We start from the raw sequence: 223374 nt of genomic DNA on the forward strand, positions 1-223374 counted from the left end.
GCCACTACGGGCGCGCCCAGCGCCGCCGCGCGCACCGCGACCGCGCGCCCGATCGCGCCGTAGCCGACAATGCCCACAGTGGTCCCGGCAACCCGCCCGAGCGAGGCCGGCTGCCAGTCCGCGCGGCTGCGCACGGTCACGCCCGCAAGGTTCTTGGCCTGCGCATAGATCGCGGCGATCACATAGTCGGCGATCTCGTCCGAGGCGACACCGCGCCCGCAGCTCACGATCGGCGCGTCGAGCATCCACGACGGATAGAAATCCACCCCGACCGACGCGCTGTAGACCCAACGCAACCGCCCCGGCCAGCTCTGCGGGCGCGGCAGATGGTGGTTGCCGCGCCATGCGTCGGACGGCCGGACGATCAGCACGTCGGCCTCGCTCGCGATGTCCCACGGCGCATCCTCGGGCACGGCAATTACCGAAGGCGCGATCGGATGGCTGGCGATCAGCCCGTTGATACCGGGTTCGAGCTGGCTGGCGATGACGAGCGACATGGCCCTACACCCCCAGCGCGGCGCGGCCGCCCGCGACCAGGATCGTGTCGGTCTGCGGCGAGTGGATGCGGCTGCACAGCACGTCGCGGTAATGGCGCTCCAGCGGGTTCTTGCGCGTCAGCCCCGGATTGCCGGTCAGCTCCAGCCCGATCTCGACCGCGCGGATCGCGTTACCGGTCGCGACATATTTGATGTTGTTGAGCGCATTCGCACTCGGCAGCGTGCCGGCGTCGATATCGGCGGCGGCGCTCTCGATCAGCGTGCGATTGACCTGCAGCAGCGCCTCGATCTCCCCCACCTTTTCCTGCACGCGCGGCAGCGTGGCGAGCGATGCGCCGAGATTGGCAGGCACGCGATCGTTGAGATAGGCGACCAGCCAGTCGCGCGCCGCCCGCGCCGCGCCGTCGTAGATGGTCGAAATCGACAGCGCGTTCCACGCGGCTTGCGAGACATCGCCGGGGGTCGGCGCCCATTCCGACGGAGCACGCACGTCGACGGCATGGGCAAGCGGCGTCGGCGTGTCGGTGAAATGCACCGCATGGCTTACCGTGCCGCGCATGCCGAGATGATCCCACACCGGCTCGATCTCGATGCCCGGGCTGTCGGCGCGCACCAGGAAATTGCCGACGCGCGGGATTTCCTCGTCGGTCTTGGCCCAGACCGCGAACCAGTCGAGCCCGGTCGAACCCGTCGAATAGATTTTGGTGCCGGTGATCGCCCAACCGTCGGCGGTGCGCCGCGCCACCGTGGCGGGCAGGCCGCCGCGCACCGGCGTGCCGAGCTCAGGCTCGACGCGCAGACCGCCGATCAGCCCCCGCCCCTCGACCGCCTCGCGCGCGAGCCGCTCGTAGACTCCGGCGGGCCAGCTCCGCGTCTTGGCGGGGGCGGCGTGATAGCTGTAGGTCATGAACAGGATCAGCGCGGTGGATGGCTCGCCCTTGGCGACCGCGCCGAGCACCTTGAGTGCGTCGCCCAGGCTCGCGCCGCCGCCGCCATATTGCGGGGCGACCGTCAGGCCGATCAGCCCCTCCTCGCGCAGGAACGCGAATGCCTCGGCCGGGAAACGGCCCTCGCGATCGATCTGCTCGGCGCTCTCACTCAGCGTCGCGGTGATCCGGTCGAGCAACGCGGCTTCGATCACCGGCGGGCGGGTCGCTTCAGGGGCAAATTGCGTCGCCATGTCAAAGCGCCTTTTCGATCAGAGAGTTGAAGCGGTCGTCCCACAGCGGACGGACATCCACCGGATGCGGCAGCGACCCGGCCTTTAGAAACACGTCGGCGACCTCCTGCTGCGACTGGATCGCGGCGGGCGTGACGGGACGGAGCGAGAAGCTGTCGCTCTTGCGCGCGAACTGATCGAGCACGTAGCTTTTCGGCACGCCGATATCCTTGGCGATGGCCGCCGCCCATGCATCCTGATGCGCATCCGCCCAGGCGTAGCCGCGCCGCAGCAGCGTCAGATAGTCGCCGACCAGCTTGCTCTTGGCGGGATCGGCGAGCGTATCGACGTGCGCGGAAACGATGTAATTGCCCGAGAGAAAGCCCGATGCGGTCTTGAGAATGCGCGCGCCTTCGGTCGCGATCGCGCGCTGGATCGGGAAGCCGAAAATCGCCCAGGCATCGATCGATCCCCGCCCGAACGCGGCGGCACCATCCGACACGCCCATCGCCACGGGGGTGATATCGGACCATTTGAGGCCGACCGACTCCAGCATCTTGATGAGGAAATATTGCGTCGTCGTCGCGCGCACATAGGCGACGCGCTTGCCCTTCAGGTCCGCCAGCGATTTGATCGCCGAACCCTTGGGCACGAGCACAACCTGGTTGTTGACGTCGCCGTGCGACACCGCGACCTGCTTGAAACTCTGGATCGCGGAAGCGGCCGCAAAGATCGGGGGGATCTCGCTCATCCCCGCGACATCGAGCGAATTGCCGTTAAGCGCCTCGACGGCAAGCTGCCCCGACTGGAACTCACTATATTCCAGGCGGAAGCCCTGCGGCGCGAGGCCCGCCGCCTTGAACAGCAGGCGGTAATCAGCCTCCCCGCGCCCGATGATCGCGGCGCGGAGCACCGGCACGTCGTCCTTCCGCGCGCCGCCGCACGACGCGACCGTCAGCCCGATGCCCGCCGCACCCGCGCCGATGAGAAAACGACGGCGATCGACCACGCGATCGTTGCGAAACAGGGGGACGCGAATGGCACGGTCTTTCGATGTGGAGACCGCGCGAGCTAAGCGCCTCGTTCAATTCCCATCAAACAAGTATTGTTTTGGGCGTATGAAGTTTGCTCAAGTCGCGCCTGCGTCACTCAAGCGGCGGCTTCAAGCCCTTGATCGCAGAAGGAATGATGCGGCCATAGGCATCGATATAGCGCGGGATCGGGCCGGGATGCGGCGTCCGGTCGGGCAGATCGACCTCGATCGCGTCGACGAAGCACCAGCCCCAGCCTTCGGGCGGATCATAGCCCTGGATGATCGGATGGCCCTCCGCATGGAAGTGCGCGGTGGCGTGACGGTTGGGCGATTCGTCGCAGCAGCCGACGTGCCCGCAGCTCCGGCATAGCCGCAGATGCACCCACCAACTCCCGCTCGCGAGGCATTCCGCGCAACCCGCCGTCTGCGGCGTGACCTGGTTGACGGTGGAGAGATGGTCGCAGGAATCGGTCATGGCGTCAGATTACACCGTCCGCTGCGGATGTCATCGATTCCGGCGGATTACCGGACATCGGCGGCGCGATTTTACCGGTTTCCTACATCGCCACAGAGGTTTATAGATATTCGAACTGCAGCCTTGCCGCGGTATTTCCATCAGGCTAAAGAGCCGGGCGCTGTAGGGGTGTAGCTCAGTTGGTTAGAGCGTCGGTCTCCAAAACCGAAGGCCGTCGGTTCGAGTCCGACCTCCCCTGCCAGCCGCCAGCGCGCACGCGGCCACTCTCGTCGCGAGACACGCGCCACCATCCAACACCGCTTGATTTCCACGGAACCCGGGCGTATCCCACCGCCATTCCGAAATCGGGAACAATCGTCGTCGGGCCCTTGGCGGGACCGGGCGGCGGGCCCATGTCCCGCTTCGGCTACAATGAGTGCAGGCACAAACGCATGACGACCCCCGTCGAGTTCTACAATCAGGTGATCGCCGAGACCAAGAAGGTCGTCTGGCCGACCCGTCGCGAGACGATCATGACCGGCGTGATGGTGATGATCATGACGACGCTGCTCGCGGTGTTCTTCTTCGGGATCGACACGATCTTCGAACTGATCGTGCGGCAGCTGCTCAGCCTCGCCAAATAATTTACGGAAAAAAATCGACATGGCACGCTGGTACATCATTCACGCTTACTCGGGCTTCGAGGGCAAGGTCCGCGACCAGATCATGGCCGACGCCACCCGCCTCGGCCTCGACGCGCTGGTCGAACAGATCGAAGTGCCGACCGAGACCGTGACCGAGGCCCGCCGCGGCAAGAAGATCGCGGTCGAGCGCAAGTTCATGCCCGGCTACGTGCTCGCCAAGCTCAACATGAACGACGACGTCTATCACCTCGTCAAGAACACGCCTAAGGTGACGGGCTTCCTGGGATCGATGGGCAAGCCCCAGCCGATCAGCGAGGCCGAGGCTGCGCGCATGCTGAACAGCAAGGAAGAAGCCGCCGCCGCACCGAAGCAGAAGGTCAAGGTCGACTTCGAGATCGGCGATTCGGTCAAGGTGCTGGACGGCCCGTTCGCGAGCTTCAACGGCCTGGTCGAGGAACTCGATTTCGACCGCAGCCGCGTGAAGGTCTCCGTGTCGATCTTCGGCCGCGCGACGCCGGTCGAGCTGGAATTCGAGCAGGTCGAGCGCAGCAAGTAAGGCGAAGCCTTACGCCGCGACCGCACGCGGGTTAGCGCAGCTAACCCGCGAGAGCGGCGCTCGACCGGACGGCGGACGCGCGGAGCGCGATCCGGCCGACGACGCGGGATTTACTCCCGCGTCCAAAGCCTCAGCGCCAGCGTCGCGCGGCCCACCCACATTGAATCCGTCACCATTCGATGCCATAATCCGTGCCTGAACACGGAAGGTCGCCCGATGCGCACCACCCTCGCCCTTGACGACGATCTCATCGCGCAGGCGCAGACCTATACCGGGCTCACCGAGAAATCGGCGATCGTGCGCGAGGCGCTGAAGGCGCTGAAGGCGCTGATCCAGCGCGAGGCGGCGCACCGGTTGGCGCGTCTCGGCGGCAGCGATCCCGATGCCGCCGCTGGACCGCGCCGCCGCTTCGAATGAGCGAATTGCTCGTCGATACGGGCGTCTGGATCGATTTCCTTCGAGGCGGCGATGCGGCCCTCAGCGAAGCCTTGCTGGAAGAGCGCGTGATAGGCCACATCCTCGTTACCGGAGAGATCGCGATGGGGAGCCTCGCTGACCGCAGCCTGCCCCAGGCCGTCCGCGCGGACGATGCCGAAGTGCTGGCGATGGTGGAGCAGCGGCGGCTGTTCATCCTGGGCCTCGGCTGTATCGATGCGCATCTGCTGGCTGCCACCTTGCTGACAGCGGGGCAAGGCTGGGACGCACGACCGGCGGCTGCACGAGGCGGCGGAGGGGCTCGGGATTGCGGCAGCGGAACTTGCGAAGCGGCGCTGACCGAACGGCGGATCGCGGAACGCGCGCTCCTGCGCGAAGAAATTCCTTTTAATCCTCCGCCACATATCGCGCTTCCGCAGCAAGCACCCTACATCGCGCGGCAGGAGGGGATCTTGCACGCCGGGGACGGCGGATGGAGACCCGAATGCAGCTTCCTTTCCGTGCTATCGCGCTTGCCTTGACGGCTCTCGCCCTGCCCGCCGCCGCCGAGCCGATGCGCCCCGGCACGGTCAGCGTCGTGCTGACGACGCCGGGCGGCAGCGCCGAGGCCGAGCGGCCGGTGATCGACGCGGTGCAGCAGGCGCTGTCGGATGCGGCGTTCGTCGTCATGCCGACGGCGGGGCACAGCCGCTATATCGCGCAGATCGCCGTCGCGCAGGAGGATCGCGGGTCCGTCACTGCCAGGACCGTGCCGGGCAAGGCGACCGGCAGCGTCGGCGGCTGGGGTGCGCAGGGGAGCGTCACCCTGCCCTCGTCCAAGCGCGCGTTGCGCGATCTGGTGATGACCGAGTTGAAGGTGACGCTGGTAACGCGCGCGAACGGCAAGGCGGTGTGGAGCGGCCGCGCCACCACCGCGCAGGTCGAAGGCACGCGACAGGGCGACCCGGCGGCGGTGTTCGGCAAGCTGGCGACGGCGGTGCTGTCGCGCTTTCCGGGGGCGGCGACGGGGTTGATCTCGGTGCCTTGAGGGGGTCGGAGGCGACGCGGCATAGCCGCGTCGTCGGACGGGTTCGCGTTCCGCGACCCGCCGGCCGGTCCGGCGCGTCTCGAGACTAGCTGCGCTAATCGCGTGTGCGCTCGGACACCGGCCGGTCCGGTGCGTCTCGTGATTAGCTGCGCTAATCGCGTGCGCGCGCGGACTTGCGCAACCGGACCAAGGCGAGGTCGATAAGTTCTATCGGCACGTCCCACTGCGGTTCCTCGCCGCCGGCCTGGCGTTCGGCCTCCGCGATATCCGCCGCTTCGCGTTGGCGCGCGAGCCCCTGCTTGAACATCGCATCCATGCGGTAGCTCCAGGCATCGTTGGATTCGCCGCGGCGGCGCTTGATGGCGGCGGGTTCGTCGGCATCGCGGATGCGTTTGTCGTGAAGCTGGAGGAGCGCGAGCGCCTGATCGACTGTCATCGGCGGGATCGCGGGCGGATCGTTGTGGCGCCAGGCGTCGTCGGCATATGCGAAGGGCGTGAAACTTTCGAGCAGTGCCGCCTCGAGCCGCTCCGCGCCCTTTTTCAGCGCGAGGCGCATCTCGCGCTCGAAACCGGGATTGCTGCGGGCGCGGGCGTAGAAGGCGGAGTGCGAGAAGCCGGCCGCCGCCGCGCTGAGGCGGATGTTGGCGGTGGCGCTGAGCGCCGAGAGAAAGGCCTGTTCGGCGCGGGCATCGAGCCGGCCGGGCTTGCCGCGACGGATCTGGACGCGGCCCGAACGGGTGCGGATGATGCGATGCTCATCGGGGTGCGGATCGCCCGCGGGTGCCGGTTGTGGGGCGGATTGCGCCGCGGATTTGAGGGCAGCGTCGGCGACGACGAGCGCGGCATCCCATTCGATCGCGAAATTGGGATGGGCGGCGCGGCGCTTTGTGAATTTGGCACGGTGCGCACCGACTTCGCGCGCGGCGGCGCGGACGTTGCCGGTGCGGCGCAGCGCCGCAAGGAACGCGCGGTTTTCGAGAATCTGGGCTCTGGTGAGGGGGCGTGTCGGCATGGCGACGGACCATGTCTACTGCGAAATCCTACATTGCAAGTCGGAACGCGCACGCGGATAGCGACGCTAAATCGCGAGACGCGTCCGACCGGCCGGCGGGTCGCGAAAGCGAACCCGGCCGACGGCGCGGCCCTTCGACTGCCTGCCAAGGCAGGCGCTCAGGAGAGCCTTTGCCGCGACGGAAAAGAAGAAGAAGCGGGATCCCGCGTCAAGCGCGGGATGACGTTAGCGGAGGAGGCCGCGCTACCGCAGCATGGCGCGATACCGCGCAGCATACGCCGCACGCATCGCTTCCGATCCGAATGCCATCGCCCGCGCGCGCGCCTTTTCGCCCAGCGCTGCGCGGGCCTCGGGGTCAGCTATCAGCCCCGCCACGGCGGCGGCGATCGCATCGGGGCGGCGGCGCGGCACGAGCAGCGCGCCCTCGCCTGCCGCCGCGGGCACGCCGCCGACGCGCGTGGCGATGCACGGCAGGCCGCTCGCCATCGCTTCGAGCAGCGCGACGGGCGTGCCTTCATGATCGGAGGGCAGCGCGAAGGCGTCGAGGCCGGCGAGCCAGCCGGGCATGTCGGCGACGTCGCCGGCGAAGTGGACGTCGAGGCCGGCGGCGAGCGCGCGGAGGTCAGGCTCGAGCGGGCCCTGGCCGGCGATCTCGAGGCGGTATTGCGGTCCGAGCAGGCGCAGCGCGGCGATGGCATCGGCGTGGCGCTTCACCGGATGAAGGCGGGCGGCGATACCGATGGTGAAGGTCGCGTGCGGGGTGCGGTCGCGCGGGGCGAAGCGGGCGAGGTCGATGCCGGGCGGGATGGTCGCGATCGGCTGCCCCGCGATCCAGCGGAAGCGGCGGGCGAGATCGTCGCTCACCGCCGTCACGCCGCGTGACGCGCGCAGGCCGCGCGCGATGGCGGGGAGCCAGCGCCAGCCGCTGCCCAGCGCGACGTGGAGGGTGGTGAGCGTCGGCACGTCGCGCATCACGGGGGCCGCGAGCGCGGCGGCGATATGGCCCTGCGCGTGGAGCACGTCGATCCGCTCCGCCGCGAGCAGCGCGCGCAGGCGCGTCGCGAAATCGGGAGCCGCGCGGTCGAGGTCATGCTGCGCAGCATCCACCGCGATCCGCCGTCCCTCGGCATGCGGATCGTAGCGGAGGATCACCGGCTCCACGCCCTGCGCCGCCGCCCCTGCGCACAGGTCGGCGACCAGCCGCTCGCGGCCGCCCGTCACCATGTTGGGCAGGAGATGGGCGACGCGCACCTTAGCGGGCGAGACGCTCCGCCGCGTCCTTGGCGTATTTGCGGAAGGACGGCGCGTGCTTCTCGACGCGCGAGGCCGCCTCGCAGTGGCAATTCGGGCAGTTGAGCTGGAAAGCGTCGCGCGCGGCATCGTGGTGCTTCGGCGTGTAGAGGATTTCGCTCAGCCTTTTCTCGTGCAGATTGCCGAGCGGGAAGGTGACGTAGCAGAGCATCACCGATCCGTCGGCACCGACCCACAGCAACTTGCGCGCGTCGCACGGCACCTTCATCTCTTCCTGCTTCAGCGCCCAGTCGGCGAAGGAGGCGATGGCGACCTCGCTCTCGGTCAGCAGCTCGGGACGGTCGCGCTTCACCTTCAGCAGATGATCGATGACGGCATCGACGGCGGGCTTGTCCTCGGGCCGGAACTGCAGCTCGCGGTCCTCGCCCTCCTGGAAATAGGGCAGCGAATAATGGACGACGTCGATGTGGACGCGGCCCTGGAAGCGATCGGCGAAGGCGATCATCTCGTCCACCGCCGCGACGCTCGCCGAGCGGCGGCTGAGCAGGAAGTTGAACTGCAGGTCGAGCTCGTCCGGGCCGTAGAGCGCGCGCGTGTTGGTGAGGCTCTCGACCAGCCGCGCGAAGCGGCCGGGGCGCTGGACGTATTCGTCGAACGCGCCTTCCTGCCCGTAATAGCCGATCGTCACCTTACGCAGGCCGGCTTCGTGAAGTGCTGCGATCTTGCGGTCGAGGATCAGCGCGTTGGTCGTCATGTAGCAGCCGACGCCGAGTTCGTTGGAGAGGCGCACCATCTCGACCACGTCGGGGTGCAGCAGGGGCTCGCCGCCGTAGAGGCGCACGGCCGGCACCTTCGCGGCGGCGGCATCCTCGAGCAGTTCGCGCACCGTCTGCATCGGAAGCTGCGCGCCGGGCATGAAGTCGCGACCGTATTTGCAGCCCTGGCAGCGCAGGTTGCAATGCGCGGTGATGGCGATGGTGATCTTCTCGGTCCGCGCGCGGATGATCGAGGGCCAGCTTTCCGCGAGCGTCGACATCATGCGCTCGCTGGCGCGGTATCCCGCCTTCAGCGCGGGCGCGGTGGCGGGCACGGTACGCGCAATCGAACGGGCAAGACTATCGATGGTCATGGCAAGCTCCCCAGATGCCGGAGAGCGAGAGGTAACATCGGGATGGAAGACGTCAGCGTGAATAGGTGGTTAAGAATACAGCATAAGTGGTTAAGATCAGGCGCAGACCATCACTCCATCAACTTGTCGAAATCGGGATTGGCCTTGCGCTGGCATTGTTCTCGCGCGGCATCGCCGGCCGCGCGCTGATCGAGGATGCCGCTGCGGTCGCTCTGGCCGTAGGGCTGCACCGTCACCTCCGCTGCGCTGTACTTCACCGCATAGCCGGAGAGCGTCATGCCGGTGACCGAGCGCAGGCTTTCGGCGACGTTGTCGAGGTCCTGATTGCCCTCGCAATGATAGAAGCCGCCGGAGCAACTGCACCGCTTCGTCTCGCTGTAGATGCTCACCGCGCGCTCGACATGCACCACCCGCTTCACGCGCCGGCCCTGCACGCGCGAGCCCGGTGTATAGGCGCTGACGAACACCTTCACGGGATCGGCCGAGACGATGGTCCAGTCGATCGCCTCGTAAGAAGTCAGCCACAGCACCACGGGCCGGCCGGTGGCGGGCACGTTGACGGTGACGCTCGTGTCCTTGGCGGCGCTTTCGTAGAGGCCGACATAGGCGAGCCTCGCCCCGCTTTCGGCGTCGCCGATATAGTCCGATGCCGAGGCGGCGGGCACCGTCTCGACCGGATCCTCGATCGTCACCTTGAATTCGGTCGTGTGCCAGCCGTTGGCGAATTCGACCTCGACGATGTGATCGCCCTTGGAAAATTCGTGCGTGAAGCTCTTGTTGCCGCCGCCGTCGAAGACCGGCTCGCCGTCGACGAAGATCCGCGCCTTCGACCAGCTGAGGCTGACGCTTATCTGCTTCGACATGGTGCGTGGAACGCGGACCCTGCCGACCCAATAGCCGGCGAATTGCGGCGAGTTGATATTGTGGAAATCGGCCCAGGCATATTTGATCGCAATGCTGTCGACATCTTCCTGGAAGATGAGCCTGCCGGGATCGTCACGGTTGATGTAGAAAGCGCGGAAGCCTTCGTTGGGCACCGCGCCAGTGGGGTTCAGCTTCCGGCCCCAGCCGCTGTGGATCTTGTCGGGCACGAGCATCTGGCCGGTGTCGCGGCGCGGCTTGCCCCAGCCGGACGCGGGGTCCGTCCCCGGCGCGACGAGCGCCACGACCAGCCCGCCCGCGAAAAGAACCATCAGCCAGCGCCACATGCCCCGTACCCCCGTCCCGATGCTTCGGGCGGGTGGTAGGATGCGAAAGTGGCGAAGGTATTAACGCCGCGCGCTACACCACCAACCGCGCGGCGACCTCCAGCAATTGATTGCTGTGGAACGGCTTCGACAACAGCTCGGCATCGTCGAAATTCTCGGGCAGCGACACGCGGCCATAGCCGCTGACGAACACGAACGGGATGTTCTTCGCCGCGAGCGAGGTCGCGATCTCGCCCACGGGTTGCCCGCCGAGATTGGCGTCGAGCAGCGCCGCATCGACGCGGTATTGCTCGATCAGGCCGAGCGCCGCCGACACGCTGGTCGCGGGGCCGACGACGAGCGCGCCGGCATCCTCGAGCTGGCCGGCGATATCCATCGCCATCAGCGGTTCGTCCTCGATGATGAGGATGCGCTTGCCGCGCAGCACGGCCGGTGGCGTGGGGCCCCTGCGTGCGGCGGCGATCGGCACCGGCGCGGACGCGGGCCTTTCCGACGCGCGCGCACCGGAAAGCGGGAAGCTGATCTCCCAGCGGACGCCATCGGCCTCGGCGGCCATGCGGGCGTCGCCGCCGGCACCGCGCACGCTCGCCTCGATCAGGCGCGTGCCGAAGCCGCGCCGCACCGGCCCCTCGACGCGCGGCCCGCCGCTTTCGGCCCAGCGCAGATCGAGGTTCGCCCCGTCCACGCGCCACAGGATCGTCACCAGCCCTTCCGGCCGCGAGAGCGCACCGTATTTGAGCGAATTGGTGCCGAGTTCGTGCAGGATCATCGCCATCTTCGGCACGGCGGTGGCATCGAGATGAACGTCCGGGCCGGACGCGGAAATCTGCGCCTCGTCGACGGGGCCGAGCTTCATCTGGTCCTGCACGATGTCGCGCAGTTGCGTGCCCTTCCAGTCATTCGTGCTGAGCTGCGAGTGGACGCGCGACATCGACTGGATGCGGCCACCGAAGCTCGCCACGAAATCCTCGGGATCGTCGCAGCTCCGCAGCGTCTGCGATGCGATCGCCTGCACCGTCGCCAGCATGTTCTTCACGCGGTGGCTGAGCTCGCCGGTCAGCATCTTCTGGAGCTCGGCGGCCTCGCGCAGCGCCTCGTCGGCGATGGTGCGTTCGAGCAGATCGGCCGCCTGGCGCGCGAGAATGTCGAGCATCCGAAGGTCGCGCTCGGACGGTTCGTGCGGCGCGTCCCAATGCGTCGAGATCATGCCGAGCAGCTCGCCGCTGCGCGAGATCAGCGGCGTGGTCTGTGCGGAGCGGATGCCGGTCTCGCGGAAAGCGGTCAGGTCCGGCGTGCCGGCGATATCGTCCCAGCGGTCGTAATCGGCGATGACGGCGCGGCGGCCGGTCTTGAGCGCCTGGGTGCAGCTGCTGTGCGCGGCGGGGCTGACGACCTGCCAGAACGCCTCCGCCTCGGGCGGGAGGCCGCGCGAACAGAGCAATTGCAGGCAGCCGCCGTTGCCCGAGGGATCGTCGGGCGGGCAGAGCAACTGCATCGTGCCGAATTGCGAGCGCGTGATCGCGATGGCTGCGTCGACGATCTTGCCGCACAGCTCGACGCGGTCCTGCTCGCCGATCAACTCGATGCTGATGGAATGAAGAAGCTCGATATCATCGGGTGTCGCCGCCGGAGCCGGGAAACGATCGGATATCGGCATATGTGCGTGTCGCAAGGTCGTCATGTTCCCCCCAGGGCATGTGCAGCGCACAATTCACAACGATCGTCTCGGTTCCGCAATGGATACCCGTTTCGAGCCACGCGGGTTCTTTGCCACGCGGGTTCTTTATAGTGGCTGCGCGCGAGGCGGGAGGACAAGAGCGGTTGCGCCCTTGCGCCGCTTACGCTATGCGCGCGCCCTTCCAGAGAGACATCGATGGAATTCCCGCGGGAGGCCTGTTCGCAGGTCGCTTGTACCGCTCGACTCGAAAAGAGAGTGACATGGCAAAGAAGATTACCGGATACATCAAGCTGCAGGTTCCTGCAGGCAAGGCGAACCCCTCGCCGCCGATCGGCCCGGCGCTGGGTCAGCGCGGCGTGAACATCATGGAATTCTGCAAGGCGTTCAACGCGCAGACGGGCAACGAGGAAGTCGGCACGCCGCTCCCCACCGTCATCACCGTCTATGCCGACCGCAGCTTCTCGTTCGAGACCAAGACGCCGCCGGCGACCTATCTCATCAAGAAGGCCGCGAACCTGAAGTCGGGTTCCAAGGAGCCGGGCAAGGTTTCCGCCGGAAAGATCAAGCGCTCGCAGCTCTCCGAGATCGCGACCGCGAAGATGAAGGATCTGAACGCCAACGACATCGACGCGGCGACCCGCATCATCGAAGGCTCCGCCCGCGCGATGGGCCTCGAAGTGGTGGAGGGCTGAGATCATGGCAAAGCAGACGAAGAAGGCTCAGGCCCTTTCCGCAGCGGTCGACCGCGACAAGCTCTACGGCATCAACGACGCGATCGCGCTCGCCAAGGCGAACGCCACCGCCAAGTTCGACGAGACGATCGAGGTCGCGCTGAACCTCGGCGTCGATCCGCGCCACGCCGACCAGATGGTCCGCGGCGTCGTCACCCTGCCCAAGGGCACCGGCAAGACGGTTCGCGTGGGCGTGTTCGCCAAGGGCGCGAAGGCTGAGGAGGCTCTGGCCGCCGGTGCCGACGTGGTCGGCGCGGAAGACCTGATGGAGATCGTTCAGGGCGGCAAGATCGACTTCGATCGCTGCATCGCGACCCCTGACATGATGGGCGTCGTCGGCCGGCTCGGCAAGATCCTGGGCCCGAAGGGCATGATGCCGAACCCCAAGCTCGGCACCGTGACGATGAACGTCGCCGAAGCGGTCAAGGCGGCCAAGGGCGGCCAGATCGAATACCGCGTCGAGAAGGCGGGCATCATCCACGCCGGCCTCGGCAAGGCATCGTTCCCGGCCGAAGACCTGCGCGCGAACTTCGACGCGCTGGTCGATGCCGTGATCAAGGCCAAGCCGTCGGGCGCGAAGGGCAAGTATGTCCGCAAGGTCGCGATCAGCTCGACCATGGGCGCGGGCGTCAAGGTCGACGTTGCCGAGGTGAGCGCGGCGTAAGCCTCGCCTTCACGCGAAACTATCGAGAAGGGCCGGGAGCGATCCCGGCCCTTTTTGTTTGCTGAACCAAAGGCCGCGCTGCCCGTTGGGGATGCGTGAGCGATCTTTCGCATCCGCACCGTTTCGCGCGCGCGATCGCCTGCGTGGCCGTGACGCTGTGTCTTGCCGCGTGTGATTCCGCTAAGGCGCCCGCCGATGCTTCGGCGACGGGTGCCGACGTCTCATCGGCCTCCGCGCTGTTCGACCGTTTCGTGAAATCGGAAGGCGCGGATTTCGAGGCCTGCTTCGCTGGTGAGCCGGTGATGGCCGGGCCGGGCGCGCTGCAGTCGTTGCCGGGCCGGGCGGCGGCACCCGTGAAGATCGCCAGCCTCATCATCGCCATCGACGCATCGGGTTCGATGGCCGCGCGGATCGGCGGCGAGACCAAGATGGACGCGGCGAAACGCGCGGCGGCATCGTTCCTCGCCAGCGTCCCGGCCGGTACGCGGGTCGGGCTGGTGGCGTTCGGCCACAAGGGCGACAACAGCCGGCAGGCCAAGGCGGCGAGTTGCAGCGGCGTCGAGACGCTCTACCCGCTCGGGCAGGCGAATGCGGCGGAGGTGACGCACGCGCTGGAGGGCGTGAAGGCGACGGGCTGGACGCCGCTGGCATCGGCGATTTCCACCGCGGGCAAGGCATTTGCGCCGGGACCGCCGGCCGGGGCGCAGGTAATCTATGTCGTGTCGGACGGACTCGAAACCTGCGGCGGCGATCCGGTGGCGGCGGCGCGCGCGCTGAACGGCGGGCCGGTGAAGGCGATCGTCAATGTCATCGGCTTCGATCTCAGCGCGGCGGACCGGGCGCAGTTGCAGGCGGTGGCGGCGGCGGGCGGCGGCGCGTTCGTCGAGGCGGGATCGGGCCGCGCGCTAAGCGATACCTTCGCCGACCTGCTGCGCAAGGCGCAGGCGGTCTCGGCGATCACCACGGAGCGGTTCGACGCGGGGGGCCGCATCGCCGCCAACAGCATGGCGGTGGGGCGCTACACCACCAACCTCAACCTCTGCATCGCCCATGCGGCTGCTGCGGAATCCGGGAAGTTGCCGCGTTTTCTGGATGCGTCGGGGGGCGCTGCCGGCGACCGCGAGGCCGCGCGCACCGATCTGGTCACGCGGCACGAACGCTATCGGACACGGTCGCAGCAGGTGGCCGACCGGGTGGCAGCGGCGGCGGACCGCGCCAATGCCGCGATCACCGCGCAGGCCAAGTCCAGCGAAGGCCGGCTGGGCGTCGACCGCTAACGTTACTTCCCCGCGAACATCTTCCACATCTGCGGGCGGCCGGTGGGCTTCGGCGTGCCGTCGATGCGGACGGCGTGGAGGATGGTGACGGGCTTGACGAGCAACTGGCCCTTGAATGCGCCGTCGCCGCCCTGCGCGGTCGGCATGGCGAGGATGCGCTTCACCACGTCCATCCCTTCGGCGACCTTGCCGAACACGGCATAGCCCGGGAAGCCAGGCCGCGCGTCGAGATTGGGCGCGGGGCCGGACAGCATCGAGAAATTGGCGCTGCCCGATGTCGTCGCGGCATAGCGCGCCATCGAGATCGCGCCATCGACGTGGCGCAGGCCGGTCTGGCTGGTGGGTTCCAGCGGGAGAATGTCGAGGCGGCGGCGCGCGTCGGTGCCGATCCCGCCCTGCACGAAGCCCAGCCCCGGCTGCCCCGCCTTGCGCGCCGCGCGGTAGAAGCTGGTGCCGTCGAGCCGACCGTCATCGACATAGGCGAGGAAGTTCTTCGCGGTGATCGGGGCGTGACGCACGTCGATGGCGAGCACGATCGGCCCGGCGGAGGTTTCGAGGCGGACGCGGACGACGGAGGGCTCGCTCGCGGGCGCGGCGGCGGTGAGGAGGAGGGCGGCGAGGATCGGGGGGAGGAAACGCATGGAGACTCTCGAACGTGGCAACCGATTCCCCGTGAGGGCCATCCCTTATCCGTCGGCGCGGCGCAAGCTGGCGGTTGCGGGCGGGAACGCCCGACCTTCGTCACCCCGGCCTTGTGCCGGGGTCCACCAAGCCGCTTGCTTGGCGCCCCGATCTTCCAGCCGACGCGCTTCCCGCCCGGTGGATTCCGGAGCAAGTCCGGGATGACGGATGGTGTGTGGCGCGCGCAGATCGGAAAAGAGGCTGCAAGCCCCTCCCCTCCTCATCGGCGCGCGACGCGGCAAAGCCGCGTCGTCGGACGGCGCTTTGGCGCCGCCGGCCGCGCGCGGCTCGAGCGTGCGTTTAGCTTCGCCAAACGCAACGCCGCCGCGCTACGCTACGATCTTGTCGACCGCCCCGATGAACGCCGTCATGTCTTCCTTCGACCCCACGGTGACGCGCGAGACGGTCGGCCAGATCGGCCAGCTGCGGCCGATCTCGACGTCCTGCTTGCGGAAAGCGGCCTGCATGTCCTTGGCGGGCTTGGTCTTCCAGTCGATCATGAACATGTTGGCGGCGGTGGGCTTCACGTCGAGGCCCTTCTTCTTGAGGTGCGCCAGCGTGATCGCGCGGACCCCTTCCATCTCTTCGCGCCGCGCCTTGATCAGCGCCGCCGAGGTCAGGCTGGCGGTGGCGCAGGCGAGGCTCGGGAGCGGGAGCGCGCCCGACTGCATGCCGCCGTCATAGCGCATCATCTTCCCGATATTGTCGGGGTTGGTCATGATGAAGGCCATGCGCATGCCGGCCATGCCGAAGATCTTCGAGAAGGTGCGCATGACGATCACGTCCTTGCGCTGCGACACGAGGAAGCTCGCGGTCGGCACGCCGGCGAAGTGCGTATAGGCCTCGTCGATCAGCACCATCGAATCCGCCGGCTTGTTGTCGAGCAGCCACTGGATGTCGGCGATCGGCGTGATCGTGCCGGTCGGGTTGTTGGGCGTGCAGATGTAATAGAGGCCGGCGTTGGGATCGGCCGCGAGCATACCCTTGACGTCGTGCGTGTAATCCTTGGTCAGCGGCACGGCCTTGACCGGCACCTTCAGCCACTGCGCGGTGCGGCCCGCCAGCTCGAAGGTCGGATCGGCGGTAACGAGGCCGCGCTCGGGCGAGCAATAGGTGACGACCGAACGGCACAAGGGATCGGACGAGCCGGGCCACGGCGCGACGTGATCGTACGGCACGTTCTCGACCGCCATCACCGCCTTGATGAAATCGCCGCGTTCGTCGTGCGGGGAATAGCGGTTGCCGCTGGCGATGATCTTCGCCGCCGCCTGCTGACCGGGCATCAGCGGGCCGGTCCAGCATTCGTTGGCGCCGATGCGGGTCTTCGCCTCGGGCGCGGGATCGGGCACGCCGCCCGATGCGAAGGCCGGGCGGCCCATCGTCGCGACTGCCGCGCCGATGCCGAACAGACCGGCGATCCGCGCCAGATCGCGCCGCGCGAAACCGCGATGCATCAGATCGTCCTGAATTTCTTCCTTAACGAGTGCGTCCGTCATGTCTCGACCCCTAGATTGCAGATGACCGCACCGGACTCTCCCGCCCCCGATGCTGCGCGCGCGAAGTTTCCAACACTTTTGACGCAAATGCTACGCGGGTATTTCTCGAACGAAGCGTTGCATTTATGAGCGCAGCTCAAGCGAAAGGGCCGGAGGATCGCTCCCCCGGCCCCGTCTTTTACGCGGATACTGTCGGGCTCAGATGCCCACCACGCCGCCGTCGGTCTTGGTGATGACGATCGTCGCCGAACGCGGGCGCGACGATCCGGTCGCGGCACCGGTCTGCGTCGCCGGCCAGCTGCTGGAGATCGCGGCCGGGTTGCCGTTCTCGCCGGGGTGCTGGATGTTGACGAACAGCGAGCGGCCGTCCGGCGTCGAGGTGATGCCGGTCAGTTCGCATTCCTTCGGGCCGACCAGGATACGGCGCAGCGTCGTCCCCGGTGCCTTGCCGACGCGGGTCGATTGCGTGCCCGTCGCGCCGCCGATCGTGTTGGTGATCGTCTTGGTCGTGCCGTCGCCGACCTTGCCCGGAATGGCGGCGAGCAACATGCAGTTGGTGACATCGGTATAGGCACCGTCATCGGTCTCGATCCAAAGGATCGGGGTGTTCAGGCCGGTGACGTTGGTGGGGATGCCGAACCACAGGCCGTCGGGCGACGAGAAGTCGTTGGTCGCGTCGAGGCCCGACAGGTTGATGTTGGTGGCATTGAGATCCGACCCCGAACCGAAGGCATAGATATCCCAGGTGAAGGCGGTCGCCTCGGTCGTGTCGCCCGTCTCGCGCAGACGGATGATGTGGCCGTTGGCGTTACCGTTAGTCTGGCCGCCGGTCGTCTTGGGGTCGGTATAGGCGCGCGGGTTGGCCGTGTCGGTATTGGCGACGGTGCGCGAGCTGTTGTTGGTCAGCGTGCAGTACATTTCGCCATTGGCCGGGTTGATGGCGGTCCATTCGGGCCGGTCCATCTTGGTCGCGCCCAGCGCGTCGGCGGCGAGACGGACATTCATCAGAACGTCGGCCTGGTCGGCGAAGGCATAGGTCGGGTTGGCGGCGGTCAGCGGGCCGGTGCCGAAGGTGAGCGGCAGCCAGGTGCCCGAACCGTCGGCGGCGAACTTCGCCACGTAGAGCGTGCCGGCGTCGAGATACTTGTCGCCGGTCGCGAGACGGTCGGTCGGGGTCGCATCGGCCGCGACCCACGGCGTGTTCGACACGAACTTGTAGATATATTCGTTCTGCGCGTCGTCGCCCATGTAGAAGGCGGGCTTGACGCCGGCGATCATGCGGCCGGCGGTGCAGCCTTCATGGTTCATACGGCCGAGCGCGGTGCGCTTCCGCGGGACCGATGCGGCGGTGTACGGATCGATTTCCAGCACCCAGCCGAACTGGAAGGCCTCGAAGCGGAAATCGCCGGTGCCGTCGGCGGGCTTGGTCGGATCGACGGTGATGTCCCAGCGGCGGAACAAGGTGTTGCTCGCGCTGGCGGGGACGACCGTGGCCCAGCCGTAGTTGCCGGGGCGGTTCTCCGGGATGCCGTAGCGCGCGAGGCTGACGTTCTGCTTGGTGCCCGCGCCGCCGCGTGCGGCGACGTCACCCGTGGCGCGCTTGAAATAGCCCGCCCAGTTTTCCTCGTTGGTGAGGTACGTGCCCCACGGCATAGCGCCGTTGGCGCAGTTGTTGATCGTGCCGCGGCCGTCGGTGCCGGCGGTCGAGAAGGCGGTCTTGAGCCAAGCGTTGCCGCGCACCGGGCCGTTGAAGGTCATCGGCGTGGAGGGCGTGATGCGGCGGTTGAGGCTCGACGTCGGGGCATAGGCCCAGGTCGATCCGGTGCGCGTGACCTCGACCACCGAGACGCCGTGGCAGTCGATCTCCTTCTGCGCTTCCGATTCGGGACGGATGCCGCCGGGCGCGGTCGCGCCGCCGACGTGGAGATAGGACTGGTTGATGTTCTCGTGATTGAGCGCCAGCAGGCCGCGCGTGTTGTTGGAGGCGTCCGGCGCGGAACCCGAGGCCGAGAGACCGAAATAGGTCATGCCGTCATGGTGATCGCCGGCGCGCTGCGCATAGTTGGTGTCGGTGCCGTCGTTGGCGAAGGCGGCGACGCCCGACGCGATCGGATCGCCGAGCCGGTAGAGCACGGTGACTTCATAGCCGGCCGGCACGGTGACGAGATCGGTCTGCGACTTGGGAACGGCGGTGAAGCCGAGCACGGCGGGATTGACCGTGACAGTGCTGTCGGCAGCGACGAGCGCGCCCGAAGCGTCCTTGGTCGAGAAGCGGAAGACCAGCGGGGTCGCGGCCGCGACGCTCGGCGCCGAGAAGGTCGCGGTCGCGGTGCTGGCGTTGGTGAGCGTCACCGTGGGGCCGCTGATCTGCGTCCACTGATCGCCGGAATGGGTGCCGCCGATGGTCGCCGTCAGCGTCACCGTCACGCCCGACGTGGTGGTGATCGAACCGCCGGTCGTGACGGTCGCGGACGGGACGAGCGCGGCCGCATCGTTATTCGAACACGCGCTGAGCGCCGCGCCGCCGAACACGGCGAACGCCGCAGCCGAAACGCCGCCGAACAGCGTCTGGCGGCGCGAGTAGCGCGCATCGATCAGCTCGTTCAGGTGCGGATTGGCGGAAATATTGGTATCGACGTCGCCGTCGTCATAGCCGATCGTCAGCTGGTTCGTGTCTGTCATGTGAAGATTCCCCGGTCGGTCCCGGCCGGTATGGCCTGTGGTCCTGCGGGTGCGTGTGTTCCTCAAACGTAACATGCGCATTGCTTGCGCGAGACAGCGGCGAGACTCTTTTGCGACGGGAACATGACAGAAGCTTCATGTTGACGGAGATTGCATCCTCCCCCCGCAAGAGGGAGGTGTCGCGAAGCGTCGGAGGCGAAGGACATCGATGCAGCCGAGCGGGCACCGCCGTCCGCCCCCTCCGTCAGGCTTTGCCTGCCACCTGGGGGAGGATTGTGGCCGGTTGACTTCGCCGCCTTATCCGTTATGTGCCCGCGCTCGCCCGGCATGGCTTGTCCCATGGTCGACTATGCCGGGTCCGTCCGAGACAGTGGGTGCGCCGGGTTTGCCGTCGCTTAATTTCCCGCCGAGACGGGGAATGGAATTACCGGGAGCGCCCAAAGGCCCTCCCCTGCCCGTCGCTCTCATGCGCCGGTCTCCCATGCCCCATCGCTGGACAGCCCCGGGGGTTCGCGTTCGCGCGGCTTTCGGACTTGAAGCCGGCTCGCCGTTTACGGCGGGCCAAACGTGGAGAATGGCATGGATCGTGCTCAAAAGACCGAGCTCGTCGCCGACCTGAACCGCACCTTTAACGAGGTGAACGTGGTTGTGGTTACCCGCAACCTCGGCATGACCGTTGCCCAGTCGACCAAGCTGCGCAACGCGATGCGGGACGCCGGCGCGACCTACAAGGTCTCGAAGAACAAGCTTGCCAAGATCGCGCTCGACGGCACCGACTATCTCTCGCTGGGCGACATGCTCACCGGGCCGGTCGGTCTCGCCACTTCCATCGATCCCGTCGCGGCCGCCAAGGTGGCCGTCGATTTCGCGAAGACGAACGACAAGTTCGAAATCGTCGGTGGGGCGATGGGCGCGACCGTCCTCGACGTCGATGGCGTCAAGGCACTCGCGACGATGCCGTCGCTGGATGAACTGCGTGCCAAGATCGTCGGCCTCATCGTTGCCCCGGCAACGAAGCTGGCGACCATCACGCAGGCTCCCGCGGCCCAGCTCGCGCGCGTGCTCAGCGCCTACGCCGAGAAGGACAAGGAAGCCGCCTGATCGCAGGCGTTTTCGAGATCATTTTGACCTGAACAGACCGGGGCATGGCCCCCAGATGGAGAATACACATGGCAGACCTGAACGCGCTGGTTGACCAGCTGAGCGAACTGACCGTCCTCGAAGCAGCCGAGCTGTCGAAGCTGCTCGAAGAGAAGTGGGGCGTTTCGGCAGCAGCAGCTGTCGCAGCCGCTCCGGCCGCTGGTGGCGGCGGCGCCGCTGCTCCGGCAGCCGAAGAGAAGACCGAATTCGACGTCATCCTGACGGGCGACGGCGGCAAGAAGATCAACGTCATCAAGGAAGTCCGCGCGATCACGCAGCTCGGCCTGACCGAAGCCAAGACGCTGGTCGAGTCGGCTCCCAAGGCCGTCAAGGAAGGCGTCTCGAAGGACGAGGCCGAGAAGATCAAGAAGCAGCTGGAAGAAGCCGGCGCGACCGTCGAGATCAAGTAAGCCGCAGTTGGGAAGACGGATTAGCGCGAGCTAATCCGCACCCCAACAAGGCCGGCCGGCGCTGGCTTCAGCCAGCGTCCGACGTCATGGGATTTACTCCCATGACGGCTTGCTCGGAAAGAATAAGGGCGGCTCCGCGAGGGGCCGCCCTTATTCGTGAAACGTCGATTGAGAATCCAGCGCAGCGACCGTAGCATCGTGCGATGACGTCTCCCCAGACAGATCCGCGACCCAGCAAGATAAATTTCTGGTTGTGCCTCGCAATCGGCCTGTTTGGGGCTTTGAGCAGCAAAGTGTTCGATCATTTTGTGCCCCACCCCGATCTCGCCACCCGCATTTTCATCGCTGTCGTCGGCGCGGCTGCCGCGACGGCGCTATTGATCTGGGGCATCTGGAAATTCATCCGCGCTTGAACGCCCCGTCACGGGCAAAGCCCGTGACGTCGGACGGGCCTTCGGCCCGCCGGCCGCGCTGGCGACGTGCGCTTTAGCTCGCGCTAAACCGTCTCATCGCTGGCGCGAAACCGGATAGTCCATCACCTTCACCTCGCCCCACATCCGGGGCACGCCGTTCAGGCGGAACGCGCCGAGCTTGGCCCCCTGCCCGCGATCCAGGCCGATCACGAACGACGCCGCATCCTGGCCATCACCACCCTCCCACGAATATTCGCAGTTGAGCGACAGGATCGGCACGAACATCTGCTTCTCGCCGGTGGTGATGCTCGGCATGGATTCGCGCGGGACGGCGGCGGTGCCGTCGAGTTCGACCGTCACGCCGGCGGGGAGATCGAAGGGTTCGACGGTCGGCTGGCCGATCGGGTTGGCGAACAGCCGCGCCAGCATCATGCCGGTCTGGTCGGTCACGCCGATCAGCCGCAGGTCGATGGCGACGGCGAGCGCGGCGGACTCGCCGGTGTTGGTGACGAGGAAGCGGTAATCGACCGCGGCGTTGAGCAGGTTGGTGCCCGCGCGGCGGACCTCGAGACCGATCTTCAGCCGCGCGCGCGGGACGGTCGTGGCGGGGGTCGCGAGCGGCGGCGGCGGTGCCTCGGGAGCGGCCACTGGCGACGGCGCGGGAGCGGCCACCGGCAGCGGTGCGGGCGGTGCCTCCGGCGCGGGCGGAGTCTCGCGCGGGGCGAGCGTGGTCGCGGCCTTGTTGGCGGGCTTGCGCGGTGGCGGCGGGGGTGCGGGCAATGCCTCCGCTTCGAACGCTTCGGGCTCGGCCTCCCCGCGTTTGCGGCGTAGGAGGATGATCGCGAGCAGGATCGCCAACGCGAGAGCGAACGCGGCGATCGATACCCATAGCCACGGAAAAGACGCCGGCGTGGCTGGCGCAGCCGAGGGGGTGACGACCTCGATCGGCGCGCGGGTCGGCGCGGGCGTCGGGCTCGCGGCGGGCGTGGGGGTTGCGGTGGCGGTCGGCGTGGAGGTCGGCGTCGCGCGCGCGGCGGGCGTCGGGGTAGCGCGCGGCGCAGGCGTGGCGCGCGGAGCAGGCGTAGCGCTTGCCGCAGGCGTCGGCGCGGGCGTCGCGCTCGGCGTCGGACGCGGCGCGATCGTCGGCGCGGGCTCGGGCAGCGGCGTGGGGGTCGGGCGCTGGCCGGGCAGAGTGAAGGTGTCGAGGCCGGGGATCGTGCCCGGCGCGGGCGCTTGCGTGTTAGCCTGCGGACTCTGGGCGAACGCGCCGCTTGCTGCCGCCAGCGCCAGCAGCGCTCCCCCTGTTGTCATGCGTTTCACGAAAATCGCCTTAGTGCGTCCCCGATGAACGCCATACGACCGCGCGCGCGGGAAAGACAAGCCGAGCCATTTGCGCGGCAAAAGACCCGCGCCGCCGGGTGGCGACGCGGGCCCAGGCGCACGCCCCGCTAGGGTCAGGCGTGTTCGGGTTCGCCGTAGAGCACGGCGGAAATATCCTCGTGGCGGCCCTTGTCGTCGGTCGGTATCGGGGAAATCCCGTCACGGTCCGACAGGCCGATCGCGAACGAGGCGGCAGTGCGGCCCTCGCTGCCGTCGGGCAGGCGGTAGCGGGCGTCGGCGACGATCACCGGCTGGAAATCGCCCTCGAGCTGCGAGCGCAGGACCGAGAGCGTGGCGTCGAGGCGCGTGCCCTCACCCGGCTCGATGGTGACGCCTTCGTGCGCACCGCGTTCGAGCAGCAGGCGCTCCATCTCGGTCGCGTCGGTGTGACCGGCCGGGAACATGAAGGTCGAGATCTGTACATGCTCGGCGGCGATCGATCCCGAATTGCCCACGGTCAGCTCGATCTCCACCATCGCCTCGTCGGCGTTGGTGCTGGCGCTGATCGGGCGCATCGCGAATTCGAGCCATGGGCGGTTGGCGACGGGAGCGGCGGCATCGGTGAGCGCGGCGACATCGTCGCTTTCCGGCTCGGTCAGTTCGGCCTGGGTCGGCGCGACGGCGACGTCGGTTTCGACCAGCGGCTCGGCAGCGACGGCCACCGGGGCGACGTAGACGGGCTCGGCAACCGGCGTCGCGGCGACGGGCTCGACATAGGCAGGTTCCGCATAGGTCTCTTCATAATAGACTTCTTCGTCGGCACGGCGGCGGCGCAGCGCGAAGAAGGCGGTCAGGCCAAGCACGATCAGGCCGCCGGCGACGAGCCAGGGCCAGAGCGGCGCGGCATCGGTATTGGTGGTCTGCTGAGTAGTGGTCGATTGCGCCGAAGTGTCGGCAGCGGGTTGAGCCGGAGCGGCCACCGGAGCCGCGGCGACAGGTGCTGCGGCGGGCGCGGCGGCTTCGGGGGCAGGTGCCGGTGCGGCAGGCTTCGCGGCGGGTGCGGCGGCGGCGGCCGGAGCGGGACGCTCGGCGCGGACGGTGCGCGTCTCGGTCTGGCGCGTAGCGGTGCGGCGGGCGGCCGGGCGCGCCGGGGCGGCGTCGGCTGCGGCCGTCTCGGTAACCTGCGCGGGGCCGGTCTTGGACGGATCGATCGGCTGCACCACCGGCGACGGCGGCGCGAAGGTCGGCGCGGCGGGTGCCGCGGCCTGTGGTGCCGGGGCTGGAGCGGCCTGCACCGGCGCCGTGGGCGCGGGCTGTGCCACCGTCGGCGTGACGGGCGGCGGCGCGGCTTCCTGCTGCGCAAATGCCGGACCGGAAGCTGTCAGCGCGACAGCCAGAGCGGCGGTTGAAACGAGCGCGGCGAACGCGCGGCGATGCCCGGTTGCGGGCTTGGGGGTGTGTCCTCTCATAACGGGTCTACAATGAAGGGAACCCGGGATTCGGCCCATGATCGGCTCGAAATTGCGGCAGTCCGGTGCTCGTCATCGACCAGCCGAATTAAACCAGTGGTTTGACACGATCCAACACCCCGCCTATATGGCTCTCTTCATCACAGCTTTCGGGAAATGACATGCCGTCGCGCAGCGTGTCGATCGGATTGAGGGTTGTGGTTTCACAAGGACGCTGAAGCTGCTGTTTTCCAGAACACGGAGAACGAGCGGCTTTTTGCGTCTTTATGCGTGCCCGTCCGGGCGAGCCGGACACGAATTTTGACTTGAGGGCAAAAAATCACATGGCGACCAAGGCGATCGAAGGCGGCACCGCAAAGCGCCGCATCCGCAAGGTGTTCGGCAACATCCACGAAGTGGTGCAGATGCCGAACCTGATCGAGGTGCAGCGCGAGAGCTACGAACAGTTCCTCCGCAGCGATCCTTCGATCGGTTATGTCTCGGGCCTCGAAAAGACGCTGCGCTCGGTCTTCCCGATCCGCGACTTCGCCGGCACCGCCGAACTCGACTTCGTCAATTACGAACTCGAGCCCCCCAAGTTCGACACCGACGAGTGCCGCCAGCGCGGCATCACCTATGCCGCGCCGATGCGCGTCACGCTGCGCTTGATCGTGTTCGAGGTGGACGCCGATACCGAGGCGCGTTCGGTCCTCGATATCAAGGAGCAGGACGTCTACATGGGCGACATGCCGCTCATGACGCAGAACGGCACCTTCATCATCAACGGCACCGAGCGCGTGATCGTCTCGCAGATGCACCGTTCGCCGGGCGTGCTGTTCGACCATGACCGCGGCAAGACGCATGCCTCGGGCAAGTATCTCTTCGCGGCGCGCGTGATCCCGTATCGCGGTTCGTGGCTCGATTTCGAGTTCGACGCGAAGGACATCGTCAACGTCCGTATCGATCGCAAGCGCAAGCTGCCGGTGACGGCGCTGCTCTATGCGCTCGGCCTGAACTCGGAAGAGATCCTCAACTACTTCTACAACCGCGTCACCTTCGTGCGCGGCCAGGGCGGCTGGATCATCCCCTTCGCGGCGGAAAACTGGCGCGGCCAGAAGCCGATGTTCGACATCATCGACGCCAAGACCGGCGAGATCGTGTTCGCGAGCGGCCAGAAGATCAGCCCCCGCGCCGCCAACAAGGCGGCCAAGGACGGCCTGACCGACCTGCTGATCCCGACCGAGGAAATCTTCGGCCGCTATTCGGCCTATGACCTCATCAACGAGCAGACCGGCCAGATCTACATCGAGGCGGGCGACGAAGTGTCGGCCGAGAACCTCGAACTGCTCGACAAGGCGGGCATCGACCGGATCGAGCTGCTCGACATCGATCACGTCACGACCGGCCCCTGGATCCGCAACACGCTCAAGGCCGACAAGGCCGAGGAGCGCGAGCAGGCGCTGTCCGACATCTACCGCGTCATGCGCCCCGGCGAGCCGCCCACGCTCGAAACCGCGGAGTCGCTGTTCAGCGGCCTGTTCTTCGATCCCGATCGCTACGATCTGAGCGCGGTCGGCCGCGTGAAGCTCAACATGCGCCTCGAGCTCGACGCCGAGGACACGGTCACGACGCTGCGCACCGAGGATATCCTCGCCGTCGTCAAGACGCTGGTCGACCTGAAGGACGGCAAGGGCGAGATCGACGATATCGACAACCTCGGCAACCGCCGCGTGCGCTCGGTCGGCGAGCTGCTCGAGAACCAGTACCGCGTCGGCCTGCTCCGCATGGAGCGCGCCGTGAAGGAGCGCATGTCGTCGGTCGACGTCTCGACCGTCATGCCGAATGACCTGATCAACGCGAAGCCGGCGGTCGCCGCGGTGCGCGAGTTCTTCGGCTCGTCGCAGCTCTCGCAGTTCATGGATCAGACCAACCCGCTCTCCGAAGTGACGCACAAGCGTCGCGTCTCGGCGCTCGGGCCGGGCGGCCTCACGCGTGAGCGCGCGGGCTTCGAAGTCCGCGACGTCCACCCGACGCACTATGGCCGCATCTGCCCGATCGAGACGCCGGAAGGCCCGAACATCGGCCTGATCAACTCGCTCGCCTCGTTCAGCCGCGTCAACAAGTACGGCTTCATCGAGACGCCGTACCGCAAGGTCGTCGATCACAAGGTGACGGACGACGTCGTCTATCTGTCGGCGATGGAAGAGGCCAAGCACACGATCGCGCAGGCCAACGCCGATCTGACCACCGACGGTTCGTTCACCGAGGAGCTGGTCTCGTCGCGTCAGGCGGGCGAATTCCTGATGGCGATCCCCAACAACATCACGCTGATGGACGTTTCGCCCAAGCAGCTGGTGTCGGTCGCGGCCTCGCTCATCCCGTTCCTGGAAAACGACGACGCCAACCGCGCGCTGATGGGATCGAACATGCAGCGTCAGGCCGTGCCGCTGGTGCGCGCCGAGGCGCCGTTCGTCGGCACCGGCATGGAAGAGACGGTCGCGCGTGACTCGGGTGCCGCGATTGCCGCCAAGCGTTCGGGCATCGTCGATCAGGTCGATGCGACCCGTATCGTCATCCGCGCGACGGGTGAGGTCGAGGCCGGCCAGTCGGGCGTCGACATCTACACGCTGATGAAGTTCCAGCGTTCGAACCAGAACACCTGCATCAACCAGCGTCCGCTGGTGAAGGTGGGTGAGGTCGTGAACGTGGGCGACGTGATCGCCGACGGTCCCTCGACCGAGTTCGGCGAGCTGGCGCTGGGCCGCAACGCGCTCGTCGCGTTCATGCCCTGGAACGGCTACAACTATGAGGACTCGATCCTCATCTCCGAGCGTATCGTGAAGGACGACGTCTTCACCTCGATCCACATCGAGGAATTCGAAGTCATGGCGCGCGACACCAAGCTCGGGCCGGAGGACATCACCCGCGATATCCCGAACGTCGGCGAGGAGGCGCTGCGCAACCTCGACGAGGCGGGCATCGTCTACATCGGTGCCGAGGTCGAGCCGGGCGATATCCTCGCCGGGAAGATCACGCCGAAGGGCGAAAGCCCGATGACGCCGGAAGAGAAGCTGCTCCGCGCGATCTTCGGCGAGAAGGCGTCGGACGTGCGCGACACGTCGCTGCGCCTGCCGCCGGGCGTCGCCGGCACGGTCGTCGAGGTGCGCGTGTTCAACCGCCACGGCATCGACAAGGACGAGCGCGCGATGGCGATCGAGCGCGAGGAGATCGAGCGCCTGAAGAAGGACTCGGACGACGAGCGTTCGATCCTCAACCGCGCGACCTGGAGCCGCCTCAAGGAGATGCTGCTCGGCCAGACCGCGACCGCGGTGCCGAAGGGCCTCAAGAAGGGTGCGGTCATCGATCAGGATCTGCTCGACAGCGTCGATCGTTACGAGTGGTGGAAGTTCGCCGTCGCCGACGACGCCGTGCAGAGCAATCTGGAAGCGGTGAAGGGCCAGTATGACGAAGCCGCCAAGCTGATCACCGACAAGTTCCACGACCGTCGCGAGAAGCTGGAGCGGGGCGACGAGCTGCCGCCGGGCGTGCTGAAGATGGTCAAGGTCTTCGTCGCGGTGAAGCGCAAGCTGCAGCCGGGCGACAAGATGGCCGGCCGTCACGGCAACAAGGGCGTTATCTCGCGCATTCTGCCGGCGGAGGACATGCCGTTCCTCGCCGACGGTACGCCGGTCGATCTCGTGCTCAACCCGCTGGGCGTGCCGAGCCGCATGAACGTCGGTCAGATCTTCGAGACGCATCTCGGCTGGGCGGCGCGCAACCTCGGCCAGCAGGTCCACCGCGCGCTGGAGGACTGGCGCGAGGCGAACCCGGACGCCAAGGGCGGTGAAATGCCCGACGCGGTCAAGACGCGCCTGCTCGAAGTCTACGGCGATCATTATGCCGACGACATCAAGAGCCGTTCGGCGGAGCAGATCATCGAGCTGGCGCAGAACCTGAAGACGGGCATCCCGTTCGGCACCCCGGTGTTCGACGGTGCGCGTGAGAAGGACGTGTCGGAGATGCTGACGCTGGCGGGCCTCGATACGTCGGGCCAGTCGGACCTGTTCGACGGCCGCACCGGCGACCAGTTCGATCGCAAGGTGACGGTGGGCATCATCTACATGCTCAAGCTGCACCATCTCGTGGACGACAAGATCCACGCGCGTTCGATCGGGCCGTACTCGCTCGTCACCCAGCAGCCGCTGGGCGGCAAGGCGCAGTTCGGCGGACAGCGCTTCGGCGAGATGGAGGTCTGGGCGCTCCAGGCCTACGGCGCCGCCTACACCTTGCAGGAAATGCTGACGGTGAAGTCGGACGACGTGGTCGGCCGCACCAAGGTCTACGAGGCGATCGTCAAGGGCGACGACACGTTCGAGGCCGGCATTCCCGAGAGCTTCAACGTGCTCGTCAAGGAAATGCGCTCGCTGGGCCTGAACGTCGAGCTGAAGTCGATCGAAGAGTTCGACCCGGACGGCGTCGCGATCGCGGCGGAGTAAGCCACACTATCTCCCCTCCCGCTTGCGGGAGGGGTCGGGGGAGGGCCTGTGGGCCAAGCACCTTCCCGACGCTGACATGCCCTCCCCTAGCCCCTCCCGCACGCGGGAGGGGAATTGGAGCTGAAAATGAACGAACTGACCAACTTCGCAAACCCGGTCGCCAAGCCGGAGACCTTCGACCAGATCCAGATCGGCATCGCCTCGCCGGATCGCATCCGCTCGTGGTCGTTCGGCGAGATCAAGAAGCCCGAGACCATCAACTACCGCACGTTCAAGCCCGAGCGTGACGGCCTGTTCTGCGCGCGCATCTTCGGCCCGATCAAGGATTACGAGTGCCTGTGCGGCAAGTACAAGCGCATGAAGTACAAGGGCATCGTCTGCGAGAAGTGCGGCGTCGAGGTCACCGTCTCGAAGGTCCGGCGTGAGCGCATGGGCCATATCGAGCTGGCAGCACCCGTCGCGCACATCTGGTTCCTGAAGTCGCTGCCCTCGCGCATCGGCCTGCTGCTCGACATGCAGCTCAAGCAGCTCGAGCGCGTGCTGTATTTCGAAGCCTATATCGTCATCGAGCCGGGCATCACCCCGCTCGAAAAGTACCAGCTGATGACCGAGGACGAGCTCCTCGACGCGCAGGACGAGTATGGCGAGGATTCGTTCTCGGCCGGCATCGGCGCGGAAGCGGTGCGCATCATGCTGCAGGATCTCGATCTCGAGGGTGAGCGCAAGGAGCTGCTCGAAGAGCTGGCCGTCACCAAGTCCGAGCTGAAGCCCAAGAAGATCATCAAGCGGCTGAAGGTCGTCGAGAGCTTCATCGATTCGGGCAACCGCCCGGAATGGATGATCCTCGAGGTCGTGCCGGTCATCCCGCCCGAGCTGCGCCCGCTGGTGCCGCTGGACGGCGGCCGCTTCGCGACGTCGGATCTGAACGATCTCTATCGCCGCGTGATCAACCGCAACAACCGCCTCAAGCGCCTGATGGAGCTGCGCGCGCCGGACATCATCGTCCGCAACGAGAAGCGCATGCTGCAGGAAGCGGTTGACGCGCTGTTCGACAATGGCCGCCGCGGCCGCACGATCACCGGCGCCAACAAGCGTCCGCTCAAGTCGCTGTCCGACATGCTCAAGGGCAAGCAGGGCCGCTTCCGCCAGAACCTGCTCGGCAAGCGCGTCGACTATTCGGGCCGTTCGGTCATCGTGACCGGGCCGGAACTCAAGCTGCACCAGTGCGGCCTGCCGAAGAAGATGGCGCTCGAGCTGTTCAAGCCGTTCATCTACGCGCGCCTCGACGCCAAGGGTCTCTCGATGACCCTCAAGCAGGCGAAGAAGTGGGTCGAGAAGGAGCGCAAGGAAGTCTGGGACATCCTCGACGAAGTCATTCGCGAGCACCCGGTCATGCTCAACCGCGCGCCGACGCTCCACCGCCTCGGCATCCAGGCGTTCGAGCCCGTGCTGATCGAAGGCAAGGCGATCCAGCTGCACCCGCTGGTCTGCTCGGCCTTCAACGCCGACTTTGACGGTGACCAGATGGCCGTCCACGTCCCGCTTTCGCTGGAAGCCCAGCTCGAAGCGCGCGTGCTGATGATGTCGACCAACAACATCCTGTCGCCCGCCAACGGCAAGCCGATCATCGTGCCGTCGCAGGACATGGTGCTGGGTCTCTATTACCTGTCGATGCTCAAGGAAGGCGAGCCCGGCGAGGGCATGATGATCTCGGATATGTCCGAGGTCCATCAGGCGATCGAGGCCGGCGCGGTGACGCTCCACACCAAGATCATCAGCCGCGTCCCGCAGACCGACGAGGACGGCAAGCAGTATCTCAAGCGCTATGAGACCACCCCCGGTCGCATGCTGCTCGGCGAGTGCCTGCCCAAATCGTCGAAGGTGCCGTTCGATACCGTCAACCGCCTCCTCACCAAGAAGGACGTGGGCGACGTGATCGACGAGGTCTATCGCCACACCGGCCAGAAGGACACGGTGCTGTTCGCCGACGCGATCATGTCGCTGGGCTTCAAGCACGCCTTCAAGGCCGGCATCTCGTTCGGCAAGGACGACATGATCATCGCGCCCGACAAGGAGAAGCTGGTCGACGAGACGCGCGAGCAGGTGAAGGACTTCGAGCAGCAGTATCAGGACGGTCTGATCACGCAGCAGGAGAAGTACAACAAGGTGATCGACGCCTGGAGCCGTTGCGGCGACCAGGTCGCGAACTCGATGATGAACGAGATCAAGGCGGTCCGTAAGTACGAGGACGGCCCCAACAAGGGCCGCGAGAAGCCGATCAACTCGATCTACATGATGGCGCACTCGGGTGCCCGCGGTTCGCAGGCGCAGATCAAGCAGCTCGCCGGCATGCGCGGCCTGATGGCGAAGCCGTCGGGCGAGATCATCGAGACGCCGATCATCTCTAACTTCAAGGAAGGCCTGACCGTCCTTGAATACTTCAACTCGACCCACGGCGCCCGCAAGGGCCTCGCGGATACGGCGCTCAAGACCGCGAACTCGGGCTACCTCACCCGCCGTCTCGTCGACGTGTCGCAGGATTGCGTCATCATCGAGGACGACTGCGGCACCGAACGGGCGCTGGAAATGCGCGCGATCGTGCAGGGCGGATCGACCATCGCGTCGCTCGGCGAGCGTATCCTGGGCCGCACCACGGCCGAGGACATCATCGACAGCAAGACGGGCGAGATCGTGATCCCGACCGGCACGCTGCTCGACGAGCCAATGGTGGCGAAGATCGAGGCGATCGGCACGCAATCGTGCAAGATCCGTTCGCCGCTGGTCTGCGAGACCAAGATCGGTGTCTGCGGCAAGTGCTACGGGCGCGATCTCGCCCGCGGTACGCCGGTGAACATCGGCGAGGCGGTCGGCGTCATCGCGGCGCAGTCGATCGGCGAGCCGGGCACGCAGCTGACGATGCGTACCTTCCACATCGGCGGCGCGGCGCAGCTCAACGAGCAGTCGAACCTCGAGGCGGTTTCGGACGGCACGATGGAATATCGTGATCTCCGCACCATCACCGATCAGCGCGGCCGCCGCGTGGTGCTGTCGCGTTCGGGCGAGCTGGCGATCGTCGACATGGACGGCCGCGAGCGTGCGGTACACCGCATCCCCTACGGCGCGTACGTGCTGTTCGATGACGGTCACATCGTTTCGAAGGGCGATCGTCTGGCCGAATGGGATCCGTTCACCATGCCGGTGATCACGGAAAATCCCGGCGTCGTGAAATATGTCGATCTGATCGAGGGCAAGACGCTCACCGAGCAGGCCGACGAAGCGACCGGCATCTCGCAGCGCGTCGTCATCGAATATCGCGCCACCACCAAGGCCAAGGAGGATCTGCGTCCGCGCCTGACCCTCACCGGCGAAAGTGCTGAGGAAGCGGGCCGTTACATGCTCGTCCCCGGCGCGACGCTCTCGGTCGAGGATGGTGCGACGGTCTCGGGCGGCGACGTTCTCGCCCGCGTCAGCCGCGAGTCCGCAAAGACCCGCGACATCACGGGCGGTCTGCCGCGCGTGGCCGAGCTGTTCGAGGCGCGCAAGCCGAAGGAAAATGCCATCATCGCCAAGGTTTCCGGCCGCGTGGTGTTCGGCAAGGACTATAAGGCGAAGCGCAAGATCGGCATCCAGCCCGAGGATGGCGGCGAGGTCGTCGAGTATCTGGTGCCCAAGTCGAAGGTCATCGACGTGCAGGAAGGCGATTACGTCAAGCGCGGCGACAACCTCATCGGCGGCAGCCCCGATCCGCACGACATCCTCGAGGTGCTCGGCATCGAGCCGCTGGCGGAATATCTCGTCTCGGAAATCCAGGAGGTCTATCGTCTCCAGGGCGTGAAGATCAACGACAAGCACATCGAGACGATCGTTCGCCAGATGCTGCAGAAGGTCGAGATCACCGACGGCGGGGACACCACGCTGCTGGCCGGCGAGCAGGTCGATCGCGACGAGATGGATGCGATCAACGACAAGCTCGACAAGAACCAGAACCGTGCGCAGGGCAAGCCGATCCTGCTCGGCATCACCAAGGCGTCGCTGCAGACCCGCAGCTTCATCTCGGCGGCGTCGTTCCAGGAGACCACCCGCGTCCTCACCGAGGCGGCGGTCCAGGGCAAGCAGGACACGCTGATCGGCCTGAAAGAGAACGTCATCGTCGGCCGCCTCATCCCGGCGGGTACGGGCGCGGGCATGAACCGCCTGCGCGTCGCCGCCTCGTCGCGTGACGCGGCGCTGCGGGTGTCGCAGCGCAAGATGGCCGAAGTGTCGATCATCGCCCCGGCCTCGGCCGCCGAGGAGCATGCAGCCGAACTCGCGCGCAGCCCGCGCGACGCCGGCGGCACGCACGACGCACTGGCCTCGGTCGAAGTGTCGGGCACCGGCACCGATGCCGACGCCGGGGATTACCTGAACCAGGAGTGATCCTCGGGCTCGGGTGACCGAAGCGAACAAAAGCCGCCGTCCGGGGAAACCCGGGCGGCGGTTTTGTTTTGTCGAGAAGGGCGGATACGCAAAGTCTTAAACCCGACGGCATATCCCCTTTCACCGAAACCGGCGTGGGGCGAAACAGCGTGCAAAGACCGACATCGATCACAGTGTTCGCGCTGCTGTTCGGCTTCTCGACGCTGGTGGCGCTGCTGCTTGCGCTCTACGCCACGCGGACGAGCGATTTCGGTTTCAGAATCGCACCGGACGCGGCGCAGACGCTCGCCGCGCGGATCATGACGATCCGCCTGCTCGGGATCGCCTTCGCCTTGTCACTGATGCTGCTAATATTCTTCGGCAGATCGCGCGCCGCACGCGGGGCGCTCGGCTTGCGCTGGATGCTCGGCCTCGCCACCAGCATCGCCTTCCTGCGCGCCGCCGGCATGATCACGTTGCCGAGCGAGAGCGGCGCGGCGGCGATCACGCTGTCGATAATCCAGTTGAGTGTCGAAGGTCTGGCGATCCTGATCCTCTACGGCGAAGACGCCGCGACGTGGTTCGATCGCCGGCGGGTCTATTGACGAAACGTAGCGCGACGGTGTCAACAATCCTGCGCGCCTGACAGTCATTGCACCTAACCCGTTGATTTACCTCATCCGTTCATGTCGCGATTGTGCTATAGGCGTAAGGCACTCCGCGATATGATGGCCCCCGTGTTCGATCTTTTTCTCACCGCGGCATACGCCCCCTTCACCGTCGCCTTCTTCGTAATGATCGGCATCGGCCTGATCGAAGCGATCGGGCTCGGGCTCGGCAGCCTCGATCTCGACGGTCATGTCGAGATCGGTCATGCCGAGGCACCCGACGTGCTCGGCTGGCTCGGCTTCGGGCGCGGGCTGCCGATCCTGATCTGGCTGACGTCGCTGCTCGGCTGCTTCACCATCGCGGGCGTCGCGCTCCAGCAGCTTGCCGGCCCCTTCCACTGGGGCATCGCGGTGGCGATCGCCCTGCCCGTCGCGCTCGTCGCCAACGCCTTCGCGGCGGGCGGACTCGCGCGCGTCATGCCGAGCTATGAGACGACCGTCATCGGCGTCGAGGATCTGCTGATGCAGCGCGGCACCGTGCTGGAGGGCACTGCAGGGCGCGGCCGCCCCGCCCGCGCGAAGGTGATCGATCAGCACGGCCAGGCGCATTACGTCATGGTCGAGCCGCATGACGATCACACCACCGTCGCGCAGGGCGAAAGCGCCCTGCTCGTCCGGCGCGACGGCCGCACCTTCTACGTCGTGCCCGATACCGACCCGACCCTTCGACCGATCTGAACCCCGCTCCACAGGAGACCCACGTGCCCGCTTCGCTCATCACCATCCTGATCTACGCCGGCATCGTGCTGCTCGCGCTCGTCGTGATCGGCGTGATCCTGACCCGGCTCTATCGCCGCGCGACCAAGGACGTCGCGCTGATCCGCACCGGCTTCGGCGGTGAGAAGGTCGTGCTTAACGGCGGCATCATGGTCATCCCCGTGCTGCACGAACTGATGCAGGTGCGCCTGACGACGGTGAAGCTGGAGGTGTCGCGCCTCAACAAGGACGCGCTGATCACGCTCGACAAGTTGCGCGTCGATGTCGTCGGCCTGTTCCACATCAAGGTGAAGCCCGACGCGGAGTCGATCGCCGCCGCCGCGCAGACGCTCGGCAATTCGGTGAACAGCCCGGATGCGGTGAAGTCGCTGCTCGACGGCAAGCTCGTCTCGGCGCTGCGCTCGGTCGCGGCGACGATGACGATGGAGCATCTCCACGCCAACCGCGCCGACTTCATCCAGAAGGTGCAGGAAGCGCTGATGACCGATCTCGACATGAACGGCTTCCAGCTCGAGTCCGTGTCGATCACCCATTTCGACCAGACGGCGTTCGAACATTTCAACGAAAACAATGCCTTCGACGCCGAGGGCCTCACCGTGCTGACCCGCACGATCGAGGAGCGCAAGAAGATCCGCAACGACATCGTCGCGACCAACCGCGTCGAGATCGAGCAGCGCAACCTCGAGGCGAATAACCAGAGCCTCGAGATCGCGCAGGCGGCCGAACAGGCGCGCCTCACGCAGGAGCAGACGCTTGCGGCGCTGCGCGCACAGCAGGCGACCGCCATCGCCACCGCCGAAGCCGAACAGACCCGCCTCGCCGAGATCGCCCGCATCACCGCCGAACAGGCGCAGACCGTCGCCCAGACCGAAGCCGACAAGGTGACGCAGACCGCGACCATCGCGCGCGACGGCGCCGTGCAGACCGCCTCGATCGAGCGCGATCGCAACATCGAGCTAGCGCGCATCACCACGGCGGTGCAGACCGCGCAGAAATCGGAAGAGGAATCGACCGCCACCGCCGCCGCCAACGAGGCACGTGCGCTCGCCGTCCGCGCCGAGGAAAGCGTCGCCACCGCCAAGGCGACCGAGATCGCGAACCGCAACAAGAACGTCGCGGTGATCGCGGCGACGCAGCGCGCGCAGGAGGAAGCGGTGCAGATCACCGTCGCCGCCACCGCCGAGAAGGAGGCGGCCGAGGCGCGCGCCACCGCGCTGCGCACCGAAGCGGTCGCGCAGGCCGATGCCGAGAAGGCGCGCGCCGAGGGCCGCGCCGCCGCCTTCCAGGTCGACGCGGCGGGCCAGACCGCGCTCAACCAGGCGACCAATATCCTCAGCGATGCGCAGACCGCTCTGCTGGTACGCAAGGCGATGCTGGAAGCGCTGCCCGGCATCATCGCCGCGGCGGGCAAGCCGATCGAGCAGATCGACAAGATCTCGATCCTCGACGCGCGCGGCCTGCACGGCGACGGTGCCGCGGGCGACGCGGCTGGCGGCACCGGCAACCTCGCCGATGCGGCCGTTGCGGCGGCGATGCGCTACCGCGTCGGCGGCCCGCTGATCGATGCGCTGATGGCCGAGCTCGGCATGAACGGCGCGACGATGGGCGGCATGCTCGCCGGTGCCGCCGCACCGACTGTGGCGGTGCCGGTGGTGGCCGAGGTTGTGGAGAAACCGGACTCGGGTGCCTGAGAAGCAAGCGTCACCCCGGCCTTGAGCCGGGGCCCCGCTTCTTCTGTCTCAGGACGTCGCGCCGACGGCAAAGCCGTCGGCCGGGTTCGGCGCTTGCGCCGACCCGCCGGCCGTAAGCGGCGCTGCGCGTCGCGCACCGGCGCCGTCCTCCGGCTACGCCTACGCGACGCGCCTGCGCCGCTTACTCGACCAGCTTCACCAGCCTCCGCTCCACCGGTGCCAGCACCGGCCCGAGCTCATGCCCGCGCTTCACGATCGCGCCGTGCTCGCCGACCAGCGCCCACATGCCCTGCTTGTTCCTGAGCGCCGGGCGTTTCTCGATGCGGAACTCCGGCCGCTCCGCCGTCCGCCGGAAGCACGCGAACACCGCCGCGTCCTTGCCCAGCTCGATCGCATAGTCGCGCCAATGCCCGGCCGCGACCATGCGGCCGTAGAGATCGAGGATGCGCGTGAGTTCGAGCCGGTCGAACCCGATCTGGAGCGGCTGCCCGCCCGCGTTGGGAAAAGGCGTTACCGTCCCCATCAGGCGCGGTTGCGCATGACCTCGTTGTCGGCGAGCAGCGCGTCGAGCCGCTTGCGCATCGTCTCCAGCTCGCAGCGCAGCAGTTCGACCTTCTGCGTCTGCGGATCGAACATCTGGCTGCACGGCGTGCCGTAGGCGAGGAAGGCGGGATCGCGCTCGACCATCGTCGCGCGCGCCGGGATGCCGACCATCACCGCGCCCGCCGCCACGTCGCGCGTGGCGACGGCGTTGGCGCCGATGCGCGCGCCCTTGCCGACCGTGATCGGCCCGAGCACCTGCGCGCCCGAACCGAGGATCGCACCGTCGAGGATGGTCGGATGGCGCTTGCCCGCCACGCCATTGTCGGGGCTGGTGCCGCCCAGCGTCACGCCCTGATAGATCGTCACGCCGTCGCCGATGGTCGCCGTCTCGCCGATCACCACGCCGAAGCCGTGATCGATGAAGAGGTTATGCCCGATCGTCGCGCCGGGGTGGATGTCCACGCCGGTCCACGCCCGCGAAAAGTGATTGATGCAGCGCGCGAGGAAATACAGCTCCGCCTTGAACAGGCGGTGCGCGACGCGGTGCCACGCCACCGCCCACACGCCCGGATAGGTCAGGATCTCGGCACGCGACCGCGGCGCGGGATCGCGCGCCTTGATCGAATCGAGATAGGCGATCAGTCGCCGCATAAAACCGTGTCCCCAAACATCTTTCCGCGCACATAATCGCATATCGGCAACAATTAAAGTACCGGGCGGTAGCGAAGTTCCCTAATTGTAAAACCTAGCTTTTTACTAGGATTTCGGGAACGCGGCGGCTACCAAGCGTTATACTGTCCCCAGCCGAGCGGATGCATGCCCGAATTTCACTTCACCGATATCGAAAGCATCCTCCCCTTCATCGCCGTCGGCTTCCTCGCGCAGCTCATCGACGGCGCGCTCGGCATGGCGTTCGGGCTGATCAATTCCACGCTGCTGGTAAGCGTGCTGGGCGTTCCCCCCGCCCTCGCCTCGGCCAGCGTCCACGCGGTCGAAACCTTCACCACCGCCGCGTCTGGCGCGAGTCACGTCTGGCACCGCAACGTCGACTGGAAGCTGTTCCGGCGGCTGGTGATCCCCGGCATGATCGGCGGCTTCCTCGGCGCGTACGTGCTGAGCAACATCGATGCGGGCGTCGCCAAGCCGTTCGTGATGGCATACCTCGCCGCGATCGGGCTTTACCTCCTCTACCGCGCATGGCGCGGCGCGATCGAGGTGAAGTCGCCGCGCGTCGTCGCGCCGCTCGGGCTGGTCGGCGGCTTCCTCGATGCGGCGGGCGGCGGCGGCTGGGGCCCGGTGGTGACGTCGAACCTGCTCGTCCAGGGCAGCGCCCCGCGCCATACGATCGGCACCGTCAACACCAGCGAGTTCTTCCTGACGACGACGGTCTCGATCGCCTTCATCACGCAGATCGGCTTTGCGGCCTTCACGCTAGCGACGCTCGGCCTGCTGATCGGCGGGCTGGTCGCCGCGCCGCTCGGCGGGCTGCTCGCCAAGCGCGTGCCGACGCGGCCGCTGATGGCGATGGTCGGCACGCTGCTGACGCTGACCAGCGCCTTCACGATCTGGCAGGCGCTGAACAAATAGATCAATCACGCACTATTGATCGATTTCCTCAATCGTACATAACGGAGTTCTGCGTTTCAGGGAATCGCACCCCCTGCCTATATCCGTCCTCGTACCACCCACCCCCTGAAGGAGACTGCCCCATGTCGATCATCGGCAAGACGATCAAACCGTTCACCGCGACCGCGTTCAAGGAAGGCAAATTCGTCGACGTGACCGATGCCGACGTGAAGGGCAAATGGTCGGTATTCTTCTTCTACCCGGCGGATTTCACCTTCGTGTGCCCGACCGAGCTGGAAGATCTCGCCGACATCTACCCGACGCTGCAGAAGATGGGCGTCGAGGTCTATTCGGTCTCCACCGACACGCATTTCAGCCACAAGGCATGGCACGACACCTCGCCCGCCATCGGCAAGATCAACTATTTCATGCTCGGCGATCAGAACCACGTGATCTCGAACAATTTCGACATCCTGCGTGAAGGCGTCGGCCTCGCCGATCGCGGCACCTTCGTCGCCGATCCCGACGGCGTCGTGCAGCTCGTCGAAATCACGCCCGAGGGCGTGGGCCGCAACGCCGCCGAGCTGCTGCGCAAGATCAAGGCCGCGCAATATTGGGCTTCGCACCCCGGCGAGGTCTGCCCGGCGAAGTGGGAAGAGGGCGAGGCCACGCTGGCTCCGTCGCTCGATCTGGTCGGCAAGATCTAACCCAATCCCAGCCCCCTGGGTCGCACGTGGCCGGGGCGGGGAAACTCGCCCCGGCCATTTGTTTTCAAAGGATAGGAACCCACCACCGTTCGCCCTGAGCTTGTCGAGGGGCTGTCCTTCTTCCGCGGAAGAAAGTGCAGGGCTTCGACAAGCTCAGCCCGAACGGGAAAGGGATCATCGCTTTCGCAGGAGTTACCCCCGATGCTCGACGCCAATCTCACCACGCAGTTGAAGGCCTATCTCGGCAACATCCGCGAGCCCATCGAGCTGGTGTCGAGCCTCGGCGACGACGCGAAATCGAAGGAGCTCGGTGAGCTGCTGCACGAGATCGCGGCGCTGTCCGACAAGGTTTCGGTCGCGGCGGGCGACGATGCGCGCAAGCCCAGCTTTCTGATCCGCCGCGTCGGCACCGATATCGCCGTCCGCTTCGCCGGCATCCCGATGGGGCATGAGTTCACCTCGCTCGTCCTCGCGCTCCTCCAGGTTGGCGGGCATCCGTCCAAGGCCGCGCAGGAGGTGATCGAGCAGGTAAAGAACATCGATGGCGACTTCGCCTTCGAAACCTATTTCTCGCTGTCGTGCCAGAACTGCCCGGACGTCGTGCAGGCGCTGAACCTGATGGCCGTCCTCAACCCGCGCATCACCCACACCGCGATCGACGGCGGCCTGTTCAAGGCCGAGGTCGACGCGCGCAAGGTGATGGCCGTCCCCACCGTGTTCCTCAACGGCGAGCCCTTCGCCAGCGGCCGCATGGAACTGGAGCAGATCGTCGCCAAGATCGACACGGCCGCCGAGGCGCGCGCTGCCGAGAAGATCAAGACCAAGGCGCCGTTCGACGTGCTGATCGTCGGCGGCGGCCCGGCCGGCGCGGCGGCGGCGGTCTACACCGCGCGGAAAGGCATCCGCACCGGCATCGCCGCCGAGCGATTCGGCGGGCAGGTGATGGACACGATGGGCATCGAGAATTTCATCTCCGTCCAGTCGACCGAAGGCCCACGGTTCGCGGCCGATCTCGAGCGCCATGTCCGCGATTACGAGGTCGACATCATGAACCTCCAGCGCGCCGAGGGGCTCATCCCGTCGCGCGTGCCCGGCGGCCTGCATGAAGTGAAGCTCGCCAACGGCGTATCGCTCAAGAGCCGCACGCTCATCGTGGCCCCCGGCGCGCGCTGGCGGCAGATGAACGTGCCGGGCGAGGATCAGTACAAGAACAAGGGCGTGGCCTATTGCCCGCACTGCGACGGCCCGCTGTTCAAGGGCAAGCGCGTCGCGGTGATCGGCGGTGGCAATTCGGGCGTCGAGGCGGCGATCGACCTCGCCGGCATCGTCGCGCACGTCACGCTGATCGAATTCGACACCGATCTGCGCGCCGACGCCGTCCTTCAGCGCAAGCTCGCCAGCCTGCCCAACGTCAAGATCATCACCTCGGCGCTCACCACCGAAGTGCTGGGCGACGGCGAGAAGGTCTCGGGCCTGACGTACAAGGACCGCAACCACGACACGCTGCACGAGGTCGAACTGGAGGGCATCTTCGTCCAGATCGGGCTGGTGCCCAACACCGAATGGCTGAAGGACGCGATCGCCCTCACCCCGCGCGGCGAGATCGAGATCGACCATCGCGGCGAGACCTCTCAGCCCGGCATCTTCGCGGCGGGCGACGCCACGACGGTGCCCTACAAGCAGATCGTCATCGCGGCGGGCGACGGCGCGAAGGCGGCGCTGAGCGCGTTCGATTATCTGATCCGGCACGAGCCGGTCGAGGCGGAAGAACTGCAGGCGGCGGAGTGACGTTCAAGCCGTCGCCCCGGCGAAGGCTGGGGCGACGGTCAGGTATGTCCTACACATCGCGATCCGCGCTATGCTCGCGTTTCAATCGCCCGGAACCTCGACTTCGATCGGTGCAATTTCGGAAACAATAGGCCCTGACATTTTCCGTTTAGGTGTCAATCTGTCAAGCGAGGTATAACTCTAAGCATCTGATGGCCGCCACCTACCTCCCTACGCTGAAACAGCTCCAGTATCTCGTGGCGCTGCAGGATCACGGCCATTTCGGCCGCGCGGCAGAAGCGTGTTTCGTCACCCAGTCGACGCTATCCGCCGGCATCCGCGAACTGGAGACGCTGATCGGCGTCGTCCTGGTCGAGCGCACCCGCCGCGTCGTACGCTTCACGCCGCTGGGGGACCGCATCGCCGAAAAGGCGCGCCGTGTATTGCGCGAGGCCGAGGAGCTCGGCGACATGGCGCGCGCTGCCGGGCGGCCGCTGTCGGGCGACATGCGGATGAGCGTGATCCCCACCATCGCGCCCTTCATGCTCCCGCGCATCCTGCCGCGCCTGCGCCGCGACTATCCCGACCTGCGCCTGTTCCTCCGCGAGGAGCCGAGCGCCGCCGCGTGCGAGAGCCTCAATCACGGCCGCACCGATTGCGTGCTGTTCGCCCTGCCCTATGCCTGTGGCGAGGTGACGTCGCAGGTGCTGTTCGAGGACCGGCTGTTCCTCGCCGGGCCCGAGGCCGAGATCGGCACGAGCGGCATCGGTGTTTCGGCGGAGGCGATCGACGAAACCCGGCTGCTGCTGCTCGAGGACGGCCATTGTCTGAAGGACCATGCGCTCGCCGCCTGCAACCGGCCCGAACTGCGCGCCGAGGCGACGATGCTCGGCACGTCGCTGCACACGATCGTGCAGATGGTCGATAACGGCCTGGGGGTGACGATGCTCCCCGAAATGGCGCTGAAGGCGGGAATATTGGAACATACCAGCCTCGTCGCGCGGCCGCTCGATGCGGCCAATCCCGCGCGCAAAATCGCGCTGGCGTGGCGGCGTGCATCGCCCCGCGAACGCGATTTCCAGCTATTGGCGGAGGCGCTGACCCAGGTCCATTGATGACAGCACTGAAACAAAATCGCGGCTGAACCGTATCTCCCTGCGGCGCTCATGGCGTCACGAGACCAAACCGGAGAGAAACATGACCCGCAATTCGAAGCTCTCGCTCCTCGCGCTCGGCAGCGCACTGGCGATCGCAGCAAGCGCCAATGCCCAGACTGCCCCCGCCCCGGCGGCTCCCACTCCCGCTGCTCCGGCGCCGACTGCGCCGGCACCTGCCGCTCCCGGCGCTCATGCCGGCCACGCTCCCGCTGCACCTGCCGCGCAGGCTCCGGCAGCGCCCGGCGCGCCTGCTGCCCCTGCCGCTCCCGGCGCACCTGCAGCACCCGCTGCCCCCAATCCGACGGTCGGCGGCGCGGCGATGGATGCGGCAAAGCCGATCCCGGTCAACGCCGCCGCCGCGCCCAACCTCAGCACGCTCGTCAAGGCAGTCACCGCCGCTGGCCTCGTGCCGACGCTGTCGGGCCCCGGCCCCTTCACCGTCTTCGCGCCGACCGACGCCGCCTTCGCGCGCCTCGCCCCCGGCACCGTTGATACGCTGATGAAGCCTGCCAGCAAGCCGACGCTGGTGAAGGTGCTGACCTATCACGTCGTGCCCGGCATCATCACCGTCGCCCAGCTCGCCGAACAGGCGAAGGCGAGCGGCGGCGTGGTGACGCTGACCACCGTCGAAGGTGAGCCGTTGAAGGTCACCGTCGGCACCAACACGGTCGAGATCGCCGACGTCAACGGCAACAAGGCCTATCTGGAAACGCCCGACGTCCGCCAGTCGAACGGCATCGTACACGTCATCAACGGCGTGCTGCTGCCCAATCTGAACGCCGCGCCGGCACCGGCGGCAGCGCCTGCCGCACCGAAGTAACCGGCGTCAGGGTTCCCACCGCGCGGCGGCGGCATCGTCGCTGCCGCGCGGGTCTACCCAGCGCTCGCCCCCGGCCAGCGTTTCCTTCTTCCAGAAGGGCGCGTCGGTCTTGAGCCGGTCGATCAAATAGGCGCACGCCTCCAGCGCCGCCGCGCGGTGCCTGGCGGCCGTGCCGACGAACACCACCGCCTCGCCGGGCAGCATCCGCCCGACGCGGTGCGTGATCCGCGCGGCGGTCAGCGACCAGCGCGCCACGGCCTCTTCGGCCAGCGCCCGCAGCGCGGCCTCGGTTCCGCCCGGATAATGCTCCAGCTCGAGCGCAACGACGCCGTCATCGGCACGCACGAGCCCGGTGAAAGTCGCGACGCCCCCCGCCCCGCCCCCGGCGATGGCGGCATGTTCGGCCCCAATGTCGATCGGCCGTGCATCGACGGCAACGGCGATCATCCGCCCGTCACCGGCGGAAACAGCGCCACCTCACGCGGCCGCCCGAGCGGCGCGTCGAGCGTCACGAAGCGCTGGTCGATCGCCGCGCGCAGCCGGCTCCGGTCCTCGAAGGCTGCGGCATAGCCTCCGCCCCGCGCCGCGAGCCAGCTCACCAGATCACCGACCGTCGTCAGTCCGTCCGGCAGCGCGATGGTCTCGGACGCCATTCCGATCCGCTCTCGCACCCAGGCGAAATAGAGGATCTCGGTCGCCATCAATCCATGTGCTTCAGGCCGGCGCGCAGATAGTCCCAGCCGGTGATAAGCGTCAACACCGCCGCCACCCACAGCGCGACGAGACTGACCGAATGGACCCACCCGACACCGGGCACAGCACCCGACAATATCAGCCCACCCAGCGCCACGAGCTGCAGCGTCGTCTTCCACTTGGCGAGTTGCGACACCGGCACCGACACCTGCAGCCCCGCCATGAACTCGCGCAGCCCCGACACCGCGATCTCGCGCACCAGTATTACGAGCGCTGCGATCTGGTGCGGCCCGGCAATCACCGGCGGCGACGCATCGCGCGTGCCGACCAGCAGCAGGATTACCGCCGCGACCATGATCTTGTCGGCGATGGGATCGAGGAACACGCCCAGTTTCGACACCGTCCCCTGCGCGCGGGCCAGATAGCCGTCGAAATAATCGGTCACGCCCATCAGGCAGTATAGCACGAACCCGGCCGCATAGCCCGGTGCCCAACCCGGCCACCACAACAACCATGCGAGCAGAGGAACGGCGACGATTCGCGAGAGGGTGAGCAGGTTGGGCAACGTCAGCATTGCCGCCGCTCTAGCCCCGTGGGCACGTGGGCGAAACCCCATGCGACAAGCGGGTTGCTGGCAGGAGTACCGCTCGGCTATGGCGGACCTTCTTTTCGTACAATCAGGCCCCGGAATTCCTATGCTCAATGCGCTCGGTTTGTTGAAGGAGCGCCGTTTCCTGCCCCTCTTCGTCACGCAGTTTCTGGGGGCTTTCAACGACAATCTGTTCAAGACCGCTATGGTGCTGTTCGCGACCTACCAGATCTATCGTAACCCAGCCGCCGAGCAGAATTTCAACGCTTTCGCGACCGCGATCGGGGTGATCCCTTTCTTCACCCTCTCGGCGCTGTCAGGGCAGTTGGCGGATACGCACGACAAAGCGGCCATCATCCGCATCGTCAAGACGGCGGAGATCGGCATCATGCTGCTCGGTGCGGGCGGGCTGCTGGTCGCGGAGTCCGGTTTCACGACGATCGGCATGACGATGATGCTGACAGCGGTGCTGTGCCTGGGCATCCATTCGACCTTCTTCGGGCCAATCAAATACGCGATCCTGCCGCAGCATCTGAAGGAGGATGAGGTGCTCGGCGGCACCGGATTGGTCGAGGCTGGGACGTACCTCGCGATCCTGTTCGGGACGGTGTCGGCGGGGCTGATGTCGGTGCGCGTCGCGGCAATCGCGGTTCTGGTGGTCGCGGGTGTCGGCTGGCTGGTCGCGATGCTGGTGCCGACCGCGCCCCGCCTCGGGCCGAAGCTGAAGGTCAATTTCAATCCGATCACCGCGTCCTGGCGGCTGATCAGCGCGACGATGCACATCCCACGCCTGTTCATGGCGATCTGCGCGATCAGCTTTTTCTGGACGATGGGCGCGGTGCTGATCGCGATCTTCCCGCCGCTGGTGAAAAACCTGCTGACTGCCGATCAAACCGTGTCGACGTTCGTGATCGCGTTGTTCTCGATCGGCGTGGCGATCGGGTCCGTCGCGATCAACGCGCTGCTCGGAGGCAAGACCTCTGCGAAGTTCGGCCCGGCATCGGTGCTGACGATGGGCGTGTTCGTCGTGATCTTCTCGCTGCTCGCGCGCAGCTTCCCGCATGCGGCGGCGGGCACTCTCTACGACCTCAACGATTTCATCCGGATGCCGCAGGGGTTGCTGATCGTCGTCGCGCTGATGGGGATCGCGATCACCGGCGGGATGTTCGTCGTGCCGCTCTACGCCTTCCTGACGACCACCGTGTCGAAGGATCAGACCGCGCGCACCGTCGCCGCCAACAACGTCGTCAATTCTGGCGCGATGTGCGTCGGCGCGCTGGTGGTGGTGGTGCTGGGCTTTGCGGGCGTGCAGCCTCAGGACATGCTGTTCCTGGTCGCGGCAATGTGCCCGGTTTCGGCGTGGCTGGCGCAGAAGCTGCACCTGCTCTGCGACTAGGCGAGGCTCACGCGATCAGCGTGTAGAAGCAGATGAAGAAGGCGGTGAAGCTCAGCACGAAGAGCTTCAGGTCGGTCTCGTCCTTGCGGGTCAGCGCGCGCGTCAGCGTCAGCGCTTCTGTCCGCGCCAGCGACTGGCGGAATGGATGGCGCGGGATCGGGGCGGGAAGCATCGTCTTCATGGCAAGACGTTAACGCGCCGTTTACGATTCCGCCCAACGCTAGGTTGGGTTAACGCCGGTCCGATTTCGGGACGTTATTCCCACTCGATCGTCCCCGGCGGCTTGCTTGTGTAATCATACGTCACGCGGTTCACGCCGCGGACTTCGTTGACGATACGGGTCGAGACGCGGGCAAGAAAGCCGCCGGGAAATTCGAACGCCTCCGCCGTCATGCCGTCCGTGGATGTCACCGCACGCAGCGCCAGCACCGAATCGTAGGTCCGCCCGTCGCCCATCACGCCGACGCTGCGCACCGGCAGCAATACCGCGAACGCCTGCCAGATCGTGTCGTAGAGCCCGGCGTTGCGGATCTCCTCCAGGTAGATCGCGTCGGCCTTGCGCAGGATGTCGCAGCGTTCCTTGGTGACCTCGCCGGGGATGCGGATCGCGAGGCCAGGCCCCGGAAACGGATGCCGCCCGACGAACGCCTGCGGCAGGCCGAGCTCACGGCCGAGCACGCGGACCTCGTCCTTGAACAGCTCGCGCAGCGGCTCGACGAGCTGCATGTTCATCCGTTCGGGCAGACCGCCGACATTGTGGTGGCTCTTGATCGTGACCGAAGGGCCGCCGGTGAAGCTGACACTCTCGATCACATCCGGATAGAGCGTGCCCTGCGCGAGGAAATCCGCGCCGCCGACCTTCTTTGCCTCGGCCTCGAACAAGTCGATGAAGGCGCCGCCAATGAACTTGCGCTTCTTCTCCGGGTCGGTGACGCCCGCCAGCCCTTCGAGGAACGTCGCTTCCGCGTTCACGTGGACGAGCGGGATGTTGTACGAATTGCGGAACAGGCTGACGACCTGATCGGCCTCCCCCGCCCGCATCAGGCCGTGATCGACGAACACGCAGGTAAGCTGCTCGCCGATCGCCTCGTGGATCAGCACCGCCGCCACCGCCGAATCGACGCCGCCGGACAGGCCGCAGATCACGCGGCCCTTGCCGACCTGCTTGCGGATGTCGGCGATCTTGGCGGCGCGGAATTCGGCCATCGTCCACTCGCCGGCGAGGCCGCAGACGTGGCGCACGAAATTGGCGAGCAGCTTCGCGCCGTCGGGCGTGTGCGCGACCTCCATGTGGAACTGCGTGGCGTAGTAGCGGCGCGTATCGTCGGCGACGACCGCGATCGGCGAACCGGGGCTGGTCGCGACGGGGCGGAAGCCGGGGGCAAGCGCAGTCACCTTGTCGCCGTGGCTCATCCACACCTGATGATGCTCGCCGATCTGCCAGAGGCCGTCGAACAGCACGCAATCGTCGGTCACTTCGATGACGGCCGAGCCGAATTCGCCCATGTCGCCGAGCCGGACCTCGCCGCCGAGCTGGTGCATCATCACCTGCTGGCCGTAGCAGATGCCGAGGATCGGCAGGCCGCTGTCGAAAATCTCCTGCGGCACGCGGGGGCTGCCCTCGTCGAGCACCGAGGCAGGCGAGCCGGAGAGGATGATCCCCTTGGGCTTCATCCGCGCGAAGGCTTCGGCGGCGGTCGTGAAGGGCGCGATCTCGCTATAGACCCCCGCCTCGCGGACGCGGCGGGCGATGAGCTGCGTCACCTGGCTGCCGAAATCTACGATCAGGATCGAATCGGAGCTGATCGACTCGCTGGGGGCGTTGGCTTGCTGTGTCATGGCGAGCCGATAGCGACCGTATCGCCTCCACGCCAGTGCGGGCGACCGAACCACCCCGAAGGTAACGAAGGTAACGCAAAACGGGGGTGAAAATGCGACGAACCGAGCACCCCTGCGATGTGCCGCTCTGAGTCATCGAAATGCGGTCGATCGTCATGTCCCGAAGATGCACGAATCCGCTCGTGTAGGACAGCCCCGCACCCCGTCCCGGACTGTCACAAAAAACCGCTTCACATATCTGCAATATATGTGTCATCATTCTGTAACATCGCAGTCACGCGATGATTAGGAGATGAAACCATGAAGAAGATGATCGCCCTCTCGTTGCTTGTCCTCGCGCCGCTGTCGGTGCCGGCAGTGGCTTCCGCTCAAGATGCTTATGCCGACACGCATGTCCGCAACCTCGAGAGCGCCTCGCAGGTCGCTCCGCGCGACGGCGGTACGATGATCGAACTGGCGCAGGCCTATGCCAACGCGAACCGCGGAGCCGATGCGCTGACCGCCTATGCGCGCGCGCTCAAGCTCGACAATATGATGCTGGTGACGAAGACCGGAGACAACGTCTGGTCGCATCAGATCGCCAAGCGCGCGCTCGCCCACGGGCCGGAGCTTTCGTCGCGCTGACAAAATAAAGGGGGCGCTCAAGCGCCCCCTCGTTTCCCGCGATCAGTGGAGATTGCGGTCGAACAGCGCGAGCATCTCGCGCCAGCCGCGTTCGGCGGCGTCCTTGTTGTAGATCGGAAAGTCGGTCTTCATCCAACCGTGCGCCGCGCCTTCGTAGATTTCGGCGACGTGCTTCACGCCAGCATCGGTCAACGCCTTTTCCATGCGCTCGGCCTGTTCGGGCGGATAGCTATCGTCCTTGTCGGCGCCGGCGACATAGACCTCCGCCTTCATCTTCGGCGCAAGCAGATGCGGACTGGTCGGCTTGTCAGTCGCGATGTTGCCGCCGTGATAGCTTGCCGCCGCCGCGACCCGCTCCGGGAAAAATCCCGCCGCCGTCAGCGCCATGCCGCCGCCCATGCAGAAGCCGACCGTGCCGACCTTCTCACCCGCGACATCACTGCGCGTATCGAGATAGGCGAGGAGAGCCCTGGTATCCTCCGCCGCCTTGTGATTGTCGGTCGATGCCATCAGCGTCGGCACGATGCTGTTGCCGAAGCCTTGCGCGAACACCGCCTTGGGATCGAGCGTCTCGTGCGGGCCGTAGCGATAGAACAGATCAGGCAGCAGCGCGACATAGCCGGCATCGGCCAGCCGCCGCGCCATGTCGATCATCGCCGGGCGGATCGCCAGCGCGTCCATATAGACGATCACCGCCGGCCATGGCCCGGCCCCTTCCGAGGGGGTGAGCACATAGGTATTGCAATCGCCATCGGCGGTTTTGATCGTCACCTGTTCCTGCGGCATGTCGTTTCCTCCAGTCCTAGTTGATCGGCTTGATGGCGAGCCCGGTCCATTTCGCGGCGAAAGCCCATTCGTCGGCGGTTTCGGCGATGACCTTGGCGATCGGCTTGCCCGATCCGTGGCCGGCGCGCGTCTCGATGCGGATCAGATGCGGCTTGGGACCGATGTCCGCTGCCTGCACCGCCGCCGCATATTTGAAGCTGTGGCCCGGCACGACGCGATCGTCCGTGTCGGCGGTGGCGATCAGGATCGCCGGATAGACCGTGCCGCTCCTGATGTTGTGATACGGTGAGTAGGCGTAGAGCGTCCTGAAATCGGCCTCTTTCGACGAATAGCCGTAATCGTCGACCCAGTAGCGCCCCGCCGTGAAGCGATCGAAGCGCAGCATGTCCATCACCCCCACCGCCGGCAGAGCCGCCGCGAACAAATCCGGCCGCTGATTGGTGACGGCGCCGACGAGGAGCCCGCCGTTCGACCCGCCCTGAATGGCGAGGCCGCCCTTCGACGTGATGCCCTGTGCCTTCAGATATTCGCCCGCCGCGATGAAATCGTCGAACACGTTCTGCTTGTTGGCGAGGCGGCCGCCGTCATGCCACGCCTTGCCATATTCGCCACCGCCGCGAATGTTAGCGACCGCGAGCACCCCGCCCTGCTCCAGCCAGGCCAGCCGCCCGGCCGAGAAGGCCGGCGTCACCGAGATGTTGAAGCCGCCATACGCATAGAGCAGCGTCGGCGCCGGGCCGGTCACGTCCTTCCGGCGGACGACGAACATCGGAACCTTCGTGCCGTCCTTCGAGGCGTAGAAACGCTGCTCGACCGTGTAGGCGGCGGGATCGAACGCGACCTCGGGCTGGACCCAGATCGCCGATTTTCCGGTCTTTACATCGTAGCGGTAGATCGTCGTCGGCGTCGCGAAGCTGGTGAAGGTGTAGAACAACTCGGGATCGGTTTCGTCGCCGCTGATGCCGCCGATCGCGCCGATGCCGGGCAGCGCGATCGCGCCTTCGGATGCACCGTCCAGCGCATAGCGGCGCAGCTCGGATTTCACGTCGACGAGATATTCCGCGATCAGCTTGCCGTCGTGGATCGATGCGCTTTGCAGCACGGCGCCGGTCTTGTCCTCGGGCACGACCTCATGGATCGGCGGGACGGCCGAGCGGGCGTTGAGATTGGTCGCGACGATGCGCTGGCGCGGCGCGCCATTGTCGGTCCGCCAGTAGAAATTCGCGCCGATATTCCCGGCCAGCGCCCATTCGTTGTCCAGCGCCTTGAAGATCGTACGCGGCACGGGCCTGGGCGCGGTGAGATCGATCACGGTGATCGCGTAGCGGGTATCGGTGCCCTCGGTCGTGGTGATGACGAGGTATTTGCCGTCGTCGGTCACCTGCGCGCTATGGCCGCGCTTGGGCGTGTCGGGGGTCTCGTAGATCAGCGTGTCGGCGGACTGCTGCGTGCCGATCCGGTGGAAGTAGATCTTCTGGTTCTCGTTGAGCGCCTGGAATTTCTGGCCGTCGGCGGGGACGGGAAAGCGCGAATAGTAGAAGCCCGATCCGTCCTTCGCCCAGGCGAAATTGGAGAACTTCACCCATTCGACGGTGTCGGGGAGGATCTGACCGCTGGCGACGTCGAGCACCTTGACGGTGCGCCAGTCGGTGCCGCCGTCCTGCACCGAATAGAGCATCTTGCTGCCGTCCTCCGAAGGCACCCATTCGGCGAGCGCGGTGGCGCCGTCCTTCGACCAGCCGTTCGGATCGATCAGCACGCGGCCCGCGCCGTTCAGCCCGTCGCGGACGTAGAGTACAGACTGGTTCTGGAGGCCTGCGTTGCGCGTGTAGAAATAACGCGCGCCCTTCTTCACCGGCACGCCGAACCGCTCGTAATCGAGCAGTTTGTTGAGCCGCGCCGTCAGGATGTCGCGGCCGGGGAGCGTGTCGAGATACGCGCTGGTCGTCGCGACCTCAGCATCGACCCACGCCTTGACCGCAGGATCGGTACGCACGTCGTTCTCGAGCCAGCGATAGGGATCGGCGACCTTCACCCCGAACTGGGTGTCGACCTGATCGACCTTGCGGGTCTCGGGATAGTGCATGGGGGCTCCGGTCTGGGCGAAAGCGGGGGTGGCGAGGAGAATCGCGATAAGGGGCAGCGCGCGGCGCATATGGGGCTTTCCGGGGGAGGACAAAAGAAAAGGAGCCGCACCGTATCCGGTGCGACTCCTTTTTCAAGCCGTCGAGCGTCGCGGCAGAGCCGCGTCGTCGGCCGGAGCTACGCTTACGCGTCCTCGTAATCATCCGCCTCGATGACGGGGCCCGAATCCTGGCCCTTGGCCGAGACGTCGCGGTCGACGAATTCGATGATCGCCATCGGCGAGGCGTCCGACGCGCGGATGCCGGCCTTGATGATGCGGGTGTAGCCGCCGTTGCGATCGGCGTAGCGCGAGGCCAGCACGTCGAACAGCTTCACCAGCTGCGCGTCGTCGAGCAGGCGGGCATGCGCGAGACGGCGGTTGGAGAGACCGCCCTTCTTGGCGAGCGTGATCAGCTTCTCGACGTACGGGCGCAGTTCCTTCGCCTTGGCGACGGTGGTGGTGATCTGCTCGTGCTTGATGAGCGCTGCCGACATATTGCGGAACAGCGCGATGCGGTGGGCCGAGGTCCGCTGAAGCTTACGGCCGCCTACACGGTGACGCATTGGATAGTCCTTTTCGTTCGTTAAGGGGCCGGTTCAAGGAACCCCAGACCAGGTGGGGACGGTCGGCCCACCCTATCTTCCGTCATCCCCGCGAAGGCGGGGATCCATGTTTCCGCAGGCACTACGCCGCTGCAAAGCCGCGTCGTCGATCGGGCTTGCAGCCCGTCGGCCGGGCTGGCGCCGTCTCCGGGTTCGCTCACGCAAACCCGGTGCGACTTAGCCCATTATTTCCTGTTCCAGCTTCTTCGCCATCTCTTCGATGTTCTCGGGCGGCCAGCCGGGGATTTCCATGCCGAGACGCAGACCCATCGACGACAGCACTTCCTTGATCTCGTTCAAGGACTTGCGGCCGAAGTTCGGCGTGCGCAGCATCTCCGCCTCGGTCTTCTGCACGAGATCGCCGATGTAGATGATGTTGTCGTTCTTCAGGCAGTTGGCCGAACGCACCGACAGTTCGAGCTCGTCGACCTTCTTGAGAAGGTAACGGTTGATCTGCTGGGTATCGCCCGAAACCTCGCTCGACGCGGCGGGTGCCGCCTGGCCGATCGGGGCCGAGCGCGTCGCGGTCGAATCGTCGAAGTGGACGAACAGCGCAAGCTGGTCCTGCAGGATGCGGCCGGCGTAGCCGATCGCGTCCTCCGGCGTGACGGTGCCGTCGGTCTCGACCGTCAGCGTCAGCTTGTCGTAATCGAGCTCCTGCCCGACGCGGGTGTTCTCGACCTTGTAGCTCACCTGCTTGACCGGCGAGTAGAGCGCGTCGACCGGGATCAGGCCGATCGGCGCGTCGGCCGGACGGTTGGCGACCGCGGCGACATAGCCCTTACCGACGTCTGCGGTGAGTTCCATGTTGAGCGTCGCGCCGTCGTCGAGGTGGCAGATGACGAGATCGGGGTTCATCACCTCGATATCGCCCGAAACCGCGATGTCGCCGGCCTTCACCTCGGCGGGGCCGGTGGCGGAAAGCTGGAGACGCTTGGGGCCTTCGCCCTGCATGCGCAGCGCGATCTGCTTCACGTTGAGGACGATGTCGGTCACGTCCTCGCGAACACCCGCCAGCGACGAGAATTCGTGCAGCACGTTCTCGATCTTGATCGAGGTGACGGCCGCACCCTGGAGCGACGAGAGCAGAACGCGGCGGAGCGCGTTGCCGAGCGTCAGGCCGAAGCCGCGCTCGAGCGGCTCGGCGATGAAGGTCGCCTTCTTCTTGGTATCGCCGCCCGACTTCATTTCGAGGCCGCTCGGCTTCTTCAATTCCTGCCAGTTCTTTGCATTGACGGACACGGGCTTCCCCTTGGTTTTGGGCGGGAGTGGGCCACTCCGGCCATTGGGAGTCTCGTCCGCGCGGCGCGATCAACCGCGCGCGGACAAGGCGAAATCAGACGCGGCGGCGCTTCGAGGGGCGGACGCCGTTGTGCGGGATCGAGGTCACGTCGCGGATCGAGGTGATCTGGAAACCGACCGCCTGCAGCGCGCGGAGCGCCGACTCGCGGCCCGAACCGGGGCCCTTCACTTCGACTTCCAGCGTGCGGACGCCGTGTTCGGCGGCCTTCTTGCCGGCGTCTTCCGCCGCGACCTGCGCCGCATACGGGGTCGACTTGCGCGAGCCCTTGAAGCCCATCATGCCGGCCGACGACCACGAGATCGCGTTGCCCTGGGCATCGGTGATCGTGATCATCGTGTTGTTGAACGATGCGTTGACGTGGGCGACGCCCGACGTGATGTTCTTGCGCTCACGGCGCTTAATGCGCTGCGGTTCACGTGCCATGTTGAATTCCTAATCCTACGAAACGAGGAGCGAGCCGCAGTCACCTGCGGCTCAAACTCACTTCTTCTTGCCGGCGATCGGCTTGGCCTTGCCCTTGCGGGTGCGCGCATTGGTATGCGTGCGCTGGCCGCGGACCGGGAGGCCCTTGCGATGGCGAAGGCCGCGATAGCAGGCGAGATCCATCAGACGCTTGATGTTCATCGCGGTCTGACGGCGAAGATCGCCCTCGACCGTATGATCGGCGTCGATCGTCTCGCGGATCTGCAGCACTTCCGAATCGGTGAGATCCTGAACGCGGCGTTCCGGCGCGATGCCCAGCTTGGCGGTGATTTCCTTCGCCTTGGTATCGCCGATACCGTGGATGTAGGTCAGCGCGATCACCACGCGCTTGTTGGTCGGGATGTTGACACCCGCAATACGTGCCATGAACTAAAATCTCCTGCTCCACAGGGCGTGCATGGCTGCACAACCCCATCTCATCGCGTTGAACACCGAAACGCGCGACAGCCGACGCGCGCAGAGCGCCGCCGGTCACCGTCGTATCGGAAGACGCGCCAGATAGTAGGGCCTCGTAAGACTGTCAAGCGCCGGAGATCAAACGGAGGGATGTGAGCCCTTCGGCATTTTGATCCATTTGTGCAGCGCGACCGCCACCCACGCGATCTCGACCAGACCAAACGGCCAGGCCCCCTGCAGGAAGCCGTAAGCCGATCCCATCAGGCAGCCGATCGCGAAGGCCAGCGTCCACCAGTGGCTTCGCGCCTCCAGCATGTAGCATACCAGCATGAAGGTGACGGCGAACAGGCCGAAGAGGGTTAGGGCATCCATCGCTCACGCTTTGGCGACATCGGGCGCGGAATGCCAGGGAATCAGGCCGGCACGACGATCGCGACGATCAGCCCCGGCGTGTTGTCGCCCAGCTCCAGCCGGCCGCCGTGCAGCCGCGCCACCGCCTCGACCAGCGCCATGCCGAGCCCCGCGCCCGGCGTCGTGCGCGCGCCGTCGAGCCGGCCGAAGCGGCGCAGCGCCAGCGCGCGGTCGGCCTCGGCGATGCCGGGGCCGCGATCCTCGACTGCGAAACGCACCTCTCCCGCCGCGCGCCTCAGCCGCAGCGTAACCTCGCCGCCATCGGCCGCGTGGCGCAAGGCATTGTCGATCAGGTTGGTGATCGCCTGCGTCATCAGTTCGCGGTGCAGCACGATACGGCCCGCCCCCTCCCCGATCGCGGCCACGAAGGTCATGCCGTCGTCCTCGGCAACGGGCGCGTAGAGCTCGGCGATCTCCTCGACCAGTTCGGCGGGATCGACGCTGGTGAAGCGGTCGCGCGAGACCGATTCGGCGCGGCTGATCTCGATGAGCATCGTCAACATGCGCATGACGATATCGGTCTCGGTCAGCAGCCCGCTCATCGCCGCCTCGCGCGCTTCGGGATCGGCCTGAAGCACCGCCGCCTCGGCCTTGCTGCGCAACCGCGCGAGGGGAGAGCGCAGATCGTGCGCGAAACTGTCGGTGACGACGCGCAATTCGGTCATCAGCCGTTCGAGCTTCTCCAGCATCGCGTTTAGGCGAGAGGCGAGCCGGTCGAAGGCATCCTGCCCACCCGCCGCATTGGGTACGCGTCGCGAGAGATCGCCGTCCGCCACGCCCTCGATCACGTTCGCGACCTGATCGAGCCGCCGCCCGACATAGCGCGTGACGACGAGTCCGCCGCCGACGCCAAGCGCAAGAGACAAAAGGGTCGCCGCCAGCATCGCCTGCTCTATGCCGCGCTGCACCTGTTCCCAATCGTCGAGCAGGCGGCCGCTCAGCAGCCAGTCGTTGCCGATCTTCCGCACGGCATAGCCCGCCTCGCGTTCGGCCCAGGGGCGGTCGGCGCCGATCGTGCCGATGCGGAATTCGATCGGCTCGGGGGCGCCGCTGATCGTGATGTCTCCCGGCCCGACGCCGAAACGACGCTGCCCCTCATTATCGACCACCGCGAGGATCAGCGAGAAATCACCCGGCGCCCGGGCTTCGGCGATGGCGTGGCTCAGCGCGGGCAGCCCACCCGTCTGCCATACCGAGACCAGCGCGTCGGACTGTTCGATCGTGTCGCGGCGGAGCGCGTCGATGCTCGAATCATGGATCTGCCGCCACACGAAGGCGACCAGCACGAGGTTGGAGACGAGCGCGAGCCCGATCGCGAGCAGCGCGATGCGCGCGGTGACGGAGAGGCGGCGCATCCTCATCCGCTGGCGGCTCAGCTCTCCACCGAAAGCCGGTAGCCCGCGCCGCGCACGGTGTGGAGGATCGGCGTCGCGAAGCCTTCCTCGATCTTGCGGCGCAGGCGGCCGATATGGACGTCGACCACGTTCGATCCCGGATCGAAGTGATAGTTCCAGATCTTTTCCAGCATCATCGTGCGCGTGACCACCTGGCCGGCGTGGCGGGCAAGATATTCGAGCAGGTTGAACTCGCGCGCGCCGAGCGGGATCGTGCGGCCCTCGCGCGTGACGGTGCGGGCGAGCAGATCGATCTCCAGGTCGCCGACCGAGAGGCGCGTCACCTGCTGTTGCGTGGCCGCGCGATCGGTTCGGCGCAGCAGCGCCTCGATCCGCGCGAACAGCTCCGCAAAGGAAAAGGGTTTGCAGAGATAATCGTCTGCCCCGGCCTTCAGCCCGTCGACACGGTCATCGACGGTGGCGAGCGCGGAAAGCATCAACACCGGGGTGCGAACCTCGGCCGCGCGAATCGCGCCGACCATCGCCAGGCCGTTGAGACCGGGCAGCATGCGATCGGCGATGATGAGGTCGAAGATGCCCTCGCTCGCCAGAAACAGGCCGTCGCGGCCGTCACTCGCGTTTTCCACGGCGAAACCCGCCTCGGTCAGACCCTTGGCCAGGTATGATGCCGTGCCGGCATCATCTTCGACGATCAGGATCTTGCGGGTCATGGGTGCAGACATTCCGAACGGGAACCTCTTGCCTAGAACGAAATGAGGCCGGCGGAAAGCAAGCCTTCCGCCGGCCACCAACACCCCCGGGAGTGCGGGTGCCAGTCTCGGGAACTCGTTCGGCTGCGTGCATCAGCCACGTCCGACGCTATAGGCGAGGGACTTGGACGGACCGATGAAGCGGACATGACGAATTCGTCATGTCCGGGCGCGTCGCGCGAATGACCGTGCCAAACGATCGAGGGGGGCGTGCCGGCACCCGCTCCCGCCGTGGGGGTTCAGCGCCCCGCCTTTTCCGGCGGAGGCGGTGGAGCGGCTTCCGCCGCGGCTTTCAGGTTCAGCACCTGCAGGGCCAGCACCTCGTCGACCTGCGGGGCGAGCTTCTCGCCGCCCGCGCGCATGTAGCCGGCGACGAGGTAGGTCATGGTCAGCGTGGTCGCGCCCCTCTCGCCGGGATCGACCTTGAAGGTAAGCGTGCCCTTCACCGCCTCGGCCTGGAGCGGCCCGAGCGCACCGTCGAGGCGGATCATGCGCGGCGGCTGGATATAGATGATGTGCGCGTGCTCGACGCTGCCCTTGTCGGCGAGCTTTTCACAGAAGCACCCCGTCGCCTGCGAATCGAGATAGAGGTTGGCCGCATCGTCCGAATAGGTGTGGTCCTTGCTCCACCATTTCTGTGGAGCGCGGAGCGTTTCCCACACCTGCTGCACGGGCGCCTCGACGGTGACGACCTGCTTCACCTCGAAATGATCGGCCGCGCTCTCGACGATCTCGGCCGAGGCGGGCGCCGCGAGGAACAGGGCCGCGGCGGTCGCGAGCAGAGCGGTCAGTTTCATCGTCGTCCCCCCGGATATGCGGGCCGACGATATCGCGCGCGTCAGCCCGCGTCGAGGATCGCCGCGATCTGCTTGCCGACCTCGTCCATGTCGGCCATGCCGTCGACCCGCGCGACGAGACCGCGCGCTTCGTAGATCGGCAGGATCGGCAGCGTCTTGGCGCGATATTCGGCCATGCGCGTGCGGACGGTTTCCTCATTGTCGTCGGGGCGGCGCTTGAACTCGTGCGCGCCGCAGACGTCGCAGGTATCGGCGACCTTCGGCTGCTTGAACGTGTCGTGATAGCCCGCGCCGCAGCTTGCGCAGGTGAAGCGGCCGACGATACGCTCGACCAGCGCATCCTCGTTGACTTCGAGCTCGATCACCTTGTCGAGCGTGCGGCCGCGATCGGCCAGCAGGCCATCGAGCTGCTCGGCCTGCGCGGCGGTGCGCGGATAGCCGTCGAAGATCACGCCCTTGGCGGTATCGTCCATGTCGAGCCGTTCGCCGATGATGCCCGAGACGATCTCGTCAGAGACGAGTTCGCCCGCCTCCATCACGGCCTTCGCCTTGACGCCGGTCGGCGTGCCCGCCTTGACGGCGGCGCGCAGCATGTCGCCGGTCGACAGCTGGACCATCCCCCGCTCCGCCTCGAGCCGGCTGGCCTGCGTGCCCTTGCCCGCTCCCGGCGGCCCAAGCAGAATGATGTTCAAGTCCCCGCTCCCGTGCTTGCTGCGTACCCGCCCCTCTTAACGGAGGCGGCCGCCCTTGAGTTTCGACTTCTTGATCAGATCGCCATACTGATGCGCCAGCAGGTGACTCTGGATCTGCGTCACGGTGTCCATCGTGACGTTGACCACGATCAACAGGCTCGTGCCGCCGAGGTAGAACGGAATCTGCAGCAGCGATACGAGATATTCGGGCAATAGACAGATGATCGCGAGATAGCCCGCGCCGATCACGGTGATGCGCGTCAGCACGTAGTCGAAATAGATCTCGGTGTTCTTGCCGGGCCGGATGCCGGGAATGAACCCGCCGTAGCGCTTCAGATTGTCCGCCGTCTCCTCGGGGTTGAACACCACCGCCGTGTAGAAGAACGAGAAGAAGATGATGCCCGCGCCGTAGAGCAGCATGTACACCAGGCTGCCGTGCTGCAGATACTGGTTGAGCGTCAGGATGACGTCGCCCCACCAGCTGTCGCCCGCGACGCGGTTGCCCGCGAACTGCGTGATCGTCAGCGGCATCAGCAGCAGCGACGAAGCGAAGATCGGCGGGATCACGCCCGCCGTATTGATCTTGAGCGGCAGATGGCTGCGATCGGCCTGCATGCCGCGTTGCGTCTGTCGCTTCGGATACTGGATCAGGATGCGGCGCTGGGCGCGCTCCATGAAGCAGATGAACAGCACGAGGCCGACCACCGCGACGATGATGCCGATCAGGCGGAAGGCGTCGAGGTTGCCCGAACGCCCGCCCTCGAACAGATTGTAGAGCGTCGTCGGCAGGCTCGCGACGATGCCGGCCATGATGATCAGCGACATGCCGTTGCCGATGCCGCGATTGGTGATCTGCTCACCGATCCACATCAGGAACATCGTCCCGCCGACGAGGCTGATGACCGCGGCCACGCGGAACAGGATGCCGGGATCGACCACCACGCCCTGCCCTTCCAGGCCGACCGCGATGAAATAGCCCTGCACCATCGTGAGGCCGACGGTGCCGTAGCGCGTATACTGGTTGAGCCGTTTGCGCCCGCTCTCGCCATCCTTCTTGATGGCGGCGAGCGTCGGCGATAGCGAGGTCGCGAGCTGCACGACGATCGAGGCGGTGATATAGGGCATCACGCCGAGCGCGATGATGCTCGCCTGCTTCAGCGCGCCGCCCGAAAAGGCGTTAAACACATCGAGCACACCGCCGGTCGTGCGATCGGCCAGGCCCTTCAGCAGCAGCGCGTCGATGCCCGGCAGCGGCACGTAGACCAGCATACGAAAGACGATCAGTGCGCCGATCGTGAACCACAGGCGCTTCTTGAGATCGGTCGCCTGCGCGAACTTCGACAGGCTGATGCTGGAGGCCATCTGATCGGCTGCGGATGCCATTATTTCTATCGTCCTGGAAACAGAAGCGGCGGGAAACGTTCAACCGCCCCCGCCGCTCATATAGTCACGCAAGTGGGCTTGCCTAGCGCCCTTTGTACCCCCGCGAAGGCTGGGGTGCAGTCTGCGTCCTCGCTTTCGCGGGGACGCAGAGGAACGACTTACGCCTTGGCGGCCTGCTTCTCGGCCTTGGCGGCCTTGCGCTCGCGGTACTTGACGCCCTTCTTGGCGGCGGCCTTCTCGGCGGCTGGCACGACGTGGATCACCTCGACCGAACCGCCGGCCTTCTCGACCGCCTCGATCGCCGACTTCGACGCACCGGCGACGGTGAACGACAGCTTGGCGGTCAGTTCACCCTTGGCGAGGAGGCGTACGCCGTCCTTGCCGCCGCGCGTCAGACCGGCCGCGTCGAGCGCCGCCTGGTCGAGCGTGGCACCCGCCTCGATCTTGCCGGCGTCGATCGCCTTCTGGATCGCGCCGAGGTTCACCTCGGAATAATCCTTGGCGAAGATGTTGTTGAAGCCGCGCTTCGGCAGACGCATGTGGAGCGGCATCTGGCCGCCCTCGAAGCCGGCGATGCTGACGCCCTCGCGGCTCTTCTGGCCCTTCTGGCCGCGCCCTGCAGTCTTGCCCTTGCCCGAGCCGATACCACGGCCGACGCGCATTTTCGACTTACGCGCACCGGCGTTATCGCGGATTTCGTTCAGTTTCATAGTTATGCACTCGCTTTCGCTTTTGTCGCGCTGGATTAGTGGAAGGCGCGGCCCTTAGAGGATCGCCGGATACATGTCACGCCCCTTTTGCTTAAGGAGCGGAAATGCCGGTATGCGGCCCGCTACCGAACCGGCGCAAGGCCGTGCGTGCCGGTCGCTCGATCAGGACGAAACCGATCCGCGCGATCATTGCGACCGAGACGACGAAGCCGAGAAGGAACCAGGGTGACGCCGCAAGGGCGATCATATCGAAATATGGCGCCAGCAGGATGAAGGCGAGCAACTGCACCGGGACATGCCAGAGATACATGCCGTAGGTATTGTCTCCTACAAGCGTCGCAACCGCGCGCAGCGATCGCGGTGCGGCCGCTTCTACTGCGACGAGTGCGAGGATGGCACCGCCGAACAGGCCCGGAAGTCCGATCAATTGCCGCATCGACTCGTTTCCGACCGCAAGTGTTACAAACCCTGCCGTAATCATCGCAAAGACGAGAGCGGCCAGCATCGCTCGATCATCTCGCAGCGCCTCGTGCAAGCGGCAGACCGTCACGCCTAGAAAGAAGAAATAGCCGCATTGCAGAATCAGGTTGCCCGGCGTGGTCAGCTTGAGCGCGAGCAAAGCTCCGCTTAGCGCCAGTGGCAACGCAATACCCCAGCGCGGCAGCCAGCGTCGCGTCAGCCAGAACAGCGCGTAGATCAACACCTCGACCGAAACCGACCAGATCGGCGCGTTGAAGGAATATCCGCGCTCAAAGCCCCAGTTGGACGCGAACAGCAATTGCAGACCGAAATGATAGAGATCGTTGTTGCCGAAGATCAGGTTCACGCCCAATTGCCGCCACGCGATAGCCTGCAGCAGCGCCACCACACACAGCGTGATGAGGTGCAAGGGGTAGAGGCGCGAAAGGCGATTGACGAAGAAGGCCCGCGCCGTCATTTCCGCGCCGTAATAGACACTGGCGAAGACGAAGCCGGAGATCATCCAGAAGATCGGGACGGCATAAAGTCCGTAGCCGTAGAGATAGGAGAACAGGTGGCGTCCCGGCTCCAGTGCCTCGAACCCCGCGACCGGCGCGTGCGCGCCGACGGGATAGAAGAAATGCTGATAGTGCCACATCAGCACCGCCAGCGCAGCGAGCCCGCGTGCGCCGTCGAGCAGGCAGAGTCGGCTGTCGCCCCCGCGCCGTGCCGAGACCGGCGCCGCGAACAGTTGGCCGATCAGATGGCGAAAGCGGTCGGCCAGGATGCGTGTCTCCAACAGGAAACGAGCCGGATCGACGATCGACCCGGCTCGTTCCTTTTCACTCGGCGGCTTTCGCCTTACGCCTCGATCTTCACCATGTGCTGAACCTTGCGGATCATGCCGCGAACCTCGGGGCTGTCCTCCAGTTCGCGCGTCTTGTGCATCTTGTTGAGGCCGAGACCGATCAGCGTCGCGCGCTGGTCCTTCTCGCGGCGGATCGGCGAACCGGTCTGCGTGATCTTGATGGTAGCCATATCGCTTACTCCACGATCGCTTCGGCTTCGGCCTGGGGCGCATCCGCGCCGCCACGGCCGAGCAGATCGGCGATCTTCTTGCCGCGACGCTGCGCGACCGACTTGGGCGAAACCTGAGCCGTGAGCGCCTCGAAGGTGGCACGGATCATGTTGTACGGGTTCGACGTGCCGACCGACTTGGTCACGACGTCATGGACGCCCAGGCTCTCGAACACGGCGCGCATCGGACCGCCGGCGATGATGCCGGTGCCCTGCGGGGCCGAACGGACCGTCACGCGGCCCGCACCGAAATGGCCGTTGCCGTCATGATGCAGCGTGCGGCCTTCCTTGAGCGGAACGCGGACCATCGCCTTCTTGGCAGCGGCCGTCGCCTTCGAGATGGCTTCCGGCACTTCTCGCGCCTTGCCATGACCGAAGCCGACACGGCCCTTGCCGTCGCCGACGACGACGAGTGCCGCGAAGCCGAAGCGCTTGCCGCCCTTCACCGTCTTCGAGACGCGGTTGATGTGAACCAGCTTCTCGATCAGCTCTTCGCCGCCATCGTCCGCACCGCCGGGGCCGCCACGGCCGCGATTGTCGCGACCGCCACGGTTGTCACGACCGCCACGGTTGTTGCCGCCGCCCGGGCCGCCACGACCACGACCGCCGCGCGGACCGCGACCCTCGGGTGCGGCTGCGCCTTCGGTGCCGGCCGCTACCGGAGCGTCGGTCTGGGGGATTTCGTCAGCCATTCTTAGAACTCCAATCCGGCGGCGCGAGCCGCTTCCGCCAGTGCCTTGACGCGGCCGTGGAACAGGAAGCCACCGCGATCGAACACGACCTGCGTGACGCCCGCCGCCTTGGCAGCCTCGGCGACGCGCGTGCCGACCGAGGTCGCCGCGTCGACGTTCGCGCCCGACGTGCCGCGCACGTCCTTCTCAAGCGTCGATGCGGCAGCGACCGTCACGCCCTGGGCGTCGTCGATGATCTGCGCATAGATGTGCTTGCCCGAACGATGCACCGAGAGGCGCGGACGGGTGCCGGCACGCGCGCGCAGCGCGGTACGGTTGCGGCGGCGCCGCTTCTCGAAGAGAGACATACCCTTGGTCGACATTACTTCTTCTTCCCTTCCTTGCGGAAGATGAACTCGCCGTCGTACTTGATGCCCTTGCCCTTGTACGGCTCGGGCTTACGCCAGCGACGAATTTCCGCGGCCAGCTGACCGACCTTCTGCTTGTCCGAGCCCGAGATCTCGACCGTCGTGTTGTCGGGGGTCTTGACCTCAAGACCTTCCGGCACGTCGATATCGACGTCGTGGCTGTAGCCGAGCTTCAGGTTCAGCTTCTTGCCCTGCGCAGCGGCGCGGTAGCCGACGCCGGTGATCAGCAGCTTCTTGGTGAAGCCGTCGGTCACGCCGGTGACGAGGTTCTGCACCATCGTGCGCTGCATGCCCCAGAAGGCACGCGCCGCCTTGCTGTCATTGGCCGGCTGCACCGAAATGCCGCCGTCCTCAAGCGTGTAGGTGATCTCGTCGCGGAGCGTGAGCGAGAGGGTGCCCTTCGGGCCCTTCACGTTCAGCACGCCGCCGTCGATCGTGGCCGTTACGCCCGCCGGTACGGTGACCGGCTTCTTGCCGATGCGGCTCATCAGAATACCTCCGCCAGCACTTCGCCACCGACGTTCTGCTCGCGCGCTTCGGCGTCGGACAGAACGCCACGCGGCGTCGAGACGATCGTGATGCCCAGGCCGTTCATCACGCGGGGCAGATCCTGCGAACCCGAGTAGACGCGGCGGCCAGGCTTCGAGACGCGCGCGACGTGCTTGATCGCCGGCTGGCCCTCGAAATACTTCAGCTCGATGCGGATGCCGGCCGCAGGGCCCATCTGCTCTTCGCTGTAGCCACGGATATAGCCCTCGCGCTGAAGCACGTCGAGCACGCGGGCCCGCAGCTTCGAGCCCGGCGTCAGGATCGAATCCTTACGCGCGCGCTGGCCGTTGCGGATGCGGGTGAGCATATCACCCAGGGGATCGGTCAATGCCATCTCGTGATCCTTACCAGCTCGACTTCGTGACGCCCGGGATCATGCCCTTGTTGGCGAGATCGCGAAGCTGCACGCGGCAGAGGCGGAACTTGCGGTAGTAAGCGCGGGGACGGCCCGTCAGCTCACACCGGTTGCGAATGCGCGTCGGGTTACCGTTGCGGGGAATCTCGGCCATCTTCAGGCGCGCTTCCCAACGCTCGGCTTCGTCGGCGTTGTTGTCGGCGGCGACCGCCTTCAGCTTGGCATACTTGCCCGCATACTTCTTCACGAGCTTCTTGCGGCGCTCGTTCTTGTTGATCGAACTCAGCTTTGCCATCTTATGCCGCCTTCTTTTCTTCGGCTTCAATCGGGAACGGGAAGCCGAACAGGCGAAGCAGCTCGCGCGCTTCCTCGTCGGTCTTCGCGGTCGTCGCGACGATCACGTCCATGCCACGGATCTGGTCGACCTGGTCGTAGCTGATTTCCGGGAAGATCAGCTGCTCCTTCAGGCCGCAGGCATAGTTGCCGCGTCCGTCGAACGACTTCGGGTTGAGGCCGCGAAAGTCGCGAACGCGCGGCAGCGCGATCGTGATGAAGCGATCGAGGAACTCGTACATGCGCTCACGGCGAAGGGTGACCTTCACGCCGATCGGCATGCCCTCGCGCAGCTTGAACTGCGCGATCGACTTCTTCGCCTTGGTGACGACGGGCTTCTGGCCGGCGATCAGCTCCATTTCGGTAGCCGCCTTCTCGACCTTCTTCTTGTCCTGCGTCGCTTCGCCAACGCCCATGTTCAGGACGATCTTGTCGAGGCGCGGAACCTCCATCGCGTTCTTGTAGCCGAACTTGTCGGTCATCGCCTTGACGATACGCTCGTCATAGATGCCCTTCATCCGGGGCGTATACTTGGCATCAGCCACTGATCTTCTCCCCGGTCTTGACGGCGACGCGGACCTTCTTGCCGTCCTGGGTCTCGAAACGGACGCGCGTCGGCTTGCCGTCGGCGGTCACATGCGCGACCTTCGAGACGTGCAGCGGCGCTTCCGAACGCTTCAGGCCACCCTGGGGGTCGCCCTGGCTCGGCTTGGTGTGGCGGACGTGGACGTTGATGCCCGAGACGACGACCTTGCCGTCCTTCGGCAGCGCCTGCGTCACTTCGCCGGTGCGGCCCTTGTCCTTGCCGGACAGGACGATCACGCGGTCACCCTTCTTGATCTTGGCGGCAGCCATCACAGCACCTCCGGCGCGAGCGAGATGATCTTCATGTGCTTCTTGCCGCGCAGTTCGCGCACGACCGGGCCGAAGATACGGGTGCCGATCGGCTCCTCGTTCTTGTTGACCAGCACGGCTGCGTTCGAATCGAAGCGGATCACGGTGCCGTCGGCGCGGCGAATGTCCTTCGCCGTGCGCACGATGACGGCACGGTGTACGTCGCCCTTCTTCACGCGCGCACGGGGTGCGGCTTCCTTGACGCTGACGACGATGATGTCGCCGACGCTGGCAGTCCGGCGCTTGGACCCGCCAAGCACCTTGATGCACATGACCCGCTTCGCGCCGCTGTTGTCAGCGACCTCGAGATTGGACTGCATCTGGATCATAGATCCGGTTCCTTCTCATTTGGCCTGCCGGGACGCGCCCGGTGGTTCCGTTGTCATCGACGCCGCCCTTTCGGACGGCGCAATCTCGATTAAGCGTCGGCGCCGACTTCAACCCGCTCCGGCGTCGCATGCGTGTTCACGCGGTCGATCACCTTCCAGGTCTTCAGCTTGGAGATCGGCGCGGTCTCTTCGATCCGCACGGTCTCGCCCTGCTTGTATTCGTTCGCCTCGTCATGGGCGTGATACTTCTTCGAACGGCGGATGATCTTGCCGTAGAGCGCGTGCTTGACCTTGCGCTCCACGTTCACGACCACCGTCTTGTCGCCCTTGTCCGAGACGATCAGCCCGGTCAGCACGCGCTTAGGCATGTCAAACTTCCTTACTTGGCAGCCGCGTCGCGCGAGCGAGCGGTCTGCAGCGTCTTGATACGGGCGATGTCACGGCGGACTTCGCGAACCCGGCTCGGCTTTTCGAGCTGGTTGGTCGCGGCCTGGAAACGGAGGTTGAACGCCTCACGCTTCAGGTTGCCGAGCTCCTCGGACAGCTGGTCCTCGGTCTTCGCCTTCAGGTCGTCGATACGAGCCATCTTATGCAACTCCCAGATGCGAGGTGTCGCCGAGACGGGCAACGACCTTCACCTTGATCGGCAGCTTCATCGCCGCGCGGCTGAACGCCATCGCCGCCACGTCGCCCGGAACACCGTCGAGCTCGAACAGGATCCGGCCCGGCTTGACGCGCGCAGCCCAGAATTCCGGCGAACCCTTGCCCGAGCCCATGCGGACTTCGGCAGGCTTGCCCGAGACCGGAACGTCCGGGAAAACGCGGATCCACAAACGGCCCTGGCGCTTGATGTGGCGCGTGATCGCGCGGCGAGCCGCCTCGATCTGGCGCGCGGTGATCCGCTCCGGCTCCATTGCCTTCAGCCCGTAGGAGCCGAAGTTGAGCGTGGTGCCGCCCTTGGCCTCACCGTGAATCCGGCCCTTGAAGGCCTTGCGGAACTTGGTCTTTTTCGGTTGCAGCATGATTCAGTCCTTAGCGACGGTCGTCGCGCGCCGGGCGCACGCCGGAGGTCTGAGCCTCCATCATGATCCGGTCCTGCGCCATCGGGTCGTGGCCGAGGATCTCACCCTTGAAGATCCAGACCTTGACGCCGCAGACGCCGTAGGCGGTGTGCGCCTGCGCTTCGGCATAATCGACGTTCGCACGCAGCGTGTGGAGCGGAACGCGGCCTTCGCGATACCATTCGGTACGGGCGATTTCAGCACCGCCGAGACGGCCGCCGCAGTTGATGCGGATGCCTTCCGCGCCGAGACGCATCGCCGACTGCACCGCACGCTTCATGGCGCGGCGGAAGGCGATACGGCGCTCGAGCTGATCGGCGATGCCCTGCGCGACGAGCTTGGCGTCGACTTCCGGCTTGCGGATTTCGACGATGTTCAGGCTCACGTCCGACGAGGTCATCGATCCGAGCTTGCGGCGCAGCTTCTCGATGTCCGCACCCTTCTTGCCGATGATCACGCCGGGGCGCGCAGCATAGATGGACACGCGGCACAGCTTGGCCGGGCGCTCGATCACGACCTTCGAGATCGCCGCCTGAGGCAGCGCCTTCAGGATGTAGTTGCGCATCCGCAGGTCTTCGAGAAGGAGACGGCCATAGTCGCCACCTTCCGCATACCAGCGGCTGTCCCAGGTACGGTTGATCTGCAGGCGCAGACCGATCGGGTTCGATTTCTGACCCATTATGCTTCTTCCTGCTCGCGCACGACGATGCGCAGACGGCTGAACGGCTTGAGGATGCGGGTCGACTTGCCGCGGCCGCGCGTGGCGAAACGCTTCATGACGATCGACTTGCCGACCGACGCCTCGGCGACGACGAGCGCGTCGACATCGAGGTTGTGGTTGTTTTCCGCATTGGCGATCGCCGAGGCGAGAACCTTGCGTGCGTCAATCGCCATGCCCTTCGTGGAGAATTGCAGGATGTTCATCGCATCGCCGACCTTCTTGCCACGGATGAGCGCAGCGACGAGGCCGAGCTTCTGAGCCGAGCCGCGGATCTGCGTACCGACCGACAAAGCTTCCTTCTCGCCGACGCGGCGGGGGGATTTAGGCTTCGACATCAGCGCTTGCCCTTCTTGTCGGCGGCATGGCCCGGGAAGTAGCGCGTCGGCGCGAACTCGCCGAGCTTCATGCCCACCATGTCCTCGTTGACGGAAACGGGCACGAACTTGCGACCGTTGTAGACGGTGAAGGTCAGGCCGACGAACTGCGGCAGGATCGTCGAGCGGCGCGACCAGGTCTTGATCGGCGCGCGCGCATTGGTTTCCTGCGCGGTTTCTGCCTTCTTCAGCAGGTGGAGGTCCACGAAGGGACCCTTCCAGACGGAACGAGCCATGAGCGGTTAGCCCTTCTTCTTGGCGTGACGCGAACGGATAATCATCTTGTCCGTCGACTTGTTATGGCGGGTGCGCGCACCCTTGGTCGGCTTGCCCCACGGCGTGACCGGATGACGGCCGCCCGAGGTCCGGCCTTCACCACCGCCGTGCGGATGGTCGACCGGGTTCTTCGCGACGCCGCGCGTCAGCGGGCGGATGCCCAGCCAGCGGTTGCGGCCGGCCTTGGCGAGGTTGGTGTTGCCGTTGTCGGGGTTCGACACCGCACCCACCGTCGCCATGCAATTGGCGTGGATGTAACGCTGCTCGCCCGAGTTGAGGCGGACCATCACCATGCCCTTGTCGCGACCGACGACCTGCACGTAGGTGCCGGCCGAACGTGCGAGCTGACCACCCTTGCCGGGCTTCATCTCGACGTTGTGGACGATCGTGCCGACCGGCATCTGACCGAGTTCCATCGCGTTGCCCGGCTTCACGTCGGTCTTCTTGTCCGCGATCACCTTGTCGCCGACGGCGAGGCGCTGCGGCGCGATGATGTAGGCGACTTCGCCGCCCTCGGCAGCCGAACCGCCGTTATAGCCGATCAGCGCGATGAACGCGGTGCGGTTGGGATCATATTCGATCCGCTCGACCGTACCCTCGACGCCCCAGTTGCGGCGCTTGAAATCGATGATGCGATAGCGCTGCTTGTGGCCGCCGGCGATGCCGCGCGACGTGACATGGCCCTTGTTGTTGCGGCCACCGGTCTTGCGCTTGCCTTCGGTAAGCGCCTTGACGGGGCCGCCCTTGTGCAGGCCGCTGCGGTCGACCAGAATCAGGCCACGGCGGGCCGGGCTGGTCGGATTATAATGTTTGAGTGCCATTTTACTGGATCCCCGTCGTCACGTCGATGGACTGGCCGTCCTTGAGCGTAACGATCGCCTTCTTGATGTCCGAACGAGTGTAGGGCGCGCCCTTCCACTTCTTCGTCTTGCCCTTCTGCACGATCGTGTTCACGCCGGTGACGTTCACGCCGAACAGCGCCTCGACCGCAGCCTTGATCTCCGGCTTGGTCGCGTCGTTCGCGACCTTGAAGACCACGGCGTTGTTCTCAGAGAGAAGCGTCGCCTTTTCGGTGATGTGCGGCGCGACGATCACGTCATAATGACGGATGTCGATATCGCCCTTCTGCTTCTTAGCCATTGAAGCGCGCCTCCAGCTTTTCGACGGCAGCGGTGGTCAGGACCAGCGTGTCGTGCTTCAGGATGTCGTAAACGTTCGCGCCGGCGGCCGGCAGGACGTTGATCGTCGAAAGGTTGCCCGCGGCGAGCGCGAACGTCGTCTCGACCATGTCACCGTCGATGACCAGCGCCGTCTTGCCGGTGCCGAGCTTCGCCCAGTCCGCGATCAGCGTCTTGGTCTTGCTCTCGGCGACCGCCAGGCTGTCCATGACGACCAGCGTGCCCGCCTGAGCGTGGCTGCTGAGCGCCATCTTCAGGCCCAGCGCGCGGATCTTCTTGTTCAGGCCCGGATTGAAATCGCGGGTCCGCTGACCGTGCGCCTTACCACCGCCGATGAAGATCGGAGCGCGGCGATCGCCGTGACGTGCCGTACCGCCGCCCTTCTGGCGACCGAACTTCTTGCCGGTGCGGGCGACGTCGGCACGCTCGCGCGTGCCGCTTGCAGTCGCGCGACGCTTCTCAAGCTGCCAGGTGACGACGCGGTGCAGGATGTCTGCGCGCGGATCGAGACCGAAGATCTCGTCGTTGAGCTCGACGTCTGCCGCCTTCGCCTTGGCGTCGAAGGATTGAACCTTGACCTTCACGTTCAGCCCTCCTGGCCTTCGGTGGCCTCAGGAGCGTCCGCGACATCGGCGGGCGTCTCTGCGGGCGCATCGTTGTTGTTCTGAGCGGCCTTCAGGCCAGCCGGGTACGGCGCGTCCTTGTGGCGCGCGACCTTCACCGCGTCCTTGACGATCAGCCAGCCGCCCTTCGATCCGGGCACGGAGCCCTTGATGAAGATCAGGCCGCGCTCGACGTCGGTCGACACGATCTCGAGATTCTGCTGGGTGCGCTGCGCGTCACCCATGTGGCCGGCCATCTTCTTGTTCTTGAAGACCTTGCCCGGATCCTGACGCTGGCCGGTCGAACCGAGCGAACGGTGCGAGACCGAGACGCCGTGCGTCGCACGCAGACCGCCGAAGCCCCAGCGCTTCATGCCGCCCTGGAAGCCCTTGCCCTGCGTATAGCCCTGAACATCGACGATCTGGCCGGCGACATAGTGATCGGCGGCGATTTCCGCGCCGACTTCCAGGACCGCATCGTCGGAGACGCGGAATTCCGCGAGCTTCGCCTTGGGCTCGACTTCGGCCTTGCCGAAGTGGCCGCGCTGCGGCTTGGCGACATTCTTCGCCTTGGCAACGCCGGCGCCCAGCTGGACGGCGACGTACCCATCACGATCGGCCTCGCGAACGGCCACGACCTGGAGACTTTCAAGCTGCAGGACGGTGACGGGCACATGGCGCCCATCGTCCTGGAACAAGCGGGTCATCCCCATTTTCTTCGCGATCACGCCAGTGCGCATGATCTGGTTCCTTCCAAATAACAGAGGCACCCCGCGGACGATTCCGAAGGGTGCGTGCTCAGCCCAAAATGGATTATACTGCGTCGGCCCCGACCCGGGCTGGTGCTTCCTTGAGGCAGGAAGCGTGTCGGGGGACGCAGACCCCGGCATGCCGGGCGGTATCCCTTGTATCTGCCCCTATCGGGGCCGAATCTCTTGCGAAGCGGCGCTATTAAGCGAGCTTGATCTCGACGTCAACACCGGCTGCGAGGTCGAGCTTCATCAGCGCGTCGACCGTCTGCGGGGTCGGCTGAACGATGTCCAGCAGGCGCTTGTACGTGCGGGTCTCGAACTGCTCACGCGACTTCTTGTCGATGTGCGGGCCACGGTTGACCGTGAACTTGTCGATGTGCGTCGGCAAGGGAATGGGACCACGGATGAGTGCGCCGGTGCGACGGGCGGTGTCGGCGATGTCGCCGGCAGCCTGATCGAGCACGCGATGATCGAACGCCTTGAGGCGGATGCGGATGTTGCTGTCCATAGTCCCTACCGATGCGAAAGAGCGGGCCCGTTTCCGGGCTCTTGCCGTTCTGATTAAACTGGAGGCGGGCCATTACAGGCGCCTCTTACAAAAAGCAACCGCCCGACTCCCTTTCAGGAGCCGGGCGGCAAACTTTTTTCAGTGGCTCGCGAAGATTACTTCGTGATGCCGCTGACGATGCCCGAACCAACGGTACGGCCGCCTTCGCGGATCGTGAAGCGCTGGCCCACGTCCATGGCGATCGGCGCGATCAGCTTGACGCCAAGCGCGATGTTGTCGCCAGGCATGACCATTTCCGTGCCCTCGGGCAGCTCGACGGTGCCGGTCACGTCGGTCGTGCGGAAGTAGAACTGCGGACGATAGTTGGCGAAGAACGGCGTGTGACGGCCACCTTCGTCCTTCGACAGCACGTACACTTCCGACGAGAAGTCGGTGTGCGGCTTGATCGAGCCGGGCTTGCAGAGCACCTGGCCACGCTCGACCTCTTCACGGCCGACGCCGCGGATCAGCGCACCGATGTTGTCGCCGGCCTGGCCCTGGTCGAGCAGCTTGCGGAACATTTCGACGCCCGTGACGGTGGTCTTGCGGACGGTCGGCTGGATACCGACGATCTCGACTTCCTCGCCGACCTTGACGATGCCGGTCTCGACGCGGCCGGTGACGACCGTGCCGCGGCCCGAGATCGAGAACACGTCCTCGATCGGCATCATGAACGGCTTGTCGAGCGGACGCTCCGGCTGCGGCAGATAGGTGTCGACCGCTTCCATGAGCTTGAGCACGGCGTTCTTGCCGATCTCGTCGTTCGAACCGTCGAGCGCCTTGACGGCCGAGCCCGGGATGACGGGGATGTTGTCGCCGTCGAAGTCGTACGACGACAGCAGCTCGCGGATTTCCAGCTCGACGAGCTCGAGGATCTCGGCGTCATCGACCAGATCGACCTTGTTCATGAACACGACCATCGTCGGCACGCCGACCTGGCGCGCGAGCAGGATGTGCTCGCGGGTCTGCGGCATCGGGCCGTCGGTGGCCGAAACGACCAGGATCGCGCCGTCCATCTGGGCGGCACCGGTGATCATGTTCTTCACGTAATCGGCGTGGCCCGGGCAATCGACGTGCGCATAGTGGCGTGCGGTCGTCTCGTACTCGACGTGGGCAGTCGAGATCGTGATGCCGCGCTCGCGCTCTTCGGGAGCCTTATCGATGTTGGCATAGTCGACGAACGTGGCGCCGCCGGTCTCGGCCAGCACCTTGGTGATCGCGGCCGTCAGCGACGTCTTGCCGTGATCGACGTGGCCGATCGTGCCGATGTTGAGATGCGGCTTGGTCCGCTCGAACTTTGCTTTTGCCATGATTCCCTACCTTATTGATCGTTTTCCGAGCCGTGGGGCACGCGCGAAAGCGGCCCCATAACGGCTGATGATGGATTGCGCCAGCCCTTAAGCCAGCTTCGCCTTAACTTCCTCGGCCACGTTCGCCGGCACTTCGTCGTAGTGCGAGAACTGCATGCTGTACTGCGCGCGGCCCTGCGTGAACGAACGCAGCTGGTTGACGTAGCCGAACATATTGGCAAGCGGCACCATCGCGTCCACCGACTGCGCGTTGCCGCGCGTATCGGTGCCCTGGATCTGGCCACGACGGCTGTTCATGTCGCCGATGACGTCGCCGAGATAATCCTCAGGGGTGACGACCTCGACCTTCATGATCGGCTCGAGCAGCTTGATGCCCGACTTCTGCGCCGCTTCGCGCATCGCGGCGCGACCGGTGATTTCGAACGCCAGTGCCGACGAGTCGACGTCATGGTAGGCGCCGTCGTACAGCAGGATCTCGAAATCGATGATCGGGAAGCCGACCAGCGAACCGGTCGCTGCCGTCTCGCGGAAACCCTTCTCGATCGACGGAATATATTCCTTCGGAATGTTACCGCCCTTGATCTCGTCCTTGAAGACGATGCCCGAACCGCGCTCGCCCGGCGTAAGCTTGACCTTCACGCGGCCGAACTGGCCAGTGCCGCCCGACTGTTTCTTGTGCGTGTAGTCGATGTCGACCGGCTTCGCGAGATATTCGCGATACGCCACCTGCGGCGCGCCGACATTGGCCTCGACCTTGAACTCGCGCTTCATGCGATCGACGATGATCTCGAGATGGAGCTCGCCCATGCCCTTGATGATGGTCTGGCCGCTCTCGGCATCCGACGACACGCGGAACGACGGATCCTCGCGGGCGAGACGATTGAGGGCGACGCCCATCTTTTCCTGGTCTGCCTTGGTCTTGGGCTCCACCGACAGCTCGATGACGGGCTCGGGGAATTCCATGCGCTCGAGGATGATCGGCGAGGTGATCGCGCAGAGCGTGTCACCCGTCGTCGTGTCCTTGAGGCCCGCAAGCGCGACGATATCGCCGGCATATGCCACCTGGATGTCCTCACGGTCGTTGGCATGCATCAGCAGCATGCGACCGACCTTTTCCTTCTTGTCCTTCACCGAATTGGTCACCTGCGACGCCGCTTCGAGCTTGCCCGAATAGATGCGTGCGAAGGTCAGCGTACCGACGAAGGGATCGTTCATGATCTTGAAGGCGAGCGCCGAGAACGGCGCGCTGTCGTCCGAGGGACGCTCGTCCGGCGTCACGCCGTCAAGCTTCAGGCCCTGAATGGCGGGGACGTCGAGCGGGCTCGGCAGATAATCGACAACGGCGTCGAGCAGCGGCTGCACGCCCTTGTTCTTGAACGCCGAACCGCAAACGACGGGAACGAACGACATATTGAGCGTGCCCTTGCGGATCATCCGCTTGAGGGTCGCAACGTCCGGCTCGTGGCCTTCGAGATACGCCTCCATCACGTCGTCGTCCTGATCGACGACGAGCTCGATCAGCGCCTCACGCGCCTTGGCAGCCTTGTCGGCCAGCTCGGCGGGAATGTCCTGATATTCGAACTTCGCGCCGAGGCTCTCCTCAAGCCAGATGATCGCACGGTTGTTCACCAGATCGACCAGGCCCTTGAAGTCGCTCTCGATGCCGATCGGCAGATAAAGGACAGCCGGCTTCGCGCCGAGACGCTCGACGATCGAGTTAACGCAATAATCGAAGCTCGCGCCGGTGCGGTCGAGCTTGTTGATGAAGCACATGCGCGGCACGCCGTACTTGTCGGCCTGACGCCACACCGTCTCGGACTGCGGCTCCACGCCGGCAACGCCGTCGAAGCACGCGACCGCGCCGTCGAGCACGCGCAGCGAACGCTCGACCTCGATCGTGAAATCGACGTGGCCCGGCGTGTCGATGATGTTGATGAGGTGCTCCTCACCCTTGCCCTCTTCGGCGCGCCACTTGCAGGTGGTTGCAGCCGACGTGATCGTGATGCCGCGCTCCTGCTCCTGCTCCATCCAGTCCATCGTCGCGGTGCCCTCATGGACTTCGCCGATCTTGTAGGACTTGCCGGTGTAATAGAGGATGCGCTCGGTCGTCGTCGTCTTGCCGGCGTCGATGTGCGCCATGATGCCGATGTTGCGATAGCGGTCGAGCGGATGGCTGCGGGCCATGATGGTCACTCCTGGGGCCTGAGACGGCGGATAAATCTAAAAAGGCTGCATTCTCAAAACCGTTCGGGCCGAGCCTGTCGAAGGCCTGCCCTTTCTTCGAACGAAGTACAGCCCTTCAACAAGCTCAGGGCGAACGGTTTTGAGGTGAGGGCCGAAGCCCTCACCCCATATAGTCGTTACCAGCGATAATGCGAGAAGGCGCGGTTCGCTTCCGCCATGCGGTGCGTATCTTCGCGCTTCTTCACCGCGTTGCCGCGATTGCTGGCGGCGTCCATCAGCTCACCGGAGAGGCGTGCCGACATCGTGTTCTCCGACCGCGCACGCGCCGCCGTGATCAGCCAGCGGATCGCCAGCGCCTGGGCACGCTCGGGACGAACCTCGACCGGCACCTGATAGGTCGCACCGCCGACGCGGCGGCTGCGGACCTCGATGCCCGGCTTCACGTTCGCCAGCGCGTCGTGGAACACGCCGATCGGATCCTTCTTCGCACGCTGCTCAACGGTTTCGAGCGCGTTGTAGACGATGCCTTCGGCGACCGACTTCTTGCCGTCCAGCATGATGCTGTTCATGAACTTGGAGAGAACCTCGTCCCCGTACTGGGGATCGGGCAGGATGACCCGCTTTTCGGGCCTGCGACGACGTGCCATTTCAAATTCCTTATCTGTGCTTCAGCGATCCCCGGAACACGTCCGGCGCTTACTCTGGCGGATTACTTCGGACGCTTGGCGCCGTACTTCGAACGCGACTGCTTGCGATCCTTCACACCCTGCGTATCGAGCACGCCGCGCAGGACGTGGTAGCGAACGCCGGGAAGATCGCGAACGCGGCCGCCGCGGATGAGCACGACCGAGTGCTCCTGCAGGTTGTGGCCCTCGCCCGGGATGTAGCTGATCACTTCGCGGCTGTTGGTCAGGCGGACCTTGGCCACCTTGCGCAGCGCCGAGTTCGGCTTCTTCGGGGTCGTCGTGTAGACGCGGGTGCAAACGCCGCGCTTCTGCGGGTTCGCTTCCATCGCAGGAACCTTGGACTTGGCCTTCTGCGGATCGCGGCCCTTGCGGACCAGCTGGTTGATCGTCGGCATGAATCTCTTCACCTTGGATAGTTGGTTACTTTGCTGGAGCCATGACGCTCGGGAATACAAAAAGGACCGTGAGGGACTCATGCCCCCCGGGCCCTGGACGCATCCAGCAATGTTCAAGCACCTCGACGGGGCACAGCCCTGCCAAAGCAGCGGCGCCTATACAGGGCGACTCATGGGTGGTCAACAGGCCCCGCCCGCCCTACCTGATCGCCATGACCCACCCCATCCGCGTCGCCGCGCTGTACCGCTTCGCGCGCTTCGACGATCCCGCCGCGATTCGCGACGAGCTGCATACGCTTTGTACGACACTCGGCGTGAAGGGCACCCTGCTGCTCGCGCGTGAAGGAATCAACGGCACGATCGCAGGATCGGCGAAGGCGATCGACGCGGTCGTCGCTCGCATCCGCGCCTTGCCGGGCTGCGCGGACGCCGAGATCAAATTCTCGTCCGCCGCGACACCGCCGTTCCACCGCTTGAAGGTCCGCCTGAAGCGCGAGATCGTAACGATGGGCGAGCCCGATATCGATCCGCTTGCCGACGTCGGCGCCTATATCGCCCCCGCCGACTGGAACGCGCTGATCGCCGATCCCGACACCATCGTGATCGACACGCGCAACGACTACGAGGTGAAGGTCGGCACCTTCGCGGGGGCGGTCGATCCGCATACGGCGAGCTTTCGCGACTTCCCCGCTTGGTTCCGCCACCACCAGGGCGAGCTCGCCGGCAGGAAGGTCGCGATGTTCTGCACCGGCGGCATCCGCTGCGAGAAGGCGACGGCGTTCGTGAAGGCGCAGGGGATGGATGAGGTCTATCACCTCCACGGCGGCATCCTCCGCTATCTGGAGGAGGTGCCCGCCGCCGAGAGCCTGTGGCAAGGCGAGTGCTTCGTGTTCGACGAGCGCGTCGCGGTCGGACACGGGCTCACTCAGGGCAGCCACGAACTGTGCCGCGCCTGCCGTATGCCGGTCAGCGTCGAGGACCGTGCGTCGCCGCTGTTCGCGGAGGGCGTGAGCTGTCCCGCTTGCCACGGCACGCGAGATGACGCGAAGCGCGCCGCGCTCGCCGAGCGGCACCGGCAGGTCAAGCTCGCCGAGGCACGCGGGGAGACACACGTCGGGGCGGCCTATCCTGCTCGTGACGACTAGGCCGATCCTCTACAGCTTCCGGCGATGCCCGTATGCGATGCGGGCGCGAATGGCGCTGCTGGCGAGCGGGGTCACGGTCGAGATTCGCGAGGTCGTGCTTCGCGACAAGCCGCCGGAGATGCTTGCGGCGTCGGCCAAGGGAACGGTGCCGGTGCTGGTCACGGCGGATGGCGTGATCGACGAGAGCCTCGACATCATGCGCTGGGCGCTCGGCGCGAGCGACCCCGAAGGCTGGCTGGCGGGCTACGATACGGCGCTGATCGCGGCGAACGACGGGGCGTTCAAGCACCATCTCGACCGTTACAAATATCCCGAGCGGCATGGGTCGGACCCGATCGCGCATCGCGCGGCCGGCGCGGAAATGCTGGCGACGCTGGAGGAGCGGCTCACCGCCTGCTCCCACCTAGCAGGCGAGCAGCGCACGCTCGCCGATATCGCGATCTTCCCCTTCGTCCGGCAATTCGCCGCGACCGATCGTGCGTGGTTCGACGCCCTGCCCCTGCCCGGCGTGCGGCGCTGGCTCGCCGCCCTCACCGACTCGCCGCTGTTCGAAGCGGCGATGGTCCGCCTGCCGCAGTGGCGCGCGGGCGATGTGCCGACGCTTTTCGGTCAGTAGCTCCGGCCGACCAGCACCCGCTCGACTGCCGCGTCGCCGGTGAAGATGCAGGCGCCGTCCGCCGGTGCCGCATCGTTGGGGACGTTGCGCAGGGTGAGCTTGAGGCCCTTCAGCCGCTCGACCACCTTCTCCAGCGCCGCGCCGGTCGGCTTCGACCATTGCACTTCGAGGAAGCCGGGGGTCTTTGCACCCTCCGCGAAATGCGCCTCGACCGCTGCCCAATCGGCGGCAGGGGCGATGTTGGCGTCGAGCCGGGCCTTGGCCTCGGCGAACAGGCCGCTCTGGATTTCCTCCAGAGCCGCTACCGCGCCGCCGACGAATTTGCCCTTCGCCACCACTGCGCTGTCGAGCTTGCCGTCCTCGCGGTAGAGCCGGTCGCGGCGCAGCACCGAGACGTTGCCGCCCGCCACGTCGCGGCCGCCGACCTCGATGACGATCGGCGCACCCTTCTTCACCCAGCCCCACCGCTTGGTCGCGGCCTTGGCCGCTTTCAGGTCGAGCAGCGCCCGCACCGGCTCGCCGAAGGCCGACAGGCCGGCGAGATCCTTCTGGAGCGCCTTGCAATAGTCGACGACCGCGGCGTCCTCGGGCGCGTCGCGCAGCATCGGCACGATCACGATCTGCCACGGCGCGAGGCGCGGGGGCACGCGCAGGCCATCGTCGTCACCGTGGACCATGATGAGCCCGCCGATCATCCGGGTCGACACGCCCCAGCTCGTCGTATTGGCGTGTTCGAACACGCCTTCCGAATTCTGGAACTTGATGTCCTGTGCGCGGGCGAAATTGGTGCCGAGGAAGTGCGAGGTGCCGGCCTGCAGCGCCTTGCCGTCCTGCATCATCGCCTCGATGCTGTAGGTCGCGACCGCGCCGGGGAAGCGCTCGTTCTCCGGCTTCTCGCCCGCCACGACGGGGAGCGCGACGCACTCCTCGGCGAACTCGCGATAGACTTCGAGCATGCGCAGAGTTTCCTCGCGCGCCTCGGCCTCGGTGGCGTGGGCGGTATGGCCCTCCTGCCAGAGGAATTCGGCGGTGCGCAGGAACATGCGGGTGCGCATCTCCCAGCGGACGACGTTGGCCCATTGGTTGATGAGGACGGGCAGATCGCGCCACGACTGGACCCAGCGCGCGAAGGCGGTGCCGATCACCGTCTCCGACGTCGGGCGAACGACCAGCGGCTCCTCCAGCTTCGCCGACGGATCGGGCACGAGGCCGCCCTTCCCGTCCGAGATCAGGCGGTGATGCGTGACGACCGCCATTTCCTTGGCGAACCCGTCGACATGCTCGGCCTCCTTCTCGAAATAGGAGAGCGGGATGAACAGCGGGAAATAGCAATTCTCGTGGCCGGTCGCCTTGATCTTGTCGTCGAGCAGGCGCTGCATCCGTTCCCAGATGCCGTAGCCCCACGGCCGGATGACCATGCAGCCGCGCACGCCCGATTCCTCGGCCATGTCGGCCTCGGCGATGACGGTCTGATACCATTCGGCGAAATTGGCTTCGCGGGTGACGGAGAGGGCGCGCTTTATCATGAGCGCCGGATAGCGGGATGCGAAAGCGGCGTCACCCCCGTCGCGCATGACGCGAAAGTGATACCTCGCTTGACAGATTGACACCTGAATCGAAAATATCCGAGGCGATCGTTTCCGATTTTGCACCGATCCGGCGCGGAAAGTCACACTAAGGTCACACTGGTCCGCATGTTTTGCGCGAAAGCGTGTTGCGGGAAATGCTTCCCGAGCGACCGACGATAAGAAAGAGCGACCGAGAGTGTGACAGGCCGGCGGCGTGTAGGACAGCGGGAATGTCGGGTATGGGTGGGGAGGCGACTTTGCCAATCCTCTCCCGCTTTCGCGGGAGAGGCAACGGAGACTTGGTCCGCATTCTTCATGCGGGCCTAGACGTAGTCGGTGAGGGTCTTCTTCTCGCAAACGTCGAAGAAGAAGACCCTCACCCAACCCTCTCCCGCGAAGGCGGGAGAGGGCTAAGAGAACGGGCACCCGCTTGTCCCGCGGCGCAACATCCCGCAAGGCTCGCGTATGGGGGCGACCGGACAGAGCGAGGACCGCGCGATGCTCGGCATCGGGCTGCGGCTGCTCGCGGTGTTCCTGCTCTCCAGCCTGTATGCGATGATCAAGGTGGCGGAGGGCTGGCATGCCAACCTCGTCGAGATCATGTTCTTCCGACAGGCTTTCTCGATCCCCGTGACGATCGCCTATATGATCGTGGCCGGGCCGGGCCTCGCCGCGGTCCGATCGGGCGCGCCGCGCGGGCAGGTGATCCGTGCGATCATCGGCCTGATCAGCATGGCGTTCAATTTCGGTGCGACGTTGCTGCTGCCGCTGGCGGAGGCGACCACCCTCGCCTTCACGGTGCCGATCTTCGCGACGATTCTCGGCGCGCTGATGCTGCGCGAGCCGACCGGCTGGCGGCGCTGGACGGCGGTGATGACGGGGTTCGGCGGCGTGCTGATCATCACCCAGCCGGGGAGCGGGCACTTCCCGCTGTGGGGCGCGATCTGCGGGCTGATGTCCTCGATCTCTATCGCACTGGTGGCGATCCAGTTGCGGCAGATCGGCAAGGTCGATCTGCCGGTGACGACGGTGTTCTGGTTCTCGTCGCTGTCGATGCTGCCGCTGGGCGCGCTCTACCCGTTCTTTGCGCAGGCGCACGACGCGGCGACCTTCGCGTTGCTGGCGGCGATGGGCCTGGTCGGCGGGCTCGGGCAGATCGCGTTCAGCGCGGCGCTGAGGCATGCGCCGGTCTCGACGGTGATGCCGATGGATTATTCGGCGATGCTGTGGGCGATGCTCTACGGCCTCGTCCTGTTCGGCGCGCTGCCGACGCCGTGGACGTGGATCGGCACGCCGGTGATCGTCGCGTCCGGCCTCTACATCGTCTGGCGCGAGCGCAAGGTCGCGCGGAATCCGCAGGTGATGGAGGCGATCGCCGACTAGGCGGGACGCGTCGCGCGGGCCTCTTCGAGCAGGCGTTTCGCGCGCAGGTACATTTCGAGGCGCGTCGCCGCGAACAGGCCGAGCGCGAGTGCGATCAGCACGTCCGTCACCAGCATCGTGCTGAGGTGGAAGCTCGCCCCTGCCCCGCTCGCCAGCATCTCGCGCGCGCCGAAGCGCACCGCGATCAGCACGACGATGAACAGCATCGCTGCAGGCGAGGCGCGCTGGTCGAGCCGGTGCGTCTCGGGATCGACATGGATGTGCATCAGCTTGCCGCGCTGCCACCCGATGGCGGCGCCCGCGAACAGCGCTACCGCACAGACCAGCCAGCCGAGCGGGCTCGGCGGGAATTCGTAGAACATCACCGCGGCGAAGGCGGCGTAGATCGCCGGGACCACCCAGAGCGTTTCCAGCCGCAGACGCCGCATCCGGCTCATGCCGCGCATGCGCAAGGCCAGCACGACGACGACGATCACCGCCGTGATCGCGTAGCTGATCCACTGGTTCGGATGTGCGGCATGCACCTGCATTGTCTACCCCTGCCCGTTCGCCGCCGTCATAGCAAAGCGACGCGCCCGCGCTCCAGCCCTATTCGGCCGCCTGCGCGGCTTCCGGCTCCTTCCACACGAGCACGGGCTTGCGCGCCGCCAGCGTCTCGTCGAGGCGGCTGCGCGGGGCGTAGTGCGGCGCGCTCTTGAGGCTGTGGTCGCCCGCCTTGGCGCGTTCCACTACGCTGCGCAGCGCGTCGATGAAGGCGTCGAGCCCGGCCTTGCTCTCGGTCTCGGTCGGCTCGACCAGCATCGCGCCGTGGACGACGAGCGGGAAATAGACCGTCATCGGATGATAGCCCTCGTCGATCAGCCCCTTCGCGACGTCGATCGTGGTGAACCCTTCCGCGAGGTTGGCGTCGGAGAACAAAGCCTCGTGCATGCACGGCCCCGCCTCGCCGAACGGCGCGGTCATGGTCTTGTCGAGGCTGCGCAGGACGTAGTTGGCGTTGAGCACCGCATCCTCGGCGACCTGCCGCAGGCCGTCCGCGCCGTGGCTGAGGATGTACGTCAGCGCGCGCGTGAACATGCCCATCTGGCCGTGGAAGGCGACCATCCGGCCGAAGCTGTGCGGATGATCCTCGCCGACGGTCTCTTCCTCGACGAGCTGGAAGTGCCCGTCCGCCTGCTTCGCCACGAACGGCAGCGGGCCGTAGGGCGACAGCGCCTCCGACAGCACGACCGGGCCCGAGCCCGGGCCGCCGCCGCCGTGCGGGGTCGAGAAGGTCTTGTGCAAGTTGATGTGCATCGCATCGATGCCGAGATCGCCCGGCCGCACGCGCCCGACGATGGCGTTGAAGTTCGCGCCGTCGCAATAGACGTAGCCGCCGACCGCATGCACCGCGTCCGAGATCGCGCGCATGTCGCGCTCGAACAGGCCGCAGGTGTTGGGGTTGGTGATCATCACCGCCGCCACGTCCGGCCCCAGCCGCGCCTTGAGCGCCGCGAGATCGACGCGGCCGTCGGCGGTGGCGGGGATATCCTCGACGCTGTAGCCCGCGAAGGCCGCCGTCGCCGGGTTGGTGCCGTGCGCGCTTTCGGGCACGAGGATGACCTTGCGGTGCCCCTCGCCCCGCGCCTCGAGCGCGGCCTTGATGCAGAGGATGCCGCACAGCTCGCCGTGCGCGCCCGCCTTGGGGCTCATCGCCACGCCGTACATGCCGGTCAGCTCGATCAGCCAGACGGCGAGCTCCTGGATCACCGCCAGCGCGCCCTGCACGGTATCGACCGGCTGGAGCGGGTGGACGTCGGCGAAACCGGGGAGCCGCGCCATCTTCTCGTTGAGGCGCGGATTGTGCTTCATCGTGCAGCTGCCGAGCGGGAAGACGCCGAGGTCGATCGCGTAATTCTGCCGGCTGAGGCGGGTATAGTGGCGCACCGTCTCGGGCTCGGCGAGGCCGGGCAGGCCGATCGTCGCGGTGCGTTCCAGGTTGCCGAGGCGCGGCTTGCCCGCGGGCGGCTCGGCGAGGTCGACGCCGGTGGTCTCGGTCGAGCCGATCTCGAAGATCAGCGGTTCTTCGAGCATCAGCGCCTTGTTGCCGCTGTGCGTGGCGGCCTTGGCGCGGCGCTCGGGCGTCATTTCGGGGCGCCAGCCGGCGGGGTTGAGCGTCGTCATGCCAGCGCCTCCTCGAGCGCTTCGGCGAGCGCTTCGACATCTTCTTCGGTGGTGGTCTCCGTGACGGCGACGACCAGGCCGTTGGCGAGGTCCGCCGCGCCGGGATAGAGCCGCCCGAGCGACACGCCCGCGAGAATCTGCTTGTCGGCCAGCGCACGCACGACACCGCGCGATTCCTTGGAGAGCTTCAGCGTGAATTCGTTGAAGAAGCTGTCGTTGACGACTTCGACCCCATCAACTTCCGCGAGCCGGTCCGCCGCCGCCGCCGCGCCGATGTGATTGAGATCGGCGAGCTTGCGCAGGCCCGCCTCGCCCAGCAGCGTCATGTGGACCGAGAAGGCCAGCGCGCACAGCACCGAGCTGGTGCAGATGTTGGAGGTCGCCTTCTCGCGGCGGATATGCTGCTCGCGCGTCGAGAGCGTCAGCACGAAGCCGCGCTTGCCCTCGGCATCGAGCGTCTCGCCGCAGAGGCGGCCGGGCATCTGGCGGACGTATTTCTCCTTGCAGCCGAACAGGCCGACATAGGGCCCGCCGAACTGCAGGCCGACGCCGATCGACTGGCCCTCGCCGACGACGATGTCGGCATCCATCTCGCCGGGCGACTTGATCGCGCCGAGCGCGACCGGCTCGGTGACGACCGCGACCAGCAGCGCCTTGTTGGCGTGGCAGGCATCGGCGAGCGCGGTGAGATCGGCGATGCGGCCGAGGATGTCGGGGTATTGCACGACGACGCACGACGTATCGCCGTCGATCTTGGCGATCAGCGCGGCGATATCGGTGTCGGCGTCGAGCGCCGGCAGCCCGGTGTCGAGCACGTCGCCGGTGTATTTCGCCATCGTCCTGGCGACCGAGACGTAATGCGGGTGCAGGCCACCCGACAGGATCGCCTTGCCGCGCCGGGTGATGCGCCGCGCCATGCCGATCGCCTCCCAGCAGGCGGTCGAGCCGTCGTACATCGAGGCGTTGGCGACATCGGTGCCGAGCAGGCGCGCGACCTGCGTCTGGAATTCGAACATCACCTGCAGCGTGCCCTGCGCGATCTCGGGCTGGTACGGCGTGTAGGCGGTGAGGAACTCGCCGCGCTGGATGATGTGATCGACCGATGCGGGCACATGATGCTTGTACGCGCCGCAGCCGATGAAGAACGGCACCGATCCCGCCGCGATGTTGCGCGACGCGAGCGCGGCCATGTGCCGCTCGACCGCCATCTCGCTCGCGTGTAGCGGCAGGCCGTGGATCGGCCCGTCGAGCCGGGCGATCTCGGGCACATCGACGAACAGGTCATCGATCGAGGACGCGCCGATGGTGGCGAGCATCGCCGAGCGGTCGGTATCGGTAAGCGGCAGGTAACGCATTCAGGTCTCCTCCCCCGCACCCTACTCCCCTCCCGCTTGCGGGAGGGGCTGGGGGAGGGCTTGTCCGAAAACGATCGGCGGAAAGCTGGACAGGCCCTCCCCCGACCCCTCCCGCAAGCGGGAGGGGAGATTTACATCACAATTTCGCGACGAACGCCGCGTAAGCCGTCTCGTCCATCAGGCCTTCGAGCTCGCTCGCGTCGCTGAGCGTCAGCTTGAAGAACCAGCCGTCGCCCTCGGGATCCTCGTTGACCAGCGCGGGGTTGTCGGCGAGATCCGAATTGCCCTCGATCACCGTGCCCGAGACCGGCGAATAGACGTCGGACGCGGCCTTCACGCTCTCGACCACGGCGGCCTCGTCGCCCTTGGTCACGTCCTTGCCCTCGTCGGGCACCTCGACGAACACGATGTCGCCGAGCTGGCTCTGCGCATATTCGGAGATGCCGACGGTGCCGATATCGCCGTCGACGTCGACCCATTCGTGATCTTCGGTGAAGTAACGGCTCATCTCACTTGGCTCCTGCACGGACATAGCGGTGGGGGACGAAGGGCATCGCGGTGACGGTCGCCTGATGGACCTTGCCGCGCTGCGAAAGCTGGATCGTGGTGCCGGGTGCTGCCAGCGCGGCGGGGACGTAGGCCATCGCGATCGGCGCGCCGACGGTGGGGGCGAAGCCGCCCGAGGTGACCTTGCCGACTTCGGAGCCGTCGGAGTCGAGGACGGCGGCGCCTTCGCGGACCGGCTGCTTGCCCTCGACCAGCAAGCCGACGCGCTTCACCGCCGGGCCCTGCTCGCGCTCCAGCAGGATGCGCGCGGCGCCCATGAAGTTCGCTTCCTCGCGGCGGCGCTTCGACAGCGCGAAGCCGAGATCGGCCATCACCGGCGTCGTCTCCTCGTCGAGATCGTGGCCGTAGAGCGGCAGCCCCGCCTCCAGCCGCAGCGAGTCGCGCGCGCCGAGACCGATCGGCTTGACCTCGGCCTGCGCGCACAGCGCCTCCGCCAGCGCCTCGACATGCTCCGCGCCGACCGAAATCTCGAAACCATCCTCGCCGGTATAGCCCGAGCGGCTGATCCACAGCGGCTTGCCGTCCCACTCGAACCCGCCGCAGGTCATGAAGACGAGGCCCGTCACCCCCGGCACCAGCCGCGCCAGCGCGTCGACCGCCTTCGGCCCCTGCAGCGCCAGCAAAGCCTGCTCCTCCAGGTGATTGATCATCACATGATCGGCGAGATGTTCGAGGAAGTACGAAATGTCGTCGATCTTGGTCGCGCCGTTGACGACCATGTAGAGGCCGTCGGTGTCGAACGGGTTCTCCGCCGGCAGCCGCGTGACCATCAGATCGTCGAGGATGCCGCCGTTTTCCGTCAGCAGCAGCGAGTAGCGCTGGCGGTTCGCGCCCAGCCCGGCGATGTCGCCCGGCAGCAGCGCCTCCAGCGCGCCGTTCAGATCGCCGCCGTCATCCGTGCGGAAGAGCAGCTGGCCCATGTGGCTGACGTCGAACAGCCCGGCGGACTGCCGCGTCCACAGATGCTCGGCCATGATGCCTTCATACTGGATCGGCATGTGATAGCCGGCGAACTCGACCATGCGCGCGCCGCGGGCACGATGCCACGCATCGAGCGGCAGCGTGCCGGTCGCGATCTCTTCGCCGGTCTCGTCGATTAGGTCCGCATCGCTCATACCGGTCTCCGTCAAAGGTCCACGGCGCGCCGCAACGCCGTCTCGCGCCACGATCCGCCGCCCCCTCTGTCACGGAACCTGAGAGCTTTCGCACGTCCGGCGAGGCCGGACGGCTTACCCCTTCGGTGGGCCGCGCGAAATGCTCCGCGAGGCCGCTTTCCAGAGTGTCGATCGGCCGGCACGGTCCGTTTTGCCTGAGAGATTCCGGGGCGGTTGCTCCTTCGGCGGCGGGTTGCCCCGCACTCTCCCGTGCCTGCCCATGCCGGTTGCCCGCCATCGACCCTTGCGGGTGTGACGCGGCGCAGCATCGGAGTCAATTGTACGTTGAAGAATCCGAATATTAGCGGCGGTCGATCAGCATTTGCGCCCATTGCCGCCAGCCGGGAAACAGCGGCTCCATCGCCGCCAGCGCGGGGAGCGCACCCGGATCCTGATCGTGCCGGCCGCCGACGAGCAGATCGAATACGCGCCGCGCGCTCCAGTCGGGCAGCGGACGGTCGATCAGCGTGAGCGAGTCGCCAGCCTCCCCCTCGCCTTCTTCGAGTACGCGGTAGTACCAGCCACTGAGCCCCTCGCGTACGATCGTCCTGGGCACCTTCGCCGATTGCAGCCGCTCGCCCTGCTTCCAGCACGGTTGCCGCGCCTGGCTGACCTCGATCAGTGCGGTTCCCAGCCGGAAGCGATCGCCGATGCAGACATCGCTCTCGGTGAGGCCGGTGGTCGAGATGTTCTCGCCGAACGCTCCGGCGGCATCGAGCAAGGGCTGATCGGGCAGCGCCTGCCGCCAGCGCGCATAATGATCGCGCGGATAATGATGGAGCGCCTTGTCGCGCCCGCCGTGATGGATGGGATCGGCCTGCTCGTCGCCGGCGATGCCGAGCGTGCCGATGCGCACCCGGCCCGCCAGCACCGTCTTGGCGATGGCGCTGCCCTCGCCACGCGCGAACGGCCGCACCTTGCCCGCGAGCAGGGCAAGGACGGCCACCTCGGTCACCGGCCCGACTTCATCGCGTGGCGTTGTACTTGAGCTGCTCGTCGGTGAGCTGGAAGCCGAGGATCGCCTCGAAGGTCGCGCGCAGCACAGCCTGGCGGATTTCGGGGCGGGTCAGCGGATCGCTGGCGGCGTCGAGCTCGCCGGCCTTGCGCTTCTCCATGATCTTCTTGCGGATATCGGGCGCGATGGTCGCCGCCGCGCGCGAGATCGTGGTGTTGGCGGTGCCGCTGGCGCTGGCGCGGACCTGGCCCGCGTCGAAATGCACGGTGACCTGGCCGATGCGCTTGGCAACGACGGCGTTGCCACCCTGCAGCGCCGCGATGAAGAACGGCAGCGTCACGTCACGCGCGCCCTCCGCGCGGGCACGGCGGGCGCGCACGTCGAAGGTGACGGCGGTGTTGATGTCGTCGCCCGTATTGGCGCAGGTCGAGCGCACGTTGGTGAGCGACGCCTCGACGTCGATCGCCTTCGCGTCGCGGCTGGCGGGCGGATCGAACAAGGTGATATCGCCCGTGGCGGCGGCGACGGCGACGGCGGGGCATGCGGAACGGATCGCGGTGATGCCCCCGCTCTCGTCGAATTCGCCGACGGTGGAGCAGCCGCCCGCGAGCAGCAACATCATGGCGGGAACGGCGATTTTCGAAGGCTTCACGAACATTACGGACCTATCACGCAAGGAAGGGCCGCAGCTTTGTATCGCCCGGCCCCGTTGGGCGCGCACCATAGGAACCGGCTTTCGCGCACGCAAGCAATCGCGTAAAGCCACGGGGCGATGACATCCCCTGCATCAAATCTCGACAATGAGTCGGTAGCAGAGGGCATGACCAAGCCCCGAATCGAGTTGCTGATCGCCGCGCCGCGCGGTTTCTGCGCCGGCGTCGATCGCGCCATCCAGATCGTCGAACTGGCGATCGAGAAGCACGGCGCGCCCGTCTATGTCCGCCACGAGATCGTCCACAACAAGCATGTCGTCGATGCGCTGAAGGCCAAGGGTGCGGTGTTCGTCGAGGAATTGTCCGAGGTGCCGGACGGCGTGCCGGTGGTGTTTTCCGCGCACGGCGTGCCCAAGGCGGTGCCGGTCGAGGCGGGTGCGCGCGGGCTCGCCTATCTCGATGCGACGTGCCCGCTCGTCTCCAAGGTCCACCGCCAGGCGGAACGGCTGGTGGCATCCGGGCGGCATATCGTCTTCATCGGCCATGCCGGCCATCCCGAGGTGATCGGCACGCTGGGCCAGGTGCCGGCGGGATCGATGACCCTGGTGGAGACCTGCGCCGACGTCGCAGCTTTGGCCCCCGCCGATCCCGACAATCTCGCCTTCCTGACGCAGACCACCTTGTCGGTGGACGACACGGCGGAGATCGTCGCGGCGTTGCAGGCGCGCTTCCCGAGCATCCAGGGGCCGCGCGGCGAGGATATCTGCTATGCTACGTCAAACCGGCAGGAGGCCGTCAAGGCAATCGCCGCGAAGTGCGACGCGATGCTGGTGATCGGCGCGTGCAATTCCTCCAACTCGGTGCGGCTGGTCGAGGTCGCGGAGCGCTGCGGCACCCCTGCCCGGCTGATCCCGTGCGCGGCGGAGTTCGATTTCACCTTCCTCGACGGTGTGCGCACGCTCGGCATCTCGGCCGGGGCGTCGGCGCCGGAAGTGCTGGTGCGCGATCTCGTCGCCAAGATCGCCGAACGCTTCGACGTGACCGAGCGCGAGGTCGAAACCAGGCGCGAGACGATCTCGTTCAAGCTGCCGAGGGCGCTGGAAGCGGTGGCCTAGGCTTTCCAACAAAAATCCGTTCGTCCTGAGCTTGTCGAAGGGCGTGTTCCGGGGCACGTGCTTCGACTTCGCTCAGCACGAACGGGGAATTTGGCAAGCGTGGCGGTCTATACTCAAGTCTCGGCGGAAGCGCTCTCAGCCTTCCTCGCGCGCTACGATTGCGGCGATCTCGTCTCCGCCAAGGGCATTGCCGAGGGCGTGGAGAACACCAACTACCTTGTAGACACCACGCAGGACCGCTTCATCCTGACGCTCTATGAAAAGCGCGTCGCGGCGGAGGATTTGCCGTTCTTCATGGGCCTGCTCGATCACCTCGCGGCGAAGGGCCTCGCCGTGCCGCCCGCGATCAAGGACCGGCAGGGCGTCGAGATCCAGGAGCTGGAGGGGCGGCCGGCGTGCCTGATCAAGTTCCTGCCCGGCGTGTCGCTCTCCCACCCCACGCCTGCGCAGGCGCTGGCGGCGGGCCGCGCGATGGCCGAGATGCATGTCGCATTGGACGATTTTGCCCAGGTGCGAATCAACACGATGGGCATCGGCATCTGGGGAGAATCCCTGTCGCGTTGCGGCCGACCCAATATGGACTCAATACATCCCGGCTTATTCGATCGCGTGGCGAGTGCGCTTACGGAAGTAGAACGCGACTGGCCGGCCTACCTGCCGGTCAGCGCGATCCACGCCGATCTCTTCCCGGACAACGTGCTGATGCGCGGCGACGAAGTGTCGGGGCTGATCGACTTCTACTTCGCCTGCACCGACATCCGACTCTACGACCTCGCCGTGATGCACACCTCCTGGTGCTTCGATACCGAAGGCCGCAATTACGATCCGGCGATCGGTGCCGCGCTGCTCGAAGGCTATGGCACGGTGATCGACCTTGCCGGCGGCGATCGCAGCGCGCTGCACATCCTGTCGATGGGCGCGTGCGTCCGCTTCCTGCTCAGCCGCGCCTGGGATTGGCTCAACACGCCTGCCGATGCGCTGGTGACACGCAAGGATCCCCTCGCCTATCTGCGCCGGCTCGAATTCTATCAGCAGGCCGGGGCGACCACATTTCAATGACCGATACAGTCGAAATCTTCACCGACGGCGCGTGCAAGGGCAATCCCGGCCCCGGCGGCTGGGGCGTGGTGCTGCGCATGGGCGCGGCGGAAAAGGAGCTTTCCGGCGGCGAGACGCTCACCACCAACAACCGCATGGAGATGACCGCCGCCATCCGCGGGCTGCAGGCGCTCACCCGGCCCTGCACCGTCACGCTCTGCACCGACAGCCGCTACGTCATGGACGGGCTGACCAAGTGGATCCACGGCTGGCAGCGCAACGGCTGGAAGACGGCGGACAAGAAGCCGGTCAAGAATGCCGATCTCTGGCAGGAACTGCTCGCCGCCGCCAAGCCGCACAAGGTCGACTGGAAGTGGGTGAAGGGCCATGCCGGCCACCCCGAGAACGAACGCGCCGACCGGCTCGCCAGCGACGCGGCGGTTTCCGCGGGGCGGTGAAGATCTTCTTCGACGGCGGCTGCCGGCCCAACCCCGGGCGGATGGAGATCGCCGTCGTCGCAGGCGGTGTCGTTACGATCGACCGCGACATCGGCCAGGGCACCAGCATGGACGCCGAGTGGCTCGCCCTGCTGTGCGCGGCCGAACTGGCGCGCCAGTTCGGCGGCGAGATCGTCCTGCTCGGCGATTCGCGCGCTGTGATCGCGCAGGCGACGGGCCTCGCGAAATGCCGAGAGCCGCGTTTCCGCGACTATCTCGACCGCTACCATGCGCTCGGCGCGCCGCGCCTCCGCCACATCGCCCGCACGCAGAATCTCGCCGGGATCGCGCTCGCCCGCGCGCGCTGATCGATGCAATTTTCGAAACACAAAAGTTAGACTAAACCGACTTGTTACGGTCACGGCACGAGTGGATACTCGCTTCACACCCAAGCGAAAGGACGCCCCCCCCATGCCCTTCATCACCACCGTCGACGGAACCGAGATCTTCTACAAGGACTGGGGCCCCAAGGACGCGCAGCCGATCGTGTTTCACCACGGCTGGCCGCTCAGCGCCGACGATTGGGACGCACAGATGATGTTCTTCCTTGGCGAAGGCTACCGCGTGATCGCGCATGACCGGCGCGGACACGGGCGTTCGACGCAGACCGACACCGGCAACGAGATGGACACCTACGCCGCCGACGTCGCCGGGCTGACCGACGCGCTCGACCTGAAGGACGCCGTCCATATCGGCCATTCGACCGGCGGCGGCGAAGTCGCCCGCTACGTCGCGCGCGCCAAGCCCGGCCGCGTCGCCAAGGCGGTGCTGGTCAGCGCCGTGCCGCCGATCATGCTCAAGACCGATGCCAATCCCGGCGGCCTGCCGATCGAGGTGTTCGACGGCATCCGCGCCGGCGTCGCCGCCAACCGCGCGCAGCTCTATGTCGATTTCCCGACCGGCCCCTTCTACGGCTTCAACCGCGAGGGCGCGACCGTCTATCAGGGTGTGATCGACAATTGGTATCGCCAGGGCATGATGGGCGGAATCAAGGCGCATTACGACTGCGTGAAGGCGTTTTCCGAAACCGATTTCACCGAGGATCTTAAGGCGATCGCGGTGCCGGTGCTGGTGCTGCACGGCGACGACGACCAGGTCGTGCCCTATCAGGATGCCGGCGTGCTTTCCGCAAAGCTCGTCCAGAACGGCACGCTGAAGATCTACCCGGGCTACCCGCACGGCATGCTCACCACGCATGCCGACGTGATCAACCCCGATCTGCTGGCGTTCGTGAAGGGCTAATCCGCCGGATTGAAGCCGTGATAGCTCCAGCGGCCGCCGCCGGCATCGGCCGCGACGCCGCTGGAGCCGAGCACCTCGAGCGACCGTGTGCGGTTGGAGACGATCCGCCACACGGTCGGCTCGACGACCTCCCACTCCTCGCTCAGCGCGGTACGCAGCGTCTCCGCGCTGGGCTTGTAGATGGCATAGCCCTCGCTCTCGATCGCGGCGACGTCGATGCCCAGCACCGCGCACAGCCGGCCCTTCGCGGCGACCTCATCGATCGTGCTTTGCCGCACCGAGGCGATGAGCGCCTGATTCTCCTCCGACACCGCGACATTGTCGCGCGCGAACAGTTCGTTGTCCCCGGTCCACACCTCGGGCGGGCACGGCTTGTTGGCGGGCGAGATCAGCGCGCGCGGGTTCACCTCGGCCGGAAAGATGCGGCATACGCGCGGCCGCTCCTCATATCCGCCGCACAGCATGTTGGGCAGCAGGAACGGGCACGCCCCGTCGAACGCCGCGACCAGCAGCGCGCTCACCCGGATCGGCACGCCGGCGGTGCGCGCGAGGAAGGTGCGCTCGCGCTTGTACTGCGCCACCGCATCGTCGGGCGCGGGCTCGCGCACCCAAGGCGCGGCCGAGACCAGCACCTGCACCTCGCCGCCCCGCGCCATCCACGACAGCGCCTCCTCGATCCCCACCGGCAAGCGCAGATCGTGGCAGCATTTGCCGCAGCCGTTGCAGGTGAAATGGACGTCGGGATGCGTCGCCATGCCGCGTTTCATGACTCCGTCGCCGGGCACGTTCAAGCGGGATTCGAACGCGCGTCGTGACTCCCGCCGATGCCCTCGCTATCAGCCCCCGACATGAGCCAGATCACACCCGAGATCGTCGCCCAGCACGGGCTTTCCGAGGAAGAATATGCCCGCGTCCTGCACGCGATGGGGCGCGAGCCGAACCTGACCGAACTCGGCATCTTCTCGGTCATGTGGTCCGAACATTGTTCCTACAAATCCAGCCGTATCCATTTGAAAAAACTGCCGACCGAGGGCCCGCAGGTGATCTGCGGACCGGGCGAGAACGCGGGCGTGGTCGATATCGGCGACGGCCAGGCGGCGATCTTCAAGATGGAGTCGCACAACCACCCGAGCTATATCGAGCCCTATCAGGGCGCGGCGACCGGCGTCGGCGGCATCTTGCGCGACGTCTTCACGATGGGCGCGCGGCCGATCGCCAACATGAACGCGCTGCGCTTCGGCCGGCCCGATCACCCCAAGATGCGCCACCTGATCGCAGGCGTCGTCCACGGCATCGGCGGCTACGGCAATTGCGTCGGCGTGCCGACCGTCGGCGGCGAGGTGAATTTCCACAAGGCGTATGACGGTAACATCCTCGTCAACGCGATGACGGTCGGCATCGCCGATACCGACAAGATCTTCTATTCGGCCGCCTCGGGCATCGGCAATCCGATCGTCTATGTCGGCAGCAAGACCGGGCGCGACGGCATCCACGGCGCGACGATGGCCTCGGCCGATTTCGGCGAGGATTCGGAGGAGAAGCGCCCGACCGTGCAGGTCGGCGACCCCTTCACCGAGAAGCTGCTGATCGAGGCGTGCCTGGAACTGATGGCGAGCGACGCGATCGTCGCCATTCAGGACATGGGCGCGGCCGGCCTCACCTCCTCCTCGGTCGAGATGGCGTCGAAGGGCGGCGTTGGCATCGAGCTCGACATGAACGCCGTGCCGCAGCGCGAGACCGGCATGACGCCGTACGAGATGATGCTGAGCGAGAGCCAGGAGCGGATGCTCATGGTGCTCAAGCCCGGCCGCGAGGATTTCGCGGAAAGCATCTTCCGCAAATGGGAGCTGGATTTCGCGGTCATCGGCCACGTTACCGATACCGGCCGCATGGTGCTGAAATTCAACGGTGAAACCGTCGCCGACATCCCCCTCGCCCCGCTCGCCGACGAGGCCCCCCTCTACGACCGGCCTTCGGTCAGCCGCGAGGACTACAAGACCTGGGCGAACGTCGCGCCGATCGACGACAATCCCTGCACCAGCGACATCACCGGCGATCTGCTCAAGCTGATGGGCTCGCCCGACATCGCCTCGCGCCGCTGGATCTGGGAGCAGTACGACACGCAGGTCGGCGGCGACACCGTGCAACGCCCCGGCGGCGACGCCGCGGTGGTGCGCGTCCACGGCACGCAGAAGGGCATTGCGATCACCACCGATTGCACGCCGCGCTATTGCTATGCCGATCCGTACGAGGGTGGAAAACAGGCGATCGCAGAGGCTTATCGCAATCTCTCCGCAGTCGGTGCGAAGCCGCTCGCCGTCACCAACTGCCTCAACTTCGCCAATCCGCAGCGCCCCGAGATCATGGCGCAGCTCACCGGCTGCCTCGACGGCATGGGCGATGCCTGCCGCGCGCTCGACTTCCCGATCGTGAGCGGCAACGTCAGCCTCTATAACGAGAGCAAGGCGACCGGCGGCGGCTCGGCGATCCTGCCCACGCCCGCCATCGGCGCGATCGGGCTGCTCGCCGACTGGTCGAAGTCCGCGACCATCGCCTTCAAGGGCACCGGCGACGTCATCCTGCTGATCGGATCGCGCACCGGCCATCTCGGCCAGTCGCTGTGGCTGCGCGAACTTCACGGCCGCGAGGACGGCCCGCCGCCGCCGGTCGATCTCGATGCCGAGCGCGCGGCGGGCGAATTCGTCCGCGAGGCGATCCGCGCGGGCGCGCTGACCGCGGTGCATGACGTGTCCGACGGCGGCGTCGCGGTCGCCATTGCCGAGATGGCGCTGGCGGGCGGCTACGGCGCGATGCTCAACGCGCCGCTGCCCTGCGGCACGGCCTGCGCTTTGTTCGGCGAGGATCAGGGGCTCTACGTCGCGACCGTCGCCGATCACCTGCTGATGGAGACGCTCAAACGCGGCTATGCGGCGGGCGTCGAGGTCGAGCGGATCGGCCGCACCATCGCCGACCGCATCATCTTCGAACTGCCCGACGACGACCATGTCGTCACGCTCGCCGATCTGCGCACGGCGCATGAAGGGTTCTTCCCCGCGCTGATGGGCGATACTATCGCCTGATCGCCCCGGATTGGTACGATGTCTCCGCGCCAGGCCGTGGACGGCCGCGCGGCACGGCCATATCCTGACGCCATGACGCGATATACCGCATCGGGCGTGCTGCGCGCGCTGATCCTCGCGACGATGGTGGCGGGCACGCTCGATATCCTCGCGGCGTTCCTGTTCGCGGGCACCGCCCCCGCCAACGTGCTGCGCGCGGTCGCGAGCGGCGTGATCGGCACGGCGGGCGCGAACTCGCATATCGGCGCGGCGGTCGGCCTTCTCCTGCATTTCACGCTGATGGCGGTGTTCGCGAACCTCTATCTGATCGCGGTGATGCGCGCGCCCGCGCTCAATCATACGCCGGTGCTGAGCGGTATCGCCTTCGGCCTGCTGGTGTGGATCCTGATGTATCATTTCGTCCTGCCGATCCGCTGGCCGGGCCTCTATCCGATCAATACGCAGCGCGAGGTCGCGCGGCAGTTGCTCGCGCACGTCGCATTCGTCGGCATCCCCATCGCCCTCATCGTGCGTAGCGCGTCGAACTGGGGCAGAAAAATCGTTGCGAACGATCCGCAATAGTATTGCGACGGTGTCGCAATAGCGCTATCTCTCTGGACAGGAGAGGTGATTCGCATGGTCGTCTGTATCTGCAATGCCATTCGGGAAAGCGACGTGCGCAGCGCGGCGCGCAATGGTTGCGCGACGCCTTGCCAGGTCCATCAGGCGATGGGCCGCCCTCCGAAATGCGGCAAATGCGCCGCGTTCACCCGCACGATCATCGACGCGGAACGCTCGGCCGCCTGACGCGGCAACACATTTCGGCCCATTCCACCGTTGCGGTCGCCGCAACGGACTCCTAAAGCACGTCCATCGAACGTGACACATTTCCGGGAGTGCAGCTGATGCGCGGCGACGCCAAGGTCATCGAATTTCTCAACGAGGCGCTCAAGAACGAGCTGACCGCGATCAATCAATATTGGCTGCATTACCGCCTGTTCGATCACTGGGGCGTGAAGCGCCTCGCCGAGTTCGAGCGCCACGAATCGATCGATGAGATGAAGCATGCCGACAAGCTGTCGGAGCGCATCCTTTTCCTCGACGGCCTGCCCAATTTCCAGCTGCTCGGCCGCCTGCGCATCGGCGAGTCGGTCGAAGAAGTCCTCAAGGCCGATCTCGAGCTCGAGATGGAGGCGCTGCCGTTGCTGCGCGATGCCATCGCGCATTGCGAGACCGTCCGCGACTTCATCACGCGCGACCTGTTCAAGCAGATCCTCGACAGCGAGGAAGAGCATGTCGACACACTCGAGCGCCAGTTCGAGATGATCAGCCGCATGGGCATCGAGAATTACGTCCAGCTGCAGAGCAAGCCCGCCGACGACGAGGCGTAAGCCTCTCCCGATCCTCCCCCGCCAAGGGGAGGTGGCAGGCACAGCCTGACGGAGGCGGCGACCGGCGGTGTCCGCTCGGCTGTTCCGTCTGCCTCCCCCTCCGTCGCTACGCGACACCTCCCCCTGGCGGGGGAGGAAAAGGGTTCAGCGCGCCGCCTGCTCGTTCCAGGTGTCGAGCACGTCGACCATCTGCGGGGTCACCCAACCGAACGTATAGTTCAGCATGAACACGCCCCACAGCGCCGTGCCGACGATCAGCACCCGCATCGCGGTGCGGCCGGGGCGGAAGTTCGCCGGTGCGCTCTCGGCCTGCCCCGGCACCAGCGGCACCCCCGCCTCGCCGGAAGTACGCACGCCGAACGGCAGCACGAGGAACACCGACAGCGAGCAGAACAGGAACCAGATCGCGAGGGCTGAGGTCCAGGCCATGAGTTTTTCCAAAATCCGTTCGGGCTGAGCGTGTCGAAGCCCTGCCCTGCTTTGCCCGCCGGGTAGAAGAAGTGCAGCCCCTCGACAAGCTCAGGGCGAACGGTGCCGAGGGTGTTAAGCCTCGATCACCAGCACGTCGACGATCGGCTTCTTGCCGGTCCAGCGTGTCGCCACGCGGCGTGCGGCAAGGCGGATATTCTCGCGCAGCTTCTCGCGGTCCTTGGGCGGTTGCTTGGCGGCGTCGATCACCGCGTCGACGGTTTCCTCGATGAAGGGAACGCGGTCCTCCTCGACGGGGATGCCGTTGAGGCGGATCTGCGGCGTGCCGACGAGGCCGCGCGCGCCGATCGCGACCGCGACCGACATCTGGCCGTTGACCGAGAGTTTGCGGCGTTCGTTGATCGTCCCGCCGTCACCCGGCAGAATGACGTCGCCGTCGAGCACGAGGCGGCCGGTCGGCGCGTGGCCGATCTTTTCCGGCCCGTTCGGCGCCAGCCGCACGAGATCGCCATTGCCCTGCACGATCGCGCGCGGCACGCCTTCGGAAAGGCCGAAGCGCGCCTGCTCCATCATGTGCCGCATTTCGCCGTGGACGGGCATCAGGATCTCGGGGCGGATCCACGTGTACATCTGCGCGAGTTCAGGCCGCCCCGGATGGCCGGAGACATGGACGTGCGCCTGACGATCGGTGATCATCTCGATCCCGTTCTTGGCGAGCTGGTTCTGGATACGGCCGATCGCGACCTCGTTGCCGGGAATCTGCTTGGAGGAGAACACCACGGTATCGCCCGCGTCGAGCTTGATCGGGTGCGATCCGAACGCCACGCGCGCCAGCGCCGCGCGCTCCTCGCCCTGCCCGCCGGTGGCGACGATCATCACCTTGTCGCGCGGCAGGCGCATCGCCGCCTCGGGCTCGATGGTCTGCGGGAAATCCTTGAGATAGCCGACCGCCTTCGCGACCTTCAGGATGCGGTCGAGCGAACGGCCTGCGACGCAGAGCTGACGTCCGCTCTCCTTCGCCACCTGACCCAGTGTATGCAGCCGTGCTGCGTTCGAGGCAAAGGTGGTGACCAGCACGCGGCCCTTCGCCTTGCCGATCACCTCGGACAGGCCGGCATGGACGTCGCCTTCCGATCCCGAAGGCTCGTTGTTGAACACGTTTGTGGAATCGCACACGAGCGCCAGCACGCCGGCATCGCCGATCTCGCTAAGCTGGCCCGGATTCTCGGGCAGGCCGACCAGCGGCTTCGAATCGAGCTTCCAGTCGCCGGTGTGAAACACACGGCCATAGGGCGTATCGATCAGCAGCGCGTTCATCTCGGGAATGGAGTGCGACAGCGGCACGAATTCGACGCCGAACGGCCCGAGCTGCAGGATCTTGAGCGGATCGACGACGTTCAGCTCGATGCGCTTGACGTTGCCCTCCTCCTCGAATTTCCCGCGGATCAGGCCGGCGGTGAAGGCGGTGGCGTAAAGCGGCACGCCGAGATCCTCGGCGAGGTACGGCAGCGCGCCGATATGGTCCTCATGCCCGTGCGTCAGCACGATGCCGACGAGATCGTCGGCGCGTTCCTCGATGAATTGCAGATCGGGCAGGATCAGGTCGATGCCGGGATATTGTGGATCGGCGAAGGTGATGCCGCAATCGACCATCAGCCACTTGCCCTGGCAGCCATAGAGATTGACGTTCATGCCGATCTCGCCCGAGCCGCCAAGCGCGAGGAAGAGGAGTTCGTTCTTTGGTTTAGTCACTTAGTTTCTTGTTCTTTCTTGGGTACGGAAAAGCTGTCAGCCGATCGATCGGCGGTTCGACACTCTCTCCGGGAAATTCCGGGCGGCGCGGGTTCGCGCTGACGGCAGGGCAAAAGCCCGGCCCGCCGTTATTCCGCTATATGGGCGCGTTCCCACAGCATCGCCAGCCCCTGAATGGTGAGATCGGGCTCGATCGCGTCGAAAACCTGGGTCTGCTTCTCGAAAAGCGTGGCGAGGCCGCCGGTCGCGATCACCTTCGACGGCCGCCCGATCTCCGCTTTCATGCGCGCGACCAGCCCCTCGATCATCGCGATATAGCCCCAATAGATGCCGATATGCATCTGGCTGACGGTGTCGCGGCCGATCACGCTGTTGGTGGCGGGTGCCTCGATGGCGATGCGCGGCAGCTTCGCGGCCGCGGTGACGAGCGCGTCGAGCGACAGGTTGATACCCGGTGCGATGATGCCGCCCTTGTACGCGCCGGTGAAGTCGGCGACGTCGAAGGTGGTCGCGGTGCCGAAATCGATGACGATCTTGTCGCCCGGGTGCAGCGCATGCGCGGCGATGATGTTGACCGCGCGGTCCGCGCCGACCGCGTGCGGTTCCTCGACGTCGAGGCGGATGCCCCATTCCGCCGCGCCCTGGCCCGCGATCAGCGGCTCGAACTTGAAATACTTCCGCGACAATGTCTGCAGATTGTGGAGCGCGCGCGGCACCACCGTCGCGATGATGACGCCGCTCACGTCGCTGCGCTGGAAATCCTCGAGCGCGAGCAGCTGGCTGAGCCACACGGCATATTCGTCGGCCGTGCGGCGCGCGTCGGTCGCGATCCGCCAGCGCGCCTTGATGGTTCCGCCTTCGACCAGCGCGAAGACGACATTGGTATTCCCGGCATCGATCGCGAGCAGCATTGGGGCCTCCCCTTTTTCGTTCGTGCTGAGCGCCGTCGAAGCAACCCGCGAACGAAAGTCAGATCAAAAACACATCGCCCGCGTGAATGACACGCCGCCCGCCATCCGCCAAGCGCAGGACGAGCGCACCGCCCGCGTCGAGCCCGTCGAACAGCCCGTCCACCGCCGATCCGTCGGGCAGCCGCGCGGTTAGCGGCGTGCCGGACGGATGCGCCCGTTCCAGCCAGCGCGCGCGGACGGGGCCGAGCCCCTGCCCCCGCCAGAGGCCGAGCCAGCGCGCGAAGCCTTCCGCCAGCGTCTCGATGAACTCCGCCGGAGCGGGCGCAGGGCCATGCGCGGCGAGACTCGTGACGGGCCGGTCGAGCCGTTCCGGGTGATGCGCGAGGTTGACGCCCATCCCGATCACCACCGCATCGCCCGTCCGCTCCAGCAGGATGCCGGAGAGCTTCGCGCCACCGAGGAGGAGATCGTTGGGCCATTTAATGACGACCGTCGCCCCGGCGGAGGCCGGGGCCGCTGCGTTGCCTGGCGAACCGATCGCCCCAGACCCGACGGCCCCGGCCTCCGCCGGGGCGACGTATGTGCCGACCGCCTCCTGCAACGCCACCGCCGCCACCAGCGCCAGCGTCGCCGCCTCGGGATCGTTCGGTCGCAGCCGCACCAGCGTGCTCGCGTAGAGATTGCCCGCGGGTGATTCCCACACCCGCCCCTGCCGCCCGCGCCCGCCCGTCTGGCGCTCGGCGCGCAGCCAGAGCCCCTCGGCGGCCCCTACCTGCGCGAGGCCCAGCATATCGGCGTTGGTAGACCCCGTCTCGGCGACGGTGCGGATCGTGTAGCTCAGAACAGCGCCTTCGCCGCCGCCATCGTCGCGATGCCGAGCGGGGCGAGCAGCACCCAGCCGACCGGCGAGACGAACACCGCCGCCGCCGCGATCAGCCCGCCCTCAACCACGTCGCCCGATTTCGGGAAACCCTCGCCGACCGGCTCGTCGAAATACATCACCTTGATGACGCGCAGATAATAATAGGCGCCGATCACCGAGGCGACGAAGCCCGCCACCGCCAGCGGGTACAGCCCCGCCTTCACCGCCGCGTCGAACACCGCCAGCTTGGCGTTGAAGCCGAGCAGCGGCGGAATGCCCGCGAGGCTGAACATGAAGATCGCCAGCGCCAGCGCGAGGCCCGGCCGGGTACGCGACATGCCCGACAGGCTCGCGATCGTCTCGACCGGCTGGCCGTCCTCACCGCGCATCTGCAGGACGACGAGAAAGCTGCCGAGCGTCATCACGACATAGACCGTCAGGTAGAACAGCACCGCCGCGATGCCCGCCTGCGTGCCCGCCGCAAGGCCGACCAGCACGAAGCCGACGTTGTTGATCGACGAATAGGCCAGCAGCCGCTTGATATTGCTCTGCCCGATGGCGGCCACCGCGCCGAAGATGATCGACGCGAGGCTCGCGAAGATCACGATCTGCCGCCACTGGTCGGTCGCCGGGCCCATCGCCTCGACCGCGACGCGCACCGCCATGCCCATCGCCGCGACCTTCGGCGCCGAGGCGAAGAACGCCGTCACCGGCGTCGGCGCGCCTTCGTACACGTCGGGCGTCCACATATGGAACGGCACCGCGCTGATCTTGAAGGCGAGGCCCGCGAACACGAACACCAGCCCGAAGGTCAGCCCGAGCGAATGCGGGCCCGCATAAGCGGTCGCGATCGACGAGAAGAGCGTCGTGCCCGAGAAGCCGTAGACCAGGCTGATGCCGTAAAGCAGGATGCCGCTCGCCAGAGCGCCAAGCACGAAATACTTGAGGCCCGCCTCGGCCGAACGCGCATCGCGGCGCATGAAGCTCGCCAGCACATAGGCGGCGAGGCTCTGCAGTTCAAGGCCGACGTACAGCACCAGCAGGTCGCCCGCCGACACCATCATCCCCATGCCGCACGCCGAGAGGAGCAGCAGCACCGGATATTCCGGCCGCAGGTCGTCGCCGGTCGTCTGGCGGAAGAAGCGCGGCGCCATCAGGATCGCGATCGCCGTCGCGGCGTAGATCAGCACCTTGGCGAACGCGCCGAAGGCATCGGCGCGGATCATGCCGTCGAACGCCGCACCGCCCGACGAAGCCGGACCGGCCAGCGCGATCCCCGCGCCGAGCAGAACCGCGACCGCGACCCAGGAGATCATCTTCGTCGCGCCCTGCCCGCCCCATGCGGCGACGAGCATCAGGACGATCGCGCCGATCGTCAGGATTTCCTCAGGCAGGACCATCATCAGCGAGGCGTGGTTCATTTGTGCGCCTCCGCATGCGCTGCGGGGACAATGCCGGTCCCGGCCTTGGGCAGCGAGTCTCCAGCCGGCTTCGCGCGCGCGACCCGCGCCACCAGCGTGCCGACATCGCTGCGCATCGGCGCAAGGAAGCTCTCGGGATAGACGCCCATCCACAACACCACCGCCGCGATCGGCGCGAGCAGCGCGATCTCGCGCAACGAAAGGTCAGGCATCGCGCGCACGTCGTCCTTGGTCAGATCGCCGAACACCACGCGGCGGTAGAGATAGAGCATGTAGGCCGCGCCGAGGATGATGCCGGTCGTACACAGCAGGGTGATCGTGGTCGAAACCTGATAGGTGCCGCCGAGCGACAGAAACTCGCCGACGAAGCCGCTCGTCCCCGGCAGGCCGATCGAGGCCATGGTGAAGAACAGGAACAGCAGCGCGTAGCGCGGCATGTTGATCGCCAGCCCGCCGTAGCGGTCGATCTCGCGCGTGTGCAGCCGGTCGTAGATCACACCGACGCACAGGAACAGCGCGCCCGAGACGAGGCCGTGGCTCAGCATCACGATCATCGCGCCCTCGATGCCGAGGCGGTTGAAGGCGAACAGCCCGATCGTCACGATCGCCATATGCGCGACCGAGGAGTAAGCGATCAGCTTCTTCATGTCGCTCTGCACCAGCGCGACGAGGCTCGCGTAGATCACCGCCACCGCCGACAGGCCAAGGATCAGCCACGTGAACTGCGCCGAGGCTTCCGGGAACATCGGCACGAGGAAGCGCAGGAAGCCGTATCCGCCGAGCTTCAGCAACACGCCCGCCAGGATCACCGAACCGGCGGTCGGTGCCTGCACGTGCGCGTCGGGCAGCCAGGTATGAACCGGCCACATCGGCATCTTCACCGCGAAGCTCGCGAAGAAGGCCAGCCACAGCCATGTCTGCGCATGCACCGGGAAATCGGTCTGCAGCAACGTCGGGATGTCGGTGGTGCCCGCATACTGGATCATCCACAGCATCGCGACGAGCATCAGCAGCGAGCCGAGCAAAGTGTAGAGGAAGAATTTGTAGCTCGCGTAGATGCGGTTCGCGCCGCCCCAGATGCCGATGATGAGGTACATCGGAATCAGGCCGGCCTCGAAGAAGATGTAGAACAGCAGCAGATCCTGCGCCGCGAAGGTGCCGATCATCAGCACCTCGGTGACGAGGAAGGCGGCCATATATTCCTGCACGCGCTTCTCGATCGCGACCCAGCTCGCGCCGATGCAGATCGGCATCAGGAACACCGAGAGCATGATGAGCATCAGCGCGAAGCCGTCGATGCCGAGCTTCCACGAGAACACGCCGATCGAGCCGGCATTCTCGACGAACTGCCACTGCGGCCCGCCGATGTCGAAGCTCGCCCACAGCGCCACGCCCAGCACGAAATCGGCCAGCGTCGCCACCAGCGCCAGCCAGCGCGCGCCCGAGGGGCTGAGGAACAGGCAGCCGATCGCCGCGAGCGCGGGGATCGCGAGCATGACGGAAAGGATCGGGAAGCTCATCGTGTGATCGCCCAGGTCATCGCCGCGGTGAGGCCGATCAGCATCACGAACGCATAGGTGTAGAGGTATCCGGTCTGCAGCTTGCCGGCCGCGCGGCTGCCGAGCGAGACCAGCCATGCCGAGCCGTTGGGCCCGAAGCGGTCGATCGTCTGCTCGTCGCCACGGTGCCAGAACAGGCGGCCGAGCGCGAAGGCGGGCTTGACGAAGATCTTGTCGTACAGCTCGTCGAAATACCATTTGTGGAGCAGGAAGTCGTAGATGACGCTGAACTGCTCCGCGACCGCCGCCGGCAGCGCCGGATTGCGGATATAGGCGTACCAGGCGCTGAACAGCCCGAGCAGCATCGCGATCGACGCCGACAGCTTAACCCACACCGGCACCTCGTGCATCGCGTGCATCAGATGCTCGCGGAACGCGATCGCACCGTGCCAGTAGGTCTCGCCCGAGGTCGGCTCGATGAAATAGCTGTGGAACGCCCAGCCCGCGAACACCGCGCCCACTGACAGCACGATCAGCGGGATGAGGATCGGCAGCGGGCTCTCGTGCGGGTGATAGCCCGCCGTGCCGTCGCCGTGAGCGTCGTGACCGTGCGCGTGATCGTCATGGGCGTGCGCGGCATGGCCGTGATCGTCCGCGTGATCGCCGTGCCCGTGCGCGTCATGTACCGCATGCTGGATATGCTCGGACTGTTCCCAGCGGGGGCGTCCCCAGAAGGTCAGGAACATCAGCCGCCACGAATAGAAGCTCGTCAGCAGCGCGACGATCACGCCGACCAGCCAGGTGCCGGTCTGCCCGCTGGCGAAGGCGACCTCGATGATCGCGTCCTTCGAATGGAAGCCCGCGAAGCCCACCTGCGGCAGGCCGAGGATACCGGGAATGCCGACGCCGGTGATCGCGAGCGTGCCCGCCATCATCGCCCAGAAGGTGACGGGGATGCTTTTGCGCAGGCCGCCGTAATAGCGCATGTCCTGCTCATGGTGCATCGCGTGGATCACCGAGCCCGCGCCGAGGAACAGCAACGCCTTGAAGAAGGCGTGCGTGAACAGGTGGAACATCGCCGCGCCGTACGCGCCGCAACCCGCCGCGAAGAACATGTAGCCGAGCTGCGAACAGGTCGAATAGGCGATCACGCGCTTGATGTCGGTCTGCACGAGGCCGCAGGTCGCGGCGAAGAAGCAGGTCGCGGCACCCACGGTCATCACCACCGAGAGAGCGAAGGGCGATGCCTCGAACATCGGCGACAGGCGGCACACCATGAACACGCCCGCCGTCACCATCGTCGCGGCGTGGATCAACGCCGACACCGGGGTCGGGCCCTCCATCGCGTCCGGCAACCAGGTGTGCAGGCCAAGCTGCGCCGACTTGCCGCACGCGCCGACGAACAGCAGCAGGCACAGCACCGTCATCGTGTCGAAGCGATAACCGAGGAAGCCGATCGTCGAACCCGCCATGCCGGGCGCGGCATGCAGGATCTCGGGGATCGAGACGGTGTTGAACACCAGATAGGTGCCGAAGATGCCGAGCATGAAGCCCAGGTCACCCACACGATTCACGACGAAAGCCTTGATCGCAGCGGCGTTGGCGGTCGGCTTTTTGAACCAGAAACCGATCAGCAGGTACGACGCCAGACCGACGCCCTCCCAGCCGAAGAACATCTGGACGAGGTTGTCCGCCGTCACCAGCATCAGCATCGCGAAGGTGAACAGCGACAGGTAGGCAAAGAAGCGCGGCTGGTCCGGGTCGTCGCTCATATAGCCCCAGCTATAGAGGTGAACGAGCGCCGACACCGAGGTGACGACGACCAGCATCACCGCCGTCAGCGAATCCTGCCGCAGCGCCCAGTCGACGCTCATCGTGCCCGACTGGATGAATTTCAGCACCGTGACGACCGGCAGCGTATCGCCGCCCGACAGGTAATGGATGAACACCGGCCAGCTCAGCGCGCAGGCGAGGAACAGCGCGCCGGTCGTCACCGCCTTGGGGAAGGCGGCACCGAACGACTTGTTGCTGAACCCGGCGACGATCGCGGCGACGAGCGGCAGGAAAACGATGAAGGTGATCGAATGCACGTCCGGTCTACCCCTTCATCCGGTTGACGTCGTCGACCGCGATCGTGCCGCGGCCACGGAAATAGATGACGAGGATGGCAAGCCCGATCGCCGCCTCGCCCGCTGCGACGGTCAGCACGAACATCGCGAACACCTGGCCGACGAGATCGTGCAGATACGCCGAGAAGGCGACGAAGTTGAGGTTCACCGCGAGCAGGATCAGCTCGACCGACATCAGCATGACGATCAGGTTCTTGCGATTGGCGATGAGCCCGAGCACGCCGAGCGCGAACAGGATCGCCGCGACGACGAGATAATGCGTGAGGCCGATCACGGGTGAAACCTTTCCCCGTTCGGGCTGAGCTTGTCGAAGCCCTGCCCTTCTTTCAACGGTCGCAATGAAGGACAGCCCTTCGACAGGCTCAGGGCGAACGGCTGTTGGGCGTAGGCCGCGATCACAATTCGATCCCTCCCCCGACAACAGGCTGCGTGTTGCGCGTCGCGTCCTGCGGGCGGCGCGCGATCTGGCGGGCGATGTTCTGCGGCCGCGTGCCGCCGCGCTCGCGGTGCGTCAGCACGATCGCGCCGATCATCGCGACCAGCAGCACGAGCCCGGCCGCCTCGAACACGAACAGATAGCGCGTGTAAAGCAGGTCGCCGATCGCCTGGATGTTGGGCACTTTGTCGGGCGTCGGCGCGGTGCGGCGCGCAAGCTCGATCGCGCCGGCGCTATAGCCCCACAGCGCCATGACGGCTTCCGACACCAGCGCCACCGCGAAGGCCAGCCCGATCGCGGCATAGCGCACGAAGCCCGCGCGCAGCTCGGCGAAATCGACGTTGAGCATCATCACGACGAACAGGAACAGCACCGCGACCGCGCCGACGTAGACGATGACGAGCAGCATCGCGATGAACTCCGCCCCCACCAGCACCATCAGCCCGGCGGCGTTGAAGAAGGCGAGGATCAGCCACAGCACGGCATGCACCGGGTTGCGCGACGTGATCGTCAGCGCCGCCGACACGATCACGATCGCGGCGAAGAGATAGAAGGCGATGGCCTGAATCAACGGATCGCCCCTTCGCAACCAACCGTCACCCCAGCGAAAGCTGGGGTCTTCCGGTAACGGAGCGCACCCTCGCGGCGCGAGATCCCAGCTTTCGCTGGGATGACGGTCTGTGTGTGAATCATCGCGGCCCCTGCGTTCATCGCGCGCTTACCGGTACGGTGCATCGGCGGCAAGGTTCGCGGCGATCGCGCTCTCCCAGCGGTCGCCGTTCGCAAGCAGCTTGGCCTTGTCGTAGATCAGCTCCTCGCGCGTTTCGGTGGCGAATTCGAAGTTCGGCCCCTCGACCACGGCGTCGACCGGGCAGGCCTCCTGGCACAGCCCGCAATAGATGCACTTGGTCATGTCGATGTCGTAGCGCGTCGTGCGGCGGCTGCCGTCGTCGCGCGGCTCGGCCTCGATCGTGATCGCCTGCGCCGGACACACCGCCTCGCACAGCTTGCACGCGATGCACCGCTCCTCGCCGTTGGGGTAGCGCCGCAGCACATGCTCGCCACGGAAACGGGGGCTGATCGGGTTCTTCTCGAACGGATAATTGATCGTCGCCTTGGCCTTGAAGAAATACTTCAGGGTCAGCGCGTGCGCCTTGAGGAATTCCCACAGGGTGTAGGATTTGATGAACTGAGCGATGCTCATGAGAGAATTCCCTGGGTGGGCGAAAGGCTTGTGGGCTTGAGGCTCGCGGGCTTGAGGCGGCACTGCGCCGTCCCGCTGCTTTCGATGGTGCGGATGCGGCTGTCGCGCGCCTGCGTGGTGAGCGTCCAGCGCAGCGTCGCCTTCTGGTCCGAGATCGGGCTGAGCACGACGTCGAGATCGGTGCCCGGAACACGGCGCGAACTGGCGCGCAGATGCACGCCGTCATCGGCGCGCCGCACGACGGGGATGCTCATCCCCTCGAAATCGGGCGCGCCCGCAACGTTGAGCGTGCGCCCCGTCGTCCGCACCGTCAGCGCGAACTCCGGCCGCGCCGCCGTCTTGACGACGGTGCAGCGCAATTCCTGCGGCGCATCGAGCATCGCGAACGAGAGCAAGGCGAGCGCGATCATGCCGGCACCTTTGCAGGTTTGATCGCCGGCGTTGCACACATATATCCCGGCGGTTGCCAAAGAGACGGCTTACCGAGGCTAAGCCATCCCGCTCGCGATCCGTCAGCCGTGACGATATCGCTGAAAGAGATATAAGCCGTCTGCACTCTTCCTGTCGGCTCGGTCCAGCGGAAGGCCACGGAACCGCCGATGCTGCCAAAATCAGATTTGAAGGTCGCAGCTTCGATGGGTGCCTTACCGGGCCACGCCACAGTCCAAACGCCATCGGAAGACCCGCCGGCCAAGTGCGTGATGACCAGATCCTTCCGCAGCGGTTCATGCGGCTCAGCAGACTCAGTTTTAAGTTGTTCGCATGTGAAGACTTCCGGCGCCTCAGCACCGGAAACCGCCTGCATCGCGAGAAAAGCGAGCGCGATCATGCCGGCAGCCCCACGCGCGTCACCATCAGCCAGCCCGAGATCACGAACACGAAGATCAGCGACAGCGGCAGGAACACCTTCCACCCCAGCCGCATCAGCTGGTCGTAGCGATAGCGCGGCACCGTCGCCTTCACCCACGAGAACACGAAGAAGAAGAACAGGATCTTCGCGAACAGCCACAGGATGCCCGGCACGACATAAAGCGGCGCCCAGTCGAACGGCGGCAGATACCCGCCCCAGAACAGCGTCGCGTTCAGCGCGCACATCAGGATGACGTTGGCATATTCGCCCAGCCAGTAGAGCGCGAAGCTCATCGACGAATATTCGGTCTGGTAGCCGGCGACGAGCTCGCTCTCCGCCTCGGTCAGATCGAACGGCGCGCGCTGCGTCTCGGCAAGCGACGATATGAAGAACACCACCGCCATCGGGAACAGCAGCGGGTTGCTCCAATGCCCGTTGACGAAGCCGTAATAGCCCTTCTGGTTCTCGACGATGTCACCGAGGTTGAAGCTGCCCGCGTACATCACGACCGAGATCAGCACGAAGCCGATCGCGACCTCGTAGCTCACCATCTGCGCCGCCGCGCGGATCGCCGAGTAGAAGGGATATTTCGAGTTGGACGACCAGCCCGCGAGGATGATGCCGTACACGCCAAGCGACGACGCCGCGAGCACGTAGAGCAGCCCGACGTTGATGTTGGCGAGCGGCGCCTGATACGCGAACGGCACCACCGCCCACACGATCAGCGCGACCGTGAAGGTGATGATCGGCGCGATCAGGAACAAGGTCTTGTTCGCCGCGGTCGGGATGATCGTTTCCTGCAGGAACACCTTCAGCCCGTCCGCGAACGATTGCAGCAGGCCGAACGGACCGACCACGTTCGGCCCCCGGCGCAGCGCCATCGCCGCCCAGATCTTGCGATCGGCATAGATGAGCATCGCGACGGCCAGCATCAGCGGCAGCGCGATCAGGAGGATGTCCATGATCGTCGCGACGAACCACGCCCATTCGAACGGCATGCCGAGGCGATAGGTGAAGAAGGAGGTCATGCCTTTTCCGTCACCCCAGCGAAAGCTGGGGTCTCCCCGTTATGAAGCGCGCCCTTGCGGCACGAGATCCCAGCTTTCGCTGGGATGACGATGGTTTGGGTCACTCCGCCGCCTCCGCATAATCCTGGCCATGGACGATCTCGGACGAGCAGCGCTGCATCGTCGGGCTCGCGCGGCAGATCGCGTTGGTGAGGTAGAAGTCCTTGATCGGATAGCCGTTCAGCACACCTTCCGCCTTCGCATCGAGCTTCGGCAGCGCCCACTCCAGCTTCGCCAGCCCGAGTTCCGCCAGCAGCGGCTGATCGAGCGCCATGTCGGCGCGCAGTTCCTCGAGCGTGTCGAACGGCAGCGTCTTGCCCATCACGCCCGACAGCGCACGCAGGATCGTCCAGTCCTCGCGCGCGTCGCCCGGCGGGAACACCGCACGCTCGCCGCGCTGCACACGGCCCTCGAGGTTGACATAGGTGCCCGACTTCTCGGCATAGCTCGCACCCGGCAGCACGACGTCGGCCGCGGCCGCGCCCTTGTCGCCGTGATGGCCGATATAGACCTTGAACGTGTCGGCGAAGGCGGCGAAATCCACTTCGTCCGCGCCGAGGAAGAACGCCAGCTTGGGCTTGGCCGCAACCACGTCGGCGATGCCGCCCGTCTGCGCATAGCCCAGCATCAGCCCGCCGTTGCGCGCCGCCGAGAAGTGCAGGACGTTATAGCCGTTCCACCCGTCCTTGATGAGGCCCAGCGTCTCGACCAGCGCGAGGCTCGCGCCCTGCCCGCCTTTCAGCGCACCGCCGCCGACGATCACCATCGGCCGAGCGGCCTTGCCGAATGCCTCGGTCACGGCTTCCGGCAGCGAGCCCAGCAGCGCGAGATCGTCGCCCAGCCATTCGACCTTGTAGGTCAGCTCGGTCTCCGGCCCGATCGCGAAGACCTTGGCGCCCTTCTTGATCGCCTTGCGGATGCGCGTGTTCACCAGCGGCGCTTCCCAGCGCACGTTGCTGCCGACCAGCAGGATCACGTCGGCATTCTCGGTGCCGGCGATGGTCGTGTTGAAATTGACCGCGGCGAGCGACGACGTATCGTAGTCCATCCCCGTCTGCCGCCCTTCGAGCAGCGAACCGCCGCACGCCTGCACAAGCGCCTTGGCCGCGAACATCGTCTCGCAATCGACGAGATCGCCGTGGATCGCGGCGACGCTGCCCTCGAAATCCACCGCAGCGATCTTGACGAACGCCTCGTCCCAGCTCGCCGGGACGAGCTTGCCGTCCTTGCGGACATAGGGCTTGTCGAGCCGCCGCCGCACCAGACCGTCGACGGCATGGCGCGTCTTGTCCGACGCCCATTCCTCGTTGACGTCCTCGTTGATGACGGGGAGCGCGCGCAACACCTGACGGCCGCGGCTGTCGAGGCGAATGTTGGTGCCGACCGCGTCCATCACGTCGATGGTCAGCGTCTTTTTCAGCTCCCACGGCCGCGCCTCGAACGCATAGGGCTTCGACGTCAGCGCGCCGACCGGGCAGAGGTCGACGACATTGCCCGACAGTTCGCTCGTGACCGCGCCTTCGAGGTACGAGGTGATCTGCATGTCCTCGCCGCGCCCGATCGCGCCGATCTCCTCGACGCCCGCGACTTCCTCGGCAAAGCGGATGCAGCGCGTACACTGGATGCAACGCGTCATCACCGTCTTGACGATCGGGCCCATGTATTTCTCGGTAACCGCGCGCTTGTTCTCGTCATAACGCGAATGGCCGCGTCCGTAGGCGAGGCTCTGGTCCTGCAGATCGCACTCGCCGCCCTGGTCGCAGATCGGGCAATCGAGCGGGTGATTGATGAGGAGAAACTCCATCACCCCCTCGCGCGCGTTCTTCACCATCGGCGTGTTGGTGAAGATCTCCTGCTTGTCGGCGGCGGGCAGCGCGCACGATGCCTGCGGCTTGGGCGGGCCCGGCTTCACCTCGACCAGGCACATGCGGCAATTGCCGGCGATGCTGAGCCGCTCGTGATAGCAGAAGCGCGGGATTTCCTTCCCCGCGATCTCGCACGCCTGAAGGACGGTCGCCCCCGCGGGCACCTCGACTTCGACGCCGTCGACTTTAACTAGAGGCATTATTTGATCCCTGCCGTCTGAACGGTCGGGGTCTCCGCCCCACGATACAGCACTTCTGCGATAGCCGCTTCGATCACTGGCCGACTGAAGGTCAGCTTCATTCCTGCTGGGATACAGCCACCCAAGCTGGGCACCAGACTCATCAGTGCCGCTTCCTGCCCCTTGCTCGCCGTTGGAAGCAGGATAGCGTTGCGAGCGCTCGCCTCGTCTTTCGCGATCACACAATTTCCCAGCGACAACAATTCGTTGTCGCGCATCGCGTCTTCGCTGGGATGCGTTAGCGGATCGATATTGAAGCTCACCTTGGTGAGGCTGGGCCCCCAGGTCTGGCCGCGTTGCTGCGCATCCCACCTGCGTCGATAAAGTTCGACGAATAAGGCACCGCGAAGGAGTGGACGCCTCATGGCAATAATGCCGCTGTCCATACATTCATTCGAAGCGGTGCGTTCCAGTGCCTTCCAATACGCCAAGCCCCCTTTAGGTAGCGACAGCGCACGCTCGACACGATCAGGAAAACGCGCGACCGAGCAACGCGCAAATTCCGCAGTAGCAATTCGTGCGCGAACATCATCGGACAGCTTTGGATTTTCCGAAACGCGCACGGGTGCCGGAATCGGCACGAGCGAACCGGTTTCGGCCTTCGCGTGGCGTTGCGCGATAGCCGGCGCAGCACAAAACAGTGCGAAAAAGATGGCGGAAGCAAGCCTCACTCCGCCGCCTCCATCATCGGGGCCGCGCCGCCGTTCTTCTGGTTGATGCGCCGCTCCATCTCGGGGCGGAAGTGCTTGATCAGGCCCTGGATCGGCCACGCCGCCGCGTCGCCCAGCGCGCAGATCGTATGGCCCTCGACCTGCTTGGTCACCTGATAGAGCGTGTCGATCTCGCTGATGTCGGCATCGCCGGTGCGCATCCGCTCCATCACGCGCCACATCCAGCCGGTGCCCTCGCGGCACGGCGTACACTGGCCGCAACTCTCGTGCTTGTAGAAGTACGAGAGGCGCGAGATGGCGCGGACGATGTCGGTCGACTTGTCCATGACGATGATCGCAGCGGTGCCGAGGCCCGATCCGACCTTCTTCAACCCGTCGAAATCCATCGGGCAATCCATGATCTCGGCGGCCGGCACCAGCGGCACCGACGAACCGCCCGGGATCACCGCGAGCAGATTGTCCCACCCGCCGCGAATGCCGCCGCAATGCTCCTCGATCAGCTGGCGGAAGGGGATGCTCATCGCCTCCTCGACCACGCACGGCTTGTTCACATGGCCGCTGATCTGGAACAGCTTGGTGCCCTTGTTCCCCTCCGCGCCGAAGCTGGAGAACCACTCGGCACCGCGCCGCAGGATGGTCGGCGCGACCGCGATCGATTCGACGTTGTTGACCGTCGTCGGGCAACCATAGAGCCCCGCCCCGGCCGGGAACGGCGGCTTCAGGCGCGGCTGGCCCTTCTTGCCCTCCAGGCTTTCGAGCATCGCGGTCTCTTCGCCGCAGATGTACGCGCCCGCGCCCCGGTGGCAGTAAACGTCGAAATCATAGCCCGACCCGCAGGCGTTCTTGCCGATCAGGCCGCGGTCGTACGCCTCGGCGATCGCCGCGAACAGCACCTCCGCCTCGCGGATATATTCGCCGCGGATGTAGATGTAGGCGGCACGCGCGCGCATCGCGTAGCCGGCGATCAGCGCCCCCTCGATCAGCTTGTGCGGATCGTGGCGGATGATCTCGCGGTCCTTGCACGAACCGGGCTCGGACTCGTCGGCGTTGATGACGAGGAAGCTCGGCCGCCCGTCCTTCGATTCCTTGGGCATGAAGCTCCACTTCATGCCGGTCGGGAAGCCCGCCCCGCCGCGCCCGCGCAGGCCCGACGCCTTGATGACGTCGATGATCGCGTCCTGGCCGAGCGCCATCAGATCCTTGGTATTGTCCCAGTCACCGCGCTTGATCGCGGCGTCGAGCGTCCACGGCTGGAAACCGTAGACGTTGGTGAAGATCCGATCCTTGTCAGCGAGCATCATTCTTCCCCCGCATGGCGGCGAACATCGCCACGCCCGCGCCGATGAACGACGCGAAGATCGCTACCCAGACCGCCACGTTCACTTCGGGCCTCCGATAGTCTTGTCCTTGGCGAGCACCAGATAGATCAGCACGCCCACGCCGATCACGAGCAGCGGCCCGAGCAGCGCGAAGGTGAGCTTCAGCACCCAGCCGAGCACGACCAGGCCGCCGATGATCGCGAGGATGGTGACGATCGCGTTCTTGTTCACGATGCCCACTCCCCGCGATAATCGTGGTTGTCGTCGACCATCTCTTTCAGATTGGTCGGGCCGCCGATGGCGCAGCTGTCGCGCCGCCCGGTCTGCGAGCCCGGCGTCACCGCCTTGCCCTCGGCCAGCGCCTCGAGGATCGCGGTGGTGCGGTCGTAATCCAAGTCCTCGAAATTGTCGTCGTTGATCTGCACCATCGGCGCGTTGGCGCATGCGCCCAGGCACTCGACCTCGGTCAGCGTGAACAGGCCGTCGGGCGTGGTGTGGCCCTTCGACAGGCCCTTGTTCTTGCACGCCGCCATCACGTCGTCGGAGCCGCCGAGCAGGCACGGCGTCGTGCCGCAGACCTGCACATGATACTTGCCGACCGGCGCCATGTTGAACATCGTGTAGAAGGTCGCGACCTCGTACACGCGCATGTACGGCACCTCGATCTGGCGGGCCACATACTCGATCACCGGTACCGGCAGCCAGCCTTGGGTCTGCGTGTCCGCCCCCACCTGACGCTGGGCGAGATCGAGCAGCGGGATCGACGCGGATTGCTTGCGGTTCTCGGGATAGCGCGACAGCACTTCCTTCGCCTTGCGCGCATTCTCTTCGGTCCAGGCGAAATCGCCCCAGCGCGCGCGGGTTTCTGCTTCGTCGGGAATTTTCGGCGCGTCGGCCATTATCGGATGAACTCCACGCGGGCGACCTTTTCGCCCTCGAATGTATAGACGGACATGACCTTGAACGCCTCGCCGCCGGGGCTGCGCGACACGTCCTCGTGCAGCACCACCGTCTCGCCGAGGACATATTCGTCGAGGATCTCGGCACGGTTCTCGGGAAATTGCGCAAACATCGCCTTCAGGCCCGAACGCACGCCCTCACGCCCCTCGCGCAGCACCGCGCCGCGATAGGTCGCCTCGCACGCATCCTCGGTCATCAGCGCGACATAGCCGTCGGCATCCTGCGCATTGTAGCGCGCGATCATCTCGCGGGCGGTGGCGAGGCGGTCAGACATGGACATAATTCCCCGGCGCAAGGCGCGGCCGGCACTCAAGCTTGCCTTCTGCGATGCCCGTCCGAACCAAGCATTCGAACTGCTGCTTCGGAAGAAACGACTTCTCCGTCCCGCGCGGCCCAACAACAATCAATTCCCGCAGCGCCGTACCACGGCGTTCGCCCGGCCCGAGCGCTCGGTGGCGGAAAAGCTCGACCAGCCCACGATGCTTCAACTCCGCCAGCGTCGGAACGACCTGCGCGGCAGCCGCCATAGCGATCAGTGCCGCCCTCACCGGTCACACTCCCCGAACACGATATCCATCGCGCCCAGAACGGCCGTGGTGTCGGCGAGCATGTGGCCCTTCATCATGAAGTCCATCGCCTGCAGGTGGCTGAACGCGGTCGGCCGGATCTTGCAGCGGTACGGCTTGTTCGAGCCGTCGGCGACCAGATACACGCCGAACTCGCCCTTGGGGCTCTCGGTCGCGACATAGACGTCGCCCGCCGGCACGTGGAAGCCCTCGGTGTAGAGCTTGAAGTGGTGGATCAGCGCCTCCATCGAGCGCTTCATCTCGCCGCGCTTGGGCGGCACCACCTTGCGGTCGAGGCTGGCGATCGGCCCCTCGGGCATCTCGTTCAGGCACTGGCGCATGATGCGCGCCGACTGCCGCACCTCCTCGACGCGCACCATGAAGCGATCGTAGCAATCGCCGCGCGTGCCGACCGGCACGTCGAAATCCATCTTGGCGTAGACGTCATAGGGCTGCGACTTGCGCAGGTCCCACGGGATGCCCGAACCGCGGATCATCGGGCCGGAGAAGCCCCATTTGATCGCGTCGTCGCGGCTCACCACCGCGATATCGACGTTGCGCTGCTTGAAGATGCGGTTGTCGGCGACGAGGCTGATCGCATCCTCGAACAGGCGCGGCAGGCGCGTGTCGAGCCATTCGCCGATATCGGTCAGCAGCTTGAGCGGCACGTCCTGATGCACGCCGCCGGGCCGCAGGTAATTGTGGTGCATGCGCGCGCCGGACATGCGCTCGAAGAAATTGAGACAATCCTCGCGAATCTCGAACAGCCACAGGTTCGGCGTCATCGCGCCGACGTCCATGACGTGCGACCCGAGGTTGAGCATGTGGTTGGAGATGCGCGTCAGCTCGGCGAAGAACACGCGCAGATACTGCGCGCGGATCGGCACCTCGATGTCGAGCAGCTTCTCGATCGCCAGCACGAAGCTATGCTCCATGCACAAGGGCGAGCAGTAATCGAGCCGGTCGAAATACGGCAAAGCCTGCGTGTAGGTCTTGTATTCGATCAGCTTCTCGGTGCCGCGGTGGAGCAGCCCGACATGCGGATCGACCCGCTCGACGATCTCGCCGTCGAGCTCCATGACGAGGCGCAGCACGCCGTGCGCTGCCGGATGCTGCGGGCCGAAATTGATCGTGTAATTCTCGATCGTGACGTCGCCGACTTCGGGATCGCCCGCGTCGGCCTGGCCTTCGAGTTTCTCGAGATAATCGGCCATTACTTCGGCTCCGCCTTGCCGTCGCCCGTCTGCGCGGGGCTGTCGGTGGTCTTGGGCGTGGTCGGCGCGGCCTTTGCGGACTGCGTCGCATCCGCCTTGACGATCTCGTCGGCCTTGAGCGGCGTCGGCGCACCCTTCGCCTCGGGGAGTGCGGCCTTCTCGTCACCGGGGAGGATATACTCCGCCCCTTCCCATGGGCTCATGAAGTCGAACGTGCGGAAATCCTGCGCGAGCTGGACGGGCTCGTACACGACGCGCTTCGCCTCTTCCGAATAGCGCAGCTCGACGAAGCCGGTCAGCGGGAAGTCCTTGCGCTGCGGGTGGCCGCGAAAACCGTAATCGGTGAGGATGCGGCGCAGGTCGGCGTTGCCGGAAAACAGCACGCCGTACATGTCGTACACCTCGCGCTCCAGCCAGCCAGCGACCGGCCAGAGGCCCGTCACCGACGGCACCGGCTTCTCCTCGTCGGTCTGGACATGCACGCGGATGCGGTGATTGCGCGTCAGGCTGAGCAGGCAATAGACGACCTCGAAGCGATCCGCCCCTCGATCGGGATAATCGACGCCCGCGATCTCCATCAACTGCTGATATTCGAGGCCGGGCGTGTCGCGCAGCGCCGTCATCGTCTCGACGAGCGAGACACGGTCGACATGCAGCGCGACCTCGCCGACCAGATCGGTCGCCGACAGCAGCTTCGCGCCGAGCGCCTGCGCGGCGTCGATCGTCGCGCCGTTCAGGTCGGCGGCGTAGGCGGGTGCTGGCGCCCTCACCGTTCGACCGTTCCCGAGCGGCGGATCTTCCGCTGCAACTGCATGATGCCGTAGAGCAAGGCCTCGGCGGTCGGCGGGCAGCCCGGCACGTAGATGTCGATCGGCACGATCCGGTCGCAACCGCGCACCACCGAATAGCTGTAGTGATAATAGCCGCCGCCGTTGGCGCACGATCCCATCGAGATCACGTATTTCGGCTCGCTCATCTGGTCGTACACGCGGCGCAGCGCCGGGGCCATCTTGTTGCAGAGCGTGCCAGCGACGATCATCACGTCGCTCTGGCGGGGGCTAGCGCGCGGCGCGGCGCCGAAGCGTTCGAGGTCATAGCGCGGCATGTTGACGTGGATCATCTCGACCGCGCAGCACGCCAGCCCGAAGGTCATCCACCACAGCGAGCCGGTGCGCGCCCACTGGAACAGCTCCTCGGTGCTGGTCACGAGGAAGCCCTTGTCGGTCAGCTCGCCGTTCAGCCCGTCGAAGAAGCTCTGATCCGGCGGCAGGATCGCGCCGTCAGCAGGCGCGCGCGTGAGTTCTACTCCCATTCGAGCGCTCCCTTCTTCCAGGCATAGACGAGGCCGAGCGCCAGTTCGGCAATGAACACCATCATCGCGATCCACGCCGTCCAGCTCGCCCAGCCGCCGAGCTTGAACACGCTGACGGCCCACGGATAGATGAACGCCGCTTCCAGATCGAACACGATGAACAGGATCGCCACGAGGTAGAAGCGCACGTCGAACTGGCTGCGCGGATCCTCGAACGCGGGGAAGCCGCACTCATATTCGCTCAGCTTTTCAGGCGTCGGCTTGTGCGCGCCGGTGAAGCGCGCAGCGAGGATCGGCAGGAACACGAACGCGCTGGAAAGCACGAGCGCGACCCCAAGAAACAGCAGGATCGGAAGATATTGCGACAGGTCGATCAAGGGGCTTCTCGCAAGTGCGAAGGATATGCCCCGGGCTTTAGGACGATGGTCTGGACCGGGCAAGGGTTCGGGCGTGTGAGAATGAATCGCAACAAGCGCCGCGCCGGCCAAACGTCACGCCGTATAGAGCGCCCGAAGTCTGGCGATGTCCGCCGCCGACAGCCCCATCTTGTCCTTCAGCCAGCCGCGCGCGCCGCCCGGATAGGTGTCCAGCACCTTGAACGCCGCCGCGATATAGCGGCGGTCCGCCGCGCCCAGCGCCTCGCGCACCCCGGCCGGGGCCTGCGCCAGCGGGCTGTTCGCGCTCGCCGGGCTGGCCCGCATCGTGTTCTGGTCAAGATAGCGGTTGGTGAGCAGGTAATCGGAAATCACCGTTTCGCGCGGCACGCCGAGCGCGGTCAGCAGCAGCGCCGCCGCCACGCCGCTGCGGTCCTTGCCGGCCGAACAGTTGAAGGCGAGCGGCGCGTGACCCGCCAGCAACTCCGCGAACATGCGGCGATACTGGCCTTCGAACTGCCCGAGCATGTGCGGATAGCTCGCCGTCATCGCGACTCGCGCCTGTTCTGCGGTCCAGCCCTTGGGGTCGCCGGCCGGGAAGAACTGCTTCATGTCGAGTTGATAGTCGTCGCTCAGCACGCGCGGCGCGGCTCCGGCGGGCCAGGCGGCCGGCTCGGCCGTGCGTTCGCGCGTGTCGCGGAAATCGCACACCACGACGATGCCCCGCGTTTGCAGATAGGCGTAATCCCTGGCGGTCAGCCCGTGCATCGATCCCGACCGGAACAGCTTGCCCCACACGACATGCCGCCCGCCGCCCGCCGGATAGCCGCCGAGGTCGCGAAAATTGCGGCCGCCCTCCAGCGGCAGCACGCGCTGGTGCGCGACCGCCTGCGCACCGCGCGGCGTCGCCTCGCGCGCCGCGCCCGGCCCCGCCAGCAACGCCAGCCCGGCAAGCACGATTCCGAAACCGGATCTCCGCACACGCATTCACTCTCTCCCGGCTATCGCTTCGGGAAAGTATCCGCGCCGATTATGACACCATGAAGAAGGCGGCCCGCGCCTCCCGCCGGATCAGCGCAGCGCGCCCGCGATCAGCTTGTGCAGCTTCGATTGCAGCGCGTCGTTCGCCGCCAGGAATTCGCTGCGCTCGATCATTCGGTCGCCGCCGCGGAAATCGGTGACGAAGCCGCCCGCCTCGCGCACCAGTAGCATGCCGGCCGACACGTCCCAGGGCTGCAGCGACGATTCCCAGAACCCGTCGAACCGCCCCGCCGCGACCCATGCGAGATCGAGCGCCGCCGATCCCAACCGGCGAATGCCCGCCACCTCGGGCGCGACCGCGCCGAAGATGCGGCTCCACTGCGCGAAATCGCCGTGGCCGAGGAAAGGGATACCCGTCGCGATCAGCGAGTCGGCGAGATCGCGCCGCGCCGACACGCGCAGCCGCGCGTCCTGCAACCACGCCCCCCGGCCCTTCTCGGCCCAGAAGCTCTCATCGGTCAGCGGCTGGTAAACGACGCCCGAGGTGACCTCGCGCTTGCCGTTCGCCAGCGGCTCCTCGACCGCGATCGAGATTGAGAAATGCGGGATGCCGTGGAGGAAGTTGGTCGTGCCATCGAGCGGATCGACGATGAAGCGCGGCTTGGACGGATCGCCCGCGATCTCGCCGCGCTCCTCCATCACGAAACCCCAGTCGGGCCGCGCGTGCGAGAGTTCCTCGAAGATCGTCTGCTCGGCGCGCTTGTCGGCCATCGACACGAAGTCGGCGGGACCCTTGCGACTCACCTGAAGCTGCGAAACCTCGTTGAAATCACGACGCAGGCGCGGCGCCGCCTTGCGCGCGGCGCGGTCCATGACGGTGAGGAGGCCGGAATGGGAGGGCATAGATATCTCTCTCCCCTCCCGCTTGCGGGAGGGGCTGGGGGAGGGCCTGTCAGCAATCGAGAGCGACGTGAGACCCGGACACGCCCTCCCCTAACCCCTCCCGCAAGCGGGAGGGGAATTTTCAGTCGGCTCTTTTGACGTAGGTCCGCTCGTATACGTCCACCACGATCCGCGTGCCCGCGCCGATATGCGGCGGCACCATCACGCGCACGCCGTTGTCGAGCACGGCGGGCTTGTAGCTCGACGAGGCGGTCTGCCCCTTCACGACGGCGTCGGCCTCGACGATCGTCGCCTCGATCTGGCTCGGCAGATCGACCGAGATCGGGCGCTCGTCGTACAGCTCCATCACCACGTCCATGCCGTCCTGCAGGAACTCGGCGGCCTCGCCGATCACGCCCTTGTCGAGCGTGATCTGCTCGTAATTTTCCTTGTCCATGAAGGTCAGCGCCTCGCCGTCGGCGAACAGGAACTGGAAATCCTTGGTGTCGAGCCGCACGCGCTCCACCGTCTCGGCCGAACGGAAGCGGACGTTGTTCTTGCGACCGTCGATGAGGTTCTTCATCTCGACCTGCATGTACGCACCGCCCTTGCCGGGCTGGGTGTGCTGAATCTTGACGGCCTTCCAGATGCCGCCTTCATATTCGATGATGTTGCCGGGACGAATGTCCACGCCGCTGATCTTCATGACCGTATACCTGTGAAAGAGCGAAGGCGGGGCCTTTAGCTGTCGCGAGCGATTCCGGCAAGCGTGGCGGACTGGACACATCGTCACGCCCCCGTCACATTCTCCGCCCGTGCGCACCTTCCTGAATGACGCGGAAAACGCGCTCGGCTCGCCGGTCCGCAATCTGGTGTCGATCGTCGCCTTGGTATTAACCGTCGTGGTGGTGGCGACGCTGGCGTACATGGCCGCCGGCTGGACCTTCCGCGAAGCGATCTACATGGTCCTGCTCACCGTCTACACGGTCGGCTACGGCGAGGTCCGGCCGATCGACACGCCCTATCTGGAAGGCGTCACGATCGGCCTGATGGTGTTCGGCTGCACCGGCATGATCCTGTTCACCGGCGCGCTCGTCCAGTTCTTCACCGTCCTCCAGCTCAAGCAGATATTGGGAGCCAACCGCATGCAGAGCCGCATCGAGAAATTGACCGGCCATGTCGTCGTCTGCGGCTATGGGCGCATCGGCGTGATGCTCGCGCACGATCTCGCGGCGGGCGGCGTGCCTTTGGTGGTGGTGGAGCGCGGCGCGGCCCGCCTCGCCGAGGCGGAGGCCGCCGGGCACCTCTGCGTCACCGGCGATGCGACCGAAGAGGAGGTGCTGATCGCCGCCGGCATCCTGCGCGCCCGTACGCTGGCGACCGTGCTGCCCGACGACGCCGCCAACGTCTTCATCACCCTGTCGGCGCGCAACCTCGCGCCAGATCTCGAGATCATCGCGCGCGGCGAGGCCCCGACGACCGAACGCAAGCTGCTGCGCGCCGGTGCCAACCAGGTCGTGCAGCCGACGCATATCGGCGCCGAACGCATGGCGCGGATGATCCTCTTCCCCGCCAGCGCCACGCTGGAGGGCGACGCCCGCATGACTCAGGTGCGCGGCGATCTCGGCGAGCTCGGCCTCGATCTCGAACTGGTGCCGGTGCTGGCGGGGTCGGCAATGGCCCGCCTCACCGTCGGCGAGGCCGAACGGCAGGGCGCGGGCGCGTTCTTCATCGTCCAGATCCGCCGCGCCGACACCGCCATCTCGCGCCCCGCCAAGGACGAACCGCTCCAGCCCGACGATACGGTTCTCGTGCTGGTCCGCGATTCGGGCAATGCCGCCCGCCGCCTCTTCAACAGCAAGGAACAACTGCGGACCGGGCGCAACGTGTTCTGAGCGCCCCAAAGCCCCTCCCTTTCAGGGGAGGGGCTTGAAGAGGTTACTTCCCCGCCGCCGCCACGTCCTCCGCCACCACCGGCAGCATCACCGCGCTCGCGCCCGCGCCACCGTGCATCAGCGTCACCGTCGCGGCCTTATAGTCGCTTGGGCGCGCCAGGAAGATGTTGGGCACGAAGGTCTGCGGGTTGCGATCGTAGAGCGGAAACAGCGACGACTGCACCTGCACCATGATGCGGTGGCCGGGCTTGAACTCGTGGTTCACCGCCGGCAGCCGGAAGCGATATTCCTGCACCTTGTTGGCCGGGATCGCGCTCGGATGCTCGAAGCTGTCGCGGTAGCGCCCGCGGAAGATATCGAGACTGATGGCGAGCTGATAACCGCCCATCTTCGCGTCGGTCGCATTCTCCTCGGGGAAGACATCGATCAGCTTGACGACGAAATCGCCATCCGTCCCCGTCGTCTTGGCGAAGATATCGGCCCACGGCACGCCGGAGACGCGCACCGTCTTGGTCAGCACCGGCGTCGAATAGCTCACCACGTCGGTCCGCCCGTCGGAGGCGCGCTGGTCCTGCACGAGCCAGTCGCCCCAGCGCCCGTCCTTGAAATTGACCGGACGCGGCAGGTGCGGGACCGGGTTGGCGGGGTCGGAAACGTAGCTGTCGCCGCCGAGGACGCCCTTCTCGAACGCGAGTCCTTTTCCGGCCTGCAGGTACAACGGCGTCAGCGGCGTCGCGCACCCCGTGTCGCACGACAGCGGCCAGCTCCCGAACTTGTCCCAGTGATTGGCGGCGGTGTTGTAGATTGCGGCGGGCGGCAATTGCGCCGGCGGGCCGTCCTTCAGATACTGGTTGAAGAAGGGCAGCACCATGTCCTCGCGATATTGCTGCGCGGTGTCGCCGGCCCATTTGAACGGCCCCAGCTCGCTGCCGGTGCGATTGACCTGGCTGTGCCGCCACGGGCCCATGACGATGTAGTTGCTGGTGCCCTTCCCGGCCTTCACCATCGTCTCATAGGCGTGGATCGCGCCCCACATATCCTCCTGATCCCACAACCCCTGTTCCCACAAGGTCGGCACGTTCGAGGGGCTCTTGGCGAGCAGTTTCGTCAGATCCTGCCCCGACCAGAAATCGTCATATTCGGGGTGCTGCACGACCTTGTTCCACGCCGGCAGCTGGTCGTAGCCCGACGCCTTCGCCCAGTCCCCGGCCGACTTGTCGCGGAAATTCTCGTAATCGTCGTATCCACCAGAACGCGGCGTCTTGCCCTCGCCCTTGTAGCCGGTCTGCGATCCGATCCAGCCGATATTGGCGAGCCGGAATGCGCCATAGTGGAACCAGTCGTCGCCCATCCAGCCATCGATCATCGGGCTCTGCGGCGCGGCGACCTTCAGCGCCGGATGCGGCTTCAACAGCGCCATCACCACCGTAAAGCCCTCATAGGACGAGCCGATCATCCCGACCTTGCCGTTCGACTGCGGCACGTTCGCCTTGTTCACCAGCCAGTCGATCGTGTCATAGGCGTCGGTGACGTGATCGACCTTGGTGTTGTTGAGCGGGCCGACGACGGGGCGCGTGACGATATAATCGCCCTCCGATCCGTATTTGCCGCGAATATCCTGATAGACGCGGATATAGCCCGCCTTTACGAACATCTCGTCGGCGAGCGGCAGCGTGGAGAGTTCGCTCGGCGAATCCATCCGGTTGGCGCGGCCCTTGGCATTATAGGGCGTGCGCGTCAGCACGATCGGCGCGTTCGTCAGTCCCTTGGCATAGACGATGACGGTGTAGAGCTTGGTGCCGTCGCGCATCGGGATCATCACGACACGCTTGACGTAATCCTTCTCCGCCTCGGGCTGCTTGAAACTGCGCGGAATGTCGCCGCCCGGCGCAGCATTGGCCGCCGCCTTGATGTCGGCATCGGACGAGGAGCCGTCGGGGCCCTTCTGCGCGGCGATCGGCGCGGCGGCGAGGAAGGCGGTGGCGGTGAAAAGAAGGGCGATCTTGGCGCGCATGACGGGGGATCTCGCTGCAATCGGGGGAAGGCACTGGGTAGGCCCCCTCCCGCCCCGAGATCAAGCGCGCCGGACGCCCAACACCTCCGCGAACGCCCTGACCGCCGCCGCCTCGTCGCCATCCCAGACTGCGCCCGACACCGCGAGGAAATCCGCGCCCGCCGCGACCAGCGGCGCGGCGTTGGCAGGCGTGATTCCGCCGATCGCCACGCACGGCACCTCGAACATCGTCGCCCACCAGCTCAGGATGACGGGTTCGGGATGATGCTTCACCGTCTTGGTCGCGGTTGGATAGAAGGCGCCGAACGCGACGTAATCCGCCCCCGCCTCGCCCGCTTCCATCGCGAGGTGGCGGCTGTCGTGGCAGGTCACGCCCATCTGCGCCTGGGGGCCCAGCACGTCGCGCGCCTCGCGCGGATCGCCGTCCTCCTGCCCGAGGTGGACGCCGTCCGCGCCGAGCCGCTTCGCCAGCGCGATGCTGTCGTTGACGATGAAAGCGACGTCGCGGTCGGCGCAGATGCGCTGCAACGGCTCGGCCAGCGCGGCGGCGGCGTGCTGATCCACGTCCTTCACGCGGAACTGGAAGGCGGCGACCGGCCCGGCATCCAGCGCGCGCGCCAGACGGTCGGGGAAGCCCCCGCCGGTCTCAAGCGGCGAGATCAGGTACAGCTGGCAGGCCGGGCGACGGTCGTCGCGGCGGAACTGGAGCGCGAAATCGGGGTCGAGCGGGCCGAGCGGATCGTCTTCTGTCATCGCCCGGCCCTAGCGCCCGCGCGCTACTTCGCCAACTCCGCCTCGATCGCGGCGGTCAGCGCGAGGTCGGCGGGCGTGGTCGCGGGCGCGAATCGGCCTGCGACCGTGCCGTCGCGCGCGATCAGGAACTTCTCGAAATTCCACAGCAATTCAGGCGCATCGTTCGGCGTCATGCCATAGCCCTTGAACTTCTCGCGCATCGTGGCGGTATCGCCCTGCGTGTCCGGCGCTTCCGCAATGAGCTGCGCATAAAGCGGATGCTTGTCGGGCCCGGTGACGACCAGTTTCGAGAACATCGGGAAATCGACGTCGTAGGTGGTCGAGCAGAAGGTCGCGATCTCCTCCTCCGTCCCCGGCTCCTGCGCGCCGAAATCGTTGGCGGGGAAGCCCAGCACCGAGAAGCCCTGCTCGCGGTAGGTCTTGAACAGCGTCTCCAGCCCCTCATACTGCGGCGTCAGCCCGCATTTGGAGGCGACGTTGACGACCAGCAGCACCTCACCCGCATAGTCGCCGAGCGTCGTCGGCTTGCCGTCGATCGTCTTGAGCGGGGTTTCCTGGATGGCGGTCATGCGGGCTCTCCTTTGCGGGTTCAGGAGAGTGTAGGTGGCGTCCACGATTCCCGGAAGACCGAAACGCCGCCCTGATCGTCACCCCAGCGAAAGCTGGGGTCTCCTTGTGGCAAGGGCTGTGGCCCGAACCGGGAGATGCCAGCTTTCGCTGGCATGACGGATTTTGGTTACGCCGCGACGGCGACCGGCGTCTTCTCCGTCGATGCGGTATAAATCTCGTCGATCGCCGCGCCGAGCGATGCGTCGAACTCCGCCTCGCTCATCTGGAAGCGCAAATCTTCCAGCAGCGCGCGGCTGAAGCTCGCGATCATGCCGCGGTTCTTGGCGAGCTCGGCGCACGCCTCCGGGCGGGCATAGCCGCCCGACAGCGCCACGACGCGCAGCACGCGCGGATGATCGACGAGCGGATCGAACAGGCCCGACTTCTCGGGGATCGACAGCTTGAGCATGACCTTTTCGGTGCCCGGGAACGCATCGAGCGCCTTGAGCAGTTCTTCGAGCAGGATCACCTCGGCCTCGGCACGCTCCGGGCTCTTGATGTTGAGCTCTGGCTCCAGCATCGGCACCAGCCCGCCGGCAAGCACCTGCGCGCCCACCTCGAACTGCTGCTTGACGATCGCCGCGATGCCCTCGCGGTTGGCGAGGTTGATGACCGACCGCTCCTTGGTGCCGAACACGCCGAGCGCCTTGGAACGCGCGAGCAACGCGTCGAGCTCGGGCATCGGCTTCATCAGCTGCACGCCGTTCGCCTCGTCCTCGAGGCCCTTGTCGATCTTGATGAAGGGTACGACGCCGCGCTCGATCAGCACGGCTGGCACCGGCTTGCCGTCGATGCTGTTGTCCATCGTGCGCTCGAACAGGATCGCGCCGATCACCTTGTCGCCGTTGAAGCTCGGCGCGGTGATGATGCGCTTGCGCATGTCCTGGATGAGGCCGTACATTTCCTCTTCGGTCGACCACGCGTCGCTTTCGACGCCGTAGCCCTTGAGCGCCTTGGGGGTGGACCCGCCGCTCTGATCGAGGGCGGCGATGAAGCCCTGGCCTGCGGCGATCTTGGCGGTCATGTCGACGGTGTTCATGCGGGGCTCCCCTGAGATTTGCTGCGTTGCGGCAAGGATATCATTCTGGTCGGATTCGGCAACCGGGAGGGATGGTTAGCGCGTCAGCGCGGCCACTCCGGGCAATTCCTTGCCCTCCATCCACTCCAGGAAAGCGCCACCCGCCGTCGAGACGAAAGTGAAATCCTCCCCGGCCCCGGCCTGGTTGAGCGCGGCGACGGTATCGCCGCCGCCCGCGACCGAGACGAGGCTCCCCGCCTGCGTCAGCGCCGCCGCCGTCCGGGCGAGCGCGACCGTGGCGGCGTCGAAGGGCGGCGTCTCGAACGCGCCGAGCGGCCCGTTCCACACCAGAGTCTTGCAGGTCTTGAGCACGTCGGCGAGCGCTTCGACCGCCGCCGGGCCGACGTCGAGGATCATCTCGTCGGCAGCGACCTCGTGGACGTTGACGGTGCGCAACGACGGCGGGTTGGGCGCGAATTCCTTCGAAACGACCACGTCATAGGGCAGATGGATCGTGCAGTTCGCGGCTTCGGCGGCGGCGAAGATCTCCTCCGCCGTGCCGACGAGATCATGCTCGCACAGCGACTTGCCGACATCGACGCCGCGCGCGGCGAGGAAGGTGTTGGCCATGCCGCCGCCGATGATGAGGTGATCGACCTTGGCGACGAGATATTTCAGCACGTCGAGCTTGGACGAGACCTTCGCCCCGCCGACCACCGCCGCGACGGGATGCTCCGGGGTGCCGAGCGCCTTGTCGAGCGCGTCGAGCTCGCACTCCATCGCCCGGCCCGCGAACGCCGGAAGCACCTTGGCGAGCCCTTCGGTCGAGGCATGGGCGCGGTGCGCGGCAGAGAAAGCGTCGTTGACGTAGAGATCGCCCAGCTTCGCGATCTCGGCGATCAGCGCAGAGTCGTTCTTCTCCTCGCCGGCGTGAAAGCGCGTGTTCTCCAGCACGGCGATATCACCGTTCAAAAGCGTCGCGACCGCCGCCTCCGCGCCGTCCCAGTCGATGAAGCGCACCGGACGGCCGAGCACTTCGCTGTACGGCTTGGTCACCATCGCCAGCGACATTTCGGGGTCGCGCTTGCCCTTGGGGCGGCCGAAATGGGCCAGGACGAGGACGATCGCGCCCTTGTCGGAAAGTTCGGCGACGGTGGGCACGGTCGAGCGCAGGCGGGTGTCGTCGGTAACGGCACCGTCCGCCATCGGCACGTTGAGATCCTCGCGCACCAGCACGCGCTTGCCGGCGATATCGCCCATGTCGTCGAGCGTCTTGAAAGTGCGTGCCATCATTTATTCCTCGATGCTGATGCTGTCGCCGACCTTGATATGCCCCTCGGCAATGACCTTCGCGCAAGCGCCGCCGCGCCAGTCGGGCAGCAGCGCCGCCTTGAGACCCTCGGCCAGCGCCTCCATCCGTTCGCACGGATCGGTCTCGCGCGTCACCTCGAGCACGACGTCGGCACCGATACGCAGGCGCACGCCCGCGACCTGCGGCAGATCGAGCCCGTCGACCAGGAGGTTCGAACGGCGCTCGATCCAGTCGATCGTGTGGCCGACCTCGGCCATCGCCGCCACCCAGTCGCCGCGTTCGATCAGCGTGACCTGGCGCTTGTAGGGCTTGCCCTTCATCGCGCCGCGATAGTCTCCCGCGACGCCGCCGGCGAAGGTGATCTCGGCTTCCGAGATCGCCTCCATCGGTCCCTTCACGATGGCGTGACGGGCGATGCCGAGAAGAACGCCCATCATGCTACCCGTTAGAGGAACTTCGCGATCGCGCCGGCCGTGTCGAGCATACGGTTCGAGAAGCCCCATTCGTTGTCGTACCACGACAGTACGCGCACGAGCTTGCCGTCGATCACCGACGTCTCGAGGCTGTCGATCGTCGAGCTGTGCGCGTCGTGGTTGAAGTCGATCGAGACCAGAGGCTCGTCCGTATAATTCAGCACGCCCTTCAGCGGGCCCTCGGCGGCGGCCTTGAGCAGCGCGTTAACCTCTTCCTTCGTGGTGTCGCGCACCGGCTGGAAGGTCAGGTCGACGACCGAGACGTTGGGCGTCGGCACGCGGATCGCCGAGCCATCGAGCTTGCCCTTCAGCGCGGGCAGCACTTCCGCGACAGCGCGCGCGGCGCCGGTCGTGGTCGGGATCATCGACATGCCAGCGGCGCGGGCGCGACGCGGATCTTCATGGATCTGGTCGAGGATCTTCTGGTCGTTGGTATAGGCGTGAATCGTCGTCATCAGGCCGCGCTCGATGCCGATCGATTCGTGCAGCACCTTGGCGAAGGGCGCGAGGCAGTTCGTGGTGCAGGATGCGTTCGACACGATCTTGTGCTCTGCCGTCAGCTGGTCGTGATTGACGCCGAACACGACCGTCAGATCGACTTCCTTGCCCGGTGCCGAGATCAGCACGCGCTTCGCGCCGGCATCGAGATGCGCCTGGCCGCCCTTGCGGTTGGTGAAGAAGCCGGTGCATTCCAGGGCGATGTCGATGCCCTGCGCGGCGTGCGGCAGCTTGGCGGGATCACGCTCTGCCGTGACGTGGATGCGCTTGCCGTTGACGACGAGATCGTTGCCGTCGACCTCGATCGCGCCGGAGAATTTGCCGTGGACGCTGTCATGCATGAACAGGCGGGCATTGGCCTTCGCGTCGGCGAGATCGTTGATCGAGACCAGTTCGAGGTCGTGGTCGGTACGTTCGAGGATGGCGCGCGCGACGTTGCGCCCGATGCGCCCGAAACCATTGATCGCAACCTTGACGGTCATTCCCGGAATTCCTTTTCGCTGGTGCAGCACGAGTCTTCAGACGCGCGCGTCTTTGCGGCGGCTGGACTTGCAGGTCAACCGTGGCTGTTCTGCGATACTGGCCCAAATCGATATTGCCGCGCGCTCCGGTCGTGCTAATCGGGGACGATGGCGGACGTTTCACCCCCAGCCGCGCTCGACCGGATCGAGCGCGCGATTGCCCGTATCGAAGCGGCGGTTTCGAACCGCGACCGTGCGAACGATACGCTTGCGCGCCGCCACGACGCGCTTCGCGCGCGCGTAAAAGGCGCACTCGACGAACTCGACGCTATCATTGCCGCGGGCGATGCTTCCGGGGAGGACGCGGACTGATGGCTGACGTGACCCTCACCATCGGCGACCGCCGCCATACCGTCGCCTGTCCCGCCGGCCAGGAGGATCAAGTGCGGCGGCTGGGCACGATGCTCGATGCGCACTGGGCCGATGCGTCGCGCGCCTCCGGCGGGCTCGACGGGGAACGCACGATGCTGTTCGTGGCCCTGATGCTCGCCGACTCGCTCAACGACGCCGAGCGGCGTGCGCCGACGGAAGGCGGCGGCAGCGTGCATCTCGACCGCGTCGCGGCCCGGCTCGAGGATCTGGCCGATGCCCTTGAGAAATCGGCGCGGAACGCCTAGATTGTCCGGTGGCGGGCACTGCCCGGTACGAGCCTTTATTATCCCTGAGGCTATTCATCATCCAAGGGGGCTGTCCCTGCCCGGGTCCTGGCCCGAAGCACATGGTCCCCACCTGACGTACCGTGCGTCAGAGGATAACCCGGCACACGGCCACGGCGGTCCCGCCACCCGCTCGGCGCGCACGCCGATAACCTCGTTATCGGCGAGACGCGTCAGCGCGGCCGGGCTCGGCCCTGGCCGAGCTCCGACGACGCGGCTTCGCCGCGGCGGGCAGAGGTGAGAATGAACAAACCCACCCTCCGCGCCCACGCCCGAGCCGCACGCGACGCCTTCTTCGCGAGCAGCCCCGCGCCCATCGCCGCCCCCGCCGAGTTTCTCGAACACCTGCGCGCAGGACTCACCGTCACCTCGTACGTGCCGCTAGGCAGCGAAGCGGACCCCGTGCTGCTCGCCCGCGCGGCGGTGGAGGCGGGCTGCCTCATCGCCCTCCCTCACGTCACCACGCGCAGCGCGCCGATGCGCTTCCTCGCATGGGATGCGGCCGACGACCTCCATGTTGGGCCGATGGGGTTGCAGCAACCGCATCACGAGGCCCCCGCGCTCGCCCCCGACATCATCCTGACGCCGCTGCTGGCGTTCGACGCGAAGCTCGACCGGCTCGGCCAGGGCGCGGGCTATTACGACCGCGCCTTCGCCGAATTTCCCGGCGCTTTGCGAATCGGGGTTGCGTGGGCGGTGCAACAGGTCGATTCGCTACCGGTCGATGCGTGGGACATGCCGCTCCACGCCGTCATCACCGAATCAGGATGGATCTCTCGGCCATGAACCCCAGCTGGCGCAAACCCTTCGGCATGCTCGCCATCCTGATGCTGATCGTCGTGTGGGTGGTGATCGTCGCGAGCTTTTCCGCGATCGTATGGAACTGGCACTGGCTGGCGCAGCTCGTGTTCTACATCGTCACCGGCCTGATCTGGATCGCACCGCTGAAACCGATGTTGTCGTGGATGGAAACCGGGAAATGGCGTTCCTGGTAGGCCATTCCGCAAGGGGAATGGCGCGAGTGACGGGGCTCGAACCCGCGACCTCCGGCGTGACAGGCCGGCGCTCTAACCAACTGAGCTACACCCGCTTGGAAAGCGTGAGGCGCGGCCACTAAGCGAGCCGCCCTACCCTGTCAACCGCTGTCGGCACCGTTGTTCGAATAGACGCCCGGCCGCGGCGCGCGCGCGTCATGCTCGAACAGGAAGCCCGCGATATCGGGCTTGCCGATCGCGCCCAGCACGGTCTGCAGGATGATGAGCAGCGGCACCGCCAGCAGCGCGCCCGGCGTGCCCCAGATCCAGCTCCAGAAGCTGATCGAGATGAGGATCAGGATCGGGTTGATCGTCAGCCTGCGCCCGACGATCAGCGGCGTGATCGCATTCGCCTCGACGAGGTGACAGCCGATCATCAGCACCGCCGGAAAGCTCGCCGCCCAGATGTCCTTGAACGTCATCAGCCCGCCCAGCCCGAGCAGCAGCGCCGCCGCGATCGGGCCGAAGTACGGGACGTAGTTGAGCAAGGCGACGATGCCGCCCCACATCAACGGATAAGGCATGCCCATCGCCCACAGCACGCCCGCGACGATCAGGCCGAGGATCAGGTTGATCATGGTGATCGTGCCCAGATAGGCGGCGGTATCGTCGACCACGTCCTGGATGACGCGCGCGGTCGCCATCGCGCCGCCGAAGCTGGAGCGGCTGGTAATCGTACGCTTCCTGAGGCGGGTCCAGCCGGCGAGGAAGAAATAGATGACGAGGATCGCGAAGAACACCTGCACGATCGCGGTCGGCGCGGAGGTGGCGGCGAGTTCCAGAATCGAATTGGGCGGCGCGACGGCGGCGGTCTGCGGCGCGCGCACCGGGCCGGTCGCGGCGAGGTGACGGACGGTGCGGTTGAGGTATTTTTCGAGGCTGGAATAGAGATCGATCAGCGGCGCGATGTTCATCTGGATGCGGTCGATCCGCTCCGGCAGCTTGCGGAAAAATTCGATGGCGGGAACGACGATCGCCGCCAGCGCGATATTGGCGGCGAGCAGAAACAGCAGGATGCAGGTCAGCGCCGCCAGCGACGAGGGGACGCGGTGCCGCTCCAGCCACTCCAGGATCGGCACCAACGCGATGGCGATGACGAGCGCGGCGGTGGTCGGCAGGAAGAATTCCGCCCCCGCCTTCAGCGCGAACGGCAGCGAGATGGCGAGGCCGATGCCGGCGAACAGCGTGAGCGAGGCGAGCAGGCGGTCGCGGCGGTTGTTGGCCTCGAGAATCGCGTCGTAGGGAGGCTCCCTGCCCGTCAGATCCGCCCCGCCCGGTTCAACCACTCGCCGCCCCTTTTCATATACCGGCGCGACCCTAGCGGGGTTACCGGGCTTTGTCAGGCGGCTGTCGCGCGCAGCAGCGGGGCCGGGCTCCGCGCCGCCCACCAGCGCAGCAGCGCCGCGAGCGTCCAACCTGCCGCGACGAATAGGAACGGCATCGCGGGATAATGATATCGCCCCTGCCCGGTGAAGGCGAAAGCCGTCAGCGTGGCGAAGGCGGGCATGCAGGCGAGCATCAGCAGCGGAGCGAGCCGCTCGCGCCGCCACAGTGCGGGCAGCGCGACGCCGAGGGCGGAAAGCCCCAGCGCGAGGATCGCGAAATAGCAGAGCTGGTTGAACACGCGCACCGCCGCGATCGGCGTGGCGAGTGCTGGATAGCCGATGTCGAGCGCCCAGAAAGCGTCGCTGTCGCGCTCCCACAACAGCGCCATCTTGCGGAAGCCGAGTGCTGTCCAGCGGCCGGGGTTGCGCTTGATCCAGTCGACAGCGAGCGCCTTGAAACGGCGGTCGAGTTCGACCTGCTCGACGATGTGCTGCTTGTACGGGATGCCGACCCCAGTCGCATCCCACACCGGCGTGCGTTCCCACGCATACCAGTCGCCGGTCGCGCGGTCGTTCGCGCCGTAATAGAGCGCGATGCCACCGTTGGTGGAAACGGGCACCGCCGCGCCGAGTTCGGCCGCGTTGCGCAAGCTCCAGGGCGTCACGACGGCCGCCAGCGCGAGGTACAGCGGCAGCGCGGCGCGCAAGGCCCCTCGCCAGCCGAAATCGCGCAGCGTCAGCGCCATCGCGACCAGCATCCCGGCCGGGAAGAACATCATCTGCGGGCGCATCAGCGTGGCGATGCCGAACAGGAGGCCAGCGGCGAGCGACCCCCAGCGTCGTCCACGTGCGCCGATCAGCAGTGCGAAGGCGGCCATCGCCACGGCAGTCGCGACCGTCTCCGACACCGGCTGCCCGGCATAGACGATGTGCGCGGGATAGAGCGCGTAGAGCGCGGCGGCGATGCGCGTCGCCAGGCCATCGAGCCCAAGTTGCGCGCCGATACGGACGATCAGCAGGACGATGGCGGCGGTCGCGATCAGGTTCAGCAAGATCGCGGCGGACAGCGTGGGGCCCAGCAAGGACATCGCCGCCGCCAGCACCGCCGGATAGCCGACCGGCCAGAAAGCGGTCACATAGCCCGCCTCCTGATAGCCCAGCCCGCGCGCCATTTCCGCGGCGTGATCCATATACCAGAGCCCGTCCGAGATCGGCTGCTGCGGCAAGGCCAACGCGAGCGCGAGCCGCACGGCGAGCGCCACCGCGACGATAGCCGGAAGCCCCCAGCGCGCCTGCTCCACCCTCGCGATTCGATCGTCCAGTCCCATCCAATCTCTCCCCAGATCGGTGCCGTGTGGAAACACGCATGCCGTGCGGGCGGAAGAGGAGCGGCGGCAGGAAAGAGGCTTAACGCCCTGATCCCCGAACGGACTTCGTTGCGGCGCCGGGCATGTGTGCGATTCTGGCACTGGCCGGGCCCTGCTTAGGACTTCGACGATCCGCCGCGGTCGGATGCCCGGCGATGGGCCGTCATCCGCCTGTCGATTCGCGTGCGGGATTCGAGCGCGAAGGTAACAAAGGTTACGCAAGTGGCCGGTGAAAATGCGACGAACCGAGTGCCTGTGGCAGCTTCCGCGGATGGTGGCGGGGAGAGGCGTGGATCATGCAGCGACGCTGACATGACCGCGCCCGTGTAGGACAGCGAAAAACGTCGGAAATCGGGCGGGAACTGACGGCGCTCAGCCCCGCGCCGCCTCCGCCCGCGCTCGCAGCCGGTCGCGCGCCGCCGCGTGGATGCCGGGCACCGTCGCCAGCACGCCGAACGCCTGCGCATTCTGCGTGTTGAAGGCGAGCGGCTGGCCAAAGGCGTCCGTCACCGTCGCGCCCGCCTCGCCCGCGATGAGAACGGCGGCGGCGATATCCCATTCGTAGCCCCAGCGCACCGTCGCGACGAGATCGGCCTCGTCAGCGGCGACCATCGCGATGCGCAGCGCGATCGAATTGGGCTTGTCGACCGCGACGAGATCGTGATCGACCTTGGGCAGCGCGTCGGTCGGCACGCGCGCACCCGGAAAGTCGGCGCGCCCGCCGGCGCGCAGCCGCACGCCGTTGCGTGTCGCGCCCTTACCCCGCGCAGCCCGCCAAACCTCGCCGCGCGCGGGGGCGTCGAGCACGCCGATCACCGGCACGCCGTGTTCGATCAATGCGATCGACACCGCCCAACCGGGCCGTCCGCGAATATAGTCGCGCGTGCCGTCGATCGGATCGACCACCCACAACCGCTCCAGCGCGAGCCGGTCGGCATTGTCGGCGGTCTCCTCGGACAGCCAGCCCGCGCCCGGATCGAGCGCGGAGAGCCGATCCCGCAGGAGAGCGTCCACCTCCAGATCGACCGCGCAGACGGGGTTGCCGGGCGATTTCTCCCAGCGTTCGAAGTCGGTACGCCACTGGCCCATCGCCAGCGCGCCCGCCTCGGCGGCGATCTCGGCTATCCTGTCGGCGAGGGCGACGTCAGCCACTCGCCACCGTCATCCCCTCGACACGCAAGGTCGGGACGTTGGTGCCGTAGCGGAATTCGAGATCGTTGGCGGGCGTAAGATTGCGGAACATATCCTTGAGATTGCTCGCGATCGTCAGCTCGGCGACGGGCGTGGTGATCTGCCCATCCTCGATCAGGAAGCCCGCCGCGCCCCGGCTGTAATCGCCCGTCACGCCGTTGACGCCCATGCCGATCAGTTCGGTGACGTAGATGCCGCGGCTGATGTCGGCGATCAGCGTCGCGGGCGGGACGTGGCCGTTCACCATGTGGAGGTTGCTGGTCGAGACGCCGGGCGCCCCCGCCCCGCCGCGTGCGGCATGGCCGGTCGGCGAGAGGCCGAGTTGGCGGGCCGAGGCGCTGTCGAGCAGCCACGTCTCCAGCACGCCGTTCTCGACGAGCGCGCAAGGACTGACCGGCAGGCCCTCGCCGTCGAACGGACGCGAGCGCAGGCCGTGCGGGCGGTGCGGATCATCTTCGATGCGGATGCCTTCGGCGAACACCGGCGTGCCCATCGCGTCGAGCAGGAACGACGTGCGGCGCGTGATCGCCTGGCCGGCGATCGCGCCGACGAAATGACCGATCAGGCTGGAGCCGACGCGCGGATCGAACACCACCGGCATCGCGCCGCTTTCGACGCGGCCAGGGTTGGCGCGGGCGACGGTGCGCTCACCGGCGCGCAGGCCGATTGCCTCGGCGCTTTCCAGCGCGCGGCGGTGGCGGGCGCTGTGGTGGGCATAATCGCGCACCATCGCCCCGCCCTCACCCGCCAGCACGCTCGCCGACAGGCCGTAGCCGGTGGTGGCGTAGGACGCCGCGAAGCCGTGGCTGGTGGCGAGTGCCCAGATCGACCGCGAGGCGCTGGCTGAGCCGCCCTCGCTGTTGGTGACGCCTGAGACGGAGCGCGCGGCTTCCTCGGCGGCGAGCGCGGCCGCGCGCAGCGATTCGGGGCTGGCCTCGCCGCCGTCGTCGAGATCGAGCAGCGGTGCCGCGCCGTGCATCAGCCGCTCGGCGGGGGCGAGGCCGGCCCAGTCGTCCTCGGGCGCCTCGCGCGCCATCGCGACGGCGCGCTCGACCAGCGCAGCGATGGCGGCGGGGGTGAAGTCGGAAGTCGAGACGCTCGCCGAGCGCTTGCCGACGAACACGCGCAGGCCGAGGTCCGAACTCTCGCTGCGGCCGACATCCTCGAGCGCGCCCAAGCGCACGGACACTTCGAGCGCGGTATCGGCGGAGAAAACGGCGTCGGCGGCATCGGCCCCCGCCGCGCGCGCCTGCGCGACGGTGTCGGCGGCGCGGTTCTGGGCTTCTTGAGTGGTCAGCATCTTCGGGACTTAGGTGCGCCGGTCGCGAAGGTCAAAGCGTCGCGACAGTCCCGACCGTAAAACAGGCGAGGAACACCAGCAGCCCTGCGAAGCGGTTCGAGCGGAAGCGGGCGAGCGCGCCCGCGCCGTCGCCGGGCTTCAGCGTCGCGACCTGCCAGGTGAAATGCGCCGCGACCGGGATCAGCGTCGCGAGCGCGAACGGGTCGGGGCGGACCAGCCACAGCGCCGCGCCCCACAGCAGCACGGCGGCGGCGTAGAACAGCGCGACGCCCGCCCGCACCCGGCTGCCGAGCCGCAGCGCCGAGGAGCGCACGCCGATCAGCGCGTCGTCCTCGCGGTCCTGCAGTGCATAGATCGTGTCGTAGCCGATCACCCAGACGATCGATCCCGCGTAGAGCAACAGCCCCGGTGCGGTGAGCGACCTCGCGATCTCGCTCCACCCGACCAGGCAGGCCCAGGAAAAGACGATTCCGAGCCACGCCTGCGGCCACCAGGTAATGCGCTTCATAAAGGGGTACGCCGCCACCGCGCCGAGGCTGAGCAGCGCGACGACGGCCGCGTAGACGCGCAGTTGCAGCAGCACGACGAGGCCGATCAGGCACAGCGCCACCAGCCAGATCCATGCGGCCCTGAGGCTGACCGCGCCGCTCGCCAAGGGGCGGCTGCGCGTGCGCGCGACCTGCCGGTCGAGGTCGCGGTCGACGATATCGTTGTAGACGCACCCCGCGCCGCGCATCGCGATGCTGCCGAGGAGGAGCCACAGGACCAGATCCCAGCGCGGAATCGCGCCGCCTGCGAGCGCTACGCCCCACGCGCCGGGCCAGAAGAGGAGCCACCAGCCGATCGGCCGGTCGAACCGCGCGAGCAGCGCGAACGGGCGAAGGGCGCGTGGCAGGAGCGCGACGAAGCCGCGGTGTTCGGTGTCGGGGGTGAGGTCCGTGGGTGTCATCGCAACCGGCTCCCCTCCCTGGAAGGGAGGGGCTGGGGGTGGGTCGCTATCGAAGGAAAGCGCCCGCCCCAAACCGACCCACCCCCGGCCCCTCCCTTCCAGGGAGGGGAGAAGAAGCCGGACGTCACGCCGCCTCGCTGAACTGCAGGCTCGCGAGCCTTGCGTACAGCCCGCTCTGGCCGATCAGCGCGGCGTGGGTGCCGCTTTCGACGATGCGGCCGTCGTTCATCACGATGATCCGCTGCGCCGCGCGCACGGTGGCGAGGCGGTGCGCGATGACGAGCGTGGTGCGGTGTTCCATCAGCCGGTCGAGCGCCTCCTGCACCAGCCGTTCGCTCTCGGCATCGAGCGCCGAGGTGGCCTCGTCCAGCAGCAGGATCGGCGCATCGCGCAGCAGGGCGCGGGCGATCGCGACGCGCTGGCGCTGGCCGCCCGACAGCCGCGCGCCGCCCTCGCCCAGAAACGTGTCGAGCCCCTCGGGCAGCTTGCGCAGGAACTCGGCGGCATTGGCGGCCTCGGCGGCGGCCCAGAGCTGGTCGTCGCTCGCCCCCCAGTCGCCGTAGCGCAAATTGTCGCGCGCCGATGCGCCGAAGATCACCGTCTCCTGCGGCACCATCGCGATGCGCTTGCGAATCTCCGCCGGGTCGGCGCGCGGCAGCGCGACGCCGTCTATCCGCACCTCGCCGCCATCGGGATCGTAGAAGCGCTGGAGCAACTGGAAGATCGTCGTCTTGCCCGCACCCGAGGGCCCGACGATCGCGACCGTTTCGCCCGCACCGACGCTCAGCGAGAAATCGTGCAGCGCCGCCACGTCGCGCCGGGTGGGATAGCGGAACTCGACATGCGCGAACTCGACGGTGCCGCGCGCGGGAACCGGCATCACGAGCGGCTGCGCGGGCGCGCGGATCGCAGGCACCTCGGCGAGGAGCTCGGACAGGCGCTCGGCCGCGCCCGATGCGCGCATCAGGTCGCCGTAGACCTCGGTCAGCGAGCCGAACGAGCCCGTCACCAAAGTCGCTGTCACGAGGAAGCCCGCGAGCGCGCCCGCGCTCAGCCGCCCCGCCGCGACGTCCGCCACGGTCGACCACATCAGCAACGTCACTGCGCCGAACAGCAGGCCCATCACCAGCGCCGTCATGATCGCGCGCGTCAGGATGCGGCGCTTGGCGGCGGCGAGGCTCTTGTCCACCGCCGCGCCGAAGCGCGCCGTCTCGCGCGCTTCCTGGCCGAACGCCTGCACGATCTTCATCGCGCCGAACGTCTCGACCACCATCGCGCCGAGATCGGCGATCCGGTCCTGGCTGTCGCGCGACTGGTTGCGCACGCGGCGGCCGAGCAGCACGATCGGCAGGATGACGAGCGGCACGCCGATGATGATCGCCAGCGCCATCTTCGGCGAGAACAGGAACAGCGAGACGATGCCGCCCGCCCCCGTCAGCCCGTTGCGCAGCGCCACCGAAACGGTCGTGCCGACCGCATTCTCGATCTGCGTCGTGTCCGAAGTCAGGCGCGAGGCGACCTCGGACGGGCGATTTTCCTCGAACCAGCTCGGCGCCAGGCGCAGCAGATTGGTCTGTACCGCCATCCGCACGTCGGCGACGGTGCGCTCGCCCAGCCACGACACGAAATAGAATCGCACCGCCGTCGCCACCGCCAGCACGACGACGAGCGCGAGCAACTGGTAGAAGACGTGGTCGATATGCGCGACGTCGCTCGCGCCGTGGGTGAAGCCCTTGTCGATGACCGAGCGGATGCTCCACGGAAACACCAGCGTCGTGACCGACGTCACCAGCAGCGCCAGCAGCGAGATCGCCAGTTGCACCGGATATCGCAGCGCAAAACGCCACACCATGCCAAGGTTGCTGAGCTTGCGGCTCGATTTGGGAGCGTCGGTTTCGGGGTCGGCCATTCCGGCGCCGTTAGCAGGGAGACATCCCCGCCTCAATGCGCGGCGTCAGTTGCCTAAGGGACACACCGGATTGTGCAACTGCAGCACGTGCGCGAACGTTGATGCGATAGTCATCTTCAATCCCTATGTGAGGCCCATGTTATACAACGCTTATGAACTTCAGCGCTCGATGCTGGCCGGCGCGAGCGCGATGGCCGACACCTGGGCAGAGCTGCTCCAGAACCCCGCCAACCCCTTCGCCTATTTCGGCGGGGGTGAGGTGATCGCCTCCGCGCTGGAGGTGTTCGCGCACGCCGCCGCGCCGCGCGGCAAGCCGGAGTTCGGCTTCGAACACGTCGTGATCGACGGCCGGCAGGTGCCCGTCGTCGAGGAGATCATACTCCGCAAGCCGTTCGGCCAGCTCAAGAAATTCACGCGCACGGGCGTTGAGGGCAGTCCGAAGCTGCTGATCGTCGCGCCGATGTCGGGCCATTATGCGACACTGCTGCGCGGCACGGTCGAGCGGATGCTGCCCTTCGCGGAGGTCTACATCACCGACTGGCGCGACGCGAAGCTGGTTCCGGTCGAGGACGGCCATTTCGATTTCAACGACTATATCGATTACGTGATCGAGTTCCTGGAGGCGATCGGGCCGGGCACGCATATGCTCGCGGTCTGCCAGCCCTCGGTGCCGGTCTACGCCGCCGCCTGCGTGATGAGCGCCGCCAAGAATCCCTGCCGCCCGAAGTCGATGACGTTGATGGGCGGCCCCGTCGATACGCGCGAAGCGCCGACGGTGGTCAACACGCTGGCGACCGAGCGGCCCTATAGCTGGTTCGAGCAGAACGTGATCGTTACCGTGCCGCTCACTTATGCGGGCGCGGGACGAAAGGTCTATCCGGGCTTCCTGCAGCTCGCCGGCTTCATGTCGATGAACCTCGGCAATCACCTCATGTCGCATTGGGAGATGTTCAAGCATCTCGTCCAGGGTGACGATGAGGAGGCCGACGCGACCAAGGCGTTCTACGAGGAATATCGCTCGGTCTGCGACATGACCGGCGAATTCTATCTCCAGACGATCGACCTCGTCTTCCAGAATCATGCCCTGCCGAAGGGCGAGATGATGCACCGGGGCAAGAAAGTCGATCCGGCGGCGATCACGGATATCGCGATCCTCGCGATCGAGGGCGAGCGCGACGATATTTCGGGGCTTGGCCAGACCAAGGCGGCACTGAAGATCGCGACGAAACTGCCGGCGGCGATGAAGAAATATGCCACCGTCGATGCCGGGCATTACGGCATCTTCAACGGCAGCAAATGGCGCAATCAGGTCGCGCCGATCGTCGAAAAGTGGATCGCTGCGCACGAATGAGGGGGCGAACACCTCGCCTCCCTACCTGGTCACTTCGGTCCTGAGCCGGGGTCCAGCTTCTTTTGCCGCTGGGCAGAAGAAGCTGGACCCCGGGTCAAGTCCGGGAGGAAGATAGACCCGACGCGGCAAAGCCGCGTCGTCGGACGCGCTTTGCACGCCGGCCGGGCCGGGGCGTCTCGCGAATAGCTTTCGCTATCCGCGTGCGCCCTAGACGGCCGTAGTTCCCACTACGGCGTGGCTGCCTTCCTCGCTGCCGGAAATCTTTCCGCCGAACAGCATCTTCAGCCGGCCCGACAGGCTGATGTCGGCTTCCCACAGTTCCGCCGAATCGACGTCGAAGCGCAGCAGCGCGAGGTTGGGGTCGTTCTTGCCGCCCGGAAACCACGCCTCGACCTGCTTGTTCCAGAGCTTGTCGATCTGCGCAAAATCATTGTCGACACGCGCCGTGCCCGACAGGCAGGCGAAGAAGTCGTGCCCTTTCGACACGAACTGCGCCATCGCCTTGCCGCCGCCCGCGAGACGGTTGTCCTTGCCGATGAAGAACCAGAGCGTATCGACCGAATCGCGGTCCATCTGCGCGGTCAGCGGTTCACTGTGCTGGCCGTTCTCGAGCCCGACCATCAGGAACGGGCTGGCCTCCATCTTGTCCCACATCGTTTGCTTGATCTTGTGCGTGTCGGTCATCGCGTCTCTCCTCGGGTTCGAAGAGGATAACGTGCGACGGCGAAAGGGTTTCCCTTACTGATCCGCCGTGCTGCGGTCGCCCGAGGAGACCGGCTTGTCGATCTTGTCGCCCGGCGGGGCCTTGGGCGGCGGTGCGGGCTGGATCAGCCCCGCTTCCTCCGCGCTCAGCCCGGTCTGCGTCGGATAGGCGAGCGCGATGCCTTCGTCGTTCAGGCGGCGGACGATGCCGAGGCCGACGGTGTGCCGCGCGTCGTACATATCCTGATAGACGGCGCTGACCGAATCGAACTGCAGCTCGAAATCATAGCTTTGCGCGCCGTAAGCGGTGAAGCCTGCGCGGACGAACTTGGCGCCGTGTTCCTCGACGACTTCCTTCAGCATCGCCGGCAGCTTCTCCATCACCTCGACCGGCGTCGTCTGGACGAGGCCGAGGGTGAAGATCACGCGGCGGAACTCGCGCTGCGTGTTGTTGATGATTTCCTTGTCGAGCAGGTTCTTGTTGCTGATGATCCGCTCTTCGCCGTTGGTGCCGCGGATGCGGACCGACTTCATGCCGACCTGCTCGACCGTGCCCGAAGACTTGTCGAAGGTGATCGCGTCGCCGCGCCGGAACGGCCGGTCGAAGATGATCGTCAGCGCCGCGAACAGATCCGCGAAGATCCCCTGCGCCGCCAGCGCGATGGCGATGCCGCCGACGCCGAGGCCCGCGATCAGGCCGCTGACGTTCACGCCGAGGTTCTGCAACACGACGATCAGCGCGATCGCGAACACCGCGAAGGTGACGAACACCTGGATCAGCCCCATCGCGTTCGCCAGCGTCTGGCCGTGATCGCTGTCGAGGCTGGTGCGATGCTCGATCGCGCCGAGGATGATCTCGCGCGCCCACACCGCCGCCTGGAACACGGTGGCGATCGTGAACAGGAAGTTGATCGTGGTCAGCACCTGTTCGGGCGGGTTGGCGTAGCCGCCGACCAGCTTCGCCGCGACCATCGCGATGAAGAAATTGCCGGTCTTGCCGATCGCGCGACCGAAGATCGTCGGCCAGCCCTTGCCGGAAGGATCGCGCGTGCAGAGCCGCCGACCCAGTACCTTCAGCGCATGCAGCGCCAGATAGATCGCGACCCCGGCACCCACTGCGATCAGGATCTGCAGCCAGTGCGCCTGCAGCCAGGACATGCTGGCGTTCCACAGATCGACGATCTGCTTGCGAAGCTGGTCGGCGCCGAGATTGGGCGTCTTGGGGGCGGCAGTATTGGTCATGGAAAACTCTCTTAGGCGGCTTTGCGCTTGGAGGGTGCGCCCTCGAGCAGGGCGATGAGGCCGCGTTCCATGCGGCTAAGATAGTGCGTGGCGCGCGGCAAGGGCGCGGCACGCAGGGCGGACTGGCCCGATTTGGCGAGATCGATCAGCAACGGGTGGACATAGGATTTGCGGCTGATCGCGGGCGTGTTGCCGAGTGCTTCGGCGACCGGCTCCAGCATCGCCTTGAGGCCGATGTCGTGATCGGCGGTCTTGAGTGCCTCGTATGCCAGCACGCTCGCGCCCCAGGTGCGGAAATGCTTGGCGGTATAATCGCCGCCGGTCGCCTCGCGGATATAGGCGTTGACGTCTGACGAGGTGACGGGGTGCGCCTCGCCCTCAGAATCGATCCAGCGGAAGAGGTGCTGGCCGGGCAGATCCTGCACCTTCTTCACGAAGCGGCTGAGCGACCCGTCGGTGATCGTCAGCACGCGCAACTTGCCCGATTTAGCCTTGTACTGCAGCTTGAGCGTCTTGCCGCGCAGCACGGCGTGGCGGCGACGGAGCGTGGTCGCGCCGAAACTCTTGTTGGCCTTCACATAGCCTTCGTTGCCGATGCGGACATGGCCGAGATCGAGCAGCCGCACGATCGCCGCGACGGCGGTGTCCTTGGCAAGGCCGCGCTTCTTCAGGTCCGCCTCGACCCGCGCGCGCAGCTTCGGCAAGGCGCAGCCGAACGGCGCGCACAGATCGTATTTCGCGCCTTCCTGCGCGGCGCGAAAATCGACGTGATAGCGATATTGTTTGCGGCCCTTCTCGTCCCAGCCGACCGCCTGGATATGGCCGTTGGGCTTCGGGCAATACCATGCGTCGCGGTACGCGGGCGGCAGGCCGACCTTGTTGAGCCGGTCGATCTCGTCGCGATCGGTGATGCGCTTGCCCGCGACATCCCAATAACCCCAGCCGTGGCGCACTTTCCTGCGCGTGATGCCGGGCTCGCTGTCGTCGCAATAGGTGATCGTGCCGCTCATACCCCCGGAGAAATGCTTCGCGTGAGCGATCGTTCCGGGGAACGCCGGGGAGTGCCCGCGGGTTGAAGCGCCGATCCCCCACAGGAGCTTCCCCCATGACCGACCTTTCGCACGCGCACGTCCTGATCGTCGCCACCGACGGCTTCGAAAATTCCGAACTGTTCGATCCGCGCCAGGCCCTGCTCGATGCCGGGGCGAAGGTGACGCTCGCCAGCCTCAAGACCGATCCGATCCAGGGCGAAAAGGGCGGCGAGAAGGCCGATACGATCACCCCCGATCTGACGGTCGATGACGTCGATACCGAGGATTACACGGCGCTGCTGCTGCCCGGCGGCGTCGGCAACCCCGACAAGCTGCGCCTGAACGACCGCGTCGTCGATATCGTCGAGGAATTCATGGAGGACGGCAAGATCGTCGCCGCCATCTGCCACGCCCCCTGGCTGCTCGCCGAGGCCGACGTGCTCGACGGTCGCACGGTGACGAGCTGGCCCTCGATCCGCGTCGATCTCGCCAACGCCGGTGCGGACGTGGTGGACGAGGAAGTGGTGGTCGACGCCAACCTCATCACCAGCCGCAAGCCGGACGACATCCCGGCGTTCAACAAGGCGATCCTGGCGGCGCTGGCGGACGTGGCCGTCGAAGCCTGATGCTTAGGCCGGCGCCGTGTCGAGCGGCGCCACCCTCGCCTTCCGCATCGGTCGCCAGCCGGCCTCGCCGCGCTTCCGGGCGAGGTACGTGTCGAGCCCGATCTGCGCGCCGATGAGCTGGAAGATGAACGGCTGGAACGCGATCGAGACGAACGACGCGCCGAGCAGATAGATCAACGTCGCCGATTGCAGCGCGCCGGCGAGCGGGCTCACCCACGCATATTCGGGTTCCGCCTTGCGGTAGCGGTGACGGAGGATCTCCATCCGCACGATGCCGATGATGTTGAGCCCCAGCCACAGGATGATCCCCGGCCAGCCCTGTTCCCCCAGCATCTCGAAATAGGACGAGTGATAGGCGCGCGCCTTGTCCGAAGTCGGCGTGTGCTTGATCGTGATGTTGTTGCCTTCGCCCTCGACCGTTTCGAGATCGTAGTTGAGCACGTCCGCGCGGTACATTTCGAAGCCGCCGCCGAACGGGTGAGTCTTGGCATATTCCCAGGTCCACTGCCACACCGCGAGCCGGGTCGAGGCCGATTCGTCCGCCTTGTAGGTCTTGATCGTGCCCATGCGCTGCGTGAACGAACTCGGCAGGAGCGGCACCGCGAGGATCCCGATCGCCGCCAGGATGCCGATGTAGAGGAACTTGCGCTTCGCATCGCGCAGCATCAGCCCGGCGCACAACACCACGCACAGCAGGCCGGTGCGCGCAGACGTCCCGACCGGGATCATGCAGCATGCGAACACCAGCGCATAGCAGAACAGCTTCACCTTCCAGTCGGGCGGGAAGATCGTGCCGTGATTGGCGAACCACAGCACCAGCGGGATGATCGCCACAGCCACCGTCGAGATGATCGAGCCTTCGTACAGGCCGCTGTTGTTCGAGACCATCAGGTTGAGCTCGCCGTAGCCGCCGCCCGACGCCACCGTCTTGATGCCGCCGACGATGATGATCGACGCCGCCGACAGCACCATGAACAACAGCAGCGATTCGATCCGCAGCTTCGTGCGCAGCGTCAGCGGCAGGAAGGCGGCAAAGATCAGCGCCTTCCACACCCAATCCCATTTATCCAGCGCCTCGACCGGGTAATCCGCGCCGCGCGTGGTGATGCCGCAATAGAGCAGCAGCAGCAGGATCAGGATCTGGCGCGGGGCGATGCGCACGTCGCGCTTGTCGTCGACCAGCGCCCAGGTGAGCAGCGCCGCGCCGAAGGCGAACAGCGAGATCGGCACCGAATTGAGCAGGATATACGTCAGCCGCTGCGGGCTGACGATGTCGATATAGACGTACGCCAGCACGAAGATGAACGGCTTGCGGAAGCCCGCGCCGAAGAACGCCGCCAAGAACGCGACGAAGACGAGGTCACGCACGGTGTGCGTCCTTTTCCTCGAAGTCGGGGTCGCCCCTACGCCGGCCCTTCGCATCGCGGTCGTGCGGGCTCGGTTCGTGATTGAGATCGACGCGCTTGAGCAGCACCCAGACGGCCAGCGCCATCAGGCCGTGCGTTATCGCGAGGGCGAGATTGTCGATCACACGCCCGCTCTACGCATGCGCGGGTTGAGGCTCCGTTAAGCACTGGCGTGGCAGACGGACGCTCACGATGCGTATCCTTCATGTCCTCGATCACGGTTTGCCGCTGCAGAGCGGCTACACCTTCCGCACGCGCGCCATCCTGAAGGCGCAGCAGGCGCGCGGGTGGCAGGTCGCGGCAGTGACGGGGCCGCGCTATCAGCCCGGCGGCGTCGCGGTCGAGCATATCGACGGAATCGATTTCCACCGCACGCCGGCGCTCGCCAAGCTGCCGCCGGTGCTGACCGAACTGCACGAGATCCACGCCTTCTCGCGCCGCGTCGCGCAGGTGGCGGACGCTTTCCAGCCCGACATCATCCACGCCCATTCGCCCGTCATCGACGCGCTCGCCGCGATGCGCGTCGCCCGCGCCCGCCGCACGCCGCTCGTATACGAAATCCGCGCCTTCTGGGAGGATGCGGCGGTCGGCAACGGCACCGGCACCGAAGGATCGCTGCGCTACAAGGCGATTCGCGCGCTGGAGACCTGGGCGGTGCGCCGGGCCGACGCCGTTTCGGTGATCTGCGAGGGGCTGCGCCGCGATCTCGTTTCGCGAGGGATTCCGGCGGAGAAGATCATGGTCTCCCCCAACGGCGTCGACCTGTCGCTGTTCGGCGAGCCGCCCGCGCCCGATCTCGCGCTCGCCGAGTCGCTCGGGATCGCGAACGCCGAAGTGATCGGCTTCATCGGCAGCTTCTACGATTACGAAGGCCTCGACGATCTGATCGCGGCGATGCCGATGCTGGTCGCGCAGCGCCCGGCCGCGCACCTCGTTCTCGTCGGTGGCGGCCCGATGGAGGCGGCTTTGCGCGCGCAGGCCGAAGCCTCGCCGGTCGCGCGCCATATCCACTTCGTCGGCCGCGTGCCGCACGGCGAGGTCGAGCGCTATTACAGCCTGATCGACGTGCTCGCCTATCCGCGCAAGGACATGCGGCTCACCGATCTCGTCACGCCGCTCAAGCCGCTGGAGGCGATGGCGCAGCGCCGCCTCGTCGCCGCCTCCAATGTCGGCGGCCACCGCGAGCTGATTCGCGACGGCGAGACGGGAACGCTGTTCGCCGCCGGCGATCCCGCCGCGATCGCCGCCGCGCTCGCCGGCCTGCTGGCAGACCGCGGAAGCTGGGAGGCGCGCCGGGTGCGTGGCCGGGCTTTTGTGGAAAGCGAGCGAAACTGGGCGGTTAACGTCGGTCGTTACGAGCCGGTTTACCGAAAACTTACGGGTGGTGGCGTATCACCCGGATCATGGTTGCGTCCCCCCGTCAGCGCCTGATTCTGCCGCTAGCCCCGCTCGGTGCGGGCGTGTGCGGCGTGTTCGTGGCCCTCGCCTTTCTGCTCATGCCGATTTCCGTGCTCGAGTCGCTCGTGCTCGACAGCGGCATTCCCGCGATTCTCGACGTGGCGCAGCCGCCGTTGCACGCGACGGCGCGCTTCGTGCTGGCGCTGGGCGGTGGTGCCGCCGTCGCGGGCATCGCCTGGTTCGGCCTGTTCGTGACCTTCGGCGCGCGCCAGATCGTGCTGAGCCCGGAACGCACGTTCGCCGGTGAAGCCCAGACGCTGCGCCGCGCCGATTCGCACCCCGACGCCCCGCCGCGCAAGCCGCTGTCCGCGGTGCTCGAACTCGGCACGCCCTTCCTCGAAGTCCGCGCGCAGACCGCAGAACCGACTCGCCCCGAGCCCGAGGACGCGCATTTCGAGCCCGTCGTCGAAGCGCCCGCCCCCATACCCGTCGAAATGCCGGAAGAGCGTCCGCTGCCGACCGACCTCGACATTCCGCTCGTCGCTTATGATCCCGTCGCGATGTTCTCGCGCCATAACCGCCCCGCGCCTGCGCCGAAGCCTCCCCTCGCCCCACGCGAACGGCTCGAGGTCTTCGAACTGACGCCGATGGTGCGCGCGCCCGAAGAACCCGCACTCACGCCCCCGGCCTCGACCGCGTCGATCCGCAACCTGCTCGACCGTCTCGAAACCAGCGTCGCCAAGCGCGATGCCGAACTCGCCGCCAAGCGCCCGGCGGAGAGCAAGGAATCGATCCGCGACACGCTCGACACGCTGCGCACCCTCGCCACGCGCTAGGGGCGTACCGGCCGCAAACACCCCGTTCGTCCTGAGCGAAGTCGAAGGACGTGTTCCGGGCGCTGTCGTTTGCGGCATGTGCTTCGACTTCGCTCAGCACGAACGGTGATTGGGCGATTTGCCCGCCTCCGCCCGCCCCGCTAAGGCGTCGCGGATGACCGACCTGCAGCTCTACAACAGCCTCACGCGCAGCATCGAGCGGTTCGAACCGCTCGACCCGGCCAGGGGCGTGCGCGTCTATTCGTGCGGGCCGACGGTCTATAATTACGCGCATATCGGAAACTTACGCGCCTACGTCTTCACCGATACGCTGAGCCGGGTGCTGAAGTGGAAGGGTTTCCCGCTCACTCACGTCATCAACATTACCGACGTCGGGCACCTCACCTCGGATGCCGATGCCGGCGACGACAAGATGGAGGCGGCCGCCCGCGCGCGCGCGATGGATATCTGGGAGATTGCGGCGCATTACACGCGGGCCTTCAAACAGAATCTGAAGGATCTCAACATCGCCGAGCCGACGCGCTGGTCGGTCGCCACCGATCATATCGCGGAGATGATCGCGTTCGGCGAGAAGATTGCGCCCGAACATTGCTATCAACTCGACAGCGGGCTCTATTTCGACGTTTCGACCGTGCCGAATTACGGCGCGCTGGCGGGCGCGCAGGACGATGTGCGCGAGAGCCGGATCGAAACGGTCGAGGGCAAGCGCCACCCGCAGGATTTCGCGATCTGGCGTGCATCGCCCCCCGGCGAGCAGCGCCAGATGGAATGGGACAGCCCCTGGGGCAAGGGCGCGCCCGGCTGGCATCTCGAATGTTCGGTGATGAGCGAGAAATATCTCGGCTCGCCCTTCGACATCCACACCGGCGGCATCGACCACCGCGAGATCCACCACCCTAACGAAATCGCGCAGAACCAGGCCTATTGCGGGTGCGACGATACGGGCGCGCACTTCTGGATGCACAACAATTTCCTGGTCGAACGCGCTGGAAAGATGAGCAAATCCAGTGGCGAGTTCACGACGCTGCAGACGCTGATCGACCGCGGATTTCACCCGCTCGCGTACCGCCTGATGTGCCTGCAAGCGCACTACCGGAGCGAGCTGGAGTTCAGCTACGAGAACTTGGCGGCAGCGTTCACCCGGCTGAAGCGCCTAGTGATGGCCATGCAAAAGCTCCGGTCGAAGGCGACCGCGGAGGAACCTTCGGATGATTCTCGGAAGAAATTGCCAACGACCGACAGCACTCTCTTCGACCAAGAAATTTCGGACGATCTCAACACACCAGTCGCGTTGATTGCTGTAGAGAACATGGCAGGTTTGAAGGGCGTCTCAAGCCACGCTCAGCTTCATCAGATCAGTCTTTGGGACGAAGTCCTCGGCCTGAACCTGCTCACCCTGACCCGCGCCGATCTCCGCCTCCGCCCCGCCACCGCCACCCTCACCGCCGAGGACATCGAAGCCCGCCTCGCCTCTCGCAAGGAAGCGCGCGTTGCCAAGGACTTCGCGCGGTCCGATGCGATCCGCGATGAACTCACCGCCGCCGGGGTCGAGGTGATGGACGGCGATCCGCTCGGCTGGGACTGGAAGCCGGTGTTGTGATGCGCGCCGTTGCCCCGAAAGCACCTGATCCCCGGCAAAGGCCGGGGTCCGGTTGCGGGCCGATCATGATCTCGTGCAGCGTTTCACCGCAAACACCTGCGATACTGGACCCCGGCCTTTGCCGGGGAACAAAAGTGTGAAAATTCTCGCCCCCGCTGCCGCCCGCGCGCTCATCGCGGACCGCATCCGCAAAGGCGTCGATGTCACCTGGTTCGAGAATCGCGATCAGGCGCTCGCCGCGATCGTCGATGCCGACGCCGCGTGGCTCGACACGCAGGCGGACGGGAAGATCCCCGATGCCGAGCGGCACGCGCCGAAACTGCGCTGGCTGATGACGATGGCGGCGGGTGTCGAGCATGTCGACCACGCCTATCTGCGCGAACGCGGGATCACGCTCACCAACGGCAGCGGGCTCAATGCGGACAACGTCGCCGACTATGCCGTGATGGGCGTGCTCGTCGCCGCGAAGCGCTACGACAAGGTTGTCCGCCTCGCCCACCGGCATGAATGGACCGACTCACCACCCGGCCGCGGGGAGTTGAGCGGCAGCAACGCACTCGTGATCGGCTACGGCACGATCGGACAAATGATCGGCGACCGACTCGCCGCGTTCGGCGTGCGCGTAACGGGCGTCACCCGCTCGGGCCGCGACGGCACGATTGCGGGCGATGCGTGGCGCGCGAAGCTCGGCGATTTCGACTGGGTGATCCTCGCCGCACCCTCGACCGATAACACCAGGGCGATGATCGGCGCGCAGGAACTCGCGGCGATGAAACCCACCGCCTGGCTCGTCAACATCGCGCGCGGCACGCTGATCGACAACGCCGCGCTCATCGCCGCACTGGAGGCCGGGCGGATCGGCGGCGCTTTCCTCGACACGGTCGATCCCGAGCCGCTGCCGCCCGGCGATCCGCTGTGGAGCGCGCCCAACGTCCTCCATTCGATGCACCTTTCCGGCCGCAGCCAGACCAGCATGTTCGCGCGCGCGGCCGATCTGTTTGCCGATAACCTGAGTGCTTTTCTCGACGGCCGCCCCATGCGCAATGTGGTCGATCTCGACGCGGGCTATTAAGGTCGCGCGCTCAACGGGAGTGCGCCGATGCAACGATTCCTGCCGATTGCGATCATTCTGCTGACGATCGCCGCCACACCGGCGAAGGCGGCCGACGCCTGCTCGATCGATTCGATGCCCGCCGCGCGGAAACACCGCATCCTGAGCGAATATACCCGCCTCAAGCAGACGCAGGGCCAGGCGCAGGCCGATGCCTTCGTGAAACAGCAGGGCGTCGCTTATTACCGTGAGCTGGCCGCCAAGGGCCTCTGCTCATCCTCTTCGAATACCACGACACGCCGCGCGGAGCCTGCGCCTAAACCGAAGGACAATCGCCCGCTCAACCGCTACGGCAAGCCGTGCCGGCGGACGGAGTTGGAGAACCAGAACGTGCCGAACGTCGGCGGATCGATGGGCTGGGCGCTGGTGCAGGTCTGTAAGGACTGACACGCTTTACCCCACCAGAGTAAATCACCGCTTGCGCCGTTTACCCAATCGGCGTAATCGCGCCCTCCCATGACGACACTGGCCGGCATCAAGATCAAACGCTTTCGCGAGGAACGCAGCCTCAGCCGTGCGGCGTTCGGCGCGTGGTATGGCGCGCCGGGCTCGACCGTCCAGGGCTGGGAGGAGGACGGCAAGCGCGCGAGCGGCCCCGCCGTCAACCAGATCGCGGCGAACGGCATCGCCAGACACGCCGACTGGTACGTGAATATTCGAACGGAGAACGACATGAGCATCTGGGCCCCCGATAGCTGGACGAAGGCGGAAGGGCGCCAGATGCCGACCTATCCTGATGCCGCCGCGTTCGAGGATGCCCGCTCCACGCTCGCCTCCTTCCCGCCGCTGGTGTTCGCGGGCGAGGCGCGAAACCTGACGGCCGATCTCGGCCGCGTGGCGGAGGGCAAGGCCTTCCTGCTGCAGGGCGGCGACTGCGCTGAATCGTTCAGCGAGCACAGCGCCAACAACATTCGCGACACCTTCCGCGTCATCCTGCAGATGGCAGTCGTGCTTACCTATGCGTCGAAGCTGCCGGTCGTGAAGCTCGGCCGGATGGCGGGCCAGTTCGCCAAGCCGCGATCCGCCGACATGGAGAGCATCGGCGGCGTCGAGCTGCCGAGCTATCGCGGCGACATCATCAACGACATCGCCTTCACGCCGGAAAGCCGCATCCCCGATCCGCAGCGGATGGTGCGCGCCTACAGCCAGTCGGCGGCGACGCTCAACCTGCTGCGCGCCTTCGCGAGCGGCGGCTATGCCGATCTCCACCAGGTCCACCGCTGGACGCACGAATTCATGGGCCGCAGCCCGTGGGCGAAGAAGTTCGCCGACGTGGCCGACCGGATCGGCGAGGCGCTCGATTTCATGGCGGCGTGCGGCATCAATGCCGAGACGGTGCCGCAGCTCGGCCAGACCGATTTCTACACCAGCCACGAGGCGCTGCTGCTCCCCTACGAACAGGCGCTGACGCGGCAGGATTCGCTGACCGGCGACTGGTACGACACGTCGGCGCACATGCTGTGGATCGGCGACCGCACGCGCTTCGAAGGATCGGCGCATGTCGAGTTCCTGCGCGGCATCGGCAACCCGATCGGCATGAAATGCGGGCCGAGCCTGGAGCCGGATGCGCTGCTGCGCCTGCTCGACACGCTCAACCCCGGTCGCGTGGCTGGCCGCATGACGCTCATCACGCGCTACGGCTACGACAAGATCGAGGCGCATCTGCCCAAGCTCGTCCGCGCGGTGATGCGCGAGGGGCATCCGGTGGTGTGGAGCTGCGATCCGATGCACGGCAACGTCGTCAAGGCCGCCAACGGCTACAAGACGCGCCCGTTCGAGCGGATTCTGGCGGAGGTGCGCGGCTTCTTCGCCGTCCACCGCGCGGAAGGCAGCATCGCGGGCGGCATCCATGCCGAGATGACCGGCCAGAACGTCACCGAATGCACCGGCGGCGCGATGGACGTGACCGAGCAGGATCTGGCGGACCGCTACCACACGCACTGCGACCCGCGCCTCAACGCCAGCCAGAGCCTCGAGCTGGCCTTCCTGCTGGCGGAGATGCTCAACGTCGAGATGAGCGAGCGGCGCAAGGCGGCAGCTTGACGCGAATCGCGCTCGGCCCTAAGGCCCCGCTTCGCGCTACGCACGGCCCCTTCGTCTAGCGGTTAGGACGTCGCCCTCTCACGGCGAAAACACGAGTTCGATTCTCGTAGGGGTCACCACGAGACGAAAAATGTCCGGGGGACATTTTTCGCATGTGGTGACGGGAGCGAAGCGACCTCACCGGCGCTTAACATCAAAAATCAGTGCAGTTTCAGGCGCGGGCGCACGCGCGCGTTGATCCATCCGACGACGATCAGCGCGGTCCCCTTCACCCAGCCGTGAATGGCGACAAGGTGCATGCGGTACAGCGAGAGATAGACGAAGCGCGCGATCCGCCCCTCCACCGCCAGTGCCCCGCCGACCAGCGCGCCCATCAGATTGCCGACCGTCGAATAGCGGCTGAGCGACACCAGCGAGCCGTGATCGTGATAGGCGAAGTCCACCAGCGGACGGTCGCGCATCGCCCGCACCAGATTGGCGAAAACGGTCGCCGCCATCTGATGCGCGGCCTGCGCGCGCGGCGGCACCGGGCGTTCGCGGCCGGGCAGCGTACAGGCCGCGCAATCGCCCATCGCGAAGATGCGGGGGTCGCGCGTCGTCTGCAACGTCGGCAGCACGACAAGCTGCCCGGCGCGATTGGTCTCCAGATCGCTCAGTGATCCGGCGATCGGCATCGCCTTCACCCCCGCCGCCCATAGCCGGATGTCGGCCGGGATACGCGCGCCGTCCGCCAGCAGCATGGCGTCGGCGGTCACTTCGGTCACGCCGGTGCCGGTGACGACGTGGACGCCCAGTTTCTCGAGCTCGCGGTGTGCCGCCAGCGCGATCGCCTCGGGCAGTGCGGGCAGGATGCGCGGCCCTGCCTCGATCAGCGTGACCTCCAGCCGCCGCCGGTCGAACACTTCGAGCCCGTAATAGCTGAGCGCATCGGCGGCATTGTAGAGTTCGGCGGCGAGTTCGACCCCCGTCGCGCCCCCGCCGACGATGGCGATGCGCACCCGCGCGTCCGTGTCGCCATCCTGCATCGCGCGCGACACGCGCAGGCAATGGTTGATGAGGTGATCGCGGAAGCGATCCGCCTGCGCGCGGCTGTCGAGGAAAAAGCAATTGTCGCGCGCGCCGGGGGTGCCGAAATCGTTCGTCACCGAACCGTAGGCGAGCACGAGATGATCGTAGCGGATGCGGTGCCGCGCGATGATCTCGCGCCCGGTATCGTCGACGAGCGGAGCGATCAGCACCTCGCGCGCGGCAGCGTCCACGCCCTCCAGCGTGCCGTTGAAGAAACGATAGCCCCAGCGGTGGCAATGCGCACGATATCCGACCTCGTCGATATTGGCATCGAGCGCGCCGGTCGCCACCTCATGCAACAACGGCTTCCACACATGCGTGCGGTTGCGCTCGACCAGGATGATGTCGTGGCGCTTGCGGCCGAAGCGGCGGCCCAGTCTGGTCGCGAGTTCGAGGCCGGCGGCGCCCCCGCCGACGATCACGATCTGCGTCTTGAGATCGGGTTTCACAGGTCCGCGCATGGTCCCCCTTTTCGCTTACCCCGCCGCTTCTATCGATAGCTCATGCTTCGACCATTGTCCCATCGACCAAGCGCGCGAGGTGCAACGCATTCACCGCCCTGGCCAGATCGGAGCCAGATCGCCGGCTCCTCCGGCTATGATGGTCGGCACCGGCCCGCGCGGGGCGGGCGGCGTGTCACATCGGTTTGCGGGCTTTCAGGGCCCGGCGTGCCTTGGCGACGTCGCCGGCGCTGACCGCCGGCGCGGCGTTGCCCCAGGTGTTGCGCACATAGGTCAGCACGGCGGCGGCATCGGCGTCGCTCAGCTTCCACGCGAAACCGGGCATGCCCGCTGCGGTGGGGTTGGCATCGGTGGCGGCGGCGCGCGATCCCGTCATCAGGACATGCGTGAGGCTCGCCGTGTCGGGCGCGCGGATGGCCGGATTGTCCGCCAGCCGCGTCGCCATTCCGGCGATGCCGGTGCCGCCGGGCGCGTGGCACCCGCTGCACGCGGTGACATAGACGCGGGCGCCGCGTACCATCGCCGGGTCGTTCGCGGCGACCGGCTGCGGCTTCGTCTCGGCCGGGCCCGGCAGTTTCTTGAGGTAGGCCGCCATCGCCCGAAGGTCGGCGTCCGGCATATATTGCGTGGAATGCTCCACCGCTTCGGCCATCGGTCCGGCCGCGATGCTATGGGCGTTGCTGCCGGTCTTCAGATAGGCGACGATGTCCGCATCGCTCCAGCTGCCCAGCCCGTGCTGCATGCCGTTGTGCAGCGCCGGAGCGTGCCAGTCCTGCAACGTGCCGCCGCCGAGATACCCGCTATCGCCGCCGAGCGCGTTCTTGGCAGTATGGCAGGCACCGCAATGGCCGAGGACATCGACCAGATACTGGCCGCGGTTCACCTCTCCCGCGCGCGCCGGCGCGTCGTTGCGGAAGAACAGCAGGTTCCAGCCGAGCATCAGCTCGCGAACGTTGAACGGAAAACCGAGGCGCGTGCCGCCGGTGTCGCCGGAGGCGGCGGGCAGCGACCGGAAATACGACCACATATCATGCATGTCCGCATCGCTGATGCGCACGTAGGACGGATAGGGCATCGCCGGATACAGCATGTGCCGCGGCGAACGGCCGTGGCGCACCGCGCGGAAGAAATCGCGCTCGGTCCAGTCGCCGATCCCGGTCGCCCGGTCGGGCGTGATGTTCGAGGAGAGGATGTCGCCGAACGGGGTCTGCAGCGTGTAGCCGCCGGCATAGGCGCGCCCGCCGCCGGGACGGGTATGGCAGGCGGCGCAATCGGCGGCGACCGCGACCGCTCGTCCGCGCTCGATCGCCTTCGGGTCGAGCTGCGCCTTGTCGGCCGCCTTCGCCGTGTCGTCGGCGACCATGTCCGCGCTGGTATCGCCGTTGCGCATCAGCAGCACGACGAGCACGCCCGCGCAGACGATCAGGACCGCGCCGATCGCGATCCGGTAACGGCGCAGCCAGCTCATGCCGCCACCAGCGGCTTGCGCTCATCGACATAGCGTTCGATGATCGCCTTGGCCGAATGCAGCGCCAGCGCGCCGACGGTCGCGGTCGGATTGTAGCCGCCGTTGTTGGGGAAGCTCGACGCGCCCATCACGAACACATTGTGGACGTCCCAGCTCTGGTTGAAGCGGTTGAGCGCGCTGGTCGCGGGGTCGGCACCGATGATCGCGCCGCCCGTCGTGTGCGTCGATCGCTGATCGTACGGGGTGTTGGCCCCGGCCGCCGAATTGAACGTCTCGATATGCTTCGCGCCGACCTTGCGGCCGATCTCCGCCGCCTTGTCCATCGTGAATTTGGCCATGCGGCGGTCGTTCTCGTTATAGTCGAAGGTGACGCGCAGCAGCGCCTGGCCGTGGCGATCCTTGTAGGCGGGGTCGAGATCGACGAAGACGTCGCGGTGCGCGAAGCTCGTACCCTGGTTGAAGATCGTCGCGGCGTTCTGGTAATTGTCGCGGTACGCCCGCTTCCAGGCCGATCCCCAGCGCGGCGTGCCCTGCGGCACCGCGTCGGCCATGCCGATCGGTCGGCCGCCGGTCGAAAAGCCCATGATGCCCGCGCCGCCGATGAAGCCCAGCCCGCTGTGATCGAAATTGTCGGCGTTCCAGTCGTCGATCTGCACGCCCAGCGCGCCGCCGCCGATGAACGGATTGAACCGCTCGTTCTCGAAGAACAGGCTCGCGCCCGAGATCGTCTGATAGGCGTAGCCGCGCCCGATCGTGCCCATGCCGCTCTTGTAGTCGTAGGGCGTGCCGATGCCCGACAGCAGCATCAGGCGGACGTTGTCGATCTGGTACGCGGAGATGACGACGATGTCGGCGGGCTGCTCCCACAGATTGCCCTTGGCGTCGATCATCGTCACGCCGGTCGCGGTCTTGCCGTCGGCGGCGAGGTTGACGCGCAGCACCTCGGTCTCGCTGATGACCTCGAAATTGTCGCGGCGCGTCAGCGCGGGCAGGATGCAGGCCTGCGGGCTGGATTTCGACCAGTTGCCGCAGCCGAACATCTCGCAATAGCCGCAATAGGTACATGGCCCCATCCGCACGCCGAGCGGGTTGGTGTACGCGGTGGAGATGTTGCCGGCGGGGATCGTGAACGGGCTGTAGCCCATCTCCGCGGTGGTCTTGCGGAACATCGACATCCAGCGGCTGTCCTTCAGCGCCGGCGTCGGAAACTCGGCCGTGCGGTTCCCCTCGAACGGGTTGCCGCCGGGTCGCTTCTGCCCGCCGACCATGCCCGCCGTGCCCGACGTGCCGGCGATCTTCTCGAACCGGTCGTAGAACGGCTCGATCTCGTCGTAGGTGATGCCCCAGTCCTGCAACTGCAGCCCCGGCGTCGTCTCGCGCGTGCCGTAGCGCTGGCGCACCCGCGTGCCGACCTCGAAGTCCCACGGGTTGAAACGCCATGTCATGCCCGCCCAGTGCGTGCCCGCCCCGCCGACGTTCCAGCCGAACTGGAAGCAGTTCCATTCGCGCACCGGCAGCGCCTTCTGCGTCGGCGTGTTGCGGAACGTGACCGTCTCGACCGCCTGCGGCTGCATCATCCCGCGCCGCCGGTCCCAGCGCAGCTCGTCCATGTCGACGCTGGGCGGCACGTCGGTCGCGGTGTCGCGCCACTTGCCGCGTTCGACCGCGACGACGCGCAGGCCCGCGCGGGTGAGTTCCTCTGCCATCAGCGACCCGGACCAGCCGAGGCCGACGATGACGGCATCGACCTTCGCGCGCGTTTTCGGGGCGGCCATTATGCGCGGTCCATCAGGCTGATGGGCGCGAGCTTCAGATCCTCGCCGGGACGGTCGATCTCCAGCCGGTAGTCGTAGCGCGCGCCCGGAAAACCGACGAGCTTCCAGCCCGCCATGTCCTTGTTCCCGCCGTAGAGCGGATCGGCGAAATAGCCCTCGCGGACATTCTGCAGCAGCATCGCGAAGAAGAACTTGGCGTCCGCGCCGTGCTCCCCGCGCTCCATCGCGGCGAGGATCCGGTCCTGCGTCTGCGGCGGCAGATCGGCGAAATCCTTGCCGTGATCCGTGTGCGCGCGCGATGCCATCGCGGCGAGCCCGAGGCGGTAGCGGTCGCGCGGCGTGAAGGGCGACTGGTCGCCCTGTTCCGGCGTCCCCGGCTCATTCGGGCCGAGCCGGTAGCGCGTCGTCGCGTGGCCCCAATTGCCGGCGAGTTGGCGATCGAGGAAGGTCACGCACCCCGCTTCGACCGCGCCGATCGACAGGTCGTCGGCCGGGATCAGCCGGTCGAACGCCGCCCCCACCATGCGTGCTTCGGCGGAATTGAGGAAACCGCCCGTGCCCGCGTCGGGCAGCGCGTCGAACGCCACGTCGGTGGCACGCGGCGTTTCGCTGGTGAGGATGGCGGCAGTCGATGCTGCGGCAATCGCACCCGCGGGGGCGATTGCGAGAAAGGTCCGGCGTTTCATAACGACGACGCCATAGGACGGTTGCCGGACGAACACTTAGCATCGTTATGGACAGGCACTCTGTCCAACACGGGGCATAATCCCGGCGCGGCGCGGCGATATCAGGGTGGCATGGAGAATGATGATACTCTGACCCGCCGCCAAGCCCTTACCGGCCTGGCCATCGGTGCCGCCGGCGCCGCAACCCTGCCCGCCGCCGCCGTGCAGGCGCAAGCCGCAGCCTCGCCGCTGACGGTGGCCGCGCGCTCGCCCTGGCTCGTCAATGCCGTCGCCGTGAACGACGGCGGCACGATGTTCCTCGGCCTGCCGCGCTTCGGTGCCGCGGTGGAAACGCCGTCGCTGGCGCGCGTCGAGAAGGACGGCAGCCTCACCCCGTTTCCGGGCGGCGCGTGGAACGGCTGGAAACCCGGCAACGACGGCCGCGACGCCTTCGTCATGGTCAACGCCATCCACATCTTCGACGACAACACGCTCTGGATCGTCGATCAGGGCGCGCCTTCGGGATCGAAGCCCGCACCCGGCGCGCAAAAGCTCGTCCGGCTCGACTCCCGCAACGGCAGCCTGCTGACAGTGCTGCGCTTCGGCGACGATATCCTGCCCCCCGGCGCGCAGCTGAACGATCTGCGCATCCACGATCAGATGCTCTACGTCACCGATTCCGGCCTGGGCGGGATCATCGTTCACGATCTGACGACCAACCAGACGCTGCGCCGCCTCTCGGGCCACGCGATGACGACCGCGACCGCCGCACCGCTGAAGGGCAAGGGCGGCCGCATCCTCGCCGATGCCAGGGGCAAGCGGCCGAACGTGCAGAGTGACGGGATCGAGCTGAGCGTCGATGGCCTGTGGCTCTATTGGGCGACGCCGACCGGGCCGTTCCGCCGCATCTCCACCGCCGCATTGGCCGACACGCGGCTGTCGGACGAGCAACTCGGCCGTCTGGTTGAGACGATCGCGGAGATTCCGACGATCGGCGGCAACGCGATCGATACGCTCGGCAACCTCTATCTCTCCGATTGCGAAACCCGGCGGATCACGGTGGCTACGCCCGGCGGCGCGCGCGCGATGCTCGTCGCCGATGACCGGCTGTCCTCGCCCGATGCAATCTTCATCGACAAGAACCGGCGGCTGTACCTGCCCGCCTCGCAGATCGAGAGCCTCGCGCAACATGCCGGCGGCACCGATCAGACCAGGGCGCCGTTCCTCGTCCTGACGATGATGCTGCCCGAATCGCTCGCCGGTCATCCGCTCGGCGACGCCGTGACCGGCCGTCCGCCCGCGACCGGCCTGTCGAACTTCCACGGCATCGAGCATGTCGCGATGACAGTGCCCGATTTCGAGGCGGCGATCCGATTCTTCCAGGACGCCTTCGACGCGACCGTCCTCTATCGCCACATCAAGGCGAGCGATCCGCCCGTCACTTACGAACAGGTCGGCAAGATCAACGGGCTCGCCCCCGGCACCAGGATGCTGCGCGCCTGCCAGCTCCGCTTCGCCAATGGCCCCAATATCGAACTGTTCCAGCTCGAAGGGTACGGGCGACGGGAATCGGCCGGGATCAACGACATGGGCCTCGTCCATTTCAGCGTGGTCGTCGAGGATATCCGCGCCGCCGGCGCGCGCTTCATCAAGGCGGGCGGAACGATGCTCGAAGGGCCGTTCGATCTCGGCCTCAACGAGGTCGGTCCCGGCAACCAGAACTGGTTCGGCCAGACGCCCTGGGGCACCTGGATCGAATTCATGACCTTCCGCTCGCCGCTGCGCTACGATCCCGGTGCCGTGGCGGAGCGCTGGTTCCCGCAGCGGGGCTGAGCGGGCGGTGCAGACTTACGGATGGGCGGTCGCGGCCGCCGCGGCGGCGCTCGCGTATGCCGCGCCCGCCCGCGCGCAAACGAGCGAACAGGCGCCGCAACCGGCGTCCGACACGGTCGCCGATACCCAGCAGAGCCTCGACGCGCGGATCGGCGCGACGGGCGACTGGGGCGGCCTGCGCACGCGCCTGCTCGATCGCGGCGTCGATCTCAATTTCAGCGCGCTCAGCGAAGTGGCGGGCAACGTGACGGGCGGCCAGCGGCGCACCGTGACGCAGGTCTCCGGCTTCGCGCTCGGCCTGACGCTCGACACCGACAAGCTGTTCGGCCTCGAGGGCGGCACGTTCCAGTTCGTCGGCACCAAGCGGCAGGGGCCCGCGCTCATCAACAGCGCCGGGCTCGGCACATTGATGCCCGCGCAGGAAATCTACGCGCGCGGCCAGACCTATCGCCTCACCGATCTCTGGTATCAGCAGCAACTGGGCGGCGGCACCGATCTGAAGGTCGGCCGCATGACGATGGGCGAGGATTTCGCGACCCTGCCGTGCGACTTCATGAACCTCACCTTCTGCGGCAATCCGGTCGGCAATCTCGTCGGCAATTACTGGTACAACGGCCCGATCAGCCAGTGGGCCGGGCGGTTGCGGGTGCGGCCGGGGCGCTTCTCGTTTCAGGTCGGCGTCTACGAATCAATCCCAACAACCTGCAGACCAACGTCGCCATCAATCACAGCGGGGCCCAGGGCGTAACCGTCCCGGTCGAGGCCGGCTGGATGCCCCGCCTCGGGCCGCGCGGCCTGCCCGGCTCCTACCGGATCGGCTTCTGGTACAATACCGAGACCGCACCCGATCTGCTGACCGGCGCGGATGGCCGCCCCTTCGCGCTGACCGGCGCCTCTCCGGCAGAGCGGCGAGGCCGGTACGGCGGCTATATCCTTCTGCAGCAACAACTTACGGGCAGCTATGTCGATGATCCCGTGAGCGGCCCGCGTACGACTCACGGCCTCAGCATGTTCCTCAACTTTACGCAGACCGACCGGCGCACGACGCGCACCGACAATCAGCTCGCGCTGTGGCTGGTGTTCGCCGGGCCGCTAAAGGCACGTCTGGGCGACGACATGGGCTTCGGCATCGGTCGCACGCACGTCAACGGCCGCGCCGCGCTGGCGGAGGCGCTGGCGACGCCCGGCAGCGAACAGCCCGATTCGGAATATTCGAGCGAAATCTACTACAGCTTCCACGCCGCGCGCTGGCTCGTGTTCCGCCCCAACGTCCAATATGTCATCGCGCCCGGTGGCTATGCGAAGGCGCCGGATATCGTCGTGCTCGGCCTGAAGAGCGCGATCACCTTCTAGGCGTTGGTGGTCGGGAAGAGATCGAGGTCGCGATTGGCGGCGACCGCTTCCTTCAGCTCGGCCTCCATGAACTGGATGAACAATTGCACGCGCCGGGGCTGATGCTGGCGCACCGGCTGCATCACCCGCAGCGAGCGCGACCGGCCCCACCATTCGGGCAGCACGCGCACCAACCGTCCGCTGCGGATATCGTCGATCGCGTCCCAGCAGGATTTCACGACGATGCCCGCGCCGTTCAGCGCGGCGATATGCGGCAGCTCACCATCGGTGCTGCCAAGGACGGAGCGCACCGGCGCATGGATCTGCTCGCCGCGGCGCTGCAATGCCCAGCTTGTCGGCGCGGGGTCGCCCGTCGTCAGGCAGCGGTGATCGATCAGCTCGCCCGGATGCGCAGGTTCGCCGCACTCCGCCAGATAGGCGGGCGACGCGCACAGGATCTCGCCATCGGGCGCGATCGTGCGCGTCACGAAACTGCCGTTGTCGAGCGGTGCCTGCCGGAACGCGGCATCGACACGCTGCTCGACCAGATCGACGAGGCGGTTGTTCGACAACACCTGCACCGAAATGCCCGGATGCGCCTTGATGAAGCGGTGCAGGCGCGGCGCGATCTGGCGCTGAGTGAAGGCGACGGCGGCGGTGACGCGCACGACGCCGTTCTGGGTCCGGTCCGCGCCGACATCCTCGGCGGCGTCGACCGCCTCCAGCACCGCACGGCAGCGATCGAGAAACTCGAGCCCCTCCTCCGTCAGATAGAGCTGCCGCGTGGTGCGATGGATCAGGCGGATGCCGAGCGTCTTTTCCAGCCGGTTGAGCCGCTTGGAGATCAGCGTCAGCGCGACGTCGAGCTGCCGCGCGGCGGCCGACAGATTGCCCGCGCGCGCGATCGCGTCGAACACGCGAAGATCCTCGATCCGCTCGATCCGCATCGTCGCCTCCGCCGCAGTGCCCGCCCCGGCAACGTACTATCGCCACGTTGGAAAGAATATAACCCGGCAAAATGCGCTAACGAGACATAATGATGCAGCAGGACACGAACGGGCAACCTGGCCGCCGCGCGATCGCGCTGCTCGTGGCGGCGACGTTCTTCATGGAAAATCTCGACGGCACGATCATCACCACCGCCGTCCCCGCCATGTCCCGCGCCTTCGGCGTCGCCACCGATCAGTTGAGCATCGGCATGAGCGCCTATCTCCTCACCCTCGGTGTGTTCATCCCGGCCAGCGGCTGGCTGGCGGAGCGGGCCGGCGCGCGCCGCGTGTTCGTCGGCGCGATCGCGTTGTTCACCGTCGCATCGATGCTGTGCGGTATCGTCAGCCGGCTCGACCTGTTCGTGGCGGCGCGCGTGCTGCAGGGGATCGGCGGCGCGATGATGGTGCCGGTCGGCCGGCTGATCGTGCTGCGCACGACGCCAAAGGAGGGGTTGATCGCCGCCATCGCGACACTCACCTGGCCCGCGCTGGTCGCCCCCATTCTCGGGCCACCGGTCGGCGGCTTCATCGTCGCACACGCATCGTGGCGCTGGATCTTCTATCTCAACCTGCCGCTCGGCCTGCTGGCACTCGCGGCCGCCTCCCGCCTGATCCCGCATACCGCGCCCAGGCCGGGCAAGGCGTTCGACTGGCTCGGGTTTCTGCTCGCGGGTGGGGGAATCGCTTGCGCCGTCATCGCGCTCGACACGCTCAACCAGCGCGATGTCGCCTGGCCGTTGAAAGCCGCCTGGGCCGTTGCCGGCGCGGCGCTGCTGGCGCTGGCGGCGCGACATCTCTCGCGCGCCGATCGGCCGTTGCTCAACCTTCGGTGCCTCGGCGTGCCCACCTTTGCGGTATCGATCTGGGGCGGGTCGCTGTTCCGCGTCGCGATCGGCGCGGTGCCCTTCGTCCTGCCGCTGATGCTGCAATCCGCATTCGGGTACGATCCGTTTCACGCCGGGCTGATGATGATGGCGGTGTTCGCCGGCAATCTCTCGATCAAGCCCGCCACCACCGCGATCCTGCGCACCTGGGGCTTCCGCCGCGTCCTGATCGCGAACGGCATCGCGAACGCGCTCGCGCTCGGCGCGTGCGGCCTGCTGACGGCGCAGACCCCGGTGCCGCTCGTGCTCCTCATCCTGTTCGCGGGCGGCGTGTGTCGCTCGATCCAGTTCACCGCGATCAACACCATCGCCTTCGCCGACGTCCCCGAGGACCAGATGACGGACGCCAACACCCTGTTCAGCACCGTCATGCAGGTGACGCTCGGGCTCGGCATCGCCATCGGCGCCTCGACGCTGCGGATCGGCCAGGTGTTCGCCGGGGACACGGCGGCCGCCTTCCAATGGGCGTTCGTCCTGCTCGGTATAATCGCGCTGGCGGGAATCCTGGACAGCCTCGGCCTCGACAAGCAGGCCGGCGGACACCTGATAAAAGATCCGTCGCCGCGCGCGCCGAAATGATAACGAACATCCATGACCGACACCCCAGTCCGCCTGATCGAGATGATCTTCCCCGGTGACGTCAATCACCACGGCACTTTGTTCGGCGGCGTGGCGCTGGCGCATATGGATAAGATCGCCTTCCTCGCCGCCACGCTCCACGGCCGCGCGCCCTTCGTCACCGCATCGACGCAGAAGATCGATTTCTCCGCCCCCGGCCGCGTCGGCGACATCGTCGAGGCGTCGGGCCGCATCGTGCGCGTGGGCACCAGCTCGCTCGACGTCGAGGTCGAGCTGATCGCCGAGGAGCCCGTCAGCGGCGACCGCCGGCTGCTTACGCGCGGCATCTTCGCGATGGTGGCGGTGAAGGGCCCCGACACCCGCCTGCCCCTGCCCCCGGTCGCCCCTGCGCGGGCGCCCGCCGAAGACGGCGCGCTGCGCATGGTCGATATCGTCTTTCCGCAACACACCGATCACTTCGGCACGCTCTACGGCGGTGATGCGCTCAAGCTGATGGGGAAGGCCGCCTTCATCGCCGCCACCCGCCACGCCCGCGCGGTGATGGTGATGGCGGCGTCCGACCGGGTCGATTTCACCTCGCCGATCCGCGAGGGCGAGATGGTCGAGCTCGCCGCGCGCGTCGTCCATACCGGGCGCAGCTCGGTGCAGGTCTCGGTCGATCTCGTCGCCGAACACCTCCTCGACGGCGACCGCCGCAGAGCCGCCTCCTCTATGTTCACGATGGTCGCGGTCGACGGCGACGGCCGCCCGACGCCGGTCGTGCGCTGACACACAACGGCAAAGAACGGACATTCCGCCGTTACAAAGCGCGCCTAGTCAAAGGATGTCAGCGCGGTTCACCCCCGACACGCGCTGGCAGGCCCGGCGTCTCCCCTGTGCGCCCGGCCTTCCCCGAACTGCGGGACGGTTCCTACGGCCGTCCCGCAGTTCCCCAGGAATCTCAAGAATCAAAATGCCGGAAAGCCGCTCGCCTCAGAGGGCGTTCAGCTCCGCGATCGCGCGCTCGGCGACGATCGGCGACGGCGCGACGGCAGGCCAGCCCGCGAACGCATCCGCCTCGACGAAACGGCTCTTCCACGTATCGACCAGATCGAGCACGCGCGCGATCATGATGTCGGCGCGGCGCTCCACCACGATCGACGGGAAAGGCAGCGACATCGCCGGGCTTGGCAGCAGCGCCTGCGCCTGCGCCGACTGGCCGGGCGTGAAGGACAGCGGCGACAGCAGCACCGCGCCGGCGACATTCGCGAAATAGCTGCGCGGCGAAAGCTGTGCCCAGCGCACGACGGCGAGACACGCGAGGCCATGCGCGACGATCACCTGCGGCTCGGAAGCGTGTTGCGCCGCCTCGTCGAGCTGCATCGCCCAGAAGCCGCGATGATGGCGCTGGCCCATGTCTAGCTTGAGGTTGGTCACGTTCTGCTGCGGGCGGACGGCGGGTTCGGTTTCCGTATCGGCGACCGACACGAACAGGAACGGACCGTCGTTCCAGCGATTCTCCACGAACTCAGACATCGCGACCTCCGAAGAATGGAATGCGTCGTCCCGGATGGTGCGCGATGCCGCGACTCCACCTCTTTGCAACGAGGCTATTCCTAGGAATGTCGTAGACAATAGCCTTGCGCCGAAGCGCGCGCCGCTTGCGCCGGAAATCATGGCAGCTTCACCGCGCGTTCACTCAGCGCGGCACCGATCCGGGCGAAGAAAGCGTGGCTTGCCGAGGACTTGGCCGTGCCGTCGAGCGCCCATTCGGGGTGCCATTGCACCGCCAGCACATCGGCCCCGCACGGCCGCGCGGAGAACGCCTCGACCAGACCGTCGGGCGCCGTCGCCTCGACGTTAAGGTCCGCGCCGAGTCGGCCGATGCCCTGGTGATGGACCGAATTGACCGTCTCGCGCCCGCTGCCGAGCAGACCGCCCAGCAGCTCGATCTCGTGCCGATGCTCGAACTGGCGGTCGTACGCGCTGTCCTCGGCGCCGTTGTGATGCGCATCGTGCAGGTCGGTGGTCAGCGTGCCCCCGAACAGCACGTTGAGCTCTTGGAGCCCCCGACAGATGCCGAATACCGGCCGGCCACCCTCGATCATGTGCGCGGCGAGCCGCAACGCCACTTCGTCGCGTTGCTCGTCGGCCGGGCCGTCCGCATCCACGGCCCCGTAGCGCGATGCGGCGACGTTCGAGCGCGATCCCGTCAGCAGCAATCCGTCGAGCCGGTCGACCAGCGCGAGCGCATCGCAGGCATCGGTCACCGCCGGCACCAGCACCACCGCCGCCCCGGCATGATCCGACAGCGGCCGCACGAAGCGCGTCGCCACCGCCTGTATCGGGCGCTGCGCGAACTCATTGCAGCACAACACGCCGATCACCGGGCGGCGCGCGCAGCTCCGGTCGATCGGGAAGGCGTTCGTAAAACGGCTCACGCGGCGCGCCCCAGCAACGTCGCGCGCAGATCCTCGCCTGGTACACCGTCGACCACGCTCGCCTCGGGCTGCGCGACGATGCTGCCGGGCGGCACGTCGTCGAGCAGCCAGACGTTGCCGCCGATCGTCGATCCCGCGCCGATCGTCACGCGGCCCAGAATCGTCGCCCCGGCATAGACGATCACGTCGTCCTCGATGATCGGGTGGCGCGCATAGCGTTCGCGCGGGCCGACCGTGGTGAGGCCGAGCGGACTGCGCGCGCCGAGCGTGACATGCTGGTAGAGCTTCACCCGCGCGCCGATGATCGAGGTCTCGCCGATGACGACGCCGGTGCCGTGATCGATGAAGAAGCCGGGCCCGATGCTCGCGCCGGGATGGATGTCGATGCCGGTGCGGCTGTTGGCGAGTTCCGAGATGATGCGCGCGACGATCGGCACGCCGAGCTGGTGCAGCTCGTGCGCGATACGGTGATAGCGCACCGCGATCGCGCCGGGATAGCAGACGAGGATCTCGTCGAGGCTGCGCGCTGCGGGATCGCCGAGGAACGCCGCTTCGATATCCGCATCGATGCTGGTGCGGATGCCGCCGAGCGTCGCGGTGAACAGGCGGATGACGGTGTCGGCCTGATCGGGATCGAAACGGCTCCGCGATTCGACCTGCCAATAGGCGAACTCGCGCTCGATCTCGCCGCGCAGCAGGTCGAGCGCCTGCACGAGCCGGTCGCCGACGAACTGATCCTCCGTATCGTCGAGCCCGGCGAAGTCGCCCAGCCGGCGCGGATAGAGCGCGGCCGAAAGATGCGCGATGGCCACCTCGATCTGCGGCACGCTCGGGAAATGCGTGACGTCGCGCGCACCGGCGCTGGCGCGCTGCGCCGTGCGGGCCTCGCGCAGGGCGGAAATGGCGGCGGCTACGAACATCGCCGCAATCTCTATCGACTTGATGGGATTAGCAACGCACGGAGATGTTGGCGTGCGCCAAGTTTTGCTTTTCGGCCGCGCGGACCCACTCAGTCGTCACCCCGGTTTCGTGCCGGGGTGACGAACAAAACCGGGCTGTCCTACACGCCGCCGATCTGCGACAGTCGCCGTCGCTCTTTCCAGTCGCCGGTTCGCTCGCCCTTAATCCCAACAAAGGCCCGCGCGAAAAGGTGCCGATCAGTGTGACCTTAGTGTGACTTTCCGACCCTACAGGCCCTCGCCGCCGACCCATTGGCTGTTGGTGAGCCGCCGCGCGATCGACCAGGATTGCACGCGGATATCGGGCACCGCGACGATCTCCCAGAAGGCGCCGCGCGTCATCGGGCCGAGCGCGTAGAGCCAGTCGTTGGCAGTCCCATCGGCGGCGATGGTGCGGCTCTGCAGGTCGACGTCGATGCCGATCCGCAAGGGATCGGGCCGGATCGCGCCCTCCGCCACCAGCGAGCGCAGCAAAGGCTCGTCCGCGCGCAGCAGATCGCCCTGCGGCCCTGTGCAATTGATGATGCGCGTCGCGACCAGCACCTCGGGCGTGTCGCTGCCGCGCGACCGCCACGTTACCGCCGCACCCTCCGGCACAGCCTCGACGGAAATCGTCTTGCCCGCGCGCGGCTGCAGCGCGCCGCTGCCCCGCATCTCGGCGATGATCGCCGCGACATCGGGCGCGAGGCGGTGGCGGTGGATATCCCACCACGGCCGCGCATGTTGCAGGAAGCGCGCGCGGCCCCGGTCGCCCGCGCCGCGCCACATGTCCTGCGTGAAGGGGCGCAGTTCGTCGATCGCCGCGCGCCAGCCGATCGCGGCGGCACGCTTGCGGATGCGGCGGACGAGCGCGGCACCGGTCTCGCGCGGCTTCTCGTTGAGCTTGTCGGGCGCGGGCGGCGCATCGGCGTGCGCATGCGGCAGCAGCCCGCGCCGCGACATCGCGACGATCCGCCCGCCGAAGCCGCGCGCCCGCAGCGCCAGCGCCACGTCGACCATCGTCAGCCCGGTGCCGAGCGCCAGCACCGTCGCATCGTCGCCCAGCCCTTCGAGCGCATCCGCCGCCCACGGATCGCCGGCATAGGCCGATCGCTGCAGCACGCTTTCATCGATGCCGGGCGGCGCGTGCGGCGGCAGGTTGCCGACCGACAGCACGGCGGTCCCCGCCTCGAGGCTGCTACCGTCCGCCAGATCGACACGCGCGCCGCCCGCCGTCCGCGCGATCCGCACCGCCTCGCCCTGCGCCAGCGTCAGCCGCCCCGCCGATCCCGCGACGGCCGCCGCCAGCAGATCGCGCAGATAGCGCCCGTAGGTCAGGCGCGGCACGAACGGGTTGGGACCGAGATCAAGGTCCTGCCCCGCCACCCATTCACGGAAATGACCGGGCTCGTCATGGAAGGCGCTCATGTTGGCGGCGCGCACGTTGAGCAGATGCGAAGGGTGCGCCGCGCCATAGGCGAGGCCGGTGCCCGCGAACGGCTCGCGTTCGATCAGCGTGATCGGTGGCCCGTCCGACCGCAGCATGTTGATGGCGAGCAGTGTCCCCGAAAACCCCGCCCCGACGATCACGATCCTGTCCGACATGCCGCCCTTTGTAGTTTCCCGACGAATCGCACCGCAATCAGTGGATCGCTCTACCAACCGCCGCCCGCCCCGAACAGTCACCGGGTCGATACCATTCATGAAGCCGCTTCATCACTCCATGCCATTTCCACGCCCTTATCGTTGCGGGCACGCAACGCCATCTGCGCAATCGCAACACCAGCCGGAGACCCCTCCCCATGATCACCAACGCATACGGCACGCACGCGGGCGACAAGCCGCTCGAACCCCTCGCCATCGAACGTCGCGAACCCGGCCCGAAGGACGTGTCGATCGACATCCAGTTCTGCGGCGTCTGCCATTCGGACCTCCACACCGCCCGCGCCGAATGGGGCGAAGCGAAATATCCCTGCGTGCCCGGCCACGAGATCGTCGGCACGGTGACGGCGGTCGGCAGTGAGGTCGATCGCTTCGCGGTCGGCGACACGGTCGGCGTGGGCTGCCTCGTCAACAGCTGCGGCCACTGCGCATCGTGCAAGGAAGGGCTGGAGAATTACTGCGAGAACGGCTTCACCCTCACCTATGACAGCGTGACGAAGGATGCGCCGGGCCACACGCTCGGCGGCTATTCGCAGCATATCGTCGTGCAGGAGCATTTCGTCCTCAAGATCAATCACGCCACCGATCAGCTCGCGGCCGTCGCGCCGCTGCTGTGCGCGGGCATCACCACTTATTCCCCGCTCAAGCACTGGGCCGCGGGGCCGGGCAAGAAGGTCGGCGTCGTCGGCATCGGCGGGCTCGGGCATATGGCGATCAAGCTCAGCCACGCGCTCGGCGCGCATACGGCAGCCTTCACCTCGACGCCCGCGAAGAAGCAGGATGCGCTCGATCTCGGCGCCGATGAGGTGATCGTCTCGCGCGACGAGGACGAGATGGCGAAGCACATCGGTACGTTCGACCTGATCCTCGATACCGTCGCGGCGAGCCACAATCTGGACGCTTACACGGCGTTGCTGAAGCGCGACGGCGCGCTCGTCCTGCTCGGCGTGCCGGAGCATCCCCACCCCTCGCCCAACGTCGGCGCGCTCATTTTCCAGCGCAAGACGATCGGCGGGTCGCTGATCGGCGGCCTTCCCGAAACGCAGGAGATGCTCGATTTCTGTGCCGAGAAGGGCATCGTCTCCGACATCGAGATGATCGCGATGCCGCAGATCGACGAAGCCTACGATCGTATGCTGAAGAGCGACGTGCGCTACCGCTTCGTCATCGACAACGCGACGATCCCCGCCGCCTGATCGGCCGTGCTGGCGGGGATCGGCTAGATGTCCGCCAGCACGCCGCGAAGCTCGTCGAGATCGACGGGCTTGGAAAGCTGATAGTCGAAGATCGTCTTGCCGTCGGGTTCCGCCGACATGCGCTGGCCCCAGCCGGTCAGGAGGATGACGGCGGTATCCGGGAACAGCGCCTTCACGCGCGTCGCGACCTGATTGCCGTCCACATACGGCATGCCGAGATCGGTGACGACGGCGTCGAAGCGCTCGCCCGCACTATGCGCGGCCTGCAGCGCGTCGAGCCCCGCCTGCCCGCCCTCGGCGGGCGTAATGGCGTGGCCCGACAGCTCCAGCACGAACGCGGTCGAGGTCAGCACCGCACGGTCGTCGTCGACGATCAGCAGCCGGAGCGGCCGTTCGGCATCGGCGCTGAGCGTGGGCGATTTGGTGGTGCGCACGACCGGGGCGGCGACGAATTCCAGTCGAACGCGCGTACCCTCGCCCAGTGCGCTGTCGATGTCGAGCACCGCGCCGTGGCGCTGCGCGGTGGCCTGCACCATCGCGAGGCCGAGGCCGGTGCCGCGCTCGCCCTTGGTGGTGAAGAACGGCTCGAGGCAGCGCGCGCGCGTCTCCTCGTCCATACCGGGGCCGGTATCGCCGACCTCCAGCAGGACGCGGGCTCCGCGCGACGGGCCCGCACTGAGGCTCGCCGTGCGGACGGTGATCGTGCCGCCCTCGCCCATCGCGTCGACCGCATTGAAGATCAGATTGGTCAGCGCCTCACGGAAGGCCGCGGCACTGCCCATGACGTGCGGCAGATCGGTCTCCAGGCTGGTCGCGACCTTGATCATCAGACCGCGCTGCTGCGGCATGTCGCTCCAGCGCGCGCGGGTCAGCTCGACGACCTGCGGCACCAGTTCGTTAAGGTCGACCGGTTCTGGGTCGGCCGCCGCATCCTCGGGCCGGTAGAAATCGCGCAGCCGCGCGACCGTGGCGGCGATATCCTCCACCACGCGGCCGACGATCTGGAGGTATCCACGCAGCTCGGAGCTCAGGTCGAGGTTCCGCTCCAGCAGCGACTGGGTGTAGATCGCGACCGGAGAGATCGCATTGTTGATGTCGTGGGCAATGCCGCTCGCCATCTGGCCGATCGCGCGCAGCCGCTCCTGCTCGACCGCAGATTGCTGCGACTGGCGGAGATGATCGACGGCGCGCTGCAGACTGTCGTGCAGCTCCGCCTGGTCCGCTGCAAGCGCCGCGTGTTCGCCGAGCTGGCGCAGGAATTCGGAATCGGCGGAGACGAAATCATGCGCCTTGTGGCGCGCCACCACCAGTACGCCGAACACCGCGCGCTCGAAGCTGAGCGGTGCCACCACCAGCGACCGCAAGCCCCGCGCCGCGAGCCTTGCAGGGAAGGCGAACTGGACGTCGGCGGTGTCGGGCTCATAGACCAAAGCGCCGGCGACGCTGTGCGCAAGACCGTCCTGATCGATATTGACCGGCGTGCCCGCGGTCAGCCCGAGCTCGCCCGCCAGCGTCGCGCTGCGCGACCCGACGCGCGCGACGGTCAGCGATTGTGCGACGCTGTCGTAACGGAAGATGCTGACGAAATCTGCGGGCAGCCGCTCCTCCAGCTTGCGCACGACGATCTCGAAGATGCTATCGACGTCCTGCCGCTGCCCGATCGCGCGGGTGATCTCCTCAAGGAGCTTAAGCCGCTCGTTGCTCTCGTGCAGGCGCAGGGTCCGTTCGGCGACACGCGCGTCCAGCTTCTTGCTCAGTTCGACGGCGTGATCGCGCTGCTGCTCGGCGCGCTGCAGATCGGCGCGAGCGACGGCATCGCGCAGCATCGTCTCGCGCCGCGCCGATTCGCGCCGCTGCCGCCCCAACCGCACGGCGCCATCGACGCGCGCGCGCAGTTCGCGGGCGCTGAACGGCTTGACCAGATAATCGTCCGCACCCGCCGCCAACCCCTCGACCCGCGCCTCTGCCCCGGCGCGGGCGGAAAGCAGGATCACGACGAGATCCTCCAACTCGGGATCTGCGCGCAACTCGGACAGCAGTTCGAAGCCGTTCATCACCGGCATCATCACGTCGGTGAGGATCAGGTCGGGGATGCGCCCGTGTCGCGCGGCCTGGAGAGCGTCTGCGCCGTTCGTGAACGCATCGACCTCATAGCCGCCCTCCTGCAGAATCTGGCGAACGTAATCGCGCATGTCGGCATTGTCGTCGGCAAGGACGATGCGCGAAGCATCGCCTGCCAGCGCGAGCGGACTGACCGTGGGAATGACGGTGTGATCAGGCGTTGCGCCCTGATCGGGCAGCCAACGCAGCGCCTCCTCGACAAAGGCGCGGGCCTGCTTTGCCTCGGGCGCGGCGACTTCGGCGCGCACGATCGCGTCCTGCGGGACGTGTACCGATCCGGCCGGCAGCCAAACCCGGAAGGTGGTGCCGACGCCCTCCTCGCTCTCCGCGGCGATCGCGCCACCGTGCAGGCCGACCAGTTCCTGCACCATAGACAGGCCGATGCCGGTGCCTTCATGGGTGCGGCCATTCTGTCCCTCGACGCGGTGGAAGCGTTCGAACACTCTCGGCAGTTCAGCCGGGTTGATGCCCACGCCGCTGTCGCGCACGGCCAGCTCGATGCCGTCCCCGGTATCGCGCACCGTCACCGCAATCTCGCCCGCGAGCGTAAACTTGAAGGCGTTCGACAGCAGGTTGAGGACGATCTTCTCCCACATATCGCGATCGACGAACGTCGGCGCGGACATCGACGGCGCGTCGATATGCAACGCGAGCCCCGCGCGTTCACATGCAGAGCGAAAATTCGAGGCGAGATTTGCGGTAAAGGCGCCGAGATCGATAGGCTCGAAGCGCGCCTCGATCCGGCCGGCCTCGATCCGCGCGAAATCAAGCAGGGCATTGACCAGCCGCAGCAGCCGCTGCGCGTTGCGATGCGCAAGATCGAGACGCTCTGCCTGCCGCGGCGGCAACGCGTCCTCTGCGAGCGCGTCCTCGAGCGGGCCGAGCATCAGCGTGAGCGGTGTGCGAAATTCGTGGCTGACGTTGGAAAAGAACACAGTCTTGGCGCGGTCGATTTCCGCCAAGGCCGCGGCACGCCGCCGTTCGTCCTGACGCGCACGGATGGTCGCGAGTGCCGCCGACAGGGCCGCAGCGATCAGTTCGTAAAAACCGCGATAGGTATCGTCGAGCGGCAGCCGCGCCGACACGCCAAGCACCACCACCGCTGGCGGCATATCCACCCCCGGCACAGAGACGAACAGCATGAAGCCGCGATCCGGCGCTTCTTCGTAGGGCCCGCAGGGGTCGTCCGCGAGCCGGGGTGCGAAGCCGTCGCGTGCGATCAGGCGCGGTGCATCGGCAGGGCCGTCACCCCGCCAGGGACCAAGCAGGACAGGATCGAATTCGACCGGGCTGATATCGGTGCCCCGCGCGACACCGCAATTGCTGGCCAAGCGGTAGATGCCCGCATCCTCGTCGAGCGTGTAGAACAGCACGAACGGCAAGTCGTATTCGAAGCGGCTGAGCGTCGCCGTCGCCACATCCGCCATCTCCTGCAGATCGGCGACATCGGTGAGGCTGGCGGTGAGATCGCGCAACGCGCGCGTGCGGCGTTCCGCCAGCATCGTCGCCGTCGTTTCGGTGACGGGGTGGAACAACCCGCCAATCTCGCCAAGCTCGTCGCGGATCGGCGAGAGCGAGAAGGTGAAGAAGGTCTCCTCCAGATAACCGTTGCGCGTCAGGAACATGCGCTCGTTTTCGAGGAAGCTCGTCTCGCCGGCCTTCGCGCGTTCGTACGGCAAGCCGATCGCCGGCCAGGCGCTTTCCCAAGTGACGCGGTAATCCTGACCGAGAGCGATCGGATGCGCATCGCCGCACACCACGCGATAGCCGTCGTTGTAGATCTGGACGCTTGAAGGGCCCCAGATGATGTTGATCGGGAAATTGGAGGCCAGGCAAAGACTAACGGTGGTACGCAGGCTCTGCGGCCAGTCCTCGATCCCGCCGAGCGGGGTCTGCGACCAATCCTTGGTGCGGATAAGTCGGGTCATCTCGCCGTCGCCGGTCAGGAAGTTCGCGCCTTCAGGCGACAAGACCGGTTGCGACTTCATGCTGCAATGCAACTGGTTCCAGACGATACTGGACCGTTACGGCTTTCGAAACGCGCGTGCCTTAAGGTCATCAGGCTTATGCTTTTCTTGTCAGCCCCCACATCTCATCATAGCAGCGATTTTCGATGTGGGAATAGCGTGGCGAAGGGCTTTGCAATTGATTTGATCGCTTTCGGCATCAATTGACAAAACTCATAACCGTTCAGTCTGGAGCCCCGGAAAACCTAGCGGCGCTCGTTGTATGATTGTGATTCGGCGCTGTCGTAAGCCGTCAGAAAGGCGCGTTCCAGCGATCCGCCCTGATCGCCATCGAGTTGCGCGGTGATATCGGCGTGGCGACGCGAGACTTCCTCGATCTGCACGACGGCCTTGCCCTTGAGCAGAGTCGTGCGGTCGGCCGTCACCGTTTCGATCACTTTCGGATCGAAATGTGCAACCGCGGCACGCAGGCTGCCCTGCAATCCTGCGAAGGTCGCGATCATGTGGCGCTTGATGTCGCGCAGCGAGGCCTGCAGCGCGGCCGGCCCCGACAGGAAGCTGCCTGATCCCGCCAGCAGCAGATCGATCGCGAGGCGCTGCGTCGGTGCCCATTTGAAAGGGTTGTTGTCGGCGCCGGCGATGGTCGTGCGATTGATCTGGTGCTTGGCGCGCGCGCGGTCGCGTTCGGTCATCAGGTCGCCGATGCCGAGCACCATCTGGCGGTAGACCGCACCGGCGCGGCGCATGATCTCGGCGGGATCTTCGCTCGACAGCAGCGACGGGTCGAGCCCCGCACCTTCGCAGAAGGCGTCGAGCAACGATCCGTTGTTCGACGCGGAAAGCGTCAGCGTGTCGCTCCAGGTCTCGGGCACGCGCACCGATTCGCCGAATGGCTGAGTCATCACCATCGTGCGCGCGGGATCGGCGGGTTCCTCGCTCTGGCCCGCCTTCACCGCCTTCAGACGGAAGCGGCCGAGGCGTACGGTCGAGGGCACCGGCACCGTCACGTCAGTTGAATCCGGGAAACGCTCGCCGGTGGTGTCGTCATAGATGCCGTTCGCGCCGAGCGAGCGGACGTGCAGCGTGCCGTCCTCGCCCACCACCAGTTCGCAATGCTGGCGCGACAGCTCGCGCTCGGGATCGGCGATGGTCCAGTCGGCCGCCTCGCCGCGCCCGATCGTCAGCATCCCCTCACGCAGCAGACGCGCGTCGATCGGCTGGAGTTCGTTCGCCACGTTGAAGAGTTGAAGCATGTACATTTGGGGGGGAGTCCTCAGGCGGCGCGCTTGATGGGGTCGGCGATGCGGGTTTCGAGAATGGCGACTGCGGCGGCGGGCGTGCCGTGGAGTTGCGGCTCGACGGTGGTGGCGAGGCGGTTGAAGGCGTCGAACGCCGCGCCGAATTCGTCGCCGCGCCGGTGCGAGATGCGCAGCGCGAACGCCGAGGCCGAGGCGTCGTCGAGCGCGCGACGCAGGCGCGAGAGCGGTCGCGCGACCATTGCGCCGCTGAGGTAGCCGACCACCAGCACCGCCGCCATCACCACCGCGAACAGCAAGGCGAGCGAGGCGCGTACGCCCGCGATCGCCTCGTCGAGCGCATTGCGGCGCACGACCAGATCGACCGTACCGAAACGCGCGCCGGCATAAGTGATCGGGCGGACGAAGCGGATGCCGGTATTGCCTGCCGCCGTCACGTCGTTCGCCATCACGGTTTCGCCGGCGGGCTTCTGATAGCGCTGGCCGACGAGCCTGGGATTGCCCGCCGCGCGGATCGTGCCGCCGGTATCGACCACGACGAGATCGCGGATCGCGGGATCGCGGCTGGCGGTGACGGCGAAGGCCTGCAGCGCCGACCAGTCCTGCTGGTCCGCCGCGAGCCCGGCATTGTCGGCGGCGAGCACGGCGGCGTTGTTCGTCACGAAGGCCGTAATCGAGCTGCCCGAGGTGATCGCCATGTGCTCGAGCGTCGCCTGCTCGCGCGACAGCATCATCGCCGCGCAGCCGGCGAGCGCAGTCGCGGTGACGAGCGCCAGCGCGACCGGCAGCTTGATGCGCAGCGACAGCCCGCGACGGCCGCGCGGCAGATCGTCGTGCGCGACCAGTTCCTGCGCCAGCGCGCGTTCGAGCGCGGCGCCGTCGGCGAAGCGTGCCTCGGGCTTCTTGGCGAGCAATTTGTCGATCACGAAGCGCAGGCCCGGCGGGCAATCGCTGGTGACGCGATCGATCGGCGCGACCTTCTCCTGCGCGATCTGCAGCGCGAGCGTGGCGAGCGAGGTACCGGAGAACGCCACCTGCCCCGTCACCATTTCGTACAGCACGACGCCGAGCGAGAAGAGATCGGAGCGGTGATCTACGGCCAGGCCGAGCGCCTGTTCTGGACTCATGTAGCGCGGCGTGCCGATCAGCGTGCCGGCCTGCGTCTTGACCATCGCGCCCTTGGTGTCGCCGATGCGGGCGACGCCGAAGTCGAGCAGCTTCACCGTGCGGCCATCGGCGCAGAGCAGGATGTTCGACGGCTTGATGTCGCGGTGGACGACGCCGTTGCGATGCGCATAGCCGAGCGCGGAGGCGAGCTGCTGGCCGATCGCGAGGACGCGCTCGTACGGCATCCGGCCCTGCTGTTCGAGCACGGTGTCGAGCGGCTGCCCCTCGACCAGCTCCATCGCGATATAGGCGATGCCGCCGGCTTCACCGACGTCGTAGATGGTGGCGATATTGGCGTGGCTGAGCGCGCCCGCCGCCCGCGCCTCGCGCACGAAACGCGCGCCGATCTCGGGATCGGTGGCATATTCGGGTTTGAGAACCTTGATCGCGACGGAACGGTCGATTTCGGGGTCGTGCGCACGGTAGACCTCGGCCATCGCGCCGGTGCCCAGACATTCGTCGATACGGTAACGGCCCAACATCGCCATTCAAACAAACGCCCAAGGTTTCTCCCGCTAACCGTATACGTAGAAGGACTTAACCATTGGTTTGCGCTGGCGCCGACGCCGAAAGTGATACCTCGCTTGACAGATTGACACCTGAATCGAAAATGTCAGGTGCGATCGTTTCCATTTTTGCACCAATGGCGGACTCGCGATGAGAAAGAACGCCATCGTCATCGCATAAACGCCGCCTGTAGGACAGCTAGTGCGCCTTGACCGTGGCGGCGATGCGCTGCGCGCGGGCGAGATCCTTCGCGATCACCGGATTGGCCGGATCGAGCGCGGCGGCGCGGCGCAGGAGGGCGACGGCGCGCGTCACCTGCCCCTGATTGAGCGCGGCGAGACCCGCCGTGCGCGCGGCGCGGGCGGCAGCGGGGTTGGCGGCGGGCGCAACAGGCTTCGGCGCGACCGACTTGGGTTTCGGCGCGACGGCGGGCGGCGGCACGCGATCCGGCTCCGGCTTGCGGACCGGCGCGGGCGGCGCAGGCGGCGTGCCGGGGATGCGCAAGGTCTGGCCCGGCTGAAGCGCGACCGGCGCCTTCAGGCCGTTGTAGCGCGTGAGCTGATAGGCCTTGAGCCGGTTGCCGAGCAGGCGGCGCGCGATGCCTGCGATGCTGTCGCCGGGACGCACGGTGTAGGGATAGGAATTGGGCCCCAGTTGCTCCTTCGGGTCGCCATCGATCGAGGATTTCAGCAGCAGCGCCGATGCGTTCATCGGCTCGCGCTTGAGCAGCGCCTTGATCTCCTTCTTCGCAGCCCGCTCATTGCCGGCATCGAGCAGGTCGGCGATCGCATCAACGCCGGCCGCGCCGCGGGCGGCGGGCGGCGGCGGCGTGACGCTCGGACGCGGCGTGCCGCTGTTGCAGGCCGCGACGGCGAGCGCGCATGTCGCGACGAGAGCGCCGCGCAGGCGGTAGAAAATGGTCATGCACTGAGCCTTCCGGTGATCGTCGCGATGTCGCTGCCGAGCGACAGGATGGGCCGCAATTCGTCCGCATGCCGCACGAAGCCGAGGAATGCCTCGGGCGTGAGCGGGCGGCTGAAATAATAGCCCTGGAAATGGTGACAGCCGTGCTTGCGCAGCCAGGCGTATTCGGCATGCGTCTCCACGCCTTCGGCCAGCACGCGCACGCCGAGGCCGCGGCCGAGCGCGATGATGCTCTGGCAGATCGCCTGACTGTCCTTGCGCGTATCGACGTCGGTGACGAATTCGCGGTCGATCTTGATCTTGTCGAACAACAGGTTGCGCACCGAGCTGAAACCCGAATAGCCGGTGCCGAAATCGTCGATGGCGAGCTTCACGCCGAGCTTGCGGAGCTGCCAGAAGATCGCGCGGCAATGATCGGTGTTGTTCATCGCCATGCTCTCGGTCAGCTCGATCTCGAAGCTGGCGGGGTCGAGCCCGTAGCGATCGAGCGTGCGCGCGACGATGGCGGGAAGATCGTCGCGCTCGACCTGCAGGCCCGAGACGTTGATCGCGACGCAGCCGCGGAAACCCCGCGCCTGCCAGTCGCGCGCCTCGCGGGCGGCGGCGTTGATGACCCAGGTGCCGATCTCGGATGCGAGGCCGATCGCCTCCATGACGGGGATGAACACGGCGGGCGAGACCGGTCCGCGCACCGGATGGTCCCAGCGCAGCAGCGCCTCCGCGCCGGTGACGACATGGCGCGTCGCGTCGATCAGCGGCTGCAGTTCCAGGCGCAGCTCGCGGCGCGCGATCGCCTGCCGAAGATCCTGTTCGAGCCCGTAGCGGTCGCGCGCGCGCTCGGCCTGTTCGGCATCGACGCGGTCGGTCGCGGTCGCGCCTTCGCCGGCGGCGAACGAGGCGAGCGTGCGCGCGAGGAACGCGCCCGCGCTCGCCCCTTCGGTCGCGTCGTAGCGGCCGACGCGCAGCCGCACCTGCGGCATGATCTCGCGCTCCTCGTCGACGATCGCCTCGCCGAGCGCATAGGTGATGGCTTGCAGTTCGGCGCGCGCGACGGTCTCGTCGTGCATGGCACCGAACCAGATGCCGACATGGCCGCGATCGACCTGCGCCAGGAAGCGATCGGCCGGCAGCATCCGCCGCAGCCGCGCGACCGAGGTCGCCAGCACGCGCTCCGCCTGGGCAGGGTCGAAGGCGGTCAGGCGTTCGATATCGACGAAGGCGATCGCCCCGAGGATGCCTTGCGCGTCGCCGCGAATCCGATCGACCAGTTCCTCGCGCATCGGCAGTCCGCTGACCGGATGTTCGAGCGCGAGGCGATGGCTGACCACCGCCAGCTTGCGCTTGAGCACGCCGATGCCCTGTTCGAGCGACGCCTCCCCGGTTTCGTCCAGTTGCGCCCGCGCGCGTTCGATCTTGTGTTGCAGCCGCCAGTTTCCGGCCGCAAAGGCCGCGACGAGCACCGCGAACACGAGCGCGGACGCCGAAAAATCCACCCACGCCAGCAGGACGACCGCCACCGCGACGCCCGCATACAGGGCGACGAGCCGCGCAGAACGCGGGCTGGTCAAGGGGTGCGCATACGGGTCCACGCTATCCGCGTAGCGCGGAAAGGATACGAGCCGGTTAAGGGGAACTTGATCGCAATCAAGAGCTTAGCGATGCTATGAAGCGTCATGGCACGCAAGCGGCGATATCTGACGGCGACCCTGCCCGACGGTTATGTGAAGACGATCGGCCCCACCGCCGATCCGTTCACGCATTACTGGCGGATCGTCGCCGTACTGGAGAACGGCAAGACCGAAGTGTTCTGGGGCCACACGCGCTCGCTCGCCGAGGCGAGGCGCAAACGGACGGCGACCGAGGATGCCGCGAAGATGCGCGGCTGGCGCAGCCATGCGTTCGAGATCGTGGAACTGACCGAGACGCCGGCCTGATCCCGAGCGAGCAACAAAAAACCCCGCAAGCCATTGGCCTGCGGGGTTTTTATGGTGGGCGTGGCAAGGATTGAACTTGCGACCCCTGCGATGTCAACACAGTGCTCTACCACTGAGCTACACGCCCACGCGCGACGGGCGAACCCGCCGCGAGCCGCGCGCAATAGCGGGGAGTGCCCGCGTACGCAAGCGCTACCGCAATCGCTTTTTCAGATGCCGGTCGCGCGTTCCATGTCGAACATGCGATCGACCTCAAGAACGAGGTCGCGCAGGTGGAACGGCTTGGACAGGACGCGCGCCTGCGGCACCGTCTTGCCTGCCTTCAGCGTGACGGCGGCGAAGCCGGTGATGAACATCACGCGCAGATCCGGCGCGAGCTCGGCCGCGCGCTGCGCCAGTTCGATGCCGTCCATCTCGGGCATGACGATATCGGTGAGCAGCAGGTCGAAATGCTCGGTCTCGATCAGCGGAATCGCGGCGGTGCCACGGTCCACCGGCGTGACGGCGTAGCCCGACCGTTCCAGCGCGCGCGCGAGATATTCGCGCATCACGGCATCGTCTTCCGCCAACAGGATCCTGATCATCGTGGCTCCGCCCAAATCGTCAGACGCTGGTTATGCGCAAAGCCCTTAACATTTTCCAGCCGGGAAAGCAGCCGCAAGAAAGCTGCATTGCGGTGGGCCGGGGCTCGCCCTAGGCTGCGCGGCGATGCCATCCCCGCCCGCGTCCTTCGATCTGTATGGCGACGAGACGCCTGCCAGCCCCATCGTGCTGTCGGTGCCGCATGCCGGGCGCGACTATCCGCTGGCGATGCGCGCGGCCTTGCGGGTGCAGCCGTCGCAACTCCTCCTGCTGGAAGATCGCCACGCCGATACGCTGGCGCTGGCGGCGCGGACCCGCGAATCGGCGATCGTGCAGCGCCGCCCGCGCGCGTGGATCGACCTCAACCGCAGCGAGCAGGAACGCGATCCCGCGATTGATTCCGGCGTGCAGCGCAGCAGCGTGCCGATGACATCGGCGCGGTTGCGCAGCGGGCTCGGGCTGGTGCCGCGGCGCGCGGGGGCGGTGAACGACATCTGGCGGCGCAAGCTCGACGGCGAGGAGGTGCAGGCGCGGATCGAGCAGGATCACCGGCCCTATCACGCGCGGCTGTCGGCGTTGCTGGCGGCGGCGCAGGCGCGGTTCGGCGTGGCGGTGCTGCTCGACATACATTCGATGCCGCCGCTTGCGTCCGGGGGCGCGAAGCTGGTGATCGGCGACCGTTTCGGCCGCACCGCGCCAGCCCGGCTGATCGCGCGGATCGAGGCGGAGGCCGTGGCGGGCGATGTGCCATCGGCGCTGAACGCGCCCTATTCGGGCGGGTACGTCATCGAGACGCACGCGCGGCCGGAAGCCGGCATCCATGCGATCCAGCTTGAGTTCGACCGCTCGCTCTACCTCGACGCGGCACTGGCGGAGCCCGGCGCGGGCCTCGCCGCCACCGCCGCGCTGTTGCGCGGGATCATCACCGCGGTCGCCGACGAGGCGCTGTCGGGCGCGCTGCCGCTCGCCGCGGAATAGCGCACATAAAAAACCACCGCGTGCAAGCACGCGGTGGCCAAGGTTCAGGGAGGAGATACGCCCGGAGGCGTATCGCGCGACCTCACGAAAGGGGGGACACGAGGTCGCGTGCAACTGATATAGGTGACGCGTTTTGGGGCTTCAAGTGCGATAATTTTCACTTCGTCGCACGGAAACACTTTGTCGCAATTGTTACGATTCGGTGACGCGCCGCACGCTATCTGATCCGCCCACGCGGATCGCGGCACCGGCCCGCTCCCCCACCCCGCCTTCCAGTTCATGATACCGGTGGGAGGCGGGGTGGGGGAGCAAGCCGGTGCCGTTACCTGATCAAATGGCCAGCTGCGGCGTCGGCATCTTGCCCTGGCGGACCTGCTTTTCGAACAGGTTCGGCATCAACTGCAGCGAGAACAGGTGCGCGTGGAGCAGCGGCAGCATGCCGCTCTTCTGGATCTTGCGAAGCTGGTCGCCGCGCAGATCGTTGAGCTTTTCCTCGCTGACCATCTGGAAGCCGCGGTAGATGAAGGGCTGTTCGGCACCCTCGGGCTGGATCGAGACCTCGCCCGCCATCAGCAGGTCGAGCTCGCGCAGTTCCTTCATGAAATTGGCGGTGCGCATGCCGGCCTGTTCGAACATCTCGTTGAACTGCAGGATGCTCTGCACGACCTCGGTCGGCTGGTCGCCGGTGAAGAGGGCCTGGCCGTCATCGAAGGTGCCGATCGCGTCGGCGGTCGGATCGAAGCACAACGACAGCTCCTGCGCATCGGGGGTGAGGCGCGCGAGCATGAACGGGTAGCGGCGGACGTAGGCAGGAACGTAGATACCCTCGTCGATCAGCTTGCCGCCGTTGTCGACGAACACGTTGACGCCTTCGTTGAGGCCCATCAGCGCGATCGGGATCGAATCGTCGCCGTCGGTGAAGACGATCGGCATCGAACGCTGGGCGTGGATGAACTCGTCGACGGTGACGGGAATGGCGTGCTGCGTGGCGAGGAACGGTGCCGCTTCCATCGTGCGCAGGCGGAAGGCCGCGTGGGCGTTGCTCGAAAGCGGCTCGAGCGCGTTGTAGAACAGGGGAAGCGGGGCTGCTTGCGGCGCGCTGGCCATGACGTGTCTCCAATAAACTCAAGTAGCGGGGCCGAACAGCGCCGATTGGCGGCTGGCTCTATTTCGAGGGAAGCGTCGGCGCAAGCGTGACGAGCTTGCCGGGGTTCATCAATTCGCCGGGATCGAAGGCGCGCTTGATCGCCCGGAGCGCGCCCATGCGCGCGGGCGAGGACAGGCGTTCGAGCTCGTCGCGCTTCATCTGGCCGATGCCATGCTCGGCGGAGATCGACCCGCCGGCCGCGTTGACGAGATCATAGACCAGGTGGCTGGCGGGCTCGCCGACCTCGCGCCGCCATATATCGGCGTCCACCCCGGCGGGCGCGTTGACGTGGAAATGGACATTGCCGTCGCCGAGATGGCCGAAGCCGGTCGCCTTCACGCCGGGAAACGCCGCCTCGACGCGGGCGGCGGCGCGGACCATGAAATCGGGCATCTGGTCGACCGCGACGGAGATGTCGTGCGCCATCGTCGGCCCCTCGGCACGCTCGGCCTCGGAGATCGAGTCGCGCAGGCGCCAGAAGGCGGTGGCCTGCGTCTCATTCGCAGCGACCACGGCGTCGGCCGCGAGTCCCTCCTCCAGCACGCCTTGCAGCAGCGTTTCGAGCGAGGCGCGCGCATCGGCCCCCGCATAGTCGACCAGCACCAGCCACGGATGCGACCCCGCGAGCGGCGCGCGGGTGCCGGGGATATGCTTCAGCACGAGATCGAGCGCGAGCTTCGGCACCAGCTCGAAACTCTCGATCGCGTCACCGGAACGCGCCTCCAGCGCGCGCAGGATCTTCAGCGCGTCGGCGGGCGAGGCCACGCCGATCCACCCGGTCGCGACATCCTGCGCCACCGGCACCAGCCGGAGCGTCGCGGCGGTGATGATGCCGAGCGTCCCCTCCGCGCCGACCAGCAACTCCTTGAGGTCGTAGCCGCGATTGTCCTTCTTCAGCGGCGAGAGCCCCTGGTGCAGTGTGCCGTCGGGCAGCACCGCCTCGATCCCCGCCACCAGCGCGCGCATCGTGCCGAAGCGCAGCACCTGCGTGCCTCCGGCATTGGTCGAGGCCAGGCCGCCGATCGTCGCGCTGCCGCGCGCGCCGAGCGTAAGCGGGAAACGCATCCCCTCCGCCTCCGCCGCCGCGTGGAGATGTTCGAGAATCACGCCGGCCTCGACCACCGCCAGCCCTGCCGCCGGATCGATGGCGCGGATGCGGTTGAGCCGCCGCGTCGAGAGGATCAGCGCCGAGCCGTCCGCAGGCGGCGTCGCACCGCCGACCATCGAGGTATTCCCCCCCTGCGGCACCAGCGCCACGCCGAGCGCGTGTGCGCTCTGCACGATCGTCTGCACGCCCTCGGTGCTGTCGGGCGCGAGGATCGCCGCCGCCTGCCCGTGATAGCGCCCGCGCCAATCGTTCAGCCACGGCGCGATGTCGGCCGGATCGGTGACGACGGCCTTCTCGCCCAGCGCCGCGCGCGTCTGTGCGATCAGATCGGACTGGGCTGGCGTCATGGCCGCCGCGCCTATCACGGATTCGCAGGCCCCCGCAATTTGTGGCACCGAAGCGGATGACGGGGAGTTCATCACCCGTTCAAGCAAAGCGCGTAACCGGGAGGCGCCGCATGTCGAATCCAGCCCTCCCCGCCCTCGCCTTGCTCACGCTCGCCCCCGCGGCGGCCGATCAGCCGCGCGTCGCGGTTGCGCAGATGACGATCCACCAGCGCATCGTCATCCGCATCCCGCGCATGATCGCCCCGGAGCCGCCGCGCAGGCCGGAGCAGCCGCGCTTCGTGCGCAAGAAGGGCCCGAAATGCGTAGATATGCGCGCGCTGGAACGCGCGATCATCAACGGCAGCGACAGTATCGATCTGATGACCGAGGAGGGCGACCGCATCCGTGCCAAGTTCGAGGGTGGTTGCCCGGCGCTCGATTTCTATCCCGACCTCTATCTGAAGCCGACCAGCGACGGAAAGATCTGCGCCGGGCGCGATGCCGTGCGCTCGCGATCAGGCAGCGTCTGCCCGATCGCGACCTTTTCGATGATCGTACCCAAGCCCTGAGGGGCTCTTTCCCTTGACAAACTACCCCTAATCCGCAAGCGGAACGCTGCCCGCGCGAGCGCTCTCGCCCGCCGGCCTCTTATTTTTCCGGAACTTGCATGACCTTTGCCGATCTCGGCCTTTCCGACGAACTTCTGAAAGCCGTGACGGAGTCCGGCTATAACGAGCCGACGCCTATCCAGGCGAGCGCGATCCCGAGCGTGCTGATGATGCGCGACATCATCGGCATCGCGCAGACCGGCACCGGCAAGACCGCATCGTTCGTGCTCCCGATGATCGACATCCTGGCGCATGGCCGTAGCCGCGCACGCATGCCGCGCTCGCTGATCCTCGAGCCGACGCGCGAACTCGCCGCGCAGGTGGCGGAGAATTTCGAGAAATACGGCAAGTATCACAAGCTCTCGATGGCGCTGCTGATCGGCGGGGTGTCGATGGGCGACCAGATGGCGGCGCTCGAAAAGGGCGTCGACGTGCTGATCGCGACGCCGGGCCGGCTGATGGACCTGTTCGGGCGCGGCAAGATCCTGCTCACCGGCTGCTCGCTGCTGGTGATCGACGAGGCCGACCGGATGCTCGACATGGGGTTCATCCCCGATATCGAGGAAATCTGCACCAAGCTGCCGCCGACGCGCCAGACCCTGCTGTTCTCGGCGACGATGCCGCCGGTCATCAAGAAGCTCGCCGACAAGTTCCTGAGCAATCCCAAGACGATCGAGGTCGCGCGGCCCGCCACCGCCAACACCAACATCAAGCAGTGGCTGGTGCCCGTCACCTCCGCGAAGAAGCGCGAGAAGCTGCAGGATCTGCTCGACAGCGAGAACGTCAACACCGCGATCATCTTTTCGAACCGCAAGACGACGGTGCGCGAGCTGAACAAGGCGTTGCAGCGTAACGGCTATCGCAGCTCCGAAATCCACGGCGACATGGAACAGCCGCAGCGCCTCGCCGAGCTGGAGCGGTTCAAGAAGGGCGAGGTCAACATCCTCGTCGCCTCCGACGTCGCGGCGCGCGGGCTCGACATCAAGGGCGTGAGCCACGTTTTCAACTATGACGCGCCGTGGCACCCCGACGATTACGTCCACCGCATCGGCCGCACCGGTCGCGCGGGCGCGACCGGCACCGCCTTCACCTTCGCGACCGCCGAGGATGCCGAGAATATCGAGAATATCGAGAAGCTCACCGGCATGAAGATCGAGCGCTTCGAAGGCGCCGCCGACGAAAAGCAGGCCGAGGGCGAAGGCGGCGCGCGCAAGCGTGGCCGCGGTCGCAAGCCCGAGGTGAAGGCCGCGCCCGCCGAAGCTGCTGCGCCGGAAGCGCGCGAGCCGCGTGCGCCGCGCGAAGCCCGGCCGCCACGCGAAGAGCGAGCTCCTCGCGAGGAACGCGCGCCGCGCGAGGAACGTCCGGCCCGCGACAGCCGCCCGCCGCGCGAGGATCGTGCGCCTCGTCCCCGCGAGCATCACGAGCCCGACACCACCCCCGACGACGGCTGGAACGGCCCGATGCCGGACTTCCTGATGGCGCGCATCGCGGCGGACTGACGCCGTGGACGATGTCGTCGCGCAGGTTCCGCCGATCGCGAGCCCCTGCATCAACATCTGCCGCATCGACCGCGCGACCAGGCTTTGCGAGGGTTGCCTGCGCACGCTCGACGAGATTGCGCGCTGGGGCAGCGGCACGCCCGAGTGGCGCGCCGAGGTGATGGCGGCGCTGCCGGCGCGGCAAAGGCAGGCATGATGACGACGCAAGATATCGACCGCGGCTGGCTCGCCGAGGCGATCCGCAAGATCGAGGCGGATTACAATCGCTCCGCCGACACGCACCTTATCCGGCTCGATCTGCCGAAATATCCCGGCATCACTTTGTACCTGAAGGACGAGAGTTCGCACCCGACCGGCAGCCTCAAGCACCGGCTCGCGCGGTCGCTGTTCCTCTATGCGCTGTGCAACGCATGGATCGGGCCGGACACGTGCATCATCGAAGCGTCGTCGGGATCGACCGCAGTGTCGGAAGCCTATTTCGCGCGGATGCTGGGCCTGCGCTTCATCGCCGTGGTGCCGGAGACGACGGCGGTGCCAAAGCTCGATGCGATCCGTTTCCACGGTGGCGAGATCCATACGGTCGCCGATCCGCGCACCGTCTACGCCGTCTGCCAGCGGCTCGCGATCGAGACCGGCGGCCATTATCTCGACCAGTTCACCTATGCCGAGCGCGCGACGGACTGGCGCGGCAACAACAATATCGCCGAGAGCATCTTCGCGCAGATGGCGCAGGAAAAGCATCCGGTGCCGAGCTGGATCGTGTGCGGGGCCGGCACGGGCGGAACGTCGGCGACGATCGGCCGCTTCATCCGCTATCAACGCCACGCGACCCGGCTCTGCGTCGCCGATCCTGTACACTCCGTATTCCATCGCCATTTCGCCGACCGTGCGGTTACGGCGATACCGGAAGGCTGTGCCTCCAAGATCGAGGGGATCGGCCGTCCGCGAGTCGAAGCGAGCTTCATGCCCGCCATCATCGAACGGATGATCGCGGTGGAGGATGCCGACAGCGTCGGTGCGATGCGCGCGCTGTCGCTGGCGATCGGGCGGCGCGTCGGGGGATCGACCGGCACGAACCTGTGGGCCTGCGCACGGATCGTCGAGGAAATGGCTCGCGCCGGCACCGAGGGCAGCATCGTCACCCTGTTGTGCGACGGCGGCGATCGTTACCGCGACACCTATTACGACGATGCCTGGCTCGCGGAGCACGGCATCGCCTGGCAGGCCGCGGGCGAGCGGATGCGCGCGCTGCTGCTGGAACGCCCCTGACGCGCCCTCACTCCGCCGGTGCGAGTTCCTTCGCCGCCGCCGCATCGATCTCCGCCGCGCGCTTGTAGGCGTCGCGCGAGGTCAGCCGCTCGACATAGGCGGTGGTCGCCGGGCCCGCCTGCAGCATGCCGAAGCGCATCATGAAGCCGAGTTCGGAACCAAGATACAGATCCGCCGCGCTGAAACTGCCGGTCACGTACGCGCGTCCTTCCAGCATCTTCTCGACGGCATGGATCGCCGTCTCGAACGTGCCGTAGCCGACCATGCGCTGCTGCTCGGGCGAGACCTCGACCTTGAGCGCCTTGTTGGTGAAGGCCGCCTCGACCGGCCCGGCTGCGAAGAACAGCCAGCGGTAATATTCCGCGCGGTCGTTCACCGGCGGCGCGAGCCCGGCTTCGGGGAAGGCATCCGCCAGATACGCGCAGATCGCCGCACATTCGGTCACGACCTTGCCGTCATGGACGATGGCGGGCACCTTCCCCATCGGATTGATCGCGAGATACTCCGCGCCCTTCAGCGTCGTCGCATAGTCGAGCACCACCGTCTCATACGGCGCGCCGACCTCCTCCAGCATCCAGCGAATGATCTGCCCGCGCGATTGCGGGTTCGTGTAGAATGTCAGCTCGGCCATCGTCATCTCCCCAGATAGAACATGAGTGGAACAAATAACGGTCCGCCCGTCAACCCCGTCGCGGCGGTGGGACCGGACGCCGGGGCCGCGCGTTGTCCGCCGAAGCGGCCCGCGCCTTGATTACCCCCGCGCCACACCCGAGGTTCGTCCGATGTCATCCTATCACGCCACCAACCAAGCGCGCCTGCCCGCTGCGATCGTCGCGGCGGCGGTCCCGTTGGTGGCATTCTGGATGCTGGCGACATCCCGTACGATCTCCCACCATTACGACCCCGCGCTCACCATGTTCGACGTGGCACCCACCCCACCCCCACGACCCGAACCCGTGAAGCAGCACCCGGTCGAGAGCAAGAAGGCGGAGGGCGCGTCCGCCCCGCCCAATCTCCGATCGAAAGCGACCGAGGTGGTAGCACCACCGCCGGTGATCCTGATGCCGTTGCCCTCCCCCGTCATCGCCGCGCCCCTGCCCGGCCTCGGCGCTCAGGCGAGAGCGGGCGCGGCCGACGTGGCGGGCCCGGGCAGCGGCGCGGGCGGTGTCGGCAACGGCACGGGCAGCGGCGGATCGGGCAATGGCGAAGGCGCGGGCGGCATCGCGCGCGAGGCCTATCAAAAGAGCGGCCGCATCAAGGACTCGGACTTTCCCAAGAGCATCCCACGCGGGTGGCGCGGCACGGTCTATGTCGATTTCACCGTCGAGGCCGACGGCCGCGCCACCGCCTGCCGCGTCGCGCGTACCAGCGGCAACGGCGAGATCGACGCGACCACCTGCCGCCTGATCGAGGAGCGCTACCGCTACGAACCGGCGCGCGACCGCGCGGGCAAGAAGATCCGCTCGCGCGTCGAGGGGCAGGACCATACCTGGGTCTCGGCGGGCAACCCGCAGGACGGCGATCGCTGACAGGCGGCCATCAGACTGTCATCGACACGGACTATTTGCCTCTTCCGTACAGGCGCTTATCAGGGGCGCAAACGACGACGGGGAGACGGATATGGCCTATATCGCCGCGAATTATCTGACCAACGCCAACGCGCCGATGGGCCAGTGGGTCTGCACGCGCTCCTCCTCGCTCGGGCCGTTCGCGGAATATCCGACTAACACCCACAGCCCCGATTTCTGTGGCCAGTGCGTATCGTTCGTGACGACCGTATGCACGACCATCCCGGTCAGTACGGCGGCGTGGAAGAAGGGCGCGCAGGTCAAGGGCCTGACGACGATCGTCAAGGGCACGGCGATCGCGACTTTCAATGCGGACGGGCGCTATTCCGGCCATGCGGCGATCTATGACGGGCAGACGACGACGGGTATTCAGGTCGTCGATCAATGGGTTACCGGCAGCGGCAGCCCGATCCACTCGCGCACGCTGCGCTTCGGCGCGAAGGGCCTGTCCAACAACGGGGACAATTTCTATGTCGTCGACTAAGGCCGCGCTGCTCGCGCCGTTGCTCGTCTGCACCGCTTGCGCGGCGGATGCGAAGGGGCCCGCCCCGCAATGTCCGGCAGTGCTGCACGGCGCGGCGCTGAAAAGCGTCAGCGTGTTCGACGGGCCGTTCGCGGAGATGGCCGATCTGGTGCCCGACGGCGGCCGCAAGACAAAGGCGGGCCGCGTGGATACGTGGGATCTCGGCTATGTCTACAAGGCCGGGCGGCACGTGTTCCTGCGCTGCGATTATGGCAAGCCGCAGCCGGTCGAGATCAAGCTGACGGTGCCGGTCAAGGCCTGCGCGCTGACGCAGGGCGCGAAGGCGAAGTCGCTCAGCTGTAAGTGAGCTGTTCCCTGGCGAAGGCCGGGGTCCAGTCGGAAGGCAGCAGTAACTTACGCTGCGCTTTGTTATCAGGACCGGCGTAACTGTACCCCGGCCTTCGCCGGGGAACAGGTGGCTCAGCGCCGGAACAGCGTCTCGGCAGTCGGCTCGGCGGGAGCGGCTTCGCCGCGCTCGATCGCTTCGGCATCGCGGACCGCCTGGTCGCGCTGAGCACGCAGTTCGGTGATGAGCGCCTCGCGGTCGCCTTCCAGCCGGGTGTCGACCGGGGCTTCGAGACCGGCAGCCTTTGCCGCCTTCGCCACCGCAGCGTCGAGCTCGCGCTGCGTCGTCAGGCCGAGCGTGACCGGATCCTTCGGCGTGATGTTCTGGATGTTCCAGTGGCTGCGGTCGCGGATCGCGGCGATCGTCGTGCGCGTCGTGCCGATCAGGTTGCTGATCGCGCCGTCGGTGATCTCGGGATGGTTGCGGATGATCCAGGCGATGCCGTCGGGCTTGTCCGACCGCTTCGAAACCGGCGTGTAACGCGGGCCCTTGGTGCGGCGGACCTGCTCGGGGCCCTTCAGCATCTGCAGCGTGTAATCGGGATCGGCCTGGCCCTTCTCGATCTCCTCCAGCGTGATCTCGTGCGCGCGGACCGGATCGCGCCCGGTCAGCTTGGTCGCGGCGGTATCGTCGGCGATCGCCTGGATCTCGAGGATGTGCAGGCCGCAGAACTCGGCAATCTGCTCGAAGCTGAGCGAGGTATTGTCGACGAGCCACGATGCGGTCGCGTGCGGCATGAGCGGCTGGGCCACGGGGAAACTCCTTGAAATAGAAAGGGCCGCCCCTCTCGGAGCGGCCGCCTGTAATGATCGAGACTTACTGCAAGCCGCGGTGCGGGGCAAGCGGTGGCTTATGGCCCCCTCCCAAAAGACCCTCACCGACTGCGACTAGGTCCGCGCCGAAGTGCGCGAACCAAGTCTCCGTTGCCTCTCCCGCGAAGGCGGGAGAGGATGAAGAGGACGCTACGCCGCGATCGCGTCGTCCAGCCCGATCGGGGCGAGTGCGGTCAGGAACTGGCGGGCGCTGGCTTCCCAGGTGAAGCCCTGGCCGTATGTGGCGCAGGCCGCGCGGTCGCGGGTGAGAGCTGCGGCGATGGCGCTGTCGAGATTTTCGTCCATGGCGCCGACCGCAGGCGTCAGCACGTCGATCGGTCCCGTCACAGGATAGGCCGCGACGGGCGTGCCGCAGGCGAGCGCCTCGATCATCACCAGTCCGAAGGTGTCGGTGCGGCTCGGAAAGACGAACACGTCGGCGGCGGCATAGGCGGCGGCGAGATCGGCACCGAACAGCGGCCCGAGGAACGTCGCCTCGGGATAGCGCGCCTCGAGCGAAGCGCGCGCCGGGCCGTCGCCGACGATCACCTTGGTGCCGGGCTGGCGCGTCGTCAGGAACGCCTCGATATTCTTCTCGACCGCGACGCGACCGACGTAGAGCTGGATCGGGCCGGGCAGCGCACGGATCGCGGCCGACGGCACCAGCGTATCCGAGAAAGTGGAAAGATCGACCCCCCGGCCCCAGTGCCGCACGCGGTGCAGGCCGTGTTCGTTGAGCGCCGCCTCGATCGACGGCGTCGAGGCGAGGATCGCCTGCGCGGGCTCATGGAACCAGCGGATGTAGCGCCAGATCCATTCCGGGTTCACGCCCGTGCGCGCCGACACGTAATCCGGGAATTGCGTGTGATACGCCGTGGTGAACGGAAAGCCGCGCACCATGCACCAGCGCCTTGCAGCAAGGCACACCGGCCCCTCGGTCGCGAGGTGGATGGCGTGCGGATTGAAGTCGGCGAGCAGCTTGCCGACCTGCGCCGTGCTGGTCAGCGCGAGGCGGATCTCGGGATAGGTCGGGCACGGCAGCGAATAGAACAGATCGGGCGAGACGACGAGCACCTCGTGCCCCTGCCGCTCCAGCTCGGCGCGGACGGATTGCAGCGTGCGAACCACCCCGTTCACCTGGGGGCTCCATGCGTCTGTGGCTATGGCGATACGCACCGGGTTCAGGCCGCTAACATCTCGATCTCCGCCGGCTCTAACAGTTCCTGCTCCCGCAGGTTCCGCGCGGCGATCTCATCGGCCCAGTGCAGCACTTCCATCCGGCCGTCGAAATGCTCGACCAGCGCAGTGCATCCCTCCACCCAGTCGCCGTCGTTATAATATTCGACCCCGGCGATGGTGCGGATCTCGGCAGTGTGGATATGGCCGCAGACGACGCCGTCGACGCCGCGGGCGCCTGCCGCCTCGGCGATCACTTCCTCGTAATTGGAGATGAATTCGACCGCATTCTTCACCTTGGCCTTGGCGTGCTTCGACAGCGACCAATAGGGCAGGTTGAAGGTACGACGATACGCATTCACCCAGCGGTTCAGAGCCATCATGCATTCATAGGCGAAGTCGCCGACGTGCGCCAGCCACCGATGCGCAAGCGTAATGGCATCGAATTCGTCGCCGTGCAGCACCAGCAGGCGGCGGCCGTCCGCCGTTTCGTGGATGGCGTTGCGGCGGATGGCGATGCCGCCGAAATCGAGCCCGCTGAACTGGCGCAGCACCTCGTCATGGTTGCCGGGGATGTAGATCACCTCGGTGCCGCGCTTGGCGCGCTTCAGGATGCGCCAGACGACGTCATTGTGGGCCGCGGGCCAGTAGAACTTCTTCTTCAGCCGCCAGCCGTCGATGATGTCGCCGACCAGGTACAGGCGGTCGCTGTCGACGTGATCGAGGAAGTCGATCAGCATGTCGGCGTTGCAGCCGCGCGTGCCGAGATGGATGTCGGAGATCCAGATCGTGCGATAGCGCTGGCGCTCGGCGATGGCGCGCTCGGGGATGGTCGGGCGCGAATTGGCGAAATCGGCGAAATCCGCAACCGAGCCCACGCCCGGGATGAAATCCGTGGCGATCGTGGTGACTGCGTCCATTGGCGAGTTCCCCGTCAGCTAACTGGCTGAGAAAGCGCTATGGCCATGTTTTGTTACAGCTTGTGGCAGGGCGTGTTACGCGCCTGTTACGCGGTGATCGCGACATGGCCCGGCTGCGCGGCAACGCGCGCCAGCCACGCGACGATCGCCGGATAGGGCGACAGGTCGATCCCGCCCTCCCCCGCGACGTGCGTGTAGGCGTAGAGCCCGATGTCTGCGAGCGTGAAGCGCTCCCCAACGAAGAACGCGCGAGCGGCGAGATGATCCTCCATCAGCGCGAGCGCGGCGGCGGCCGCCTCGACCTTGCCGGGCAGTTGCGCGCGCTGCAGGTCGGTCAGGTTCGCCTCGCCAACGAAACCGCGCCAGAAGCGCAGGACGGCGACGCAGGTCTCGTGATTGTACTGCTCCCAGAACATCCAGCGCAGCATGTCGGCGAAGTCGAGCGCGTCGTCGGGCACCAGCGCGGATTCGCGCGCGAGGTACACGCAGGCGGCGTTGCTCTCCGGCAGAAAAAAATCGCCGATCTGGAGCACCGGGATGCGGCCGTTGGCGCTTACGCTGGCGAGGAACGCAGGCGTGCGCGTCTCGCCCTGCATGATGTCATACTCCCGCCGCTGGAGCGCGATGCCGAGATGCGCGGCGGTGAGGCGGATCTTGTAGCAATTCCCGGAGCGCGCGTATTCGTGCAGGATCAGGTCGGTCATCGTCATTTGCCCCCTTCTTCGCTGCGCTTTGGATGAGCGGCGGTTGTCGCACAAACAAGGCGTCGCGCGGCAATCACAAGCCAGCCTTATCAGATGATCCCCTCGGCCTCGCGCCGTCGCCGCGCCGCGCCGAGTTCGAACCAACCCCAGCCCGCCAGCGCGAGCGGGAACAGCCAGCCCCAGAGATACTCCCACCACGGCAGCGACATGCTGGAAACCGGCTTCGGCGCGGGGATCTTCACGCGGGCCAGATAATCGTCGGTGACGGGTGCGTAGACGAACTCGGTCGGGGTCTCGTAGTAGATCACGTATCCGTCGTCCTTGCGCGCCCAATAGGGGGCACCAAGCACGCTCGTCTCGATGATCGAATAGCCGAAATGCATGTCGGTCGGGATCGCCTCGACTGCCTCGGGCAGGCGCACCCGCGCGCGCAGCAGCGAGACCGGGGTGTGGCGGCTCTTGGGCAGATGCACGCCGTATTCGTCGACCATACGCGCATAGTGCGGCGACACGCCGCCGGGTCTCACCTCCACGCCCTGCATCACCCAGGACCGCGCGCCGATGAACAAGGGGCGTTCGGAAAACATCCACACCCCGATCGCGGCGAGCACGATCACGCCGAGGATGGCGCTGCGGATGGTGTCGTCGCGCGCGACGACCGGATCCTTCAACGCCATCAGATGATGCCCGCCGCTTCGCGCTCGCGGTCCCTGGAGCGCTGCCAGAGCCATATCCACGCCGCGACCATCGCGATCAGCGACCAGCCCCAGAGGAAATCGCGAAATGGAAAGCCATAGTCGGGCGCGACCGGACGCCCGACGATCGCATCGATCTCCTGCCGGCCCTGCGGGTCGAGCGGCGCCATCTTCACCCGCCGCCCATCCTCCGTATAGAGGACGAAGCCCGCATCGGTGTAGGCGAACAGCGGCATACCCAGCATCGACATCTCGCGGTACGAATAGCCGAGCGCCGGCGGCGTCCGCGCTTCCGCCAGATCGGGAATGATCGTGCGGCCGAAGGGCGGCGCGTACCGCACGTTCTGGATGACGTAGCGGTTGGTCTCCATCCGCTGCCGGAGCATTTCCTCGGTGACGCCGGGCGTATCGGCGACATGCGCGACGAGCGGCCGGTTGGCGATGAACCACGGCCGGTGCGCCGTCAGTTGCGCCCAGCCGAGCAGCGCGACCATCGCCACCACCAGCAGCAATTGCCCGAAATTGACTCCGTGCCTGCGCGGTGCGGGCACGTCCATCGAGTCCATCGTTCCCCCAAACTCGGTCATCCGTTCCCTCGCCTCACTCCAGCGTCAGCACGACCTTGCCGATATGGTCCCCCGCCTCCATCCGCGCATGCGCCGCCGCCGCGTCTGCAAGCGGGAAGGTGCGGTCGATCACGGGCTTGAGATTACCCTCCTCGACATGCGGCCAGACGGTGCGGTGCAACTCGTCCGCGACCAGCGCCTTGAACGCCGCGTCGCGGCCGCGCAGCGTCGATCCGGTCAGCGTCAGGCGGCGGCGCATGATCTCGAAGATCGGGATTTCGGCCTTGTTGCCGCGCTGGATCGCGATCGAGACGTGGCGACCGTCGTCGGCGAGGCATTTCAGGTTGCGCGGCAGATAATCGCCGCCGACCATGTCGAGCACCGCCTGCACCCCCCGCCCGCCGGTGATCGCCTTCACCGCCTCGACGAAATCGGCGGTGTTGTAATTGATGGCATGATCCGCGCCGAGTTTGCGCGCAGCCTCGCACTTCGCGTCGCTGCCTGCCGTGACGATGATCGTCAGCCCGAACAGTTTCGACAGCAAAATCGCCATCGTGCCGATGCCGCTCGTGCCGCCGTGGACCAGCACGGTATCGCCCTCGACCGCATAGGCGCGCTCGAACAGGTTGGTCCACACGGTGAAGAGCGTCTCGGGCAGCGCCGCCGCCTCGATCATCGACAGCGCCGCGGGCACCGGCAGCGTCTGGCCGAGCGGCACTGCGGCGTATTCGGCATAACCGCCACCCGCCAGCAGCGCGCAGACCGGCTGGCCGAGCAGCTCGTCCGACAGGCCGTGGCCGAGCGCGACGATCTCGCCCGACACTTCCAGCCCGAGGATCGAAGGCGCCCCCGGCGGCGGCGGATATTTGCCCTCACGCTGCATCACGTCGGGGCGGTTGACCCCGGCGGCGGCGACACGGATCAGCACCTCGCCCACGCGCGGCACCGGCACCGGCCGCTCGACCACGGTCAGCACTTCGGGACCGCCCGCACTTTCGGGATCGATCGCGCGCATCGTGCTCGGTATCGCCGTCATCAGTCTCGCGCGCCCCCGTATTTCCGCCTTATTGACATCGCCTGCCCGGCGGTCAACGATCCGTACCATGGACCTCGACGAGATTCTCGCGAAGAAACCAGGCGACCCGCTGACCGAACTGGTGAAGCAGGATCTCGAGCGTTTGTCGGTGGACGAACTGCACGAGCGCGTCGCCATCCTCGAACGTGAACTTTCGCGGACGAAACAAAATATTCAACGCGCCGTTAACCATCGCGCAAGTGCAAACGATATATTCAAGACATGACAGCGTTCGCTCCGTTCAGCCGGCGAGAACGCGGTGGCGATGAAGGAGCATTTCAAGTGCTTGATGCGAACGCCCAGCCTTCCAACATATCTGGAAAGGGCCGCGCGTTCGCTTGCGGTCCGCATGGAGTAATCTGATGCCATCTTTCGCCTCCGCGCTGGAAACCACCCTCCACAAGGCGCTCGAAGCCGCTTCGTCGCGGCGCCATGAATATGCGACGCTGGAGCATCTGCTGCTCGCGCTCGTCGATGACGAACATGCCTCCAAGGTGATGTCGTCGTGCGGCGTAGATCTGGCCGAGCTGAAGACCACCGTCGCCCATTATCTCGACACCGAGCTCGAGGCGCTGAAGGTCGATGCCGCGACCGATCCCTCGCCCACCTCGGGCTTCCAGCGCGTCGTCCAGCGCGCCATCCTCCACGTCCAGTCCTCGGGCCGCGACGAGGTGACGGGTGCCAACGTGCTCGTCGCCCTGTTCTCGGAACGCGAGAGCTACGCCGTCTATTTCCTCCAGCAGCAGGACATGAGCCGCCTCGATGCCGTCAGCTTCATATCGCACGGCGTCGGCAAGGGCGGCGCAGCTCCCGAGGCCCGCGAAGTGAAGGGCGCGGAGGAAGAGAAACCCGCCAAGCAGGACAGCAAGGGCAAGAGCGAAAGCGCCCTCAAGCAGTTCTGCGTCGATCTCAACGAGAAGGCGAAGATTGGCAAGGTCGATCCCCTCATCGGCCGCGGCCCCGAAGTCGATCGCACGGTGCAGATCCTCTGCCGCCGTTCGAAGAACAACCCGCTCTATGTGGGCGACCCCGGCGTCGGCAAGACGGCCATCGCCGAGGGCCTCGCGCGCAAGATCGTCGAGGGCGACGTGCCCGAGGTGCTGCTGCCCGCCGTCATCTACTCGCTCGACATGGGCGCGCTGCTCGCCGGCACGCGCTATCGCGGCGATTTCGAGGAGCGGCTGAAGGCGGTCGTCACCGAGCTCGAGAAGATGCCCGACGCCATCCTGTTCATCGACGAGATCCACACCGTCATCGGTGCCGGCGCGACCAGCGGCGGCGCGATGGATGCGTCGAACCTGCTCAAGCCGGCGCTGTCGGGCGGCACGATCCGTTGCATCGGATCGACCACCTACAAGGAGTTCCGCAACCACTTCGAGAAGGACCGCGCCCTGCTGCGGCGCTTCCAGAAGATCGACGTGAACGAGCCGACGATCGAGGACACGATCAAGATCATCGCGGGGCTCCGGTCTGCGTTCGAAAGCCACCATTCGGTGAAGTACACGCCCGACGCCATCAAGGCGGCGGTCGAGCTTTCGGCGCGCTACATCAACGACCGCAAGCTGCCCGACAAGGCGATCGACGTGATCGACGAGGTCGGCGCGATGCAGATGCTGGTGCCGCTCAACAAGCGCAAGAAGACGATCACGACCAAGGAGATCGAGGCCGTCATCGCGACGATGGCGCGCATCCCGCCGAAATCGGTCTCGACCGACGACACCAAGGCGCTCGAAAGCCTCGAGACCGATCTGAAGCGTGTCGTGTTCGGCCAGAATGTCGCGATCGAGAAGCTCGCCTCGGCGATCAAGCTCAGCCGCGCGGGTCTGCGCGATCCCGAAAAGCCGATCGGCAACTATCTGTTCACCGGCCCCACCGGCGTCGGCAAGACCGAAGTCGCCAAGCAGCTCGCCTCGATCATGGGCATCCCGCTCCAGCGGTTCGACATGTCGGAATATATGGAGCGCCATTCGGTCAGCCGCCTGATCGGTGCGCCTCCGGGTTATGTCGGCTTCGATCAAGGCGGTCTGCTGACCGACGCGATCGATCAGCAGCCGCACAGCGTGCTGTTGCTCGACGAGATCGAGAAGGCGCACCCGGACCTGTTCAACATCCTGCTGCAGGTGATGGACAACGGGCGGCTCACCGACCAGCACGGCAAGACGGTCGATTTCCGCAACGTCATCCTCATCATGACGACCAATGCGGGCGCATCCGACATGGCGCGCGAGACGCTCGGCTTCGGCAACCTCTCCCGCGAGGGCGAGGATGAGCAGGCGGTGCAGAAGATGTTCACGCCGGAGTTCCGCAACCGTCTCGATGCGATCGTGCCGTTCGGCTATCTGCCGACCGAGGTCGTCGCCCGCGTGGTCGACAAGTTCATCCTGCAGCTCGAGCTGCAGCTTGCCGATCGCAACGTCCACATCAACCTCGACGACGAGTCCAAGACGTGGCTTACGGCGAAGGGCTATGACAAGCTCTACGGCGCGCGTCCGATGGGCCGTCTGATCCAGGAGAAGATCAAGCAGCCGCTGGCCGAGGAGCTGCTGTTCGGCAAGCTCGTCCACGGTGGCGAGGTCAGCGTGAAGATGAAGGACGGCGCGCTCGCCTTCGAAATCGTGCCGGCCGCGCCGAAGAAGCCGAAGAAGAAGTCTCCGCCCAAGACCGAAGCCGCCAAATAAGGTCTCGGCGAGAAGGAAATCGGGGCAGGCCGGGCGACCGGCCTGCCCCTTTTCGTATCAGCGGTTGTTGGAGTTGACGGCGACCGCGACGGCGCGATTGCCGTCGAGGACGCGCGCGACCTGAACCTCGGCGCCCTTCATCGCGTTGCGGCGGCAGGCCGTCTGCGTCATGCGGATCGACAGGTCGCGCGACAGCACGCCGCCGCACACGGCGTCGGTTGCATAGCGCACGCGGCGATCGAGCTTCTTGCGGCCCAGGTCGCTGCTCATGTCGAGATCGGCATAGCTGACGCGAACCTGCGGCACCGGCTCCTGATGAAGTACAGGCGATGCTTGCGCCGACGATGCGCCGATGATCAGAGTGACGATAGCGGATTTGAGAAAGAATTTCTGCATTTTTATGACTCCTGCGGGAACACGATTGTTTTCATGTCAATCTTCGTGACATTTTATTTGATCTATTCGCGACCGGATGCTGGTATTTCGTGATTTTTATATAGATGATTCGCCCCTGTCTCGCCGCGACTAAACGGCTTTAGTTACAGACCAGAGACATTTTCTGCGGAGATGTGCAGCCCAGTCGCGCTGCGCGGATGCGGCGAAACCGGCGACATGCACGCGAAATTTACCAGATATTTCAGAACTGGCCTTAGCCGTTCTCGTGATGTCGCCGCGCCAGCTTCTCCCCATATTCCTGTTTCTGGCCGCCCTGCTCTGCGGATCCGGCGCGGCGCACGCTCAAGCCGGATCGGTCGGCACCGCGATCCACCCCTGCATCGTCCGCGCCGCACCCGGCGTGACCGCGCGCGCGCTGTTTCGGACCCCCGCCGCCTTCGATTGCACCACGCCACAGCCGCGTTTCGGCCCCGGCGACTATTGGGTCATCAGCCAGCCGCTCAATGCCGAGGGCCTGGACATGCGTCTTGCCGTGCGTTCGTCGAGCACGTGGCAGCGCGTCGGGACGATCCATGCACTCTATGACGACGGCCATATCGTCTCGATCCGCACCGACGACCAGGCCGCTACCCGCACGCTGAAACTTGGCGCGATCTTTCAGCGGTGGCTGCCGCGTACCGACCGCCGCCTCGTCAGGCTGCTCTGGCATATCGAGGGATCGCAGAACCTGCGCGGCATGCTGATCGCGCCGACGCTGGCGACGGCCGCGCAATCGAGCCTGTCGGACGTGCTGCTGGCTGCCTTCTACGCGAGCTTCTGCGGGCTGTGCCTGGCGCTGCTGCTGTTCAACATGGGCCTCGCCCATGCGCTGCGGCACCGCTTCATGGCGTTCTACTGCGTGATGATGGTGGGGCTGCTCGCCTACGGCATCACCTCGTCGGGCGCGCTGGCGTGGATCTTCCCGGATATCCCGAACACGCTGCGGCTGCGCATCAACTACACTTTGCTGGCGATGGTCAGCGTGTCCGCGCTCGCCTTCCTGTGCAATTTCTTCGAGGAGGGCATCGTCACCCCCGCGCTGCGGCGTGTGGTGCGGACGGTGGGCTGGATGGTGACGTGTTCCACCGTCTGCTTTGCGCTGCTCGCGCCGTGGCAGATGCGGGTGCTGGACACGGCCTATGCACTCAGCCTGCTGTCGCTGATCTGTGCGCTGGTGCCGATCCTCATCAACGCCTGGCGCCGGCAGAGTGCATATCTGGGCTTCTTCACGCTCGCGTGGAGCCTGCCGCTCGGCTTCGCGCTGGCGCGCGCCGCGTTCAGCCTGGGGCTGACGCCCTATAGTTTCTGGGTCGACAATTCGACCATCGCCTCGATGGCGCTGGAGGCTTTGCTGTCGAGCCTCGCCATTGCGCACCGCATCCTGCTGATCGCGCGCGAACGCGACGAGGCGCGCGAGCAGGAGATGGCGGCGCGGCTCCTTGCCGATACCGATCCGCTGACCGGGCTGCTCAACCGCCGCGCGTTCCTGCGCGAGGCGATCGGGCGCGAGGGCGAACAGGTGTTGATCATCGCCGATCTCGACCATTTCAAGCGCGTCAACGAAACCATTGGCCATGACGGCGGCGACGAGGTGCTGCGCATCTTCGCCCGTACGCTGCGCCAGTCGATGCCGGAAGGCGCGCTGATCGCCCGGCTCGGCGGCGAGGAATTCGGCGTTGTCGCCGCGCGCGGCAAAGCGCCCGATCCCCAAGGAATCCTGGAACGCCTGCGCGTCGCGCGGATGCCGTTCGACATTCCCGTCACCGCCAGCATCGGCACCTGCGTCGGCCCGTTGCTGCGCGAGGCCGACTGGAAGATGCTGTACCACAGCGCCGACCGCGCGCTGTTCGAGGCCAAGACCGCAGGCCGGGACCGCGTACAGGTTGCCGCCGCACCGGAGCGATACGCCGCTTAACCAATCTTGCCGTCTCGTTGCGGATGCGATATGGCAAAGCCATGCGGAATCGACGTCTCGCATTGCTGATCGGCGCGGCCCTGTTGCTGATCGCGGGCGTGCGCCATCCGTCGATGGACCTGCGCGTGATCACGCACGACGCCGCCGACCTCTCCCCGCACAAGGTGCAGGCTGCGGTCGAACTCGGCATCGCCTCGGTCTCGGTGCTGATCACCTGGACGTCGAAGAAATTCGCCTGACCTGAGGGGCGGCGCGAAGGCCGCCCCGGTCGACCCCTATCTCCCCATCACCGTCACCCGCGCCGCGTCCAGCCGCGCGCTGTAAGCGTCCAAGACCTTGGCGATGCGTCCGGCATAGACGTTCGCGTCGTCGAAACGCCGCTCCTCGATCGCCTCGCGCACGCCCGGCAGCGTCTTGGCGCCGTAGCCGGTGAAGCGGCCGGGCGCGTAGATCATGTGCTTGTACCAGGTGCGTCCGGGCAGTCCGCGATCGTCGAGCAGCAACTGGTCGATATCGCGCAACTGGCCGTTGAGCTTCACCCGCGCCGCCGGCGTCAGTTTGCCACCCTTGTCGGCATAGGCGCTGTCGTACGCTGCCGCCGCCTTCTTGAGCCGGTCGACCGCATCCTCCAGCGCGGCGAGTTCGACATGCGGCGTGTCCGCCTCCACCGCCGCCGGGCCGACCGGCTTCAACGGGTCGCTCGCCAGCCGGAAAGCGTCGTCCTTGAGCAGCTTCTCGCGCTTGCGGTCAGCCTCGCGGCGGCCGTCGGCGAGCTTCTTCACCTCGTCGAGATACGTGCCGACCGTGTCCGCGAAATCGCCGAAGCGCTGCGGCGGCGTGTCGCTGTCGGCCACGCGCAGCACCAGCCGCCCGACCACTTTCGACAGCGCAGCACCATATTTCAGGCCGGGATCGTCGAAGGTCGTGAAGTGATGATAGCTGTCGTAGATCGAGTGGTAGACGCCGCCGCTCTCGTCCTCCCCGCCGAAGCCGATGTTGAGCGCCGGCAGGCCGAGATGCTGGAGATAGGCCGAATAGTCCGACCCCGAACCGAGCGCCCCGATCGGCACGTCGCCGCCCTTCTCCGCCGCCGCCAGCGTCGCCGCGTCGTCGCGCCCGGTCTTGTCGTACGCGCCGACACGGATCGCCGCGCGCATCCGTTCCGCCGCCGAGGCACCGGTCTCGGGATCCTTCACGTCGGCGGCGACACCGTTGACGAGATGCTGGAAGTCGTGGCTCCCCTGCGCATAGAGGAAGCCGCGCCCGTTGCCGTCGGTGTTGATGTAGAGAACCGCCCTCTTCTGGAGCTCGTCGGCGTGCGCCTCGGCCCATTCGGTCGAGCCGAGCAGCATCGGCTCCTCCGCATCCCAGCTCGCGAAGACGATCGTGCGCTGCGGCCGCCAGCCCGATTTCCACAACGCACCCAGCGCCTTCGCCTCGGACAGCATGGCGACGTTGCCCGACAACGGATCGGACGCGCCGAACACCCAGCCGTCATGGTGATTGCCGCGCAGCACCCACTGATCGGGATATTGCGAGCCCGGCAGCTTGGCGATCACGTCGTAGACGGGCTTGAGCGACCAGTCGGACTTGACCGCGAGGTGGACCTGCACGCCGTTGTCGCCGCCGAGGTGATAGGCAAGCGGCAGGCCGCCGCGGAACGGCTCCGGCGCGAGCGGACCGCCGAGCTTCGCCAGCAGCTTCGATGCGTCGCCGTACGACATCGGCAGCACGGGGATCTTGAGGATCGTCTGCGCCTGCGCGCGGCTGAGCCGCTTCGCTCCTGCCGTGGCGCCGATGCCGGGCGTCAGCGGATCGCCGGGATAGGTCGTCATGTCGGCGACCGAGCCGCGCTGCACGCCGAAATCGGGCCGCGCGCCGCCCTTGGGATAGACGTCACCCTCGCCGTAGCCGTCGTCGGCCGGGTCCGAATAGATGATCGTGCCGACCGCGCCATGATCCTGCGCGAGCTTCGGCTTCAACCCGCGCCAGCCGACGCCGTAGCGCGCGATGACGATCTTGCCCCTCACGTCGACGCCGCGCCGCGCGAGCGCCTTGTAATCGTCGGGCATGCCGTAATTGACGTAGACGAGATCGGCGGTGACGTCGCCGTCGCCCTGGAAGGCGACGTAGGGCGGCAGCGCGTCCTTGGTGATCGCGGCGGCGGAGGTGTCGTCACCCGGCACCGGCGGCTCCTGCCCGCCGAGCGTGATCTTCTCCGGGCTCACCATCTCGACCGTCGTCGAGATCGGCGTGGGATAGAGCACCTGAAAGGTCTCGATATGCGCGTCCCAGCCCCATTCCTTGAACTTCGACAGGATGAAATCGGCATTGGCCTTGTCGTGGGGGCTGCCGACATGGTTCGGCGCCGACGACATCTGCTTCATCCAGTCCATCTGGTCCTGCGAGCTGACCGAAGCGTCGAATTGCGCCTCCAGCGCCTTGCGGTCGGTCGGGGCTTGCGCGACGGCCGCCCCCGCCAGGGCGAGCACGCCCACGCACGCCAGAAGACTTGCCCGCTTGATCATGTCGCTACCCCTGTATGCTGATGTTTAGGCAGCATGCGTCAGCGCGGGAGCGAGCGCAATTGCGGCCCGGCGCCCCATCGCGTAAACTTGCGTAAATTCGTGAGAATGCTGCGGAGAAGCGATGTGCCAAGGTGTACAGCTGCGCTGAGTATCGCGATCTCGGGCGCGCTCCTGACGGCGCCGATCGCCCCCCTCGCTGCACAGCAGGGCGCGATCGTCCGCTCGACATCCATAGCCGGCGCGCCTGCCGGAGCCGCCGCCCACCGCATCAGCTATCGCTCGACCGACAAGGACGGGCGCCCGATCGTGGTGACCGGTGCCGTCGTCGTCCCGACCGGACGCGCGCCCGCCGGCGGAAGACCGGTGGTGGTCTGGGCGCACGGCGCGTCAGGCGTGGCGGAGCCCTGTGGGCTATCTGACAAGCCGGGACTGTTCGCACAAATCGCCGGGCTGAAGGAAATGCTCGCCGCCGGATACGTCGTGACGGCGCCCGACTATCAGGGTCTCGGCAATCCCGGCCCGCATCCGTTCCTGATCGGCCCCGCCGCCGCGCACAGCGTGCTCGATGCCGTGCGCGCGGCACGTGCCATGCCGGGCGCGCAGACATCGGCTCACTATGCGGTATGGGGCGAGTCGCTGGGCGCGTATTCGGCGCTGTGGTCGGGCAAGCTGGCCGCACGTTATGCACCGGAACTGACCCTGGTCGGGGTCGCAGCGGCGGCACCGCCGACGGATATCAAGGCCAATCTCACCGGCGGCACCAACGCCGCCGTGCGCGCTTTCCTAATGGCCTACGCCGGGGAAAGCTGGTCGAAAGTCTACGGCCTTCCCCTCACCACCGTCGTCAAGCCGGCCACCGCGACGCTCATCACCGCGATCGCCCGAAATTGCGTGTCGCTCGATGGCTTCAAGCTGCGCACCAAGATCGGTATGCTGCGCCTCGCGCATCAATTGCGGAACGTGGATCTCGCCGCATCGCCCCGCTGGGCCGCGCTGATGACCCAGAATTCCGTCACGCCCGACGGGCTCGCCGTGCCGCTACTGATCGCGCAAGGGTCGAAGGACGTGATCGTGTCGCCCGCAGTGACGAAGCGCTTTGTCGACCGGCTGTGCGCAGCGCGTGCGACGGTGCGCTACGTCCCGATCGCAGGCGGGGATCATGTCTCGGTCGCGAAGAGCTCGGTGGCCGTGACCACCGCGTGGTTGCGGCAACGCTTCGCCGACGCACCCGCGCCGAACGATTGCGGCAGACTGTAAGGTCTCACCCCTCCCCGCGCACCCGCTCGTGATGGCGGATCACTTCGTCGATGATGAAGCGCAGGAACTTCTCGCTGAAATCGGGATCGAGGTTCGCCTGTTTGGCCAGCCCGCGCAGCCGCGCGATTTGCGTGTCCTCGCGACCCGGATCGGCGGGGGGCAGGCCCGCGGTCGCCTTGTACTGCCCTACCGCCTGCGTCACCTTGAAGCGCTCGGCGAGCAGAAACACCAGCGCCGCGTCGATATTGTCGATGCTCTGGCGGAAGCCGTTCAGCGTCTCGTCGGTCATCGTGCATTCCCCGCATGTAGATCGGCGCCTTTTGATGGCCGCTTCGTCGCGGCGCAAGCCCGCGCGGGGTTGCCTTTAATCAACACAGCGGCCACATCGCCAGCGAGATGAGCGCCACCATTCACCGCCTCGATCCGCGCCCGGCCCCTTCGCTCGACGCGATGGTCAATCTGGTCTCGGGCGATCTCAACCTCGTCAACGCCGTGATCCTCGACCGGATGCAGTCGGAGATCCCGCTGATCCCGACACTCGCCGGGCATCTGATCGCGGGCGGCGGCAAGCGGATGCGGCCGATGTTGACGCTCGCGAGCGCGAAGCTGCTCGGCTATACCGGCACGCGCCACCACCGGCTGGCCGCCGCGGTCGAGTTCATCCATACCGCCACGCTGCTGCACGACGACGTCGTCGACGGATCGGACCTGCGCCGGGGCAAGCGCACCGCCAACCTCATCTGGGGCAACCCGGCGAGCGTGCTGGTCGGCGATTTCCTGTTCAGCCGGTCGTTCGAGCTGATGGTCGAGGACGGCAGCCTCAAGGTGCTGAAGATCCTGTCGGGCGCGAGCGCGATCATCGCCGAGGGCGAGGTCAACCAGCTCACCGCCGCGCGGCGCATCGACACGCCCGAAGAACGCTATCTCGACATCATCGTCGCCAAGACGGCGGCACTGTTCGCCGCCGCGTGCAAGATCGCCGCGGTGGTGGCTGAACGCAGCGAGGCGGAAGAAGCCGCGCTCGACGCCTATGGCCGCAACCTCGGCGTCGCGTTCCAGCTTGTCGACGACGCGATCGACTATGTTTCCGACGCGGGTACGATGGGCAAGGACGCGGGAGACGATTTCCGCGACGGCAAGGCCACCTTGCCCGTCATCCTCGCCTATGCGCGCGGCAGCGAAGAGGATCGCAAATTCTGGAAGGCCGCGATCGAGGGCCATCGCAACCGCGACGAGGATTTCGCGCACGCCATCCAGCTGGTGCGCTCGACGCACGCGGTCGAGGATACCCTTGCCCGCGCGCGCCACTACGGCCAGCGCGCGATCGATTCGCTCGGCATCTTCCCGAACGGAAAGGCCAAGGATGCGATGGTCGAGGCGGTCGAATTCGCGGTGGTGCGGGCGTTCTGATCGCGCCGCCGGCGGCTGCTGGCGATTGCAAATCCCCGCCGTCCTGCCAAACCTCCCCGCAAGACAATAAGAGGATGGCATGAGCGCGCCGGTATTGAGATCCGCGATCGACCTCGACAGCGACGAGGCGAAGGCACGCAGCCGCCACAACCGCGCGCTCGCGGCGACTTTGCGCAACAAGGTCGCGGATGCGGCTGTCGGTGGAAGTGACAATGCGCGCGAGAAGCACCTCGCGCGCGGCAAGCTGCTGCCTCGCGACCGGGTGGAGCGGCTGCTCGATCCGGGCTCGCCGCTGCTGGAAATCGGCCAGCTCACCGCGAACGGCCTGTACGGAGACGAGGTGCCGGGCGCGGGCGTCATCACCGCGATTGGTCGCGTATCGGGGCGCCAGTGCATGATCGTGTGCAACGACGCGACGGTGAAAGGCGGCACCTACTTCCCGCTGACGGTGAAGAAGCACCTGCGCGCGCAGCAGATCGCCGCGGAGAACCGGCTGCCGTGCATCTACCTCGTTGATTCGGGCGGCGCTAACTTGCCCAATCAGGCCGAGGTGTTTCCCGATCGCGAGCATTTCGGCCGCATCTTCTTCAACCAGGCGAACATGAGCGCCAAGGGCGTGCCGCAGATCGCCTGCGTGATGGGAAGCTGCACGGCGGGTGGCGCATACGTCCCGGCGATGAGCGACGAGACGGTGATCGTGCGCAACCAGGGCACGATCTTCCTCGCCGGCCCGCCGCTGGTTCAGGCCGCGACGGGAGAGGTCATCAGCGCAGAAGACCTGGGCGGTGGCGAGCTGCACACGCGTAAGTCCGGCGTCGCCGATCACCTCGCCGAGAATGACGAGCATGCGCTGACGATCGTGCGCGATATCGTCTCGCACCTCGGCCCGGTCCACGATCACGGCCTGCCGCTCAAGGAGCCGCGCGCGCCGAAATATGCTGCGGAGGAGCTCTACAGCATCATCCCCGAGGATGTGCGTGCGCCGTACGACGTACATGAGGTGATCGCGCGGCTGGTCGACGGGTCCGAGTTTCACGAGTTCAAGGCGCTTTACGGCGCGTCTTTGGTGTGCGGCTTCGCGCATATCTGGGGGATGCCGGTCGCGATCCTCGCCAACAACGGCGTGCTGTTTTCGGAAAGCGCGCAGAAGGGCGCGCACTTCATCGAGCTCGCGTGCCAGCGCAAAATCCCCCTGCTGTTCCTGCAGAACATCTCGGGCTTCATGGTCGGCGGCAAATACGAGGCGGAAGGGATCGCCAAGCACGGTGCCAAGCTGGTGACGGCGGTGGCGACCGCGACCGTGCCGAAGATCACCGTGTTGATCGGCGGGTCTTTCGGGGCCGGAAACTACGGCATGTGCGGGCGGGCGTACGATCCGCGCTTCCTCTTCACCTGGCCCAACGCGCGCATCTCGGTGATGGGCGGCGAGCAGGCGGCGAGCGTGCTGGCGACCGTCCACCGCGACGCCGCCAAATGGTCGGCCGAGGAGATGGAGGCGTTCAAGGCCCCCGTCCGCCAGAAATACGAGGACGAGGGCAACCCGTATTACGCCACCGCGCGGCTGTGGGACGACGGCGTGATCGACCCGGCACAGACCCGCGACGTGCTGGGGCTCGCGCTGGCGGCGACGTTGGAAGCGCCGATCCCCGACCGGCCCGCCTTCGGTGTGTTCAGGATGTGATGGGCGTGCCTAAAACCTTCCGTCATGCTGAACTCGTTTCAGCATCCATCGTGCCGCAAGGGCGCAAGTCCGAGGCCGGGCGCAAGGTCCGCCCAATCCGGATTGTCGCTCTCGATCAGATTGATCTTCCAGTCGCGGTGCCAGCCCTTGAGCTGTTTCTCGCGCGCGATCGCGCTAGGCATGTCGGCGAACATTTCATAGCGCACCAGCAGATGAACACCGTAGCGATCGGTAAAGCCCGGCATCGCACCGGTCCGGTGCTGATGGACGCGCTCGAGCAAATGCGCGGTAACACCGATGTACAGCGTACCGTAGCGCTTGCTCGCCAGGATATAGACGCACGGCTGCTTGCTCATCGCGGCCCAAAACCTGCCGCACGATGGATGCTGAAACAAGTTCAGCATGACGGCCGTGGAGGAGATGTTCGTGCTTAAATCGCTCCTCATCGCCAATCGCGGCGAGATCGCCTGCCGGATCATCCGCACCGCGCGGCGCATGGGGATCCGCACGGTCGCGGTCTATTCGGATGCCGATGCGAACGCGCTGCACGTGCGGCAGGCGGACGAGACGGTGCATATCGGCCCCTCGCCTGCGCGCGAAAGCTATCTGGTGGGCGAGAAGATCATCGCCGCCGCCAAAGCGACCGGCGCGGAAGCCGTCCATCCCGGCTACGGCTTCCTGTCCGAGAATGCCGCGTTTGCGCAGGCCGTCTCCGACGCGGGACTAATCTGGGTCGGCCCCCGGCCCGCCAGCATCACCGCGATGGGCCTGAAGGACGCCGCCAAGACACTGATGGCCGCCGCCGGCGTGCCCGTCACGCCCGGTTACATGGGCGAGAACCAGGAGCCCGCTTTCCTCGCCGCAGAGGCCGCCAAGATCGGCTATCCCGTGCTCATCAAGGCGGTGGCGGGCGGCGGCGGCAAGGGCATGCGGCTGGTCGAAGCGCCGGCGGACTTCGCCGACGCCCTTGCCTCCTGCCAGCGCGAGGCCGCATCCTCGTTCGGCAACGCGCATGTGCTGATCGAGAAGTACATCCTGAGCCCGCGCCATATCGAGGTGCAGGTGTTCGGCGACACGCACGGCAACATCGTCCACCTGTTCGAGCGCGACTGCTCGCTCCAGCGCCGCCACCAGAAGGTGATCGAGGAAGCCCCCGCCCCCGGCATGGACGAAGCGACGCGCGAGGCGCTGTGCGTGGCGGCGGTGAAGGCGGCGGCGGCGGTCGACTATGTCGGCGCGGGCACGATCGAGTTCATTGCCGATGGGTCCGAGGGCCTGCGCGCCGACCGCATCTGGTTCATGGAGATGAACACGCGCCTGCAGGTCGAGCATCCCGTGACGGAGGAGATCACCGGCGTCGATCTGGTCGAGTGGCAGCTGCGGGTGGCCTCGGGCGAGGCGTTGCCGAAGCGGCAGGACGAGTTGAGCATCAACGGCTGGGCGATGGAAGCGCGGCTGTATGCGGAGGATCCGGCGAAGGGGTTTTTGCCGAGCGTTGGGCGGCTCGAACTGTTCGAACTCGGCGATGGGGGCCGCATCGACACTGGCGTTTCCGACGGTGGAGACGTTACGCCATTCTACGATCCGATGATCGCGAAGGTCATCGCTCGCGGTGACAACCGTGGCGAGGCTCGCGAACTGCTGCACGATCTTATGATGCAAACCGTCGTGTGGCCGGTCAGGACGAACGCCGCCTTTCTGGTCAAGGCGCTCGAACATCCAGATTTCATAGCCGGAAATGTCGATACTGGTCTGATCGGCCGCGACGGCGATGCGATGGCAGAGGCACCAATGCCACGCGCCGAGGGTGTCGCTTGGGCCGTTGCGGATCTCATGCCCATCTACGGCCAGCCGGGCTTACGCCTAAATGCCGAACCAAAAACAACGGGCTGGTTTCTGGTCGATGGCGAAGCGATGGAGGTGCGGCTCGACTATCCGGGCGTTCCCGAGCCACGGCTTTCAGTGAAGTACAGCGCGCTCGGACAAACTTGGGAGTTGACGCCGTGGCGCGCGGCGGGCGGGGCCACCGGCGGCATCTCCTCAGGCGCGATCCTCTCCCCCATGCCCGGCCGGATCATCGCGGTGGAGGTGGCCGCCGGCGACACCGTCACCACGGGACAGAAGCTGCTGACGCTCGAGGCGATGAAGATGGAGCATACGCTCACCGCCCCGTTCGACGGGACGGTTGCCGAGCTCAACGCCAGCCCGGGCGCGCAGGTTCAGGTCGAGGCTTTGCTCGCGCGGATCGAGGCGGCGGAGGGCTGAGCCACTCGCCGCCTACGCCGTTGCCTATGCCTTGGCGGCGAGCGCAGCCTGGGCCGCCGCGAGCCGCGCGATCGGCACGCGGTACGGCGAGGCACTCACGTAATCGAGGCCGATCTTCTCGCAGAAGGCGATGCTCGCCGGATCGCCGCCGTGCTCGCCGCAGATGCCCAGCTTGATGCCCGCGCGCGTCGCCCGCCCGCGTTCCGCCGCCAGCTCGATCAGCTCGCCGACGCCCTCGATATCGAGGCTGACGAACGGGTCGCGCGGATAGATGCCGCGCTCGACATAGGTCGTCAGGAAGCGCGCGGCGTCGTCGCGGGACACGCCGAGCGTCGTCTGGGTGAGGTCGTTGGTGCCGAACGAGAAGAATTCGCCGATCTCGGCGATCTCGCCCGCCTTCAGCGCGGCGCGGGGCAGCTCGATCATCGTGCCGACGAGATATTCGATCTCGCGGCCCTTATCCGCGAACACGGCCTTCGCCGCCGCATCGACCACAGCCTTCATCAACTCCAGCTCGCGGCGGGTCGCCACCAGCGGGATCATAACCTCGGGGATCGGCGCCGCGCCCGACTTCTCCGCGACCTCGATCGCCGCCTCGAAGATGGCCCGCGCCTGCGTCTCGTAGATTTCGGGATAGGTCACGCCAAGCCGGCAGCCCCGATGGCCGAGCATCGGGTTGAATTCGTGAAGCTCGCTCGCGCGGCGCTTGAGCACGTCGATATCGACGCCCGCCGCCGCCGCGACCTCGGCGAACTCGGCTTCCTCGTGCGGCAGGAATTCGTGCAGCGGCGGATCGAGCAGGCGGATCGTCACCGGCAGGCCGGCCATCACCTCGAACAACTGCACGAAATCGCCGCGCTGTTCGGGCAGCAGCTTCTCCAGCGCGGCACGGCGGCCAGTCTCGTCCTCGGCGAGGATCATCTGGCGCACCGCGGTGATGCGCGCCGCGTCGAAGAACATATGCTCGGTACGGCAAAGGCCGATGCCCTCCGCGCCGAATTCGCGCGCGACCCTGGCGTCGAGCGGCGTCTCGGCATTGGCGCGCACCTTCAGACGGCGCACGCCATCGGCCCATTCCATCAGCGTCGCGAAGTCGCCCGACAATTCGGGCTGCACGGTCGGCACTTCGCCCGCCATCACTTCGCCGGTCGTGCCGTCGATCGTGACGATATCGCCCTCGGCGATGGTCCGCCCGGCGACGCGCATCACCTTCGCCTTGGCGTCGATCGCGAGCGTGCCCGCGCCCGAGACGCAGGGGCGGCCCATGCCGCGCGCGACGACCGCCGCGTGGCTGGTCATGCCGCCGCGCGCCGTCAGGATGCCCTTGGCGGCGTGCATGCCGTGGATGTCCTCCGGCGACGTTTCGACGCGGATCAGGATCACCGCGTCGCCCGCCTGCGCGCGTTTTTCCGCCGTGTCGCTGTCGAACACCGCCGCGCCGCTGGCCGCTCCCGGCGAGGCGGGCAGGCCCTTCGTGAGTACGTCGCGTACCGCCTTGGGATCGAGCGTCGGGTGGAGCAACTGGTCGAGCGCCTGCGGATCGACGCGCGCGATCGCCTCCTCGCGCGTGATCAGCCCCTCGGCCGCCATCTCGACCGCGATCTTCAGCGCAGCCTTGGCGGTGCGCTTGCCGGAGCGGGTCTGCAGCATCCACAGCTTGCCCTGCTGCACGGTGAACTCGATGTCCTGCATGTCGCGGTAATGCGTTTCGAGCGTGTCGAACACCTTGGCGAGCTCGCCGTAGACCTCGGGCAAGGCCTCTTCCATCGACAGCGGCTTGGCACCCGCCGCCTCGCGCGCGGCGAGCGTCAGATATTGCGGCGTGCGGATGCCCGCGACGACGTCCTCGCCCTGCGCGTTGATGAGGAATTCACCGTAATAGGCGCGGTCGCCCTTGGCGGGATCGCGCGTGAAGGCGACGCCCGTCGCCGACGTGTCGCCCATGTTGCCGAACACCATCGCCTGCACGTTGACGGCCGTGCCCCACGAGGCGGGAATGTCGTTGAGGCGGCGGTAGACCTTCGCACGCTCCGACTGCCACGATCCGAACACCGCGCCGACCGCACCCCAGAGCTGATCGTGGACGTCCTGCGGGAAGGGCTTGCCCCACTGCGCCTCAACGAGTGACTTATATTCGGCGACGAGCTTCTGCAGGTCGGCGGCGGTCAGATCGGTGTCGAGAAAATAGCCATTGTCCTCCTTGGCGATCTCCAGCGCTTCCTCGAACGCACCGTGATCGAGCTCCAGCACGACATCCGAATACATCTGGATGAAGCGGCGGTAGCTGTCCCACGCGAAGCGATCGTCGCCCGAGGTCGCGGCGAGGCCCTGCACCGTCGCGTCGTTCAGCCCGAGGTTGAGGACCGTGTCCATCATCCCCGGCATCGACGCGCGCGCGCCCGAGCGGACCGAGACCAGCAACGGATCGGCCGCATCGCCGAAGACCTTGCCCGTCACGCCCTCGATATGGGCGATGCCGGTGGCAACCTCGTCGCGCAGGCCCTGCGGGAAGGCCTTGCCCTCGTCATAATAGACGTCGCAGAATTCGGTCGAGATCGTGAAGCCTGGCGGGACCGGCAGGCCGATCGACGCCATTTCCGCCAGATTCGCGCCCTTGCCCCCCAGCAGGTTGCGGTCGCCCTTGCCACCGTCGGAAACGCCGCCGCCGAAGCGGTACACATACTGTGTCATGGTCTACCCTCTAAGACGTTGTTTTCGCTGGGGAGGCGATTGGAAGGTCACACTAAAGTCACACTGATCGGCGGGTGCTCATCCATCGATTCGGGAGAAATCGGCGACGTTGTGCACTGCAGCACGCACGCGATCAAGCAGAGCCAGACGCGACAGGCGCTTGTCCCGTTCCGGGTCGTTCACAATCACGCTGTCAAAGAACGCGTCGATCGGCGCACGCAGGCTCGCAAGCGCCGACATGGCGCCCTCGAAATCCTCCCGCGCGACCGCATCGGCGGCGGCGGGCTCGGCCGAAGCGAGCGCCACCGCGAGGGCAGCTTCGGCCGGTTCGGGCGTGTAGGACAGCGCTAAATGCGTCGCCCCGGCGGAGGCCGGGGCCTCGTGCGGCTCCTGTCCCGCGCCATCGCCTGAGACCCCAGCTTGCGCTGGGGTGACGGACTGCGGGAAGCCTTCCTTCTTGAGGATATTGGCGGCACGCTTGTACCCGGCGAGCAGGTTTGCGCCGTCCGGGGTGGCGATGAACGCCTGCAGCGCGTGGACGCGGGCGAGCAGGCGGACGAGATCGTCCTCGCCCCCGAGCGCGAACACCGCGTCGATCAGGTCGTGGCGGACGCCGGCTTCGCGCTGCTGGACTTTGAGGCGGTCGGCGAAGAAGTCGCGAACGGGAGTGATGTATTCTTGAGGTGAAACGACGTACCCTAGAACGGCATCAATCTCATCAGGCATCAAATATTCGTAGCCGAACCCAGCGCCCCAACTTTTAGCATAGTCTAAAAACGAGACGACCCAAGCTGTAGCTTTATATTGCATACCGAATGTCATTTCGGTCTGCTTCGCGTTACCTGCCGCGTCTAATCCATCAAATTCGAAGCACGCTCCGGCGTCAAGCTGTTCTAAACGCAGTCGACGCTGCTCCAACAACGCTTCCGTAACTTCAAACCGAAGGCTGTTGCGCAGGATAACTTGGATCACGCCGAGAGCTGCACGTCTTAAAGCGAACGGGTCTTTCGAGCCGCTAGGCCGCTTAGCGACTGCAAAAAAACTACCAATCGTGTCCAGTTTGTCCGCCAGCGACACCGCCACCGTAACCGGCGCAGTCGGCACCTCGTCGCCCTGCCCGACCGGCTTGTAGTGATCGCGCACCGCTTCCCACACTTCGCGGGGTTCGCCCTGCGCGGCGGCGTAATAGCCGCCCATCAGGCCCTGCAATTCGGGGAACTCGCCGACCATGCCGGTGACGAGATCGGCCTTGGCGAGGCGGGCGGCGCGTTCGGCGAGGTCGGCCAGGCTCGTCGCCCCGGCGGAGGCCGGGGCCGCTGCGTTCGGGGCAGCCGGCTCGCCAGATGACCCGGCGGCCCCGGCCTTCGCCGGGGCGACGGCTGCCCCGACAATCCCCTCCTCCACCAGCCAGCGCGCGAGCTTCGCGACGCGCTCGACCTTGTCGGCGACGGTGCCGAGCTTCTCGTGGAAGACGATGTTCGCCAGCTTCTTCGCCTGCTCCTCGAGCGGCACCTTGAGGTCGGTTTCGTAGAAGAACTTCGCATCCGACAAGCGCGCCGCCAGTACCTTGCGGTTGCCCTCGACGATCTTCGTACCGCCGTCCGCCGCGTCGATATTGGCCGTGCAGACGAAGGCGTTCGCGAGCTTGCCCTCGGCATCGCGGCACACGAAATATTTCTGGTTCACGCGCGCGGTGAGCTGGATCACCTCGGGCGGCACGGCGAGGAACGCCGCGTCGAAGCGACCGAGCAGCGGCACCGGCCATTCGGTGAGGCCAGCATTCTCGGTGAGGAGGCCGGTATCCTCGATGAGTTCGAGCCCCGCCTTGCGCGCCGCCATCTTCGCGCCGAGCGCGATGATCTGCCGCCGCTCGTCCTGATCGACGATCACGTGGCAGGCGCGCAATTTCTCTTCGTAGTCGCTCGCCGAGCCGATCGTGATGACGCCGGGATGATGGAAGCGATGCCCGAGCGTCGCCGCGCCGGAGGTGACGCCGGCGATCTCGCACGGCACGATCTCCTCGCCCAGCAGCGCGACGATGCCCTGCAGCGGGCGTACCCAACGTAAGGATTCGGTAGAGGCGGAGGCATCGCCCCAGCGCATCGACTTGGGCCAGGGAAAGGCGCGGATGACGGCGGGGATCGCCTCGGCCAGCACCTCGGCGGTGGGGCGGCCGGGCTTGTCGAGAACTGCGAAATACACGCCGTCGCGCTCGACGAGCTGGTCTTGGCTGAGGCCGGTCTTGCGCAGGAAGCCCTCCAGCGCCTGCGGCGGCGCCGAGGTCTTTGGGCCCTTGGTTTCCTCGGAAGACTCGGCGGTCGCGGCGGGCAGATCGCGCGCGATCAGCGCGAGGCGGCGCGGCGTCGCGAAGGTGACGATGGCATCGGTGTGGAGTCCCGCCTTCGCCAGTTCGGCCGCGAACAGCCGCGCGAGATCGTCGCGCGCCTTGTCCTGCATCCGCGCCGGGATTTCCTCGGAGCGGAGTTCGAGGAGGAAATCCATCACAGTCCCTCTCCCTTTGGGAGAGGGAAGGAGGAGCGAAGCGATGGGAGGGTGAGGGTAGAGAGGCTGCCCTCACCCTTCCCACCCGGCTGCGCCGGGCGGGCCCCTTCCCTCTCACAAAGGGAGAGGGAGATTGGTGTCGCCCGCATCACGCCGCCCATCCGTTCTTGTCCATCCAGCTCGCGCAGGCGCCCTTCGCGAGATCGCGGACGCGGCCCATGTACGCCTGGCGCTCCGCCACCGAGATCACGCCGCGCGCCTGCAGCAGGTTGAAGACGTGGCTCGCCTTGATCGCCTGTTCGTAGGCCGGGATCGGCAGCTTCGCATCGAGGCAGTTCTCGCACTCGGCGGTCGCCTTGCGGAACAGGTCGAACAGGCGTTCGGTATCGGCGATCTCGAAATTCCACGCGCTCATCTGCTTCTCGTTTTCGAGAAAGACGTCGCCGTACGTCACCCCGGCATCGTTGAAGGCGAGATCGTAAACGCTGTCCTTGTTCTGCAGGTACAGCGCGAGCCGTTCGAGGCCGTAGGTCAACTCGCCCGCGACGGGCTTGCAGTCGTAGCCGCCCATCTGCTGGAAATAGGTGAACTGCGTCACCTCCATGCCGTCGCACCACACTTCCCAGCCGAGCCCCCACGCGCCGAGCGTCGGGCTCTCCCAATCGTCCTCGACGAAGCGGATGTCGTGGAGCGTGAAGTCGATGCCGATCGCGGCGAGCGATCCGAGGTACAGTTCCTGCAGATCGGGCGGCGAAGGTTTCAGGATTACCTGATACTGATAGTAATGCTGGAGCCGGTTCGGGTTTTCGCCGTAGCGGCCGTCGGTCGGGCGGCGGCAAGGCTGGACGAAGGCGGCGTTCCACGGGTTCGGGCCGAGCGCGCGCAGCGTCGTCGCGGGGTGGAAGGTGCCCGCGCCCATTTCCATGTCATAGGGCTGCAGGATCAGGCAGCCCCGCGCGCTCCAGTATTCGTGGAGCTTCAGGATCATGCCCTGAAAGCTGAGAGGCTTGTCGGTCGCGTCGCTCGTCATCGCGGCGGGCTTTGGCGCATGGCCCGAAAGGGGTCAACCATGCGTGGGCGGCCCGTTGACGGCAGGGGGCGTTTCGGCTGTGTTCGCGGGGTGAGGGCAAGGCGCAGCTTCGTTGGCGATTGGGGAGCCTGGTGCGCTGTCGCCGGGCTGTCGTTGGCGATGCCCGCCACGGCGCAGCGCATCGCCTATCAGCCGACCGATCCCGGTGAGACGATCGCGCTCGGTGCCGCGCCGTACATCGTCTATGCCGTGCCCGACGCCAGCGAGGCCATCACCTGGCGCGGCCAGCCCGCTTCGCCGCGCCTGATCTACGCCGCCCTCCCCGCCGACGAGCGCGTCGCGCCGACGATGCTGTTCGATGTGGTCGGGTCGGAGGACGAAGGCCCCGGCACGCCTGTCGCGCAGGACTACGCACCGCACCCGGCGATCTGGCGGATCGGCGATAAGGACACGACGATCTGGCTGTTCGGCACGGTCCATGTCCTGCCGCCCGGCTTCGTGTGGCGCGATGCGCGGATCGACAGCGTGGCGAAGCGTGCCCGTGCGCTGATCGTCGAATCGATCGACAGCAGCGCACCCGCATCGTTCCGGCCGGAGAAGGAGGCGAAGCTGCCGCCGCTGGTCGAGCGCGCCTCGGCCGATCATCGCGACGCGCTGCGGGCGCAGCAGGCGAAGATGCCCGCGCCCGCCGTCGCGCTGATGGACCGGATGCCGACGTGGATGGCGGCGATCGCGATCGGCTTCACGCGCGAGGTTCACGCCGGGCAGGCCTCCGCCGCCGGCGCGGACGACGATCTCGAGACGCGGTTCCGCAAGGCCGGCAAGCCCGTCACCGCGATCGAGGACGGCGCGGCGGTGATGAAGGCGCTGAACGCGACGCCCGAGGCGCAGCAGCGCGAGATGCTCGATCAGGCGATCGACGCCGAGACGCAGAGCGACGATGCGCGCTTCGCCGCCGTCCATGCCTGGGCGAAGGGCGATCTCGCCGCGCTCGCCACCGAGCTCGGGCGAACGGCCGATCCGCTGTCGAAGCCGCTGATGCACGATCGCAACCGGGCATGGGCCGCGGCGCTGGCGACGCGGCTGCGGCGGCCGGGCCGCGTGCTGTTCGCGGCGGGCGCGGCGCATTTCGTCGGGCCCGGTTCGGTGATCGCGCTGCTGCAAAAGCGCGGCATCCGGGTCGTCCGCCTGCCCTGATCGCGTTAAGACTAGCGCTACCCGCCAGTTCCTATATCGCGGCGATCCACTCGTAGGGGCTCGTCCATGCGCTTCATCAAGATCGTCACCGCCGCTTTCCTCGTCGCCGCTACGCCGGCCTGCGCGCAGCCCGCTCCCGCGCCTGCCGCCTTCAAGGACGTCGATCCCGCGCTCTGGGTGGTGAAGGATGCCGACACGACGATCTATCTGTTCGGCACGATCCACGCGCTGAAGCCCGGCCTGTCGTGGTTCGACGAGGCGGTGAAGACGGCGTTCGATTCCAGCGACAGCCTCGTCCTCGAAATTCCGATGCCGAGCCCCGAGGAGGCGCAGAAGGTGATGCTGCCGCTCGCGATCGACGCGACCGGCCCGACGCTGACCGACAAGATCCCCGCCGACAAGCGCGCCGCCTATGCCGCCGGCCTCGCCAAGCTCGGCGTGCCGGCCACCGCGTTCGACCGGTATCAGCCGTGGTTCGCCGCCGCGCAGCTCGGCCAGCTCAGCCTCGCCAAGGCCGGGTTCGGGCGCGAGGAGGGCGTCGAGAAGCAGCTCGACGCCGCCGCGCAGGCCGCGCACAAGCCGGTGTCGGGGCTGGAGACGCTCGGCCAGCAACTCGGCTATTTCCACGATCTGCCGCAGGACGCGCAGATCGCCTTCCTGCTCTCGGGCGTCGAGGACATCGACAAGTTCGACGGCGAGATCAACAAGATGGTCGATCTGTGGAGCGCCGGAAACCCCGACGGGCTCGGCAAGCTGATGAACGAGGATCTGACCAAGCAGCCCGTCCTCAAGAAGGCGCTGCTGACCGATCGCAACGCGCGCTGGGCCGAGTGGATCGAGAAGCGGATGGACCAGCCCGGCACGATCTTCATCGCCGTCGGCGCGGGGCATCTTGCGGGCAGCGAGAGCGTGCAGGCGCTGCTGGCGAAGCACGGGCTGAAGGTGACGCGGATCAAATATTGAGGGGCCGCCGGAAACACGCAGAGTGAGAGTCCGCTTGACACATTGACACTCAAACGGAAAAAATCACTTCCGATCGTTTCCGAAATTGCACCAATCGACAGCCAGGGATTTCAAAGAGCAAGCGCGACCGTCGCATATTCCGGGCGTGTAGGACAGGGTACCCTTGCCCTTTCCGCCCTTCTCCGCTATTCGCGCCGCCTTCCGGTCAGGGTCATCCCTGGAGGCCTGGCCGGGGATTTGACCAAACGCATTTCGGAGACCTGCAATGAGCGACCAGTTGACGCTCGCAGCCGAGACGCGCGAACAGGTTGGCAAGGGAGCCTCCCGTTCGCTTCGTCGTGAAGGCCGCGTGCCCGCCGTGATCTACGGCAACAAGCAAGAACCCCTCTCGATCCATGTCGAGGAAAAGGCGCTGATGCGTCTCCTCATGACGGGTCATTTCATGAATTCGGTCGTGATGATCGACGCCGGCGGCAAGGCCGTGCGCACGCTCCCCAAGGACGTCGCGTTCAACCCCGTCACCGATCGTCCCGAGCATGTCGATTTCCTGCGCATCGGCGAGCACACCACCGTACACGTCAGCGTGCCCGTCCACTTCACCGATGAAGACGACGCTCCGGGGATCGCCAAGGCGGGCGGCGTGCTCAACATCACGCGCCACGAAATCGAACTGGTGTGCGACGCCGCCAACATCCCGAGCGAGATCGCCATCTCGCTCAAGGGCCTGGACGTCGGCGCATCGATCCACATCTCGGACGTGAAGCTGCCCAAGGGCGTCGAGCCCGCGATCGCCGACCGCGACTTCGCGATCGCCACGATCGTGCCGCCGACCGTCCCGACCGTGGAGGACGAGGCGCTCGAGGCCGAAGTCGCCGAGGCGCAGGCCGCTGAGGCTGCCGAGGCTTCGGACGAGGCCGCACCCGAGGGTGATGCCGCTGCCGAGGGCGAGGACAAGGGCGAGTAATCGCTGGCAAAAGCCCTCTCCCCTTCGGGGAGCGGGTTGGGAGAGGGGCAGTTCCGGGCGTTGCGCTTGCGACTGCCCCTCTCCCCGGCCCTCTCCCCAGAGAGGAGAGGGAGAAGAAGAGTGCAAATCTGGGTCGGCCTCGGCAATCCCGGTCCGCAATATGCGATGAACCGGCACAATGTCGGCTTCATGGCGCTCGACACGATTGCCGATTTCCATGATTTCGGCCCCGTGAAGAAGGCGTTCCAGGGCTGGACGCAGGAAGGGCGCATCGGAGCTGAGAAGATCCTGCTCCTGAAGCCCGCGACCTTCATGAACGAAAGCGGCCGCAGCGTCGGCGAGGCGATGCGCTTCTACAAGCTCGACGAAGGCGACGTCAGCGTGTTCCACGACGAACTCGATCTCGCGCCCTTCAAGGTGAAGGTGAAGATCGGCGGCGGCACTGCCGGGCATAACGGCCTGCGCTCGACCGAGGCGCATATCGGCAACGCCTATCGCCGCATCCGGCTCGGCATTGGCCATCCGGGGCACAAGGACAAGGTGAGCCCCTATGTGCTCGGCAACTACGCCAAGGCGGAGATCGACGATCTCTCCGACATGCTCGGCGCGGTGGCGGCGGAGGCGCGCTGGCTGGCGGCGGGCGACGACGTGCGCTTCATGAACGATGTCGCGCTGCGGTTGAGCGACGCATGAGCGTGCGCAGCCTGTTCCCGACCCCGCTCTATAGCGGTGCGCTCGGCAATGACGCCCTGCTCGCCGAGCTGGAGGACTCGTGCCTGATGCTCGCGCAGGAGGACCGCGCCGGGCGGGCATGGTCGAAGGCGCACACGTATCGCGGCTATACCAGCTACGCCTCGCTCAACGACCTGCCGCAGCGCGACCCCGCCTTCGCCGATCTCCAGAAGGCGCTGGGACGCCACGTCGCCGCCTTCGCCGATGCCGCCGGCTTCGATCTGGCGGGGCGCAAGCTCAAGCTCGACAGCCTGTGGGTCAATGTGATGAAGCCGGGCGGCACGCATAGCGGGCATATCCACCCGCATTCCGCGGTATCGGGCACGCTCTACGTCGCGGTGCCGCCGGGCGCCGGCGCGATCCGTTTCGAGGATCCGCGCCTGCCGCTGCTGATGGCCGCCCCCGCCCGCCGCGAGGAGGCGAACCCGTTCGTGTATGTCGAACCCGAACCGGGCACTGTGCTGCTGTGGGAAAGCTGGCTGCGGCATGAGGTCGTCGCGGGGAACGCCAAAGAGGACCGGATCAGCATCAGCTTCAACTATCGCTGATCGCCCGCGATTGGCGAGCGGCACGCATCCAAACATATGATAAGCTGATTCATAAAGTCCAAAATCAAGGACCGTCGGGCCACGCCGCCCTAAAACACGGTGCTCATACGGACGTCGGGGTTCCCTTTTTGGGGCGTACCTCCTCCTCTTCCGTCCCAAAGGAAGAGAATGGCCGCCCGCGTCTTCGCCATACGATCGCTTGCCGGGCACCTGAAGGCGCGATACTCCCTCGATCGCGATGATCTTGACGGGATCGAGCGGCTCAACGGCACCGCCCGGAGTTTCGAGCCCAACCAATATCTGCTGCGCGAAGGCGACCGGCCGAAATATTGCTCGTTCCTGGTCGATGGCTTCGTCTACCGCCACAAGATCGTTGCGGATGGTGGCCGTCAGATCGTTTCGATCCACATTCCCGGCGACATCATCGATCTGCAGAACATGCTGCTGCAGGAGGCCGACCACAACATCCAGGCTCTCACCGCCGCCACCGTCCTGCTCTTCCCGCACGAGGAGGTGGTAGCGCTCGCATTTGCACGCCCTGCCGTCGGCAAGGCGATGTGGCGCGAGACGCTGATCGAGGCATCGATCTCACGCGAATGGATCGCCAATGTCGGGCGCCGGGACGCGCGCGAGCGCACCGCGCATCTCATCTGCGAACTTGCGATGCGGCGGGAAAGCGCCGGCCTCGGCCCGCGCGAAGCGTACGAGCTGCCGATGACGCAGGAACAGCTAGGCGATGCGCTCGGGCTGACGGCGGTACACGTCAACCGTACGCTCAAGGCGTTGCAGGACGACGGGCTGATCACGCGCAGCAAACGATCGGTCGCGGTCAACGACTGGGAGCGGTTGCGCGCGGTCGCGGACTTCACGACCAACTATCTCCACCTCGGCCAGGGCTAGCCGCAGCGTCCCGCAGCCGCTATCGGCGGCGCTCACTAACGAGCACGAGGATTACATGGGTTTCCGCTGCGGTATCGTCGGCCTGCCGAATGTCGGCAAATCGACCCTGTTCAATGCGCTCACCGAGACGGCGGCGGCGCAGGCGGCGAATTACCCCTTCTGCACGATCGAGCCGAATGTCGGCAACGTCGCGGTGCCAGACGCGCGGCTGAACCAGCTCGCCGAGATCGCCAGCTCTCAGAAGATCGTCGAGACGCAGCTCGCCTTCGTCGACATCGCGGGCCTCGTGCGCGGCGCATCGAAGGGCGAGGGTCTGGGCAACCAGTTCCTCGGCAACATCCGCGAGGTCGACGCCATCGTCCATGTGCTGCGCTGCTTCGAGGATGGCGACGTGACGCACGTCGAGGGCAAGGTCGATCCGATCGCCGATGCCGAAACCGTCGAGACCGAGCTGATGCTGTCCGACCTCGAGAGCCTCGAGAAGCGCGTGCCCAACCTCGGCAAGAAGGCGGCGCAGGGCGACAAGGAGGCGAAGGTCGCCGCATCGGTGCTGGGCCAGGCGCTCGACCTGCTGCGCGAGGGCAAGCCCGCGCGGCTCACCAAGCCCAAGGACGAGGAGGAGGCGCGCGCCTTCGCGCAGGCGCAGCTCCTGACTTCGAAGCCCGTCCTCTACGTCTGCAACGTCGATGAGGGCGATGCGGCGAACGGCAACGCGCTGTCGGCGCGGGTGTTCGAGAAGGCGAAGGCCGAGGGTGCCGAGGCGGTCGTGGTCTCGGCCGCGATCGAGGCCGAGATCGCGACGATGCCGCCCGAGGAGCGCGGCGAGTTCCTGTCCGAGCTGGGGCTGGAGGAGACCGGGCTCGCCCGCGTCATCACCGCCGGGTACAAGCTGCTCCACCTCCTCACCTTCTTCACCGTGGGACCGAAGGAAGCGCGCGCCTGGACGGTCCATGTCGGCGCCAAGGCCCCGCAGGCGGCAGGCGAGATCCACACCGATTTCGAACGCGGCTTCATCCGTGCCGAGACGATCGCCTTCGCCGATTATGTCGCGCTGAAGGGCGAAGCGGGCGCGCGCGAGGCCGGCAAGCTGCGGCAGGAGGGCAAGGAATACGTCGTGCAGGACGGCGACGTGATGCTGTTCCGGTTTAACGTCTGACGGGCGCAGGCGCGGCTACGTCCGCGCCGATGCGCGCGGCGCAGCGCCCGGCACGGCCGGCGGGTCGTGCGAAGCAACGAACCCGGCCTACCGCCCGTCAGGCGCGTGGTTGGTCAGATCGACCGACTGGTTATAATAGGTCAGCACGGTATCCAGGTCGCGCGGATCGCGGCTTTGCTTGAAACCGCGATATTCGCCGATCATCTGCACCAGAGTGCTCGCCGCGTTGGGCTCCTGCCGGCCCGCCTTGGTCGCCTCCGCCCGCGCATCGGCGACCGCCTTTTCGATGATCACGATCTCGGCGTCGCCCTTCGCGATGAGCTCGGGCTTGGTCGGATCCTTCTCGCCGTTGAAAATCTCGATCAGCTTCTTGGAATGGATCAACGCCAGCTTGGTCTGGTATTTGACCGGATCGGCATCCTTCAGCTTCTCCAGCAAAACGACATCCCGCTGATCGAGCGCCGTATCGAGCAGCTTGCTGAAGGCGACGAGGTCTTTCCCGGCGGCGTCGATCTCGGCCAGCATCACGGGATCCTCCGCCTTGCCGCGCGCGAGCTTGTCGTCGAGATATTTCTTGCTGGTATAATATTCGTCCAGGCTGGCCATGTGCGTCTCGACCTTGCCCATCGACGCGATCAGCGCATCGGCCGCCTTGTCGAGTTCGGCCGAACCGCCCGGCAGCGCGCGCGCTTCCTTGAGCGCGGCGACGCCCTTCCCGATCCAGCCCGGATCGGCATGGAAATAGCCTTCGAGCGAATGATGCGCGACATCGTCCTGGATATATTCGCCTGTCTTTTTCTCGAAACCGAAGGAGGAATCGAGCAGCGTATTGTGCCCCTCGGTATAGCCGTCGAGCTTCTTGCTGGCGGAGGAGTCGCTGGAGGTGACGTCGCCGCCCGGCAGCTCGAGCTTGTCGCACGCGCCGAGGGACAGGAGCGCGGCGCCGATCAACGCAAGATTGGCTTTTCCGAATTTCATGGATTTGAGCCTCTGCTGCCAGGATTCGCCGGGCATCTTAGGGTTCTCTTCGCCGCGAGGGCAATGATGCGCAGCAAAAATCCAGCGATTACTTGCGGCTGTTCATGTCCGTGACAGTGGTTGCCGGTTCCGCGCGCGACGCCTAGAAGCGCGGGGAGATGCTCCGCCTGCTGCTCATCCTGCTGATCGCGTTTGCCACACCGGCGATGCCGGCCGCTGCCTGCGAAAGTACGCCGCCGGTCGCGATGCATCACGCGATGCCCGGCATGCCCCATCACGGTGAGCGCAAGGCCCCGCCGGCCGAGCATCTGTGCGTCGGGTGTGTGCCTGTCGCCGATCTCGACGCCACTCCGCTCGACCGGCGCTTCCTGCTTCCGGCTCCCGCCCCGCTTTCGCGGATCGCCGCGCTGCCGCCGGTCGCGGCTGAGGGCCCCGTGCCGCCCCCGCCGAGGAATGTCTGAAGCCCCGCTGCTTCCCCTGACATTTCCCGGAGATTTTCATGACCAGAACGATCTGGCGCGCGGCCGTTGCGGCTGTCGCGCTGATGCCGGCCGTCGCCGCCGCGCAGGACCACGACCATATGCCCGGCATGGAGATGCCGGCCCCCACGCCGACTCCCGCGCCGCACGATCATCAGATGGCCGACATGCCGGCTCCCGCCCCTCCCGGATCGAGCGACGGCTCCGGCACGTCGCGCAACCCCGGCACGGAGCCGATGCAGGGGCTGCACCTCATGGCCGGCGACTGGATGCTGATGCTCCACGGCTATGCCTTCGCGGCCTATACCGATCAGGGCGGACCGCGTGGGAGCAACGAGGGCTTCGTCCAATCGATGGCGATGATCACCGCCGCGCGCGATCTCGCGCCCGGCGTGGCGCTGCAATTGCGATCGATGCTGAGCCTCGATCCAGCGATGGGCGCGCGTGGCTATCCCAATCTTTTCGCGACCGGCGAGACCGCGAACGGCGTCGTCCCGCTGATCGACCGCCAGCATCCGCACGATCTGTTCATGGAGCTGTCGGCGCGGATCGACGTGGATGTCGGGACGACCACAAAGCTGTTCCTCTACGGCGGGCCGGTCGCGGAGCCCGCGATCGGCCCCTCTGCCTTCATGCACCGCAGATCGGCGCAGTACCTGCCGCTCAGCCCGATCACGCACCATTGGCTCGACAGCACGCACATCAGCTACGGCGTGGTCACGGCGGGCATCGCGCGGCGGCACTGGCAGATCGAGGCGTCCGGCTTTCGCGGGCGCGAGCCCGACCAGTATCGCTGGGGGATCGAGACGCCGGGCCTCGATTCGTGGAGCGTGCGCGCGACCTGGAACCCCTCGCCTTATTGGTCGGCGCAGGTCAGCCACGGGCATATCAAGGAGCCCGAGCAGCTCGAACCCGGCATCAGCGAGGAGCGCACCACGGCGAGCGTGCAATATGCGCGCGGCGGGCTTTCCGCGCTGATCGCCTTCTCCGCCAAGAACAAGCAGCCGGGGCGGACGCTGCCGGCGTGGCTGGCGGAGGTGAGCTGGGACGTTACGCGCCATCACACGCTGTTCGGGCGGTTCGAGAATGTCGCCAATGACGAGCTGTTTCCCGATCACGCCGATCCGCTGCACGATACGAAGTTCCGCGTCAGCAAGGTCGAGGGCGGCTATGCGTACCGGCTGCCGATCGGGAAGTCGTTCCAGCTCGCGCTGGGCGGCGCGGTCGGGGTCTACGGCAAGCCCGCCGCGCTCGATGCGGCCTATGGGACGTTTCCGGTCAGCGGTACGGTGTTCGCGAAGCTATCGCTTGGCAAATAGTCGCGGTGTCGCGATGCTGACATGAAAGTGGTGAAGGGCGCGTCCATGCGGTGGTTCAGCAAATTCGCGGTCGCGGCGGCGTGCGCCTTTCTTCAGGCCTGCGCGACGCCGCCCGCCGTCGCGCCCCTTACGCCCTCTGCCGTGACAGAGGCGCGGCAGCCGGTCACGATCCTGATCTCGATCGACGCCTTCCGGCCCGATTATCTCGCGCACGGCAACACGCCGAACCTGGATGCGCTGGCGGCGGGCGGCGTACAGGCGACGATGCGGCCGAGCTATCCGACGCTGACCTTCCCCAACCACACCACGCTGGTGACGGGCCTCCGCCCCGATCATCACGGCATCGTCGCCAACACATTCCGCGATCCCGCGCGGCCGGGCGAGAAATTCTACAACAAGGATCTGAGCGCGCTCGATCCCTTCTGGTGGGCGCAGGAGGAGCCGTTGTGGATCACGGCGGAGAAAGCCGGCATCCGCAGCGGCACGATGTTCTGGCCCGGCGAGGAAGCCGCGCACGGCAACGTGCGGCCGAGCGACTGGGCGCGCTTCGACCCGAATTTCACCAGCGCGCAGCGCGTGCTGACGCTGGAGGACTGGATGCGCCGCCCGGCCGCGCTCCGGCCGAAGTTCATGACGCTCTATTTCGACGACGTCGACAAGACCGGGCACAAGCAGGGCCCGATGGCGCCGGAGACGAT

At 66.6% G+C, this 223374-nt stretch carries 225 protein-coding genes, 4 tRNA genes, 1 pseudogene and 2 riboswitches (1 of these 232 only partly in view); of the genes and pseudogenes, 82 read left to right on the top strand and 148 right to left on the bottom strand.

Annotation, left to right across the window (positions count from 1 at the left end):
- The 4 genes from Q5H94_RS08335 to Q5H94_RS08350 form a co-directional block, all read right to left on the bottom strand.
- On the bottom strand, window positions 1-497 hold a 497-nt coding region (locus Q5H94_RS08335; protein ID WP_304560803.1), incomplete at its 3' end, for an NAD(P)-dependent oxidoreductase.
- 4 nt (window positions 498-501) lie between these two features.
- A complete protein-coding gene (locus Q5H94_RS08340; RefSeq protein ID WP_304560804.1) occupies window positions 502-1677 on the bottom strand; it encodes an acyl-CoA dehydrogenase family protein in 1176 nt (391 codons plus the stop codon).
- Window position 1678: 1 nt separating this feature from the next.
- Window positions 1679-2665 carry an ABC transporter substrate-binding protein gene (locus Q5H94_RS08345; RefSeq protein WP_304560805.1) on the bottom strand — a complete coding sequence of 329 codons (987 nt, stop codon included), beginning with the start codon at window positions 2663-2665 and terminating at the stop codon, window positions 1679-1681.
- A gap of 136 nt (window positions 2666-2801) precedes the next feature.
- Window positions 2802-3164 carry a UBP-type zinc finger domain-containing protein gene (locus Q5H94_RS08350; protein WP_304560806.1) on the bottom strand — a complete coding sequence of 121 codons (363 nt, stop codon included), beginning with the start codon at window positions 3162-3164 and terminating at the stop codon, window positions 2802-2804.
- Between the two features lie 164 nt (window positions 3165-3328).
- Between Q5H94_RS08350 and Q5H94_RS08355 the strand changes: the two genes are divergently transcribed.
- The 6 genes from Q5H94_RS08355 (at window position 3329) to Q5H94_RS08380 (ending at window position 5805) form a co-directional block, all read left to right on the top strand.
- Window positions 3329-3405 (top strand) — tRNA-Trp (locus Q5H94_RS08355).
- A gap of 190 nt (window positions 3406-3595) precedes the next feature.
- Window positions 3596-3787, top strand: coding sequence for a preprotein translocase subunit SecE (gene secE, locus Q5H94_RS08360; RefSeq protein ID WP_304560807.1), 192 nt, complete (start codon window positions 3596-3598; stop codon window positions 3785-3787).
- A 19-nt stretch (window positions 3788-3806) separates the two neighbouring features.
- Window positions 3807-4343, top strand: coding sequence for a transcription termination/antitermination protein NusG (gene nusG, locus Q5H94_RS08365; RefSeq protein WP_304560808.1), 537 nt, complete (start codon window positions 3807-3809; stop codon window positions 4341-4343).
- A 216-nt stretch (window positions 4344-4559) separates the two neighbouring features.
- Window positions 4560-4760 (top strand): type II toxin-antitoxin system VapB family antitoxin, encoded by a 201-nt coding sequence (locus tag Q5H94_RS08370; RefSeq protein WP_304560809.1) that lies wholly within the window; start codon window positions 4560-4562, stop codon window positions 4758-4760.
- Complete coding sequence (locus Q5H94_RS08375) at window positions 4757-5299, top strand: PIN domain-containing protein (RefSeq protein WP_304560810.1); 543 nt, start codon at window positions 4757-4759, stop codon at window positions 5297-5299. Before Q5H94_RS08370 ends, Q5H94_RS08375 begins: the two co-directional genes overlap by 4 nt.
- Entirely contained in the window at window positions 5296-5805 is a 510-nt protein-coding gene (locus Q5H94_RS08380; RefSeq protein WP_304560811.1) for a DUF4136 domain-containing protein, read from the top strand. The genes Q5H94_RS08375 and Q5H94_RS08380 overlap by 4 nt, the downstream gene beginning before the upstream one ends.
- 151 nt (window positions 5806-5956) lie before the next feature.
- On the opposite strand, the gene Q5H94_RS08385 is transcribed toward Q5H94_RS08380, so the two are convergent.
- The 5 genes from Q5H94_RS08385 to Q5H94_RS08405 form a co-directional block, all read right to left on the bottom strand.
- Window positions 5957-6817, bottom strand: a complete 861-nt coding sequence (locus Q5H94_RS08385) for a hypothetical protein (protein WP_304560812.1) — start codon at window positions 6815-6817, stop codon at window positions 5957-5959.
- A 243-nt stretch (window positions 6818-7060) separates the two neighbouring features.
- Complete coding sequence (locus Q5H94_RS08390) at window positions 7061-8068, bottom strand: glycosyltransferase (protein WP_304560813.1); 1008 nt, start codon at window positions 8066-8068, stop codon at window positions 7061-7063.
- Window position 8069: 1 nt separating this feature from the next.
- Window positions 8070-9197: a radical SAM protein gene (locus tag Q5H94_RS08395; RefSeq protein ID WP_304560814.1), complete on the bottom strand. Its 1128-nt coding sequence runs from the start codon at window positions 9195-9197 to the stop codon at window positions 8070-8072.
- Between the two features lie 110 nt (window positions 9198-9307).
- Entirely contained in the window at window positions 9308-10390 is a 1083-nt protein-coding gene (locus Q5H94_RS08400) for a hypothetical protein (protein WP_304560815.1), read from the bottom strand.
- 88 nt (window positions 10391-10478) lie between these two features.
- Entirely contained in the window at window positions 10479-12062 is a 1584-nt protein-coding gene (locus Q5H94_RS08405; RefSeq protein ID WP_304560816.1) for an HWE histidine kinase domain-containing protein, read from the bottom strand.
- A 281-nt stretch (window positions 12063-12343) separates the two neighbouring features.
- Between Q5H94_RS08405 and rplK the strand changes: the two genes are divergently transcribed.
- The 3 genes from rplK (at window position 12344) to Q5H94_RS08420 (ending at window position 14755) form a co-directional block, all read left to right on the top strand.
- Complete coding sequence (gene rplK / locus Q5H94_RS08410) at window positions 12344-12775, top strand: 50S ribosomal protein L11 (protein WP_304560817.1); 432 nt, start codon at window positions 12344-12346, stop codon at window positions 12773-12775.
- A gap of 4 nt (window positions 12776-12779) precedes the next feature.
- Window positions 12780-13478 carry a 50S ribosomal protein L1 gene (gene rplA / locus Q5H94_RS08415; RefSeq protein WP_304560818.1) on the top strand — a complete coding sequence of 233 codons (699 nt, stop codon included), beginning with the start codon at window positions 12780-12782 and terminating at the stop codon, window positions 13476-13478.
- Between the two features lie 95 nt (window positions 13479-13573).
- Complete coding sequence (locus tag Q5H94_RS08420) at window positions 13574-14755, top strand: vWA domain-containing protein (protein WP_304560819.1); 1182 nt, start codon at window positions 13574-13576, stop codon at window positions 14753-14755.
- A 2-nt stretch (window positions 14756-14757) separates the two neighbouring features.
- Here the strand turns inward: Q5H94_RS08420 and Q5H94_RS08425 are convergent, their stop codons facing one another.
- The 3 genes from Q5H94_RS08425 to Q5H94_RS08435 form a co-directional block, all read right to left on the bottom strand.
- Window positions 14758-15396, bottom strand: a complete 639-nt coding sequence (locus Q5H94_RS08425) for a peptidylprolyl isomerase (RefSeq protein ID WP_304560820.1) — start codon at window positions 15394-15396, stop codon at window positions 14758-14760.
- Between the two features lie 369 nt (window positions 15397-15765).
- Window positions 15766-16932, bottom strand: coding sequence for a pyridoxal phosphate-dependent aminotransferase (locus Q5H94_RS08430; RefSeq protein ID WP_304560821.1), 1167 nt, complete (start codon window positions 16930-16932; stop codon window positions 15766-15768).
- 198 nt (window positions 16933-17130) lie between these two features.
- Window positions 17131-19614: a PhoX family protein gene (locus Q5H94_RS08435; protein WP_304560822.1), complete on the bottom strand. Its 2484-nt coding sequence runs from the start codon at window positions 19612-19614 to the stop codon at window positions 17131-17133.
- A 579-nt stretch (window positions 19615-20193) separates the two neighbouring features.
- On the opposite strand from Q5H94_RS08435, the gene rplJ reads away from it, so the two are divergent.
- The 3 genes from rplJ (at window position 20194) to Q5H94_RS08450 (ending at window position 21577) form a co-directional block, all read left to right on the top strand.
- Window positions 20194-20715 (top strand): 50S ribosomal protein L10, encoded by a 522-nt coding sequence (rplJ, locus tag Q5H94_RS08440; protein ID WP_304561065.1) that lies wholly within the window; start codon window positions 20194-20196, stop codon window positions 20713-20715.
- Window positions 20716-20783: 68 nt separating this feature from the next.
- Window positions 20784-21164 carry a 50S ribosomal protein L7/L12 gene (gene rplL, locus Q5H94_RS08445; RefSeq protein ID WP_304560823.1) on the top strand — a complete coding sequence of 127 codons (381 nt, stop codon included), beginning with the start codon at window positions 20784-20786 and terminating at the stop codon, window positions 21162-21164.
- Between the two features lie 203 nt (window positions 21165-21367).
- Window positions 21368-21577, top strand: coding sequence for a hypothetical protein (locus Q5H94_RS08450; RefSeq protein ID WP_304560824.1), 210 nt, complete (start codon window positions 21368-21370; stop codon window positions 21575-21577).
- Window positions 21578-21670: 93 nt separating this feature from the next.
- On the opposite strand, the gene Q5H94_RS08455 is transcribed toward Q5H94_RS08450, so the two are convergent.
- Together Q5H94_RS08455 and Q5H94_RS08460 are read right to left on the bottom strand one after the other, a co-directional pair.
- Window positions 21671-22897 carry a hypothetical protein gene (locus Q5H94_RS08455; RefSeq protein WP_304560825.1) on the bottom strand — a complete coding sequence of 409 codons (1227 nt, stop codon included), beginning with the start codon at window positions 22895-22897 and terminating at the stop codon, window positions 21671-21673.
- Window positions 22898-23031: 134 nt separating this feature from the next.
- Window positions 23032-24366 carry a hypothetical protein gene (locus Q5H94_RS08460; protein ID WP_304560826.1) on the bottom strand — a complete coding sequence of 445 codons (1335 nt, stop codon included), beginning with the start codon at window positions 24364-24366 and terminating at the stop codon, window positions 23032-23034.
- A gap of 323 nt (window positions 24367-24689) precedes the next feature.
- Here Q5H94_RS08460 and rpoB point away from each other — a divergent pair, with 323 nt between their 5' ends.
- From rpoB to Q5H94_RS08485, 5 genes are all read left to right on the top strand, one after another.
- Complete coding sequence (gene rpoB / locus Q5H94_RS08465; RefSeq protein WP_304560827.1) at window positions 24690-28841, top strand: DNA-directed RNA polymerase subunit beta; 4152 nt, start codon at window positions 24690-24692, stop codon at window positions 28839-28841.
- A 126-nt stretch (window positions 28842-28967) separates the two neighbouring features.
- Window positions 28968-33257 carry a DNA-directed RNA polymerase subunit beta' gene (gene rpoC / locus Q5H94_RS08470; protein WP_304560828.1) on the top strand — a complete coding sequence of 1430 codons (4290 nt, stop codon included), beginning with the start codon at window positions 28968-28970 and terminating at the stop codon, window positions 33255-33257.
- Window positions 33258-33406: 149 nt separating this feature from the next.
- Window positions 33407-33841, top strand: a complete 435-nt coding sequence (locus tag Q5H94_RS08475; protein ID WP_304560829.1) for a hypothetical protein — start codon at window positions 33407-33409, stop codon at window positions 33839-33841.
- A 123-nt stretch (window positions 33842-33964) separates the two neighbouring features.
- On the top strand, window positions 33965-34582 hold the full coding sequence (locus Q5H94_RS08480; protein WP_341850103.1) for an OB-fold-containig protein: 618 nt from the start codon (window positions 33965-33967) through the stop codon (window positions 34580-34582).
- A 23-nt stretch (window positions 34583-34605) separates the two neighbouring features.
- A complete protein-coding gene (locus Q5H94_RS08485; RefSeq protein ID WP_304560831.1) occupies window positions 34606-36312 on the top strand; it encodes a flotillin family protein in 1707 nt (568 codons plus the stop codon).
- Between the two features lie 181 nt (window positions 36313-36493).
- Here the strand turns inward: Q5H94_RS08485 and Q5H94_RS08490 are convergent, their stop codons facing one another.
- Window positions 36494-36835, bottom strand: coding sequence for a DUF2794 domain-containing protein (locus tag Q5H94_RS08490; RefSeq protein WP_304560832.1), 342 nt, complete (start codon window positions 36833-36835; stop codon window positions 36494-36496).
- Entirely contained in the window at window positions 36835-37506 is a 672-nt protein-coding gene (epsC, locus tag Q5H94_RS08495) for a serine O-acetyltransferase EpsC (protein ID WP_304560833.1), read from the bottom strand. The genes Q5H94_RS08490 and epsC (Q5H94_RS08495) overlap by 1 nt, the downstream gene beginning before the upstream one ends.
- A gap of 165 nt (window positions 37507-37671) precedes the next feature.
- On the opposite strand from epsC (Q5H94_RS08495), the gene Q5H94_RS08500 reads away from it, so the two are divergent.
- The 5 genes from Q5H94_RS08500 (at window position 37672) to Q5H94_RS08520 (ending at window position 42872) form a co-directional block, all read left to right on the top strand.
- On the top strand, window positions 37672-38442 hold the full coding sequence (locus Q5H94_RS08500; RefSeq protein WP_304560834.1) for a sulfite exporter TauE/SafE family protein: 771 nt from the start codon (window positions 37672-37674) through the stop codon (window positions 38440-38442).
- 122 nt (window positions 38443-38564) lie between these two features.
- A complete protein-coding gene (ahpC, locus tag Q5H94_RS08505) occupies window positions 38565-39128 on the top strand; it encodes an alkyl hydroperoxide reductase subunit C (protein ID WP_304560835.1) in 564 nt (187 codons plus the stop codon).
- 201 nt (window positions 39129-39329) lie between these two features.
- The gene (gene ahpF, locus Q5H94_RS08510) at window positions 39330-40916 is read left to right on the top strand and encodes an alkyl hydroperoxide reductase subunit F (protein WP_304560836.1); all 1587 of its coding nucleotides are present in this window, start codon (window positions 39330-39332) and stop codon (window positions 40914-40916) included.
- A 191-nt stretch (window positions 40917-41107) separates the two neighbouring features.
- Entirely contained in the window at window positions 41108-42010 is a 903-nt protein-coding gene (locus Q5H94_RS08515; RefSeq protein WP_304560837.1) for a hydrogen peroxide-inducible genes activator, read from the top strand.
- Between the two features lie 82 nt (window positions 42011-42092).
- Window positions 42093-42872, top strand: coding sequence for a fasciclin domain-containing protein (locus tag Q5H94_RS08520; protein WP_304560838.1), 780 nt, complete (start codon window positions 42093-42095; stop codon window positions 42870-42872).
- A gap of 6 nt (window positions 42873-42878) precedes the next feature.
- Here the strand turns inward: Q5H94_RS08520 and Q5H94_RS08525 are convergent, their stop codons facing one another.
- Genes Q5H94_RS08525 through pgsA form a run of 3 tightly spaced genes read right to left on the bottom strand, consistent with a single transcriptional unit; the run spans window position 42879 to window position 44139 of the window.
- Window positions 42879-43319: a molybdenum cofactor biosynthesis protein MoaE gene (locus Q5H94_RS08525; RefSeq protein WP_304560839.1), complete on the bottom strand. Its 441-nt coding sequence runs from the start codon at window positions 43317-43319 to the stop codon at window positions 42879-42881.
- Entirely contained in the window at window positions 43316-43573 is a 258-nt protein-coding gene (gene moaD, locus Q5H94_RS08530) for a molybdopterin converting factor subunit 1 (RefSeq protein WP_304560840.1), read from the bottom strand. The genes Q5H94_RS08525 and moaD overlap by 4 nt, the downstream gene beginning before the upstream one ends.
- Window positions 43573-44139 (bottom strand): CDP-diacylglycerol--glycerol-3-phosphate 3-phosphatidyltransferase, encoded by a 567-nt coding sequence (pgsA, locus tag Q5H94_RS08535; protein WP_304560841.1) that lies wholly within the window; start codon window positions 44137-44139, stop codon window positions 43573-43575. Before pgsA ends, moaD begins: the two co-directional genes overlap by 1 nt.
- 121 nt (window positions 44140-44260) lie before the next feature.
- Between pgsA and Q5H94_RS08540 the strand changes: the two genes are divergently transcribed.
- Window positions 44261-45550, top strand: a complete 1290-nt coding sequence (locus tag Q5H94_RS08540; RefSeq protein WP_304560842.1) for an MFS transporter — start codon at window positions 44261-44263, stop codon at window positions 45548-45550.
- 7 nt (window positions 45551-45557) lie between these two features.
- Here Q5H94_RS08540 and Q5H94_RS08545 read toward each other — a convergent pair whose 3' ends face one another.
- Window positions 45558-45731: a hypothetical protein gene (locus Q5H94_RS08545; protein WP_304560843.1), complete on the bottom strand. Its 174-nt coding sequence runs from the start codon at window positions 45729-45731 to the stop codon at window positions 45558-45560.
- A gap of 74 nt (window positions 45732-45805) precedes the next feature.
- On the bottom strand, window positions 45806-47389 hold the full coding sequence (gene guaA, locus Q5H94_RS08550) for a glutamine-hydrolyzing GMP synthase (RefSeq protein ID WP_304560844.1): 1584 nt from the start codon (window positions 47387-47389) through the stop codon (window positions 45806-45808).
- A 300-nt stretch (window positions 47390-47689) separates the two neighbouring features.
- On the opposite strand from guaA, the gene Q5H94_RS08555 reads away from it, so the two are divergent.
- Window positions 47690-48013 (top strand): tetratricopeptide repeat protein, encoded by a 324-nt coding sequence (locus Q5H94_RS08555; RefSeq protein WP_304560845.1) that lies wholly within the window; start codon window positions 47690-47692, stop codon window positions 48011-48013.
- A 42-nt stretch (window positions 48014-48055) separates the two neighbouring features.
- Here the strand turns inward: Q5H94_RS08555 and Q5H94_RS08560 are convergent, their stop codons facing one another.
- The 38 genes from Q5H94_RS08560 to rpsL all read right to left on the bottom strand — a co-directional run bounded on the left by Q5H94_RS08560 (window position 48056) and on the right by rpsL (window position 74986).
- A complete protein-coding gene (locus Q5H94_RS08560) occupies window positions 48056-48799 on the bottom strand; it encodes a dienelactone hydrolase family protein (protein ID WP_304560846.1) in 744 nt (247 codons plus the stop codon).
- A gap of 16 nt (window positions 48800-48815) precedes the next feature.
- On the bottom strand, window positions 48816-50954 hold the full coding sequence (locus tag Q5H94_RS08565; protein WP_304560847.1) for a prolyl oligopeptidase family serine peptidase: 2139 nt from the start codon (window positions 50952-50954) through the stop codon (window positions 48816-48818).
- A 113-nt stretch (window positions 50955-51067) separates the two neighbouring features.
- Window positions 51068-51487: a 50S ribosomal protein L17 gene (gene rplQ, locus Q5H94_RS08570; RefSeq protein ID WP_304560848.1), complete on the bottom strand. Its 420-nt coding sequence runs from the start codon at window positions 51485-51487 to the stop codon at window positions 51068-51070.
- A 216-nt stretch (window positions 51488-51703) separates the two neighbouring features.
- Window positions 51704-52768 carry a DNA-directed RNA polymerase subunit alpha gene (locus tag Q5H94_RS08575; protein ID WP_304560849.1) on the bottom strand — a complete coding sequence of 355 codons (1065 nt, stop codon included), beginning with the start codon at window positions 52766-52768 and terminating at the stop codon, window positions 51704-51706.
- A 94-nt stretch (window positions 52769-52862) separates the two neighbouring features.
- Complete coding sequence (rpsK, locus tag Q5H94_RS08580) at window positions 52863-53252, bottom strand: 30S ribosomal protein S11 (RefSeq protein WP_034161671.1); 390 nt, start codon at window positions 53250-53252, stop codon at window positions 52863-52865.
- Between the two features lie 57 nt (window positions 53253-53309).
- The gene (rpsM, locus tag Q5H94_RS08585; RefSeq protein WP_093226324.1) at window positions 53310-53678 is read right to left on the bottom strand and encodes a 30S ribosomal protein S13; all 369 of its coding nucleotides are present in this window, start codon (window positions 53676-53678) and stop codon (window positions 53310-53312) included.
- Between the two features lie 168 nt (window positions 53679-53846).
- Window positions 53847-54080: a hypothetical protein gene (locus Q5H94_RS08590; protein ID WP_304560850.1), complete on the bottom strand. Its 234-nt coding sequence runs from the start codon at window positions 54078-54080 to the stop codon at window positions 53847-53849.
- A gap of 41 nt (window positions 54081-54121) precedes the next feature.
- The gene (locus Q5H94_RS08595) at window positions 54122-55474 is read right to left on the bottom strand and encodes a sensor histidine kinase (RefSeq protein ID WP_304560851.1); all 1353 of its coding nucleotides are present in this window, start codon (window positions 55472-55474) and stop codon (window positions 54122-54124) included.
- 17 nt (window positions 55475-55491) lie between these two features.
- Window positions 55492-56184, bottom strand: a complete 693-nt coding sequence (locus Q5H94_RS08600; RefSeq protein WP_304560852.1) for a response regulator transcription factor — start codon at window positions 56182-56184, stop codon at window positions 55492-55494.
- Window positions 56185-56462: 278 nt separating this feature from the next.
- On the bottom strand, window positions 56463-57020 hold the full coding sequence (locus Q5H94_RS08605; RefSeq protein WP_304560853.1) for an SRPBCC family protein: 558 nt from the start codon (window positions 57018-57020) through the stop codon (window positions 56463-56465).
- A 41-nt stretch (window positions 57021-57061) separates the two neighbouring features.
- Window positions 57062-57712, bottom strand: a complete 651-nt coding sequence (locus Q5H94_RS08610; RefSeq protein WP_304560854.1) for an adenylate kinase — start codon at window positions 57710-57712, stop codon at window positions 57062-57064.
- 36 nt (window positions 57713-57748) lie between these two features.
- Window positions 57749-59095: a preprotein translocase subunit SecY gene (gene secY, locus Q5H94_RS08615; RefSeq protein WP_304560855.1), complete on the bottom strand. Its 1347-nt coding sequence runs from the start codon at window positions 59093-59095 to the stop codon at window positions 57749-57751.
- Between the two features lie 158 nt (window positions 59096-59253).
- Window positions 59254-59805, bottom strand: coding sequence for a 50S ribosomal protein L15 (gene rplO, locus Q5H94_RS08620; protein WP_304560856.1), 552 nt, complete (start codon window positions 59803-59805; stop codon window positions 59254-59256).
- 91 nt (window positions 59806-59896) lie between these two features.
- Window positions 59897-61063: an acyltransferase family protein gene (locus tag Q5H94_RS08625; protein WP_304560857.1), complete on the bottom strand. Its 1167-nt coding sequence runs from the start codon at window positions 61061-61063 to the stop codon at window positions 59897-59899.
- A 62-nt stretch (window positions 61064-61125) separates the two neighbouring features.
- Entirely contained in the window at window positions 61126-61302 is a 177-nt protein-coding gene (gene rpmD, locus Q5H94_RS08630) for a 50S ribosomal protein L30 (RefSeq protein WP_304560858.1), read from the bottom strand.
- 5 nt (window positions 61303-61307) lie between these two features.
- The gene (rpsE, locus tag Q5H94_RS08635) at window positions 61308-62033 is read right to left on the bottom strand and encodes a 30S ribosomal protein S5 (protein WP_304560859.1); all 726 of its coding nucleotides are present in this window, start codon (window positions 62031-62033) and stop codon (window positions 61308-61310) included.
- A 2-nt stretch (window positions 62034-62035) separates the two neighbouring features.
- Entirely contained in the window at window positions 62036-62395 is a 360-nt protein-coding gene (rplR, locus tag Q5H94_RS08640) for a 50S ribosomal protein L18 (RefSeq protein ID WP_304560860.1), read from the bottom strand.
- Complete coding sequence (gene rplF, locus Q5H94_RS08645; RefSeq protein WP_304560861.1) at window positions 62395-62928, bottom strand: 50S ribosomal protein L6; 534 nt, start codon at window positions 62926-62928, stop codon at window positions 62395-62397. The genes rplR and rplF overlap by 1 nt, the downstream gene beginning before the upstream one ends.
- On the bottom strand, window positions 62928-63323 hold the full coding sequence (gene rpsH, locus Q5H94_RS08650) for a 30S ribosomal protein S8 (RefSeq protein ID WP_304560862.1): 396 nt from the start codon (window positions 63321-63323) through the stop codon (window positions 62928-62930). Before rpsH ends, rplF begins: the two co-directional genes overlap by 1 nt.
- A 10-nt stretch (window positions 63324-63333) precedes the next feature.
- Window positions 63334-63639 (bottom strand): 30S ribosomal protein S14, encoded by a 306-nt coding sequence (gene rpsN / locus Q5H94_RS08655; protein ID WP_304560863.1) that lies wholly within the window; start codon window positions 63637-63639, stop codon window positions 63334-63336.
- Window position 63640: 1 nt separating this feature from the next.
- On the bottom strand, window positions 63641-64222 hold the full coding sequence (gene rplE, locus Q5H94_RS08660; RefSeq protein ID WP_304560864.1) for a 50S ribosomal protein L5: 582 nt from the start codon (window positions 64220-64222) through the stop codon (window positions 63641-63643).
- Window positions 64215-64532: a 50S ribosomal protein L24 gene (rplX, locus tag Q5H94_RS08665; RefSeq protein WP_304560865.1), complete on the bottom strand. Its 318-nt coding sequence runs from the start codon at window positions 64530-64532 to the stop codon at window positions 64215-64217. Before rplX ends, rplE begins: the two co-directional genes overlap by 8 nt.
- Window positions 64532-64900, bottom strand: coding sequence for a 50S ribosomal protein L14 (gene rplN / locus Q5H94_RS08670; protein ID WP_304560866.1), 369 nt, complete (start codon window positions 64898-64900; stop codon window positions 64532-64534). Before rplN ends, rplX begins: the two co-directional genes overlap by 1 nt.
- Window positions 64901-64989: 89 nt before the next feature.
- Window positions 64990-65268 (bottom strand): 30S ribosomal protein S17, encoded by a 279-nt coding sequence (gene rpsQ, locus Q5H94_RS08675; protein ID WP_304560867.1) that lies wholly within the window; start codon window positions 65266-65268, stop codon window positions 64990-64992.
- Between the two features lie 11 nt (window positions 65269-65279).
- Window positions 65280-65486: a 50S ribosomal protein L29 gene (gene rpmC, locus Q5H94_RS08680; protein ID WP_304560868.1), complete on the bottom strand. Its 207-nt coding sequence runs from the start codon at window positions 65484-65486 to the stop codon at window positions 65280-65282.
- 1 nt (window position 65487) lies between these two features.
- On the bottom strand, window positions 65488-65922 hold the full coding sequence (gene rplP, locus Q5H94_RS08685; RefSeq protein ID WP_304560869.1) for a 50S ribosomal protein L16: 435 nt from the start codon (window positions 65920-65922) through the stop codon (window positions 65488-65490).
- A 10-nt stretch (window positions 65923-65932) separates the two neighbouring features.
- Complete coding sequence (gene rpsC / locus Q5H94_RS08690; RefSeq protein WP_304560870.1) at window positions 65933-66640, bottom strand: 30S ribosomal protein S3; 708 nt, start codon at window positions 66638-66640, stop codon at window positions 65933-65935.
- Window positions 66640-67017: a 50S ribosomal protein L22 gene (gene rplV / locus Q5H94_RS08695; protein WP_304560871.1), complete on the bottom strand. Its 378-nt coding sequence runs from the start codon at window positions 67015-67017 to the stop codon at window positions 66640-66642. The genes rpsC and rplV overlap by 1 nt, the downstream gene beginning before the upstream one ends.
- On the bottom strand, window positions 67017-67292 hold the full coding sequence (rpsS, locus tag Q5H94_RS08700) for a 30S ribosomal protein S19 (protein WP_034161646.1): 276 nt from the start codon (window positions 67290-67292) through the stop codon (window positions 67017-67019). The genes rplV and rpsS overlap by 1 nt, the downstream gene beginning before the upstream one ends.
- A gap of 6 nt (window positions 67293-67298) precedes the next feature.
- Complete coding sequence (gene rplB / locus Q5H94_RS08705; RefSeq protein ID WP_304560872.1) at window positions 67299-68153, bottom strand: 50S ribosomal protein L2; 855 nt, start codon at window positions 68151-68153, stop codon at window positions 67299-67301.
- Window position 68154: 1 nt separating this feature from the next.
- Window positions 68155-68472 (bottom strand): 50S ribosomal protein L23, encoded by a 318-nt coding sequence (locus Q5H94_RS08710; protein WP_304560873.1) that lies wholly within the window; start codon window positions 68470-68472, stop codon window positions 68155-68157.
- Entirely contained in the window at window positions 68465-69094 is a 630-nt protein-coding gene (rplD, locus tag Q5H94_RS08715; RefSeq protein WP_304560874.1) for a 50S ribosomal protein L4, read from the bottom strand. The genes Q5H94_RS08710 and rplD overlap by 8 nt, the downstream gene beginning before the upstream one ends.
- Before the next feature lie 2 nt (window positions 69095-69096).
- Window positions 69097-69852: a 50S ribosomal protein L3 gene (gene rplC, locus Q5H94_RS08720; protein ID WP_304560875.1), complete on the bottom strand. Its 756-nt coding sequence runs from the start codon at window positions 69850-69852 to the stop codon at window positions 69097-69099.
- 211 nt (window positions 69853-70063) lie between these two features.
- Window positions 70064-70372 (bottom strand): 30S ribosomal protein S10, encoded by a 309-nt coding sequence (gene rpsJ, locus Q5H94_RS08725; protein ID WP_069206811.1) that lies wholly within the window; start codon window positions 70370-70372, stop codon window positions 70064-70066.
- 155 nt (window positions 70373-70527) lie between these two features.
- A complete protein-coding gene (gene tuf, locus Q5H94_RS08730; RefSeq protein WP_304560876.1) occupies window positions 70528-71721 on the bottom strand; it encodes an elongation factor Tu in 1194 nt (397 codons plus the stop codon).
- Window positions 71722-71808: 87 nt separating this feature from the next.
- Window positions 71809-73905: an elongation factor G gene (gene fusA / locus Q5H94_RS08735; RefSeq protein ID WP_304560877.1), complete on the bottom strand. Its 2097-nt coding sequence runs from the start codon at window positions 73903-73905 to the stop codon at window positions 71809-71811.
- A 176-nt stretch (window positions 73906-74081) separates the two neighbouring features.
- The gene (gene rpsG, locus Q5H94_RS08740; RefSeq protein ID WP_304560878.1) at window positions 74082-74552 is read right to left on the bottom strand and encodes a 30S ribosomal protein S7; all 471 of its coding nucleotides are present in this window, start codon (window positions 74550-74552) and stop codon (window positions 74082-74084) included.
- Between the two features lie 62 nt (window positions 74553-74614).
- Window positions 74615-74986, bottom strand: a complete 372-nt coding sequence (rpsL, locus tag Q5H94_RS08745; RefSeq protein WP_093226361.1) for a 30S ribosomal protein S12 — start codon at window positions 74984-74986, stop codon at window positions 74615-74617.
- 212 nt (window positions 74987-75198) lie between these two features.
- Between rpsL and trhO the strand changes: the two genes are divergently transcribed.
- Entirely contained in the window at window positions 75199-76131 is a 933-nt protein-coding gene (gene trhO, locus Q5H94_RS08750) for an oxygen-dependent tRNA uridine(34) hydroxylase TrhO (RefSeq protein WP_304561066.1), read from the top strand.
- Window positions 76121-76747 carry a glutathione S-transferase gene (locus tag Q5H94_RS08755; RefSeq protein ID WP_304560879.1) on the top strand — a complete coding sequence of 209 codons (627 nt, stop codon included), beginning with the start codon at window positions 76121-76123 and terminating at the stop codon, window positions 76745-76747. The genes trhO and Q5H94_RS08755 overlap by 11 nt, the downstream gene beginning before the upstream one ends.
- Here the strand turns inward: Q5H94_RS08755 and Q5H94_RS08760 are convergent.
- Window positions 76741-78273, bottom strand: a complete 1533-nt coding sequence (locus Q5H94_RS08760; protein ID WP_304560880.1) for an aminoacyl--tRNA ligase-related protein — start codon at window positions 78271-78273, stop codon at window positions 76741-76743. The genes Q5H94_RS08755 and Q5H94_RS08760 overlap by 7 nt on opposite strands.
- Before the next feature lie 507 nt (window positions 78274-78780).
- Here Q5H94_RS08760 and Q5H94_RS08765 point away from each other — a divergent pair.
- Window positions 78781-79698, top strand: a complete 918-nt coding sequence (locus Q5H94_RS08765; protein WP_304560881.1) for a DMT family transporter — start codon at window positions 78781-78783, stop codon at window positions 79696-79698.
- Here Q5H94_RS08765 and Q5H94_RS08770 read toward each other — a convergent pair.
- The 7 genes from Q5H94_RS08770 to Q5H94_RS08800 all read right to left on the bottom strand — a co-directional run bounded on the left by Q5H94_RS08770 (window position 79695) and on the right by Q5H94_RS08800 (window position 86550).
- Complete coding sequence (locus Q5H94_RS08770; RefSeq protein WP_304560882.1) at window positions 79695-80228, bottom strand: CcdC protein domain-containing protein; 534 nt, start codon at window positions 80226-80228, stop codon at window positions 79695-79697. The two genes, Q5H94_RS08765 and Q5H94_RS08770, sit on opposite strands and share 4 nt — an antisense overlap.
- 58 nt (window positions 80229-80286) lie before the next feature.
- Window positions 80287-81861 carry an aminomethyl-transferring glycine dehydrogenase subunit GcvPB gene (gcvPB, locus tag Q5H94_RS08775; protein ID WP_304560883.1) on the bottom strand — a complete coding sequence of 525 codons (1575 nt, stop codon included), beginning with the start codon at window positions 81859-81861 and terminating at the stop codon, window positions 80287-80289.
- Window positions 81858-83216 (bottom strand): aminomethyl-transferring glycine dehydrogenase subunit GcvPA, encoded by a 1359-nt coding sequence (gene gcvPA, locus Q5H94_RS08780; protein WP_304560884.1) that lies wholly within the window; start codon window positions 83214-83216, stop codon window positions 81858-81860. The genes gcvPB and gcvPA overlap by 4 nt, the downstream gene beginning before the upstream one ends.
- 136 nt (window positions 83217-83352) lie before the next feature.
- Complete coding sequence (gcvH, locus tag Q5H94_RS08785) at window positions 83353-83724, bottom strand: glycine cleavage system protein GcvH (RefSeq protein ID WP_304560885.1); 372 nt, start codon at window positions 83722-83724, stop codon at window positions 83353-83355.
- Between the two features lies 1 nt (window position 83725).
- Window positions 83726-84898: a glycine cleavage system aminomethyltransferase GcvT gene (gcvT, locus tag Q5H94_RS08790; protein WP_304560886.1), complete on the bottom strand. Its 1173-nt coding sequence runs from the start codon at window positions 84896-84898 to the stop codon at window positions 83726-83728.
- 56 nt (window positions 84899-84954) lie between these two features.
- Window positions 84955-85069: riboswitch (glycine riboswitch) on the bottom strand.
- Window positions 85070-85158: riboswitch (glycine riboswitch) on the bottom strand.
- Between the two features lie 80 nt (window positions 85159-85238).
- Window positions 85239-85883, bottom strand: a complete 645-nt coding sequence (locus Q5H94_RS08795) for an MOSC domain-containing protein (RefSeq protein WP_431312151.1) — start codon at window positions 85881-85883, stop codon at window positions 85239-85241.
- Between the two features lie 19 nt (window positions 85884-85902).
- A complete protein-coding gene (locus Q5H94_RS08800; RefSeq protein WP_304560888.1) occupies window positions 85903-86550 on the bottom strand; it encodes a hypothetical protein in 648 nt (215 codons plus the stop codon).
- A 162-nt stretch (window positions 86551-86712) separates the two neighbouring features.
- On the opposite strand from Q5H94_RS08800, the gene ispH reads away from it, so the two are divergent.
- The 5 genes from ispH (at window position 86713) to Q5H94_RS08825 (ending at window position 90437) form a co-directional block, all read left to right on the top strand.
- Window positions 86713-87660: a 4-hydroxy-3-methylbut-2-enyl diphosphate reductase gene (ispH, locus tag Q5H94_RS08805; RefSeq protein WP_304560889.1), complete on the top strand. Its 948-nt coding sequence runs from the start codon at window positions 86713-86715 to the stop codon at window positions 87658-87660.
- Window positions 87661-87759: 99 nt separating this feature from the next.
- Window positions 87760-88719: a homoserine kinase gene (gene thrB, locus Q5H94_RS08810; RefSeq protein WP_304560890.1), complete on the top strand. Its 960-nt coding sequence runs from the start codon at window positions 87760-87762 to the stop codon at window positions 88717-88719.
- Window positions 88716-89156, top strand: a complete 441-nt coding sequence (rnhA, locus tag Q5H94_RS08815; protein WP_304560891.1) for a ribonuclease HI — start codon at window positions 88716-88718, stop codon at window positions 89154-89156. The genes thrB and rnhA overlap by 4 nt, the downstream gene beginning before the upstream one ends.
- On the top strand, window positions 89153-89503 hold the full coding sequence (locus tag Q5H94_RS08820) for a ribonuclease H family protein (RefSeq protein WP_304560892.1): 351 nt from the start codon (window positions 89153-89155) through the stop codon (window positions 89501-89503). Before rnhA ends, Q5H94_RS08820 begins: the two co-directional genes overlap by 4 nt.
- A gap of 103 nt (window positions 89504-89606) precedes the next feature.
- Window positions 89607-90437, top strand: a complete 831-nt coding sequence (locus Q5H94_RS08825) for an alpha/beta fold hydrolase (RefSeq protein ID WP_304560893.1) — start codon at window positions 89607-89609, stop codon at window positions 90435-90437.
- Here the strand turns inward: Q5H94_RS08825 and Q5H94_RS08830 are convergent.
- Window positions 90434-91192 (bottom strand): YkgJ family cysteine cluster protein, encoded by a 759-nt coding sequence (locus Q5H94_RS08830; protein WP_304560894.1) that lies wholly within the window; start codon window positions 91190-91192, stop codon window positions 90434-90436. The two genes, Q5H94_RS08825 and Q5H94_RS08830, sit on opposite strands and share 4 nt — an antisense overlap.
- 93 nt (window positions 91193-91285) lie before the next feature.
- On the opposite strand from Q5H94_RS08830, the gene purL reads away from it, so the two are divergent.
- From purL to bfr, 4 genes are all read left to right on the top strand, one after another.
- Window positions 91286-93517 carry a phosphoribosylformylglycinamidine synthase subunit PurL gene (gene purL, locus Q5H94_RS08835; protein ID WP_304560895.1) on the top strand — a complete coding sequence of 744 codons (2232 nt, stop codon included), beginning with the start codon at window positions 91286-91288 and terminating at the stop codon, window positions 93515-93517.
- A 72-nt stretch (window positions 93518-93589) separates the two neighbouring features.
- The gene (locus tag Q5H94_RS08840; protein ID WP_304560896.1) at window positions 93590-94078 is read left to right on the top strand and encodes a hypothetical protein; all 489 of its coding nucleotides are present in this window, start codon (window positions 93590-93592) and stop codon (window positions 94076-94078) included.
- 54 nt (window positions 94079-94132) lie between these two features.
- Entirely contained in the window at window positions 94133-94303 is a 171-nt protein-coding gene (locus tag Q5H94_RS08845) for a (2Fe-2S)-binding protein (protein ID WP_304560897.1), read from the top strand.
- Between the two features lie 98 nt (window positions 94304-94401).
- Complete coding sequence (gene bfr, locus Q5H94_RS08850) at window positions 94402-94887, top strand: bacterioferritin (RefSeq protein WP_304560898.1); 486 nt, start codon at window positions 94402-94404, stop codon at window positions 94885-94887.
- A gap of 144 nt (window positions 94888-95031) precedes the next feature.
- Here bfr and Q5H94_RS08855 read toward each other — a convergent pair whose 3' ends face one another.
- The 27 genes from Q5H94_RS08855 to efp all read right to left on the bottom strand — a co-directional run bounded on the left by Q5H94_RS08855 (window position 95032) and on the right by efp (window position 118536).
- Window positions 95032-95316 carry a DUF1467 family protein gene (locus tag Q5H94_RS08855; RefSeq protein ID WP_304560899.1) on the bottom strand — a complete coding sequence of 95 codons (285 nt, stop codon included), beginning with the start codon at window positions 95314-95316 and terminating at the stop codon, window positions 95032-95034.
- A gap of 114 nt (window positions 95317-95430) precedes the next feature.
- Window positions 95431-97068: a ribonuclease J gene (locus Q5H94_RS08860; protein ID WP_304560900.1), complete on the bottom strand. Its 1638-nt coding sequence runs from the start codon at window positions 97066-97068 to the stop codon at window positions 95431-95433.
- Window positions 97069-97196: 128 nt separating this feature from the next.
- Window positions 97197-97979 (bottom strand): type III pantothenate kinase, encoded by a 783-nt coding sequence (locus tag Q5H94_RS08865; protein WP_304560901.1) that lies wholly within the window; start codon window positions 97977-97979, stop codon window positions 97197-97199.
- 58 nt (window positions 97980-98037) lie between these two features.
- On the bottom strand, window positions 98038-98769 hold the full coding sequence (locus tag Q5H94_RS08870) for a biotin--[acetyl-CoA-carboxylase] ligase (RefSeq protein WP_304560902.1): 732 nt from the start codon (window positions 98767-98769) through the stop codon (window positions 98038-98040).
- A 47-nt stretch (window positions 98770-98816) separates the two neighbouring features.
- A complete protein-coding gene (gene nuoN, locus Q5H94_RS08875) occupies window positions 98817-100262 on the bottom strand; it encodes an NADH-quinone oxidoreductase subunit NuoN (protein WP_304560903.1) in 1446 nt (481 codons plus the stop codon).
- Window positions 100259-101782 (bottom strand): NADH-quinone oxidoreductase subunit M, encoded by a 1524-nt coding sequence (locus tag Q5H94_RS08880; protein ID WP_304560904.1) that lies wholly within the window; start codon window positions 101780-101782, stop codon window positions 100259-100261. Before Q5H94_RS08880 ends, nuoN begins: the two co-directional genes overlap by 4 nt.
- Window positions 101779-103851 (bottom strand): NADH-quinone oxidoreductase subunit L, encoded by a 2073-nt coding sequence (gene nuoL / locus Q5H94_RS08885; RefSeq protein WP_304560905.1) that lies wholly within the window; start codon window positions 103849-103851, stop codon window positions 101779-101781. Before nuoL ends, Q5H94_RS08880 begins: the two co-directional genes overlap by 4 nt.
- A gap of 7 nt (window positions 103852-103858) precedes the next feature.
- A complete protein-coding gene (gene nuoK / locus Q5H94_RS08890; protein ID WP_304560906.1) occupies window positions 103859-104164 on the bottom strand; it encodes an NADH-quinone oxidoreductase subunit NuoK in 306 nt (101 codons plus the stop codon).
- Between the two features lie 121 nt (window positions 104165-104285).
- Window positions 104286-104897 (bottom strand): NADH-quinone oxidoreductase subunit J, encoded by a 612-nt coding sequence (locus Q5H94_RS08895; protein ID WP_304560907.1) that lies wholly within the window; start codon window positions 104895-104897, stop codon window positions 104286-104288.
- A 147-nt stretch (window positions 104898-105044) separates the two neighbouring features.
- Window positions 105045-105530, bottom strand: coding sequence for an NADH-quinone oxidoreductase subunit NuoI (nuoI, locus tag Q5H94_RS08900; RefSeq protein ID WP_304560908.1), 486 nt, complete (start codon window positions 105528-105530; stop codon window positions 105045-105047).
- The gene (locus Q5H94_RS08905) at window positions 105527-105940 is read right to left on the bottom strand and encodes a hypothetical protein (RefSeq protein WP_304560909.1); all 414 of its coding nucleotides are present in this window, start codon (window positions 105938-105940) and stop codon (window positions 105527-105529) included. Before Q5H94_RS08905 ends, nuoI begins: the two co-directional genes overlap by 4 nt.
- The gene (locus Q5H94_RS08910; protein WP_304560910.1) at window positions 105937-106359 is read right to left on the bottom strand and encodes a hypothetical protein; all 423 of its coding nucleotides are present in this window, start codon (window positions 106357-106359) and stop codon (window positions 105937-105939) included. The genes Q5H94_RS08905 and Q5H94_RS08910 overlap by 4 nt, the downstream gene beginning before the upstream one ends.
- On the bottom strand, window positions 106356-107408 hold the full coding sequence (gene nuoH, locus Q5H94_RS08915; protein ID WP_304560911.1) for an NADH-quinone oxidoreductase subunit NuoH: 1053 nt from the start codon (window positions 107406-107408) through the stop codon (window positions 106356-106358). Before nuoH ends, Q5H94_RS08910 begins: the two co-directional genes overlap by 4 nt.
- A gap of 100 nt (window positions 107409-107508) precedes the next feature.
- Window positions 107509-109512: an NADH-quinone oxidoreductase subunit NuoG gene (gene nuoG, locus Q5H94_RS08920; protein ID WP_304560912.1), complete on the bottom strand. Its 2004-nt coding sequence runs from the start codon at window positions 109510-109512 to the stop codon at window positions 107509-107511.
- Complete coding sequence (locus Q5H94_RS08925; RefSeq protein ID WP_304560913.1) at window positions 109512-110222, bottom strand: hypothetical protein; 711 nt, start codon at window positions 110220-110222, stop codon at window positions 109512-109514. Before Q5H94_RS08925 ends, nuoG begins: the two co-directional genes overlap by 1 nt.
- A complete protein-coding gene (gene nuoF, locus Q5H94_RS08930) occupies window positions 110219-111520 on the bottom strand; it encodes an NADH-quinone oxidoreductase subunit NuoF (protein WP_304560914.1) in 1302 nt (433 codons plus the stop codon). Before nuoF ends, Q5H94_RS08925 begins: the two co-directional genes overlap by 4 nt.
- An 81-nt stretch (window positions 111521-111601) precedes the next feature.
- Window positions 111602-111772: a hypothetical protein gene (locus Q5H94_RS08935; RefSeq protein WP_304560915.1), complete on the bottom strand. Its 171-nt coding sequence runs from the start codon at window positions 111770-111772 to the stop codon at window positions 111602-111604.
- On the bottom strand, window positions 111769-112440 hold the full coding sequence (locus tag Q5H94_RS08940) for a complex I 24 kDa subunit family protein (protein ID WP_304560916.1): 672 nt from the start codon (window positions 112438-112440) through the stop codon (window positions 111769-111771). The genes Q5H94_RS08935 and Q5H94_RS08940 overlap by 4 nt, the downstream gene beginning before the upstream one ends.
- Window positions 112440-112775 (bottom strand): nuclear transport factor 2 family protein, encoded by a 336-nt coding sequence (locus tag Q5H94_RS08945; RefSeq protein WP_431312149.1) that lies wholly within the window; start codon window positions 112773-112775, stop codon window positions 112440-112442. The genes Q5H94_RS08940 and Q5H94_RS08945 overlap by 1 nt, the downstream gene beginning before the upstream one ends.
- Window positions 112768-113049 (bottom strand): hypothetical protein, encoded by a 282-nt coding sequence (locus tag Q5H94_RS08950; protein WP_304560918.1) that lies wholly within the window; start codon window positions 113047-113049, stop codon window positions 112768-112770. The genes Q5H94_RS08945 and Q5H94_RS08950 overlap by 8 nt, the downstream gene beginning before the upstream one ends.
- On the bottom strand, window positions 113046-114281 hold the full coding sequence (locus tag Q5H94_RS08955; protein ID WP_304560919.1) for an NADH-quinone oxidoreductase subunit D: 1236 nt from the start codon (window positions 114279-114281) through the stop codon (window positions 113046-113048). Before Q5H94_RS08955 ends, Q5H94_RS08950 begins: the two co-directional genes overlap by 4 nt.
- Window positions 114281-115051 carry an NADH-quinone oxidoreductase subunit C gene (locus Q5H94_RS08960; RefSeq protein ID WP_304560920.1) on the bottom strand — a complete coding sequence of 257 codons (771 nt, stop codon included), beginning with the start codon at window positions 115049-115051 and terminating at the stop codon, window positions 114281-114283. Before Q5H94_RS08960 ends, Q5H94_RS08955 begins: the two co-directional genes overlap by 1 nt.
- Window positions 115048-115593: a NuoB/complex I 20 kDa subunit family protein gene (locus Q5H94_RS08965; protein WP_304560921.1), complete on the bottom strand. Its 546-nt coding sequence runs from the start codon at window positions 115591-115593 to the stop codon at window positions 115048-115050. The genes Q5H94_RS08960 and Q5H94_RS08965 overlap by 4 nt, the downstream gene beginning before the upstream one ends.
- A complete protein-coding gene (ndhC, locus tag Q5H94_RS08970; protein ID WP_304560922.1) occupies window positions 115584-115970 on the bottom strand; it encodes an NADH-quinone oxidoreductase subunit A in 387 nt (128 codons plus the stop codon). Before ndhC ends, Q5H94_RS08965 begins: the two co-directional genes overlap by 10 nt.
- 114 nt (window positions 115971-116084) lie before the next feature.
- Window positions 116085-116954: a tyrosine-protein phosphatase gene (locus Q5H94_RS08975; RefSeq protein ID WP_304560923.1), complete on the bottom strand. Its 870-nt coding sequence runs from the start codon at window positions 116952-116954 to the stop codon at window positions 116085-116087.
- 84 nt (window positions 116955-117038) lie between these two features.
- Window positions 117039-117851 (bottom strand): inositol monophosphatase family protein, encoded by an 813-nt coding sequence (locus tag Q5H94_RS08980; RefSeq protein WP_304560924.1) that lies wholly within the window; start codon window positions 117849-117851, stop codon window positions 117039-117041.
- Between the two features lie 121 nt (window positions 117852-117972).
- Window positions 117973-118536, bottom strand: coding sequence for an elongation factor P (efp, locus tag Q5H94_RS08985; RefSeq protein ID WP_304560925.1), 564 nt, complete (start codon window positions 118534-118536; stop codon window positions 117973-117975).
- 109 nt (window positions 118537-118645) lie between these two features.
- Here efp and Q5H94_RS08990 point away from each other — a divergent pair, with 109 nt between their 5' ends.
- Window positions 118646-119725: a potassium channel family protein gene (locus tag Q5H94_RS08990; protein WP_304560926.1), complete on the top strand. Its 1080-nt coding sequence runs from the start codon at window positions 118646-118648 to the stop codon at window positions 119723-119725.
- 43 nt (window positions 119726-119768) lie between these two features.
- Here Q5H94_RS08990 and Q5H94_RS08995 read toward each other — a convergent pair whose 3' ends face one another.
- The 7 genes from Q5H94_RS08995 to gap form a co-directional block, all read right to left on the bottom strand.
- Window positions 119769-121739, bottom strand: a complete 1971-nt coding sequence (locus tag Q5H94_RS08995; RefSeq protein ID WP_304560927.1) for a CocE/NonD family hydrolase — start codon at window positions 121737-121739, stop codon at window positions 119769-119771.
- A 60-nt stretch (window positions 121740-121799) separates the two neighbouring features.
- Entirely contained in the window at window positions 121800-122492 is a 693-nt protein-coding gene (thiE, locus tag Q5H94_RS09000; protein ID WP_304560928.1) for a thiamine phosphate synthase, read from the bottom strand.
- Window positions 122493-122515: 23 nt separating this feature from the next.
- Complete coding sequence (locus Q5H94_RS09005) at window positions 122516-123061, bottom strand: glutathione peroxidase (RefSeq protein WP_304560929.1); 546 nt, start codon at window positions 123059-123061, stop codon at window positions 122516-122518.
- Window positions 123062-123228: 167 nt separating this feature from the next.
- Entirely contained in the window at window positions 123229-124140 is a 912-nt protein-coding gene (locus tag Q5H94_RS09010) for a fructose bisphosphate aldolase (protein WP_304560930.1), read from the bottom strand.
- A gap of 75 nt (window positions 124141-124215) precedes the next feature.
- Entirely contained in the window at window positions 124216-125409 is a 1194-nt protein-coding gene (locus tag Q5H94_RS09015; protein WP_304560931.1) for a phosphoglycerate kinase, read from the bottom strand.
- A gap of 3 nt (window positions 125410-125412) precedes the next feature.
- Window positions 125413-125865 (bottom strand): MOSC domain-containing protein, encoded by a 453-nt coding sequence (locus Q5H94_RS09020; protein WP_431312150.1) that lies wholly within the window; start codon window positions 125863-125865, stop codon window positions 125413-125415.
- An 11-nt stretch (window positions 125866-125876) separates the two neighbouring features.
- Window positions 125877-126884, bottom strand: coding sequence for a type I glyceraldehyde-3-phosphate dehydrogenase (gene gap, locus Q5H94_RS09025; protein WP_304560933.1), 1008 nt, complete (start codon window positions 126882-126884; stop codon window positions 125877-125879).
- Between the two features lie 147 nt (window positions 126885-127031).
- Between gap and Q5H94_RS09030 the strand changes: the two genes are divergently transcribed.
- The 4 genes from Q5H94_RS09030 (at window position 127032) to Q5H94_RS09045 (ending at window position 128574) form a co-directional block, all read left to right on the top strand.
- Window positions 127032-127235, top strand: a complete 204-nt coding sequence (locus Q5H94_RS09030; protein WP_304560934.1) for a hypothetical protein — start codon at window positions 127032-127034, stop codon at window positions 127233-127235.
- A complete protein-coding gene (locus Q5H94_RS09035; protein WP_304560935.1) occupies window positions 127235-127540 on the top strand; it encodes a cell division protein ZapA in 306 nt (101 codons plus the stop codon). Before Q5H94_RS09030 ends, Q5H94_RS09035 begins: the two co-directional genes overlap by 1 nt.
- Window positions 127541-127822: 282 nt before the next feature.
- Complete coding sequence (locus Q5H94_RS09040; RefSeq protein WP_304560936.1) at window positions 127823-128365, top strand: 5-formyltetrahydrofolate cyclo-ligase; 543 nt, start codon at window positions 127823-127825, stop codon at window positions 128363-128365.
- Window positions 128362-128574 carry a DUF2842 domain-containing protein gene (locus tag Q5H94_RS09045; protein ID WP_304560937.1) on the top strand — a complete coding sequence of 71 codons (213 nt, stop codon included), beginning with the start codon at window positions 128362-128364 and terminating at the stop codon, window positions 128572-128574. The genes Q5H94_RS09040 and Q5H94_RS09045 overlap by 4 nt, the downstream gene beginning before the upstream one ends.
- Before the next feature lie 18 nt (window positions 128575-128592).
- On the opposite strand, the gene Q5H94_RS09050 is transcribed toward Q5H94_RS09045, so the two are convergent.
- From Q5H94_RS09050 to Q5H94_RS09080, 7 genes are all read right to left on the bottom strand, one after another.
- Window positions 128593-128669 (bottom strand) — tRNA-Asp (locus tag Q5H94_RS09050).
- A gap of 45 nt (window positions 128670-128714) precedes the next feature.
- The gene (locus Q5H94_RS09055; protein ID WP_304561067.1) at window positions 128715-129875 is read right to left on the bottom strand and encodes an AI-2E family transporter; all 1161 of its coding nucleotides are present in this window, start codon (window positions 129873-129875) and stop codon (window positions 128715-128717) included.
- Window positions 129876-129952: 77 nt separating this feature from the next.
- Window positions 129953-131266: a glycosyltransferase family 39 protein gene (locus Q5H94_RS09060; protein ID WP_304560938.1), complete on the bottom strand. Its 1314-nt coding sequence runs from the start codon at window positions 131264-131266 to the stop codon at window positions 129953-129955.
- A 411-nt stretch (window positions 131267-131677) separates the two neighbouring features.
- Window positions 131678-132457 (bottom strand): 3'(2'),5'-bisphosphate nucleotidase CysQ, encoded by a 780-nt coding sequence (locus Q5H94_RS09065; protein ID WP_304560939.1) that lies wholly within the window; start codon window positions 132455-132457, stop codon window positions 131678-131680.
- Window positions 132450-133796, bottom strand: a complete 1347-nt coding sequence (locus Q5H94_RS09070) for a TldD/PmbA family protein (protein ID WP_304560940.1) — start codon at window positions 133794-133796, stop codon at window positions 132450-132452. Before Q5H94_RS09070 ends, Q5H94_RS09065 begins: the two co-directional genes overlap by 8 nt.
- A gap of 31 nt (window positions 133797-133827) precedes the next feature.
- The gene (gene ubiA, locus Q5H94_RS09075) at window positions 133828-134745 is read right to left on the bottom strand and encodes a 4-hydroxybenzoate octaprenyltransferase (RefSeq protein ID WP_304560941.1); all 918 of its coding nucleotides are present in this window, start codon (window positions 134743-134745) and stop codon (window positions 133828-133830) included.
- A 124-nt stretch (window positions 134746-134869) separates the two neighbouring features.
- Complete coding sequence (locus Q5H94_RS09080; protein WP_304560942.1) at window positions 134870-136654, bottom strand: ABC transporter transmembrane domain-containing protein; 1785 nt, start codon at window positions 136652-136654, stop codon at window positions 134870-134872.
- A 136-nt stretch (window positions 136655-136790) separates the two neighbouring features.
- Here Q5H94_RS09080 and Q5H94_RS09085 point away from each other — a divergent pair, with 136 nt between their 5' ends.
- Entirely contained in the window at window positions 136791-138005 is a 1215-nt protein-coding gene (locus tag Q5H94_RS09085) for a polyhydroxyalkanoate depolymerase (protein ID WP_304560943.1), read from the top strand.
- 207 nt (window positions 138006-138212) lie between these two features.
- On the opposite strand, the gene Q5H94_RS09090 is transcribed toward Q5H94_RS09085, so the two are convergent.
- From Q5H94_RS09090 to Q5H94_RS09100, 3 genes are read right to left on the bottom strand one after another with little or no spacing between them, the layout of a single operon-like run.
- Window positions 138213-138689, bottom strand: a complete 477-nt coding sequence (locus Q5H94_RS09090; protein ID WP_304560944.1) for a pyridoxamine 5'-phosphate oxidase family protein — start codon at window positions 138687-138689, stop codon at window positions 138213-138215.
- Between the two features lie 54 nt (window positions 138690-138743).
- A complete protein-coding gene (locus Q5H94_RS09095) occupies window positions 138744-139949 on the bottom strand; it encodes a mechanosensitive ion channel family protein (RefSeq protein ID WP_304560945.1) in 1206 nt (401 codons plus the stop codon).
- Window positions 139950-139960: 11 nt separating this feature from the next.
- Window positions 139961-140959, bottom strand: a complete 999-nt coding sequence (locus Q5H94_RS09100) for a DNA topoisomerase IB (RefSeq protein WP_304560946.1) — start codon at window positions 140957-140959, stop codon at window positions 139961-139963.
- A gap of 95 nt (window positions 140960-141054) precedes the next feature.
- On the opposite strand from Q5H94_RS09100, the gene Q5H94_RS09105 reads away from it, so the two are divergent.
- Window positions 141055-141606, top strand: a complete 552-nt coding sequence (locus Q5H94_RS09105) for a type 1 glutamine amidotransferase domain-containing protein (RefSeq protein ID WP_304560947.1) — start codon at window positions 141055-141057, stop codon at window positions 141604-141606.
- Between the two features lie 3 nt (window positions 141607-141609).
- Here Q5H94_RS09105 and Q5H94_RS09110 read toward each other — a convergent pair whose 3' ends face one another.
- Window positions 141610-142974: a putative O-glycosylation ligase, exosortase A system-associated gene (locus tag Q5H94_RS09110; RefSeq protein ID WP_304560948.1), complete on the bottom strand. Its 1365-nt coding sequence runs from the start codon at window positions 142972-142974 to the stop codon at window positions 141610-141612.
- Complete coding sequence (locus tag Q5H94_RS09115) at window positions 142967-143137, bottom strand: hypothetical protein (protein ID WP_304560949.1); 171 nt, start codon at window positions 143135-143137, stop codon at window positions 142967-142969. Before Q5H94_RS09115 ends, Q5H94_RS09110 begins: the two co-directional genes overlap by 8 nt.
- Before the next feature lie 67 nt (window positions 143138-143204).
- On the opposite strand from Q5H94_RS09115, the gene Q5H94_RS09120 reads away from it, so the two are divergent.
- The 7 genes from Q5H94_RS09120 (at window position 143205) to Q5H94_RS09150 (ending at window position 150119) form a co-directional block, all read left to right on the top strand.
- The gene (locus tag Q5H94_RS09120; RefSeq protein WP_304560950.1) at window positions 143205-144443 is read left to right on the top strand and encodes a TIGR04063 family PEP-CTERM/XrtA system glycosyltransferase; all 1239 of its coding nucleotides are present in this window, start codon (window positions 143205-143207) and stop codon (window positions 144441-144443) included.
- Window positions 144416-145246: a hypothetical protein gene (locus tag Q5H94_RS09125; RefSeq protein ID WP_304560951.1), complete on the top strand. Its 831-nt coding sequence runs from the start codon at window positions 144416-144418 to the stop codon at window positions 145244-145246. The genes Q5H94_RS09120 and Q5H94_RS09125 overlap by 28 nt, the downstream gene beginning before the upstream one ends.
- Window positions 145247-145400: 154 nt before the next feature.
- Window positions 145401-146846: a cysteine--tRNA ligase gene (gene cysS / locus Q5H94_RS09130; RefSeq protein WP_304560952.1), complete on the top strand. Its 1446-nt coding sequence runs from the start codon at window positions 145401-145403 to the stop codon at window positions 146844-146846.
- A gap of 136 nt (window positions 146847-146982) precedes the next feature.
- Entirely contained in the window at window positions 146983-147918 is a 936-nt protein-coding gene (locus tag Q5H94_RS09135) for a D-2-hydroxyacid dehydrogenase (RefSeq protein WP_304560953.1), read from the top strand.
- Window positions 147919-147945: 27 nt separating this feature from the next.
- A complete protein-coding gene (locus tag Q5H94_RS09140; protein ID WP_304560954.1) occupies window positions 147946-148344 on the top strand; it encodes a hypothetical protein in 399 nt (132 codons plus the stop codon).
- 285 nt (window positions 148345-148629) lie between these two features.
- A complete protein-coding gene (locus Q5H94_RS09145; RefSeq protein WP_304561068.1) occupies window positions 148630-150000 on the top strand; it encodes a class II 3-deoxy-7-phosphoheptulonate synthase in 1371 nt (456 codons plus the stop codon).
- A gap of 44 nt (window positions 150001-150044) precedes the next feature.
- Window positions 150045-150119, top strand: a tRNA-Glu gene (locus Q5H94_RS09150).
- A gap of 81 nt (window positions 150120-150200) precedes the next feature.
- On the opposite strand, the gene Q5H94_RS09155 is transcribed toward Q5H94_RS09150, so the two are convergent.
- From Q5H94_RS09155 to Q5H94_RS09170, 4 genes are all read right to left on the bottom strand, one after another.
- Entirely contained in the window at window positions 150201-151529 is a 1329-nt protein-coding gene (locus tag Q5H94_RS09155) for an NAD(P)/FAD-dependent oxidoreductase (RefSeq protein ID WP_304560955.1), read from the bottom strand.
- Between the two features lie 175 nt (window positions 151530-151704).
- On the bottom strand, window positions 151705-152997 hold the full coding sequence (locus Q5H94_RS09160; RefSeq protein WP_304560956.1) for a c-type cytochrome: 1293 nt from the start codon (window positions 152995-152997) through the stop codon (window positions 151705-151707).
- On the bottom strand, window positions 152994-154772 hold the full coding sequence (locus tag Q5H94_RS09165; RefSeq protein ID WP_304560957.1) for a GMC family oxidoreductase: 1779 nt from the start codon (window positions 154770-154772) through the stop codon (window positions 152994-152996). Before Q5H94_RS09165 ends, Q5H94_RS09160 begins: the two co-directional genes overlap by 4 nt.
- Window positions 154772-155458 carry a gluconate 2-dehydrogenase subunit 3 family protein gene (locus Q5H94_RS09170; protein ID WP_304560958.1) on the bottom strand — a complete coding sequence of 229 codons (687 nt, stop codon included), beginning with the start codon at window positions 155456-155458 and terminating at the stop codon, window positions 154772-154774. Before Q5H94_RS09170 ends, Q5H94_RS09165 begins: the two co-directional genes overlap by 1 nt.
- 111 nt (window positions 155459-155569) lie before the next feature.
- On the opposite strand from Q5H94_RS09170, the gene Q5H94_RS09175 reads away from it, so the two are divergent.
- Together Q5H94_RS09175 and Q5H94_RS09180 are read left to right on the top strand one after the other, a co-directional pair.
- Window positions 155570-157270 (top strand): L-dopachrome tautomerase-related protein, encoded by a 1701-nt coding sequence (locus Q5H94_RS09175; protein ID WP_304560959.1) that lies wholly within the window; start codon window positions 155570-155572, stop codon window positions 157268-157270.
- 268 nt (window positions 157271-157538) lie between these two features.
- Window positions 157539-158623 (top strand): annotated as a pseudogene (locus tag Q5H94_RS09180) (carbohydrate porin).
- Here Q5H94_RS09180 and Q5H94_RS09185 read toward each other — a convergent pair.
- Window positions 158620-159549 (bottom strand): LysR family transcriptional regulator, encoded by a 930-nt coding sequence (locus Q5H94_RS09185; RefSeq protein WP_304560960.1) that lies wholly within the window; start codon window positions 159547-159549, stop codon window positions 158620-158622. The pseudogene Q5H94_RS09180 and the gene Q5H94_RS09185 sit on opposite strands and share 4 nt — an antisense overlap.
- Window positions 159550-159641: 92 nt before the next feature.
- Between Q5H94_RS09185 and Q5H94_RS09190 the strand changes: the two genes are divergently transcribed.
- Window positions 159642-161054, top strand: a complete 1413-nt coding sequence (locus tag Q5H94_RS09190; protein ID WP_304560961.1) for an MFS transporter — start codon at window positions 159642-159644, stop codon at window positions 161052-161054.
- Window positions 161055-161066: 12 nt separating this feature from the next.
- Window positions 161067-161822: an acyl-CoA thioesterase gene (locus tag Q5H94_RS09195; protein WP_304560962.1), complete on the top strand. Its 756-nt coding sequence runs from the start codon at window positions 161067-161069 to the stop codon at window positions 161820-161822.
- 204 nt (window positions 161823-162026) lie between these two features.
- Here Q5H94_RS09195 and Q5H94_RS09200 read toward each other — a convergent pair whose 3' ends face one another.
- The 4 genes from Q5H94_RS09200 to Q5H94_RS09215 all read right to left on the bottom strand — a co-directional run bounded on the left by Q5H94_RS09200 (window position 162027) and on the right by Q5H94_RS09215 (window position 166017).
- On the bottom strand, window positions 162027-162569 hold the full coding sequence (locus Q5H94_RS09200; protein WP_304560963.1) for an alpha/beta hydrolase: 543 nt from the start codon (window positions 162567-162569) through the stop codon (window positions 162027-162029).
- Window positions 162570-162706: 137 nt separating this feature from the next.
- On the bottom strand, window positions 162707-163474 hold the full coding sequence (locus Q5H94_RS09205) for a gamma-glutamyl-gamma-aminobutyrate hydrolase family protein (protein WP_304560964.1): 768 nt from the start codon (window positions 163472-163474) through the stop codon (window positions 162707-162709).
- Window positions 163471-164394, bottom strand: coding sequence for a serine O-acetyltransferase EpsC (epsC, locus tag Q5H94_RS09210; protein ID WP_304560965.1), 924 nt, complete (start codon window positions 164392-164394; stop codon window positions 163471-163473). Before epsC (Q5H94_RS09210) ends, Q5H94_RS09205 begins: the two co-directional genes overlap by 4 nt.
- Window positions 164395-164661: 267 nt before the next feature.
- Window positions 164662-166017 (bottom strand): FAD/NAD(P)-binding protein, encoded by a 1356-nt coding sequence (locus Q5H94_RS09215; RefSeq protein ID WP_304560966.1) that lies wholly within the window; start codon window positions 166015-166017, stop codon window positions 164662-164664.
- A 197-nt stretch (window positions 166018-166214) separates the two neighbouring features.
- On the opposite strand from Q5H94_RS09215, the gene Q5H94_RS09220 reads away from it, so the two are divergent.
- Window positions 166215-167270 (top strand): NAD(P)-dependent alcohol dehydrogenase, encoded by a 1056-nt coding sequence (locus Q5H94_RS09220; RefSeq protein WP_304560967.1) that lies wholly within the window; start codon window positions 166215-166217, stop codon window positions 167268-167270.
- A 23-nt stretch (window positions 167271-167293) separates the two neighbouring features.
- Here Q5H94_RS09220 and Q5H94_RS09225 read toward each other — a convergent pair whose 3' ends face one another.
- The 5 genes from Q5H94_RS09225 to Q5H94_RS09245 all read right to left on the bottom strand — a co-directional run bounded on the left by Q5H94_RS09225 (window position 167294) and on the right by Q5H94_RS09245 (window position 176780).
- Window positions 167294-171379 (bottom strand): ATP-binding protein, encoded by a 4086-nt coding sequence (locus Q5H94_RS09225; protein WP_304560968.1) that lies wholly within the window; start codon window positions 171377-171379, stop codon window positions 167294-167296.
- 224 nt (window positions 171380-171603) lie between these two features.
- Entirely contained in the window at window positions 171604-172617 is a 1014-nt protein-coding gene (locus Q5H94_RS09230) for a type VI secretion system-associated FHA domain protein (RefSeq protein WP_304560969.1), read from the bottom strand.
- A 14-nt stretch (window positions 172618-172631) separates the two neighbouring features.
- The gene (locus Q5H94_RS09235; RefSeq protein WP_304560970.1) at window positions 172632-174269 is read right to left on the bottom strand and encodes a serine/threonine-protein kinase; all 1638 of its coding nucleotides are present in this window, start codon (window positions 174267-174269) and stop codon (window positions 172632-172634) included.
- Window positions 174270-174486: 217 nt separating this feature from the next.
- Window positions 174487-175212 (bottom strand): LysM peptidoglycan-binding domain-containing protein, encoded by a 726-nt coding sequence (locus Q5H94_RS09240; protein WP_304560971.1) that lies wholly within the window; start codon window positions 175210-175212, stop codon window positions 174487-174489.
- Window positions 175209-176780 carry a putative bifunctional diguanylate cyclase/phosphodiesterase gene (locus Q5H94_RS09245; protein ID WP_304560972.1) on the bottom strand — a complete coding sequence of 524 codons (1572 nt, stop codon included), beginning with the start codon at window positions 176778-176780 and terminating at the stop codon, window positions 175209-175211. The genes Q5H94_RS09240 and Q5H94_RS09245 overlap by 4 nt, the downstream gene beginning before the upstream one ends.
- A 105-nt stretch (window positions 176781-176885) precedes the next feature.
- Here Q5H94_RS09245 and Q5H94_RS09250 point away from each other — a divergent pair, with 105 nt between their 5' ends.
- Window positions 176886-177146 carry a hypothetical protein gene (locus Q5H94_RS09250; protein WP_304560973.1) on the top strand — a complete coding sequence of 87 codons (261 nt, stop codon included), beginning with the start codon at window positions 176886-176888 and terminating at the stop codon, window positions 177144-177146.
- A gap of 52 nt (window positions 177147-177198) precedes the next feature.
- Here the strand turns inward: Q5H94_RS09250 and Q5H94_RS09255 are convergent.
- A tRNA-Val gene (locus Q5H94_RS09255) sits at window positions 177199-177273 on the bottom strand.
- A gap of 82 nt (window positions 177274-177355) precedes the next feature.
- Window positions 177356-177730, bottom strand: coding sequence for a cell cycle two-component system response regulator CpdR (gene cpdR, locus Q5H94_RS09260; protein WP_304560974.1), 375 nt, complete (start codon window positions 177728-177730; stop codon window positions 177356-177358).
- 124 nt (window positions 177731-177854) lie between these two features.
- Between cpdR and Q5H94_RS09265 the strand changes: the two genes are divergently transcribed.
- Window positions 177855-178706, top strand: a complete 852-nt coding sequence (locus tag Q5H94_RS09265) for an N-formylglutamate amidohydrolase (RefSeq protein ID WP_304560975.1) — start codon at window positions 177855-177857, stop codon at window positions 178704-178706.
- 330 nt (window positions 178707-179036) lie between these two features.
- On the opposite strand, the gene Q5H94_RS09270 is transcribed toward Q5H94_RS09265, so the two are convergent.
- Both Q5H94_RS09270 and Q5H94_RS09275 read right to left on the bottom strand, forming a co-directional pair.
- Window positions 179037-179813 (bottom strand): SapC family protein, encoded by a 777-nt coding sequence (locus tag Q5H94_RS09270; protein WP_304560976.1) that lies wholly within the window; start codon window positions 179811-179813, stop codon window positions 179037-179039.
- Window positions 179814-179871: 58 nt separating this feature from the next.
- Entirely contained in the window at window positions 179872-181308 is a 1437-nt protein-coding gene (locus Q5H94_RS09275) for an FAD-binding oxidoreductase (RefSeq protein WP_304560977.1), read from the bottom strand.
- Between the two features lie 110 nt (window positions 181309-181418).
- On the opposite strand from Q5H94_RS09275, the gene Q5H94_RS09280 reads away from it, so the two are divergent.
- The 4 genes from Q5H94_RS09280 (at window position 181419) to Q5H94_RS09295 (ending at window position 184663) form a co-directional block, all read left to right on the top strand.
- Window positions 181419-181856, top strand: a complete 438-nt coding sequence (locus tag Q5H94_RS09280) for a hypothetical protein (protein ID WP_304560978.1) — start codon at window positions 181419-181421, stop codon at window positions 181854-181856.
- Window positions 181857-181954: 98 nt separating this feature from the next.
- Window positions 181955-183394: a DEAD/DEAH box helicase gene (locus tag Q5H94_RS09285; RefSeq protein ID WP_304560979.1), complete on the top strand. Its 1440-nt coding sequence runs from the start codon at window positions 181955-181957 to the stop codon at window positions 183392-183394.
- Between the two features lie 4 nt (window positions 183395-183398).
- Window positions 183399-183590, top strand: coding sequence for a DUF1289 domain-containing protein (locus Q5H94_RS09290; RefSeq protein ID WP_304560980.1), 192 nt, complete (start codon window positions 183399-183401; stop codon window positions 183588-183590).
- The gene (locus Q5H94_RS09295) at window positions 183587-184663 is read left to right on the top strand and encodes a PLP-dependent cysteine synthase family protein (RefSeq protein ID WP_304560981.1); all 1077 of its coding nucleotides are present in this window, start codon (window positions 183587-183589) and stop codon (window positions 184661-184663) included. The genes Q5H94_RS09290 and Q5H94_RS09295 overlap by 4 nt, the downstream gene beginning before the upstream one ends.
- A gap of 7 nt (window positions 184664-184670) precedes the next feature.
- On the opposite strand, the gene Q5H94_RS09300 is transcribed toward Q5H94_RS09295, so the two are convergent.
- A complete protein-coding gene (locus tag Q5H94_RS09300; RefSeq protein ID WP_304560982.1) occupies window positions 184671-185294 on the bottom strand; it encodes a glutathione S-transferase family protein in 624 nt (207 codons plus the stop codon).
- Between the two features lie 151 nt (window positions 185295-185445).
- Here Q5H94_RS09300 and Q5H94_RS09305 point away from each other — a divergent pair, with 151 nt between their 5' ends.
- From Q5H94_RS09305 to Q5H94_RS09315, 3 genes are all read left to right on the top strand, one after another.
- Window positions 185446-186192, top strand: coding sequence for an energy transducer TonB (locus Q5H94_RS09305; RefSeq protein WP_304560983.1), 747 nt, complete (start codon window positions 185446-185448; stop codon window positions 186190-186192).
- 91 nt (window positions 186193-186283) lie between these two features.
- Window positions 186284-186715 (top strand): BPSL0067 family protein, encoded by a 432-nt coding sequence (locus Q5H94_RS09310; protein WP_304560984.1) that lies wholly within the window; start codon window positions 186284-186286, stop codon window positions 186713-186715.
- Entirely contained in the window at window positions 186702-187061 is a 360-nt protein-coding gene (locus tag Q5H94_RS09315) for an STY0301 family protein (RefSeq protein ID WP_304560985.1), read from the top strand. The genes Q5H94_RS09310 and Q5H94_RS09315 overlap by 14 nt, the downstream gene beginning before the upstream one ends.
- Window positions 187062-187174: 113 nt before the next feature.
- On the opposite strand, the gene Q5H94_RS09320 is transcribed toward Q5H94_RS09315, so the two are convergent.
- The 7 genes from Q5H94_RS09320 to Q5H94_RS09350 all read right to left on the bottom strand — a co-directional run bounded on the left by Q5H94_RS09320 (window position 187175) and on the right by Q5H94_RS09350 (window position 193009).
- A complete protein-coding gene (locus Q5H94_RS09320) occupies window positions 187175-187852 on the bottom strand; it encodes a DUF1013 domain-containing protein (RefSeq protein ID WP_304560986.1) in 678 nt (225 codons plus the stop codon).
- Window positions 187853-188062: 210 nt separating this feature from the next.
- Window positions 188063-189088 (bottom strand): glycosyltransferase family 4 protein, encoded by a 1026-nt coding sequence (locus Q5H94_RS09325; RefSeq protein WP_304560987.1) that lies wholly within the window; start codon window positions 189086-189088, stop codon window positions 188063-188065.
- A 5-nt stretch (window positions 189089-189093) separates the two neighbouring features.
- Complete coding sequence (locus Q5H94_RS09330; protein WP_304560988.1) at window positions 189094-190008, bottom strand: UDP-2,3-diacylglucosamine diphosphatase; 915 nt, start codon at window positions 190006-190008, stop codon at window positions 189094-189096.
- A gap of 86 nt (window positions 190009-190094) precedes the next feature.
- On the bottom strand, window positions 190095-190712 hold the full coding sequence (locus Q5H94_RS09335) for a glutathione S-transferase family protein (protein ID WP_304561069.1): 618 nt from the start codon (window positions 190710-190712) through the stop codon (window positions 190095-190097).
- Between the two features lie 89 nt (window positions 190713-190801).
- Window positions 190802-191389 carry a hypothetical protein gene (locus Q5H94_RS09340; RefSeq protein ID WP_304560989.1) on the bottom strand — a complete coding sequence of 196 codons (588 nt, stop codon included), beginning with the start codon at window positions 191387-191389 and terminating at the stop codon, window positions 190802-190804.
- Window positions 191389-191994 carry a hypothetical protein gene (locus Q5H94_RS09345; RefSeq protein ID WP_304560990.1) on the bottom strand — a complete coding sequence of 202 codons (606 nt, stop codon included), beginning with the start codon at window positions 191992-191994 and terminating at the stop codon, window positions 191389-191391. The genes Q5H94_RS09340 and Q5H94_RS09345 overlap by 1 nt, the downstream gene beginning before the upstream one ends.
- 13 nt (window positions 191995-192007) lie before the next feature.
- Window positions 192008-193009: an NAD(P)H-quinone oxidoreductase gene (locus tag Q5H94_RS09350; protein WP_304560991.1), complete on the bottom strand. Its 1002-nt coding sequence runs from the start codon at window positions 193007-193009 to the stop codon at window positions 192008-192010.
- Window positions 193010-193076: 67 nt separating this feature from the next.
- Between Q5H94_RS09350 and Q5H94_RS09355 the strand changes: the two genes are divergently transcribed.
- Window positions 193077-193274 (top strand): DUF1192 domain-containing protein, encoded by a 198-nt coding sequence (locus tag Q5H94_RS09355; RefSeq protein WP_304560992.1) that lies wholly within the window; start codon window positions 193077-193079, stop codon window positions 193272-193274.
- A gap of 136 nt (window positions 193275-193410) precedes the next feature.
- Window positions 193411-195726: an ATP-dependent Clp protease ATP-binding subunit ClpA gene (gene clpA, locus Q5H94_RS09360; RefSeq protein WP_304560993.1), complete on the top strand. Its 2316-nt coding sequence runs from the start codon at window positions 193411-193413 to the stop codon at window positions 195724-195726.
- Between the two features lie 57 nt (window positions 195727-195783).
- Here clpA and Q5H94_RS09365 read toward each other — a convergent pair whose 3' ends face one another.
- On the bottom strand, window positions 195784-196122 hold the full coding sequence (locus Q5H94_RS09365; protein ID WP_304560994.1) for a UrcA family protein: 339 nt from the start codon (window positions 196120-196122) through the stop codon (window positions 195784-195786).
- A gap of 268 nt (window positions 196123-196390) precedes the next feature.
- On the opposite strand from Q5H94_RS09365, the gene Q5H94_RS09370 reads away from it, so the two are divergent.
- Window positions 196391-198076 (top strand): sensor domain-containing diguanylate cyclase, encoded by a 1686-nt coding sequence (locus Q5H94_RS09370; RefSeq protein WP_304560995.1) that lies wholly within the window; start codon window positions 196391-196393, stop codon window positions 198074-198076.
- A 41-nt stretch (window positions 198077-198117) separates the two neighbouring features.
- Window positions 198118-198315, top strand: a complete 198-nt coding sequence (locus tag Q5H94_RS09375; RefSeq protein ID WP_304560996.1) for a hypothetical protein — start codon at window positions 198118-198120, stop codon at window positions 198313-198315.
- A 36-nt stretch (window positions 198316-198351) separates the two neighbouring features.
- Here Q5H94_RS09375 and Q5H94_RS09380 read toward each other — a convergent pair whose 3' ends face one another.
- Entirely contained in the window at window positions 198352-200604 is a 2253-nt protein-coding gene (locus Q5H94_RS09380; RefSeq protein WP_304560997.1) for a transferrin receptor-like dimerization domain-containing protein, read from the bottom strand.
- Window positions 200605-200727: 123 nt separating this feature from the next.
- Here Q5H94_RS09380 and Q5H94_RS09385 point away from each other — a divergent pair, with 123 nt between their 5' ends.
- The gene (locus Q5H94_RS09385) at window positions 200728-201861 is read left to right on the top strand and encodes a lipase family protein (RefSeq protein ID WP_304560998.1); all 1134 of its coding nucleotides are present in this window, start codon (window positions 200728-200730) and stop codon (window positions 201859-201861) included.
- Between the two features lie 4 nt (window positions 201862-201865).
- Here the strand turns inward: Q5H94_RS09385 and Q5H94_RS09390 are convergent, their stop codons facing one another.
- Window positions 201866-202150, bottom strand: coding sequence for a chorismate mutase (locus Q5H94_RS09390; protein ID WP_304560999.1), 285 nt, complete (start codon window positions 202148-202150; stop codon window positions 201866-201868).
- A gap of 107 nt (window positions 202151-202257) precedes the next feature.
- On the opposite strand from Q5H94_RS09390, the gene Q5H94_RS09395 reads away from it, so the two are divergent.
- Complete coding sequence (locus Q5H94_RS09395) at window positions 202258-203271, top strand: polyprenyl synthetase family protein (RefSeq protein ID WP_304561000.1); 1014 nt, start codon at window positions 202258-202260, stop codon at window positions 203269-203271.
- Window positions 203272-203350: 79 nt separating this feature from the next.
- On the top strand, window positions 203351-204952 hold the full coding sequence (locus Q5H94_RS09400; RefSeq protein ID WP_304561001.1) for a carboxyl transferase domain-containing protein: 1602 nt from the start codon (window positions 203351-203353) through the stop codon (window positions 204950-204952).
- Between the two features lie 38 nt (window positions 204953-204990).
- Here Q5H94_RS09400 and Q5H94_RS09405 read toward each other — a convergent pair whose 3' ends face one another.
- Window positions 204991-205308, bottom strand: coding sequence for a GIY-YIG nuclease family protein (locus tag Q5H94_RS09405; RefSeq protein ID WP_304561002.1), 318 nt, complete (start codon window positions 205306-205308; stop codon window positions 204991-204993).
- A gap of 70 nt (window positions 205309-205378) precedes the next feature.
- On the opposite strand from Q5H94_RS09405, the gene Q5H94_RS09410 reads away from it, so the two are divergent.
- The gene (locus Q5H94_RS09410) at window positions 205379-207217 is read left to right on the top strand and encodes an acetyl/propionyl/methylcrotonyl-CoA carboxylase subunit alpha (RefSeq protein WP_304561003.1); all 1839 of its coding nucleotides are present in this window, start codon (window positions 205379-205381) and stop codon (window positions 207215-207217) included.
- 24 nt (window positions 207218-207241) lie between these two features.
- On the opposite strand, the gene ppdK is transcribed toward Q5H94_RS09410, so the two are convergent.
- The 3 genes from ppdK to Q5H94_RS09425 all read right to left on the bottom strand — a co-directional run bounded on the left by ppdK (window position 207242) and on the right by Q5H94_RS09425 (window position 213398).
- Window positions 207242-209908: a pyruvate, phosphate dikinase gene (gene ppdK, locus Q5H94_RS09415; RefSeq protein ID WP_304561004.1), complete on the bottom strand. Its 2667-nt coding sequence runs from the start codon at window positions 209906-209908 to the stop codon at window positions 207242-207244.
- A gap of 78 nt (window positions 209909-209986) precedes the next feature.
- Window positions 209987-212413, bottom strand: a complete 2427-nt coding sequence (gene glyS / locus Q5H94_RS09420) for a glycine--tRNA ligase subunit beta (RefSeq protein ID WP_304561005.1) — start codon at window positions 212411-212413, stop codon at window positions 209987-209989.
- 145 nt (window positions 212414-212558) lie between these two features.
- Complete coding sequence (locus tag Q5H94_RS09425) at window positions 212559-213398, bottom strand: glycine--tRNA ligase subunit alpha (RefSeq protein WP_304561070.1); 840 nt, start codon at window positions 213396-213398, stop codon at window positions 212559-212561.
- Window positions 213399-213599: 201 nt separating this feature from the next.
- Between Q5H94_RS09425 and Q5H94_RS09430 the strand changes: the two genes are divergently transcribed.
- The 7 genes from Q5H94_RS09430 (at window position 213600) to ychF (ending at window position 219900) form a co-directional block, all read left to right on the top strand.
- Entirely contained in the window at window positions 213600-214637 is a 1038-nt protein-coding gene (locus Q5H94_RS09430) for a TraB/GumN family protein (RefSeq protein WP_304561071.1), read from the top strand.
- A 66-nt stretch (window positions 214638-214703) separates the two neighbouring features.
- A complete protein-coding gene (locus tag Q5H94_RS09435; RefSeq protein WP_304561006.1) occupies window positions 214704-215600 on the top strand; it encodes a TraB/GumN family protein in 897 nt (298 codons plus the stop codon).
- A gap of 265 nt (window positions 215601-215865) precedes the next feature.
- Complete coding sequence (locus Q5H94_RS09440) at window positions 215866-216564, top strand: 50S ribosomal protein L25/general stress protein Ctc (protein WP_304561007.1); 699 nt, start codon at window positions 215866-215868, stop codon at window positions 216562-216564.
- A gap of 120 nt (window positions 216565-216684) precedes the next feature.
- Complete coding sequence (gene pth / locus Q5H94_RS09445) at window positions 216685-217257, top strand: aminoacyl-tRNA hydrolase (protein WP_304561008.1); 573 nt, start codon at window positions 216685-216687, stop codon at window positions 217255-217257.
- Window positions 217254-217844 (top strand): TIGR02466 family protein, encoded by a 591-nt coding sequence (locus Q5H94_RS09450; RefSeq protein WP_304561009.1) that lies wholly within the window; start codon window positions 217254-217256, stop codon window positions 217842-217844. Before pth ends, Q5H94_RS09450 begins: the two co-directional genes overlap by 4 nt.
- A 168-nt stretch (window positions 217845-218012) precedes the next feature.
- Window positions 218013-218744: a Crp/Fnr family transcriptional regulator gene (locus Q5H94_RS09455; RefSeq protein ID WP_304561010.1), complete on the top strand. Its 732-nt coding sequence runs from the start codon at window positions 218013-218015 to the stop codon at window positions 218742-218744.
- A gap of 55 nt (window positions 218745-218799) precedes the next feature.
- Window positions 218800-219900 carry a redox-regulated ATPase YchF gene (gene ychF / locus Q5H94_RS09460; protein ID WP_304561011.1) on the top strand — a complete coding sequence of 367 codons (1101 nt, stop codon included), beginning with the start codon at window positions 218800-218802 and terminating at the stop codon, window positions 219898-219900.
- Between the two features lie 87 nt (window positions 219901-219987).
- Here the strand turns inward: ychF and Q5H94_RS09465 are convergent, their stop codons facing one another.
- On the bottom strand, window positions 219988-220878 hold the full coding sequence (locus Q5H94_RS09465; RefSeq protein ID WP_304561012.1) for a DUF3829 domain-containing protein: 891 nt from the start codon (window positions 220876-220878) through the stop codon (window positions 219988-219990).
- A gap of 158 nt (window positions 220879-221036) precedes the next feature.
- Between Q5H94_RS09465 and Q5H94_RS09470 the strand changes: the two genes are divergently transcribed.
- The 3 genes in view from Q5H94_RS09470 to Q5H94_RS09480 are tightly spaced (at most 45 nt apart) and all read left to right on the top strand, a layout consistent with a single transcriptional unit that may run on beyond the window.
- On the top strand, window positions 221037-221339 hold the full coding sequence (locus tag Q5H94_RS09470) for a hypothetical protein (RefSeq protein WP_304561013.1): 303 nt from the start codon (window positions 221037-221039) through the stop codon (window positions 221337-221339).
- A gap of 38 nt (window positions 221340-221377) precedes the next feature.
- The gene (locus Q5H94_RS09475) at window positions 221378-222676 is read left to right on the top strand and encodes a hypothetical protein (RefSeq protein WP_304561014.1); all 1299 of its coding nucleotides are present in this window, start codon (window positions 221378-221380) and stop codon (window positions 222674-222676) included.
- 45 nt (window positions 222677-222721) lie between these two features.
- Window positions 222722-223374 carry the 5' portion of an alkaline phosphatase family protein gene (locus Q5H94_RS09480; RefSeq protein ID WP_304561015.1) on the top strand. The gene runs 586 nt beyond the window's last position, so the window shows 653 of its 1239 coding nt (coding positions 1-653); the start codon lies at window positions 222722-222724; its stop codon lies beyond the right edge, outside the window.

This window comes from Sphingomonas immobilis (assembly GCF_030580995.1).
Taxonomy (GTDB): domain Bacteria; phylum Pseudomonadota; class Alphaproteobacteria; order Sphingomonadales; family Sphingomonadaceae; genus Sphingomonas; species Sphingomonas immobilis.

What these genes read in the sequence shown, in the direction of transcription:
- Q5H94_RS08340 (WP_304560804.1), bottom strand. Translation starts at nt 1,677, where the DNA reads ATGGCGACGCAATTTGCCCCTGAAGCGACCCGCCCGCCGGTGATCGAA.
- Q5H94_RS08350 (WP_304560806.1), bottom strand. Translation starts at nt 3,164, where the DNA reads ATGACCGATTCCTGCGACCATCTCTCCACCGTCAACCAGGTCACGCCG.
- secE (WP_304560807.1), top strand. Translation starts at nt 3,596, where the DNA reads ATGACGACCCCCGTCGAGTTCTACAATCAGGTGATCGCCGAGACCAAG.
- nusG (WP_304560808.1), top strand. Translation starts at nt 3,807, where the DNA reads ATGGCACGCTGGTACATCATTCACGCTTACTCGGGCTTCGAGGGCAAG.
- Q5H94_RS08370 (WP_304560809.1), top strand. Translation starts at nt 4,560, where the DNA reads ATGCGCACCACCCTCGCCCTTGACGACGATCTCATCGCGCAGGCGCAG.
- Q5H94_RS08375 (WP_304560810.1), top strand. Translation starts at nt 4,757, where the DNA reads ATGAGCGAATTGCTCGTCGATACGGGCGTCTGGATCGATTTCCTTCGA.
- Q5H94_RS08385 (WP_304560812.1), bottom strand. Translation starts at nt 6,817, where the DNA reads ATGCCGACACGCCCCCTCACCAGAGCCCAGATTCTCGAAAACCGCGCG.
- Q5H94_RS08395 (WP_304560814.1), bottom strand. Translation starts at nt 9,197, where the DNA reads ATGACCATCGATAGTCTTGCCCGTTCGATTGCGCGTACCGTGCCCGCC.
- Q5H94_RS08400 (WP_304560815.1), bottom strand. Translation starts at nt 10,390, where the DNA reads ATGGTTCTTTTCGCGGGCGGGCTGGTCGTGGCGCTCGTCGCGCCGGGG.
- Q5H94_RS08405 (WP_304560816.1), bottom strand. Translation starts at nt 12,062, where the DNA reads ATGCCGATATCCGATCGTTTCCCGGCTCCGGCGGCGACACCCGATGAT.
- rplK (WP_304560817.1), top strand. Translation starts at nt 12,344, where the DNA reads ATGGCAAAGAAGATTACCGGATACATCAAGCTGCAGGTTCCTGCAGGC.
- rplA (WP_304560818.1), top strand. Translation starts at nt 12,780, where the DNA reads ATGGCAAAGCAGACGAAGAAGGCTCAGGCCCTTTCCGCAGCGGTCGAC.
- Q5H94_RS08425 (WP_304560820.1), bottom strand. Translation starts at nt 15,396, where the DNA reads ATGCGTTTCCTCCCCCCGATCCTCGCCGCCCTCCTCCTCACCGCCGCC.
- Q5H94_RS08430 (WP_304560821.1), bottom strand. Translation starts at nt 16,932, where the DNA reads ATGACGGACGCACTCGTTAAGGAAGAAATTCAGGACGATCTGATGCAT.
- Q5H94_RS08435 (WP_304560822.1), bottom strand. Translation starts at nt 19,614, where the DNA reads ATGACAGACACGAACCAGCTGACGATCGGCTATGACGACGGCGACGTC.
- rplJ (WP_304561065.1), top strand. Translation starts at nt 20,194, where the DNA reads ATGGATCGTGCTCAAAAGACCGAGCTCGTCGCCGACCTGAACCGCACC.
- rplL (WP_304560823.1), top strand. Translation starts at nt 20,784, where the DNA reads ATGGCAGACCTGAACGCGCTGGTTGACCAGCTGAGCGAACTGACCGTC.
- Q5H94_RS08450 (WP_304560824.1), top strand. Translation starts at nt 21,368, where the DNA reads ATGACGTCTCCCCAGACAGATCCGCGACCCAGCAAGATAAATTTCTGG.
- Q5H94_RS08460 (WP_304560826.1), bottom strand. Translation starts at nt 24,366, where the DNA reads ATGAGAGGACACACCCCCAAGCCCGCAACCGGGCATCGCCGCGCGTTC.
- rpoB (WP_304560827.1), top strand. Translation starts at nt 24,690, where the DNA reads ATGGCGACCAAGGCGATCGAAGGCGGCACCGCAAAGCGCCGCATCCGC.
- rpoC (WP_304560828.1), top strand. Translation starts at nt 28,968, where the DNA reads ATGAACGAACTGACCAACTTCGCAAACCCGGTCGCCAAGCCGGAGACC.
- Q5H94_RS08480 (WP_341850103.1), top strand. Translation starts at nt 33,965, where the DNA reads ATGGCCCCCGTGTTCGATCTTTTTCTCACCGCGGCATACGCCCCCTTC.
- Q5H94_RS08490 (WP_304560832.1), bottom strand. Translation starts at nt 36,835, where the DNA reads ATGGGGACGGTAACGCCTTTTCCCAACGCGGGCGGGCAGCCGCTCCAG.
- epsC (WP_304560833.1), bottom strand. Translation starts at nt 37,506, where the DNA reads ATGCGGCGACTGATCGCCTATCTCGATTCGATCAAGGCGCGCGATCCC.
- Q5H94_RS08500 (WP_304560834.1), top strand. Translation starts at nt 37,672, where the DNA reads ATGCCCGAATTTCACTTCACCGATATCGAAAGCATCCTCCCCTTCATC.
- ahpC (WP_304560835.1), top strand. Translation starts at nt 38,565, where the DNA reads ATGTCGATCATCGGCAAGACGATCAAACCGTTCACCGCGACCGCGTTC.
- ahpF (WP_304560836.1), top strand. Translation starts at nt 39,330, where the DNA reads ATGCTCGACGCCAATCTCACCACGCAGTTGAAGGCCTATCTCGGCAAC.
- Q5H94_RS08515 (WP_304560837.1), top strand. Translation starts at nt 41,108, where the DNA reads ATGGCCGCCACCTACCTCCCTACGCTGAAACAGCTCCAGTATCTCGTG.
- Q5H94_RS08520 (WP_304560838.1), top strand. Translation starts at nt 42,093, where the DNA reads ATGACCCGCAATTCGAAGCTCTCGCTCCTCGCGCTCGGCAGCGCACTG.
- Q5H94_RS08525 (WP_304560839.1), bottom strand. Translation starts at nt 43,319, where the DNA reads ATGATCGCCGTTGCCGTCGATGCACGGCCGATCGACATTGGGGCCGAA.
- moaD (WP_304560840.1), bottom strand. Translation starts at nt 43,573, where the DNA reads ATGGCGACCGAGATCCTCTATTTCGCCTGGGTGCGAGAGCGGATCGGA.
- pgsA (WP_304560841.1), bottom strand. Translation starts at nt 44,139, where the DNA reads ATGCTGACGTTGCCCAACCTGCTCACCCTCTCGCGAATCGTCGCCGTT.
- Q5H94_RS08540 (WP_304560842.1), top strand. Translation starts at nt 44,261, where the DNA reads ATGCTCAATGCGCTCGGTTTGTTGAAGGAGCGCCGTTTCCTGCCCCTC.
- Q5H94_RS08545 (WP_304560843.1), bottom strand. Translation starts at nt 45,731, where the DNA reads ATGAAGACGATGCTTCCCGCCCCGATCCCGCGCCATCCATTCCGCCAG.
- guaA (WP_304560844.1), bottom strand. Translation starts at nt 47,389, where the DNA reads ATGACACAGCAAGCCAACGCCCCCAGCGAGTCGATCAGCTCCGATTCG.
- Q5H94_RS08555 (WP_304560845.1), top strand. Translation starts at nt 47,690, where the DNA reads ATGAAGAAGATGATCGCCCTCTCGTTGCTTGTCCTCGCGCCGCTGTCG.
- Q5H94_RS08560 (WP_304560846.1), bottom strand. Translation starts at nt 48,799, where the DNA reads ATGCCGCAGGAACAGGTGACGATCAAAACCGCCGATGGCGATTGCAAT.
- Q5H94_RS08565 (WP_304560847.1), bottom strand. Translation starts at nt 50,954, where the DNA reads ATGCGCCGCGCGCTGCCCCTTATCGCGATTCTCCTCGCCACCCCCGCT.
- rplQ (WP_304560848.1), bottom strand. Translation starts at nt 51,487, where the DNA reads ATGCGTCACCGTGTAGGCGGCCGTAAGCTTCAGCGGACCTCGGCCCAC.
- rpsK (WP_034161671.1), bottom strand. Translation starts at nt 53,252, where the DNA reads ATGGCACGTGAACCGCAGCGCATTAAGCGCCGTGAGCGCAAGAACATC.
- rpsM (WP_093226324.1), bottom strand. Translation starts at nt 53,678, where the DNA reads ATGGCACGTATTGCGGGTGTCAACATCCCGACCAACAAGCGCGTGGTG.
- Q5H94_RS08590 (WP_304560850.1), bottom strand. Translation starts at nt 54,080, where the DNA reads ATGGATGCCCTAACCCTCTTCGGCCTGTTCGCCGTCACCTTCATGCTG.
- Q5H94_RS08595 (WP_304560851.1), bottom strand. Translation starts at nt 55,474, where the DNA reads ATGCGCCGCCTCTCCGTCACCGCGCGCATCGCGCTGCTCGCGATCGGG.
- Q5H94_RS08600 (WP_304560852.1), bottom strand. Translation starts at nt 56,184, where the DNA reads ATGACCCGCAAGATCCTGATCGTCGAAGATGATGCCGGCACGGCATCA.
- Q5H94_RS08605 (WP_304560853.1), bottom strand. Translation starts at nt 57,020, where the DNA reads ATGAAACTGACCGCTCTGCTCGCGACCGCCGCGGCCCTGTTCCTCGCG.
- secY (WP_304560855.1), bottom strand. Translation starts at nt 59,095, where the DNA reads ATGGCATCCGCAGCCGATCAGATGGCCTCCAGCATCAGCCTGTCGAAG.
- rplO (WP_304560856.1), bottom strand. Translation starts at nt 59,805, where the DNA reads ATGAAACTGAACGAAATCCGCGATAACGCCGGTGCGCGTAAGTCGAAA.
- rpmD (WP_304560858.1), bottom strand. Translation starts at nt 61,302, where the DNA reads ATGGCTACCATCAAGATCACGCAGACCGGTTCGCCGATCCGCCGCGAG.
- rpsE (WP_304560859.1), bottom strand. Translation starts at nt 62,033, where the DNA reads ATGGCTGACGAAATCCCCCAGACCGACGCTCCGGTAGCGGCCGGCACC.
- rplR (WP_304560860.1), bottom strand. Translation starts at nt 62,395, where the DNA reads ATGTCGACCAAGGGTATGTCTCTCTTCGAGAAGCGGCGCCGCCGCAAC.
- rplF (WP_304560861.1), bottom strand. Translation starts at nt 62,928, where the DNA reads ATGAGCCGCATCGGCAAGAAGCCGGTCACCGTACCGGCGGGCGTAACG.
- rpsH (WP_304560862.1), bottom strand. Translation starts at nt 63,323, where the DNA reads ATGGCATTGACCGATCCCCTGGGTGATATGCTCACCCGCATCCGCAAC.
- rpsN (WP_304560863.1), bottom strand. Translation starts at nt 63,639, where the DNA reads ATGGCAAAGCTGAGTTCGATCAACAAGAACGAGCGCCGCAAGAAGCTC.
- rplX (WP_304560865.1), bottom strand. Translation starts at nt 64,532, where the DNA reads ATGGCTGCCGCCAAGATCAAGAAGGGTGACCGCGTGATCGTCCTGTCC.
- rplN (WP_304560866.1), bottom strand. Translation starts at nt 64,900, where the DNA reads ATGATCCAGATGCAGTCCAATCTCGAGGTCGCTGACAACAGCGGCGCG.
- rpsQ (WP_304560867.1), bottom strand. Translation starts at nt 65,268, where the DNA reads ATGCCTAAGCGCGTGCTGACCGGGCTGATCGTCTCGGACAAGGGCGAC.
- rpmC (WP_304560868.1), bottom strand. Translation starts at nt 65,486, where the DNA reads ATGGCTCGTATCGACGACCTGAAGGCGAAGACCGAGGACCAGCTGTCC.
- rplP (WP_304560869.1), bottom strand. Translation starts at nt 65,922, where the DNA reads ATGCTGCAACCGAAAAAGACCAAGTTCCGCAAGGCCTTCAAGGGCCGG.
- rpsC (WP_304560870.1), bottom strand. Translation starts at nt 66,640, where the DNA reads ATGGGTCAGAAATCGAACCCGATCGGTCTGCGCCTGCAGATCAACCGT.
- rplV (WP_304560871.1), bottom strand. Translation starts at nt 67,017, where the DNA reads ATGTCGAAGCCTAAATCCCCCCGCCGCGTCGGCGAGAAGGAAGCTTTG.
- rpsS (WP_034161646.1), bottom strand. Translation starts at nt 67,292, where the DNA reads ATGGCTCGTTCCGTCTGGAAGGGTCCCTTCGTGGACCTCCACCTGCTG.
- rplB (WP_304560872.1), bottom strand. Translation starts at nt 68,153, where the DNA reads ATGGCACTCAAACATTATAATCCGACCAGCCCGGCCCGCCGTGGCCTG.
- Q5H94_RS08710 (WP_304560873.1), bottom strand. Translation starts at nt 68,472, where the DNA reads ATGGCTAAGAAGCAGAAGGGCGATATCGACATCCGTCATTATGACGTG.
- rplC (WP_304560875.1), bottom strand. Translation starts at nt 69,852, where the DNA reads ATGCGCACTGGCGTGATCGCGAAGAAAATGGGGATGACCCGCTTGTTC.
- rpsJ (WP_069206811.1), bottom strand. Translation starts at nt 70,372, where the DNA reads ATGGACAGCAACATCCGCATCCGCCTCAAGGCGTTCGATCATCGCGTG.
- tuf (WP_304560876.1), bottom strand. Translation starts at nt 71,721, where the DNA reads ATGGCAAAAGCAAAGTTCGAGCGGACCAAGCCGCATCTCAACATCGGC.
- fusA (WP_304560877.1), bottom strand. Translation starts at nt 73,905, where the DNA reads ATGGCCCGCAGCCATCCGCTCGACCGCTATCGCAACATCGGCATCATG.
- rpsG (WP_304560878.1), bottom strand. Translation starts at nt 74,552, where the DNA reads ATGGCACGTCGTCGCAGGCCCGAAAAGCGGGTCATCCTGCCCGATCCC.
- rpsL (WP_093226361.1), bottom strand. Translation starts at nt 74,986, where the DNA reads ATGCCGACGATCAACCAGCTGGTCCGCAAGGGCCGCGATCCGCAGAAG.
- trhO (WP_304561066.1), top strand. Translation starts at nt 75,199, where the DNA reads ATGACCCACCCCATCCGCGTCGCCGCGCTGTACCGCTTCGCGCGCTTC.
- Q5H94_RS08760 (WP_304560880.1), bottom strand. Translation starts at nt 78,273, where the DNA reads ATGATAAAGCGCGCCCTCTCCGTCACCCGCGAAGCCAATTTCGCCGAA.
- Q5H94_RS08765 (WP_304560881.1), top strand. Translation starts at nt 78,781, where the DNA reads ATGGGGGCGACCGGACAGAGCGAGGACCGCGCGATGCTCGGCATCGGG.
- Q5H94_RS08770 (WP_304560882.1), bottom strand. Translation starts at nt 80,228, where the DNA reads ATGCAGGTGCATGCCGCACATCCGAACCAGTGGATCAGCTACGCGATC.
- gcvPB (WP_304560883.1), bottom strand. Translation starts at nt 81,861, where the DNA reads ATGACGACGCTCAACCCCGCCGGCTGGCGCCCCGAAATGACGCCCGAG.
- gcvPA (WP_304560884.1), bottom strand. Translation starts at nt 83,216, where the DNA reads ATGCGTTACCTGCCGCTTACCGATACCGACCGCTCGGCGATGCTCGCC.
- gcvH (WP_304560885.1), bottom strand. Translation starts at nt 83,724, where the DNA reads ATGAGCCGTTACTTCACCGAAGATCACGAATGGGTCGACGTCGACGGC.
- gcvT (WP_304560886.1), bottom strand. Translation starts at nt 84,898, where the DNA reads ATGAGCGATGCGGACCTAATCGACGAGACCGGCGAAGAGATCGCGACC.
- Q5H94_RS08800 (WP_304560888.1), bottom strand. Translation starts at nt 86,550, where the DNA reads ATGTTCGTGAAGCCTTCGAAAATCGCCGTTCCCGCCATGATGTTGCTG.
- ispH (WP_304560889.1), top strand. Translation starts at nt 86,713, where the DNA reads ATGACCAAGCCCCGAATCGAGTTGCTGATCGCCGCGCCGCGCGGTTTC.
- rnhA (WP_304560891.1), top strand. Translation starts at nt 88,716, where the DNA reads ATGACCGATACAGTCGAAATCTTCACCGACGGCGCGTGCAAGGGCAAT.
- Q5H94_RS08825 (WP_304560893.1), top strand. Translation starts at nt 89,607, where the DNA reads ATGCCCTTCATCACCACCGTCGACGGAACCGAGATCTTCTACAAGGAC.
- Q5H94_RS08830 (WP_304560894.1), bottom strand. Translation starts at nt 91,192, where the DNA reads ATGGCGACGCATCCCGACGTCCATTTCACCTGCAACGGCTGCGGCAAA.
- purL (WP_304560895.1), top strand. Translation starts at nt 91,286, where the DNA reads ATGAGCCAGATCACACCCGAGATCGTCGCCCAGCACGGGCTTTCCGAG.
- Q5H94_RS08840 (WP_304560896.1), top strand. Translation starts at nt 93,590, where the DNA reads ATGACGCGATATACCGCATCGGGCGTGCTGCGCGCGCTGATCCTCGCG.
- Q5H94_RS08845 (WP_304560897.1), top strand. Translation starts at nt 94,133, where the DNA reads ATGGTCGTCTGTATCTGCAATGCCATTCGGGAAAGCGACGTGCGCAGC.
- bfr (WP_304560898.1), top strand. Translation starts at nt 94,402, where the DNA reads ATGCGCGGCGACGCCAAGGTCATCGAATTTCTCAACGAGGCGCTCAAG.
- Q5H94_RS08855 (WP_304560899.1), bottom strand. Translation starts at nt 95,316, where the DNA reads ATGGCCTGGACCTCAGCCCTCGCGATCTGGTTCCTGTTCTGCTCGCTG.
- Q5H94_RS08865 (WP_304560901.1), bottom strand. Translation starts at nt 97,979, where the DNA reads ATGCTGCTCGCGATCGATGCCGGGAATACCAATGTCGTCTTCGCGCTG.
- Q5H94_RS08870 (WP_304560902.1), bottom strand. Translation starts at nt 98,769, where the DNA reads ATGCTGGGCCTCGCGCAGGTAGGGGCCGCCGAGGGGCTCTGGCTGCGC.
- nuoN (WP_304560903.1), bottom strand. Translation starts at nt 100,262, where the DNA reads ATGAACCACGCCTCGCTGATGATGGTCCTGCCTGAGGAAATCCTGACG.
- Q5H94_RS08880 (WP_304560904.1), bottom strand. Translation starts at nt 101,782, where the DNA reads ATGAGCTTCCCGATCCTTTCCGTCATGCTCGCGATCCCCGCGCTCGCG.
- nuoI (WP_304560908.1), bottom strand. Translation starts at nt 105,530, where the DNA reads ATGAGCATCGCTCAGTTCATCAAATCCTACACCCTGTGGGAATTCCTC.
- Q5H94_RS08905 (WP_304560909.1), bottom strand. Translation starts at nt 105,940, where the DNA reads ATGATCGCGCTCGCCTTGCTCTCGTTCGCGATGCTCGATGCGCCGCAG.
- Q5H94_RS08910 (WP_304560910.1), bottom strand. Translation starts at nt 106,359, where the DNA reads ATGATCGCGCTCGCTTTTCTCGCGATGCAGGCGGTTTCCGGTGCTGAG.
- nuoH (WP_304560911.1), bottom strand. Translation starts at nt 107,408, where the DNA reads ATGACCTCCTTCTTCACCTATCGCCTCGGCATGCCGTTCGAATGGGCG.
- nuoG (WP_304560912.1), bottom strand. Translation starts at nt 109,512, where the DNA reads ATGCCTCTAGTTAAAGTCGACGGCGTCGAAGTCGAGGTGCCCGCGGGG.
- nuoF (WP_304560914.1), bottom strand. Translation starts at nt 111,520, where the DNA reads ATGCTCGCTGACAAGGATCGGATCTTCACCAACGTCTACGGTTTCCAG.
- Q5H94_RS08940 (WP_304560916.1), bottom strand. Translation starts at nt 112,440, where the DNA reads ATGGCCGACGCGCCGAAAATTCCCGACGAAGCAGAAACCCGCGCGCGC.
- Q5H94_RS08945 (WP_431312149.1), bottom strand. Translation starts at nt 112,775, where the DNA reads ATGTCTGACCGCCTCGCCACCGCCCGCGAGATGATCGCGCGCTACAAT.
- Q5H94_RS08955 (WP_304560919.1), bottom strand. Translation starts at nt 114,281, where the DNA reads ATGGCCGATTATCTCGAGAAACTCGAAGGCCAGGCCGACGCGGGCGAT.
- Q5H94_RS08965 (WP_304560921.1), bottom strand. Translation starts at nt 115,593, where the DNA reads ATGGGAGTAGAACTCACGCGCGCGCCTGCTGACGGCGCGATCCTGCCG.
- Q5H94_RS08975 (WP_304560923.1), bottom strand. Translation starts at nt 116,954, where the DNA reads ATGCGTGTGCGGAGATCCGGTTTCGGAATCGTGCTTGCCGGGCTGGCG.
- Q5H94_RS08980 (WP_304560924.1), bottom strand. Translation starts at nt 117,851, where the DNA reads ATGCCCTCCCATTCCGGCCTCCTCACCGTCATGGACCGCGCCGCGCGC.
- efp (WP_304560925.1), bottom strand. Translation starts at nt 118,536, where the DNA reads ATGAAGATCAGCGGCGTGGACATTCGTCCCGGCAACATCATCGAATAT.
- Q5H94_RS08995 (WP_304560927.1), bottom strand. Translation starts at nt 121,739, where the DNA reads ATGCGCGCCAAGATCGCCCTTCTTTTCACCGCCACCGCCTTCCTCGCC.
- thiE (WP_304560928.1), bottom strand. Translation starts at nt 122,492, where the DNA reads ATGACAGAAGACGATCCGCTCGGCCCGCTCGACCCCGATTTCGCGCTC.
- Q5H94_RS09005 (WP_304560929.1), bottom strand. Translation starts at nt 123,061, where the DNA reads ATGACCGCCATCCAGGAAACCCCGCTCAAGACGATCGACGGCAAGCCG.
- Q5H94_RS09010 (WP_304560930.1), bottom strand. Translation starts at nt 124,140, where the DNA reads ATGAACACCGTCGACATGACCGCCAAGATCGCCGCAGGCCAGGGCTTC.
- Q5H94_RS09015 (WP_304560931.1), bottom strand. Translation starts at nt 125,409, where the DNA reads ATGGCACGCACTTTCAAGACGCTCGACGACATGGGCGATATCGCCGGC.
- Q5H94_RS09020 (WP_431312150.1), bottom strand. Translation starts at nt 125,865, where the DNA reads ATGGGCGTTCTTCTCGGCATCGCCCGTCACGCCATCGTGAAGGGACCG.
- gap (WP_304560933.1), bottom strand. Translation starts at nt 126,884, where the DNA reads ATGACCGTCAAGGTTGCGATCAATGGTTTCGGGCGCATCGGGCGCAAC.
- Q5H94_RS09030 (WP_304560934.1), top strand. Translation starts at nt 127,032, where the DNA reads ATGGCGGACGTTTCACCCCCAGCCGCGCTCGACCGGATCGAGCGCGCG.
- Q5H94_RS09035 (WP_304560935.1), top strand. Translation starts at nt 127,235, where the DNA reads ATGGCTGACGTGACCCTCACCATCGGCGACCGCCGCCATACCGTCGCC.
- Q5H94_RS09040 (WP_304560936.1), top strand. Translation starts at nt 127,823, where the DNA reads ATGAACAAACCCACCCTCCGCGCCCACGCCCGAGCCGCACGCGACGCC.
- Q5H94_RS09045 (WP_304560937.1), top strand. Translation starts at nt 128,362, where the DNA reads ATGAACCCCAGCTGGCGCAAACCCTTCGGCATGCTCGCCATCCTGATG.
- Q5H94_RS09060 (WP_304560938.1), bottom strand. Translation starts at nt 131,266, where the DNA reads ATGGGACTGGACGATCGAATCGCGAGGGTGGAGCAGGCGCGCTGGGGG.
- Q5H94_RS09070 (WP_304560940.1), bottom strand. Translation starts at nt 133,796, where the DNA reads ATGCTGACCACTCAAGAAGCCCAGAACCGCGCCGCCGACACCGTCGCG.
- ubiA (WP_304560941.1), bottom strand. Translation starts at nt 134,745, where the DNA reads ATGACACCCACGGACCTCACCCCCGACACCGAACACCGCGGCTTCGTC.
- Q5H94_RS09080 (WP_304560942.1), bottom strand. Translation starts at nt 136,654, where the DNA reads ATGGCCGACCCCGAAACCGACGCTCCCAAATCGAGCCGCAAGCTCAGC.
- Q5H94_RS09085 (WP_304560943.1), top strand. Translation starts at nt 136,791, where the DNA reads ATGTTATACAACGCTTATGAACTTCAGCGCTCGATGCTGGCCGGCGCG.
- Q5H94_RS09090 (WP_304560944.1), bottom strand. Translation starts at nt 138,689, where the DNA reads ATGACCGACACGCACAAGATCAAGCAAACGATGTGGGACAAGATGGAG.
- Q5H94_RS09095 (WP_304560945.1), bottom strand. Translation starts at nt 139,949, where the DNA reads ATGACCAATACTGCCGCCCCCAAGACGCCCAATCTCGGCGCCGACCAG.
- Q5H94_RS09100 (WP_304560946.1), bottom strand. Translation starts at nt 140,959, where the DNA reads ATGAGCGGCACGATCACCTATTGCGACGACAGCGAGCCCGGCATCACG.
- Q5H94_RS09105 (WP_304560947.1), top strand. Translation starts at nt 141,055, where the DNA reads ATGACCGACCTTTCGCACGCGCACGTCCTGATCGTCGCCACCGACGGC.
- Q5H94_RS09120 (WP_304560950.1), top strand. Translation starts at nt 143,205, where the DNA reads ATGCGTATCCTTCATGTCCTCGATCACGGTTTGCCGCTGCAGAGCGGC.
- Q5H94_RS09125 (WP_304560951.1), top strand. Translation starts at nt 144,416, where the DNA reads ATGGTTGCGTCCCCCCGTCAGCGCCTGATTCTGCCGCTAGCCCCGCTC.
- cysS (WP_304560952.1), top strand. Translation starts at nt 145,401, where the DNA reads ATGACCGACCTGCAGCTCTACAACAGCCTCACGCGCAGCATCGAGCGG.
- Q5H94_RS09140 (WP_304560954.1), top strand. Translation starts at nt 147,946, where the DNA reads ATGCAACGATTCCTGCCGATTGCGATCATTCTGCTGACGATCGCCGCC.
- Q5H94_RS09145 (WP_304561068.1), top strand. Translation starts at nt 148,630, where the DNA reads ATGAGCATCTGGGCCCCCGATAGCTGGACGAAGGCGGAAGGGCGCCAG.
- Q5H94_RS09155 (WP_304560955.1), bottom strand. Translation starts at nt 151,529, where the DNA reads ATGCGCGGACCTGTGAAACCCGATCTCAAGACGCAGATCGTGATCGTC.
- Q5H94_RS09160 (WP_304560956.1), bottom strand. Translation starts at nt 152,997, where the DNA reads ATGAGCTGGCTGCGCCGTTACCGGATCGCGATCGGCGCGGTCCTGATC.
- Q5H94_RS09165 (WP_304560957.1), bottom strand. Translation starts at nt 154,772, where the DNA reads ATGGCCGCCCCGAAAACGCGCGCGAAGGTCGATGCCGTCATCGTCGGC.
- Q5H94_RS09170 (WP_304560958.1), bottom strand. Translation starts at nt 155,458, where the DNA reads ATGAAACGCCGGACCTTTCTCGCAATCGCCCCCGCGGGTGCGATTGCC.
- Q5H94_RS09175 (WP_304560959.1), top strand. Translation starts at nt 155,570, where the DNA reads ATGGAGAATGATGATACTCTGACCCGCCGCCAAGCCCTTACCGGCCTG.
- Q5H94_RS09185 (WP_304560960.1), bottom strand. Translation starts at nt 159,549, where the DNA reads ATGCGGATCGAGCGGATCGAGGATCTTCGCGTGTTCGACGCGATCGCG.
- Q5H94_RS09190 (WP_304560961.1), top strand. Translation starts at nt 159,642, where the DNA reads ATGCAGCAGGACACGAACGGGCAACCTGGCCGCCGCGCGATCGCGCTG.
- Q5H94_RS09195 (WP_304560962.1), top strand. Translation starts at nt 161,067, where the DNA reads ATGACCGACACCCCAGTCCGCCTGATCGAGATGATCTTCCCCGGTGAC.
- Q5H94_RS09200 (WP_304560963.1), bottom strand. Translation starts at nt 162,569, where the DNA reads ATGTCTGAGTTCGTGGAGAATCGCTGGAACGACGGTCCGTTCCTGTTC.
- epsC (WP_304560965.1), bottom strand. Translation starts at nt 164,394, where the DNA reads ATGTTCGTAGCCGCCGCCATTTCCGCCCTGCGCGAGGCCCGCACGGCG.
- Q5H94_RS09215 (WP_304560966.1), bottom strand. Translation starts at nt 166,017, where the DNA reads ATGTCGGACAGGATCGTGATCGTCGGGGCGGGGTTTTCGGGGACACTG.
- Q5H94_RS09220 (WP_304560967.1), top strand. Translation starts at nt 166,215, where the DNA reads ATGATCACCAACGCATACGGCACGCACGCGGGCGACAAGCCGCTCGAA.
- Q5H94_RS09225 (WP_304560968.1), bottom strand. Translation starts at nt 171,379, where the DNA reads ATGAAGTCGCAACCGGTCTTGTCGCCTGAAGGCGCGAACTTCCTGACC.
- Q5H94_RS09230 (WP_304560969.1), bottom strand. Translation starts at nt 172,617, where the DNA reads ATGTACATGCTTCAACTCTTCAACGTGGCGAACGAACTCCAGCCGATC.
- Q5H94_RS09235 (WP_304560970.1), bottom strand. Translation starts at nt 174,269, where the DNA reads ATGGCGATGTTGGGCCGTTACCGTATCGACGAATGTCTGGGCACCGGC.
- Q5H94_RS09240 (WP_304560971.1), bottom strand. Translation starts at nt 175,212, where the DNA reads ATGACCATTTTCTACCGCCTGCGCGGCGCTCTCGTCGCGACATGCGCG.
- Q5H94_RS09250 (WP_304560973.1), top strand. Translation starts at nt 176,886, where the DNA reads ATGGCACGCAAGCGGCGATATCTGACGGCGACCCTGCCCGACGGTTAT.
- cpdR (WP_304560974.1), bottom strand. Translation starts at nt 177,730, where the DNA reads ATGATCAGGATCCTGTTGGCGGAAGACGATGCCGTGATGCGCGAATAT.
- Q5H94_RS09265 (WP_304560975.1), top strand. Translation starts at nt 177,855, where the DNA reads ATGCCATCCCCGCCCGCGTCCTTCGATCTGTATGGCGACGAGACGCCT.
- Q5H94_RS09270 (WP_304560976.1), bottom strand. Translation starts at nt 179,813, where the DNA reads ATGGCCAGCGCGCCGCAAGCAGCCCCGCTTCCCCTGTTCTACAACGCG.
- Q5H94_RS09275 (WP_304560977.1), bottom strand. Translation starts at nt 181,308, where the DNA reads ATGACGCCAGCCCAGTCCGATCTGATCGCACAGACGCGCGCGGCGCTG.
- Q5H94_RS09280 (WP_304560978.1), top strand. Translation starts at nt 181,419, where the DNA reads ATGTCGAATCCAGCCCTCCCCGCCCTCGCCTTGCTCACGCTCGCCCCC.
- Q5H94_RS09285 (WP_304560979.1), top strand. Translation starts at nt 181,955, where the DNA reads ATGACCTTTGCCGATCTCGGCCTTTCCGACGAACTTCTGAAAGCCGTG.
- Q5H94_RS09295 (WP_304560981.1), top strand. Translation starts at nt 183,587, where the DNA reads ATGATGACGACGCAAGATATCGACCGCGGCTGGCTCGCCGAGGCGATC.
- Q5H94_RS09300 (WP_304560982.1), bottom strand. Translation starts at nt 185,294, where the DNA reads ATGGCCGAGCTGACATTCTACACGAACCCGCAATCGCGCGGGCAGATC.
- Q5H94_RS09305 (WP_304560983.1), top strand. Translation starts at nt 185,446, where the DNA reads ATGTCATCCTATCACGCCACCAACCAAGCGCGCCTGCCCGCTGCGATC.
- Q5H94_RS09310 (WP_304560984.1), top strand. Translation starts at nt 186,284, where the DNA reads ATGGCCTATATCGCCGCGAATTATCTGACCAACGCCAACGCGCCGATG.
- Q5H94_RS09315 (WP_304560985.1), top strand. Translation starts at nt 186,702, where the DNA reads ATGTCGTCGACTAAGGCCGCGCTGCTCGCGCCGTTGCTCGTCTGCACC.
- Q5H94_RS09330 (WP_304560988.1), bottom strand. Translation starts at nt 190,008, where the DNA reads ATGGACGCAGTCACCACGATCGCCACGGATTTCATCCCGGGCGTGGGC.
- Q5H94_RS09335 (WP_304561069.1), bottom strand. Translation starts at nt 190,712, where the DNA reads ATGACCGACCTGATCCTGCACGAATACGCGCGCTCCGGGAATTGCTAC.
- Q5H94_RS09340 (WP_304560989.1), bottom strand. Translation starts at nt 191,389, where the DNA reads ATGGCGTTGAAGGATCCGGTCGTCGCGCGCGACGACACCATCCGCAGC.
- Q5H94_RS09345 (WP_304560990.1), bottom strand. Translation starts at nt 191,994, where the DNA reads ATGACCGAGTTTGGGGGAACGATGGACTCGATGGACGTGCCCGCACCG.
- Q5H94_RS09350 (WP_304560991.1), bottom strand. Translation starts at nt 193,009, where the DNA reads ATGACGGCGATACCGAGCACGATGCGCGCGATCGATCCCGAAAGTGCG.
- Q5H94_RS09355 (WP_304560992.1), top strand. Translation starts at nt 193,077, where the DNA reads ATGGACCTCGACGAGATTCTCGCGAAGAAACCAGGCGACCCGCTGACC.
- clpA (WP_304560993.1), top strand. Translation starts at nt 193,411, where the DNA reads ATGCCATCTTTCGCCTCCGCGCTGGAAACCACCCTCCACAAGGCGCTC.
- Q5H94_RS09365 (WP_304560994.1), bottom strand. Translation starts at nt 196,122, where the DNA reads ATGCAGAAATTCTTTCTCAAATCCGCTATCGTCACTCTGATCATCGGC.
- Q5H94_RS09370 (WP_304560995.1), top strand. Translation starts at nt 196,391, where the DNA reads ATGTCGCCGCGCCAGCTTCTCCCCATATTCCTGTTTCTGGCCGCCCTG.
- Q5H94_RS09375 (WP_304560996.1), top strand. Translation starts at nt 198,118, where the DNA reads ATGCGGAATCGACGTCTCGCATTGCTGATCGGCGCGGCCCTGTTGCTG.
- Q5H94_RS09380 (WP_304560997.1), bottom strand. Translation starts at nt 200,604, where the DNA reads ATGATCAAGCGGGCAAGTCTTCTGGCGTGCGTGGGCGTGCTCGCCCTG.
- Q5H94_RS09390 (WP_304560999.1), bottom strand. Translation starts at nt 202,150, where the DNA reads ATGACCGACGAGACGCTGAACGGCTTCCGCCAGAGCATCGACAATATC.
- Q5H94_RS09395 (WP_304561000.1), top strand. Translation starts at nt 202,258, where the DNA reads ATGAGCGCCACCATTCACCGCCTCGATCCGCGCCCGGCCCCTTCGCTC.
- Q5H94_RS09400 (WP_304561001.1), top strand. Translation starts at nt 203,351, where the DNA reads ATGAGCGCGCCGGTATTGAGATCCGCGATCGACCTCGACAGCGACGAG.
- Q5H94_RS09405 (WP_304561002.1), bottom strand. Translation starts at nt 205,308, where the DNA reads ATGAGCAAGCAGCCGTGCGTCTATATCCTGGCGAGCAAGCGCTACGGT.
- ppdK (WP_304561004.1), bottom strand. Translation starts at nt 209,908, where the DNA reads ATGACACAGTATGTGTACCGCTTCGGCGGCGGCGTTTCCGACGGTGGC.
- Q5H94_RS09425 (WP_304561070.1), bottom strand. Translation starts at nt 213,398, where the DNA reads ATGATCCTGAAGCTCCACGAATACTGGAGCGCGCGGGGCTGCCTGATC.
- Q5H94_RS09430 (WP_304561071.1), top strand. Translation starts at nt 213,600, where the DNA reads ATGCCCGCCACGGCGCAGCGCATCGCCTATCAGCCGACCGATCCCGGT.
- Q5H94_RS09435 (WP_304561006.1), top strand. Translation starts at nt 214,704, where the DNA reads ATGCGCTTCATCAAGATCGTCACCGCCGCTTTCCTCGTCGCCGCTACG.
- Q5H94_RS09440 (WP_304561007.1), top strand. Translation starts at nt 215,866, where the DNA reads ATGAGCGACCAGTTGACGCTCGCAGCCGAGACGCGCGAACAGGTTGGC.
- Q5H94_RS09450 (WP_304561009.1), top strand. Translation starts at nt 217,254, where the DNA reads ATGAGCGTGCGCAGCCTGTTCCCGACCCCGCTCTATAGCGGTGCGCTC.
- Q5H94_RS09455 (WP_304561010.1), top strand. Translation starts at nt 218,013, where the DNA reads ATGGCCGCCCGCGTCTTCGCCATACGATCGCTTGCCGGGCACCTGAAG.
- ychF (WP_304561011.1), top strand. Translation starts at nt 218,800, where the DNA reads ATGGGTTTCCGCTGCGGTATCGTCGGCCTGCCGAATGTCGGCAAATCG.
- Q5H94_RS09465 (WP_304561012.1), bottom strand. Translation starts at nt 220,878, where the DNA reads ATGAAATTCGGAAAAGCCAATCTTGCGTTGATCGGCGCCGCGCTCCTG.
- Q5H94_RS09470 (WP_304561013.1), top strand. Translation starts at nt 221,037, where the DNA reads ATGCTCCGCCTGCTGCTCATCCTGCTGATCGCGTTTGCCACACCGGCG.
- Q5H94_RS09475 (WP_304561014.1), top strand. Translation starts at nt 221,378, where the DNA reads ATGACCAGAACGATCTGGCGCGCGGCCGTTGCGGCTGTCGCGCTGATG.